General features: G+C 66.2%; 197 protein-coding genes, 1 tRNA gene and 2 pseudogenes (2 of these 200 only partly in view). 129 read left to right on the top strand and 71 right to left on the bottom strand.

Annotated features, from left to right (window positions below; genetic code table 11):
- The 6 genes from gspL to gspG all read right to left on the bottom strand — a co-directional run.
- A protein-coding gene (gspL, locus tag DACI_RS28785; RefSeq protein WP_043782907.1) for a type II secretion system protein GspL crosses the window boundary here: on the bottom strand, positions 1–654 show its 5' portion. It extends 591 nt beyond the left edge of the window; only the first 654 of its 1,245 coding nucleotides appear in the window; it begins with the start codon at positions 652–654; the stop codon falls past the left edge of the window.
- A gap of 44 nt (positions 655–698) precedes the next feature.
- Positions 699–1,676 carry a type II secretion system minor pseudopilin GspK gene (gene gspK / locus DACI_RS28780; RefSeq protein WP_012207490.1) on the bottom strand — a complete coding sequence of 326 codons (978 nt, stop codon included), beginning with the start codon at positions 1,674–1,676 and terminating at the stop codon, positions 699–701.
- On the bottom strand, positions 1,673–2,380 hold the full coding sequence (locus DACI_RS28775; RefSeq protein WP_043782905.1) for a prepilin-type N-terminal cleavage/methylation domain-containing protein: 708 nt from the start codon (positions 2,378–2,380) through the stop codon (positions 1,673–1,675). The genes gspK and DACI_RS28775 overlap by 4 nt, the downstream gene beginning before the upstream one ends.
- The gene (gene gspI, locus DACI_RS28770; RefSeq protein ID WP_043782903.1) at positions 2,381–2,779 is read right to left on the bottom strand and encodes a type II secretion system minor pseudopilin GspI; all 399 of its coding nucleotides are present in this window, start codon (positions 2,777–2,779) and stop codon (positions 2,381–2,383) included.
- The gene (locus tag DACI_RS28765) at positions 2,776–3,231 is read right to left on the bottom strand and encodes a GspH/FimT family pseudopilin (protein WP_043782901.1); all 456 of its coding nucleotides are present in this window, start codon (positions 3,229–3,231) and stop codon (positions 2,776–2,778) included. The genes gspI and DACI_RS28765 overlap by 4 nt, the downstream gene beginning before the upstream one ends.
- Positions 3,232–3,313: 82 nt before the next feature.
- A complete protein-coding gene (gene gspG / locus DACI_RS28760) occupies positions 3,314–3,790 on the bottom strand; it encodes a type II secretion system major pseudopilin GspG (RefSeq protein ID WP_012207486.1) in 477 nt (158 codons plus the stop codon).
- 22 nt (positions 3,791–3,812) lie between these two features.
- Here gspG and DACI_RS28755 point away from each other — a divergent pair, with 22 nt between their 5' ends.
- Positions 3,813–4,286 carry a type II secretion system protein N gene (locus DACI_RS28755; protein WP_012207485.1) on the top strand — a complete coding sequence of 158 codons (474 nt, stop codon included), beginning with the start codon at positions 3,813–3,815 and terminating at the stop codon, positions 4,284–4,286.
- A gap of 6 nt (positions 4,287–4,292) precedes the next feature.
- On the opposite strand, the gene DACI_RS28750 is transcribed toward DACI_RS28755, so the two are convergent.
- Genes DACI_RS28750 through ilvA form a run of 3 tightly spaced genes read right to left on the bottom strand, consistent with a single transcriptional unit; the run spans position 4,293 to position 7,288 of the window.
- Complete coding sequence (locus DACI_RS28750; protein ID WP_012207484.1) at positions 4,293–4,895, bottom strand: histidine phosphatase family protein; 603 nt, start codon at positions 4,893–4,895, stop codon at positions 4,293–4,295.
- On the bottom strand, positions 4,892–5,704 hold the full coding sequence (locus tag DACI_RS28745; protein WP_012207483.1) for an adenosylcobinamide-GDP ribazoletransferase: 813 nt from the start codon (positions 5,702–5,704) through the stop codon (positions 4,892–4,894). Before DACI_RS28745 ends, DACI_RS28750 begins: the two co-directional genes overlap by 4 nt.
- A 30-nt stretch (positions 5,705–5,734) precedes the next feature.
- The gene (gene ilvA, locus DACI_RS28740) at positions 5,735–7,288 is read right to left on the bottom strand and encodes a threonine ammonia-lyase, biosynthetic (RefSeq protein WP_012207482.1); all 1,554 of its coding nucleotides are present in this window, start codon (positions 7,286–7,288) and stop codon (positions 5,735–5,737) included.
- A 367-nt stretch (positions 7,289–7,655) separates the two neighbouring features.
- Between ilvA and DACI_RS28735 the strand changes: the two genes are divergently transcribed.
- Positions 7,656–8,108 carry an OsmC family protein gene (locus DACI_RS28735; protein WP_012207481.1) on the top strand — a complete coding sequence of 151 codons (453 nt, stop codon included), beginning with the start codon at positions 7,656–7,658 and terminating at the stop codon, positions 8,106–8,108.
- Positions 8,109–8,216: 108 nt separating this feature from the next.
- Here DACI_RS28735 and coq7 read toward each other — a convergent pair whose 3' ends face one another.
- On the bottom strand, positions 8,217–8,834 hold the full coding sequence (gene coq7, locus DACI_RS28730; RefSeq protein ID WP_012207480.1) for a 2-polyprenyl-3-methyl-6-methoxy-1,4-benzoquinone monooxygenase: 618 nt from the start codon (positions 8,832–8,834) through the stop codon (positions 8,217–8,219).
- Between the two features lie 330 nt (positions 8,835–9,164).
- Between coq7 and DACI_RS28725 the strand changes: the two genes are divergently transcribed.
- The 3 genes and pseudogenes from DACI_RS28725 to DACI_RS28715 all read left to right on the top strand — a co-directional run bounded on the left by DACI_RS28725 (position 9,165) and on the right by DACI_RS28715 (position 12,912).
- Entirely contained in the window at positions 9,165–10,220 is a 1,056-nt protein-coding gene (locus DACI_RS28725; RefSeq protein ID WP_012207479.1) for a porin, read from the top strand.
- Between the two features lie 182 nt (positions 10,221–10,402).
- Positions 10,403–11,551, top strand: a pseudogene (locus tag DACI_RS28720) (porin).
- Between the two features lie 134 nt (positions 11,552–11,685).
- Positions 11,686–12,912, top strand: a complete 1,227-nt coding sequence (locus tag DACI_RS28715) for a M20 aminoacylase family protein (protein ID WP_012207476.1) — start codon at positions 11,686–11,688, stop codon at positions 12,910–12,912.
- Positions 12,913–12,927: 15 nt separating this feature from the next.
- Here DACI_RS28715 and DACI_RS28710 read toward each other — a convergent pair whose 3' ends face one another.
- Positions 12,928–13,530 (bottom strand): TetR/AcrR family transcriptional regulator, encoded by a 603-nt coding sequence (locus tag DACI_RS28710; RefSeq protein WP_012207475.1) that lies wholly within the window; start codon positions 13,528–13,530, stop codon positions 12,928–12,930.
- A 206-nt stretch (positions 13,531–13,736) separates the two neighbouring features.
- Here DACI_RS28710 and fabF point away from each other — a divergent pair, with 206 nt between their 5' ends.
- Positions 13,737–15,062: a beta-ketoacyl-ACP synthase II gene (fabF, locus tag DACI_RS28705; RefSeq protein WP_050771871.1), complete on the top strand. Its 1,326-nt coding sequence runs from the start codon at positions 13,737–13,739 to the stop codon at positions 15,060–15,062.
- Between the two features lie 27 nt (positions 15,063–15,089).
- On the opposite strand, the gene DACI_RS28700 is transcribed toward fabF, so the two are convergent.
- Positions 15,090–15,935 carry a MurR/RpiR family transcriptional regulator gene (locus DACI_RS28700; RefSeq protein ID WP_016448717.1) on the bottom strand — a complete coding sequence of 282 codons (846 nt, stop codon included), beginning with the start codon at positions 15,933–15,935 and terminating at the stop codon, positions 15,090–15,092.
- Between the two features lie 208 nt (positions 15,936–16,143).
- Here DACI_RS28700 and tal point away from each other — a divergent pair, with 208 nt between their 5' ends.
- From tal to DACI_RS28685, 3 genes are all read left to right on the top strand, one after another.
- Entirely contained in the window at positions 16,144–17,097 is a 954-nt protein-coding gene (gene tal, locus DACI_RS28695; protein ID WP_012207472.1) for a transaldolase, read from the top strand.
- Positions 17,098–17,101: 4 nt separating this feature from the next.
- Positions 17,102–18,724: a glucose-6-phosphate isomerase gene (pgi, locus tag DACI_RS28690; RefSeq protein ID WP_012207471.1), complete on the top strand. Its 1,623-nt coding sequence runs from the start codon at positions 17,102–17,104 to the stop codon at positions 18,722–18,724.
- Between the two features lie 231 nt (positions 18,725–18,955).
- Entirely contained in the window at positions 18,956–19,855 is a 900-nt protein-coding gene (locus DACI_RS28685) for a transporter substrate-binding domain-containing protein (protein ID WP_012207470.1), read from the top strand.
- Here DACI_RS28685 and pdxR read toward each other — a convergent pair.
- Entirely contained in the window at positions 19,840–21,366 is a 1,527-nt protein-coding gene (gene pdxR, locus DACI_RS28680; protein WP_012207469.1) for a MocR-like pyridoxine biosynthesis transcription factor PdxR, read from the bottom strand. The genes DACI_RS28685 and pdxR overlap by 16 nt on opposite strands.
- Before the next feature lie 242 nt (positions 21,367–21,608).
- Here pdxR and DACI_RS28675 point away from each other — a divergent pair, with 242 nt between their 5' ends.
- The 7 genes from DACI_RS28675 to DACI_RS28645 are packed head-to-tail and all read left to right on the top strand — an operon-like array spanning position 21,609 to position 29,806.
- On the top strand, positions 21,609–23,204 hold the full coding sequence (locus DACI_RS28675) for an ABC transporter substrate-binding protein (RefSeq protein ID WP_012207468.1): 1,596 nt from the start codon (positions 21,609–21,611) through the stop codon (positions 23,202–23,204).
- Between the two features lie 16 nt (positions 23,205–23,220).
- Entirely contained in the window at positions 23,221–24,198 is a 978-nt protein-coding gene (locus DACI_RS28670; protein ID WP_012207467.1) for an ABC transporter permease, read from the top strand.
- 4 nt (positions 24,199–24,202) lie between these two features.
- Positions 24,203–25,111, top strand: a complete 909-nt coding sequence (locus tag DACI_RS28665) for an ABC transporter permease (RefSeq protein ID WP_012207466.1) — start codon at positions 24,203–24,205, stop codon at positions 25,109–25,111.
- A complete protein-coding gene (locus tag DACI_RS28660; protein ID WP_012207465.1) occupies positions 25,111–26,139 on the top strand; it encodes an ABC transporter ATP-binding protein in 1,029 nt (342 codons plus the stop codon). The genes DACI_RS28665 and DACI_RS28660 overlap by 1 nt, the downstream gene beginning before the upstream one ends.
- Entirely contained in the window at positions 26,136–27,158 is a 1,023-nt protein-coding gene (locus DACI_RS28655; RefSeq protein ID WP_012207464.1) for an ABC transporter ATP-binding protein, read from the top strand. Before DACI_RS28660 ends, DACI_RS28655 begins: the two co-directional genes overlap by 4 nt.
- 19 nt (positions 27,159–27,177) lie before the next feature.
- Positions 27,178–28,842 carry an amidohydrolase gene (locus DACI_RS28650; RefSeq protein ID WP_012207463.1) on the top strand — a complete coding sequence of 555 codons (1,665 nt, stop codon included), beginning with the start codon at positions 27,178–27,180 and terminating at the stop codon, positions 28,840–28,842.
- A gap of 1 nt (position 28,843) precedes the next feature.
- Positions 28,844–29,806, top strand: a complete 963-nt coding sequence (locus DACI_RS28645) for a CobW family GTP-binding protein (protein WP_012207462.1) — start codon at positions 28,844–28,846, stop codon at positions 29,804–29,806.
- On the opposite strand, the gene DACI_RS28640 is transcribed toward DACI_RS28645, so the two are convergent.
- On the bottom strand, positions 29,781–30,701 hold the full coding sequence (locus DACI_RS28640) for a LysR family transcriptional regulator (RefSeq protein WP_012207461.1): 921 nt from the start codon (positions 30,699–30,701) through the stop codon (positions 29,781–29,783). The two genes, DACI_RS28645 and DACI_RS28640, sit on opposite strands and share 26 nt — an antisense overlap.
- Positions 30,702–30,867: 166 nt before the next feature.
- Here DACI_RS28640 and hglS point away from each other — a divergent pair, with 166 nt between their 5' ends.
- Entirely contained in the window at positions 30,868–32,283 is a 1,416-nt protein-coding gene (gene hglS, locus DACI_RS28635; protein ID WP_012207460.1) for a 2-oxoadipate dioxygenase/decarboxylase HglS, read from the top strand.
- Positions 32,284–32,394: 111 nt separating this feature from the next.
- Positions 32,395–33,672, top strand: a complete 1,278-nt coding sequence (locus DACI_RS28630) for an aminotransferase-like domain-containing protein (RefSeq protein ID WP_012207459.1) — start codon at positions 32,395–32,397, stop codon at positions 33,670–33,672.
- A gap of 109 nt (positions 33,673–33,781) precedes the next feature.
- On the opposite strand, the gene groL is transcribed toward DACI_RS28630, so the two are convergent.
- The 3 genes from groL to DACI_RS28615 all read right to left on the bottom strand — a co-directional run bounded on the left by groL (position 33,782) and on the right by DACI_RS28615 (position 36,532).
- Positions 33,782–35,425 carry a chaperonin GroEL gene (groL, locus tag DACI_RS28625; RefSeq protein ID WP_012207458.1) on the bottom strand — a complete coding sequence of 548 codons (1,644 nt, stop codon included), beginning with the start codon at positions 35,423–35,425 and terminating at the stop codon, positions 33,782–33,784.
- 46 nt (positions 35,426–35,471) lie between these two features.
- Positions 35,472–35,762, bottom strand: coding sequence for a co-chaperone GroES (locus DACI_RS28620; RefSeq protein ID WP_012207457.1), 291 nt, complete (start codon positions 35,760–35,762; stop codon positions 35,472–35,474).
- A gap of 185 nt (positions 35,763–35,947) precedes the next feature.
- A complete protein-coding gene (locus DACI_RS28615; protein WP_012207456.1) occupies positions 35,948–36,532 on the bottom strand; it encodes a TetR/AcrR family transcriptional regulator in 585 nt (194 codons plus the stop codon).
- Between the two features lie 85 nt (positions 36,533–36,617).
- Between DACI_RS28615 and DACI_RS28610 the strand changes: the two genes are divergently transcribed.
- A complete protein-coding gene (locus tag DACI_RS28610) occupies positions 36,618–37,085 on the top strand; it encodes a nuclear transport factor 2 family protein (RefSeq protein WP_012207455.1) in 468 nt (155 codons plus the stop codon).
- 71 nt (positions 37,086–37,156) lie between these two features.
- Here DACI_RS28610 and DACI_RS28605 read toward each other — a convergent pair whose 3' ends face one another.
- Together DACI_RS28605 and DACI_RS28600 are read right to left on the bottom strand one after the other, a co-directional pair.
- A complete protein-coding gene (locus tag DACI_RS28605) occupies positions 37,157–37,483 on the bottom strand; it encodes a DUF4148 domain-containing protein (protein ID WP_012207454.1) in 327 nt (108 codons plus the stop codon).
- Positions 37,484–37,622: 139 nt separating this feature from the next.
- The gene (locus DACI_RS28600; RefSeq protein ID WP_012207453.1) at positions 37,623–39,128 is read right to left on the bottom strand and encodes an efflux transporter outer membrane subunit; all 1,506 of its coding nucleotides are present in this window, start codon (positions 39,126–39,128) and stop codon (positions 37,623–37,625) included.
- An 89-nt stretch (positions 39,129–39,217) separates the two neighbouring features.
- Here DACI_RS28600 and DACI_RS28595 point away from each other — a divergent pair, with 89 nt between their 5' ends.
- The 4 genes from DACI_RS28595 to DACI_RS28580 all read left to right on the top strand — a co-directional run bounded on the left by DACI_RS28595 (position 39,218) and on the right by DACI_RS28580 (position 44,824).
- Positions 39,218–39,835 carry a TetR/AcrR family transcriptional regulator gene (locus DACI_RS28595; protein ID WP_012207452.1) on the top strand — a complete coding sequence of 206 codons (618 nt, stop codon included), beginning with the start codon at positions 39,218–39,220 and terminating at the stop codon, positions 39,833–39,835.
- A gap of 76 nt (positions 39,836–39,911) precedes the next feature.
- A complete protein-coding gene (locus DACI_RS28590) occupies positions 39,912–41,099 on the top strand; it encodes an efflux RND transporter periplasmic adaptor subunit (protein WP_012207451.1) in 1,188 nt (395 codons plus the stop codon).
- Positions 41,092–44,160 (top strand): efflux RND transporter permease subunit, encoded by a 3,069-nt coding sequence (locus DACI_RS28585; protein ID WP_012207450.1) that lies wholly within the window; start codon positions 41,092–41,094, stop codon positions 44,158–44,160. The genes DACI_RS28590 and DACI_RS28585 overlap by 8 nt, the downstream gene beginning before the upstream one ends.
- A gap of 76 nt (positions 44,161–44,236) precedes the next feature.
- Complete coding sequence (locus DACI_RS28580; protein WP_012207449.1) at positions 44,237–44,824, top strand: peroxiredoxin; 588 nt, start codon at positions 44,237–44,239, stop codon at positions 44,822–44,824.
- Between the two features lie 18 nt (positions 44,825–44,842).
- Here the strand turns inward: DACI_RS28580 and DACI_RS28575 are convergent, their stop codons facing one another.
- Both DACI_RS28575 and exaC read right to left on the bottom strand, forming a co-directional pair.
- Positions 44,843–45,217, bottom strand: coding sequence for a DUF779 domain-containing protein (locus DACI_RS28575; RefSeq protein WP_012207448.1), 375 nt, complete (start codon positions 45,215–45,217; stop codon positions 44,843–44,845).
- Between the two features lie 67 nt (positions 45,218–45,284).
- Positions 45,285–46,808 carry an acetaldehyde dehydrogenase ExaC gene (gene exaC, locus DACI_RS28570; protein ID WP_012207447.1) on the bottom strand — a complete coding sequence of 508 codons (1,524 nt, stop codon included), beginning with the start codon at positions 46,806–46,808 and terminating at the stop codon, positions 45,285–45,287.
- A gap of 322 nt (positions 46,809–47,130) precedes the next feature.
- Here exaC and DACI_RS28565 point away from each other — a divergent pair, with 322 nt between their 5' ends.
- A complete protein-coding gene (locus DACI_RS28565) occupies positions 47,131–49,092 on the top strand; it encodes a sigma-54-dependent Fis family transcriptional regulator (protein ID WP_012207446.1) in 1,962 nt (653 codons plus the stop codon).
- A gap of 15 nt (positions 49,093–49,107) precedes the next feature.
- Here DACI_RS28565 and DACI_RS28560 read toward each other — a convergent pair whose 3' ends face one another.
- From DACI_RS28560 to DACI_RS28535, 7 genes and pseudogenes are all read right to left on the bottom strand, one after another.
- Entirely contained in the window at positions 49,108–50,526 is a 1,419-nt protein-coding gene (locus DACI_RS28560) for an RtcB family protein (protein WP_012207445.1), read from the bottom strand.
- A 166-nt stretch (positions 50,527–50,692) separates the two neighbouring features.
- Positions 50,693–50,878 (bottom strand): annotated as a pseudogene (locus DACI_RS32865) (pyruvate kinase); the annotation flags it as partial.
- Positions 50,879–50,934: 56 nt separating this feature from the next.
- Positions 50,935–51,705 carry an SDR family NAD(P)-dependent oxidoreductase gene (locus DACI_RS28555; protein ID WP_012207444.1) on the bottom strand — a complete coding sequence of 257 codons (771 nt, stop codon included), beginning with the start codon at positions 51,703–51,705 and terminating at the stop codon, positions 50,935–50,937.
- Positions 51,706–51,734: 29 nt separating this feature from the next.
- Positions 51,735–53,606, bottom strand: coding sequence for a TRAP transporter large permease (locus DACI_RS28550; protein WP_012207443.1), 1,872 nt, complete (start codon positions 53,604–53,606; stop codon positions 51,735–51,737).
- Between the two features lie 5 nt (positions 53,607–53,611).
- On the bottom strand, positions 53,612–54,631 hold the full coding sequence (locus tag DACI_RS28545; RefSeq protein ID WP_012207442.1) for a TRAP transporter substrate-binding protein: 1,020 nt from the start codon (positions 54,629–54,631) through the stop codon (positions 53,612–53,614).
- Between the two features lie 18 nt (positions 54,632–54,649).
- A complete protein-coding gene (locus DACI_RS28540; protein ID WP_012207441.1) occupies positions 54,650–56,059 on the bottom strand; it encodes a four-carbon acid sugar kinase family protein in 1,410 nt (469 codons plus the stop codon).
- 8 nt (positions 56,060–56,067) lie between these two features.
- On the bottom strand, positions 56,068–57,342 hold the full coding sequence (locus DACI_RS28535) for a ribulose-bisphosphate carboxylase large subunit family protein (RefSeq protein ID WP_012207440.1): 1,275 nt from the start codon (positions 57,340–57,342) through the stop codon (positions 56,068–56,070).
- Positions 57,343–57,451: 109 nt separating this feature from the next.
- On the opposite strand from DACI_RS28535, the gene DACI_RS28530 reads away from it, so the two are divergent.
- Complete coding sequence (locus DACI_RS28530; RefSeq protein WP_225971006.1) at positions 57,452–58,360, top strand: LysR substrate-binding domain-containing protein; 909 nt, start codon at positions 57,452–57,454, stop codon at positions 58,358–58,360.
- A 79-nt stretch (positions 58,361–58,439) separates the two neighbouring features.
- Here the strand turns inward: DACI_RS28530 and DACI_RS28525 are convergent, their stop codons facing one another.
- Both DACI_RS28525 and DACI_RS28520 read right to left on the bottom strand, forming a co-directional pair.
- Positions 58,440–59,117 (bottom strand): glutathione S-transferase family protein, encoded by a 678-nt coding sequence (locus tag DACI_RS28525; RefSeq protein ID WP_012207438.1) that lies wholly within the window; start codon positions 59,115–59,117, stop codon positions 58,440–58,442.
- A gap of 174 nt (positions 59,118–59,291) precedes the next feature.
- On the bottom strand, positions 59,292–60,044 hold the full coding sequence (locus tag DACI_RS28520; protein WP_012207437.1) for an SDR family oxidoreductase: 753 nt from the start codon (positions 60,042–60,044) through the stop codon (positions 59,292–59,294).
- A gap of 125 nt (positions 60,045–60,169) precedes the next feature.
- On the opposite strand from DACI_RS28520, the gene DACI_RS28515 reads away from it, so the two are divergent.
- Complete coding sequence (locus DACI_RS28515) at positions 60,170–61,078, top strand: LysR family transcriptional regulator (RefSeq protein WP_012207436.1); 909 nt, start codon at positions 60,170–60,172, stop codon at positions 61,076–61,078.
- A 148-nt stretch (positions 61,079–61,226) separates the two neighbouring features.
- On the opposite strand, the gene DACI_RS28510 is transcribed toward DACI_RS28515, so the two are convergent.
- Entirely contained in the window at positions 61,227–62,081 is an 855-nt protein-coding gene (locus DACI_RS28510) for a LysR substrate-binding domain-containing protein (RefSeq protein WP_012207435.1), read from the bottom strand.
- Positions 62,082–62,212: 131 nt separating this feature from the next.
- On the opposite strand from DACI_RS28510, the gene DACI_RS28505 reads away from it, so the two are divergent.
- On the top strand, positions 62,213–62,626 hold the full coding sequence (locus tag DACI_RS28505; protein WP_012207434.1) for a VOC family protein: 414 nt from the start codon (positions 62,213–62,215) through the stop codon (positions 62,624–62,626).
- Complete coding sequence (locus DACI_RS28500) at positions 62,623–63,594, top strand: 2-hydroxyacid dehydrogenase (protein WP_012207433.1); 972 nt, start codon at positions 62,623–62,625, stop codon at positions 63,592–63,594. The genes DACI_RS28505 and DACI_RS28500 overlap by 4 nt, the downstream gene beginning before the upstream one ends.
- Here DACI_RS28500 and DACI_RS28495 read toward each other — a convergent pair.
- Complete coding sequence (locus tag DACI_RS28495) at positions 63,588–64,565, bottom strand: LysR family transcriptional regulator (protein ID WP_012207432.1); 978 nt, start codon at positions 64,563–64,565, stop codon at positions 63,588–63,590. The two genes, DACI_RS28500 and DACI_RS28495, sit on opposite strands and share 7 nt — an antisense overlap.
- A 155-nt stretch (positions 64,566–64,720) precedes the next feature.
- Between DACI_RS28495 and DACI_RS28490 the strand changes: the two genes are divergently transcribed.
- The 11 genes from DACI_RS28490 to DACI_RS28440 all read left to right on the top strand — a co-directional run bounded on the left by DACI_RS28490 (position 64,721) and on the right by DACI_RS28440 (position 77,262).
- Positions 64,721–65,581 (top strand): fumarylacetoacetate hydrolase family protein, encoded by an 861-nt coding sequence (locus DACI_RS28490; RefSeq protein ID WP_012207431.1) that lies wholly within the window; start codon positions 64,721–64,723, stop codon positions 65,579–65,581.
- Positions 65,582–65,595: 14 nt separating this feature from the next.
- Entirely contained in the window at positions 65,596–67,692 is a 2,097-nt protein-coding gene (locus tag DACI_RS28485; RefSeq protein WP_012207430.1) for a hydantoinase/oxoprolinase family protein, read from the top strand.
- Positions 67,689–69,485 (top strand): hydantoinase B/oxoprolinase family protein, encoded by a 1,797-nt coding sequence (locus tag DACI_RS28480; protein WP_012207429.1) that lies wholly within the window; start codon positions 67,689–67,691, stop codon positions 69,483–69,485. Before DACI_RS28485 ends, DACI_RS28480 begins: the two co-directional genes overlap by 4 nt.
- Positions 69,486–69,493: 8 nt before the next feature.
- A complete protein-coding gene (locus tag DACI_RS28475) occupies positions 69,494–69,859 on the top strand; it encodes a hypothetical protein (protein ID WP_012207428.1) in 366 nt (121 codons plus the stop codon).
- Complete coding sequence (locus DACI_RS28470; RefSeq protein ID WP_012207427.1) at positions 69,856–70,941, top strand: CobW family GTP-binding protein; 1,086 nt, start codon at positions 69,856–69,858, stop codon at positions 70,939–70,941. The genes DACI_RS28475 and DACI_RS28470 overlap by 4 nt, the downstream gene beginning before the upstream one ends.
- 46 nt (positions 70,942–70,987) lie before the next feature.
- Complete coding sequence (locus tag DACI_RS28465) at positions 70,988–71,986, top strand: tripartite tricarboxylate transporter substrate binding protein (RefSeq protein ID WP_012207426.1); 999 nt, start codon at positions 70,988–70,990, stop codon at positions 71,984–71,986.
- A gap of 98 nt (positions 71,987–72,084) precedes the next feature.
- Complete coding sequence (locus DACI_RS28460; protein ID WP_012207425.1) at positions 72,085–73,203, top strand: porin; 1,119 nt, start codon at positions 72,085–72,087, stop codon at positions 73,201–73,203.
- A gap of 131 nt (positions 73,204–73,334) precedes the next feature.
- Positions 73,335–74,315 (top strand): quinone oxidoreductase family protein, encoded by a 981-nt coding sequence (locus tag DACI_RS28455; protein WP_012207424.1) that lies wholly within the window; start codon positions 73,335–73,337, stop codon positions 74,313–74,315.
- Positions 74,312–75,319 carry a LysR family transcriptional regulator gene (locus tag DACI_RS28450; protein WP_012207423.1) on the top strand — a complete coding sequence of 336 codons (1,008 nt, stop codon included), beginning with the start codon at positions 74,312–74,314 and terminating at the stop codon, positions 75,317–75,319. Before DACI_RS28455 ends, DACI_RS28450 begins: the two co-directional genes overlap by 4 nt.
- Positions 75,316–76,206 (top strand): DMT family transporter, encoded by an 891-nt coding sequence (locus DACI_RS28445; protein ID WP_012207422.1) that lies wholly within the window; start codon positions 75,316–75,318, stop codon positions 76,204–76,206. Before DACI_RS28450 ends, DACI_RS28445 begins: the two co-directional genes overlap by 4 nt.
- An 84-nt stretch (positions 76,207–76,290) precedes the next feature.
- On the top strand, positions 76,291–77,262 hold the full coding sequence (locus tag DACI_RS28440) for a LysR family transcriptional regulator (protein ID WP_012207421.1): 972 nt from the start codon (positions 76,291–76,293) through the stop codon (positions 77,260–77,262).
- 48 nt (positions 77,263–77,310) lie between these two features.
- On the opposite strand, the gene DACI_RS28435 is transcribed toward DACI_RS28440, so the two are convergent.
- The 6 genes from DACI_RS28435 to DACI_RS28410 all read right to left on the bottom strand — a co-directional run bounded on the left by DACI_RS28435 (position 77,311) and on the right by DACI_RS28410 (position 84,482).
- On the bottom strand, positions 77,311–79,578 hold the full coding sequence (locus DACI_RS28435; protein ID WP_012207420.1) for a xanthine dehydrogenase family protein molybdopterin-binding subunit: 2,268 nt from the start codon (positions 79,576–79,578) through the stop codon (positions 77,311–77,313).
- A gap of 14 nt (positions 79,579–79,592) precedes the next feature.
- Positions 79,593–80,066, bottom strand: a complete 474-nt coding sequence (locus DACI_RS28430) for a (2Fe-2S)-binding protein (protein ID WP_012207419.1) — start codon at positions 80,064–80,066, stop codon at positions 79,593–79,595.
- Between the two features lie 218 nt (positions 80,067–80,284).
- Positions 80,285–81,481, bottom strand: a complete 1,197-nt coding sequence (locus DACI_RS28425; RefSeq protein ID WP_012207418.1) for a c-type cytochrome — start codon at positions 81,479–81,481, stop codon at positions 80,285–80,287.
- A 12-nt stretch (positions 81,482–81,493) separates the two neighbouring features.
- Positions 81,494–82,330 (bottom strand): ABC transporter ATP-binding protein, encoded by an 837-nt coding sequence (locus DACI_RS28420; RefSeq protein WP_012207417.1) that lies wholly within the window; start codon positions 82,328–82,330, stop codon positions 81,494–81,496.
- The gene (locus tag DACI_RS28415; RefSeq protein ID WP_012207416.1) at positions 82,324–83,379 is read right to left on the bottom strand and encodes an ABC transporter permease; all 1,056 of its coding nucleotides are present in this window, start codon (positions 83,377–83,379) and stop codon (positions 82,324–82,326) included. Before DACI_RS28415 ends, DACI_RS28420 begins: the two co-directional genes overlap by 7 nt.
- Entirely contained in the window at positions 83,376–84,482 is a 1,107-nt protein-coding gene (locus DACI_RS28410; protein WP_012207415.1) for an ABC transporter substrate-binding protein, read from the bottom strand. Before DACI_RS28410 ends, DACI_RS28415 begins: the two co-directional genes overlap by 4 nt.
- 218 nt (positions 84,483–84,700) lie before the next feature.
- Here DACI_RS28410 and DACI_RS28405 point away from each other — a divergent pair, with 218 nt between their 5' ends.
- From DACI_RS28405 to DACI_RS28375, 7 genes are all read left to right on the top strand, one after another.
- Positions 84,701–86,128, top strand: coding sequence for an O-acetylhomoserine aminocarboxypropyltransferase/cysteine synthase family protein (locus DACI_RS28405; protein ID WP_012207414.1), 1,428 nt, complete (start codon positions 84,701–84,703; stop codon positions 86,126–86,128).
- Between the two features lie 35 nt (positions 86,129–86,163).
- Positions 86,164–87,267 carry an isopenicillin N synthase family dioxygenase gene (locus tag DACI_RS28400; protein WP_012207413.1) on the top strand — a complete coding sequence of 368 codons (1,104 nt, stop codon included), beginning with the start codon at positions 86,164–86,166 and terminating at the stop codon, positions 87,265–87,267.
- Between the two features lie 47 nt (positions 87,268–87,314).
- Positions 87,315–88,127: a MetQ/NlpA family ABC transporter substrate-binding protein gene (locus DACI_RS28395; protein WP_012207412.1), complete on the top strand. Its 813-nt coding sequence runs from the start codon at positions 87,315–87,317 to the stop codon at positions 88,125–88,127.
- A 13-nt stretch (positions 88,128–88,140) separates the two neighbouring features.
- Complete coding sequence (locus DACI_RS28390) at positions 88,141–89,307, top strand: methionine ABC transporter ATP-binding protein (RefSeq protein ID WP_012207411.1); 1,167 nt, start codon at positions 88,141–88,143, stop codon at positions 89,305–89,307.
- Entirely contained in the window at positions 89,285–89,950 is a 666-nt protein-coding gene (locus DACI_RS28385; RefSeq protein ID WP_043782884.1) for a methionine ABC transporter permease, read from the top strand. Before DACI_RS28390 ends, DACI_RS28385 begins: the two co-directional genes overlap by 23 nt.
- Before the next feature lie 111 nt (positions 89,951–90,061).
- Complete coding sequence (locus tag DACI_RS28380) at positions 90,062–90,550, top strand: VOC family protein (protein WP_012207409.1); 489 nt, start codon at positions 90,062–90,064, stop codon at positions 90,548–90,550.
- An 88-nt stretch (positions 90,551–90,638) separates the two neighbouring features.
- Positions 90,639–91,577 (top strand): CysB family HTH-type transcriptional regulator, encoded by a 939-nt coding sequence (locus DACI_RS28375; protein WP_013800726.1) that lies wholly within the window; start codon positions 90,639–90,641, stop codon positions 91,575–91,577.
- A gap of 20 nt (positions 91,578–91,597) precedes the next feature.
- Here the strand turns inward: DACI_RS28375 and DACI_RS28370 are convergent, their stop codons facing one another.
- The 6 genes from DACI_RS28370 to metK form a co-directional block, all read right to left on the bottom strand.
- Positions 91,598–92,089 carry a GNAT family N-acetyltransferase gene (locus DACI_RS28370; protein ID WP_012207407.1) on the bottom strand — a complete coding sequence of 164 codons (492 nt, stop codon included), beginning with the start codon at positions 92,087–92,089 and terminating at the stop codon, positions 91,598–91,600.
- Positions 92,090–92,161: 72 nt separating this feature from the next.
- Positions 92,162–93,280: a bifunctional nicotinamide-nucleotide adenylyltransferase/Nudix hydroxylase gene (locus tag DACI_RS28365; RefSeq protein WP_043782881.1), complete on the bottom strand. Its 1,119-nt coding sequence runs from the start codon at positions 93,278–93,280 to the stop codon at positions 92,162–92,164.
- Between the two features lie 46 nt (positions 93,281–93,326).
- Positions 93,327–95,027: an NAD+ synthase gene (locus DACI_RS28360; protein ID WP_012207405.1), complete on the bottom strand. Its 1,701-nt coding sequence runs from the start codon at positions 95,025–95,027 to the stop codon at positions 93,327–93,329.
- A gap of 49 nt (positions 95,028–95,076) precedes the next feature.
- A complete protein-coding gene (gene pncB / locus DACI_RS28355; RefSeq protein ID WP_012207404.1) occupies positions 95,077–96,276 on the bottom strand; it encodes a nicotinate phosphoribosyltransferase in 1,200 nt (399 codons plus the stop codon).
- 56 nt (positions 96,277–96,332) lie between these two features.
- Positions 96,333–97,154, bottom strand: coding sequence for a cysteine hydrolase family protein (locus DACI_RS28350; protein WP_043782877.1), 822 nt, complete (start codon positions 97,152–97,154; stop codon positions 96,333–96,335).
- 180 nt (positions 97,155–97,334) lie between these two features.
- Positions 97,335–98,516 (bottom strand): methionine adenosyltransferase, encoded by a 1,182-nt coding sequence (gene metK / locus DACI_RS28345; RefSeq protein ID WP_012207402.1) that lies wholly within the window; start codon positions 98,514–98,516, stop codon positions 97,335–97,337.
- A gap of 136 nt (positions 98,517–98,652) precedes the next feature.
- On the opposite strand from metK, the gene DACI_RS28340 reads away from it, so the two are divergent.
- Together DACI_RS28340 and DACI_RS28335 are read left to right on the top strand one after the other, a co-directional pair.
- Positions 98,653–99,504, top strand: coding sequence for a lysophospholipid acyltransferase family protein (locus DACI_RS28340; protein ID WP_012207401.1), 852 nt, complete (start codon positions 98,653–98,655; stop codon positions 99,502–99,504).
- Complete coding sequence (locus tag DACI_RS28335; RefSeq protein ID WP_012207400.1) at positions 99,501–100,367, top strand: lysophospholipid acyltransferase family protein; 867 nt, start codon at positions 99,501–99,503, stop codon at positions 100,365–100,367. Before DACI_RS28340 ends, DACI_RS28335 begins: the two co-directional genes overlap by 4 nt.
- On the opposite strand, the gene DACI_RS28330 is transcribed toward DACI_RS28335, so the two are convergent.
- The 3 genes from DACI_RS28330 to zwf all read right to left on the bottom strand — a co-directional run bounded on the left by DACI_RS28330 (position 100,361) and on the right by zwf (position 103,738).
- Entirely contained in the window at positions 100,361–101,272 is a 912-nt protein-coding gene (locus DACI_RS28330) for an alpha/beta fold hydrolase (RefSeq protein ID WP_012207399.1), read from the bottom strand. The genes DACI_RS28335 and DACI_RS28330 overlap by 7 nt on opposite strands.
- 45 nt (positions 101,273–101,317) lie before the next feature.
- A complete protein-coding gene (yihA, locus tag DACI_RS28325; RefSeq protein ID WP_013800744.1) occupies positions 101,318–102,070 on the bottom strand; it encodes a ribosome biogenesis GTP-binding protein YihA/YsxC in 753 nt (250 codons plus the stop codon).
- Positions 102,071–102,283: 213 nt separating this feature from the next.
- Positions 102,284–103,738 (bottom strand): glucose-6-phosphate dehydrogenase, encoded by a 1,455-nt coding sequence (gene zwf, locus DACI_RS28320; RefSeq protein WP_012207397.1) that lies wholly within the window; start codon positions 103,736–103,738, stop codon positions 102,284–102,286.
- Between the two features lie 139 nt (positions 103,739–103,877).
- Between zwf and pgi (DACI_RS28315) the strand changes: the two genes are divergently transcribed.
- Positions 103,878–105,440 (top strand): glucose-6-phosphate isomerase, encoded by a 1,563-nt coding sequence (gene pgi / locus DACI_RS28315; RefSeq protein ID WP_012207396.1) that lies wholly within the window; start codon positions 103,878–103,880, stop codon positions 105,438–105,440.
- Positions 105,441–105,475: 35 nt separating this feature from the next.
- On the opposite strand, the gene DACI_RS28310 is transcribed toward pgi (DACI_RS28315), so the two are convergent.
- Positions 105,476–106,378, bottom strand: a complete 903-nt coding sequence (locus tag DACI_RS28310; RefSeq protein ID WP_012207395.1) for an SMP-30/gluconolactonase/LRE family protein — start codon at positions 106,376–106,378, stop codon at positions 105,476–105,478.
- A 240-nt stretch (positions 106,379–106,618) separates the two neighbouring features.
- Between DACI_RS28310 and DACI_RS28305 the strand changes: the two genes are divergently transcribed.
- The 12 genes from DACI_RS28305 (at position 106,619) to DACI_RS28250 (ending at position 120,559) form a co-directional block, all read left to right on the top strand.
- Entirely contained in the window at positions 106,619–107,929 is a 1,311-nt protein-coding gene (locus DACI_RS28305; protein ID WP_012207394.1) for an ABC transporter substrate-binding protein, read from the top strand.
- Positions 107,926–108,819 (top strand): carbohydrate ABC transporter permease, encoded by an 894-nt coding sequence (locus DACI_RS28300; protein WP_012207393.1) that lies wholly within the window; start codon positions 107,926–107,928, stop codon positions 108,817–108,819. The genes DACI_RS28305 and DACI_RS28300 overlap by 4 nt, the downstream gene beginning before the upstream one ends.
- Positions 108,820–108,826: 7 nt before the next feature.
- Positions 108,827–109,645 (top strand): carbohydrate ABC transporter permease, encoded by an 819-nt coding sequence (locus DACI_RS28295; protein WP_012207392.1) that lies wholly within the window; start codon positions 108,827–108,829, stop codon positions 109,643–109,645.
- A gap of 45 nt (positions 109,646–109,690) precedes the next feature.
- Positions 109,691–110,749 carry an ABC transporter ATP-binding protein gene (locus DACI_RS28290; protein WP_012207391.1) on the top strand — a complete coding sequence of 353 codons (1,059 nt, stop codon included), beginning with the start codon at positions 109,691–109,693 and terminating at the stop codon, positions 110,747–110,749.
- A 64-nt stretch (positions 110,750–110,813) separates the two neighbouring features.
- Complete coding sequence (dalD, locus tag DACI_RS28285; protein ID WP_012207390.1) at positions 110,814–112,238, top strand: D-arabinitol 4-dehydrogenase; 1,425 nt, start codon at positions 110,814–110,816, stop codon at positions 112,236–112,238.
- A gap of 5 nt (positions 112,239–112,243) precedes the next feature.
- Positions 112,244–113,188, top strand: coding sequence for a carbohydrate kinase family protein (locus DACI_RS28280; RefSeq protein WP_012207389.1), 945 nt, complete (start codon positions 112,244–112,246; stop codon positions 113,186–113,188).
- Between the two features lie 54 nt (positions 113,189–113,242).
- Positions 113,243–114,175: an AraC family transcriptional regulator gene (locus tag DACI_RS28275; RefSeq protein WP_012207388.1), complete on the top strand. Its 933-nt coding sequence runs from the start codon at positions 113,243–113,245 to the stop codon at positions 114,173–114,175.
- Positions 114,176–114,451: 276 nt separating this feature from the next.
- Positions 114,452–115,102, top strand: a complete 651-nt coding sequence (locus tag DACI_RS28270; protein WP_016450967.1) for a c-type cytochrome — start codon at positions 114,452–114,454, stop codon at positions 115,100–115,102.
- A 139-nt stretch (positions 115,103–115,241) separates the two neighbouring features.
- Positions 115,242–117,425: a cytochrome c biogenesis protein ResB gene (locus tag DACI_RS28265; protein ID WP_012207386.1), complete on the top strand. Its 2,184-nt coding sequence runs from the start codon at positions 115,242–115,244 to the stop codon at positions 117,423–117,425.
- Positions 117,422–118,762, top strand: a complete 1,341-nt coding sequence (ccsB, locus tag DACI_RS28260) for a c-type cytochrome biogenesis protein CcsB (protein WP_012207385.1) — start codon at positions 117,422–117,424, stop codon at positions 118,760–118,762. Before DACI_RS28265 ends, ccsB begins: the two co-directional genes overlap by 4 nt.
- A 182-nt stretch (positions 118,763–118,944) precedes the next feature.
- Positions 118,945–119,925, top strand: a complete 981-nt coding sequence (msrP, locus tag DACI_RS28255; RefSeq protein ID WP_012207384.1) for a protein-methionine-sulfoxide reductase catalytic subunit MsrP — start codon at positions 118,945–118,947, stop codon at positions 119,923–119,925.
- Between the two features lie 13 nt (positions 119,926–119,938).
- Positions 119,939–120,559, top strand: coding sequence for a protein-methionine-sulfoxide reductase heme-binding subunit MsrQ (locus DACI_RS28250; protein WP_043782864.1), 621 nt, complete (start codon positions 119,939–119,941; stop codon positions 120,557–120,559).
- Here the strand turns inward: DACI_RS28250 and DACI_RS28245 are convergent.
- Together DACI_RS28245 and lptM are read right to left on the bottom strand one after the other, a co-directional pair.
- Entirely contained in the window at positions 120,556–121,383 is an 828-nt protein-coding gene (locus DACI_RS28245; protein WP_012207382.1) for an oxygen-binding di-iron domain-containing protein, read from the bottom strand. The two genes, DACI_RS28250 and DACI_RS28245, sit on opposite strands and share 4 nt — an antisense overlap.
- A gap of 91 nt (positions 121,384–121,474) precedes the next feature.
- Positions 121,475–121,756 (bottom strand): LPS translocon maturation chaperone LptM, encoded by a 282-nt coding sequence (gene lptM / locus DACI_RS31710; protein ID WP_080518227.1) that lies wholly within the window; start codon positions 121,754–121,756, stop codon positions 121,475–121,477.
- Positions 121,757–121,768: 12 nt separating this feature from the next.
- Between lptM and cyaY the strand changes: the two genes are divergently transcribed.
- Positions 121,769–122,107, top strand: a complete 339-nt coding sequence (gene cyaY / locus DACI_RS28240; protein WP_012207381.1) for an iron donor protein CyaY — start codon at positions 121,769–121,771, stop codon at positions 122,105–122,107.
- A gap of 79 nt (positions 122,108–122,186) precedes the next feature.
- Here cyaY and DACI_RS28235 read toward each other — a convergent pair whose 3' ends face one another.
- Entirely contained in the window at positions 122,187–124,511 is a 2,325-nt protein-coding gene (locus DACI_RS28235) for a penicillin-binding protein 1A (RefSeq protein ID WP_043782861.1), read from the bottom strand.
- Positions 124,512–124,882: 371 nt separating this feature from the next.
- Here DACI_RS28235 and DACI_RS28230 point away from each other — a divergent pair, with 371 nt between their 5' ends.
- The 12 genes from DACI_RS28230 (at position 124,883) to DACI_RS31705 (ending at position 138,005) form a co-directional block, all read left to right on the top strand.
- Positions 124,883–125,962 carry a pilus assembly protein PilM gene (locus DACI_RS28230; protein WP_012207379.1) on the top strand — a complete coding sequence of 360 codons (1,080 nt, stop codon included), beginning with the start codon at positions 124,883–124,885 and terminating at the stop codon, positions 125,960–125,962.
- On the top strand, positions 125,959–126,570 hold the full coding sequence (locus tag DACI_RS28225; protein WP_012207378.1) for a PilN domain-containing protein: 612 nt from the start codon (positions 125,959–125,961) through the stop codon (positions 126,568–126,570). The genes DACI_RS28230 and DACI_RS28225 overlap by 4 nt, the downstream gene beginning before the upstream one ends.
- A complete protein-coding gene (gene pilO, locus DACI_RS28220; protein WP_012207377.1) occupies positions 126,570–127,247 on the top strand; it encodes a type IV pilus inner membrane component PilO in 678 nt (225 codons plus the stop codon). The genes DACI_RS28225 and pilO overlap by 1 nt, the downstream gene beginning before the upstream one ends.
- Positions 127,247–127,795, top strand: coding sequence for a pilus assembly protein PilP (locus tag DACI_RS28215; RefSeq protein WP_012207376.1), 549 nt, complete (start codon positions 127,247–127,249; stop codon positions 127,793–127,795). The genes pilO and DACI_RS28215 overlap by 1 nt, the downstream gene beginning before the upstream one ends.
- Positions 127,792–129,942: a type IV pilus secretin PilQ gene (pilQ, locus tag DACI_RS28210; RefSeq protein ID WP_012207375.1), complete on the top strand. Its 2,151-nt coding sequence runs from the start codon at positions 127,792–127,794 to the stop codon at positions 129,940–129,942. Before DACI_RS28215 ends, pilQ begins: the two co-directional genes overlap by 4 nt.
- Positions 129,943–129,965: 23 nt before the next feature.
- On the top strand, positions 129,966–131,573 hold the full coding sequence (locus DACI_RS32300; RefSeq protein ID WP_012207374.1) for an Ig-like domain-containing protein: 1,608 nt from the start codon (positions 129,966–129,968) through the stop codon (positions 131,571–131,573).
- An 8-nt stretch (positions 131,574–131,581) separates the two neighbouring features.
- Positions 131,582–132,127, top strand: coding sequence for a shikimate kinase (locus DACI_RS28200; RefSeq protein ID WP_012207373.1), 546 nt, complete (start codon positions 131,582–131,584; stop codon positions 132,125–132,127).
- A 129-nt stretch (positions 132,128–132,256) separates the two neighbouring features.
- On the top strand, positions 132,257–133,375 hold the full coding sequence (gene aroB, locus DACI_RS28195; protein ID WP_012207372.1) for a 3-dehydroquinate synthase: 1,119 nt from the start codon (positions 132,257–132,259) through the stop codon (positions 133,373–133,375).
- A 64-nt stretch (positions 133,376–133,439) separates the two neighbouring features.
- On the top strand, positions 133,440–134,618 hold the full coding sequence (locus DACI_RS28190; protein WP_012207371.1) for a deoxyguanosinetriphosphate triphosphohydrolase: 1,179 nt from the start codon (positions 133,440–133,442) through the stop codon (positions 134,616–134,618).
- A gap of 138 nt (positions 134,619–134,756) precedes the next feature.
- Positions 134,757–135,377 carry a DUF1415 domain-containing protein gene (locus DACI_RS28185; protein WP_012207370.1) on the top strand — a complete coding sequence of 207 codons (621 nt, stop codon included), beginning with the start codon at positions 134,757–134,759 and terminating at the stop codon, positions 135,375–135,377.
- Positions 135,374–136,246: a class I SAM-dependent methyltransferase gene (locus DACI_RS28180; protein WP_012207369.1), complete on the top strand. Its 873-nt coding sequence runs from the start codon at positions 135,374–135,376 to the stop codon at positions 136,244–136,246. Before DACI_RS28185 ends, DACI_RS28180 begins: the two co-directional genes overlap by 4 nt.
- A 301-nt stretch (positions 136,247–136,547) precedes the next feature.
- A complete protein-coding gene (locus tag DACI_RS31705) occupies positions 136,548–138,005 on the top strand; it encodes an outer membrane protein assembly factor BamB family protein (RefSeq protein WP_192812299.1) in 1,458 nt (485 codons plus the stop codon).
- A gap of 68 nt (positions 138,006–138,073) precedes the next feature.
- Here the strand turns inward: DACI_RS31705 and DACI_RS28170 are convergent, their stop codons facing one another.
- A complete protein-coding gene (locus tag DACI_RS28170) occupies positions 138,074–139,165 on the bottom strand; it encodes an MBL fold metallo-hydrolase (RefSeq protein ID WP_012207367.1) in 1,092 nt (363 codons plus the stop codon).
- 192 nt (positions 139,166–139,357) lie between these two features.
- Between DACI_RS28170 and DACI_RS28165 the strand changes: the two genes are divergently transcribed.
- From DACI_RS28165 to DACI_RS28155, 3 genes are all read left to right on the top strand, one after another.
- On the top strand, positions 139,358–140,770 hold the full coding sequence (locus tag DACI_RS28165; RefSeq protein WP_012207366.1) for an alkaline phosphatase: 1,413 nt from the start codon (positions 139,358–139,360) through the stop codon (positions 140,768–140,770).
- 38 nt (positions 140,771–140,808) lie between these two features.
- The gene (locus DACI_RS28160) at positions 140,809–142,326 is read left to right on the top strand and encodes an alkaline phosphatase (RefSeq protein ID WP_043783698.1); all 1,518 of its coding nucleotides are present in this window, start codon (positions 140,809–140,811) and stop codon (positions 142,324–142,326) included.
- A gap of 95 nt (positions 142,327–142,421) precedes the next feature.
- Positions 142,422–143,225, top strand: coding sequence for a hypothetical protein (locus DACI_RS28155; RefSeq protein WP_012207364.1), 804 nt, complete (start codon positions 142,422–142,424; stop codon positions 143,223–143,225).
- Positions 143,226–143,413: 188 nt separating this feature from the next.
- On the opposite strand, the gene DACI_RS28150 is transcribed toward DACI_RS28155, so the two are convergent.
- The 5 genes from DACI_RS28150 to DACI_RS28130 all read right to left on the bottom strand — a co-directional run bounded on the left by DACI_RS28150 (position 143,414) and on the right by DACI_RS28130 (position 148,019).
- Positions 143,414–144,421 (bottom strand): Bug family tripartite tricarboxylate transporter substrate binding protein, encoded by a 1,008-nt coding sequence (locus DACI_RS28150; RefSeq protein WP_012207363.1) that lies wholly within the window; start codon positions 144,419–144,421, stop codon positions 143,414–143,416.
- A gap of 175 nt (positions 144,422–144,596) precedes the next feature.
- A complete protein-coding gene (locus DACI_RS28145; protein ID WP_012207362.1) occupies positions 144,597–145,337 on the bottom strand; it encodes an SDR family NAD(P)-dependent oxidoreductase in 741 nt (246 codons plus the stop codon).
- A 7-nt stretch (positions 145,338–145,344) separates the two neighbouring features.
- Positions 145,345–146,556: a 3-oxoadipyl-CoA thiolase gene (gene pcaF / locus DACI_RS28140; RefSeq protein ID WP_012207361.1), complete on the bottom strand. Its 1,212-nt coding sequence runs from the start codon at positions 146,554–146,556 to the stop codon at positions 145,345–145,347.
- Positions 146,557–146,631: 75 nt separating this feature from the next.
- Complete coding sequence (locus tag DACI_RS28135; protein WP_026062883.1) at positions 146,632–147,291, bottom strand: 3-oxoacid CoA-transferase subunit B; 660 nt, start codon at positions 147,289–147,291, stop codon at positions 146,632–146,634.
- Between the two features lie 26 nt (positions 147,292–147,317).
- Complete coding sequence (locus DACI_RS28130; RefSeq protein WP_012207359.1) at positions 147,318–148,019, bottom strand: 3-oxoacid CoA-transferase subunit A; 702 nt, start codon at positions 148,017–148,019, stop codon at positions 147,318–147,320.
- Between the two features lie 86 nt (positions 148,020–148,105).
- On the opposite strand from DACI_RS28130, the gene DACI_RS28125 reads away from it, so the two are divergent.
- The 4 genes from DACI_RS28125 (at position 148,106) to DACI_RS28110 (ending at position 156,259) form a co-directional block, all read left to right on the top strand.
- Positions 148,106–148,945 (top strand): IclR family transcriptional regulator domain-containing protein, encoded by an 840-nt coding sequence (locus tag DACI_RS28125; protein WP_043782847.1) that lies wholly within the window; start codon positions 148,106–148,108, stop codon positions 148,943–148,945.
- 55 nt (positions 148,946–149,000) lie between these two features.
- Complete coding sequence (locus tag DACI_RS28120; RefSeq protein ID WP_012207357.1) at positions 149,001–149,711, top strand: transposase; 711 nt, start codon at positions 149,001–149,003, stop codon at positions 149,709–149,711.
- 188 nt (positions 149,712–149,899) lie between these two features.
- Positions 149,900–154,630, top strand: coding sequence for a glutamate synthase-related protein (locus DACI_RS28115; RefSeq protein ID WP_012207356.1), 4,731 nt, complete (start codon positions 149,900–149,902; stop codon positions 154,628–154,630).
- A gap of 153 nt (positions 154,631–154,783) precedes the next feature.
- Complete coding sequence (locus tag DACI_RS28110) at positions 154,784–156,259, top strand: glutamate synthase subunit beta (protein WP_012207355.1); 1,476 nt, start codon at positions 154,784–154,786, stop codon at positions 156,257–156,259.
- Positions 156,260–156,469: 210 nt separating this feature from the next.
- Here DACI_RS28110 and tatC read toward each other — a convergent pair whose 3' ends face one another.
- From tatC to galE, 10 genes are all read right to left on the bottom strand, one after another.
- Positions 156,470–157,294 carry a twin-arginine translocase subunit TatC gene (gene tatC, locus DACI_RS28105; protein WP_012207354.1) on the bottom strand — a complete coding sequence of 275 codons (825 nt, stop codon included), beginning with the start codon at positions 157,292–157,294 and terminating at the stop codon, positions 156,470–156,472.
- A gap of 150 nt (positions 157,295–157,444) precedes the next feature.
- On the bottom strand, positions 157,445–157,942 hold the full coding sequence (tatB, locus tag DACI_RS28100; RefSeq protein ID WP_012207353.1) for a Sec-independent protein translocase protein TatB: 498 nt from the start codon (positions 157,940–157,942) through the stop codon (positions 157,445–157,447).
- A gap of 21 nt (positions 157,943–157,963) precedes the next feature.
- On the bottom strand, positions 157,964–158,203 hold the full coding sequence (tatA, locus tag DACI_RS28095) for a Sec-independent protein translocase subunit TatA (protein ID WP_012207352.1): 240 nt from the start codon (positions 158,201–158,203) through the stop codon (positions 157,964–157,966).
- A gap of 194 nt (positions 158,204–158,397) precedes the next feature.
- The gene (locus DACI_RS28090) at positions 158,398–158,760 is read right to left on the bottom strand and encodes a histidine triad nucleotide-binding protein (RefSeq protein ID WP_012207351.1); all 363 of its coding nucleotides are present in this window, start codon (positions 158,758–158,760) and stop codon (positions 158,398–158,400) included.
- A 41-nt stretch (positions 158,761–158,801) separates the two neighbouring features.
- Positions 158,802–159,833 (bottom strand): patatin-like phospholipase family protein, encoded by a 1,032-nt coding sequence (locus tag DACI_RS28085; protein WP_012207350.1) that lies wholly within the window; start codon positions 159,831–159,833, stop codon positions 158,802–158,804.
- Between the two features lie 19 nt (positions 159,834–159,852).
- On the bottom strand, positions 159,853–160,245 hold the full coding sequence (locus DACI_RS28080; protein WP_012207349.1) for a DUF4870 family protein: 393 nt from the start codon (positions 160,243–160,245) through the stop codon (positions 159,853–159,855).
- Entirely contained in the window at positions 160,242–160,655 is a 414-nt protein-coding gene (locus tag DACI_RS28075; protein ID WP_012207348.1) for a phosphoribosyl-ATP diphosphatase, read from the bottom strand. Before DACI_RS28075 ends, DACI_RS28080 begins: the two co-directional genes overlap by 4 nt.
- The gene (hisI, locus tag DACI_RS28070) at positions 160,652–161,050 is read right to left on the bottom strand and encodes a phosphoribosyl-AMP cyclohydrolase (protein ID WP_012207347.1); all 399 of its coding nucleotides are present in this window, start codon (positions 161,048–161,050) and stop codon (positions 160,652–160,654) included. Before hisI ends, DACI_RS28075 begins: the two co-directional genes overlap by 4 nt.
- Before the next feature lie 244 nt (positions 161,051–161,294).
- Complete coding sequence (gene hisF / locus DACI_RS28065) at positions 161,295–162,095, bottom strand: imidazole glycerol phosphate synthase subunit HisF (RefSeq protein ID WP_012207346.1); 801 nt, start codon at positions 162,093–162,095, stop codon at positions 161,295–161,297.
- Between the two features lie 76 nt (positions 162,096–162,171).
- Positions 162,172–163,182 (bottom strand): UDP-glucose 4-epimerase GalE, encoded by a 1,011-nt coding sequence (galE, locus tag DACI_RS28060; protein ID WP_012207345.1) that lies wholly within the window; start codon positions 163,180–163,182, stop codon positions 162,172–162,174.
- 235 nt (positions 163,183–163,417) lie between these two features.
- Between galE and DACI_RS28055 the strand changes: the two genes are divergently transcribed.
- The 29 genes from DACI_RS28055 to hisA all read left to right on the top strand — a co-directional run bounded on the left by DACI_RS28055 (position 163,418) and on the right by hisA (position 193,194).
- Positions 163,418–166,246, top strand: a complete 2,829-nt coding sequence (locus tag DACI_RS28055) for a bifunctional glycoside hydrolase 114/ polysaccharide deacetylase family protein (protein WP_012207344.1) — start codon at positions 163,418–163,420, stop codon at positions 166,244–166,246.
- Positions 166,212–170,051, top strand: a complete 3,840-nt coding sequence (locus DACI_RS28050) for a tetratricopeptide repeat protein (RefSeq protein ID WP_012207343.1) — start codon at positions 166,212–166,214, stop codon at positions 170,049–170,051. Before DACI_RS28055 ends, DACI_RS28050 begins: the two co-directional genes overlap by 35 nt.
- Positions 170,052–170,076: 25 nt before the next feature.
- Positions 170,077–170,628, top strand: coding sequence for a hypothetical protein (locus DACI_RS28045; protein ID WP_012207342.1), 552 nt, complete (start codon positions 170,077–170,079; stop codon positions 170,626–170,628).
- 23 nt (positions 170,629–170,651) lie between these two features.
- On the top strand, positions 170,652–172,031 hold the full coding sequence (locus DACI_RS28040; RefSeq protein ID WP_012207341.1) for a PelD GGDEF domain-containing protein: 1,380 nt from the start codon (positions 170,652–170,654) through the stop codon (positions 172,029–172,031).
- Positions 172,024–173,046, top strand: coding sequence for a hypothetical protein (locus DACI_RS28035; protein ID WP_012207340.1), 1,023 nt, complete (start codon positions 172,024–172,026; stop codon positions 173,044–173,046). Before DACI_RS28040 ends, DACI_RS28035 begins: the two co-directional genes overlap by 8 nt.
- The gene (gene pelF / locus DACI_RS28030; RefSeq protein WP_012207339.1) at positions 173,043–174,599 is read left to right on the top strand and encodes a GT4 family glycosyltransferase PelF; all 1,557 of its coding nucleotides are present in this window, start codon (positions 173,043–173,045) and stop codon (positions 174,597–174,599) included. The genes DACI_RS28035 and pelF overlap by 4 nt, the downstream gene beginning before the upstream one ends.
- A complete protein-coding gene (gene pelG / locus DACI_RS28025; protein ID WP_012207338.1) occupies positions 174,599–175,972 on the top strand; it encodes an exopolysaccharide Pel transporter PelG in 1,374 nt (457 codons plus the stop codon). The genes pelF and pelG overlap by 1 nt, the downstream gene beginning before the upstream one ends.
- Positions 175,973–176,180: 208 nt before the next feature.
- Positions 176,181–176,987 carry an amino acid ABC transporter substrate-binding protein gene (locus DACI_RS28020; protein WP_012207337.1) on the top strand — a complete coding sequence of 269 codons (807 nt, stop codon included), beginning with the start codon at positions 176,181–176,183 and terminating at the stop codon, positions 176,985–176,987.
- A 131-nt stretch (positions 176,988–177,118) separates the two neighbouring features.
- Complete coding sequence (locus DACI_RS28015) at positions 177,119–177,772, top strand: amino acid ABC transporter permease (RefSeq protein WP_012207336.1); 654 nt, start codon at positions 177,119–177,121, stop codon at positions 177,770–177,772.
- A gap of 147 nt (positions 177,773–177,919) precedes the next feature.
- Positions 177,920–178,687, top strand: coding sequence for an amino acid ABC transporter ATP-binding protein (locus DACI_RS28010; protein WP_012207335.1), 768 nt, complete (start codon positions 177,920–177,922; stop codon positions 178,685–178,687).
- A gap of 217 nt (positions 178,688–178,904) precedes the next feature.
- The gene (locus DACI_RS28005) at positions 178,905–179,744 is read left to right on the top strand and encodes an ABC transporter ATP-binding protein (protein ID WP_013800794.1); all 840 of its coding nucleotides are present in this window, start codon (positions 178,905–178,907) and stop codon (positions 179,742–179,744) included.
- A complete protein-coding gene (gene mlaE, locus DACI_RS28000) occupies positions 179,741–180,523 on the top strand; it encodes a lipid asymmetry maintenance ABC transporter permease subunit MlaE (RefSeq protein ID WP_012207333.1) in 783 nt (260 codons plus the stop codon). Before DACI_RS28005 ends, mlaE begins: the two co-directional genes overlap by 4 nt.
- A gap of 44 nt (positions 180,524–180,567) precedes the next feature.
- Complete coding sequence (mlaD, locus tag DACI_RS27995) at positions 180,568–181,053, top strand: outer membrane lipid asymmetry maintenance protein MlaD (protein ID WP_012207332.1); 486 nt, start codon at positions 180,568–180,570, stop codon at positions 181,051–181,053.
- Positions 181,050–181,853, top strand: a complete 804-nt coding sequence (locus DACI_RS27990) for an MlaA family lipoprotein (RefSeq protein WP_012207331.1) — start codon at positions 181,050–181,052, stop codon at positions 181,851–181,853. The genes mlaD and DACI_RS27990 overlap by 4 nt, the downstream gene beginning before the upstream one ends.
- A 116-nt stretch (positions 181,854–181,969) precedes the next feature.
- Positions 181,970–182,611: an MlaC/ttg2D family ABC transporter substrate-binding protein gene (locus DACI_RS27985; RefSeq protein ID WP_012207330.1), complete on the top strand. Its 642-nt coding sequence runs from the start codon at positions 181,970–181,972 to the stop codon at positions 182,609–182,611.
- A 20-nt stretch (positions 182,612–182,631) separates the two neighbouring features.
- Positions 182,632–182,913, top strand: coding sequence for an STAS domain-containing protein (locus DACI_RS27980; protein WP_012207329.1), 282 nt, complete (start codon positions 182,632–182,634; stop codon positions 182,911–182,913).
- A 73-nt stretch (positions 182,914–182,986) separates the two neighbouring features.
- Positions 182,987–183,916 carry an ABC transporter ATP-binding protein gene (locus DACI_RS27975; protein WP_012207328.1) on the top strand — a complete coding sequence of 310 codons (930 nt, stop codon included), beginning with the start codon at positions 182,987–182,989 and terminating at the stop codon, positions 183,914–183,916.
- Positions 183,913–184,668, top strand: coding sequence for an ABC transporter permease (locus tag DACI_RS27970; protein ID WP_012207327.1), 756 nt, complete (start codon positions 183,913–183,915; stop codon positions 184,666–184,668). Before DACI_RS27975 ends, DACI_RS27970 begins: the two co-directional genes overlap by 4 nt.
- A 127-nt stretch (positions 184,669–184,795) precedes the next feature.
- Positions 184,796–185,044, top strand: a complete 249-nt coding sequence (locus DACI_RS27965) for a BolA family protein (protein ID WP_012207326.1) — start codon at positions 184,796–184,798, stop codon at positions 185,042–185,044.
- Positions 185,045–185,140: 96 nt separating this feature from the next.
- Complete coding sequence (murA, locus tag DACI_RS27960; protein WP_012207325.1) at positions 185,141–186,409, top strand: UDP-N-acetylglucosamine 1-carboxyvinyltransferase; 1,269 nt, start codon at positions 185,141–185,143, stop codon at positions 186,407–186,409.
- Entirely contained in the window at positions 186,406–187,056 is a 651-nt protein-coding gene (gene hisG, locus DACI_RS27955; protein WP_012207324.1) for an ATP phosphoribosyltransferase, read from the top strand. The genes murA and hisG overlap by 4 nt, the downstream gene beginning before the upstream one ends.
- Positions 187,040–187,711 (top strand): DUF6348 family protein, encoded by a 672-nt coding sequence (locus DACI_RS27950; protein WP_012207323.1) that lies wholly within the window; start codon positions 187,040–187,042, stop codon positions 187,709–187,711. Before hisG ends, DACI_RS27950 begins: the two co-directional genes overlap by 17 nt.
- 17 nt (positions 187,712–187,728) lie before the next feature.
- On the top strand, positions 187,729–189,045 hold the full coding sequence (gene hisD, locus DACI_RS27945; protein ID WP_012207322.1) for a histidinol dehydrogenase: 1,317 nt from the start codon (positions 187,729–187,731) through the stop codon (positions 189,043–189,045).
- 134 nt (positions 189,046–189,179) lie between these two features.
- Entirely contained in the window at positions 189,180–189,428 is a 249-nt protein-coding gene (locus DACI_RS27940) for a DUF6364 family protein (protein WP_043782827.1), read from the top strand.
- On the top strand, positions 189,425–189,862 hold the full coding sequence (locus tag DACI_RS27935) for a PIN domain-containing protein (RefSeq protein WP_012207320.1): 438 nt from the start codon (positions 189,425–189,427) through the stop codon (positions 189,860–189,862). The genes DACI_RS27940 and DACI_RS27935 overlap by 4 nt, the downstream gene beginning before the upstream one ends.
- 53 nt (positions 189,863–189,915) lie before the next feature.
- Positions 189,916–191,040 carry a histidinol-phosphate transaminase gene (gene hisC / locus DACI_RS27930; protein WP_012207319.1) on the top strand — a complete coding sequence of 375 codons (1,125 nt, stop codon included), beginning with the start codon at positions 189,916–189,918 and terminating at the stop codon, positions 191,038–191,040.
- Entirely contained in the window at positions 191,037–191,642 is a 606-nt protein-coding gene (hisB, locus tag DACI_RS27925; protein WP_012207318.1) for an imidazoleglycerol-phosphate dehydratase HisB, read from the top strand. Before hisC ends, hisB begins: the two co-directional genes overlap by 4 nt.
- A gap of 81 nt (positions 191,643–191,723) precedes the next feature.
- Positions 191,724–192,392, top strand: coding sequence for an imidazole glycerol phosphate synthase subunit HisH (gene hisH, locus DACI_RS27920; protein WP_013800802.1), 669 nt, complete (start codon positions 191,724–191,726; stop codon positions 192,390–192,392).
- A 61-nt stretch (positions 192,393–192,453) separates the two neighbouring features.
- The gene (gene hisA / locus DACI_RS27915; RefSeq protein ID WP_012207316.1) at positions 192,454–193,194 is read left to right on the top strand and encodes a 1-(5-phosphoribosyl)-5-[(5-phosphoribosylamino)methylideneamino]imidazole-4-carboxamide isomerase; all 741 of its coding nucleotides are present in this window, start codon (positions 192,454–192,456) and stop codon (positions 193,192–193,194) included.
- A gap of 85 nt (positions 193,195–193,279) precedes the next feature.
- Here hisA and DACI_RS27910 read toward each other — a convergent pair whose 3' ends face one another.
- Positions 193,280–194,470, bottom strand: a complete 1,191-nt coding sequence (locus DACI_RS27910) for a spherulation-specific family 4 protein (protein ID WP_043782822.1) — start codon at positions 194,468–194,470, stop codon at positions 193,280–193,282.
- Between the two features lie 85 nt (positions 194,471–194,555).
- Here DACI_RS27910 and DACI_RS27905 point away from each other — a divergent pair, with 85 nt between their 5' ends.
- Positions 194,556–195,458, top strand: a complete 903-nt coding sequence (locus DACI_RS27905) for a D-hexose-6-phosphate mutarotase (protein ID WP_012207314.1) — start codon at positions 194,556–194,558, stop codon at positions 195,456–195,458.
- A gap of 69 nt (positions 195,459–195,527) precedes the next feature.
- Here DACI_RS27905 and DACI_RS27900 read toward each other — a convergent pair whose 3' ends face one another.
- Positions 195,528–196,679: a S1C family serine protease gene (locus DACI_RS27900; RefSeq protein WP_012207313.1), complete on the bottom strand. Its 1,152-nt coding sequence runs from the start codon at positions 196,677–196,679 to the stop codon at positions 195,528–195,530.
- Positions 196,680–197,037: 358 nt separating this feature from the next.
- Between DACI_RS27900 and DACI_RS27895 the strand changes: the two genes are divergently transcribed.
- The 11 genes from DACI_RS27895 to pdxA all read left to right on the top strand — a co-directional run bounded on the left by DACI_RS27895 (position 197,038) and on the right by pdxA (position 221,173).
- Positions 197,038–201,510: an IPTL-CTERM sorting domain-containing protein gene (locus DACI_RS27895; protein ID WP_043782820.1), complete on the top strand. Its 4,473-nt coding sequence runs from the start codon at positions 197,038–197,040 to the stop codon at positions 201,508–201,510.
- 263 nt (positions 201,511–201,773) lie between these two features.
- Complete coding sequence (locus DACI_RS27890) at positions 201,774–202,457, top strand: hypothetical protein (protein ID WP_157059708.1); 684 nt, start codon at positions 201,774–201,776, stop codon at positions 202,455–202,457.
- A gap of 124 nt (positions 202,458–202,581) precedes the next feature.
- Positions 202,582–206,964 carry a carboxypeptidase-like regulatory domain-containing protein gene (locus DACI_RS27885; protein ID WP_043782815.1) on the top strand — a complete coding sequence of 1,461 codons (4,383 nt, stop codon included), beginning with the start codon at positions 202,582–202,584 and terminating at the stop codon, positions 206,962–206,964.
- 13 nt (positions 206,965–206,977) lie between these two features.
- On the top strand, positions 206,978–211,336 hold the full coding sequence (locus DACI_RS27880; RefSeq protein WP_012207309.1) for an Ig-like domain-containing protein: 4,359 nt from the start codon (positions 206,978–206,980) through the stop codon (positions 211,334–211,336).
- Positions 211,337–211,439: 103 nt separating this feature from the next.
- Positions 211,440–215,612, top strand: coding sequence for an RHS repeat-associated core domain-containing protein (locus tag DACI_RS27875; RefSeq protein ID WP_012207308.1), 4,173 nt, complete (start codon positions 211,440–211,442; stop codon positions 215,610–215,612).
- Positions 215,612–216,070: a tetratricopeptide repeat protein gene (locus tag DACI_RS31700; protein ID WP_152630160.1), complete on the top strand. Its 459-nt coding sequence runs from the start codon at positions 215,612–215,614 to the stop codon at positions 216,068–216,070. Before DACI_RS27875 ends, DACI_RS31700 begins: the two co-directional genes overlap by 1 nt.
- A gap of 353 nt (positions 216,071–216,423) precedes the next feature.
- Entirely contained in the window at positions 216,424–216,939 is a 516-nt protein-coding gene (locus tag DACI_RS32295) for a hypothetical protein (RefSeq protein ID WP_157059707.1), read from the top strand.
- Positions 216,936–217,259, top strand: coding sequence for a hypothetical protein (locus DACI_RS32290; protein ID WP_157059706.1), 324 nt, complete (start codon positions 216,936–216,938; stop codon positions 217,257–217,259). Before DACI_RS32295 ends, DACI_RS32290 begins: the two co-directional genes overlap by 4 nt.
- A gap of 578 nt (positions 217,260–217,837) precedes the next feature.
- Complete coding sequence (locus DACI_RS27870) at positions 217,838–219,163, top strand: MFS transporter (protein WP_012207305.1); 1,326 nt, start codon at positions 217,838–217,840, stop codon at positions 219,161–219,163.
- 74 nt (positions 219,164–219,237) lie between these two features.
- Positions 219,238–219,999, top strand: coding sequence for a Nif3-like dinuclear metal center hexameric protein (locus DACI_RS27865; RefSeq protein ID WP_012207304.1), 762 nt, complete (start codon positions 219,238–219,240; stop codon positions 219,997–219,999).
- Between the two features lie 112 nt (positions 220,000–220,111).
- Positions 220,112–221,173 carry a 4-hydroxythreonine-4-phosphate dehydrogenase PdxA gene (gene pdxA, locus DACI_RS27860; RefSeq protein WP_012207303.1) on the top strand — a complete coding sequence of 354 codons (1,062 nt, stop codon included), beginning with the start codon at positions 220,112–220,114 and terminating at the stop codon, positions 221,171–221,173.
- Between the two features lie 92 nt (positions 221,174–221,265).
- Here pdxA and mscL read toward each other — a convergent pair whose 3' ends face one another.
- Positions 221,266–221,694: a large conductance mechanosensitive channel protein MscL gene (gene mscL, locus DACI_RS27855; RefSeq protein WP_012207302.1), complete on the bottom strand. Its 429-nt coding sequence runs from the start codon at positions 221,692–221,694 to the stop codon at positions 221,266–221,268.
- Positions 221,695–221,843: 149 nt separating this feature from the next.
- Here mscL and petA point away from each other — a divergent pair, with 149 nt between their 5' ends.
- The 6 genes from petA (at position 221,844) to DACI_RS27825 (ending at position 226,166) form a co-directional block, all read left to right on the top strand.
- Positions 221,844–222,440, top strand: a complete 597-nt coding sequence (gene petA / locus DACI_RS27850) for a ubiquinol-cytochrome c reductase iron-sulfur subunit (RefSeq protein WP_012207301.1) — start codon at positions 221,844–221,846, stop codon at positions 222,438–222,440.
- A gap of 14 nt (positions 222,441–222,454) precedes the next feature.
- On the top strand, positions 222,455–223,870 hold the full coding sequence (locus DACI_RS27845) for a cytochrome b (protein WP_012207300.1): 1,416 nt from the start codon (positions 222,455–222,457) through the stop codon (positions 223,868–223,870).
- Between the two features lie 17 nt (positions 223,871–223,887).
- A complete protein-coding gene (locus DACI_RS27840; RefSeq protein ID WP_012207299.1) occupies positions 223,888–224,643 on the top strand; it encodes a cytochrome c1 in 756 nt (251 codons plus the stop codon).
- Between the two features lie 103 nt (positions 224,644–224,746).
- Positions 224,747–225,358, top strand: a complete 612-nt coding sequence (locus DACI_RS27835; protein WP_012207298.1) for a glutathione S-transferase N-terminal domain-containing protein — start codon at positions 224,747–224,749, stop codon at positions 225,356–225,358.
- 103 nt (positions 225,359–225,461) lie between these two features.
- The gene (locus DACI_RS27830) at positions 225,462–225,992 is read left to right on the top strand and encodes a ClpXP protease specificity-enhancing factor (protein ID WP_012207297.1); all 531 of its coding nucleotides are present in this window, start codon (positions 225,462–225,464) and stop codon (positions 225,990–225,992) included.
- Positions 225,993–226,090: 98 nt separating this feature from the next.
- Positions 226,091–226,166 (top strand) — tRNA-Thr (locus tag DACI_RS27825).
- A 69-nt stretch (positions 226,167–226,235) separates the two neighbouring features.
- Here DACI_RS27825 and DACI_RS27820 read toward each other — a convergent pair.
- Entirely contained in the window at positions 226,236–226,541 is a 306-nt protein-coding gene (locus DACI_RS27820) for a hypothetical protein (RefSeq protein WP_034396930.1), read from the bottom strand.
- A gap of 311 nt (positions 226,542–226,852) precedes the next feature.
- Between DACI_RS27820 and secA the strand changes: the two genes are divergently transcribed.
- Positions 226,853–227,838: the 5' end (the start) of a preprotein translocase subunit SecA gene (gene secA, locus DACI_RS27815; RefSeq protein ID WP_012207295.1), read on the top strand. The gene runs 1,762 nt beyond the window's last position; only the first 986 of its 2,748 coding nucleotides appear in the window; it begins with the start codon at positions 226,853–226,855; its stop codon lies beyond the right edge, outside the window.

Here is a 227,838-nt window from a genome sequence, read left to right as displayed (position 1 = left end):
CTGCAGGGCCTCGGCGGCGCGGGCCAGCGCCGGGTCGGCCTGGATCGGGGTGTCGGGGGGCAGGGCCTGAAGCAGGGCGGCCAGCATGGCCGGGTCGGCACTGTCGGTGCGCAGCGGCAGGCAGGCCAGCGAGTCCATGCCCTGCGCGGCGGTGCTCAGGCCGGTGGCCAGCAGCCAGGCCGATTCGGGTGAGCCCACGGCCCAGAGCTGGGGCGTGGCCTGGGGCGGACATTCCGGCACGATGCGGCCCACGGGCCGCCCTGCGGATTCCAGGGCCTGCAGGTGGGCATGGAGCCAAGCCTTGTTGCAGGCGGCAACCCAGCAGGGCTCGCCTGCGCGTGCCTGCGGCTGCAGGGCCAGGTGCAATTGGGAGGGCTCGTCGAGCAGGCGCTCTTCCAGCAGCCCGTCGAGCACGGCGCGCAGGCGCACATGTCCGCGCCGGCTACCCGTAGGCACGCCATGGGGGAGGCTGACCAGATGCCAGGACAAGGCCTGGTGCGGCACCACGGCAACCGTCTGGCCGGTGCGGCCAGGATCGGGCAGCAGGCCTGCGGCGGCGTGGCCATGCCGGTCGGCGCGCAGGCCGTCACTGCTGAGTGCGTAGGCGTATTCGCCAGCGGGGCCCGCAGGCAGATGAAGAATCAAGGTGCTCATGGGCGGAAGCGGGCATTGTAGGGGGCGAGTGTGACAGCCATCTGTCATGGCGCGGGAGCTTCGGGCAATCCCCAGTCCCCCCTCTCACGCCAGATGGTAGTGACTGTCATGTTGTTGCGACGCAACATGGAGCGTTCGCTGGCCACGATCTCGCCCAGGCGCATGCGGCCACGCGCCTCGAAGAAGCTGGTGGCCACCGACAGGTTCTGTCCTTCGAATTTCTGCGGCAGGCCCAGCGCGTTGGAGGCATCGGCCAGGCTGCGCAGCGGGCGCGATGCGCGCAGCTGCACCAGCTGGCTGGCCTGGGACCAGGTCAGGTCCTCCACGCTGGCCCAGATGACTTCGGCGCTGGCGGTGTTGAGGTTGACGGGCGTGTTCTCGGGCAGCAGGGTGATGTAGGGCTCCAGGCGCGCGACGACCTCGGGCGGCAGGCCCAGCCAGCCGAACTGGCGCAGCGTGCGCGGCATCAGGAACTGCGCGCCCTCGCCAGGGGTGGCGGCTGCGCGCAGGGCCTGGACGATCTGCGTGGCATAGGCAGGGGGCAGGTTCAGGCGCTCCAGCAGGCGGGACAGCGGGCGCAGGGTTTCGGGCTTGTCGGGGGCGCTCAGCAGGTTGCGCAGGTTCAGGCGCGACTGCAGGTCGATGATCTGGCCCGAGAGAAAGGCGTCCTGCATGTCGGCCATGCCGTCATCGACCTGGCTGACATTGTTCTGCGCCGCAAGAAACGTGGACAGGCGCGCCTCCTGCAGCGGCACGGCCCAGGGTTCGGCCAGATGGTCCACCTGCAGGCTGGTGCGCGCATCCTCGGCCAGCACCACGCGCGACCAGTCCAGCGCACCCAGCAGGATCCAGGCGGCCTGCATGCGGTTGCGCTCGGCGGTCTCGACCTCCACGCTGCGCCACTGCTGCCACAGCGCGGTGGCGGCGAACGTTGCCACCAGGGTCACCGTGAGCATGGCGGCCAGCAGGGCCACGCCACGGTGGAGGCGGCGGCCGGGCAGGAGGCGGGGTGTGCGCATCATGATCGGCTGTTGGAGCGCAAGGGGTTGACCCAGTCCATGGTGACGCGGCCAGGAATGGCGCTGTCGGGCGGCAGGGTCAGTTCGACGCGGATGCCGTCGGGAATCGTGGGCAGCTGCGCGCTGCTGTTGGTGCCGCCGGACGGCGGGTTGACCGTGCCCGTGCCGTTGTCCGAGCCGCTGGACTGCGGATTGCTCCAGGCGTTGTCGCGGTAGTAGTACAGGCGCCATTGGTCCAGGGGCATCAGCACGGTTTCGCGCCGGCGCTGGTCGTCCGAGGGGTTGCGCCCCCATTGCGATCCCTGGTTCCAGGCATCGCGCCACTGTGCGCGCGTGCGCAGCGGCGGCGACTGCCAGCGCAGCCACTGGTCGCGCCCTGCCGTCTGGCGGCGCGCCCAGGCGACGACCACGGCGCCGTCGTCCACGGCGGCGCTGCTCTTGCGGGTCATGCGCAGCACCTGGCCGTCCCAGTCGATGACCTGCGTGTTTTCAAGCGGCATCAGCGCTTCGAGGTCGGCATTCCATTGGGCGATGACGGTCTGCAGCACCATCTGCTGCTCGTTGCGGGCACGAATGCTCTCCTGCGAGCGCACCATGCTGTCCAGTCCGCGCCAGCTCACCAGGGCCAGCAGGGCCATGACGGCGATGGCCACCATCAGCTCCACCAGGGTGAAGCCGTGCGTGCGGGAGGGGTGGCGCAAGCGCATTCAGAAGCGTCCCACGATGGTGGATACGCGCAGCACGGGGTGCTCTGCCGTGACCACCAGGGCATCGACACGGCGGAAGCTGGGATTGGGCGTGGGCCGCACGCTGAGCCGGACCTGCAGTTGCCGGCCGCCCTGCTCGCAGGTCAGGCTGTTGTCGCCCACAGGCGGCATCTGGCGCGACAGGCGCATGCGCACCAGCTCGTTTTGCGCGCACAGCTGGGCCTGCAGCACCTCGGACTGGCGCTCGGCATTGAGTGTCAGGGCCGATGTGGCCTGCAGACCGGCCATGAGCGCAATGCCCACGATGCCCAGGGCCACCAGCACCTCGATCAGCGTGAAGCCGCGTGCCGGGCGCCTGGGGGCGCCGTGCTTTCGGCGCGGTCCGTGGAGGGCTGTCATGGCAGGGACTGCACGGCAAAGGGCCGCAGTCCATCCGTGGCCACGCGCAGCGGCGGGCTGGTGGAGTCGCGCAGCGTCAGCGTGACGGACTGGGGTGGAATCAGCGGCTCGGGGCCCAGCACCAGCGGCGTGGCCGGCTGCGCCTGCACACCGGGCTGCAGCCATTGGGAAGGCAATTGCGCGCTGGCCGGCAGGCCCTCGAAGCGAAAGCCCTGCGGCATGGGCCGCCAGCGAACGGGTACGCCGTTGGCACGGGCCTGGGCGCGGGCCGACTCCAGCAGCGCGGCCAGGCGTTCGGCCTCGCGCTCCAGCTGCGCCTGTCCGCTGTCGCGCAGCGACAGGCTCACGCCTGCGGCGGCAATCGCCATGATGCTGATGACGACCATCAGCTCCAGCAGGGTGAAGCCGCGCGAAGGGGGGGACAGGGGGAGGGGAGCGGTCTGGCGGGGCATGAGAGCAGGCAGGCCCGCCGGGAGTGCGGGCCTGTGGTGCGGTGCGGCGCGGCCCCTGCGGGCCGTCACCCGGGCCATCGACTTATTGCCAGCTGCCGATGTCGGCATCCTTGCCCTCTCCGCCGGCCTGGCCGTCGGCGCCAAAGGACATGATGTCGATGGGGCCCTTGATGCCAGGATTCAGGTACTGGTAGGGGCGGCCCCAGGGATCGTTGGGCAGCTTTTCCAGGTAGGGCTTCCAGTTGTTGGGCAGCGGCCCGCTCGTGGGGCGGACGATCAGGGCCTGCAGGCCCTGCTCGGCCGTGGGGTAGCGCTGGTTGTCCAGCCGATAGAGCTTGAGCGCCTGGGAGATGTTGGTGATGTCGGTGCGTGCAGCCGTGACGCGGGCATCGTCGGCGCGGTCCAGCACATTGGGCACGATCAGGGCCGCCAGCACGCCGATGATGACCAGGACCACCATCAGCTCGATCAGCGTGAAGCCGCGCTGGACGGCAGTGCGCAGGGCAGGCAACGGACGGCGGGGAAGGCTGGTCATGGAACGGTGCAGCAAATTGGACATATCGCTCCATCATAATCGCGCGATGGTGACACTTTCATTGAACCGCGGCCAGGCCGGGACCTGGCATGTCAAGGCGGCCACATTCGTGCTCTGGCTGCTGGCTGCCGGCGTCGTGGCTTTCTGGGCCATGCGCCTGGGCAACGGCGGCGCGGGAGCGCCCGTGCCACCCGCGCCCGCCGAGCCCTTGCAGGTCGATGCGCCCGCGCTGGCGCAGGCGCTGGGAGGCGTGGCAGCCGCGCAGGGCGCCGTCGCCCCCGCTGCAGCGCCTGTGGTCTCGCGCTATGCGCTGGTCGGTGTGCTGGCCGGGCGTGACAGCGGCGGCGGCGCGGCGGTCATCGCCGTGGGCAACCAGCCGGCCAAGCCCTTCCGCGTGGGGCGCGCCGTGGAAGACGGCGTGGTGCTGCAGTCGGTGTCGGGCCGCGAGGCGCGCCTGGGTCCCAGGGTCGATGGCCCGGCTTCCATCACGCTGCAGATTCCCCTGCCCGACAAGCGCTGATCCCGGTCAACGCGGCAACGGCAGGTCCAGCACCAGCCAGCCGCCAAAGTCAGGCGCGGGCAGCGTCCATTGGCCCGCCTGGGGCAGGGCACTGCCTTCGCGCATCAGCCATTGCACGCAGCGCGCCACGCCGGCATGGGTGATCCAGACGGTGTCGCGTGCGGCGCCATCGCCCACCGAACCCCTGCTCGCCTGCTGCAAGGCCTCATCCACCCTGCGCAGCATGGTCGCCAGGGACTCTCCCCGACCCGGCGCGTGCCCGGCAAGGTCTGCCGCCCAGGCATCGATGGCGCTGCGGTCCAGCGCATCCCAGGGCTGGCCTTCCCACTCGCCGAAATCCATCTCCAGCAAGCGGCTGTCCATCGCCGATGCCAGGCCGGGCCGCAGTGCCTGCAGGGCCTGTGCCAATTGACGGCATCGGCGCAGTGGCGAATGCGCCAGCAGGCAATCCGCAGGCAGGGCGAGATGCAGGGCCTGCGCCGCATCGGCCGTGGACTGGGCGTCGGCTTGCATGTCGAGTCGGCCATAGCAGATGCCGGGCGCCACCAGCGGGCGGGCATGGCGTACCAGCCAAAGGCGTGGCGCCGGGTTGGCGCAGATGGAGTTCATTGCACGCGCACCAGTACGGCGGCAGCCCCCAGCAGCATGGCCAGTTCACAGACCTGCTGGGCAGCGCCCAGGCAATCTCCCGTCATGCCGCCCAGCCGGCGGCGCAGCCAGCGCACCATGGCGGCCGTGGCCAGGGCGCCGGGCAGAACCAGGCCGATGACGAGCGGCAGGCCCGCCAGCCAGCCTGTCAGCGCCAGGGCGGGCAGGCACCAGAGGATTGCCGCGACCAGGCCCCTGGCAGCCAATGGCCGACCCGCGGCGTGCAAGGCCTTGGAGTGGGCGGCCTGGCCCACATAGGGAAGGCATTGCATGAGGGCCAGCGGCGCCATGCGCGACAGCACATGGATGCTGCACAGCAGCAAGGCCGCCCATTGCACGCGGACGTCGACCAGCAGCGCGACCAGGGATAGCTTGGCCAGCAGCGCCATCACCAGGGCCATGGCGCCGTAGGCTCCCAGGCGCGAATCCTTCATGATTTCCAGCGCGCGCTCGGGCGGGACAAAGCCGCCCAGGCCGTCGGCCACATCGGCCAATCCGTCTTCGTGCAGTCCCCCGGTCAGCCACAGCGTGGCCACGGTGGAAAGAACGGCGGCAACCAGCGGCATCCAGGGGCTGGGCGCCAGCAGCCAGCCCGTTGCCGTCAGGCACGCTGCGCCCCATGCACCCACCAGCCAGCCGACACCCGGCAGATGGGCAACGCTGGCGTGCTGCAGCTGGGGGCTCCAGCCAGCCCAGGCGGCCAGCCGCCCCGTGACCGGGATGCGGCTGAAGAACTGGACGGCCAGGACAAAGTGGCGAAGCGGCTGCATGGGCGTGTCAGTGCCGGCCCGCCAGGACCGTCACTTGAGGAAAAGCTGGTAGGCCGGGTTGGCGGTTTCCTCGACCCAGGGGTAGCCAAGATTGCTCAGGAAGGCGTCGAATTTCTTGCCATCCTTGGCGGGCACCTGCATGCCGACCAGGATGCGGCCGTAGTCGGCGCCCTGGTTGCGGTAGTGGAACAGCGAGATGTTCCAGGTCGGCGCCATCAGGCTGAGGAACTTGAACAATGCGCCGGGGCGCTCGGGGAAGACGAAGCGCAGCAGGCGCTCTTCCTGCGCCAGCGGCGAATGGCCACCGACCATGTGGCGCAGATGCTCCTTGGCCATGTCGTCGAAGGTCAGGTCCAGCGCCTCGAAGCCCTGCTTCTCGAAGTTCCTGGCGATCTTCTCGGACTCGCCGCGTGCCGCCGTGGTCAGGCCCACGAAGACATGGGCCTTGTTCTCGTTGCTGATGCGGTAGTTGAATTCGGTCACGTTGCGCGGGCCGCCGGGCAGCTTGCCCACCGCTTCGCAAAAGCGCTTGAAGCTGCCGCGCTCCTCGGGGATGGTCACGGCGAACAGGGCCTCGCGCTCCTCGCCCACCTCGGCCCGCTCGGCCACGAAGCGCAGCCGGTCGAAGTTCATGTTGGCGCCGCACAGGATGGCGGCATAGGTCTCGCCCTTGGTCTTGTGCTTGGCAACGTACTGCTTGATGGCCGCCACGGCCAGGGCGCCGGACGGCTCGACGATGGAGCGCGTGTCCACGAAGATGTCCTTGATCGCGGCGCAGACGGCGTCGGTATCGACCACCACGTAGTCGTCCACCAGGCCCTGGGCGATGCGGAAGGTTTCCTCGCCCACCAGCTTGACGGCCGTGCCGTCGGCGAACAGGCCCACGTCGGCCAGCTCCACGCGGTGGCCGGCGCGCACGGACTGCAGCATGGCGTCCGAATCCTTGGTGTGCACGCCGATCACCTTCACGTCGGGGCGCACGGCCTTGATGTAGTTGGCCACGCCCGAGATCAGGCCGCCGCCGCCGATGGCGACAAAGACCGCGTCCAGGCGCGGGCTGCCCAGCTTTTGCAGCTGGCTCAGCATTTCCATGGCAATCGTGCCCTGGCCGGCGATCACGTAGGGATCGTCGAAGGGGTGCACAAAGGTCAGGCCCTTTTCCTTTTGCAGCTTGACGGCGTGCTTGTAGGCGTCGGAATAGCTTTCGCCGGCCAGTTCCACCTCGCCGCCCAGCGCCTGCACCGCATCGATCTTGACCTGGGGCGTGGTGGTCGGCATCACGATCACGGCGCGGCAGCCGAGCTTGCGTGCGCCCAGGGCCACGCCTTGCGCATGGTTGCCGGCCGAGGCGCAGATCACGCCCTTTTCCAACTGCTCGGCCGACAGGTGCGCCATCTTGTTATAGGCGCCGCGCAGTTTGAAGCTGAATACCGGCTGCTGGTCCTCGCGCTTGAGCAGCACCTTGTTGTGCAGGCGGCGGCTCAGCGCCTTGGCGGGCTCCAGGTCCGACTCCACGGCCACGTCATAGACGCGCGCGGTAAGGATCTTGGTCAGGTAGTCGGCAGGGGTCAGGGGGTGGTTCATCGTCGGCGAAAGGCTGGAGAGCAGCAGGCCGGGAGGCGGCCCGTCGGTGTCAGGCGGCCATCATAGGCGCTTGTGAATCATGCTGCAGTGCAGCGTCCTGCACAGGCTGGGAGCGACGAAACCAAAAAAAAAGCCCCAGGCTGTAAAGCCGGGGGCTGAATCCACCAATAGAGGAGGTGGAGGAGACAACTGGTGCGATGCAGAGCGAAGTTGGTTCACAATCTGCAGTCCATCTGGAGGGGTGTCCGGGTTAACCCTTCAGATAACGCTTGGGTGCATTGTATGCACGACAGGTGCTGCGTTGCAACAAAATCAGGGTTTTTGTGTAGTTGATGCAAAATAGCAACAGTTTTTTGAGGACGCAACAATGGAATGCACAGTGAGTTGGACAGGCGGCACGACCGGCATGCGCTCGGGCATGGGCTTCGTGGCGGAAACGGGCAGCGGCCACGTGGTCAATATGGATGGGGCGCCGGATGCGGCCAACCCCGCCAACGGAGGGCAGAACCAGGCACCCCGCCCCATGGAGATGCTGCTGGCCGGCGCCGGTGGCTGCACGGCCTATGACGTGGTGCTGATCCTCAAGCGCGGCAGGCATGCCGTCAAAGGCTGCAGCGTCAAGCTCACCTCGGAGCGCGCAGACGCGGACCCCAAGGTGTTCACCAAGATCCACATGCAGTTCACCGTCAGCGGCACGGGCCTGCCCACGGGTGCGGTGGAACGTGCCATCGCCATGAGCCATGACAAATACTGCTCGGCCACCATCATGCTGGGCAAGACGGCCGAGATCACCACGGGATTCGACATCGTCGAGGCCTGATGTCAGCCGATGGCCGGGCTGGCACCTCGGCGCGGCCCTCGTGAAATGAAGAAAGCGGGCAAGGCCCGCTTTTTTGGGTGGAGTGCCGCTTCAGTTGTTTCTGAAGGTTCAGATGCGGTGGGCGGTTGTCGTCATCACCTTGGCTGCCAGGCGCATCAAGGCGCGGGCGGGGGGCGGCAATTGCAGGGCGCCGGCTTCGCGCGCAGCGGCGGCATGGCGTTCCTCGTCATCCTTCATGCGGGCCACCACGGCCAGCGAGGCGCGGTCTTCCTCGGGCAACAGGCCCAGATGGCTTTCCAGATGGGCGGACACCTGTTCCTCCGTCTCCACCACAAACCCCAGGCTGGCCGCGTCGCTGATCTTGGCGGCCACCACGCCAATGGCGAATGCCCCGGCGAACCACAGCGGGTTCAGCAGGCTGGGCCGGTCGCCCAGGGCGTTGAGCCGGTCGCGGGTCCATGCCAGGTGGTCGGTCTCCTCGCGCGCTGCCTCCAGCAGGTGCTCGCGCAGCACCATGTCGCGCGTCACCATGGCCTGGGCGTTGTACAGCGCCTGGGCGCAGACCTCTCCGACATGATTGACGCGCATCAAGGCGCCCGACAGGCGGCGCTGTGCCTCGGTCAGCTCTCCCTCCGCGATGCCGGCGGCCGGGGAGCGTTCGGCGGCGGAAGGCTGTGCAAACAGGGTGCGAAGCGCCGCATCGGCGGCAGTCAGTATCTTGTCCATGGGCGGTCCCTAGAGCGGAAATCTTGGCAAATTCAGGGTCTGAACGGTACACCAGGACGCCATGCCCTCTCTTTGTGCAAGCGCAACAAGGCCGGCGCGATGTTCGGGTTGGGCCTGATTGTGTTGGCTTGCAGGTTTGTTGCGGCAGTGCAACGAAAAACGGGGGGTAATGCCCGTTTGTGGGTGAATTTCTTTGCATGGGCAGCGGTGGTCTGGTGCAATAGGCCCTAACTTCCCCACCAGGAGGTTGGCGCGGGAAACCGGTGGAGCCTCAGGCCAAGCCTCTCTTCCTCACGACCGGCGCCCTTCTAAACCTTGGAGTAACTCGTAATGAAAAAATCTCTGATTGCCCTGGCAGTGCTGGCTGCTTCCGGCGCCGCAATGGCTCAATCCTCCGTGACCCTGTTCGGTATCGTGGACACCAACGTTGCCTACGTGAACAAGGACGCAGCTGGCGACAGCCGTTACGGCCTGGGCACCAGCGGCGCTTCCACGAGCCGTCTGGGCCTGCGCGGCACGGAAGACCTGGGTGGTGGTCTGAAGGCTGGCTTCTGGCTGGAAGGCGAAATCTTCGGTGACGATGGCAACGCCAGCGGCTTCAACTTCAAGCGTCGTTCCACCGTGAGCCTGTCGGGCAACTTCGGTGAAGTGCGCCTGGGCCGTGACCTAGTCCCGACCTTCCAAAAGCTGACCTCCTACGACCTGTTCAGCGCCACCGGTATCGGCCAATTCATGGGCTTCCGTAACTGGGCAGCTGGCCAAGGCGCCGACGACAACGGCATCCGCGCTAACAACCTGATCTCGTACTACACCCCCAACTTCGGCGGTTTCAACGCCGGCTTTGGCTACGCTTTCGACGAAAAGCAAACCATCGGTACTGCTGACAGCGTCGGCCGTTACATCGGCGGTTACGTTGCATACGACAACGGCCCCCTGAGCGCCAGCCTGGGCCTGGCCCAGCAAAAGACTGCCGTTGGCGGCCTGGCTACCGACCGTGACGAAATCACCCTGGGTGCTTCGTACAACTTCGGCGTTGCCAAGCTGACCGGCCTGCTGCAACAGACCAAGTTCAAGCGTGACATCGGCGGCGACATCAAGACCAACTCCTACATGCTGGGCGCTTCGGCTCCCGTCGGCGGCGTGGGCGAAGTCAAGCTGCAATACGCTCTGTACGACCAAAAGGCCATCGACTCCAAGGCTCACCAGATCACTCTGGGCTACGTCCACAACCTGTCCAAGCGCACCGCTCTGTACGGCAACCTGGCGTTCCTGAAGAACAAGGATCTGTCGACCCTGGGCCTGCAAGCTAAGGGCGTGTACGCTGGTGGCGTGCAAGCTGGCGAAAGCCAGACTGGCGTGCAAGTCGGCATTCGCCACGCTTTCTAATGAACGGCTGGCGTAAGCCAGTTGCCATTTGAAGCAAAAAAGAGCCAGTCTTCGGACTGGCTCTTTTGTTTTGTGCTAGGGAAAGACCTGTGTTGTGCTTGTGCCAACGGTGACGAGGCGGGAAAAGCGTTTCTAGAATGAAATTTCCACCAACCAATCGTTAACAAGAGAGAGACAACACAATGAATTCTTCATTCGTGAAAAAGAGCGTGGCACTGGCGGTGTTGGCAGCAACGGCACCCTTGGCAGCATTCGCCCAGCAAAGCAGCGTGCAGCTGTACGGCATCGTCGATGCCGCTGTGCGCCACACCACCAATGAAGGCCCGACCAAGAGCGGCAAGACCCAGATGATTGGCGGCGGCATGTCGCAGAGCCGCTGGGGCATCAACATCACGGAGGACCTGGGTGGCGGTCTGGCAGCGATTGCCAACCTGGAAGCCCGTTTCCTCACCGACACCGGCGAGCAGGCTGCGGCCAGCTACTTCCAGCAATCCTGGGTCGGTATTCGCAGCAGCAGCTTCGGCCAGGTCACCCTGGGCCGCCAGTACAACATGCTGTTCGACCTGGTGACCTCCACCTATGCCTCCTTCCCATATTCGCCGTACATGGAGGCCTACAAGCCTGAAATCGGCATGTCCATGGGCGCGCGCGCCAGCAACATGGTCAAGTACCTGGCCGAGTTCGGCCCCGTGCGCGGCGCCCTGCAGTATTCGTTCGACTAGAACAACACCTTCGACAAGGTCGGCACCGGCGTGAGCCCTGGTGGCGCCATCAAGACGGCCGGCGGCTATCTGCGCTACTCGCAAAGCGGCATCTCCGCAGGCGCCGGCTACCTGGGCACCACGCTGCCGGCCGGCACCAAGGTCGATGCCTATACCCTGGGCGGCTCGTACCGTGTGGGTCCCTGGTACGTCAACCTGGGCTACGGCCTGAACAAGCGCAAGGACGCATTCCCGGCGGCAACCGCAGGCGGTGGATTCGACCAGGCCATCCTCAATTCCTTCTGGACGGGCTCGTCCAACGGCGGCTTCGTGGCTGGCGACGCCAACAAGCGCCAGATGTACAAGATGGGCTTCGGCTACCAGATCACGCCCCAGATCAATGTGGGCGCGCATTACTACCATGCCAAGCAGTCGGGCTCGGGCACGGGCAATTTCAATGGCAAGGCGGACTTCCTGGTGGCGGTGGTCGACTACGCCTTCTCCAAGCGTACCGATGCCTATGTGGCCCTGGACCACACCAAGACCAGCGGCGGCTCGGGCGTGATGCTGGACGCCAATGGCGCCACCAAGCGCACGGGTTTCACCGTCGGCCTGCGCCATCGCTTCTGAGCACGCGGCATCTGCGCAACGAATGGCCTCCTTCGGGAGGCCTTTTTGTTTCCTGTCGATGGGCTGACGGTGGGCGGGTGCGATTTCCTGCGTTAAGGTAATGCGCAGGCCAACGAAGCGAAAGAACCAAGGCTATGGAAGCCACTCGATACAAGGCAGGCGGTCGGGCCTTTGCCCAGATCGCCCAGTACCACCCGGAGCTGACGGCGCTGCGCCGCGAGCTGCATGCGCATCCGGAGCTGGGATTCGAGGAGCGCTTCACGGCGGCGCGCGTCAAGGAGGCCTTGCGCCAGTGCGGTGTGGACGAGATCCATGAAGGCCTGGGCACCACGGGCCTGGTGGCCGTGATCCGCGGGCAGGGCCACAGTTCGGGCGCCATGGTGGGCCTGCGTGCCGACATGGACGCACTGCCCATGGTCGAGCACAACGAATTTCCCTGGAAGTCCGGCAAGCAGGGTCTGATGCACGGCTGCGGGCATGACGGCCATACGACCATGCTGGTGGGCGCCGCCCGCTACCTGGCCGCGACGCGGCGCTTCGATGGCTCGGCCGTGCTGGTCTTTCAGCCTGCCGAGGAAGGGCGCGGCGGCGCGCGGGCCATGATTGCCGATGGCCTTTTCGACCGCTTTCCGATGCAGGCCGTGTACGCCATGCACAACTGGCCCGCCATGCGTGCGGGCACGGTGGGCATCAACATGGGCGCGATGATGGCGGCTGCCGACCGCATCACCATCGAGATCACGGGGCGCGGCGGCCATGGTGCGCATCCCTACCAGACGGTGGACGTGGTGCTGGCGGCCGCGCACATCACCACGGCCGTGCAGAGCATCGTCTCGCGCAATGTGCGCGCCATCGACAGTGCCGTCATCAGCCTGTGCGCCGTGCAGGCCGGGGACCTGGGCGCCTTCAGCGTGATGCCGGGCACGGCAACGCTGGTGGGAACCGTGCGGACCTTCGATCCCGCCGTGCAGGACCGTGTCGAGCAGCGCCTGCAGGAGTTGTGCAGCGCGGTGGCGCTGGGGCTGGGTGCCACGGCCAAGGTCAACTACGAGCGCATCTATCCCGCCACCATCAACTCCCCCACGGAGGCCGCCTTTGCTGCCGATGTGGCCCAGTCGCTGGTGGGGGTGGAGAACCTGGACCGGCAGCTGGAGCCCAGCATGGGGGCCGAGGACTTTTCGTTCATGCTGCAGCACAAGCCCGGTGCCTACCTGCGCCTGGGGCAATCCACGGGCGCCCAGCCCGGGGTGCCGCTGCACAGCAGCCGGTATGACTTCAACGACGAAGTGCTGCCGCTGGGCGCTGCCCTGCACGCCAGCCTGATCGAGCAGGCCATGCCGCTGCATTCGCAGGACGTATAGCGCAGGCGGAGCGGGTCAACGGGCCTGGCTCTCGGGCGCAAGAAGGTGGGCCTGCACCGTTTTCAGAATCTCGTCGGACAAGGCTGGATTGGCCGCGACCGTGGCGCGTGCCAGGACCAGGGCGCCCACCATGCTGCTGAGCATGGCCATGGCCTGGGCGCGCTGTGTGGCATCGGGTGCCTGATCGTCGCCAAGTGTGCCTATCACGCGCGCAAATCTGCCGATGTTGCGTTCCACCCCTTCGGCGAACACCGCTGAAAGATCGCCGCCTGCCCGGGCCACGTCCACGGCCAGCGCCGCAGCGGGGCAGCCCTCGCCGGGGCTGTCGCGGTGCTGTGGCGACAGATAGGACTGCACGCGCGCGGCAAGACTGCCGGCCTGTTCACCCTGCAGGCCGTCCAGCGGCGCGATGGACCAGTCGAAGGCGCGTGCGCAGGCCTCGCGCACCAGCGCGTCCTTGGATTCGAAGTGGCGATAGAGCCCGCCGTGCGTGAGCCCCGCGCCGCGCGTCACCTCGGCCACGCCGACGCCGTCCAGCCCGTGCTCGCGGTACAGCCGCGCGGCGGCTTCGAGGATGTCCTGCCGGTTCTGCGCGGCCTGGGCTTTCGTGACTTTCATGTGCGCTGTCCAATGATTGTGGTCGTTATCAAAACACGTTTATGATGACGGCTATCATCATAAATCAGCCCCTGCCATGGCCTGTGCGCCATGTTCTGCAGGGGCTGTGCACTCTACAGGGAAGAACCGATGAATGCCTGTTCACTTCTGCGCAGCCTGCTGCCTGGGCCCGCTCCGACCTCCGCACGGTGTGCCAGGAGCGGCTCATGAATACGGCCCATACGGCGCATACGTCCCAGACGTCCCATACGGCTGCCCCCCTGCCTCGCCGCGTGGTCATCACGGGCATGGGCATGATCTCGCCGCTGGGGCGCGGCACTGAATTGGCCTGGCGCCGGCTGCTGTCCGGCGCATCGGGCCTGAGCCGGCTGCCCGAGGATCTGGCGCCCGATGTGCCGGGCCAGGTGGCAGGCCAGGTGCCCGACCTGGCCCGGGACCCGGAAGGCGGCTGGGACATCGATGCCGTGGTCTCTCCCAAGGACCAGCGCAAGATGGACCGCTTCATTCCGCTGGCGCTGGACGCTTCGGACCAGGCCCTGGCCCAGGCCGGCTGGCAGCCTGCCAGCGAGCAGGAGCGCACGCGCACGGCCTGCATCATTGCCTCGGGCATCGGGGGCTTTGGCGCCATTGCCCAGGCCGTGCGCACCACGGACAGCCGGGGGGTGTCGCGCCTGTCGCCATTCACCGTGCCGTCTTTCCTGGTCAATCTCGCGGCTGGGCATGTGTCGATACGCCATGGGCTCAAGGGCCCGCTGGGCGCCCCCGTCACGGCCTGCGCGGCCAGCGTTCAGGCGGTGGGCGACGGCCTGCGCATGATCCGTTCGGGCGAGGCCGATGTGGCGCTGTGCGGCGGCGCCGAGGCTGCCATCGACCGCGTGAGCCTGGGCGCATTCGCGGCGGCCAAGGCCCTTTCCACGGGATACAACGACCGCCCCGAAGAGGCCTCGCGCCCCTTCGACACAGGCCGCGACGGCTTTGTCATGGGCGAGGGCGCGGGCGCCCTGGTGCTGGAGGGGCTGGACCACGCCCTGGCGCGCGGCGCCGTGCCGCTGGCCGAAGTGGTGGGCTACGGCACCAGCGCCGATGCCTATCACATCACCTCGGGGCCGGAAGATGGCGACGGCGCGCGCCGCAGCATGGCACAGGCGCTGGCCATGGCCGGGCTGTCGCCGGATCAGCTGCAGTACCTCAATGCCCACGCCACCTCCACGCCCGTGGGCGACCGGGGCGAGCTGGCGGCCATGCGCTCCCTGTTTGGCGAGGGCAGCGGCGTGGCGATCAGCTCCACCAAGTCGGCCACGGGTCATCTGCTGGGCGCGGCGGGCGCGGTGGCGGCCATCTTCACGGTGCTGGCGCTGCGCGACCAGATGGCGCCGGCCACGCGCAATCTCGTGGAGCCCGATCCCCTGGCCCAGGGGCTGGATCTGATCGCCGGCGCGGCAAGGCCCTGGGCCATGGAGCATGCCCTGGTCAACGGTTTCGGCTTTGGTGGCGTCAACGCCTCGCTGGTGCTCAGGCGCTGGCAGGGCTGAGCGAGGAGGATGGGCCTGGGGCCGGTGCTACGTGTAGCGCTTGGCCCGCAGGTTGTTCTTCATCTGCTCCAGCGCAGGCTGCAGGGCCGGGCCGATGCGCAGCGCCACGCAGGTGGCCAGCACGTCGATGACCAGCAGGTGCAGCAGGCGCGACACCATGGGGCTGTAGCGGTCGTAGCCCTCGGGATGGTCGGCGGCCAGATGGATGTGGCAGGCCGAGGCCAGGGGCGAGCCGCTGGCGGTGATGGCAATCGTGGTGGCGCCGTTCTTGCGCGCGATGTCGGCGGCGTCCATCAGGTCGCGCGTGCGGCCCGAGTTGGAGATGATCACCGCGCAGTCGCCGGGTCCCAGCAGGGTGGCGCTCATCACCTGCATGTGGCCGTCGCTGGTGGCCAGGCTGGTCACGCCCAGGCGAAAGAACTTGTGCTGTGCATCCTGCGCCACGATGCCCGAATTGCCTGCGCCGTAGAACTCGATGCGCCGGCCCGTCTGCCAGGTCGAGGCGATGGCCTGCGCCGCCTGCTCTATGGCCGTGGTGCTGGCGGCATTGCGGTATTGCAGGAAGGCAGCCACGGCGTTGTCTACCACCTTGACCATCACGTCGCTGGTCTTGTCGTCGGTGTCCACGCTGCGGTGGATGAAGGGCACGCCCTCGCTGACGCTGCCGGCCAGCTTGAGCTTGAAATCGGCCAGGCCGTCGTAGCCCATGCTGCGGCAAAAGCGCACCACCGTCGGCTTGCTGACATGGGCGCGCTCGGCCAGTTCGCGCACCGGCTGCCGTGCGAAGGCCCGTGGATCGGCCAGCACCAGGCGGGCCACGCGTTGTTCGGCGGGAGCAAGCGAGGGCAGCGAGGCGGTGATGCGGTCCAGCATTAGGCGGTGGGCGTTGTTCTGTGGGTAAAGGGAAGCGGTTGCCGCAAGGCAGGTCCAGCGCGCATTTTGCATGAGCGGCAGCCTTCGCTTACTTTCCTGACGCCAATGCAAACCATGCGGGCGCATACACTCGGAGGATTTGCCGGTACAACCGCACCGCCCTGGTGCGATGCCGCCCCTCGCCAGGCTCCCGCCCAAAGGATGTTCCATGAACCAGCTTGATGCGCTTCGACAGTACACGACCGTGGTGGCCGATACCGGCGACTTCCACCAGCTGGCCCAGTTCCAGCCACGGGATGCGACCACCAATCCCTCGCTCATCCTCAAGGCGGTGCAAAAGCCCGAGTACGCACCGCTGATGCGTGCCACCGTGGCCCAGTACAAGGGCCGCAGCCTCGACGAGGTCATGGACCGCATGCTGGTGCGCTTCGGCTGCGAGATCCTGAACACCATTCCGGGCCGCGTCTCCACCGAAGTCGATGCGCGCCTGTCCTTCAATACCTCGGCCACCGTGGCGCGTGCCGAGCGCCTGATCGAGCTGTACCAGGCCGAAGGCGTGCACATCGACCGCGTGCTCATCAAGATCGCCTCCACCTGGGAAGGCATCGAGGCGGCGCGCCAGCTGGAGCTGCGCGGCATCCACACCAACCTCACGCTGCTGTTCTCGTTCTGCCAGGCCGTGGCCTGCGGCCAGGCCAAGGTGCAGCTGATCTCGCCCTTCGTGGGCCGCATCTACGACTGGTACAAGAAGCAGGCCGGCGCCCAGTGGGACGAGGCCGCCATGGCCGGCGCCAACGACCCCGGCGTGCGTTCCGTGCGCGCCATCTACGAGCACTACAAGCACTTCGGCATCGCCACCGAGGTCATGGGCGCGAGCTTTCGCAACACGGGCCAGATCGTGGCGCTGGCCGGCTGTGACCTGCTGACCATTGCCCCCGAACTGCTGGCCCAGCTGGGCGCCAGCGATGCGCCCCTGTCGCGCGCCCTGGACCCCGAGGCGGCGCGGACCCTGGAGCTCGATCCCGTGCACTACGACGAGGCCGGGTTCCGCCTGGCCCTCAACGAAGACGCCATGGGCACCGAAAAGCTGGCCGAAGGCATTCGCGCCTTTGCTGCCGACACGCGCAAGCTCGAAGCATTGATGCAGCAGGCCGCAGACTGATTGGATGAAGACCTTGCCCGTTCTGTGCAATACCTTGCCGGCATGGCCGGCACTTGAAAGCCATTTCCACGAAGACATCCAGACCCTGGATCTGCGCCAGGCCTTTGCCGCGGACGCGGGCCGGCTGGACGCGCTGAGCCAGCAGGCGCCCCATGTCTTTGCCGACCTGTCCAAGAACCTCTGGACCGAGCGCACCGAAGAGCTGCTGCGCGAGCTGGCGCAGCAGACCGGCGTGCTGGCCCAGCGCGACGCCATGCTGGCCGGCGAGCCCGTCAACTGTACCGAAGGCCGTGCCGTCATGCACTGGCTGCTGCGCATGCCGCGCGACGGCGGCCAGCTGCGCCACTGCGCCACCGTGCAGCAGTGGCAGCCGGCCATGCACGAGGCGCTGGGCCAGGTGCACGAGACGCTGGACGCCATGCTGGCCCTGGCCGAGCAGGTGCGTGGCGACGAGGGCATCACCGACATCGTGAACATCGGCATCGGAGGCTCGCACCTGGGCCCCGAAGTGGTGGTCAATGCGCTGGAGGACTGGGTCGATGCGGGCAAGAATTTCCATTTCGTCTCCAACGTCGATGGCCATGAGCTCGGCCATGTGCTGCGCCGCGTGCGCCCGCACAGCACGCTGTTCCTGATCGCCTCCAAATCCTTCACAACGGCCGAGACCATGCTCAACGCGCACTCGGCGCGCCGGTGGTTCCTGGAGCAGGGCGGCAGCGAGGATCCGCAGGCCGCATGCTCCATCGACCGGCACTTCGTGGCGCTCACCACCAATGTGCAGGCCGCAGCCGACTTCGGCATCCGCCGCACGCTGGGTTTCTGGGACTGGGTGGGCGGCCGTTTTTCGCTGTGGTCGGCCATCGGCCTGCCGGTGGCCATTGCCATCGGCGCGGCGCAGTTTCGCGCGCTGCTGGATGGCGCCCATGCCATGGATGCGCATTTCTTTTCCTCCGGCGTGGAGGGCAACCTGCCGCTGCGCCTGGGCCTGCTGGATGTCTGGTACCGCGATTTCTGCGGCTTCTCCAGCCGCTGCATTGCCCCCTACAGCCATGGCCTGCGGCGGCTGACCGCCTACCTGCAGCAGCTGGAGATGGAGAGCAACGGCAAGGGCGTGACGCGCGACGGGCAGACACTGCCCGTGCGCACGGCGCCCGTGATCTGGGGCGAGCCCGGCACCAATGGCCAGCATGCCTTCTTCCAGATGCTGCACCAGGGCCAGGACGTGATTCCCGTGGAGTTCATCGCGCTGCGCGACGGCGGCAAATACCTGGGCGCCCACCACCAGAGCCTGGTCGTCAACGCCATTGCCCAGGCCCAGGCCCTGATGGAGGGGCGCCACGGAGAAGAAGGGGCAGAGCGCCATTGCGCGGGCAACCGGCCCAGCAGCTTCCTGCTGCTGCAGCAGCTGGACCCGGCATCGCTGGGCGCACTGATCGCGTTGTACGAGCACCGTGTCTTCTCGGCCGGTGCGGTCTGGGGCATCAACAGCTTCGACCAGTGGGGCGTGGAGCTGGGCAAGCACCTGGCGCGCCAGCTGCATGCGCGCCAGGACAGCGGCGACTGGCAGGGCGTCGATGCCTCGACGCAGGGCCTCATGCACCGGCTTGCGGCAGGGTCGGCCGGCTGACCGGGCGCGGCGGGCCTGTGGCTCCCGCGGCGCACCAGCAGGGTGCCGGGTCATGTGGGTGGAGCATGACCTTCTTCCATTTCATCGTTATGCACAGGCGCCTGATTGCTCGATAGTTGATGCAATCGCCTTGACGGCGGCCCTGCCTGGAGGCAGCCGGTGACGGCGGCACGGCAGGGTGGAGGCGCAGCGCGCCTTCGGACCTGCAACAACTATCCAAGGAGACCCTCGATGCGATTCGTACTGGCCCATGTGGCGATGGCATGTGTGGTGGCGGCAACTGGCGCTGCCCATGCACAGGAGGCGGCCGGCACGCTGGACAAGATCCAGAGCACAGGCAAGGTGGTGATGGGCGTGCGCGAAAGCTCGGCGCCCATGGCCTATGCCTTCGGCACCACGCAGAAGTACGTGGGCTACCACGTGGAGCTGTGCGAGAAGGTGCTGGCGCAGATCGTGCCCAAGGCCAAGATCGAGTACATGGCCCTGACCTCGCAGAACACCATGCCCCTGGTGCAGAACGGCACCGTGGACATCGGCTGCGGCCCGACCACGAACAATCTCGCGCGCCAAAAGCAGGTGGCCTTTGCCGTGACCACCTACGTGAGCCAGGTGCGCATGGCCGTGCGCGCCGACTCGGGCATCACCTCCTTCAAGCAGCTCGACGGCAAGCCCGTGGCGGCCTCGGCCGGCACGACCGCCGTGCAGCTGCTGCGCAAGTACGGGCGCGACAATGGCGTGAACCTGCCCACCTCGCTGGGCAAGGACCATTTCGAGAGCTTTCTGATGCTCGAATCGGGCCGTGCCGATGCCTTCGTGCTGGACGACAACCTGCTGGCCGGCGTCATCGCCAACTCCAAGAACCCGGCAGGCTTCAAGATCGTGGGCGAGGTGCTGGGCTCCGAGCCCATCGCCATCCTGTTCCGCCGCGATGACCCCGCCTTCAAGAAGGCCGTGGACGACGTGCTGGTGGGCATGATGGCCTCGGGCGAAGTGGCGAAGATCTACGACAAGTGGTTCGTGCAGCCCATTCCGCCCAAGAATGCCCCGCTGAACCTGCCCATGAGCGACCTGCTCAAGCAGCTGCTGCAAAAGCCCAACGACAAGCCGCTGGAATCCTACGCGCAGCAGTGATTGCGGGCTGAGTCCAGCTCCATCACCGCCCGTGCCAGCGCCTGGATGCCGGCATCGATCTGATCGAGGGCAATGGAGGACAGGCGCAGCCGGAAAAAGGGGCAGGGCTGGCGCGGCGTCGCAAAGAACGCGCTGCCTGCCTCGATCAGCACGCCGTGGCGGCGCGCCACGGCGGCCAGCGCATCGGCGTCCAGCCACGCCGGTGCCTGCACCCACAGCGATGCGCCGCCCTGGGGCTGGCGGAAGATGAAATCCGGCAGGTGCGCGCGCAGCGAGCGGTCCACCTGCGCCACGCGCTCCAGCATGGCCTGGTTCACGCGGCGCGCATGGGCCTCATGGTGGCCCAGCGACAGGAACAGCGCATAGGCGTGCTGCAGAAAGGCGCTGGGGTGGCGCACCATGGCATGGCGCAGCACGCGCAACTCGTCGATCAGCGCGCGCGGCGCAACGATGTAGCCCAGCCGCAGCGCGGGCGACAGGCTCTTGGACAGCGACCCCACATAGATCACACGCCCGCCCTTGTCCAGGCTCTTGAGCGCGGGCATGGGCGTGCCCTGGTAGAGGTTCTCGGCCTCGTAGTCGTCCTCGATGATCACGAAATCGCCCTGCTCGGCGCGGCGCAGCAGTTGCTCGCGCCGCTGCAGGCTCAGCGTCACGGTGGTGGGGCTCTGGTGCGAGGGCGTGACGAACAGGTAGTCCAGCGGCGGCAGGCCATCGACCACCACGCCTTCTCCATCCACGGCCACTGGCACCCAATGCGGGCGGCGCAGCGAAAAAGTGTTGCGCGCATGCGGGTGGCCGGGCTCCTCGAAGCCCAGCCGCTGCGAGGGGGCCAGCAGCGCGTCGGCCAGCAGGTAGAAGGCCTGCTGCGCGCCCACGGTGACCAGGATCTCTTCCTTGAGCGCGAACACCCCGCGCCTGGGCAGCAGGCGCAGGCGGATCTGCTCGATCAGGTCGGGAACATCGTCGGTCTCGAAGTCCGGCGTCCAGTGCGGCAGCTGGGCGCGCGCCAGGCTGCGCGTGCAGCATTCCCGGAAGCCTTCGGTGGGAAACAGCGCGGGATCGTGCATGCCGTAGACGAAGGGGTAGGGGTACTCGCGCCACTGCAGCGGCTTGGACAGCGTGTGCCTGTCCGTCAGCGAGCGCAGCACGCGTGCAGACCAGTCCGGTGCGGGCTCCCCGGGACTTGTCGCAGGCAGGGCCAGGGCGCCGTCCACACCAGCCAGGCGCGAATCCCGGGCCACGAACACGCCGCTGCGCGGGCGGGCTTCCAGAAAGCCTTCATCCACCAGCTGCTCGTAGACCGTGGTCACGGTATTGCGCGACACCTCCAGCAGGCGCGACAGCTCGCGCGAGGGTGGCATGGCCGCGCCGGGCGGCAGGCGGCCTTCGAGGATGGGCTGGACCAGGGCCAGGCGCAGGCGGTCCTTCAGGGGAAGGCCGGGCTGCTCGGGCAGCGCGAACAGGCGGGCCCACTGGTGGCGTGGGTCTGTGGCGGAAGGGGTGCTCATGGCGCAACGGAGGCAATCGGGGGGCGTTCTTGGCGCGGCCGGGCAGAGGGCGCGCGGTCGGCGCCATGTTGCGGTGCGGGTGCGGGCAAGTAAAGGTTTGGGCCGGCCGACGCGGGTAAACACCGGGCCTCTGGCTCCTACGTTTGGACGGCTGTGGCCCCCGCGGCCCGTGCCCTTGTTGCGTATTCTGGATTGAAGGCAGCGAGCCGCGCGGCCTGGCGATCCAACGAGGGAGACAGTCCATGCACACCATCACTTTCCGACGCCGCGCCCTGGCGGCCCTGGCCCTGGCCGGCGCGCTGGCGGGCCTGGCGGCCACGCCGCTGCAGGCCCAGGAGCCGCAGCGCGGCGGCACCCTGATCGTGGGCAGCACCCAGGTGCCACGGCACCTGAACGGCGCCGTGCAATCGGGCATTGCCACGGCCATGCCTTCCACCCAGCTGTTCGCCAGCCCGCTGCGCTTCGATGACCAGTGGAAGCCCCAGCCCTACCTGGCCGAGTCCTGGAAGCTGGCCGAGGACGGCAAGTCGCTGACCCTGAACCTGCGCAGGAATGCCGTGTTCCACGACGGCAAGCCCATCACCTCGGCCGACGTGGCCTTCTCCATCATGGCCATCAAGGCCAACCACCCGTTCCAGACCATGCTGGGGCCCGTGGAGAAGGTGGACACGCCCGACCCCTACACGGCCATCATCCGCATGAACGCGCCGCATCCGGCCATCCTGCTGGCCATGAGCCCGGCGCTGGCGCCCATACTGCCCAAGCACATCTATGGCGATGGTGCCGACCTCAAGACCCACGCGCGCAACAGCGCCGACGTGGTGGGCTCGGGGCCGTTCAAGCTGACCGAGTTCCGCGCGGGCCAGCGCATCGTGATGGAGCGCTTCGACAAGTTCTTCCTGCCCGGCCGGCCCTACCTGGACAAGCTGGTCTTCAACATCGTGCCCGACTCCTCCAGCCTGCTGCTGAGCCTGGAGCGCGGCGACGTGCAGATGGTGCCCTACCTGCAGGCCTCCATCGACCTGAAGCGCCTGTCCACCAATCCCCAGATCACGCTGACCGGCAAGGGCTTCGAGGGCATAGGCTCGATCAACTGGCTGGCCATCAACACCGACAGGAAGCCGCTGGACGATGTGCGCGTGCGCAAGGCCATTGCGCATGCCATCGACAAGAACTTCATCACCAAGGCGCTGATGGGCGGCTTCGCCACCGTGGCCGACGGCCCCATCGTGGCGGCCAGCCCCTTTGCCTCGGCCGACCTGGTGCGCTATCCGCTGGACCTCAAGAAGTCGGCGGCCCTGCTGGACGAGGCCGGCCTCAAGCCCGCCTCCAACGGAGAGCGCTTCAAGATCACCATCGACTACCTGCCCGGCACGGACGAGCAGCAAAAGAACGTGGCCGAGTACGTGCGCGCCCAGCTCAAGAAGGTCGGCATCGCGGTCGAGGTGCGGGCCTCGGCCGACTTCCCTGCCTGGGCCCGGCGCCTGGCCACGCACGACTTCGACCTGTCCATGGACATCGTCTTCAACTGGGGCGACCCGGTCATCGGCGTGCACCGCAGCTACCTGTCCACCAACATCAAGCCCGTGGTCTGGACCAACACCCAGTCCTACCGCAATCCCAAGGTGGACGAGCTGCTGAACACGGCCAGCAGCACGCTGGACACGGCCGAGCGCAAGAAGCTCTATGCGGCCTTCCAGAAGACCGTGACGGACGAGCTGCCGGTGATCTTCATCAACAACTCGCCCTACCACACGGCTGCGCGCAAGAACGTGGGCAACCTGCCGACCACGATCTGGGGGCCGGCCTCGCCCTACGACGAGATCTTTCTGAAGTAGTCGGGAGGTGCAGTCCATGGCTTTTCTTCGCACACTCCTCAAGCGGCTGCTGCAGGGCCTGGCGCTGGTGCTGGCCGTGGTGGTGCTGAACTTCATGCTGGTGCATGCGGCGCCCGGCGATCCCGTGGAGACCATTGCCGGCGCCAGCGGCGGCATGGAGCCCGAGCTCATGGCCGAGCTGCGCACACGCTACGGGCTGGACCGGCCGCTGCCCGTGCAGCTGGGCATCTACCTGGCGCGCGTGGCCAGTGGTGATCTGGGCTACTCCTACTTCTTCAACCTGCCGGTGGCGCAGATGATTGCCGAGCGCGTGCCCGCCACCTTGCTGCTGGTGCTGGCCGCCGTGCTCACGGCCTTCGTGGTGGGCACGCTGCTGGGCGTGCTGTCCTCGCGCCGGCCCAACGGCCTGCTGTCGCAGTGCATCACCGTGCTGTCCCTGGTGGGCTTTGCGGCGCCCGTGTTCTGGACCGGCATGCTGCTGGTGCTGGCCTTTGCCTCCTGGTGGCCCGTGCTGCCGGTGTCGGGCATGCGCTCGGCCGATGCCGCAGGCGGCGCAGGCCTTGCCGACCTGCTGGACGTGGCCCGGCACCTGGTGCTGCCCGCGCTGACACTGGCCCTGGTCTACCTGGCGCAGTACAGCCGGCTGTCACGCTCGTCCATGCTGGACGTGCTGGGCGCCGACTACATCCGCACGGCGCGCGCCAAGGGGCTGGCCGAGCATGTGGTGCTCTACCGCCATGCGCTGCGCAACGCGCTGCTGCCCGTGGTGACCATGCTGGGCCTGCAGTTCGGCAACGTCATGGCCGGCGCCATCATCGTAGAGACGGTCTTCAACTGGCCGGGCCTGGGCCGGCTGGCCTTCGACTCGGTGCTGCGGCGCGACTACCCGACCATCCTGGGCGTGCTGCTGTTCTCCTCCATCGTCGTGGTCGTGATGAATCTCGTCACCGACCTGTGCTACCGGCTGATCGATCCCCGCATCAAGGCGGCCTGAGACCATGAATGCCATCACACCACCTTCCGTGTCCGTGGCGAGCGTCGCGGCGCCTCAGGCCGCAGCCCATGCCGAGCACCCGGCGCGCGAAGCGCTGCGCATGTTCCTGCGCAACCCCTCGGCCATTGCCGGCATGGCCATGCTGCTCTTTGTGCTGCTGGTGGCCATCGCCGGCCCCTGGATCTGGCCTGCGGACCCGTTCGAGATCCGCACCATGCCGCTGAGCCCGCCGTTCAGCGAGGAGGCCTGGCTGGGCAGCGACCAGTTGGGGCGCGACGTGCTCACGGGCATCATCCACGGCGGCCGCGCCACGCTGATGGTGGGCGCCTTCGCGGCTTTGCTGTCGGTGTGCATCGGCGTGACGCTGGGGGCGATGGCGGGCTACTACGGCGGCCGCGTCGATGCCCTGCTGATGCGCGTGACCGAGTTCTTCCAGGTGCTGCCCGCACTGCTGTTCGCCATGGTGGTGGTCACGCTGTTCTCGCCCTCGCTGGTGACGGTCACGCTGGCCATCGGCAGCGTGAGCTGGCCGGCCACGGCGCGGCTCACGCGGGCCGAGTTCATGCGCATCCGCCAGCTTGAATTCGTGCGCGCGGAGAGCGCCATCGGCGCGCGCCACGGCCGCATCATCTGGAAGGTGATCCTGCCCAATGCGCTGCCGCCGCTGGTGGTGTCGGCCACGCTGGCCGTGGGCGCCGCCATCCTGTTCGAAGCCGGCCTGTCCTTCCTGGGCCTGGGTGACCCCAACCAGATGAGCTGGGGCCTGATGATCGGGTCGGCCCGCCAGTACCTGCTGTCGTGCTGGTGGGCCGTGGCCTTTCCCGGTGCCGCCATCTTCGTCACCGTGCTGGCCGTCAGCCTGATCGGCGACGGCCTCAACGATGCACTCAACCCCAAGCTGAGGGAGCGCTGATGGACACCGACACCCTCCTGTTGCAAGTGAGCGGCCTGCGCGTGGCCTTCCAGGGCCGGCGCGGCCAGGCCACGGTGCTCAACGGCGTGGATTTCGATCTGCGCGCGGGCGAGACCCTGTGCGTGGTCGGCGAATCCGGCTGCGGCAAGAGCATGACGGCGCTGGCGCTGCTGCGCCTCATTCCCTCGCCTCCGGGCCGCATCACGGGCGGGCAGGTGCGCTTCCAGGGCGAGGACCTGGTGGCCGCCGGCGAGGCCCATATGCGCCAGGTGCGCGGCAACCGCATCTCCATGATCTTCCAGGAGCCGATGACCTCGCTGAACCCGGTGCTCACCGTGGGCGAGCAGATCGCCGAGCCGCTGCGCCTGCACGCCGGCCTGGATGCGGGCGCCGCGCGCCAACGCGCCGTGGAAATGCTCCGGCAGGTCGGCATCCCCGCGCCCGAGCGGCGCGTGCACGAGTACCCGCACCAGCTGTCGGGCGGCATGCGCCAGCGCGTGATGATCGCCATGGCCCTGGCCTGCCGGCCCGACATCCTGATCGCCGACGAGCCCACCACGGCGCTGGACGTGACCGTGCAGGCGCAGATCTTCGACCTGCTGCGCGAGCTGCAGCGCGACAAGGGCACGGCCATCGTGCTGATCACGCACGACATGGGGGCCGTGGCCGAGATGGCCGACCGCGTCATGGTCATGTATGCGGGCCGCGTGATCGAGCAGGGCCGCTGCGAGCAGGTGCTGTCGGCGCCCGCCCACCCCTACACGCGCGGCCTGATCGCCTGCCTGCCGGAGCTGGGCAGCAGCCAGGCAGGCGGGCGCACCGAGCTGCCGGAAATCCCGGGCGTCGTGCCCTCGATCTGGGAGCTGGGCAGCGGCTGCGCCTTTCGTGCGCGCTGCCGCGAGGCCCAGCCGCGCTGCGCCAGCGAGGCACCACCGCTGGTCGCGCTGGATGATCCATCCCACGGCGTGGCCTGCTGGCTGCACGCTCCCGCTACCCGCATCCGCGCCCACACGGAGGCCCTGGCATGAACGCACGCATGGACGATACCCTCTTGCAGGTGGACGATCTCCAGGTCCACTTTCCGCGCCCGGGCAAGGGCCTGTTCGGCAGGCCCGAGGTGGTCAAGGCCGTGGACGGCGTGTCCTTCAGCCTGCGGCGCGGCAGCACGCTGGCCGTGGTGGGCGAGTCGGGCTCGGGCAAGACGACCACGGCGCTGGCCGTGATGCGCCTGGCGCCCGTGACGGCGGGCCGCATGCAGCTGGGCGATACCGACCTGGGTGGCCTGTCGGGCGAGGCCCTGCGCCAGGCAAGGCGGCGCATGCAGATCGTGTTCCAGGACCCGTTTTCCTCGCTGAATCCGCGACAGCGCGCGGGCGATGCGGTGCGCGCTCCGCTGGACCTGATGGACGTGGGCACGCCGGCCGAGCGCGAGGCGCGCGTGGCCGAGCTGTTCACCCAGGTCGGCCTGCGGCCCGAGCAGCGCCAGCTGTTCCCGCACCAGTTCTCGGGCGGCCAGCGCCAGCGCATCAACATCGCGCGCGCCCTGGCCACGCGGCCCGAACTCGTGGTCTGCGACGAACCCGTGTCGGCGCTGGACATCGCCATCCGCGCCCAGATCCTCAACCTGCTGGCGCGGCTGCAGCGCGAGCTGGGCCTGAGCTACCTGTTCATCTCGCACGACATGGCCGTGGTCGAGCACATCTGCGACGACATCGCCGTCATGTACCTGGGCCAGATCGTGGAGCGCGCACCGCGCCAGGCCTTCTTCGCGCGGCCGCTGCATCCCTACAGCGTGGCCCTGATGTCGGCCGTGCCCACGGTGCGCGGCGGGCGCGAGCGCGCGGCGCGGCGCATCCGGCTGGCCGGCGATCCGCCCAGTCCCATCGACCCGCCTGCGGGCTGCCGCTTCGCCGGGCGCTGCCCCGTGGCCGTGCCTGCGTGCTCGGCCGAGGAACCCCCGCTGCGCGAAGTCGCCCCCGGCCACTGGGTGCGATGTATCCGCGTGGACCACATCGATGGCGTGCCGCGCGCGCCGCTGGCCCTGTGAACCCGGAGCACCCGCCACCATGAGCATCACCGTCTACGCCGCCCGCAAGATCATCACCATGAACCCCATGCAGCCCGAGGCCACGCACGTGGCCGTGCGCGACGGGCGCATCCTCGCGGTCGGGGACCTCGCGCGCTGCACGGCCTGGGGCGAATGCCGCATCGACGAGCGCTTTGCCGACCAGGTGCTGCTGCCCGGCCTGGTGGAGGGCCACTGCCACCTCAAGGAAGGCAGCATGTGGGATTGGACATACACGGGCTGGTTCGATCGGCGCGACCCCGATGGCAAGACCTGGCCCGGCCTGCGCTCCATGGATGCCGTGGTGGACCGCCTGGCCGAGGTGGCGTCGCGCATGGATGCGCAGGGCCTGCCGCCCGGGCAGCCGCTGATCGCCTGGGGGTTCGATCCCATCTACTTTGGCGGCGAGCGCATGACGGTGGAGCACCTGGACCGCGCCGCAGGAGGCCGTCCCATCGTGATCTCGCACGCCAACGGCCACCTGATGAACGTCAACAGCGCCATGCTGCGCCTGGCCGAGATCACGCGCGACAACGAGGTCGAGGGCGTGGTGCGCTTTGCGCCCGGCCACGCCCTGGCGGGCGAGCCCACGGGCGAGCTGCAGGAGCCGGCCGCCATGTTCCTGGTGCTGCGCAAGATCGGCAACGCCGGGCTGCTGGCGCCCATGACCGAGGCCGGTGTGCGCTCCTTCGCCCGCCTGGCCTGCCGCCAGGGCGTGACCACGGCCACCGACCTGGTCAACAGGCTGGGCGAGCAGGACTGCCGCGTGCTGGAGGCCGCGCTGGCCGACGACCAGGTGCCCATCCGCATCCTGCCCGCCTTCCAGGCGTTTCACGGCACGCATGGCGCCGAGGCCGGCGCCGGGCATGTGCGCACGCTCATGGCGCGCAACACCGACCGGCTGCGCTACGGCCTGGTCAAGATGATGCTGGACGGCTCCATCCAGGGCTTTTCGGCGCGCCTGCGCTGGCCCGGTCACTACAACGGCGCGCCCAACGGCATCTGGGTCACGGCGCCCGCGCAGTACGAGGCCGATTTCGAGACCTACCACCGTGCGGGCCTGCTCATCCATACGCACACCAATGGCGACGAGGCCAGCGAAGCCGCCATCGACGCCATAGGCCGCGTGCTGGCCCGCGCGCCCCGGCCCGACCACCGCCACACGCTGCAGCATGGCCAGATGATCGATGCGCCGCTGTTTCGCCGCATGGCGGCGCTGGGCCTGTGCGCCAACCTGTTCGCCAACCACCTCTGGTACTGGGGCGACCAGCACTACGAGATGACCATGGGGCCGGACCGGGCCATGCGGCTCGATGCCTGCGCCAGCGCGCTGGCCGCCGGCGTGCCGCTGGCCATCCACTCGGATGCGCCCGTCACGCCGCTGGGGCCGCTGTTCACCGCCTGGTGCGCGGTCCACCGGATCACGCCCAAGGGCCGCGTGCTGGGCGCGGCCGAGCGCCTGACCGTGGCCCAGGCCCTGCATGCCGTCACGCTGGGCGCGGCCTGGACACTGAAGCTGGACCACGAGATCGGCAGCATCGAATGCGGCAAGCGCGCCGACTTCTGCGTGCTGGAGGACGATCCGCTGTCCCTGGACCCCATGGTGCTCAAGGACCTCCGGGTCTGGGGCACGGTGCTGTCGGGGCGCGTCTTCAAGGCGGCATGACATGGGGCAGCGGTTGCCGTTCACGGTCATCGGCGGCTTCCTGGGCGCCGGCAAGACCACGCTGCTCAACCACTGGCTGCGCCATGCGGATGGCCAGCGGCTGGCCGTGCTGGTCAACGACTTCGGCGCGCTCAACATCGATGCAGGCCTGATCAAGGCCCACAGCGGCGACACCATCGCGCTGACCAATGGCTGCGTGTGCTGCCAGATCGGCGATGACCTGTCCATGGCCCTGATCGGCGTGCTGCAGCAGCGCGAGCGCTTCGACGCCGTGGTGGTCGAGGCCAGCGGCGTCTCCGACCCCTGGCGCATCGCCCAATTGGGCCTGGCCGATCCCGCACTGGCGCTGGACGGCGTCATCGTGGTCGTCGATGCCGCTGCCCTGCCCGGGCAGGCGGCCGATCCGCTGCTGGCCGACACGCTGCAGCGCCAGGTGGCCAGGGCCGACCTGGTCATCGTCAACAAGACCGATCTGGCCGATACCCGGACCCTGGAGCGCGTGCACGGCTGGATAGCCCGCCACGCGCCAGCCGCGCAACGCTGCGATGTGCGCGAAGCCCGGGTGCCCGTGGAACTGCTCAGCGGCGCAGCCCTGATGCGTGGCGTGCGGGAGGTCTCATGGGGTACTGGCACTGCGCGCCCCATGCATGGCCGGCAGTTCGAGACCTGGTCCTGCCAGCCGCCCGGGGGGCTGTGCGAGACGGCCCTGCAGGCGTGGCTGCAGGCCATGCCGGCTGGCGTGCTGCGGCTCAAGGGCGTGGTGCAGACCGGGGCGGGCCAGTGGAGCGAGCTTCAGTTTGCCGGGCGCAGCGGCCGGCTGCGTGCCGCATCAGCGCCCGCGCCCGCGCAGCAGCAGGTGCCCGCCATCGTGGCCATCGGCCTGGCCGGGCAGTTGCCGGTGGCGGCGCTGCAGGCGCTGGTGGCAGGCGCTGCGGGCGTCAGGGCTGCGGGCCGTCCCGCATGAAATCCTGGGCTGCCTGCTGCAGCCACTCGCGCAGGCTTTGCAGCGGCGGGTAGTTGCCGCGGCTCGTGGGCCAGGCCAGGTAGTAGCGCTCGGCGCTTTCCATCTCGGGCAGATGGGGCAGGGCACGCACCAGGTCGCCCTGGGCGAGTTCGCGCTCGATCAGAAAGCGTGGCAGCAAGGCCACGCCCACGCCGGCGATGGCGGCCTGGGCGGCGGTGGCGAACTGGTCGAACAGCATGCCCTGGCCCTCGGCCATGGGCGCATGGTGCACGGACAGCCAGCGCTGCCAGGCATCGGGGCGCGAGGCCAGGTGCAGCAGCGGCGCCTGCAGCAGGTCCTGGGGCTGGGCAAAGCCATGCTGGGCCAGCAGGGCGGGGCTGCAGGCAGGCACCACGGTCTCGCTCATCAGAAAGGCCAGCTCGGCGCCCGGCCAGTGCGGCAGGCCGAAATGGATGGCGGCGTCCACGGCTTCGAGCTGGAAGTCGAACTGGGACAGCCGCGTCGTCAGGTTGATGGTGATGCCCGGGTGGGCACTGAAGAACTGCGGCAGGCGCGGCGCCAGCCAGCGCGTGCCGAAGGTGGGCAGGATGGCCAGGTTGAGGCTGCCGCCGCGCGGGTTGGCCCTAAAGCCCAGCGTGGCGGTGGAGATGCGCATCAGCGCGCCGCGTATCTCCTGGGCATAGGCCTGGCCGGCCGGACTGAGCCGCACGGTCTGGCGCTCGCGCACAAAGAGCTCCGCCTCCAGCCGCTCCTCCAGCGCTCGGATCTGGCGGCTGACGGCGCTTTGCGTCAGGTGCAGCTCGGCCGCAGCTGCCGTGAAGCTCTGGTGCCGGGCTGCCGCCTCGAAGGCGCACAGCAGGGACATGGGGGGCAGGAAACGGCGGGACAGCAGCATGGCAGAGGGCGGTGGGGCAATCGTGGGAGGGGCATTCTGTTTGGGAATGACCTATGGGCCTGATTATCGTTTGACCAGGCTCAAGGCGCAGACCTAGCATGCGTGCCAGGAATCCACTCTGCCGCAGGGCTGCCCTGTGGCTCCAACTTCAGTCCCCACGAGCACCATGTCCTCTACGCCTGCCCACACCTTCGTGCCCTCCGACGAGATCCGCGCACGGTTTTCCAGCGCCATGTCCGAGATGTACCGCGATGAAGTGCCCCAGTACGGCACGCTGATCGAACTCGTGGCCGACATCAACCAGCGCACGCTGCAGGCCGAGCCCGCGCTGCTGGCCCGTATGCAGCGCAGTGGCGAGCTGGCCCGCCTGGGCGTGGAGCGCCACGGTGCCATCCGCGTGGGCACGGCGGCCGAGCTGTCCATGCTGCGCCGCCTGTTCGCCATCATGGGCATGGAGCCCGTGGGCTACTACGACCTGTCGGTGGCCGGCGTGCCCGTGCACTCCACGGCCTTCCGCCCCGTGGGCGATGCGGCGCTGCTGGCCAACCCTTTCCGCGTCTTCACCTCGCTGCTGCGCCTGGACCTGATTGCCGACGAGGCGCTGCGCGCCCAGGCCGCCGCCATCCTGGCGCGCCGCAACATCTTCACCGAACGCGCGCTGGCGCTGATCGCCCAGTCCGAGGCCAACGGCGGCCTCACCGATGCCGAGGCCGATGAATTCGTCGGCGAGGCGCTGGAGACCTTCCGCTGGCACAGCGAGTCCACCGTGGACGGCACCACCTACGACGCGCTGCACAAGGCCCACCGCCTGATCGCCGACGTGGTCTGCTTCAAGGGCCCGCACATCAACCACCTGACGCCGCGCACCCTGGACATCGATGCCGCCCAGGCCGCCATGCCCGAGCGCGGCATGGACGCCAAGGACGTGGTCGAAGGCCCGCCGCGCCGCGACTGCCCCATCCTGCTGCGCCAGACCAGCTTCAAGGCGCTCAAGGAGACCGTGCGTTTTGCGGGCGATGCCACGGGCGCGGGCTCGCACACGGCGCGCTTCGGCGAGATCGAGCAGCGCGGCGTGGCGCTCACGCGCAAGGGCCGCGCGCTCTACGACCAGCTGCTGGCCCAGGTGCGCGACATGGGCAGCGCAGGCAGTGCCGCGCTCGACTACGGCAGCCGCCTGGCCCAGGTCTTCGAGGCTTTCCCCGACACCCATGAGCAGCTGCGCCGGCAAGACCTGGCCTTCTACCGCTTCACGTTGAGCGACGAGGGAGCCGCCCTGGCCGCAGGCGAGGCCGCAGCGGCCGCCGCCTCGGACCTGGACGCCCTGATCGCCCGCGGCCTGGCCCAGGCCGAGCCCATCGTCTACGAGGACTTCCTGCCCGTGAGCGCGGCCGGCATCTTCCAGTCCAACCTGGGCGGCGAAGAGCAAAAGCAGTACGCGGCCCATGCGGCCCAGCAGGCCTTCGAGGCCGACCTGGGTGCCCGCGTGCATGACGAGATCGCGCTGTACGAGCAGGCGCAGCAGCGATCCATCGACCAGCTGCGCAGCGCGCTGCGCGGCCAGGCCACCAAGGTCGCCGCATAAGCGCCGACCCGGGCTGAGCCCGCCACCGTTGATCCCCTTCCCCGGGGCGCATGCACAGGCGCCAGGCCTGCGCGTGCGCCCCTTTGTTTTTGCCATTTGCCGGAGGCCTTCATGAGCACCGCAGACCAGGGCGCGTCGTCGCCCACCGCCCATCTGTTCAACCCGCTGTTCGCACAGCCCGAAGGCTCGCCGATCCGCGAGCTGTTTCCCTACCTGAGCCGTCCCGGCATGCTCTCGCTGGCCGGAGGCTATCCATCGCCCAGCCTGTTCGATGCCGAAGGTTTGCAGCAGGCCGCCATGGCCGCGCTGCAGCAGGATGCCGCCACCAGCCTGCAGTACGGCGCCAGCGAAGGCCAGCTTGCGCTGCGCGAAGCCCTGGCCGCGCTGTGCGCCACGCGCGGCATTGCCTGCACGCCGGCCGACATGATCGTGACCACGGGCTCGCAGCAGGCCTTCGATCTGCTGGTCAAGGTGCTGGTCGAGCCCGGCGATCCGGTGCTGGTCGAAGTGCCCGCCTACCCGGCCACGCTGCAGACCCTGAAGCTGGCCCAGGCACAGGTCGTTGCCGTGCCCACGGACGAGCAGGGCCTGGACACCGAGGCCCTGGCCCGCCTGCTGGCGCAGTGGCCCCATGCGCGCGCCCCCAAGATGCTCTACACCGTGCCCAACTTCTCCAACCCGGGCGGCACCCTGCTGCCCGCGGCGCGGCGCACGGCCCTGGTGGAGCTGGCGCGCCAGCATGGCTTTGTCATCGTCGAGGACGATCCCTATGGCGAGCTGCGCTTTGCCGGCCAGCGCGAACCGTCGATCTACGAAACGGGCCTGGCGCTGTGCGGCGCCCAGGCCAATCCCGTGGTCTACCTGTCCAGCCTGTCCAAGACCGTGGCGCCTGCGCTGCGCATCGGCTGGATGCTGGCCGACGCCCAATTGCTGCGCCGCTGCACCATCGCCAAGCAGACGGCCGATCTGTGCACCTCGCCGCTGGCGCAGATGATCGCCGCGCACTATCTGCGCTCGGGCCGCTATGCGCCCCAGCTGGCCCAGGCCTGCGCCGAGTACGCGGCGCGCATGGATGCGCTGTGCTCCGGCATGCAGTCGGCGCTGGGCGATCAGATCCGCTTCGTGCGGCCTGCGGGGGGCATGTTCGTCTGGGCCCGGCTGCTGCCGCCGCAGCGGCTTGCGGGCGATTCCCAGGCCCTGGCCCGTGCGCTGTTCACGGCAGCGGTGGAGCAGGGCGTGCTCTATGTGCCGGGCAAGGCCTTCTTCCCGGCCGATGCGGCAGACAAGGCCGGCCTGTGCATGCGCCTGTCGTATGCGGCGCCCACCGTGCCCCAGATCACCGAGGCCGTGGCACGCCTGGGCCGGGCCTGGGGCCAGGCCGTGTCCTGAAAGACATAGGCAAGAGCGTTCATGCAATGACAAAGGCCGCCCGAGGGCGGCCTTTGTCTTGCTGGGCAAACCGGGCATGGCGCAAGGCCTGCCCGGTTGCGGCGGGCAATTACATGCCCATGCCGCCCATGCCACCCATGCCGCCCATGTCGGGCATGGCAGGGCCGCCTTCAGCCTTGGGAGACTCGGCGATCATGGCTTCGGTCGTCAGCAGCAGCGATGCCACGGAAGCGGCGTTCTGCAGGGCCGTACGCGTCACCTTGGTCGGGTCCAGGATACCCATTTCCAGCATGTCGCCGTAGGTGTCGTTGGCAGCGTTGAAGCCGTAGTTGCCCGAGCCGTTCAGCACGGCGTTGACCACCACCGAGGGCTCGCCACCGGCGTTGGCCACGATTTCGCGCAGGGGCGCTTCGATGGCCTTCATGATCAGCTTGATGCCGGCGTCCTGCTCGGCATCGCCGGTCTTCAGGTCGCCCACGGCTTGCTTGGCACGCAGCAGAGCCACGCCACCGCCGGCCACGATGCCTTCTTCCACAGCAGCGCGGGTAGCGTGCAGGGCGTCTTCAACGCGGGCCTTCTTTTCCTTCATTTCGACTTCGGTGGCAGCGCCAACCTTGATCACGGCAACGCCGCCAGCCAGCTTGGCCACGCGCTCTTGCAGCTTTTCGCGGTCGTAGTCGCTGGTGGCTTCTTCGATCTGGATGCGGATCTGCTTGACGCGGGCTTCGATTTCAGCAGCTTGGCCAGCACCGTCGATGATGGTGGTGTTTTCCTTGCCGATTTCGATGCGCACTGCCTGGCCCAGGTCTTCCAGGGTCACCTTGTCCAGCGCCAGGCCCACTTCTTCAGCGATGACCTTGCCGCCCGTCAGGATGGCGATGTCTTCCAGCATGGCCTTGCGGCGGTCGCCGAAGCCAGGAGCCTTGACAGCCACAACCTTCAGGATGCCGCGGATGGTGTTGACCACCAGCGTTGCCAGGGCTTCGCCTTCGACGTCTTCTGCAATGATCAGCAGGGGACGGCCGGCCTTTGCCACGGCTTCCAGCGTGGGCAGCAGGTCACGGATGTTGCTGATCTTCTTGTCGAACAGCAGCACGAAGGGGTTGTCCAGCAGGGCAACCTGCTTTTCAGGGTTGTTGATGAAGTAGGGCGACAGGTAGCCGCGGTCGAACTGCATGCCCTCGACGACGTCGAGTTCGTTGGCCAGCGACTTGCCTTCTTCAACGGTGATCACGCCTTCCTTGCCGACCTTGTCCATGGCTTCGGCAATGATGCTGCCCACGGATTCGTCGGAGTTGGCGGAGATCGAGCCGACCTGGGCGATTTCCTTGGAGGTGGTGGTGGCCTTGGATTGCTTCTTCAGCTCTTCCACCAGGGCGGCGACAGCCTTGTCGATGCCGCGCTTGAGGTCCATGGGGTTCAGGCCGGCGGCCACGTACTTGGCGCCTTCGCGGACGATGGCCTGTGCCAGCACGGTGGCGGTGGTCGTGCCGTCACCGGCGATGTCGTTGGTCTTGGAGGCCACTTCCTTCACGAGCTGGGCGCCCATGTTCTGCAGCTTGTCCTTGAGTTCGATTTCCTTGGCGACCGAGACACCGTCCTTGGTCACGGTGGGGGCGCCGAAGGAGCGCTCCAGCACCACGTTGCGGCCCTTGGGGCCCAGGGTGACCTTGACCGCGTTGGCCAGGATGTTCACGCCTTCAACCATGCGGGCGCGTGCTTCGCCGCCGAAAACTACGTCTTTTGCTGCCATTTCAATTCTCCGGATTCAGTTGGAAAGTGCGGTTTCGAAGCGCGGATTACTTTTCGACGACTGCGAACAGGTCGTCTTCCTTCATCACCAGCAGTTCGTCGCCATGGACCTTGACGGTCTGGCCGCTGTACTTGCCGAACAGAACGCGGTCGCCGACCTTCACGTTCAGAGCGATCACTTCGCCCTTGTCGTTCTTCTTGCCGGGGCCCACTGCCAGCACTTCGCCCTGGTCGGGCTTCTCGGCGGCATTCTCGGGGATCACGATGCCCGAAGCCGTCTTGGTTTCGTTCTCGAGGCGCTTCACGATCACGCGATCGTGCAGGGGACGCAGGTTCATACCAACTCCTAAATCATCAACAAAGTTGAAACAAAGACTTGCCGGCCCGGCGGGCCGGCATTCGAAGCAATGTGGGACAGAGGACTGTTAGCACTCATGCCCAACGAGTGCTAATAATAAGGCAATTCGGCCAGGATTCAAGGGGTAGGGTCGATGTGCCGCAAGACGGCACACCCGCAGCGGCACTAGCGCAAGGGCAGGGGCCGATCCACAACCCCCTCGGCCGCTGACTTGAAGTTCTCCATGACTTCATCGATCGGCTGGCCCATCTGCGCATGGACGATGGCGCCGTCCGCCACCAGGGTGAGCGCAGCGCCCACGGACACGGGATGGCCACCGAACAGGCGATCCAGCACGGACGACATTTCCTGCTTGTGCCGCCGGACCGTCGCCAGGATCTCAGGGTCGGACGAGCCCAGTTCGGCGGCGGCGTTGAGAAAGGCGCAGCCCCGAAAGTCGGGCTGGCCGAACCAGCTCCTGAGGGTGGTTGCGAGGGCCTCCAACGCTGGCGAGCCCGCGTCATTCGCCTGCGCCAGGCTGGCCTGGAACCAGGAAATCCACCGTTCATGGCGGTAGTCGAGGTACGCCCGGATCAGGTCGTCCTTGCTGGCGTACTGGCGGTAGAAGGTGACTTTGCTGACCGACGACCGCTCGATGATCCGGTCCACACCCGTGGCCCGGATGCCCTCTGCGTAGAAGAGGCCATGGGCGGCCACCAGGATGCGCTCGCGGGGAGGCAATGACTCGAAGGATGGCTGGGAAGTTTTCATGAAGACATTGTAGACAGATCGTTCCACCTCCGTTAGAGTGGCGCATGTAGACAGATCGTTCTACGTCTTTTAAAAAGGTCACATCATGGAAACTCGCCCACCCCTGCCCCCCTTCTCGCTCGCAAGCGCCGTCCAAAAGGTCCGTCTGGCCGAGGATGGATGGAACACACGCGATGCGGCCAAGGTCGCGATGGCCTATACCCCCGACACGAAATGGCGCAACCGGGCGGAGTTCGCCAACAGCCGCGCCGAGGCCCAGGCCCTTCTTGAGAGGAAGTGGAAGAAGGAACTTGACTACCGGCTGATCAAGGAGCTTTGGCTGTACGGAGAAAACCGGATCGCGGTCCGCTATGCCTATGAGTGGCACGACGATGCCGGGAACTGGTTCCGGTCGTACGGCAACGAGAACTGGGAGTTCGAGGCCGACGGTCTCATGCGCCGGCGCTTCGCATGCATCAACGACATGCCCATCCAGGAGTCGGAGCGCAAGTTCCACTGGCCGCTGGGGCGTCGCCCCGATGACCACCCCGGTCTGTCCGACCTGGGCCTGTAGGCAAAGCCCCGGGCCACGTCCCCAGGCAGCCAGCCGCTGCAGCGATGGCCTGGGCGGGAAGGCGCTCCGCCTTACCGACTCAGCGCCTTGCGGACCTCCGCCTGGAACGCCTCGCTGTTGCGAAGGCGCAGGTACTCCTGGTATGCGGCCCGATATTCCGGCGTTTCGACTCCGTAGGAGATCGATATCTCCGCATGGCGGTCCAATCCGGCGCGGCGCCAGAGTGCGAGATCGGCGATGACTTCGGCGCGGGAAAGCGCTGCGTCCGATGTGGCTGCCGAGGCGTTTTGCGGCTGCGAATGGGCTGCGAAGCAGGTCGAGAAGGCGATGGCCGCAAGCGCCGGCTTCAGGATGCGTGCGGCTGCAGCAACGGTGGGGGAGGGGGTTGTGTTTGACATGGTTTGACAGATGGAGTGGGTGGAGCCGGGCCATGGCTTCGGCCGCCTGCTTGGGCAGGTCGCCTGGGCCGCATGTCCCGCAGGGGTGTTCGGTTTCTTTGCTGTGTGGAAAGGGGGCTCCTTTCGGGAAGTGGCAGGTTCAGGGGGCAACGCTGGCGGGAAGACCGTGGCTGGCGGCCGCCAACGCCCTGGAAGGCAGGGGCTCCGGCGTCCAGCCGCCGCCAAGTGCCTTGAAGATCGCGACCGTCGATCGCGCCGACTCCGTCCGTGCCAGCGCCTGTGCATCGAGCACGCCCAGCAGGCTTTCATCCGCCTGCAGTACCTCGATCAGGCTGACCACGCCCTTGTCGTAGGCGGCGCCTGCGGCCTGCCGGGCCCGCGTGAGCGCATCCGCGCCCCTGGCGAGCACGGTCATCAGCTCCTGCCGCTTGTCCAGCGAGACCAGGGCGTTCTCCACTTCTTCCGTGGCGCGCAGTACCGACTGCCGGTAGGCGGCAAGGCTTTCCGCCTCCTGTGCCTGCGCCTGGTGGATCTGGGCGTTGATGCGACCGAAGTCGAACAGCCGCCAGCGCAGGCCGCCCACAACGCTTGCCTGCGACGCGCCGGCGCTGAAGAGATTGCCTGCGGAGATGGAGGTGGCGCTGCCGATCAGGCCGCTGATCGACAGCTTCGGGTAGTACTCGGCGATCGCCACGCCGATGCGTGCGTTCGACGCTGCCAGGCGTCGCTCCGCCGCGATGAGGTCCGGGCGTCGCCGCAGCAGATCGCCGGGCGCCTCCGCCAGGGAAAGGGTTGGCAATACGGGGACGGGGCGGGGATCGGCCAGTTCGGCCCGGTGCGTGCCGGGTGCCGTGGCCAGCATCACGTCCATGGCGTTGAGGGCGGCCTCGAGCGCATTTTCCAGCGGCGGGACGGTGGCTTGTGCCCGTGCGAGCGCTCCCTCGACCTGGCGCAGCTGAAGCTCGGGTGACAGTCCTTTGCCAAACCGCAGTTCGACGATGGAGCGCAGTTGCTGCTGGGCTTGCACTTGCGAGCGTGCCACTGCCAGCCGCGCCTGCAGGCCGCGAATCTGGATATAGGTGTCCGCAGTCTGTGCGGCCACCGCGAGCCGCACGGCAGTGGCGCCGGCTTCCGATGCCTGGTACTCGGCCAGGGAGGCCTGCCGGGCCCTGCGCAGGCCGCCGAAGAGATCAAGCTCCCAACTGGCTCCGAGGTTGGCCTCCTGGGCGCTGCCGTAGCGATCGAACCCCGGCATGGAGTCGAGCACCCGGCCTAGCGGAGTCTCGACCGACTGATAGCTCCTGGCCGTTTGCGCCGAGATCTGGGCCGACGGCAGCAGGGCGGCTGCCGCCGCATCCAGCCCGGCGCGTGCCTGAAGCACGCGGCCAGCGGCCTGGGCAACATCCAGGTTTTGCTGCAGTGCCGCCGTGACGAGGCGCGCCATCTGCGGATCGCCAAAGGCTGCCCACCAGGCTGCAAGGTCCGTGGAGGAGGCCGGCGAGGGCGGCTTGGTCTCACCCAGAACGCGGCTGCCCATGTAGGCCTGGGGCAGGGCCGGGGCGGGCGGCTGGTAGTCAGGGCCTACCGCACACCCTGCACAGAGGCTGGCGAGCATCAGAAAGACGGGGGCGGCAAGACGCGGCATGTTCAACAGTCAGAAGCGCGGTGACGTTGTGACTATATTCCAAAATGGTCACTTGCATAGTATTTTTTTGATGGAGTAAGCTAGGCCGCATGAGCACCACCAACGTCTATCCGACCTCTGCGCGCGGCCCGGTCGAACACGATGTCCGGCAACAGATCGTGACTGCGGCGAAAGAGCATTTCAGCCGCTACGGCTACGAGAAAACCACGGTGTCCGACCTTGCCAAGGCCATCGGCTTTTCCAAGGCCTACATCTACAAGTTCTTCGAGTCCAAGCAGGTCATCGGCGAGATGATCTGTTCCAACTGCCTGATGGAGATGGAGGCGGAGATCCGCCAGGCCGTCGCCAGCACGGATGCGCCTCCCGAGCAGCTGCGGCGCCTGTTCAAGGCGATCGTCGCTGTCACGCTGCGGCTTTTCTCCGAAGACCGCAAGCTGTACGAGATCGCCATTTCCGCGTCGGCCGAGCGCTGGCAGGCAGCGCAGGCCTATGAGGAACGCATGCATCAGCTGCTGCTGCAGATACTCGATGCCGGGCGCCAGCGGGGCGACTTCGAGCGCAAGACGCCACTGGATGAAACCGGGCGCGCCATCTTCCTGGTCATGCTCCCCTACCTGAACCCGGTGATGCTGCAGCACAGCCTCGACCATGCGGACGAGGCGCCCGCACAACTGGCCGGATTGGTGCTGAGAAGCCTGTCGCCCTAAAATCCGCAGTTGTGACCGTTGACATAAATGGTCACTAATCACAGAATCGGGTCCTGCTCATTGATCGGGACCCCTCATGCTTCGGCACTGCCATCTGTCCATCGCCGCTGTCGGCGCACTGTCACTTGCACTCGCTGCCTGCGGCAAAAGCCCGCCGCCGGATCCGCGCACTCAGCCACCCCTCGTTCGTACCACCCTGGTAGCGCCAGGCAATGCTCCCGAGCGCGTCTTCACCGGCACCATCGCGGCCAGGGTGCAGGGCGATCTTGGATTTCGCGTGGCCGGCAAGGTGCTGGAGCGCCTGGTGGATACAGGCCAGACGGTCAGGCGGGGCCAGGCATTGCTGCGCCTCGACCCGGTGGACCTGAAGCTGGCCGCCAATGCCCAGCAGGAGGCCGTCGCAGCCGCCAGGGCACGTGCGCAGCAGGCCAGCGACGAGGAGCAGCGCTACCGTGACCTGCAGGGAACGGGTGCCGTTTCGGCATTGGCCCATGAACAGATCAAGGCGGCCGCGGATTCCGCCCGCGCCCAGCTCAGGGCGGCCGAAGCGCAGGCCGCCGCAGCGCTGAACGCCAGCCGCTACGCCGAACTGCTGGCCGATGCCGATGGCATCGTGATGGAAACACTTGCCGAGCCTGGCCAGGTCGTCAGTGCCGGCCAGGTGGTCGTGCGCCTCGCCCATGCCGGCAGGCGCGAAGCGGTCGTCCAGTTGCCCGAAACACTGCGCCCGGCGCTGGGCTCGGCGGCCCAGGCCCGCCTGTTCGGCAGGGAGGATGTGGTCATCCCCGCCAGACTGCGCCAGCTGTCCGATGTGGCCGACCGGGCCACCCGCACCTTTGAGGCCCGCTATGTGCTGGACGCCGGCGCGGCGGCCAGCGCCCCGCTGGGCAGCACGGTCACGCTCAGGATTGGCGGGACAGCGACAGCGACAGCAACAGCGACATCTACATCTACATCTACATCTACAGCGACAGCGGGCAAGGCAACCCTGCAGGTCCCCATCGGCGCCATCCTCGACGAGGGCAAGGGCGCCGCTGTCTGGGTGGTGCAGGGCGATCAGGTCAGGCGCCAGCCCGTCACCGTGGTTCAGGTGCAGGACGGCAATGCCCAGGTGGTGGGTGCGCTCGGCCTGGGGGAGCGGATCGTCGCGCTCGGCGCGCATTTGCTGAGCGAGGGCGCGCAGGTGCGACTGGAAAGCGAGGCGCCTTCAACGGCAACAACGTCCACGGCGTCCTCCGTGTCCACGGGAGCGTCCCGTGAGTGAAGGCCGTTTCAACCTGTCGGCGCTTGCCGTCCGTGAGCGCTCCATCACGCTGTTCCTGATCCTGCTGATTTCGCTGACGGGTGTCTTTGCCTTCCTGAAGCTGGGCCGGGCGGAAGATCCGGCCTTCACCGTCAAGGTCATGACCATCATCACGGCCTGGCCTGGCGCCACCCCGCAGGAAATGCAGGACCAGGTGGCAGAGAAGCTGGAAAAGCGCCTGCAGGAGCTGCGCTGGTATGACCGCACCGAAACCTTCGTCAGGCCGGGGCTGGCCTTCACCACGCTGACCCTGCTCGACTCCACGCCCCCAGGCGAGGTGCAGGAGGAGTTCTACCAGGCCCGCAAGAAGCTCGGTGACGAGGCCCGCAACCTGCCGGCGGGCGTGATCGGCCCGATGGTGAACGACGAGTACGCCGACGTGACCTTTGCGATCTACGCCCTCAAGGCGCGCGGCGAAGAGCCCCGGGCGCTGGTGCGCGATGCCGAAGCCTTGCGCCAGCGTCTTTTGCATGTGCCGGGCGTCAAGAAGGTCAACATCGTCGGCGAGCAATCCGAGCGGATCTACGTGGAGTTCTCGCACGAGCGCCTGGCCACGCTGGGCATCAGTCCGCAGGACGTCTTCGCGGCATTGAACAACCAGAACGCACTCACGCCTGCCGGGTCGGTGGAGACCCAGGGACCGCAGGTGTTCATCCGCATCGACGGGGCGTTCGACGCGCTGCAGAAGATCCGCGACACGCCCATCGTGGCCCAGGGCCGCACGGTCAGGCTGTCCGACATCGCCACCGTCCAGCGCGGCTACGAAGATCCCTCGACCTTCATCATCCGCAACGGCGCGGAGCCGGCCTTGCTGCTGGGCGTCGTCATGCGCGACGGCTGGAACGGGCTGGACCTGGGCAAGGCGCTGGACCGGGAGGTGGGCGCCATCAACGCAGACATGCCGCTGGGCATGGGCCTGAGCAAGGTGACGGACCAGGCCGTGAACATCAGCGCCTCCGTCGATGAGTTCATGCTCAAGTTCCTGGCCGCGCTGCTGGTCGTGCTGGTGGTGTGCTTCGCCAGCATGGGCTGGCGCGTTGGCGTGGTGGTGGCTGCGGCCGTGCCGCTGACGCTGGCGGCCGTGTTCATCATCATGGCCGCCACGGGAAAGAATTTCGACCGCATCACGCTCGGCTCGCTGATCCTTGCGCTGGGCCTGCTGGTGGACGACGCCATCATCGCCATCGAGATGATGGTGGTGAAGATGGAAGAGGGCTACGACCGCGTGGCCGCGTCCGCCTACGCCTGGAGCCATACCGCGGCACCCATGCTGTCCGGAACGCTGGTGACGGCGGTGGGCTTCATGCCCAACGGGTTCGCCCGCTCCGCTGCAGGCGAGTACACCAGCAACATGTTCTGGATCGTCGGCATCGCGCTCATCGCGTCCTGGGTGGTGGCCGTGGTGTTCACGCCCTATCTGGGCGTGAAGATGCTGCCCCCTCTCAAGAAGGTCGAAGGCGGACATGCGGCGATGTATGGCACGCCCCGCTACGAGCGCCTGCGGCGCGTGCTGGGCAAGGTGATCGCCCGCAAGGGCATGGTGGCGGCAGTCGTGGGCGGGCTCATGGTGGCTTCCGTGCTGGGCATGTCCATCGTGAAGAAGCAGTTCTTCCCCATCTCCGACCGGCCCGAGGTGATGGTCGAGGTGCAGATGCCCTACGGCACCTCCATTGGCCAGACGAGCGAGACCACCCGCAAGGTGGAAGCCTGGCTGCTGCAGCAGCCCGAATCGGAGATCGTGACCGCCTATATCGGCCAGGGCGCACCGCGCTTTTTTCTGGCCATCTCGCCTGAGCTGCCCGACCCGTCGTTCGCCAAGATCGTCGTGCGCACCGCCAACCAGGCGCAGCGCGACGCGCTCAAGCTCAGGCTGCGCGAGGCCATCGCCCAGGGACTGGCTCCGCAGGCGCAGGTGCGCGCATCGCAGATCGTGTTCGGGCCGTACTCCCCGTTCCCCGTGGCGTATCGCGTCTCCGGCCCCGACCCGCAGCGGCTGCGCGACATTGCCGGCCAGGTGCACCAGGTGCTGCACGACAGCCCGATGATGCGGACCGTGAACTCCGACTGGGGCGTGCGCACCCCCGTCATGCGCTTCACCCTGGACCAGGACCGGCTGCAGGCCATGGGCCTGACCTCCGCGGCGGTCGCGCAGCAGTTGCAGTTCCTGCTCAGCGGCGTGCCCGTGACCACCGTGCGCGAGGACATCCGCACCGTGCAGGTGATGGCGCGTTCTGCGGGCGGCACCCGCCACGATGTGGCCAGGGTCGGCGACTTCACGCTCACCAACGCCACTGGCCAGCGCATACCGCTGTCGCAGCTGGGAGAGGTCACCGTGCAGATGGAGGAGCCCGTCATGCGCCGCCGCGACCGCATGCCCACCATCACGGTCCGCGGAGACATCGATGACAGCCTGCAGCCGCCCGATGTCTCGGCGGCCATCACCCGGCAGCTGGAGCCCATCAGGAAGGCGTTGCCTGCGGGCTACCGCATCGACGAGGCCGGCTCCATCGAGGAATCCGGCAAGGCCATGACGGCCATGCTGCCCCTGTTCCCGATCATGATCGCCATCACGCTGATCATCATCATCTTGCAGGTGCGGTCGATATCGGCCATGGTCATGGTGTTCCTGACCAGCCCCCTGGGATTGATCGGCGTGGTGCCGACGCTCATCGTCTTTCAGCAGCCCTTCGGCATCAATGCACTGGTGGGGCTGATCGCGCTGTCGGGCATCCTGATGCGCAACACGCTGATCCTGATCGGGCAGATCCAGCACAACGAGCAGGAGGGGCTTGCGCCGTTCCAGGCGGTGGTGGAGGCCACTGTCCAGCGCGCCCGGCCCGTGATCCTGACCGCGCTGGCGGCGATCCTGGCCTTCATCCCGCTGACCCAATCGGTGTTCTGGGGAACGCTGGCCTATACGCTGATCGGCGGCACGCTCGCCGGCACGGTGCTGACGCTGGTCTTCCTGCCCGCCATGTACTCGATCTGGTTCAGGATCAGGCCCGGCGAAGCACGGCGCTGATGCACGGCACACGCGCCCAGGGCTTTGGCCGATTGGCCACAATGGGGCATCCCGTTCCAGGCTCAGGAGGCCATGCATGTCCGATATCCGCTGCGGCGATTCCATCCACCCACGCGCATCCCTGGGCCGCCGCTGCGCGCGCGCCGCCGCTCCCCTGCTGGCGGCGCTGCTGCTGTCGCCGCTGGCCCAGGCCGCGCTCAAGGTGGGCGACAGCGCGCCGCGTTTCACCACGCCGGCTGCGGTGGCGGGCAAGGCCTTCGATTTCGACATGGCCGCCACGCTCAGGAAGGGGCCGGTGGTGCTGTATTTCTTCCCCAAGGCCTTCACCCAGGGCTGCACCATGGAAGCCCACGCCTTTGCCGAGGCCACGCCGCGTTTCGCGGCCATGGGCGCCACGGTGGTGGGCATGTCGCATGACGACATCGATACGCTCAAGCGCTTTTCCACTGAGGCCTGCCGCGACCAGTTCGCCGTGGCATCGGACCCGCAGGCGCAGACCATCCGCGCCTACGACGCCTCGGCCGCCGCCGATCCCCAGCGCGCCGACCGCATCTCCTACGTGATCGGCCAGGACGGCAAGGTCCGCTTCGTGCACATCGGCTCGGACCCGGACGAGCATGTGCGCCAGACCGAGGCCGCGGTCAAGCGGCTGACCGGAAAGTAGCCCGCCGCGCGGCCCCTGTCAGGGTCCGTTGCCCTCGCTGGCCAGGATCTCGGCGTATTCCTCGTCCGTGAACAGCCTGGAGCGTGTGTGGAAGGCCTTGCCCGTGCTGCCCTCCAGCGAGAAGGTGCCGCCCTGGCCCTCGATCACGTCCAGGATGAGCTGGGTGTGCTTCCAGTATTCGTACTGGGACTTGCCAATGTAGAAGGGCGCGCCGCCCACCTGGCCCAGCAGCACGTCCTGGGCGCCTATCGTCAGCTCGCCGGGCAGGTAGCAGTTGGCGGCGCTGTTGTCGCAGCAGCCGCCGGACTGGTGGAAGAACACCGGCCCGTGCTGCGCCTGCAGGTCGGCGATCAGCGCCAGCGCGGCGTCGGTGGCAATCACTTTGTCAACCATGGGTTGGTCCTTTCCTGGGCGGCCGGCCGCGCTGCGCGCCGCCGGCCGCATTCACCTGGGAAGAACTTCAGAAGAAGCCCAGCTTGTTCTCGCTGTAGCTGACCAGCAGGTTCTTGGTCTGCTGGTAGTGGTCCAGCATCATCTTGTGGGTCTCGCGGCCGATGCCCGATTCCTTGTAGCCGCCGAAGGCCGCGTGCGCCGGGTAGGCGTGGTAGCAGTTGGTCCACACGCGCCCGGCCTTGATGGCCCGGCCCATGCGGTAGGCCACGTTGCCGTTGCGGCTCCACACGCCGGCGCCCAGGCCGTAGAGCGTGTCGTTGGCAATGGCCAGGGCCTCGGCCTCGTCCTTGAAGGTGGTCACGGCCAGCACGGGGCCGAAGATTTCCTCCTGGAAGATGCGCATCTTGTTGTGGCCCTTGAACAGCGTGGGCTGCACGTAGTAGCCGCCTTCCAGGTCGCCGCCCAGATGGGCCTGGCCGCCGCCGGCCAGCACCTCGGCGCCCTCCTGCTTGCCCAGGTCCAGGTACGACAGGATCTTGGTGAGCTGCTCCTTGGACGCCTGTGCGCCCATCATGCTGTCGGTGTCCAGCGGGTTGGCATGCCGGATGGCGGCCACGCGCTGGAGCACGCGCTCCATGAAGCGGTCGTAGATGCTTTCGTGGATCAGCGCGCGGCTGGGGCAGGTGCAGACCTCGCCCTGGTTGAAGGCGAACAGCACCAGCCCTTCGACGGCCTTGTCGAGGAAGGCATCGTCCTTGTCCATCACATCGGCGAAGAAGATGTTGGGCGACTTGCCGCCCAGCTCCAGCGTGGCCGGGATCAGGTTGTTGGCGGCGGCCTGGGCGATCACGCGGCCCGTGGAGGTCGAGCCCGTGAAGGCGATCTTGGCGATGCGCTTGCTGGTGGCCAGCGGCATGCCGGCCTCTCGGCCGAAGCCGTTGACGATGTTGAGCACGCCGGGCGGCAGCAGGTCGGCAATGAGCTCGGCCAGGATCAGGATGCTGATGGGCGTGGACTCGGCCGGCTTGAGCACCACGCAGTTGCCTGCGCCCAGCGCGGGCGCCAGCTTCCAGGCCGCCATGAGGATGGGGAAGTTCCAGGGAATGATCTGGCCCACCACGCCCAGCGGCTCCTGGATGTGATAGGCCACCGTGGTCTCGTCGATATGGCTGAGCGCGCCTTCCTGGGCGCGCACGCAGCCCGCGAAATAGCGGAAATGGTCCACGGTCAGCGGGATGTCGGCATTCAGCGTCTCGCGGATGGCCTTGCCGTTGTCCACGGTCTCGGCATAGGCGAGCAGCTCCAGGTTGGCCTCGATGCGGTCGGCGATCTTCAGCAGGACGTTCGCACGCTCGGCCGCGCTGGTGCGGCCCCAGGCGTCGCTGGCGGCATGGGCGGCGTCCAGCGCCAGTTCGATGTCCTCGGCCGTGGAGCGCGCGGCGCGGGTGTAGACCTTGCCGCTGATGGGGGTGACCACGTCGAAGTACTGCTCCTTGACCGGAGGTACGAACCTGCCGCCGATGAAGTTGTCGTAGCGGGCCTTGTAGGCGATCTTGGCGCCAGCGGCGCCGGGTGCTGCGTAGACGGTCATGCTGCTTGTCTCCTGAGGATGCTTATGGGTCTGTTGTGATCGGGTGTGGATCGGCATATCCGGCCATGGCCGGACGGCAGACATGATTCAAAAGCCGTGCCAGCCTGCAGGCCGCAGGGCAGGTGCCCGCAAAGGCACGCGGGACGTGGCTGCTGCGGGTATTCCCGTGCGCGTTCGCCCTGTACCGTGACGTTCCGCAACAGGACAACTGTCCAGAAATGGAACAGTCGGGCGCCCGGCCTGCCACTTGGCTTGCCCGGTGCCCGCCGGCCCCGCATACTGGTCTGCAACGCGGCGCAATGACGCCCGAGCAGGAGACAGCATGCAATCGAGAGCCTCCCTTGTGGCCTTGCGCCAGGCCCGTCACAGCCTGATGGAGTCGGGCCTGTGCCCCAGCGGCCTGGTGGACGAGCGCCTGGCGCGCTCGTGGCAGCGCTGCATCGAGCAGGGACTGCGTCCCACAGGACGGCTGGGCGCCGCCGACAACCTGGAGCAGCATGCGCTGGGCGTGCTGCGCAGCCGCCACCATGCGCTGCTGGCGCATTCACGGCCCGTCATGGAATACCTGTCCGAGCAGGTGCGCGGCAGCCACAGCGTGGTGGTGCTGGCCGGCCCCTGCGGCACCCTGGTGGATACCTGCGGCGACCCCTTCTTTCTGGGCAAGGCCGAGCGCGTGGCCCTGGCCAGCGGCGCGTCCTGGCATGAGGCGCAGCGCGGCACCAATGCCATCGGCACGGCACTGGCCGAGATGGACTCCATCGAAATCCAGGGCGGCGAGCATTTCCTGGAGCGCAACGGCTTTCTCACCTGCGCGGCCGCTCCCATCCTGTCGGGCACCGGCCAGCTGCTGGGCATCCTGGACATCTCCAGCGAACATGGCCGGGGCAGCCCGCACACGCTGGGCCTGGTCGGCACGGCGGCCCGCATGATCGAAAACCGCCTCATGGCCTGCGACGGCCAGCGCCACATCCGCCTGCACCTGCACGCGCGGCCCGAAGGCATTGGCACGGTGGCCGAAGGCATTGCGCTGATCTCCGCGGACGGATGGCTGGTGGGCGCCAACCGCGCCGCGCTGGCCCTGCTGCGCCTGTCGCGGGGGCAACTGGGCAGCGTGTCGCTGGAGCAGGTGCTGGACGCCGGCCTGGAGGAGCTGCTGTCACGCCAGCACCGCCAGCCCGATGCGGCCCAGCCGCTGCGGCGCCATGACGGCACGGCGCTGTTCGGCCAGCTGGTGCCGGACCGGCGCACGGTCCGGTCCTCGGTCGTGGAACGGGTTGCAGAGCAACAGCAACAGGAACAGGCGCCGCAGCAGCCGGCGCGCGATGCGCTGGCGCGGCTGGACACGGGCGATGCGCGCTGGCGCACGGCGGCCGACAAGGCCCGGCGTGTGCTGGGCAAGCCGATTGCGCTGCTCATCCAGGGCGAGTCCGGCGTGGGCAAGGAATGGTTTGCGCGCGCGGCCCACGACAGCGGGCCGCGCCGCGACGGCCCCTTCGTGGCCATCAACTGCGCGGCCATGCCCGAGTCGCTGATCGAGGCCGAGCTGTTCGGCTACCGCCAGGGCGCCTTCACGGGCGGGCGGCGCGAAGGACAGGCGGGCCTGCTGCGCCAGGCGCACGGCGGCACGCTGTTCCTGGACGAGATCGGCGACATGCCGCTGCCGCTGCAGACCCGGCTGCTGCGCGTGCTGCAGGAGCGGCAGGTGGTGCCGCTGGGCGGTGGCACGCCCGTTGCGGTCGATTTCGCGCTGGTCAGCGCCTCCAACCGCAGGCTGCGCGAGGATGCCGACCAGGGGCGCTTTCGTGCCGACCTGTACTACCGCATCAACGGCCTGGCCGTGGAGCTGCCTCCGCTGCGCGAGCGCGGCGACTTCGAGGCGCTGGCAGCGCGCATGCTGGCCGACATCGAACCCGCGCGCCCGCTGCGCATGGCGCCGGCCCTGCTGGCGCAGCTGGCCGGCCATGGCTGGCCCGGCAATCTGCGCCAGTGCGCCAGCGTGCTGAGAACGGCCTGCGCCATGCTCGATCCCCACGAGGACTGCCTGCAGTGGCAGCACCTGCCCGACGACTTCCAGGCCGAGCTGGTGCAGACCGCCCGCAGCGGCCCCCGGCTGGACGCTGCGCCGCAGAGCCTGGATGAACTCTCGCGCTCGGCCGTGCGGCAGGCGCTGGAGAACTGCCGGGGCAATGTCACCCAGGCCGCGCGCATGCTGGGCATCAGCCGCCAGACGCTGTACCGCAAGCTGGCCCAGGACCGTGCGGCGGACGGCTTGCGGCTGCAGTGAGGCGCCTGCCGGTGCTCAGGCCTTGAAGGTGATCCAGGGCCTGAGCTTCACGGCGGCGTGGATCAGGCCGGCGGCCTCCTGCGACTCGATGACCGGGCCGATGGGCTTGTAGGCTTCGGGCGCCTCCTCGATGCGCCGCTCCTCGCGCAGCGTCACGCATTGCCAGCCCTGTTCGCCCGCACGGCCCGCATGTGCCTCGGGGCGCAGCGCGCGCACGGCCTGGCGGCGCATGCGCCGCCCCGCGCCATGGCTGCAGGACCAGAGCCAGTCGGCCGCACCCAGGCCCGTGACCAGGTAGGAGGCATCGCCCATGGACCCCGGGATCAGCGCGAAGTCGCCCTCGTTGGCTGGCGTGGCGCCCTTGCGGTGGATGTTCATGCCGCCTTGCTGCAGGACCACGTTGTGCGGCACATCGACCACGAGGCGCGAATCCGCTGCGCCCACGATCTGCTCCAGGTCCTTGCGCACCAGCTCGGCCAGCACCACGCGGTTGGCCCAGGCATAGCGCGCCGCCACGCCCATGGCCTGCAGGTACTCGCCGGCCAGCGGACCCGACAGGCCGTACAGGCCGCTGGCCGGGTGCTTCACGCCTTGCGGCCACTCGGCCCGGGCGCGGTCCATCCAGGCCTGGCCCACGTAAAAGCCCAGGTCGCGCGAGCCGCTGTGGATCATCACCACCACGTCGCCCGCGCGCAGGCCGGCCCGGTAGGCCGCGTGACGGTCCAGCACCTCATCGACCACCTGCAGTTCCACGAAATGGTTGCCCGATCCCACCGTGCCCAGGCACGGGTCGCGGAACACGGCATGGCGCTCCTGCAGATAGGCATGGGGCGCATGGCGGGCGCTGCCAGCGAAGCTGTCCAGGCCGATGCAGGCGGCCAGCTCGCGGTGCAGGCGGTCCCTGTCGACATGGCCCCACAGGCCCTGGCCATTCAGCCGGTCCACAAAGGCGGCCGGCCCGTGGTCGAACAGCGCGCGGAAGGCGGCCGTGGTCACGGGCACGTCGCGCCCGCTGCCCAGCAGGCTGGCGGTCAGCAGTTCCACCAGCCGGCCCTTGTGTGGCGCCAGCTGGTCCAGCCGGGCGCCCGTGGTCAGCAGGCGCACGCTGCAGTTGATGTCCGTGCCGATGGCGGCCGGAATGACGAAGTCCGATGGCGTGGCCACCACGCTGCCCACGGGCGCCACCGTGCCCGGATGGAAGTCGGGCGTGGCGCAGGCGCGGCAGACGGCGCCGTGGCTGCCCTGGCCGTCATGCCGGCGCACGGCCGCAAAGGCCAGCAACTGGCGCACGGCCTTGTCCTCCAGGGGAAGGCTGTCGGGAAGAAGGATGTGGGCCTCGGCCTGGCCATCGCGCACGTGGTAGATGCCGTCGCGATAGTCGAGAGAGATGCCCGTGCGTGCAAAGGCACGCTGGAGTCGTTGAGGAGTGGTCATGGCTGCAGATCCGCGAGGCCTGGTTGGCGCTCGCCGCGTCCGGTGGGTGTACGGACGATGAAAGACACCCGGGCGTCAAAGGCCCGGAAAACGTCTTTCCTGCAGCAGCTCGTTCAAGAAAGAAGGGGCGCAGTATAGCGGCAGATTTCCGAATCGTCTGCGGCTTCGGTCCTTGCAGCTTGAGCAGCACGCCGATCGATCGGCCGGTCGGCCGGCCAGTCTCGCGCTCGACGCGGCGGATCAGGTCCAGCCTTTCCTGGTGCTGGGTGTGGGTTGCGTGGCTGAAGTTCGGGCGAAAGGCGCCAGCGCCAGCGTGCAACAGGGCGCGGATGATGGAAAGGTCGCAGCCCAAGGGCCGAGCGTGGCGTGGAGAAGACCGCGCATGGTGCCCTTGGAGGTTTTGGTGCCTTATATGCCGCGTGCGCCTGACGCGAGAAAGCCGCCATCGACGGGCATCGCGATGCCGGTTACGTACCGAGCGTCTTCGGATACCAAGTAGGTCACGGCCGAGGCGATCTCCCCACAGGTGCCGTAGCGATTCATCGGAATGGCCTTCGAATATTCGGCGCGGAACTGCGCGGTGTGCAGCGCCTGCGTCATCGGCGTATCGACGGGGCCTGGAGCCACCGCGTTGGCGGTAATCCCGTGCTCGGCCAGTTCCACGGCCATCTGCCGCGTCAGCGCAATCACCGCCCCTTTGGACGTGCCGTAGGCGGTGCGGCCGCTCCCCACTGCGCGCATGCCGGCGACAGACGCGATGTTGACGATGCGGCCCCAGCCCTGCTTCACCATCAGCCGAGCCGCCGCTTGCGCGCACAGCAGCGTGCCGGTGACGTTGACGTTCATCGTCGCGACGAAGTTGTCGAGCGGGAAGTCGATGAAGGGGAAGACCTTCGCAATGCCGGCAGAGTTGACAAGTATGTCGCAGCGCCCGTGCTCGCGCTCGACCTGCTCGAACGCCGTGGCAATAGCCTCGGGCTTGCCGACGTCCAGCCGCAGCGCGGTGGCCCGGCCGCCGGCAGCACTGAGCTCGAGTGCCGTCGCCGTCGCCGCATCGACATCGAGGTCGGCCACGAGGACATGGTGGCCGAGGACCGCCAGACGGGCGCACACCTCTGCGCCGATGCCCTTGGCGCCGCCGGTGACGAGCGCGACACGTGATTCGGAAATGGTGGTCATGTCGGGTACCAATAAGAAGGTAGAAGGGTTCAAAGGAAGCCGATCGAGATCCACGGCACCGCCGCGACGATCACGAGGCCGACGAACAAGGCCAGCATGTAGGCGCCAATCGGTCGGATGCCTTCGTCGGGGTTGACGCGGCCGATCGCGCAAGCGGCGTAGTAACCCACACCGAAAGGCGGCGCGAACAGGCCGAGGCCCATCGCGAGGATGACCACCATCGAGTAGTGCACCTCATGGATGCCCACGGTGCGGGCAATCGGGAACAGCAATGGGCCAAACAGCACGATCGCGGGGATGCCCTCGAGCATGCTTCCCAGCACGATGAAGGCGACGACCGATACCGCCATGAAGCCTGCAGCCCCGCCAGGCAGCTCACGCATGGCCTGGCTCAGCGTGTTCGAGAAGCCCGATTGCGTCAGGCCCCAGGCCATCGCGGTGGCCGCACCGATGATCAGCAGGATCGAGCCTGACAGGCTTGCGGTATCCACCAGCATCGGATAGACCCGCTTCCAGTCGAACTGCCGGTAGATCAACAGGCCGGCGAGCACGCCGTAGGCGATGCCGATGGTGGAGACCTCTGTGGCAGTCGCGACACCTTCCACCACAGCGGCGCGGATGATGAACGGCAGCGCGATGGCCGGGAGCGCAATCAGAAATGCCCGACCGATCTCACGCCGGCTGGCACGCTGCACGCCGCTCAGGTCTTCGTGCCGATAGCGGGCCCACACTACCGCCATCAGCGTCACGGCCAGCACGAGACCTGGCAGCAGGCCGCCGGTGAACAACGCGGCGATCGACACGCCGGTGACCGAGCCTATCGTGATCAGCACAATGGATGGCGGAATGGTCTCGGTCTGTGCCCCGGTGGCCGACAGCAGCGCGATCAGGTCGCCTTCCTTGGCGCCGCGCTTCCTCATCTCGGGGAACAGCACCGGTGCCGCGGCTGCCATGTCTGCGGCCTTCGAACCTGAGATGCCGGAGACGAGATACATCGCGCCAAGCAGCACGTAATGCAGGCCCCCGCGCACGTGCCCCAGCATGCTGGCGAGGAACGCCACCATCGCACGCGCCATGCCCGTCATCTCGATCAGTTGGCCCAGGAAGACGAACAATGGCACCGACAGCAGGATCAGGTGGCTGACGCCCTCGTCCATGCGACCGACGACGATCAGAACGGGCGTGTTCGTCGCCAGCATCACATAGCCCAGCGTTGCAAGGCCGAAGGCGAAGGCAATCGGCACGCCGGCGAACACTGCCCCAGCGACGACGACCACGAAGAAGACCACCAGATTGGCGTTGCCGAGCTGTCGCCACACCGGTTGCAGCAGCGTCATCACGACCATCAGGGCGACGACCAAGCCGACGGCGGCCATCACTTGGCGCGGCCGCCCCACCGCGACGAGCCGCAGTACGGCCAGCAGCGCCATCGCCCCGAAGCCTGCGGTCATCGCGGCCGCGCGCCATGAATTCTGCAGATCCAGCGCTGGCGTGCGCATCATCGCCTCCTCCACTGCGTATTCATATGCATGCGGCAGCACCAGCAGCAGGAATGCCAGCGCCGCTGCGGTGGCAAGCACATCAAGGAAGGCGCGCGCTTCGGGCGCGAGCTTGCCCACCACTGCCGTCATGCGCATGTGCTCGCCGCGCTGGAAGGCGACCGCAGAGCCCAGCATCGCCAGCCACAGGAACAGGATCGAGGCGACCTCATCCGACCAGATCAACGGATAGTGGAACATGTAGCGCGCGACCACGCCGGCCAGCAGCACGGCGATTTCGGTGGCCACCAGCAGCGCGACGGGTAAGCCGAGCAGGTGTCCCAGCGCTTGATGGGCGCGCTGCGCCCAGGCAGCGACGACGCCGCGCTGCGGGCCGTCTTTGGAGATGGGTGTGGCGTGCATCTCGGTCAGCCCAGCTTGCCGGTGTGCTTCTCGAGCAAGGCCCAGGCCTCATCGCCATACTTCTTCTTCCACTCGGCGTAGAAGCCCGACGCAAGAAGCCGCGCACGGAACGGCCCGATTTCCGGGTCGTTGAAGGCCAGCCCCCTGGAAGTCAGCTCGGGCCGCAACGAGGCGTCGAGCTTCGCGCCATCGGCGCGCATGTCGAGCGCAGCCTGGTTCAGGTGCTTGGCAATGATGGGCCTTACCTTCTCGGGCATGCGGCTCCAGACCTTTTGGTTCGTCATGCACCAATAGCCATCCCACATGTGGTTGGTCATGGAACAGTACTTTTGCACCTCGTAGAGTTTGGCGATCGAGATGATCGCCAAAGGGTTTTCCTGACCATCGACCACCTTCGTCTGCAGAGACGAATATGTCTCCGCGAAGTTGATAGAAGTGGGTGCGGCGCCGAGATGCTTGAACAGCGAGGTCCACAGAGGGCTAACCGGCACGCGAATCTTCAAGCCCTTGAGGTCGTCGGGCGTGTTGATCGGACGGACGCTGTTGGTGATCTGCCGGAAGCCGGAACTCCACACGGTGTCCATCGCCATCAGGCCGACCTTGGGGAACTGCGCGCGCAGAAATTTGCCGAGATCACCGTCCAGCGCCTTGTTGACGGCCTCGTCGTTCGCCCAGGCGAATCCAAGCCCCCACATCGATGAGACGGGCACGAGCTGCGACAGCACGTTCACGCCCGAGACGGTGAAGAACTCGAGCCCGCCTGCGCGCAGCTGCGAGAGCATGTCGGCGTCGTTGCCAAGTTGGTTGTTCGGGAAGACGTTGATCTGAACCTGGCCACCCGTGTCTTTCAGGATGCGCTCAGCGGCCTGCATCGCTCGCACGTTGAGGGGATGTGTCGCCGGCAGGTTGGTCCCGAACTTGTAGGTAAATTCGGCGGCGCGCGCGAAGCGCGGCAGCACCAATGCCGGTGCGCTGATCAGTGCGGCGCCAGTCACGATGGCACGTCGGCGGTCGATCGAATTCATGGTTATGTCTCCTGTTGTTTATGCAAGTGAGAGGTGGGCGTCGGCCGTGCCGAGCAACGCCTTGACGAAATAGTCGGGCTGGCCCATCTGGCCGCCCTTGAGCGCAATTTCGAGCTGTGCCAGGTGCGGCTCGCGCGAGATGGCGCGGCACAGCGGAGCGCCTGGCGCCAACCGGGCGACGACGCGCAGAGCCTGCGGGGCTAGTCGCTGCGTGACGTGGCTGGAGGTATCGCCGCCCGACAGCAGCAGGCGCTTGAGGGGATGTGCACGCAGCAGCGCATCGACGAGGTCGCCGAAGCGGTGTCCCAGCAGGCGGCCGCCTTCGTGGCGGGCCTGCTCCCGGCTGATGCCTTGCTTGGCGAGCGCGGACAGCATCGCTTCGATACGCGGGTCCTTCGGGCCGCGCGCGCTGTGCAGCATCACGCTGTGGCCGGCGCGCAGCGCTAGCAGGGCCTGATCGACGAGGCGGGCGAGTTCCGCTGCGGGATCGCTCGCTGCGACCAACGCGGCAGCGTCCACCGGCAACTCGACGAAGCCCGCATCAACGGCTGCGTCGATCTGCAGCGCGCTCAGCGGCGAAGCGCTGCCTGAGACGGCCAGCACCTGCGGCACGCCGTCGAAGCGGTCGTGCGTAGTCGGGATGGATGGCAGGGCGCCGGTCTCGTGCCACCACTGCGTCAGCGCATATTCGAGGCCCGAGCCGCCGATGCAGAACAAGGGTGTCTGGCGGCCCTGAGCCGCACCAGCGAGCCCATCGAGCAGCCGGCCGGTCTCGGTCAAGTGCTCAGTCGTGGTGCCGTCCAGCAGCACCGCGCCGCCCGACGTGGCGTCAACCACGCGCTGCAACTCGCCCGCCATCTCGGTGCGGTCGAGTGTGAGTTGCGGCAGCGTGAAGCCGGTGACAGGCATCGCGGTCTGCCCTGCGAGGTGGCGCGCCAGATCCGCCTCGTGCATCGGCGTCACAGGGTGCACGCTCATGATTGGGTGGCGATCGATGCGATGCACACGGTCGTCGGTGCCGGAGCGCGCGAACAGATTGCCGAAGGCGCAGTAGCGGCCGAGCGCGGGGTTGGCGGCAACGATGGGAATCGCGGTGTCACCGAAGGCCGTGCGCGACAGGTCCATGACCCGCCCGATGCTGCCGATGGCTGGTGAGCTGTCGAAGGTCGAGCAGACCTTGTAGTGCACCAGCGGCACAGGCAGGCGAGACATCGCTGCAAGCACGGGTGCGAGTTGCGCGTCCATCTCGGTCGGCGACATCGCGCGGCTCGCGCCCGCCACGCCGATCGCGTCGAAAGGTCCGAACTCGGCCAGCGTCTGCTCGTCGGGCACGTCGAGGAACAGTGCGCAGTTCAGGCCGGCGAACGCCAGCACTTCGAGTGCATCGGTGGACCCGGTGAAATCGTCACCGTAGAAGGCAAGCTTCATACCGGCTCCTACAGGTTGGCGAAATGAACCAGCGCGCGCTGTAGCGCTGGGTGCGCATCGGCATAGTGCTCCAGGCTCACGCCGGCCACCGCCGCCTCCCAGCCTTCGCGCATGCTTGCCACGCCGGCGGCGATGCCGTCGGGGTGGCCGATGATCCCGCCGCCCGCGAGGTGCATCAGGTCCACCGCGCCGAGCGCGCCGTACAGGTCGGGCGCCAGGCCGGCCCATTGACCCGACGAGAACACCGGCATCAGCGGCTGCAGTCCCGCCCAGGGCGCCAGGCAAGCCTTGGCGGAGGCGATCACCGAGTCGTCCGGCTCCCAGAACTTGCTGCGGATGCCGTTGCAGTGCAGGTGATCCACGCCGGCCAGACGCCACAGCTTCTGGTAGGCCTGGAACGAGAAGCCGAGCCCTCCATGGCGCGTGAACGCGCCCCAGCCATTGCGATGACCATGGATCGGCAACTGCGAGTGGCGGCGCAGGTGTTCGACGGCGCTGAATCCGACCCAGTTGATGCTCACCATCACGCAGCTGCCGCCTGCGGCGAGCACGGCGTCGTGGCGGCGCAGCATCTCGTCGACCGAACCCGAGATGTTGATCGCGTACATCGGCATGCGACCGAGGCGATCGGCATGGCGTTGCAACACCGGCATGACGGCGCGCAGGCGCTCGTCGAACGGCGCGTACGGCGGGTCGGCGATCAGTTCATCGTCCTTGATGAAGTCGATGCCGGCTGCACAGAGGCTGTCGACCAATTCGGCGGTCTGTGCGGGCGTGAGACCGATGCTGGGCTTGATGATGGTGCCGATCAACGGCCGGCCATGGACGCCGGCGAGACGCCGGGTGCCGGGGATGCCGAAGGCGGGGCCGGCGAACTGCGCGGCGTATTCGGGGGCGAGATCAAGGTCGAGCAGGCGCAGGCCGGTGACTTCACCGAGCTCGTACAGGTTGCCCGCGATGGTGACCAGCATGCTCGACAGATTGGCTCCGACGTTGGCGACAGGGAACGCGATCTCAATCTCCGCGCGGTGGAAGACGCCGCCGTGCGGATGCCGGCCGACATAGGCGCTTGGAAGCGTCGGCTGAAGCCCGGGTGCGAGTGGCTTGATGCTGGCGATCCGCGCGCGGGACCGCTCTTTCAGTTCATCGGTCTCACCGGGCAGTGAAAGGAAGGTGCCGCTGGACTGTTCGCCGGAGATCACCTGCGCGATCTTTTCGGAGGCGACCGAGCTTTCGACGAAATAGCGGGCGGTGAACTCTTTACGCGGGGCGATGTTGTTCATGAGGCTGTGAGCTTCTGTCTTTGATAGACCGAAGGGTAGGCGTCACAAACCAATGAGGCAAACGATTCAATTTCGAATGGCTGTGATATAAACTCACAAAACGTACGGGTTGACCCTAGATCAAAAACTCGCCATGGCCACGCCCCATCGACTTTCGCTCAACGGATTGCGCGCCTTTGAGGCGACAGCGCGTTTGCGCAGCTTCAGCGCGGCAGCTGAAGAACTCTCGGTGACGCATGGCGCGGTGAGTCGCCATATCCGCACGCTTGAAGACTCGCTGGGCCTGGCGCTTCTGCAACGCACAGCGCAAGGTGCGACGCCAACAAACGAAGGGTTGCGCTTGGCGGAAGGCCTCTCTACGGCCTTTGGTCTGATTCAGTCAAGTGTCGAGCAACTCAAGCCTGGCCCGCTCACATTGGCATGTTCGGAGTCGATCATGATGTACTGGCTCATTCCCAGGCTGAATCGCTTCAAGGAGATCAACCCCGAGGTGGAGCTTCGCTTCAACATGAGCCATGGTCCGATCGACTTCGCTCATGACAAGGTCAGTGTGGCCATTCGTCTGTCATCGATTGACCCCCCAAAGGAGGCTGTCCGAGCGGATGTGGCTCATGAATGGATTGGGCCGGTATGCTCACCTGGGTATCTGCAGAACCACCGCATCGAGTCCTTCGAAGATCTCGCTCGAGCACGGCTGATGATCTCGCTCACCCGACCAACAGCCTGGGCCGACTGGGCCAGTTGCAGTGGGCAAATGAGCCCGGAGTTGCGCGTAGATGAGTCATTCGCCCACTTCTACCTGCTTATCCAAGGCGCCCGTTGTGGTCTGGGTATGGCGAATGTGCCCCATATGCTGGTCCGAGATGATCTGATGAGCTGGACCTTGGTTGCTCCCATGGGCTTTGTGTGTGGCCCCAACCGACTAGCGATCTGGACTGCTCCACACCTTAGCCGCAGACCTGATGTGGTGAAGCTGGTCGACTGGTTGCACGATGAGTTGCGCGCATCGGAGCCGTAGATGGTCTGCGGTCAGTGCGGCGCTCTGATGGAGGAGCATGTTTTTGACTCCTGATTGGAAGATTTGGGCTGGTTGATCGTTACCGTGAGGAAACAGCGATGAATGAGCCTTGCTCGCGCAGATGCCTCTGGAAACGATCGGCATAGTCTTCGACGACGGCATGCCTCACGCTGGGGCGCTCCGCAAGCGCCGATCGCCACGCTGAAATGCGCGGAAGGCCGTCGAAGATCTGATACGCGACCGTCGCGGGGGTGATGTCGAAGTATCGGAACAGCGGGGCGTAAACCGCATCGACCATGCCAAAGGCCTGGCCTGCGAAAAATGGCCCTGTATCCATTTCTGACTCCAGCTTGCCCAGCCGTTCGCGAAATGCAGCGCGCTTGGCATCGGCGGTTGCAGAGTCGCGAGCGTGGAGGAACTGCCAGCCTTCGGCGAAGGTCTGGGCGGCAAACTCGATCCACGCGCGGTGCTGTGCGCGAGGCAATGCATCAACGGGGTACATCGGCGCACCGCCTTGCGTTTCATTGAGGTACTCGCAGATGACCACGCTTTCGAACAGGATCGCGTCCTCGGCATTCGCTTGGCGCACCTTGAGCACCGGCACCTTGCCGGTCGGTGAAAGTGCCAAGAACCAGTCTGGCTTGGCTGACAGATCGACGTCTATCCGATCGAATTCCACACCCTTCTCAAGAAGCACGATCACGGCGCGCTGGACGAAGGGGCACAGCGGGTGGCTTATCAGGGTAAGTGCAGTCATAGTGATGTGAGGCTCTGGAGGGTTTGTGCAGGGGAAACAGCGGCATGGGGCCACGTACCGCTGTTTCCTTTGCCTGGAGTGGAGGAGCTGTCACGCAGCGCTGAAGCAGGCCGTCAGCGCCTCGTTGACTCTGCCCGAGCCAACACGCTTTCGCCGACCTCCTGGGCTGCGCGCTTAACCATTGAGCAGGCGGCCGCCGTCAACGACGATTTCAGAGCCCACCGTCCAACGCGACTCGTCGGAAGCCAGATACAGCACGGCTTTAGTCACCTCGTCGGCCGTGCCGAAGCGCCCAAGCGGAATGCTCGCCGCAATATCTTTGTTGACCTGCTCGCGGTACGCGTCCGGAATCCCGAGCTTGTCGTACAGCGGCGTTTCGATCGGTCCGGGGCTGACCGCATTGACACGGATGCCACGTCCCAGCAATTCAGTCGAAAGCGTCTTCGACATGTTCAAGAATGCGGCCTTCGTGGCGGCATACACGGACGAGCGGGCTGCGCCTGCATGCGCGCTGACGGAGGTGTTGAGCACGACGGAGGCGGGATTCGCGAAGATCGGGAGCAGTGCCTGCATCAGGAAGTAGGGGCCCTTGACGTTGATGTCGAAAGAGCGGTCAAACATCTCTTCCGACCATTCCTCGATGGGCAGCCAGACAGATACGCCGGCATTGAGGAAGGCAATGTCCAGTCGGCCGTAGTGCTCCTTGATGATCTGTGCCAATTCCTTTTGGGCAGCAACGCTGGCCGAGTCGGCGCGCAGCACCTGAACTTCGGGGCCCAGTTCGGCTTGTGCCTTTGCGATCGAATCGGGATTTACGCCCGTGACGATGACGCGGGCGCCTTCCTCCAGAAACTGCTTTGCGGTTTCCAGCCCGATGCCACTCGTGCCGCCAGTGATGAGAGTACGTTTACCTTGCAAGCGCGACATTGATTTCTCCTGAGAACGACGACCGACCAGGTCGACCGCAGGAATGATGCATCCATGCAAAAAAATACATAAGATATGACTTATGTATAAGATTCATGCTGAAACTGCATGAATTGAGGTGAGTAATGGACCGATTTCTCTTGATGAGCTGCTTCGCGCGCGCCGTAGAAACTGGAAGCTTTTCTGCTGCGGGGCGTGATCTGGGCCTGGGGCAACCCAATGTCAGTCGCTATGTGGCGGCGCTGGAAGATCATTTGCAGGCGCGCCTGCTCCACCGGTCCACGCGAAAGCTATCTTTGACGCCGGAGGGCGAACGCTACTACGCGGACATCCGGCGAATCCTGGATGCGGTAGATGAATCCGAATCGTCCTTCAGGAACAACGTCGAGCCATCAGGACTCTTGCGCGTAGCCTGCCCAACGGCTCTCGCACACGCATTTGTGTTGCCACACGTGCCGACCTTTTTGGAGCGCTATCCCCAATTGACCTTGGATCTTCAATTCAACGATCGATACGTGGACTTGGTCAACGAAGGGACCGAAATCGCCATTCGCATCGGACACTTGGAGGACAGTAGCTTGCGGGCCCGGCGTCTTGGATGGTACGACCGCGTCTTCGTGGCCAGCAAGGACTACCTGGCCAAACGTGGAGTTCCGCAGACTCCAGATGACCTGCGCGATCACGATTGCATCATCTACACCCTGTTGTCGTCCGGGGCGATCTGGCGATTCCGTGACGCGGACATCCCGGTTTCCGGCAGGCTCAGGGTGAACTCGCCCGACGCAGTGAGTGCCGCGGTCACGGCAGGCCTGGGCGTAGCACAAGGACCTGCGTGGCTGTTTGAGGGTGGGCTGAACAGCGGCCGATTGCAGTTCATTTTGACGGATCATGCAGCTCCGCCCGTACCGGTGCAGATCGTCTATGTGGCCAACAGGTTGCTACCCACGCGGGCTGTCGTGTTCATGGACTTTATGGGTGAGTTGTTTTCGAGGATTCCTGCCTTGAATGGCCGCACTCCTTTGCCGAATCTATAAATGTTTCGTTCGTCGGTCACCCGCGAATGCCATCAGGGCCAGCAGTACGAACACCTTGCATCGACAGGCCGAATGTGAGACTGCAAACCCTTCAGCCCCTTGCTCTGCCGAATCTTGCTTTTCTTGAGAAGTCCATGCGAGACATCCCCTACGCGAGTGCGCCCTCCAGCAGATCGGCCATGCGCGGCAGGTCGGGCTCGGCGCTGGTCACCAGCAAGATGGCGCGCTCATAGGCGGCGCCCGCAATGGGCAGCATGCGGCAGTCGCCCATGAAGCGCTCCAGGCCCGTCCAGTGCGGCACCAGGCCCACGCCCATGCCGTCGGCGGCCAGCATGGCAATGGCCTCCAGCGCGTCCAGGTCGCACAGCACCGCAGGCTCCAGCCCCTGGTCGGCCAGCCAGTCGGCTGCATGGCGGCCACCCCAGGCATCGGGGTCGTAGCGTATGTAGGGCAGGCTGCGCAGCAGCGCGGCAGGCCGGCCGCGTGCCTGGGGCGGTGCCAGCAGCACCAGCGGCTCGCGGCGCAGCTGCACGCTGCGCAGCGCCTTGGGCAGTTCAAAAGGGGGCGCCACGATGACGGCGGCATCGAGCTCGCCGGCCTGCAGCATCTGGAACAGGGCGCGCGAGGTGCCCGGCACGATGACGGGCCGGCACTGTGGCGCCGCCTGCGTGAGCTTGCGCAGCGCAGCCGGCAGCATGCCCGTGAGCGCGGTCGAGATGGCGCCGATGCGCAGCGTGCCGGCCAGGCCATCGGCGCTGGCATCGCTGCCCAGCAGCGCGGCCTCGCGCACCAGGCGCCGCGCACGCGGCAGCAGGGCCAGGCAGGCCTGGGTGGGGCGGGCCGCATGGCCGCTGCGCGAAAGCAGGGCAAAGCCCAGCTCGCGCTCCAGCGCCTGCACGCGCTGGCCCACGGCGGCGGCGGTCAGGTGCTCGGCGCGCGCCGCATCGGCGATGGAGCCGCTGTCCACCACGGCGATCAGGCTCTTGAGATAGCGGGTCTCCAAAAGATTTCCTTGGGGATTGCAAAGAAATCAACGCTATCACTTTTGAAAAGCCTCTGCTAGGCTCGCGCCACCCACGGCAGGCCACGGCCTGCGAACCTGACTGCACCACAAGCACAACCAAAGGATCAGCCATGCGCACCAGCTTCCACCTTGCCTACCATGTCCGCGATCTGGACGAAGCGCGCGCCTTCTACGGCACGCTGCTCGGCTGCCAGGAAGGCCGCAGCACCGAGACCTGGGTGGACTTCGACTTCTTCGGCCACCAGATCTCGCTGCACCTGGGCGAGCCCTTCCCGGTCACGAACACCGGCCGCGTGGGCGACCACATGGTGCCCATGCCCCACCTGGGCCTGGTGATGGCCATGGACGACTGGAAGGCCCTGGCCGCGCGGCTGTCGGGCGGCGTGGTGGATTTCGTGCTGCAGCCCGGCATCCGCTTCGAGGGCGAGCCCGGCGAGCAGGCCACCATGTTCTTCCGCGACCCCAGCGGCAATCCCATCGAGGTCAAGGGCTTCGCCGACCTGGACAAGGTCTTCGCCAAATGAGCGGTTCGCTGTCTCCGCGCGCCTCGCTCCCCCCGCTCCCCTTCGTCTGCGCACCCGGCTACCCGGCAGCCCAGGCCTGGCTGCAGGCCCTGCAGGCCGCCCTGCCCGAGGAGCGCGTGGTGGCGCTCGATACGCTGGATGCCGACCAGCGCGCGGCCTGCGAGGTCGCCATCGTCGCCAACCCCCAGCCTGCCGACCTGCGCACGCTGCCGCGCCTGCAATGGGTGCACAGCGTCTGGGCCGGCGTGGAGCGCCTGGTGGCCGACCTGGGCGATACCGACCTGCGCATCGTCCGCCTGGTGGACCCGCAACTGGCCGACACCATGGCCGAGGCCGTGCTGGCCTGGACCCTGTACCTGCACCGCGACATGCCGCGCTATGCCCGCCAGCAGGCCGCGCGCCAATGGCTGGCGCATGACGGAGTGCGCGCGCAGGACAGGACGGTGTCGCTGCTGGGCCTGGGCGCACTGGGCAAGGCCGCCGCGCAGCGGCTGCTGTCGGCAGGCTTCCAGGTGCGCGGCTGGAGCCGCACGCCCAGGCACATGGACGGCGTGCAATGCCATGCGGGTGATGCCGAGCTGCCCGCCATGCTGGCGCAGACCGACATCCTCGTATGCCTGCTGCCGCTCACGCCGCAGACGCGCGGCCTCGTCGGCGCGCAGGCGCTGGCCGCGCTGCCTGCCCATGCCTCGCTGATCAACTTTGCGCGCGGCCCCATCGTGGACGATGCCGCGCTGCGCGCCGCCCTGGACGGCGGCCGCCTGGCCCATGCCGTGCTGGACGTGTTCGAGCAGGAGCCCCTGCCCGAAGCGTCATGGCAATGGGCGCACCCCGCCGTGACCGTGCTGCCCCACATCTCGGCACCCACGGACCGCGCGACGGCATCGGCCATCGTGGCGGGCAACATCCGGCGCTGGCGCGCCAGCGGCGAGCTGCCGCAGGCGGTGGACGCGGCGCGGGGCTATTGAGGGCGGGGCCTGCCCTTCGGCCGCGCAGGCTCCCCGAGCAGTCCCGAGGTGCTCAGCGGCCCCGGCGACAGCTGCTGTCCCCAGGCCTGCGTCAAGGCCTCGATGGCATCGCCCACCACGCGGCAGGCCTGGGTGAGCTTGCCGTGCCGGGGCAGGGCAAGCGTCACATGGCGCACCAGGCCGGGGTTGACCAGGCGGCTGGCCTGCAGCCGGCCCTGGCGCAGTTCGGCATCGATGGAATACGGGCCGATCACCGAGTAGAGGCCGGGCGCATGGGCCACGAGCTCCTTTTGCACGGTCAGCGAGTCGGCCTCGGCCGCCGCCGCGAGCCGAAAGCCGTGGCTGTGCGCGGCCTCATCGAGCGCGTCGCGCCAATGGCTGGGGCGGCGCGGCAGCACCAGCTGCAGGCCGTCGAGCGCGGCGAACTCCGTGGTGGGCGCCAGGGTCAAGGGGTCGCCAGGGCGCGACACCAGATAGCTGTGCGCGGTGCTCAGCAGCCGCTCGTCGCCGCCGGCCGGGCGCGCGAAGCGAAAGAGGATGGCCAGGTCCACGGCGCCGCTGTCCAGCAGCGCGTCGAGCTCCGTGCCCTGGGCCTCGGTGATGTTCAGGCGTATGCCGGGGTGCTCGCGCTGCAGCCAGTCGAACACATGCGTCATCAGCGGGTGCGCGCCCGAGGGCACGATGCCCAGCCGCACCTCGCCCCATAGCTGGCCTGCGTCCGCACGCAGCGTTTCCTGCAATTGCTCGGTTTCCTGCAGCCAGCTGCGCAGCCGCAGCGCGGCCCGCGCGCCCAGCGGCGTCAGCGTGACGCCCCGGCCCGTGCGCCGCAGCAAGGGGCCGCCCAGAGACGCTTCGAATTCGCTGATCTGCCGGCTGATGTGCGACTGCACGGTGTGCCGCCGTGCCGCGACCTTGCTGATGCTGCCGGCTTCGGAGACCTCGAGGAAGAGCTTGACGCTGGGCAGGTGCATGGTGATTACCCGGTTGAGGTATGCCTGATGAGGCAATTCTGAAAGCCTGAAATTCTATCTATCCAGATATCAACGGGATTTCTACAGTGCAGTCATGCCTTGCCAGCGGCCTTGCCTTGGCAGGTTTTCCAGACACCGAACCTAAGGAAAATCCGTTGAAACTCGCCAGCTTCATCCATGCCGGACAGCCCCGCTACGGGCAGGTTCTGGCCGAGCGCTTCCTGCTGCCGCCCGCCGACTTTCTCGCCCGCCATCCCGACCTGCTGTCCGTGCTGCGCGCACAGGCGCTGGGCGAGCTGGAGCAGGCCCTGCAGGCCGGCGCCGTGTCCGTCGATGCGGCGCAGACCCAGGCGCTGCCCGTCATCCCCAACCCCGGCAAGCTCATCTGCGTGGGCCTGAACTACAAGACCCATGTGGCCGAGACGCGGCGCGCCGACAGCGAGCACCCGTCGCTGTTCCTGCGCTTCAACGACAGCCTGGCCGCCGATGGCGACGAGCTGCTGCGCCCGGCCTTTTCGGAGCGTTTCGACTGGGAGGGCGAGCTGGCCTTCGTCATCGGCCGGGGCGGGCGCCACATTGCAAAGGAAGATGCCTTCGACCACATCGCCGGCTATGCCTGCTTCAACGATGTGAGCGTGCGTGACTGGCAGCGCCATACGCACCAGTTCACGCCCGGCAAGAACTTTCCCGGCACGGCGCCCTTCGGCCCCTGGCTGGTCACGCGCGACGAGGTGGCCGACGTGCGCAGCCTGGCGCTGCAGACCCGCCTGAACGGCAGCGTGATGCAGCAGGCCAGCCTGGGCGACCTGATCTTCGACATCCCCACCATCGTGGCCTATGTGTCGCGCTTCACGCCGCTGTCGCCCGGCGACGTGATCGCCACGGGCACGCCGGGCGGCGTGGGCGACCGCCGCGAGCCGCCTCTGTACATGAAGCATGGCGATGTGGTCGAGGTCGAGATCACGGGCCTGGGCGTGCTGCGCAACCGTATCGGCACGGATAGCGCTGCCGTCTGACTCCGGAGAAATTCATGGATAACCAACAAGCGATTTCGCAGCGGCCCCGGCTGCGCATTGCCGTCGATATCGGCGGCACCTTCACCGACATGGCGGCGTTCGACGAGGCCAGCGGCCGGCTGCTGTTCGGCAAGGCCCTGTCCACGCATGGCGAGCTGGTCAACGGCATCCAGGCCACGATAGACAGCGCGGGCATCGACTGGCGCGACGGCCATCTGTTCCTGCACGGCTCCACCATTGCCATCAACACGCTGCTGGAGCGCAATGGCGCCCACACCGCGCTGCTGATCACCGAGGGCTTTCGCGACATCTACGAGATCGGCCGCGTGAACCGGCCCGATGCCTACAACCTGTTCTTCAACAAGCACCAGCCGCTGGTGCGGCGCTCGCTGCGCCATGAGGTGTCCGAGCGCCTGCGCGCCGACGGCAGCCTGCACAAGCCGCTGGACGAGGCGGCCGTGCGCGAGCTGGCCCGCGAGCTGGCAGGGCAGGGCGTGGAGGCCGTGGCCGTGCTGCTGCTGCATTCCTACCGCAATCCGGCGCACGAGCAGCGCGTCAAGCAGATCCTGCAGGAAGAGATGCCGGGCGCCTTCGTCTGCGCCTCGCACGAGCTGTCGCAGGAGTACCGCGAGTTCGAGCGCGTGTCCACCGCCGTGGCCAATGCCTATGTGGGGCCGCGCGTGTCGCAGTACCTGGGCCAGCTGGAGAACCACCTGGGCGGCAAGGGCTTCGAGGGCGATTTCTACATCGTGCAGTCCACGGGCGGCCTGTTCCCGGTCGAGCATGCCAAGGTGGGCTGCGTTCGCATGCTCGAATCGGGTCCGGCGGCCGGCGTGATCGGCGCCCAGGCCATCTGTGCGCAACTGGGCATGGGCGATGCCATCGCCTTCGACATGGGCGGCACCACGGCCAAGGCCGGCGTGATCAGCGAAGGCCGGCCGCTGACCACGGGCTCGGCGCTGATCGGCGGCTACGAGCAGGCCCTGCCGATACAGATCCCGATGATGGACATCCACGAAGTGGGCACGGGCGGCGGCTCCATCGCCCGCGTGGAGACGGGCAACGCGCTGCGCGTGGGCCCGCAGAGCGCCGGCTCCATCCCCGGCCCCGTGGCCTATGGCCGTGACGGGCTGGAGCCCACCGTGACCGACGCCAACCTGGTGCTGGGCCGGCTGGACGCGGAGCATTTCCTGGGCGGCGAGCTGCAGCTGGACATGGACGCCTGCCAGCGCCAGATGGCCGAGCGCGTGGCGACCCCGCTGGGCCTGGAGCCCACCGAGGCGGCCGACGGCATCCTGCGCATCGCCGTGACGCAGATGTCGCATGCCGTCAAGGCCGTGACCACCGAGCGCGGCCTGGATGCGGGCAGCTTCACCATGGTCGTCTACGGCGGCGCGGGTCCGCTGCACGCCTCGGCCATTGCGCGCGAGATCGGCATCCGCAAGGTGCTGATCCCCTATGCGCCCGGCTATTTCTCGGCCTACGGAATGCTGTTCTCCGACCTGCGCTACGACTATGTGCGCTCGGTGTTCCGCAAGCTGGGCGAGGTGTCCTTCGAGGAGATCGAGGCCGCCTACCAGAGCATGGAGGACGAGGGCCGCGCCGCGCTGGCGCAGTCCGGCATCGCGCCGGACGGCATCGTGATCGAGCGCGCCGCCGACATGCGCTACGTGGGCCAGGAGCATGCGGTGACCGTGGACCTGCCCATGGCCTTCTTCGAGGGACGGGACCGCTCGGCCATCAAGCGCCAGTTCGACGAACTGCACAAGGTGCGCTACGGCACCTCGGCCCCGCAGGAGCCGGCCGACCTCGTGAGCCTGCGCGTCACCGTGCTGGGCACGATGAAAAAGCCGCCCCGGCACAGCGTGGAGCGCGGCAGTGCCGAGCCCAGCCGTGCCTCCGTGCGCACGGTCAAGCCCGTCTATTTCCGCTCCAGCGGCTGGGTGGACACGCCGGTGCATCTGCGCGAGCGCCTGCTGGCGGGCAACGAGATCGCGGGGCCCGCGCTGATCGAGGAACACGCATCCACCACCGTCGTGCAGCCCGGCGACCGGCTGCGCGTGGACGAACTGGGCAATCTGCAAATCGACATCGGGAGCGACCGCACATGAACCACCCCACTGACTCCAGGCCCGTCGATCCGGTCACGGTCGAGATCATCCGCAACGGCCTGTACGCCGTCACGGAGGAGATGAAGACCAACCTGACGCGCACGGCCTACAACCTCATCATCTACGAGGCGCTGGACTTCACGGTCGGCCTGTTCACGCGCGAGGGTGACACGGTGTCCATCGGCCTGGGCCTGCCCATGTTCATCCGCGGCATGTCGGAGACGGTCAAGGCCAAGATCCGCCACTTCGGCTACGAGAACATCCTGCCGGGTGACATCCTGGTCACCAACGATGCCTACACCACCGGCAGCCACCTGAACCACTTCACGTTCACCATGCCGGTGTTCCATGAGGGCCGGCTCGAAGGCTTCACCTGCTGCATGGCCCACTGGCTGGACGTGGGCGGCACGCTGGGCAACGTCACCACGGACATCTTCAGCGAAGGGATACAGATCCCCATCATGAAGTACCAGCGCCAGGGCGAGGTCAACCAGGACCTGATCGACATCATCGCGATGAACGTGCGCCTGGCCGAGCGGGCCCTGGGCGATCTGCGCGCGCAGATCACGGCCATCACCACGGGCGAGCGCCGCTATGTGGAACTGCTGCAGCGCTATGGCGTGGATGCGGTCAATGGCGCCATCGCGCAGATCATGGATTCCAGCGAGGCCGTGGCGCGCAAGAACACGCTGTCGATTCCCGATGGCGTGTACGAGGCCGAGTCCTTCATGGACGACGACGGGCTGGACATCGGCAAGCGCATTCCCATCCGCGTCAAGGTCACGGTGCAGGGCGACGAGATGACGGTGGACCTGTCGGATGTCTCCAAGCAGGTGCGCGGCTTCTACAACTCGGGCTTCACCACGGGCATCGCCTGTGCGCAGGTGGCCTACAAATGCCTCACCACGCCGACCGACTACCCGGTCAACGACGGCAGCTTTCGGCCGCTCAAGGTGATCATGCCCATGGGCACGGTGATCAGCGCCGAGAGGCCGTATCCCATGCGCGTGTGGATGACCTTCCCCATGACGGTGATCGACACCATCTTCAAGGCCCTGGCGCCCGCGATTCCCGACCGCTCCATCGCGGGCCACCATGCGGACCTGGTGTTTCCCAACATCCATGGCATCTCGCCCGAGGACGGGCGGCTGTTCATCGTCGGCATCGGCCCGCTGGGCGGCGGCTGGGGCGCCAAGAGCCGTGAGGACGGCGTGTCCGTCACCGTCTGCATCAATGACGGCGACACCCACAACAGCCCCACCGAGCAGCTCGAGGCCAAGTACCCGGTGCTGGTGGAGAAGTACGAGATCCGCCAGGACTCGGCCGGCGCGGGCCAGTACCGGGGCGGCCTGGGCGCGGAGATGGTGGTGCAGGCGCTGTCGCCCTTCACCGTCACCACGCGCATCGACCGCGTGCACTGCAAGCCCTGGGGCCTGGAGGGCGGCGGCGACGCCATGGGCAACGGCCTGGCCGTGCGCCACAAGGGCGAGTGGAAGACCGACCATGCCAACGCCAAGATCTTCAACGTGCGCCTGGAACGCGGCGATGCCTACCGCATGCTGTCGGGCGGCGGTGGGGGCTTTGGCGACCCGCTGGCGCGCGAACTGGACAAGGTGGCCGAGGACGTGCGCGAAGGCTATGTGAGCGCCCAGGTGGCCCGCGAGGTCTACCGCGTGGCGCTGGATGGCCAGGGACAGGTGGACCACGAGGGCACGCAGGCGCTGCGCAGTGCGCCCAGAGTGCCCGGTGCATCCGGTGCAGCGGCTGCCGCCGTGGCCTGGGACGGGCAGTGAGCACGGCCATGGCCTCCGACCACGCCCTGCAGGCCGGCCGGCTCTGGGACCTGTGGTGCGCCCTGGCGCTGCGCCATGTCGCCCTGGGCGGTGCCTGCGCCTGCGGGGCGGGCGGCATCAGCCTGCGGCTGGAGGACTTCGAGCTGGACATCGTGGACTACCTGCAGGACGGGGGCGAGCGCTGCGAGCAGCCCGAGGTGGCGGCCTGGTTCCGTGCCCGGCCCGCACCCGGGCAGGGCGCGCAGCCGCTGCGCGGCCTGCTCGATGCGCTGGGCTCGGACGAGGTGCCGCAGGCCGTGGCGCAGTGGGCGCTGGCGCGGCTGGAGCGCACGCTGCGTTCGTTCGCCGAGGTGCATGGTGGGGTGGCGTCATGAGCGGGCATTTCTCCAGCCTGCTGGCCCTGCCCGAAGCGGCGGGGCAGCGCATTCCGGTCACCGTGCTCACGGGCTTCCTGGGCAGCGGCAAGACCACGCTGCTCAACCGGCTGCTGGCGCTGCCGGACCTGCACGGGACGGCCGTCATCGTCAACGAGTTCGGTGCGGTCGGCATCGACCAGGACCTGACCAGCCTGGCCTGCGAGGACACGGTGCTGCTGGCCAATGGCTGCCTGTGCTGCAGCGTGCGCGGCGATCTGGTGGAGGCGCTGGAGCGCCTGGCCCTGCGCGAACAGGGCGCGCCGCGCCGCGTGCTGATCGAAACCAGCGGCCTGGCGGACCCGGGGCCGATACTGCGCTCCTTCCTGGGCGAGCCCGCCGTGCGGGCGCGCTATGCGCTGGCCGGCGTGGCCTGCACGGTCGATGCCGTGCTGGGCAGCGCCACGCTGGCAGGCTATCCCGAAGCGGTGCGGCAACTGGCCGTGGCTGACCTGGTGCTGCTGACCAAGACAGATTTGCTGGGCGGCGCACAGCCCGCTGCGCAACTGCGGGCCCAGGTGCAGGCCATCAACGGCGAGGCGCCACAAGGCATGGACCCCGCCCACCATGTGGCGCTGCTGCAGCGGCTGATGTCGGAAGGCGCGACGGGGCAGGAGGACGCCGCTGCGGGCATGCTCCAGACGCCCGGCTACCGGGCCATGGCTCCGGTGACAGCTCCGGTGACAGCGCCGGCAGGCGCGCACCGCGACGGCATCTCGTCCTTTGTGCTGCAGCGCGACGAGCCCCTGCCCGCGCAGGCGTTCGGCGAATGGATGGACTGGGTCACGGCCATGCGCGGCGATGACCTGCTGCGCGTCAAAGGCATCGTGCACCTGCAGGAGCACCCGGACCAGCCCCTGGTCATCCATGGCGTGCAGCACCTGTTCGCCCCGCCGCAGACGCTGCCCCGCTGGCCGGGTACCGACCGGCGCACGCGCATCGTCTTCATCACGCGGGGGCTGGATGCCCAGGCCCTGGACGACACGCTGAGCGTGCTGGTGCGCAGGCACAGGCGGCGCGCGCCGAATCAGGACCCGGGCTGAGCCACGCAACGGCCGGCCCATTTTCAAAAGAAACAGGAGACAAAGCATGAAAACTCTGACACGGCTGAAGGGGCCGGTGCTGGGCGCCTTACTGGGTGCGCTGGCTGCCTTGCCCATCGCCAGCATGGCCTCGTCCAGTGCGCCCGCCGCCTTTCCCGAGCCGGGCAAGATGGTCAAGGTCATCGTCCCGTTCGTGGCGGGCGGCGGCGTGGACAGCGCGGCGCGCCTGTTCGCCGAGCAGTTGCGCAAGCAGCTGGGCACGACGGTCATCGTCGAGAACCGCGTGGGCGGCAGCGGCGTGGTGGGGGGCCGTGCGGTGCTGGCGGCTGCCCCCGATGGCTACACCCTGCTGTTCTCGGCCGCCACGCATGTGCTGGCCAAGCAGGTGCTGGCCCATCCGCCCTATGACCCGCAGACCGACTTTGTCCCCGTGGCGCGCGTGGGCGAGGCGCCGCTGATGCTGGTGATCTCGCCGCAGCTGCCCCACAGCAAGCTGGGCGAGGTGCTGGCCGCAGGCGCCAAGAGCACGTGGACGGCGGCCATTCCCGCCGTGGGCGCGCCCAGCCACCTGGCCACGCTGCTGCTGGCCCAGCAGGGCCGCATGCGCCTTGAGTACGTGCCCTACAAGGGCACGCAGCCCGCGCTGGTGGATGTGGGCGGCGGCCATGTGGACCTGCTGCTCGACTCCATGGTCTCCGTGCTGCCGCTGGCCAAGGCCGGCAAGGTGCGGCCGATTGCCATCACCTCCGGCAAGCGCAGCCCGCTGGCGCCCGAGGTGCCCACCATGCAGGAAAGCGGCCTGCCGCGGTTTGCCTACACCTCCTGGTACGGACTGTGGGCGCCCAAGGACACGCCTGCCGACCGGGTGCAGCGGCTGAACCAGGCCTCCAACGCGGCGGTGGCCGAGCTGGCCAGGTCCGGCGCCTTCGCGAGCCTGGGCATCGACACGGTTTCGGAGAGCACCGAGCAGTTCAAGCGCTTCATCGCCGCCGATGTGGCGCAGAGCGCCGCGCTGCTCAAGGGCGCGGGCTTCAAGCCCGAGTAGCCGGGCAGACCCCGGCACACGCCCGAGAAAAACAAAGAGCAAAGAGCAAAGCAAAGCAAAGCAAAGCAAAGCAAAGCAAAAAATCACAAGGAGACAACATGCAGGTATTCATACGCCATGCCCTGGCCGCCTCGCTGGGGGTGGCCGCCGCACATGCGGGCGCGCAGTCCTCGGTATCGATCTCGGGCACCGTCGATGTGAGCGTCAGGCAGGTGCGCAACCAGGGCCTGGGCACGGTCACCTCGCAGGCCAGCGGCGCCAACTCCACCAGCAAGCTGGTATTGCGGGGGCAGGAGGACCTGGGCGACGGCCTGAGCGCGGGCTTCTACCTGGACGGCAGCCTGCTGGCCGACACCGGCGCCATGGGCGCCAGCGGCCCGTTCTGGGACCGGCGCTCCACGGTCAGCCTGGCCTCGCGCCAATGGGGCGAGCTGCGGCTGGGGCGGGACTGGGTGCCCACGCACCTGGTGTGGAGCGGCTTCGATCCGTTTGCCACGCTGGGCATCGGCAGCGCCAATGGCTTTCGCTCGTTCACGGCTTCCCGCGCGCTGGGCCAGGCCTTCGGCACGGCGCCGGAGTCGCAGGCGGCCAATCCCACGCTGCGCGTGAGCAATGCGGTGGAGTATTTCCTGCCGGCCGGCCTGGGCGGGCTGCAGGGCGTGTCCGGCAGCCTGATCGCCACCTTGGGCGAGAAGGGCGCCACGGCGGCAGGCCAGACGCGCGGCAACGGCTTTCGGCTGGGCTGGGCGGGCGCGGGCTGGAACGTGGCGGGCGCGCAGTTCACCACGCGCAACACCCTGAGCGGCATCCATTTCAAGGACCAGAGCTACGGTGTCTCCTACGACTTCGGCTGGCTCAAGGCCAGCCTGGCCCAGCGCCGCTGGGTGCATGGCGTGGACCGCACGGTCAACACCCTGGTGGGCATGAGCGTTCCCGTGGGCAGCGGGGTGGTCAAGCTCAGCTACGTCAAGGCCGACCAGACGGGCGCGACGGCGGCGCAAAGCGCCAGCGATGCCGACCTGTGGGCGCTGGGCTATGTGCACTCGCTGTCGCGGCGCACGGCGCTGTACGCGCATGCGGCCCGCATGTCCAACCGCAATGGGGCGGCCTTCGCCATTGCCGGGGGTGTGGCAGTCAGCGGCAATCCGGCCGCGGCCAATTACTTTGGCGGGCGCGCCTCCACGGCCTTCGAGCTGGGCATCCGGCACGACTTCTGACGGGCAGCGTGGGCAGCCTGCGCGCTGGTTCGTGGTCATTGCTGCACCCCATGCAGCAGTGAACTGCACGCCGGCCTATTGCTGCCGTCAATCGCTTCTTCTACGCTGCACCCATTTCACGGAGCAGCGAGATGAATCCATTGATCAAGGTCCGCATGGACGCCGCAGGCACCCCCGACGCCATGCGCCTGGAGCCGGTCGAGGTGCAGGCGCCCGGCCCCGGCCAGGTCTGGCTGGAGCAGACGGCCATCGGCGTGAACCCGCTGGACGTGAGCCAGCGCAAGGGCGCTGTCGCCATCGCCTTTCCCTCGGGCCTGGGGCTGGAGGGCGCGGGGCGGGTGGCCGCCGTGGGCGAGGGCGTGACGAATGTGGCCGTGGGCGAGCGCGTGGGCTACGCCACGGGGCCGCTGGGCGCCTATGCCAGCGCCCGCCTGTATCCGGCCGAGCGCCTGGTGAAGCTGCCCGATGCGCTGCCTGACGACGCGGCGGCGGCCGTGCTGTTCAAGGGCATCACGGCGCAGTACCTGCTCAAGACCACCCATGCCGTGGGCCCCGGCAGCCGCATCGTGATCTATGGCGCCGCCGGTGCGCTGGGCCAGTTGATGTGCGCCTGGGCCAGGCACCTGGGCGCCCTGGTGATCGGCGTGGTGTCCAAGGCCGCCAGCGTGGAGCGCGCGCGGGCGGCCGGCTGCGACGAGGTCTTCGTGTTCGATGCGGCCACGCTGCCGGGCCAGGTGCTGCAGGCCACCGGGGGCCTGAAGGCCGACGTGGTCTACGACCCCATCGGCCGCACGACGCTGGGCGCCTCGCTGGACTGCCTGCGCCCGCGCGGCCTGCTGGTGTCCTTCGGCGCGACCTCCGGCCTGCCCGATCCCATCTCGGTGGCCACGCTCAATGCCAAGGGCTCGCTGTTCCTCACGCGCCCCTCGCTGGCCGCGCACACGGCCACGGCGGCCGAGTACCAGGAGCGCGCACGGGACGTGCTGGCCGCCGTGGCGGCCGGCATCATCGTGCCTAGCGTCTGGCGCCGGTATGCGCTGGCGGAGGTGGCGCAGGCGCATGGCGATCTGGAGCAGGGACGCTCCCAAGGTGCGATCATCCTGACCCCATGAACCTTCTGGACAGCCAGCACGCCGATGAACTGGCGGCCCTGGTGGCGCTGCATGAACAAGGCTCCTTCGCTGCGGCGGGGCGGGCCTTGCTGCGCCATCCGTCCGTGCTGTCCAAACGCCTGAACGCGCTGGAGACCCGGCTGGGCGTGCGGCTGGTGGAGCGCAGCACACGCCATCTGCACCTGACCGACGAGGGCCTGCGCCTGGTGGACAAGGTGCGCCAGGCGGCCGGCCTGATCGCCGATGCCCAGAAGGAGGCGGCCCAGGGCGCCTCGCAGGCGCGGGGCCGGCTGCGGCTGTCGCTGCCGGCCGCCATGGGGCGGCGCTGGCTCAGCCCGCTGCTGGCCGAGTTTGCGCTGGCCCATCCGCAGATCGTGCTGGAGGTGGAGTATGCGGACCGCTTCGTGGACATCGTGGGCGAGCGCTTCGACGCGGCGGTGCGCATAGGCCGGCTGGCGGACAGCCGTCTCGTGGCGCTGCGGCTGGGCGGGCACCAGCGCATCCTGGGCGCCGCTCCCGCCTACCTGCAGGCCCACGGCACGCCGGTGCACCCCGAGGACCTGGCGGCGCACCGCTGCCTGGGCTTCACGGGGCTGCAATCGTTTCCGCAATGGGAGCTGGTGCACGGTGGCACATCGGGCGATGTGCCTCAGGGCCAGGCCCGGCACACCGTGCTGGTGCGCGGCCCCATGGTCAGCAATGACAGCGAGGCCCTGCTCACGGCCGCCGTCATGGGCGTGGGCATTCTGGCTGGCGGCGACTGGCTGATGAGCGAGCACATGGCCGCAGGCCGGCTGGTGCGGGTGCTGCCGCAATGGCGCCTGGATGGCGCCTCGGGCATCTACTTCGTGCGGCCCTCGGCGGCGTTCAGCAGCGCGGCCATGACGGCGCTGCGCGACTGCCTGGTGCGGTGGTTTGCCACGCGCAGCCCCTGGCGCACGGGGCATGACACACTGGCGCCGCCCCCATCCCTGCCCCCGCCCTTTTCCGCATCCGCTCCATGACCCAAAAAACCTCGCCGCCCGCCATGGCGGCCGCCTTGCTTCCCTGGCTGTTCGTGCTGCTGTGGAGCACGGGCTTCATCGGCGCCAAGTTCGGCCTGCCCTATGTGGAGCCGCTGACCTTTCTGACGCTGCGCTATGCCATCGTCCTGGTGCTGATGGCGGCGGTGGCCCTGGTGCTGCGCGCGCCCTGGCCGCGTTCGGCACGCCAGTGGCTGCACATTGGCGTGTCAGGGCTGTTCGTGCATGGCGTGTACCTGGCCGGGGTGTTCACGGCCATCGCCCACGGCCTGCCTTCGGGCGTGACGGCCCTGGTGGTGGGGCTGCAGCCGCTGATCACGGCCCTGGTGGCCGGCACCTTGCTGGGCGAGTCCGTGCGGCCCCGGCAGTGGGCCGGGCTGGCGCTGGGCTTCACGGGCGTGGCCCTGGTGGTGGCGGGCAAGATCGCCTCGGTGCCGGTCCATGCCCTGCTGGCCATGCTGGTGCCGGCCGTGGTGGCTCTGGCCGGCATCACGGCCGGCACGCTGTACCAGAAGCGGTTCTGTCCATCGTTTGATCTGCGCACGGGCTCGGTCATCCAGTACCTGCCCTGCCTGGTGGCGACGGGGGCGCTGGCCCTGGCCACCGAAACCATGCAGGTGCGCTGGAGCGGCGAGTTCCTGTTCGCGCTGGGCTGGCTGGTGCTGGTGCTGTCCGTGGGCGCGGTCAGCCTGCTCAACCTGCTGATACGCCGCGGCGGCGCCGTGCACGTGGCCAGCCTGTTCTACCTGACGCCACCGGCCACGGCCCTGATCGCCTGGGCCATGTTCGGCGAGACGCTGGGCGGCCTGGCGCTGGCGGGCATGGCCTTGACGGCAGCCGGCGTGTGGCTGGCGCGGCAGGGGCGCTAGCTTGCCCCGCAAGCCGCGGGCAGGGCATGTGCAAAGGCGGGATACTGCGGCACTGTCAGCCCACGAATACCGGATTTCCGCACCATGCCCATCAATGAACTGCGCGCCATCGCCACCTTTGCCAAGGCGGTCGAGCTGGGCAGCCTGCGCCAGGCGGCGCTGTCCCAGGGCGTGAGCCCCCAAGCCGCCAGCCAGGCGGTGGCCCATCTGGAGCAGCACCTGGGCGTGCGCCTGCTGCACCGGACCACGCGCAGCCTGGCGCTGACCGAGGAGGGCCAGCGTTTCCTGCAGGACACCCAGCCGGCGCTGGCCGCGCTGGACCGCGCACTGAACCTGGCACGCGACAGCCGCGAGGGCATTGCGGGGCCGTTGCGCATCGTGGGCCCCAAGTCCTGCTTTGCGCCCGTGCTGATGCCGCTGCTCGATGAGTTCTGCCGCCTGCACCCGGGCATCGTCCCCGATGTGCGGCTGGACGACGGCATAGGCAACTGGGTGCTGGACCGGGTCGATGCGGGGTTTCGCATCGGCGCCTCGCCCGATGAAAGCGTGATCGGGCGGCGGCTGTTTCCCGTGCAGCTCATCGTCTGCGCGGCGCCGCAGTACCTGCAGCGCCATGGCGTGCCCCGGTCGCTGGACGAGCTGGCCGCGCACCGCTGCAGCATGTTCCGCCATGCGGCCACGGACACGGTGATGCCCTGGTACCTGCCGGTCGATGGCGAGCTCACGCACCGCTACCTGCAGCCGGCCCTGTCCACCAACGATGCCGAGCTGGAGCTGCATGCCGTGCTGGCCGGCCAGGTGCTGGGCCAGCTGTCCAACATCTGCGCGGCCGCGCACATCCGCGCGGGGCGCCTGGTGCCCGTGCTGCTGGCGCATGTCAGCGAACACATCGGCCTGCATGTCTACTACGGCAGCCGCGACGCGCTGCCCCGGCGCGTGCGTGCCTTCATCGACCTGGCCGTGCAGCGGCTGCAGGACTGCCCGGACTATCTGCTGTCCATGGAAGAACTGGAAAGGGCGGCGGCCGCAGGTGCCGCCGCCCTTTCCGGCGGCTGACCGGGATCAGGTCCGGCCGTTCAGGCCAGCTCGATCACGCCAAGTCGATCACGCCAGGTCGAACGGCAGCTTGCGCACGGGCTTGCCCGTGAGCTGCGCCACGGCGTTGGCGAAGGCCGGTGCCAGCGGCGGCAGGCCGGGCTCGCCCATGCCCGTCGGCGGCTCGGCGCTGGGCACGACGTGGACGGCGATCTCGGGCATGTCGGTGATGCGCGGCACGGCGAAGTCGCCGAAGTTGCTTTGCTCCACCACACCGTCCTTGAGCGTGATCGCCGCGCCGGGCAGGCACATGGACAGGCCCATCAGCGCCGCGCCCTGCACCTGCGCCTCGATGGTGCGCGGGTTCACGGCCAGGTTGCAGTGCACGCCGGCCGTGGCCTTGTGCAGCACCGGGCGGCCGTCCTTGACCGAGGCCTCCACCACATAGGCCACCACCGTGTCGAAGGACTCGTGCACGGCCACGCCCCAGGCACGGCCCGCGCGCAGCTGGCGCTTGCCGTAGCCGCTCTTGTCCACGGCCAGCTGCAGGGCCAGGCGATGGCGCGGGTGCTTGTCGCCGAACATCTGCATGCGGTAGGCCACGGGGTCCTGGCGGCTGCTGCGCGCGATCTCGTCGATCAGCGTTTCCATGACGAAGGCCGTGTGGGTCGATCCCACGCTGCGCCACCACAGCACGGGCACGTTGACCTTGGGGTGGTGCACGGTCAGGCGCATGGGCAGCGGATAGGGCTCGCGCATGCCCTCCACGGCCGTGGCGTCGATGCCGTTCTTGATCATGCCGCCCTCGAACATGGTGCCCGCCGTGATGGACTGGCCCACGATGGCGTGGTCCCAGCCCAGCACCTTGCCGCGTTCGTCGAAGCCGATCCTGGCGCGGTGCAGGTGCATGGGGCGGTAGTAGCCGCCCTTGATGTCGTCCTCGCGGCTCCAGACCATGCGCACGGGGGCGTTCAGGCCGGCGCGGCGCGCGGCCAGCGCCACCTGGCAGGCTTCGACCACATAGTCGCTGGTGCCCACGCCCCGGCGGCCAAAGCCGCCGCCGGCCATCTGCACGTGCACGCGCACCTGCTCGGGCTTGAGGCCCAGCACGCGCGCCGCGGCCATGCCGTCCACGCCCGCGAACTGCGTGCCCAGGTAGAGGTCGGCTCCTGCCTCGCCGGTCTCGCTCATCTGCACCGTGCAGTTGAGCGGCTCCATGGGCGCATGGGCCAGGTAGGGGAAGCTGAACTCGGCCTCGATATGGCGCGGCGCCTTGTCCAGCGCCGAGATATCGGCGTCGAAGTGGCGCGCGCCGGGCTGCGCGGCCAGTTCGCGGTACTGGGCCAGCTGGCGTTCGCTGTCCACCTTCTCCACGGCGTCGGTGTTCCATTGCGCCTTCAGCGCCTCGCGGCCCTTGCGCGCTGGCCAGTAGCCGGTGGCGATCACGGCCACGCCTTCGCCGCCACCGTCCACGGGCACGCGCAGCACGGCCTTGACGCCGGGCACGGCACGCGCCGCAGCGTCGTCCAGCGAGGCCAGCTGCGCCTTGAACACGGGCGGGTGTGCAATCACCGCCGTCAGCTGGCCCGGCAGGTGCATGTCGATGCCGAAGCTCTGCTGGCCGCTGCTCTTGGCCCGGGCGTCGATGCGGCCCGTGGGCTTGCCGATCAGCCGAAAGTCCTTGGGATTCTTCAGCACGACGGTGGCCGGCACGGGCTGGGCCATGGCGGCCTGGGCCAGCTCGCCATACGACAGCTTCTTGCCGTTGGGGCCGAGCACGAAGCCCTCGCGCGTGCGCAGCGTGGCGGCGTCCACCTTCCACTGCGCGGCGGCGGCGGCCACCAGCATGGCGCGCGCACGGGCGCCCAGCTCGCGGTACTGGGTGTAGCTGTGCTTGAGGGCGGTGGAGCCGCCCGTCATCTGGATGCCGTAGCGCGGGTCGGCATAGGCCGCATCGTTGCCGCCCAGGCGTGCGCGGACCTTGCTCCAGTCGGCGTCCAGCTCCTCGGCCAGCACCAGGGGCAGGGCGGTGTGCACGCCCTGGCCGAATTCCAGGCGGTTGATGGCCACGGTGACTTCGCCATTGGGCGAGATCTCCACGAAGGAGGCGGGCTGCTCGGTGGGCTTGAGGCCGGCGGCCTCGCCCTTGGCCGGCGCCTGCGCCATGGCGGGAAACACGCCCAGGGCCAGCGAACCGGCACCGGCGATCTTGAGGAAGCTGCGGCGGGGGATCTGTGCAAGGGTGGGCGCGTCGGCGATGGCAGCAGCGGCCTCGTCACGGTCCAGGATGTGCTGCAGGGCGCGCGGCAGTTCGGCGGGGTTGAAGGTGGTCAGCATGCGGCGTTCTCCGTTCAGCCCAGGGTGCGCGCGGCATCGGCCACGGCCGTGCGGATGCGTGCATAGGTTCCACAGCGGCAGATGTTGCCGGCCATGGCCGCGTCTATCTCCTCGCCGCTGGGCTTCTTGCCCTTGGGCAGCGACTTGAGGAAGGCCGTGGCGCTCATGATCTGCCCGCTCTGGCAGTAGCCGCACTGGGCCACGTCGTGGCGCACCCAGGCATCGCGCACGGCGGTGCCCACGCGGTCGGAGCCCGAGGTCATGGCCTCGATGGTGGTGATCTTCTGGCCTGCGGCGGCCGAGATCGGCGTCACGCAGGAACGTATGGCCTGGCCATTCATGTGCACCGTGCAGGCGCCGCACAGCGCCGCGCCGCAGCCGAACTTGGTGCCGGTCATCTCCAGCGTGTCGCGCAGGGCCCACAGAATGGGCGTCTCGGGGTCCAGGTCCATGGAAACGGTCTTGCCGTTGATGGTGAGATCGGTCATCGCAGTCTCTCCTTGTTGTGGGGGCTTTTGGGGATGGGGTCCCGTGGGAGTGTCGCCGTCGCCCGGGCTTGAGGGAAGAGGGCGGATCCGTCGAGGCGCCGACTATAGAAAGGCCATGCCCCCGCCACTAGCCATGTTCCGCTTGAAAGATTGACAAGAGCAAGTTGCGAATGCCCTGCAGATTCTGTGTGCCCGTGTTCCTCTGCCTCCGTGCAGGTTCAATGCACAAACCCACCCTTGATGAACCGCACGGGCTCGGCGTCCATGCGTGCAATCAGCGCGCCCAGGCCGTCGGCCAAGGCGCCAGCGCCAACGCCGGAGGTGGCCTTGGCCGCCGTGTCCGTGCGGCAGACCAGGTCGTCCTCCGACCAGCCCTGGGCGCCCGGACGCGATAGCGCGCGCAGCCAGCCGCTGCGGTCGCCCAGCCATTGCATGCCCTGCAGCTGCTCCGAACCGCTGAGCAGGGCCATGGCCTGCCAGGCGCGCGGGTCGTTGACGGTGCAGTCCAGGGCGCTGGCGGCGCGGTTGCCGCCATCGGGCGACAGCTGCAGGCTGACCAGGCGCGGGTCTTCCTGCACCGGGCCGCTGCCTGCCACCACCCTCAGCCGCTGCTGGCGGCTTTGCCAGGTGCTCAGGCGGCGTGCGGGCTGGCCTGCGCACTGCACGGCCATGTCGGGAAGGCCCACGGGATAGGGCCAGCTGCCGGCGATCTGCAGCATCTGGCCTGCGGCGCGGGCCTTCATGAAGTCGATCAGGGCCCAGGCGTCGTCGCTGGACAGCCGGTCGGCCTGGCCGTGTGCCCGTGCGCCATCGCCAGACTCCACGGGGCGGCGGTCATGAAGAATGGCCCAGAGCAATTCCCCATCGGCGCGGCGCCACAGCAGCGGGCTGGTGAAGTTGGGAGGCCAGACCGGCTGGCTGGCGGCCAGCGGGCCGTGGCCCCGGCCATCGGCACCGTGGCAGGCCGTGCAGTGCTGGGCATAGGTGGCGCCGCCGCGCGCAATGCTCTCCACGCTGAAGCCCGTGGGCGAGGCATGGAAGCTGGTGGCATGCGCGGGCACCAGGATCAGGTCGGCACGCGGCCAGGGGGCCAGCAGCAGGGCGAGCGCGGCCAGCGCGGTCAGCACCAGGGCCGGCAGGCGGATGCGGCGCAGAACCAGGACCAGCACCAGCGCCAGCACCAGCAAAACGATGGCGGTGGCCACGGCCGCCAGCGACCACAGCAGGCCCCGGGCCTGGCCCAGGTCGATCAGCAGGTTTTCGCCGGACAGGCGCAGGGCCCAGGGCCAGGCAGGCTGGCCGTCCACCGTGCCGGCCAGGCCCAGGCCATGCAGCAGCTGCAGCAGGCCGACCTGGGCCTGCTGCATGGCGCCGATCAAGGGGTTGAGCCAGTCGGGGGAGTCGCTGCGTTGCATCGGAGGCGGGCGCTACCAGGTCTGGTCCAGGCCCAGGTGGCGCAGGGCCTCGTGGCGCAGCTCGGACAGGCGGGCGTGGCCGCGCTGGCGCGGGTAGGGCAGGTCCACATCGATCTCGGCCACGATGCGGGCGGGCCGCTGGCTGAAGACCAGCACGCGGTGGGCCAGGAAGAGGGCCTCTTCCACATCGTGGGTGACCAGCAGCACGGAAAAGCCCGCGCGCTGCCAGATCTTGAGGATCTCGCTTTGCATGGCCAGCCGCGTCAGCGAGTCGAGCTTGCCCAGCGGCTCGTCCAGGATCAGCAGGCGCGGGTCGTTGACCAGGGCGCGCGCCAGGGCCGCGCGCTGGGCCATGCCGCCCGACAGCTGGTGGGGATGGCTGTCCGCGAAATCCTCCAGTCCCACCAGGCGCAGGGCCTCGTCGATGCGGTGGGCCTGGCTGTCCAGCAGGCCGCGTGCCTGCAGGCCCAGGGCCACGTTGCCGCGCACCGTGCGCCAGGGAAACAGGGTGGGGTCCTGGAAGACGACGATGCGCGAGGGATCGGGCTCGGTGATGGCCGTGCCGTCCTGCGCCACGGCGCCGGCCGTGGGCGCGTCCAGTCCGGCCACCAGGCGCAGCAGCGTGGACTTGCCGCAGCCGCTGGGACCCAGCAGGGCCACGAACTCGCCGGGCCGCACCTGCAGGCTGACCTCGTCGAGCACCTGCAGCGCGCCCTGTCCCTGGCCGAACCAGTGGCTGACGGCCTGCACATCGATGGCCGCGCCGGCTAGGGCCGCCCCGGCTAGGGCCGCCCCTGCGATGGCGGGCGTGGCTGCGGCGTTGGCGGCGTGTTCTGCGGCAATCACCATTTGACGGTTCCCTTCTGCCACGACAGCGTGCGGTCGCGCACGGTGAACAGCAGCGTGATCAGGCCCGAGCACAGCACGGCCATGACCAGCAGCGCCGTGTACATGTTGGCGTAGGCTGCCCAGCCCTGGGCCCACTGCAGGTACCAGCCCAGGCCGGCCTTCACGCCCATCATCTCGGCCGTGATCAGCACCGAGAACGAGGCGCCCAGCCCCATGAACAGGCCCACGAAGACCTGGGGCAGGGCGGCCGGGATGGCCACGCGCAGCACCAGGAACCAGGGCGATGCGCCCAGCGTGCGCGCCACGTCGTAGTAGCTCTTGCTGACCGATGCCACGCCCGACCAGGTCAGCACGGCCACCGGAAAGAACGTGGCCAGCGCCACCAGGAACACGGCTGCCGAGTAGCTGGACGGCGCGAAGAAAAAGGCCAGCGGCAGCAGGGCCGAGGCCGGCACCGGCCCCAGGAAGCGCAGCAGCGGATGCACCCAGTAGCCCGCGATGCGCGACCAGCCTATCCACACGCCCGTGAGAAACCCGATCACCGCGCCGAACACGATGCCGTTGAGCAGCAGCCGCAGCGAATACAGCGTGGACAGGCCCAGGCGCTGCCAGTCCTCATGGACCACGTCGATCAGGCTTTGCGGTGGTGCAAAGAAGGGCGGCGGCAGCGCGCCGAGCTTGGCTGTCAGCGTCTCCCACAGCGCCAGCAGCAGCGGCGCCGCCACCAGCCAGGCACCGGCCGGGCGCAGCCAGCGGTCGATGCGCCGTGCTGCCCGTACGGGTCGCACAGGCAGCACGGCCGATGCCAGCAGCAACAGGGCCACGGCCAGGGCGGCAATGCCGAACTCCTGCGTGAACGCCCATTCGCTGAAGCCGATCTCCTTGTTGGGCCACAGCAGGGTCAGCATGCCCAGGCCGGCCCAGGCGGCGGCGGCCAGCAGGCCGGCGCGCCAGGGGCCTGCCTTGCGCGTGCCCTGCGCCTGTTCCCGTTCCAGGCCGGGTGCGGCATCCGTGGCGCCCAGGCGCCAGCGTGGTCTTGCGGTGCTCATGCGAGGACGTCCAGCGTGATGTGGCTGGCAAAGCGGCCAGGGTCGGTCTGCTTCTTGAGCACGCCGGCCGTGCGGAAGTCGGCCGCAAAGGCCTGGACCTCGTCGCGCAGCGGCTTGCCGTGCGGATGGTGCTTGAAGGTCAGCTCGGCCAGCAGGCGCTGCAGGTCTTCGACGGGCACCTTGGGCGAGTACTTGGCAAAGATCTTCGCCGTCTCATTGGGGTTCTCGGCGATGTAGTCCGAGGCCTGGGTCAGCGCGCGCACCACGCTGGCCGCTGCGGGCTTGTTGGCCCGGGCGAACTTTGCGCCTGCGCCGATCACGCAGCAAATGCTTTCGGCGTACTCGTTCTTGGCGCTGTTGCCCAGTTCGAGGAAGGTGCCGGGGTTGCGTTTCTCGATCAGGTAGAGATTCGGGTCGCCGTCGGCAATGGCCTGGATCTCGCCCTTCTTGGCGGCCACATCCAGCAGGTCGGCCGGGTAGACGCGCCATTCGATGTCCTTGTCCACATCCAGGCCGCGCTTGGCCAGGTGGATGGAATAGAACTGCTTGGCCGGACTGTTGAGATCGGCCACGCCGATGGTCTTGCCCTTGAGCGTGCTGGGGTCCAGCGTGACGCCGGCCGACTTCAGGCCCACCAGGCGCAGGCAGCCGCCGTGCACGCTGCCGATGAGCTTGACATCCAGCCCCGCCTCCAGCGGCTTGATCCAGCGGTGGATCAGGCCCGCGCCCGCATCGGCCTTGCCCGTGGCCAGCGCCTCCAGCAACTGGTCGGCCGAGCCGCCCCAGTTCAGCAGTTCCACATCCAGGCCGTTGCGCTCGAAAAAGCCGCGCTCCAGCGCCACGGGAATGGGCGAATGGCAGAAGCTGGCCTGGCTCCAGGCAAAGGTGATCTTCTGGCGCGGCTGCGCCCCGGCGCGGCCGCTGAACCAGGCGGCCGAGCCCAGCGCGCCGGCTGCGGCGCCGGCGCGGATCAGGGTGCGGCGCGAGAGCGAGGGCTCGGATGCCTCGGGAGCATCGAGCGCCCCGAAAGCACCGCAATCGGCGCCATGGGCGCAGCGGCTGTCCTGGGTCCTGTCGATCTCGGTCTGGGTCTTGCGGGTCATGGAACTCCCTCCAAAGCAGTTTCGGGACTGCCGATGCTGTCCGCTCAGTGCCGTGTTTCCAACGACGCAAAACGCGCATCCATATGTGCGTGGCAACTAGGAAGGGCGCGGCCCGGCGACATGCGCAAACCGAATAAGCGAACGCGTTTTTCTTCGTAGTGCGCAGGGCGCGGGCTTCGAATAATGGGCTGCATCGACCACTCATACGGAGTCCATGCATGACCTCAGCGACCGGCACCGAGTCCGCCCCGCACGACGCAGCCAGCGATGCGCTGTGGCAGCAGGACACCCAGGCCCTGCACGCCGGCTACCGGGGGCGAGAGCAGCAGCGCAGCGCGGCCGTGCCCATCTACCAGAGCACCTCCTTCGTGTTCGACAGCGCCCAGCACGGCGCCAACCTGTTCGGCCTGGTGGAGGAGGGCGATGTGTACTCGCGCACGGCCAACCCCACGCTGGCGGTGCTGGAGCAGCGCATTGCGGCTCTCGAAGGCGGCGTGGCCGCGCTGGCCCTGGCCTCGGGCATGGCCGCCATCGACGTGGCACTGGCCACGCTGGCCAGTGCGGGCGACCATGTGGTCGTGGCCTCGCAGTTGTATGGCGGCACGCACAACTTCATCGCCCATGTGCTGGCCTCGCGCGGCGTGCAGAGCACGGCCGTGGCCAAGGATGATTTCCAGGCGTTGCGCCGGGCGATAGGGCCGCGCACCAAGGCCGTGTTCGTGGAGTCCGTGGGCAATCCATCGGGCGGCATTGCCGACCTGCGCCAACTGGCCGATATCAGCCATGCGGCGGGCGTGGCGCTGGTGGTGGACAACACCGTGGCTTCGCCGCTGCTGCTGCGGCCCTTCGACTGGGGCGCCGACATCGTCGTGCATTCGGCCACCAAGGCCATTGGCGGACACGGCAATGTGCTGGGCGGGCTGATCGTGGACAGCGGCCGCTTCGACTGGGTGGCGCACGCGAGGCGCTACCCGCAGTTCAGCGCGCCCGAGCCGGCCTACCAGGGCTTTGTCTTCACCGAGAAATTTCCCGACCGGGCCTTCATCGCGCGGGCCCGTGCCGTGCTGCTGCGCAACTGCGGCGCGGCGCTGGCGCCGCACAGCGCCTTCCTGCTGCTGCAGGGCCTGGAGACGCTGGGCCTGCGCCAGGAGCGCGCCAGCCGCAACACGCTGGCCGTGATCGATTTCCTGCAGCGCCATCCGCTGGTGGAGCGCATACACCACGCCAGCCAGAGCGGCCACGCCGACCACGCGCTGGCCCTGCGCCAGCTGCGCGGCGGGCATGTGCCGGCGCTGCTGGGCTTCGAGCTGCGCGGCGGCCGCCCGGCGGCGCGCGCCTTCTATGACGCGCTGCGCCTGTTCCTGCGCCTGGTCAACATCGGCGACAGCAAGTCGCTGGCCGCCATTCCTGCCGAGACCACGCACAGCCTGCTCAGCGACGAGGAGCTGGCACGCGTGGGCATTGCGCCCGGGCTGGTGCGCCTGTCCATCGGCATAGAGCACCCGCAGGACCTGCTGGCCGACCTGGCGCAGGCGCTGGAGCAGGCGCAGGGCCATGCGCTGGACCAGGCGGTATTGGCTGCCGAACGCGAACAAGACCGCGAACAAAACCGCGAGCAAGACCGGGATCAGCGCCTGGCGGCCTGAGCGTCCCTTCCTTCCCCCTTCCCTGGCAGCACAGCATGAGCACCTTGACAGCATCCACTCTCGAAGCGCCCGCCGCCACAGCGGCAACCCCGGCCCTGCCCGTCATCGACCTGCAGGCCCTGCGCGACCCGGCCACGCAGGCCCAGGCGCTGCGCCAGCTGGCGCGCACGGCACGCGACACCGGCTTCTTCTACCTGGAAGGGCACGGCATAGGCCGGGACGCATGGCAGGGCATACAGCGGCGCGCGCGCGAATTCTTTGCGCAGCCGCTGGCCGACAAGCAGGCGCTGGCCATTGCCAACACGCGGCACTTCCGGGGCTATACGGCCGTGGGGATGGAGATCACGCGCCAGCGGCCCGACCAGCGCGAGCAGATCGACCTGGGCGAGGAGTCGCCCGAGATTCCCGCAGGCCCCGGCGTGCCGGACTGGAAGGGGCTGCAAGGCCCCAACCAGTGGCCGCAGGCCCTGCCCGGGTTCCGCGAGGAGGTGCTGGCCTGGCAGGCGGCAGCGCATGGCGTGGCGCTGGAGCTGCTGCGCCACTTCGTGGCCGCGCTGCAGCTGCCCGAGGGCGCGCTGGACGCTCTGGTCAGCGGCCTGCCTGCGCACCGCATCAAGATCATCCACTACCCGGGCAGCGAGCTGGGCGCAGCAGGCCAGGGCGTGGGCGCGCACAAGGACGGCGGCCTGCTGACCCTGCTGCTGCAGGACGAGGTGGGCGGGCTGCAGGTGGAGACGCCGGCCGGCTGGGTCGATGTGCCGCCGCGCGACGGGGCCTTCGTCATCAACATCGGCGAGATGCTGGAGCTGGCCACCAACGGCTATCTGCGCGCCAACGTGCATCGCGTGCTGGTGCCGCGCGCAGGCGTGCAGCGCTACTCCATCGCCTACTTCCTGGCGCCGCGCCTGGACCTGGGCCAGGTCCCGCTGCTGACCCTGCCGCCCGAGCTGGCCGTGCTGGCCACGGGGCCGCAGAGCGATCCGGACAACCCGCTGTTCAGCCATGTGGGCGAAAACGCGCTCAAGGGCCGCGTGCGCTCCCACCTGGATGTGGCCCAGCGCTTCTATCCCGAGCATTTCGCCCGCCTGCAGGCCCAGGCCCGCGCCGCTGGCCGTGAGTTGCACCCCGGTGCCTATTGATCGATTCCTGTTGATCGGTGCCTGTTGATTCTTGAAAGGACTGTGCGATGGACAAGCGAGTATTTCTGCGGGGACTGGCGGCGGGGGCCTCGGTGGCGGCGATGTCAGGCGCCATCCGGGCCGCGCAGGCCGGCCCGCTGCGCGTGGGCGTGCGCGGCGGCGTGGACGAGGAAATCTGGGAGGTGGTGACCCGCGTGGCACGCGAGCAGGGGCTGCAGGTCAAGCCCGTGGTCATCAGCGGCGCGGCCAGCCCCAACGAGGCGCTGAACAACGGCGACATCGAGGCCAACTCCTTCCAGCATGTGCCGTTCCTGCGCGACCAGAACCAGCAGCGCGGCTACCGGCTGGTGGCGGCGGGCGACACCTACATCTCGCCCATCGCCTTCTATTCGAAAAAGCACAAACGCCTGGCCGACCTGCCCGCTGGCGCGCGTCTGGGCATTCCCAACGATCCCAGCAACCAGACGCGTGCGCTGGTGGTGCTGCAGGACCAGGGCATCCTGAAGCTGCGCGAGGGCTTCGACCCCTTCAAGGGCACGGCGGGCCTGGCCGACATCGCCAGCTACCAGAAGAAGGTGCAGCTGGTGGAGGCGGCCTCGGTGGTGCTGGCGCGCTCGCTGGACGATCTCGATGCCTCGGCCATCGTCAACAGCTTTGCCTACCAGGCCGGGCTGATCGCCACGCGCGATGGCATTGCCGTCGAAAGGCGCGAGCGCAATCCCTACGTGAACATCATTGCCGTGCACGAGCGCGACCGCGCTGCACCCTGGGTCGCGGCCCTGCTGCGCGCCTACCAGTCCGAGCCCGTGCGCCAGTTCATCGTGAGCAGGTACCAGGGCTCGGTGCTGCCGGCCTTCTGAGGCGTGTAAGGCAATGAAGGTGGAACAGGCGGCGGCTGGCGAGCCCCATGCAATCGATGCGCTGCAGCGGCCGCACATCGTCTTCGAGGGCGTGCGCAAGCACTACCCGGGAACGGGCAGGGGCGCGGGAAGGAGCGCGGGCGAGCCCGTGCACGCGCTGCAGGCGCTGAGCTTCGAGGTGGCGCGTGCCGAGGTGTTCGGCATCATCGGCCGCAGCGGCGCCGGCAAATCCACGCTGCTGCGCACCATCAATGCGCTGGAGCGGCCCAGCAGCGGCCGCGTGCTGGTGGATGGCACCGATGTCGCCACGCTGGACGAGGACGCGCTGGTGGCGCTGCGCCGGCGCATCGGCATGATCTTCCAGCACTTCAACCTCCTGTCCTCGCGCACGGTGTACGAGAACGTGGCCCTGCCGCTGCAGGCCGCGGGCTGGCGGCCCGCGCTCGTGCGCGCGCGGGTGGACGAGCTGCTGGCCCTGGTGGGGCTGGCGGACAAGAGCGGCGCCTATCCGGCCCAGCTCTCGGGCGGGCAAAAGCAGCGCGTGGGCATTGCGCGCGCGCTGGTGCACGAGCCCGAAATCCTGCTGTGCGACGAGGCCACCTCGGCCCTGGACCCCGAGACCACGCAGTCCATCCTGGAGCTGCTGCGCGAGATCAACCGCAAGCTGCGGCTGACCATCGTGCTCATCACGCACGACATGGCCGTGATCCGCGAGGTCTGCGACCGCGTGCTGGTGCTGGACCAGGGCCGGCTGCAGGAGATCGGCGAGGTCTGGAAGCTGTTTGCGGCACCGCGCTCGGAGGCGGCGCGTGCGCTGCTGCGGCCGCTGCGGCAGGCCTTGGCGGCCGACCTGGAACTGGTGGCAGAGGCCGATGGCCCGGATGCCGTCGCCGTGCTGGCCATCGGATGGGCCGACGGCGGCAGCCAGCAGGGCCTGCCGCTGGCGCAGCTTCAGGTGCTGGGCCCGCGTGCCCGTTTGTTGCAGGGTGGCCTGGACTGCATGCGCGGGCGTTCGCAGGGCCGCCTGCTGGTGGGCGTGCCGGTGCAGGATCTGCCGTCGGCACCCTCGCCGCTTTCACCGCTCTCACCCCTTTCACCGGCCGCGCTGTCTTCCCTTCAACAGGCGCTGGGCGCCGATTCACTGCAACTGCTTGGCCATGTCCCTGCCCCCGCTCGATAAATACCTGCAGGCCTTTCTGGAAACGCTGCTGATGGCGGGCGCGTCCTCGCTGATCGCCATCGTTGCCGGGCTGGCGCTGGCCATCGTGCTGCACACCACGGCGCCGGGCGGGCTCTACGCCAGGCCGCGCCTGTACCGGGGGCTGTCGGCGGCGGTGAACATCGGCCGGGCCATTCCCTTCATCATCCTGCTGGTGGCCCTGCTGCCGGTAACGCGCGCCATCGTCGGCACCACGCTGGGCACCTGGGCGGCGGTGGTGCCGCTGTCGGCCAACCTGATTCCGTTCTTTGCGCGCATCGCCCAGGTCAGCCTGGGCGAGGTGGACTCGGGCCTGGTGGAGGCGGCGCGCGCCATGGGCCTGCGCCGCCCGCAGATCGTGCGGCAGGTGCTGCTGCCCGAGGCGCTGCCGGGCCTGATCGGCGGCATGACCGTGAGCGTGATCGCCATGGTCAATGCCTCGGCCATGGCGGGCGCCGTGGGGGCGGGCGGCCTGGGCGACCTGGCCATCCGCTACGGCTACGAGCGCTATGAGACGCGCGTGATGTTCGAGGTCATCGTCATCCTGGTGGCCCTGGTGTCGGTGCTGCAGTTCGGTGGCGAATGGCTGGCGCGCCGTGCCGACCATCGGCGTTCGATCTCTTGAGATGATTTGGAAATAACAGACTGAATTTTTATTATTTTTGGTTTTTTCGACTTGTCTCGACAATGGCCTGCAGCAGCATTCGGGCTGCTGATTCTTTTCCGAGACGCTTCGATGACCCACACCACACGCCCCGCCTGGCCTTCCCCTCTTGCCGGCCGCACTGCCATGAAGCCGGGCGTGGCCATCGTCTGTGGCGTCCACCATGTCCAGCTGTCCTTCCCGGCGCGTGCCCAGGCGGCCATGGAGCGCTTTTATGGCGAAGTGCTGGGCCTGTCTGCCCTGACCGTTGCCGGGCGTCCGGGCCTGAGCTTTCTGGCCGGCGGGCAGCGCATTGATCTGGTGCCCTACAAGGGGCAGTCCGGCGGCACCGAGCGCGCGGCGGGCAATCTGGTGCATCTGGCGCTGACGGTCAGCGACGTGGATGCGCTGCGCCAGCAGTTGCTGGTGCACGGCGGCCTGGCGCTGGAGGTGGCGCCCGTGAGCGAGGGCCGGCGCTGCTATGCGCGAGACCCCGCAGGCAATCTGATCGAGCTGCTGGAGCTACCCCGCGAGGCAGCGGCCGATGCCCCGGATGAGCCGGCCGTGGCCTGTTCGGCCTGAAAGCCTCTCGCCGTCCCCCTCTTTCTTTCCTTTCTGCTTTTGCCTTCCACAGGCCCGGGCCGCACCGGCCCCGGGCGGAGCCTTGCCCATGAACTTCCAGCAACTGCGCTATGTGCGCGAAACCGTGCGCCGCGGCTACAGCCTGACCGAGGTGGCCCACACGCTGCACACCTCCCAGCCCGGCGTGAGCCGGCAGATCCGCGAACTGGAGGAAGAACTGGGCGTGGAGATCTTCATCCGCGCAGGCAAGCGGCTGACCGGGCTGACGCCGCCCGGCGAGGCGCTGCTGCCCATCGTCGAGCGCCTGATGCTGGAGGCCGACAACCTGCGCCGCGTGGGCGCCGACTTCAGCGCCAGCGAGCAGGGCCGGCTGTCGATTGCCGCCACCCACTCCCAGGCCCGCTATGCGCTACCCCATGTGGTGCGCGACTTCCGCCAGCGCTATCCGCAGGTGCGCCTGCACCTGCACCAGGGCTCGCCCGAGCAGGTGGCGCAGATGCTGCGCAGCGGCGAGGCCGACATCGGCGTGGCCACCGAGGCGCTGGCCGGCTATGAAGGCCTGGTCGCGCTGCCCTGCTACCGCTGGACGCACGGCGTGGTCGTGCCGCCGGGCCACCCGCTGCTGCAGTCGCAGCAGGCGCTGACGCTGGAGGCGCTGTCGCGCTTTCCCATCATCACCTACGAGCAGGGCTATACGGGCCGCGCCCACATCGACGAGGCCTTTGCGCGCGAAGGCCTGGAGCCCGACGTGGTGCTCACGGCCATGGACGCCGACGTGATCAAGACCTATGTGGAGCTGGACATGGGCGTGGGCATCGTCGCCTCGGTGGCGCTGGATGCCGAGCGTGACCAGGGCCTGCGCACGCTGGACGCCGGCCACCTGTTCGAGGTCAACACCACGCGGCTGGGCCTGCGCAAGGGCGCCTGGCTGCGCGGCTATGCCTATGCCTTCATCGAGACCTTCGTGCCCACGCTGACGCGCGAGGTGGTCGAGCAGGCCGTGCGCCAGGGCGTGGAGCCCGAGTAGGCAGACGAAGGAGGCCGGCCTCAGCCCGGCTCGCGCGCCATCTCCAGCAGGGTGTCGCCGGTCACGCGGTAGCGGATCCACTCGGTCTGGGGCAGGGCGCCCAGGCGGTCGTAGAACTCGATGGAGGGCAGGTTCCAGTCGAGCACGCTCCACTCGAAGCGGCCGCAGTCCTTCTCGACGGCGATCTGCGCCAGCCGGCGCAGCAGCGCCGTGCCCGCGCCCAGGCCGCGCGCCTCGGGCGTGACGTAGAGGTCTTCGAGGTACAGGCCGTGGCGGCCCTGCCAGGTCGAGTAATTGAAGAAGTAGACCGCAAAGCCCACGGGCTGGTCGCCATGCAGGCAGATCAGGCCGAAGACGGCGGGGTTGTCGGCAAACAGGGTGCGCTTCACATGCTCTGGCGTGGCCAGGACTTCATGCTCGGCTTTTTCATAGACGGCGAGTTCGCGCACGAAGCGGACGATGAGCTCGGCGTCATCGGGGGTGGCGGGTCGGATCTGTAGGGTGGTAGTCATTCAATCGCGGGGGAACACGGGAAGCCCGGAAAAACGGTATTGCGGCGCAAGATGGCGCCGCAATCTCCGGTTTTAGCCGATTTTCGCGCCCGTGTCCGCCAGGGGCTGTTGCACCGGAAGGGGCAGGAACTGGCGTAGGATCTGGAAGTGGTCCTCGAAGAACGCGCTTTCCATGGCGGGCAGGTCGCAGACGGCCACCCAGCGCGCCAGTGCCGCATCGTCGCCGCCCTGCACGGGCGGCAGCGAGGGCAGCACGCCCAGGTCCAGATAGTGCACATGGGTGATGGTGCGCCCGCGCAGGCTGCGGTCGGGATGGTCGAAGACCTGCACGGACTGCAGGGCCGCCTGCAGGTCGGCCTCGCTGAGCGTGGAGCAGGTCTCCTCGCGCAACTCGCGCAGGCAGGACTGCCACAGCGTGTCGCGCGGCTCCAGGAAGCCGCCCGGCAGCGCCCACAGGCCCAGGCCCGGGGCATGGCCGCGGCGTATCAGCAGGATGTGGTCCTGTTGCGCGCCTTCGTGCGGCACGCGGCAGCGCAGCAGTGCGTCCACGGTCACGAAGACGGGCGGGTAGGGCGCCGCAGCCCAGGCCTGGCGGTACCGGGCCAGCATGCGCCATTCCTCGCACATCTGCGCATGGACGGGCGTGGTGGCCCATTGGCGCAGGAACTGCAGGGTGGCGGGCGGCACCTGGGCGGCCAGGGCCTCGAAGTCCACGCCGGATTCGCCGAAGTAGATGTCGCGCAGCGGCGTGGCGTCGAACTGGCCCAGGCGCGGCAGGCTGATCAGTTGCCAGCGCGGAAAGCGCGCCAGGTAGCCGCTGGTCGCATCCTTGAAATGGCCGACCAGGGCCACGCTGGCGCCTTCGGGCACGCAGGACTGCACGGCCTGCTGCACGGCCTGTACCCACAGCGGTTCGTTGTAATAGTCGCGCACGGGCACGCAATGCAGGCGGGCCGCGTCGGCCGGCGGCAGCGCCTCGCGCAGCATCTGCGCGCGTTCCTGCCAGCTGAAGGGATTCTTGGGATTGGGCGCCTGCCAGGCGCTGCCCAGCACGACGACGATCTGCTCGGCACGCTCCAGCGCCGCGCGCAGCAGGGCCATGTGGCCGTTGTGCAGCGGCTGGAAGCGCCCGATCAGCACGGCGGTGTGCACGCGCTCGCTGGTGGCCGGGGTTTCGGTGGGGGCGTCCATTGCGGCAGTCTCTTGCATAAACAGGCTCGGTGGCTTCACTCTGGCTTCATTCGTAGTGGGCGGCAATGGGCATCTGGCGGCCCGTGCCGAAGGCGCGCGGGCGCACGCGCAGTATGGGCGGGGCCTGCCGGCGCTTGTACTCGCTGCGGAAGATCATGCGCTTGACGCGGTCAACCAGCTCGGCACCGCCGGGCTGGCCCAGCAGCTGGGTCACAAAGCGCTCGGCCGTGCCGTATTCGGCGGTGGACAGGTGCCGGCCCTCGATGGCGTATTTGAGGATTTCGTCCAGCACCGCATAGGGCGGCAGGCTGTCCTCGTCCTTCTGGTCGGGCGCCAGCTCGGCCGAGGGCGGCTTGTCGATGATGGCCTGGGGAATCAGCTCGCGGCCCGCACTGCGGTTGACGTGGCGCGACAGCTCGAAGACCTCGGTCTTGTACAGATCGCCCAGCAGGCCCAGGCCGCCGTTGGTGTCGCCATACAGCGTGCAGTAGCCCACCGATATCTCGGACTTGTTGCCCGTGGTCAGCAGCAGGTGGCCGAAGGCGTTGGAGTACTCCATCAGCGTGGTGCCGCGGATGCGTGCCTGCAGGTTCTCCAGCGGCAGGCCCTGCAGCGGCTGGCCGAAGCTGGCCTCGAACTGGCGCGCATAGCCGTCGACCAGCTCGCGGATCGGGTGCTCGTGCAGCGTGATGCCCAGGTTGCGGCACAGGATCACCGAGTCATCGACCGAGCCGCTCGACGAAAAGCGCGAAGGCATGGTGACGGCCACCACGTTGTCCGCGCCCAGGGCCTCGGCCGCCAGGGCCAGGGTCAGTGCGCTGTCGATGCCGCCCGAGCTGCCCACCACCGCGCGCGTGAAGCCGCAGCGGCGCGCATAGTCGCGCAGGCCCAGCACGATCTGGCGGCGGTAGAACTCCATGGTGGGCAGGCCTTCGGCCGGCACGCTCATGCAGGGCTGGCCGGCTGCGTCGAGGAAGCGTCCGTCGTCGAACTGCAGCGTGCGCAGGTCTTCGACAAAGCGCTCGGCCTCGAAGACCACGCCGCGCCCGGGCTCCACCGCGAAGGAGGCGCCGTCGAACACGATCTGGTCCTGGCCGCCGATCTGATTCACATAGAGGATGGGCAGGCCGTGGCGCGTGGCCGCCTGGCCGAAGATCTCGTGGCGCTGCTCGCGCTTGCCCAGGTGGCTGGGGCTGGCGTTGATGCTGACCACCAGGTCGGGCGCGGCGTCGGCCATGCGCGCGAAGGGGTTGGTGGCGTAGTCGGCACCGGCGTCGTTCCAGCCGTCCTCGCACACCAGAAAGCCCACCTGGGCCTGGCCTATGCGCAGCACCTTGGCCGCGTCGGGGCCGGGCTCGAAGTGGCGGCGCTCGTCGAAGATGTTGTAGGTGGGCAGCAGCTGCTTGTCGTAGCGCAGGCGCACGGCGCCGTCCTTGAGCACCAGCAGGCTGTTGTGCAGCGGCTTGCCGGGCCCGCTGGCACGCGTGGGCGCGCCGATGACCCAGTGCAATTGCGGCCACTGGCGCGTGGCCTGCAGCAGCTGCTGCAAGCCTTGCTCCAGGCGTTCGCGAAAGGCGGGCTCGTCCAGCAGGTCGCCAGGGTAGTAGCCGCACAGCGACAGCTCGGGAAAGACCAGCAGGTCGGCCTGCGCGCGCGCGGCGCGGGCAGCGGCCTCGGCCATGCGGGCCACGTTGCCGGCGATGTCGCCGACGGTGGGGTTGAGTTGGGCAATGGTGATGCGCAGCATGAATGGAGCTTTGGCGGTGTCAGGCGATGTCAGGCGGTGTCGGGCGGTATCAGACGGCGACAGGCTGGGCCAGGCCGAAGACCTGGCGCAGATAGGCCAGATAGGTTTCGTCGTTGCACAGCGTCTTGCCCGGCGAGTCCGAGATCTTGGCCACGGGCTGGCCGTTGGCGTGGGTGAGCTTCATCACGATGTTGATGGTCTCCAGCCCCATGTCGTTGGTCAGCCGCGTGCCGATGCCGAAGCCCAGCTGTATGCGGTCGGCAAAGCGCTGGTACAGGGCCAGGGCCGTGTCCAGGTCCAGCCCGTCGGAGAACACCAGGCGCTTGGCCTGGGGGTCTATGCGCAGCTTCTGGTAGTGGGCGATGGCCTTCTCGCCCCAGGCATACGGGTCGCCCGAGTCGTGGCGCAGCCCGTCGAAGAGCTTGGCGAAGTACATGTCGAAATCGGCCAGGAAGGCATCCATGCCCACGGTGTCGGTCAGGGCCACGCCCAGGTCGCCCCGGTACTCCTGCACCCAGTCCTCCAGCGCGGCGATCTGGAAGTCGCGCAGGCGCACGCCCTGGGCCTGGTAGCTCTGCAGGTACTCATGGGCCATGGTGCCTATGGGCACGATGCCGAAGTCGCGAGCCAGCAGCACGTTGGACGTGCCCTTGAACCACTGCGCCGTCTGCGTGGCAAAGGCCTGGACCACCTCGCGCTGCCAGGCGCCCGAGAAGCGCCGGCGCACGCCGAAGTCGAACAGCTCGAAGGGATTGCGCAGCCTGGCCTCGCAGGCCAGGTGGCGCAGGCGCTCGATCTTGCCGGCCAGGCGCCTGCGGCCTTCAGCCAGCGCCGCCTCGGCGTCGAAGCGCCGGAAATACAGCTCGTTGACGATGGCCAGCACATAGATCTCGAAGCCCATCACATGGACCTGGGGGCCCTTGGCCTCGATGTGCAGGGTGTCGCCATCGGCCCAGGCACGGATGAAGGCGCGTTGGAACTGGAAGATGCGCAGAAAGTCGATGAAGTCGCTCTTCATGAAGCGCAGCCCGCCCAGGTAGGCCAGGTCTTCGGGCGTGAAGCGCAGCGCGCACAGGGCGTCCAGCTCGCGCTCCACCTCGGGCAGCAGCTCGGCCAGTGGGAAGGCCGTCTTCGTGCGGCAGACGAACTCGTACTCGGCCTCGGTCTGGGGATTGCGGTGCAGCATGGCCTGCCACATCGTGAATTTGTAGAGATCGGTGTCGAGCAGGCTGGTGATGATGGGAGCCATGGTGCGATGCTGGGGAAACAGGAAAGGGGGCTGCGCGCGGGAAGGCGGTCCGGCCCCTACAGGTGGAGTTCTTGGCTGGAGGCCAGCCGCAATCCGCGGGCCTGCATGGCTGCTAAAAAATCATGGTGCGCGGACTCGAAGCCCGGCACCGGGCTCATGGCGTCATGCATCAGCACGATGCGCTCAGGATGGGGAAGGTGCTCGACCAGATGCTCGACCGTGGAGCGCACGCAGTGACTGCTCGCCTCGCCCGCGACCACCAGTATGTCTGCCTGGCCCAGCCGCTCCAGCAAGGCCGTATTCAGCAAGGTCGCCGGATCGGCCGGGTCGGGGACCTCGGCCAGCAGCGCGCTGTAGTGCTCGGTCCAGGGATTGAGCCCCTTGAAAACGTTGTACACGGCGCGCTGGCGCTGCTGCTGCCAGTCGCCGCAGGCCGCCAGCACATCGGCATGGATACCGTGGCCCCAGCTGCCCACCTCGCAGTGCACGGGCCAGACCATCAGCGTGTAGCGGCTGTTGGCTTCGAGTGCATCCAGATAGTCCAGGCTGCGCTGCAGCGCCTCGGCGTTGCGCGGCCGGAACACCCCCGCCCGCACCTGCGCCGCCGTGATAGGGGTGAACGGCACTACCTCGCTGCCATCGCCCTGCTGCCAGAAGGCGGGGTGGGCAATGTCATAGCGCTGGTGCGAGTCCAGCGTCACCATGATCTCGTCAATTCTCGCCCCCTCGCGCCGTATCCAACCGGCAAGCCGCTGCATGTCGGCATGGGCGCCCGTCACGGGAAGGCTGGGACGTTGCCCGCCAGGACACCAGTCCTCAGGCAGATCGCAGAAGTCGTTCTGGGGGTCTATGACCAGTAGCTGGGTGGTGGAGGGCATGGGCTTGGCGCTGTGCGTCGGAGGGTGAAGTGAAACGCTTACCAGGGTCCAAGTGTAGTGAGCTAAGGCTGTCCGCCAGAGCGAAGAGGCCAGGACCCGGGTGCCAGCAAGGGACACCTCACGTAAAAAGCCCCATGAAGGCGGGGCCTGCATGGGGCTTGTCGGTGGCGAGGGGCGTCTTTACAGGCCGGCCGCAGCGCGCAGCACGGCTGCCTTGTCCGTCCGCTCCCAGGTGAATTCGGGCTCTTCACGGCCAAAGTGGCCGTAGGCGGCGGTCTTGCTGTAGATGGGGCGCAGCAGGTCCAGCATCTGGATGATGCCCTTGGGGCGCAGGTCGAAATGCGCGGCCACCAGCTTGGCGATCTCGGCGTCGGGGATGACGCCCGTGCCTTCGGTGTAGACCGTGATGTTCATCGGGCGTGCCACGCCGATGGCGTAGGCCACCTGGATCTGGCACTGGCGTGCCAGGCCGGCGGCCACGATGTTCTTGGCCACGTAGCGCGCGGCGTAGGCGGCGCTGCGGTCCACCTTGGTCGGGTCCTTGCCGCTGAAGGCGCCGCCGCCATGGGGGCAGGCACCGCCGTAGGTGTCGACGATGATCTTGCGGCCGGTCAGGCCGCAATCGCCCTGGGGGCCGCCGACAACGAAGCGTCCCGTGGGGTTGATCAGGTACTTGGTGTCCTGCAGCCACTCGGAGGGCAGCACGGGCTTGATGATTTCCTCGATGATGGCTTCGGTGAAGCTGGCCTTCATCTTGGTGGCGGTTTCCGACTGGTCGGGGCTGTGCTGGGTGGACAGCACCACGGTGTCGATGCTGTGGGGCTTGCCGTCCACGTAGCGCATGGTCACCTGGCTCTTGGCATCGGGGCGCAGGAAGGGCAGGCGGCCGTCCTTGCGCAGCTGGGCCTGGCGCTCGACGAGGCGGTGCGCGTAGTAGATGGGCGCGGGCATCAGCTCGGGCGTCTCGTCGCAGGCGTAGCCGAACATCAGGCCCTGGTCGCCGGCGCCGGTGTTGAGCTCGTCATCGCTGGCCTTGTCCACGCCCTGGGCGATGTCCTGGCTTTGCTTGTCGTAGGCCACGAGCACGGCGCAGCCTTTGTAGTCGATGCCGTAGTCGGTGTTGTCGTAGCCGATGCGCTTGATGGTGTCGCGTGCGACCTGGATGTAGTCGACGTTTGCGCCGGTGGTGATCTCACCTGCCAAAACCACCAGGCCCGTGTTGGTCAGCGTCTCGGCCGCCACGCGGCTGTACGGGTCTTGGGCGAAAATGGCGTCCAGGATCGCGTCAGAGATCTGGTCAGCCACCTTGTCCGGATGGCCTTCAGAGACGGATTCCGAGGTGAAAAGAAAGTCGTTCGCCATATGAATAAACTCCTTGGTTGCAGCTTTTTTGCTGGGCGCTGCCCAAGCTGCAGGAGCTCTGGCGAACGCTTTAGCAGAAATTGTTTAACGTCGCTCTGCAAGTTGCTCAGTTAACTCAGCGACACCCATCATTTTAATGCCATCCCTGTTCCGACTGTTTGCTGCACTGCCTTTGTGGCTATTGCACCCCCTTGGCGCGCTCATGGGCTGGGTGGCGTTCGCCGCTTCGCCCACGTACCGGCGCCGCTTTCTGGCCAACGCCCGGCAGGCCGGCTACGGCCTGGGCGCCGTGGCGCCGGCCGTGGGACACGCGGGGCGCATGGTGGCGGAGCTGCCGCGCATGTGGATGGGCAGGCAGCCGAGCTGCGAGATGCACAACGAGGAATGCGTGCGCCGGGCCTACGCGGCCGGGCGCGGCATCATCTTTCTGACGCCGCACCTGGGCTGCTTCGAGCTGTCAGTGCAGCATGCGGCGCGGCAATGGTCGGCCGAGCATGGCGAGATCACCATTCTCTACCGCCCCGCGCGCCAGCCCTGGCTGGCCCGCGTCATGGAGACGGCGCGCAACCGCCCCGGCGTGCAGGCCGTGCCGACCACGCTGGCCGGCGTGCGCCAGATGATCAAGGCGCTGCGCAAGGGCGCGGCCGTGGGGCTGCTGCCAGACCAGGTTCCGCCCGAGGGGCAGGGCGTCTGGTCGCCGTTCTTCGGCCGTGATGCCTATACGATGACGCTGGCGGCGCGGCTGGCGTTGCAGACGGGGGCCGCGGTGATCGTGGCCCGTTGTGAGCGCTTGTCCTGGGGGCGGGGCTATGCGCTGTATCTTGAGGAGTTGCCCGTGCCCTTGTCCGAGAATCTGGAAGCTGCGGTGCAGCAGATCAACGAGGCGATGGAGCAGACCATCCGCCAATGCCCGCAGCAGTACCTGTGGGGTTATGCGCGCTACAAGCAGCCGCGCCGTGAAGCACCTGCTGGCGAGGTGGGTGCATGAGCGGGCGCATCGGCGTGTGGCTGATGCGGTCGCTGGCTTGGATGCCGCTGCCGTGGCTGCGGGGGCTGGGTGCGTTTCTGGGGCGTGTGCTGTTCGTGCTGGCCGCGCCGCGCCGCAAGGTGGCGCTGCGCAATCTTGCGCTGTGCTTTCCCGAGCTGACCGAGGCGCAGCGCGTGGAGCTGGCGCGCAGCAACTTCATCGTCTTTTGCCAGACCTGGCTGGACCGCAGCTGGCTGTGGGCCGCGCCGCGCGAGGTGGTGGCCGAGCGCGTGAAGCTGCAGGGCGCCGTGCATGAGCTCGATGGCGATACGCCCACCATCCTGTTCGCGCCGCATTTCTACAGCATGGATGCGGGGGGCCTGGCGCTGCCGCTGCACACCACGCGGCCTTTCACCTCGATCTTCTCCACCCATCCGGACCCTGCGGTCGATGAGTGGTTCATGTCAGGGCGCCAGCGCTTTGGTGATGTGCGCATGCTCAACCGCGCCGACGGGGTCAAGCCCATCATCTCCAGCCTGCGCAAGGGCGGGCTGCTGTACCTTTTGCCCGACATGGACTTCGGCCGCAACGACTCGGTCTTCGTGCCCTTCTTCGGCGTGAACGCGGCCACCATCCCCTCGCTGTCGCGCTTTGCACGCCTGGGCCGGGCCAAGGTGCTGGGCATGTATACGCGCATGACGCCCACGGGCTACGTGGCCGAGATCACGCCGGCCTGGACGGACTTTCCCACCGACGATGCCGAGGCCGACACGGCACGCATGAACCGCGAGCTGGAAGCGGCGATTCGCACCATGCCCGACCAGTACTACTGGGTGCACAGGCGCTTCAAGACCCGGCCCGAGGGCGAGCCTTCGGTCTACTGAACGGGGCGGGACAGGAACTGCTCCAGCGCTTGCCGCACCGCATCTGGCTGCTCGTGCACGACCCAGTGCGAAGTGCCTGCCAGGTGCTGCACCGTCAGGCGCGGCACCCACGGCTCCAGGCCTTCGACCAGGGCGGGCTGCAGCGCCGGGTCGCTGTCGCCCCAGAGCACATGCGTGGGCACGCCGATGTCCAGCATCTCGGGCGGCAGCCTCAGGTTGCGCAGTGCGTCGGCTGAGTCCGGGTCTTCGGGCCGGGGCGGCACCAGGGGACTGGCGCCGTAGTAGTGGCAGGAGCCTTGCACGCCCAGGTCCCAGTGCTCGCGGTAGCGCTGCTGCAACTGCGGCGTGAGCCAGCCGGGCAACTCGCCCTGCGGTGTGCGGAAAAATCCCAGCATGCGCTGCCAGTCGTTGTCGGCCAGCAGGGCGGGTGCGTCGGGGCGGCGCAGGAAATGCATGTACTGGCTTGCGGCCTGCTGCACGGGGTTGTCCAGCAACTCGCGCAGAAAGGCGCCTGGATGCGGGGCGTTGAGGATCATCAGCCGCTGCATCAGCCCGGGATGGCGATTGGCCAGACCCCAGGCCAGGGCACCCCCCCAGTCGTGGGCGATCACGCAGGCTGCGGGTGCGCCAGGGCTTTCGATGGCGATCAGCGCCGCCAGATCCTGCAGCAGGTGCTTGGCCTTGTACTGCTCCACGCCGGCCGGCTGGCTGGAATGGCCAAAGCCCCGCAGATCGGGGGCGACGCAACGCCATTGCGCGCCGAACTGCTCCAGCATGCCTTCCCAGATGAAGCTGTCCTCGGGAAAACCGTGCAGGAACAGCAGCAACGGCCGGCCGGGTTCGCCGCTGACGCGGCAGTGCAGATGGATGCCGTGAGGCAGCTCGCGAATGCAGGTGGTCACCATGTTGCGCTCCTTGCGGGGCGCTGGCTACACGAGCGCCTCCAGGCGCTAATCTTGGGGGCTGTCGCTCTCGCCGGGCGTCGCGGCTGCGACGTCCGCCTGCGGTGCAGCGGCGGCCGGCTGGGCCAGCCCTTCGGGATGGCTCCAGTGCCACAGCAGCTGGGCCACCTCGTCCACACCCTGCTTCTTGAGCGCGGAGAACATGCGCACCTCGCCACCGCCGGCATTGAGCCGCGTGATGGACAGCACCTTGGCCTGCTCGGCGCGCGTGAGCTTGTCGGCCTTGGTCAGCAGCACGAGGAACTTCAGGCCCTCCTGCACGCGCGGGCGCAGGGCATCGAGCAAGGCTTCGTCGAGTTCGGTCAGGCCCAGTCGCGGATCGCACAGCAACACGATGCCCGTCAGGCTCTCGCGGCTGACCAGATAGTTCAGCATCACGCGCTGCCAGCGCTGCTTGTCCGTGCGCGACACGGCGGCGTAGCCGTAGCCGGGCAGATCGGCCAGCACGGCGTCGGTCACGCCCTGCTTGCCCAGGGAGAACAGGTTGATGTGCTGCGTGCGGCCGGGCTTCTTCGAGGCGAAGGCCAGCTGCTTTTGCTGCGTCAGCGTGTTGATGCAGGTGGACTTGCCGGCATTGGAGCGGCCCACGAACGCGATCTCGGGCACATCGACCTTGGGAAGATGGTGCAGTTGCGCAGCCGTCGTCAAAAAGCGCGTCGTGTGCATCCATCCCATGGCGAGCTTGGGATCGATCAGGGAGGAAGTGGGGGCGGCATCGGCAGCCGGCGCAGCAGGATTCATGGTGTGGTCAGTCTCTCGGGGCCTCATTGTAGGTTCCCCAATGATCCAGCGCCCCCCGCGGGCTATAGGCCGCGCTGCAGGCCGAGCGCATCGCCTGAAACCGGCGCGCCCCAGCGTCAGGGACAGCGAGCAAGGGCCGCCCCGCAGCGATGCTGTCGTCCCCCTCCCGCGCAGCGAGAGAGGGGGAAGGCGCGAAGCGCCTCAGGGGGAGCCTCAAACCTCCTCGCTCCAACAAAACCCATCCCGCGCAATCATGGCGCTGGCCGCGCTGGGCCCCCAACTGCCAGCCGCATAGCCGCGCGGCCCCGAGAGATCGTTGCGCCAGTGCTGCAGTATGGGTTCCACCCAGCGCCAGGCCTGTTCCTGTTCGTCGCTACGCACGAACAGATTCAGCCGCCCGGCGATCACGTCCAGCAACAGGCGCTCGTAGGCGCCCACGCGCTTGGCGCCGAAGCGCTGGTCGAAGTCCAGGTTCAGGTGCACGGGAGCCAGCGAAGGCTCGGCCTGCTGCTGGGTGGCGCCTTGGGCCAGCAGGTGCAGCTCCAGGCCGTCCTTGGGTTGCAGGTTGATGACCAGGCGGTTGGCTTCGGACAGGGGCGAGCGGAAGATGGGATGGGGCACGGGCCGGAAGTTCACGACGATGCGCGCATCCCGGCCTGCCAGCCGCTTGCCGGTGCGGATGTAGAAGGGCACGCCGGCCCAGCGCCAGTTGCAGATCTCGGTGCGCAGGGCGACGAAGGTCTCGGTCTGGCTGCCGGCCGCCACGCCTTTCTCTTGCTGGTAGGCGGGCACGGGCTGGCCCTGGCTGGCGCCGGCCAGGTACTGGCCGCGCACCACGTGCTGGCTCAGGGTTTCCGGCGTCCAGGGCTTGAGCGACTGCAGCACCTTGAGCTTTTCGTCGCGGATGGCGTGGGCCGAGGCGTTGATCGGCGGCTCCATGCCGATGGCGCACAGCAGTTGCAGGGCATGGTTTTGCACCATGTCGCGCAGCGCGCCGGTCTGGTCGTAGAAGGCGCCACGGCTTTCCACGCCCAGTTCCTCGGCAATGGTGATCTGGATGTTGGCAATGGTCTCGCGCCGCCACAGTGGCTCGAACAGTGCGTTGCCAAAGCGCAGGGCCAGCAGGTTCTGGACCGAGGGCTTGCCCAGGTAGTGGTCTATGCGAAACACCTGCTCTTCGCGCAGGACCTTGCGCAGCGTGGCGTTGATGGCCTGGTTGGAGGCCAGGTCGTGGCCCAGCGGCTTTTCCAGCACCACGCGCGTCTGCGGGCCATTCAGGCCCACGGCGGCAATCTGCTCGCAGACCGTGGTGAACAGGCTGGGCGCAGTGGCCAGGTACATCACCACCGTCTCGGCGCCGCGGGTGTTCAGCGCCGTGGCCAGGCGCTCGTAGTCGGCGGGTTGCGACAGGTCCATGCGCAGGTAGTGCAGCAGGGCCGCGAAACGCGAGAACTCCTCTGGACTGGGGCGCTTGGACAGTTCCACCTTTTCGAAGCGGCCCTGGATGAGCGCGCGGTACTGGTCGTCACTCAGATCATCGCGACCCACGCACAGGATGCGACCCCCCTCGGGGAGGGTGCCGTGGCGGAACGCCTGGAACAGCGCGGGCATGAGCTTGCGCCATGCGAGATCACCCGTGCCACCGAACAAAACCAGATCGAAACCCATGCTGTCTCCACAAGTTGGTGTGTCTATTTTTGGTAACTTGGTTACCAAAATTTTGAGGAATCGGATAAATTATAGGAAGGTATTGAGGTTTTGTTCCAGAGATGTGTTGTCGATTTGGTAATCAGATTACTTTTATCCCATGCTGTCCGTCATTCCCCAGCCCCCGCGCTGCGACCATGCCACTGTCTGGCCTGCGCTGCACCACCATGCCTTGGCCCTGCGCAAGGGCTTCGATCTGCGCCACGCCTTTGCCGATGATCCCGGCCGGTTCGCGCACTTCAGCCAGGAGGCGCCACACTGTTTTGCAGACCTGTCCAAGAACCTCTGGGATGCACCAGCCGAGGCGCTGCTGTTGCGTCTGGCGCGCGAGTGCGCAGTGGAGCAGCAGCGCGATGCCATGTTCGCCGGCGAGCACGTCAACGGCAGCGAGGGCCGCGCCGTGCTGCACGCGCTGCTGCGCTGCCCGCGCGGCGAGTCGCCGCCGGGCCTGGCATGGGCCCTGGCCCAGGTGCACGAAACGCTGGATGCCATGCTGGCCTATGCCGAGCGCGTGAGGGCCGATGCCGGCATCACCGATGTGGTGTGCATGGGCATCGGTGGATCGGGCCTGGGGCCGCAGATGGCCGTGCAGGCGCTGCAGGGAATGTGCGATGCACGGCGGCGCATGCACTTCGTCTCCAACGTGGATGGGCATGAGCTGCAATCGGTGCTCGATGGGCTGCAGCCGCGCAGCACGCTGTTCATCGTGGCCTCCAAGGTCTTCAACACGCAGGAGACGCTGACCAATGCGCGCAGTGCGCTGCAATGGTTCCATGCGCAGGGCGGTGAAGATGTGGCGCGGCATTTCGTGGCGCTGACCACCAATGCCTCGGCGGCTGCGCAGATGGGCATCACCACCACTTTCGGTTTCTGGGACTGGGTGGGCGGGCGCTATTCGCTGTGGTCGGCGATCGGGCTGCCCGTGGCCCTCGCCGTGGGAGCTGCGGCATTCCGCGACCTGCTGGCCGGCGCGCATGCCATGGACCACCATTTCCGCACGGCACCGCTGCAGGCCAACCTGCCCGTGCGCCTGGGCCTGCTCGATGTCTGGAACCGCAATCTGCTGGGCTTTGCCAGCCGCTGCATTGCGCCCTACCACGCAGGCCTGCGGCGCCTGCCGGCCTATCTGCAGCAACTGGAGATGGAGAGCAATGGCAAGCGCGTGGACCGCCAGGGCCGGCCGCTGGCACTGGGCTCAGCCCCCGTGCTCTGGGGCGAGCCGGGTACGGATGGGCAGCATGCCTTCTTCCAGATGCTGCACCAGGGTACGGACATCGTGCCGCTGGAGATCATCGCCGTGCAGCGGCCGTCGCACGGCCTGCAGGGCCACCATGAGCAACTGCTGGCCAACGCTCTGGCCCAGGCCCAGGCCTTGATGCAGGGGCGTTCCTGCGATGATGGCCATCGCCACTTCCCGGGCAACCGGCCCAGTACCTTCGTACTGCTGGATGCGCTCACGCCGGCGGCGCTGGGTGCGCTGATTGCCTTGCAGGAGCACCGCGTGTTCGTGGCGGGCGCGCTGTGGGGCCTCAACAGCTTCGACCAATGGGGGGTGGAACTGGGCAAGCTGCTGGCGCGCGACCTGCAGCAGCGCCTGGCCAGCGGCGATGTGGTGCAGCTCGATGCATCGACCGCAGGACTGCTGCAGCGCATGCGGGCCTGACGCCCCTGGCAACACGTTGCCGGGGCCGAGCAGGCTCAGGCTTCGCGGAAGCTGTTCACCGGCAGGCCCGGCACATCGACACGGCACTCCATCAGTGCGCCGGCAGGCACCTGCGCCGATCGCTCCGGATCGGGCCGGCCGTGTCCGGCCGAGGTGATGTACAGCGTGCGCAGGTCCTCTCCTCCAAAGCAGACCATGGTGGGGCAGCGCACGGGCGTGTCCAGGCGCTGCAGCACATCGCCCTCGGGACTCAGTTGCAGCACGCAGCCGCCTTCGTACATGGCCACCCAGTAGTTGCCCCGGACGTCGACGCTGGCGCCGTCGGGGCGGCCGCCATAGAGCCTGCCCTCGGCCTTGGGCGCGAAGGCCTTCCACAGCGAGCGCGTGCCCAGCGTGCCGGAGTCCAGGTCGAAGGCAAAGCGGTCTATGCGGTGGGCTGGCGTGTCTGCCCAGTACATCCAGTCGTCATCGGGGCTGAAGGCCAGGCCGTTGGCCGTGGTGCAGTCGCCTGCCATGCGCTGAACGGCGTAGCCTCCGGCGCCGTCCGCGCGAAGGCACCACAGCGCGGCATCGGGCGCCGTCTTGGGCGAGAACAGTGACCCCGCCCACAGCCGCCCGGCGCGGTCGCAGCGCCCGTCGTTGAGCCGCAGCTGCTGCGGATCATGGTCCAGGCGGGCGATCATTTCGGTGTGTCCCGTGGCGGTGTCCAGCAGGCCGAAGCCATCGCGCAGCCCCACCACGATGCGGCCCCGGTCCGTGGGAGCGCAGCAGCCCGGTTCGCTGGGCGTGGCCCAGCTGCGGTGCAGGCCTGTGGCGGGCTCCCACGAATGGATGTGCCGGTCCTGGATATCGCACCAGTAGAGCCGGTGTTCCTGCGGGTGCCAGAAGGGGGACTCGCCGAGTGCACTCGGTGGAACAGGGATGCGCTGCACGGCCATGGTCTGCCTCGGAGATGCGGATGAACGGAATTCTAGGAGGTCGGAACGCACCGCAGCAGAGGCACATGGTTTGATGCATTGGCTAAGGGATATCACCGGCCTGGCTGCGCATAAAAGTATCGAAAGGCGCATCTGTCGTACCAGTCCAGGCACGAGGCCGTCGCCACAATGCCTCATCCGCAGCCGGGATGGGAGGCGCGGTGATCCAGCATTCGAAGACCAGGGAACAAGGAGACAAAAATGCACAGCTTGCTCAAGGCCAGCCTCACATGGGCCATGGCCACTGCCGCAGCGGGCGCACTCGCCGGCACCGAACTCGTGATCGCCACCGTGAACAACGGCCACATGATCGAGATGCAAAAGCTCACCCCCCGGTTCGAGAAGGCCCACCCCGACATCACGCTCAAATGGGTGACGCTGGAAGAAGGCGTGCTGCGCCAGCGCGTGACCACCGACATCGCCACCAAGGGCGGCCAGTTCGATGTGATGACCGTGGGCATCTACGAGGTGCCGATCTGGTCGAAGAAGGGCTGGCTGCAGCCCATTGCCACCGATGCCGCCTATGACGCGGCCGACCTGCTGCCCACCATCCGCGAAGGCCTGTCCTACGAAGGCAAGCTCTATGCCTCGCCCTTCTATGGCGAAGGTTCCATCCTCATGTACCGCAAGGACCTGGCCGACAAGGCGGGTTTTCAGATGCCCGACAAGCCCACCTGGGAGCAGGTCCGGGAGTTCGCCTCCAGGGTCCACGATCCCAAGGCCGGGGTCTACGGCATCTGCCTGCGCGGCAAGCCGGGCTGGGGAGACAACATGGCCCTGATCACCACCATGGCCAATACCTTCGGCGGCCAATGGTTCGACATGCAGTGGAGGCCGCAGATCGATACACCCGCCTGGAAGAAGGCCGTGGGTTTCTATGTGGACCTGATGAAGGCCTATGGCCCCCCGGGCGCCTCGGCCAACAGCTTCAATGAGAACCTGGCCCTGTTCAACGAGGGCAAGTGCGGCGCCTGGGTGGATGCGAGCATCGCCGCCTCCTTCGTGAGCGACCCCAAGCAATCCAAGGTGGCCGACAAGGTGGCCTATGCGGCTGCACCCGTGGCCAGCACGCCCAAGGGATCGACCTGGCTGTGGACCTGGAACCTGGCCATACCCTCCAGCTCGAAGAAGGCCGATGCGGCCCAGGTCTTCGTGAAGTGGGCCACCTCCAGGGAGTATGTGCAGTTGGTTGCGCAGGAGCACGGCTGGCGTGCCGTGCCTACAGGAACGCGCCAGTCCACCTATGCCAATGCCGAGTTCCAGAAGGTGGCGGGCTTTGCCGCAGCCGAGAAGCGGGCCATCGACAGCGTGAGCCTGACCGATGCGACCGAGCCCAAGTCGCCCTATGCCGGCGTGCAGTACGTCGCGATTCCAGAGTTCCAGGCCATTGGCATTGCCGTGGGCCAGCAGATGAGCGCCGCGCTGTCGGGCAAGGTCACGGTGGAGCAGGCGCTCAGTACCTCGCAGACGCTGGCCGATCGCGAGATGAGGAAAAGCGGCTACTACAAATGAGGGCCGATAGGACTCCCGAAAGGGCGGCGTCCGCCAGGCGCCTGCTGCCCCGCGCCCTGATGGCGCCCGCCGTGGCCGTGCTGCTGTGCTGGATGCTCGTGCCCTTGTTGATGACGATTTATTTCTCGCTCGTCAACTACAACCTCATGCAGCCAGGCGAGCACCGCTTCGCCGGCTGGGACAACTACGCCTTCTTCATCACCGATCCGGACTTCCTGCCCGCCGTGTGGAACACGCTGAACTTCCTGGCCAGCGTGGTGCTGATCACCCTGGTGCTGGGCGTGCTGATCGCTTTGCTGATCAACGAGCCGTTTCCGGGGCGTGGCGTCGTGCGGGTGCTGCTGATCTCGCCGTTCTTCGTGATGCCCACGGTCAATGCGCTGCTGTGGAAACACATGATGATGAACCCGATCTATGGCGTGCTGGCCAGCCTGTGGAGGGCCGTCGGACTGCAGCCCGTGGACTGGCTCACCGAGATGCCGCTGCTGTCCGTCATCGTCATGGTGTCCTGGCAATGGCTGCCCTTCGCCTGCCTGATCTTCATCACCTCGCTGCAGTCGCTGGACCGCGAGCAGATGGAGGCGGCGCGCATGGATGGGGCCAACGCCCTGCAGCGCTTTTACTACCTCACGCTGCCCCATCTGGCGCGGCCCATGGCGGTGGTGGTGATGATCGAGATGATCTTCCTGCTCAGCGTGTTCGCCGAGATCGCCATCACCACGGCGGGCGGGCCCGGCAACGAGAGCACCAACCTGACCTACCTGATCTACAAGCAGTCGCTGATGAACTTCGACGTGGGCGTGGCCTCGGCCGGTGCACTGTTTGCCGTGGTGCTGGCCAACATCGTCTCCCTCTTCCTGATCCGCATCGTCGGCAAGAGCCTGGACTGAGGGCATGATGAAAACAAGTTCCTCCACCCTGGTGCGCGCCGCTGCGGCATGGGCCGTGGCACTGCTGCTGTTCTTTCCGCTGGCCTGGCTGTTCCTGACGGCCTTCAAGACGGAACTGCAGGCCATTGCCGTGCCGCCGCTGTTCGTGTTCGAGCCCACGCTGGCCAACTTCGGCGAAGTGCAGCAGCGCAGCGACTACCTGCTGTATGCGCGCAATTCGCTGATCACCAGCCTGGCCTCGACCCTGATCGGCCTGGCCATCGCCGTGCCTGCTGCCTACTCCATGGCGTTCTTCCGCAGCCGCCACACGCGCGACGTGCTCATGTGGATGCTCTCGACCAAGATGATGCCGGCCGTGGGGGCCCTGCTGCCCATCTATGTGCTGGCGCAAGGGGCGGGCTTGCTGGATTCGCTCACCGTGCTGGTCATCGTCTTCACGCTGTCCAATCTGCCCATCATGGTCTGGATGCTCTACAGCGCGCTCAAGGACATCCCCAACGAGATCCTGGAAGCGGCGCGCATGGATGGCGCAGGCCTGTGGGCCGAGTTCCGCCATGTGGTGCTGCCGCTGGCGGTGGGCGGCATTGCCTCCACCGGGCTGCTGTGCCTGGTGCTGAGCTGGAACGAGGCCTTCTGGTCGCTGAACCTGAGCAGCGCCCGGGCCGGCACGCTGGCCACGCTGATCGCCTCGTATGCCAGCCCCGAAGGGCTGTTCTGGGCCAAGCTCTCGGCCGCTTCGCTGATCGCCATCGCTCCCATCGTGGTGTTTGGCTGGTTCAGCCAGAAGCAACTGGTGCAGGGCATGACCTTTGGCGCCGTCAAGTAGCCGTCCGGCATCCATTTCGCGGCTTTGTGCTGCACAAGGAAAACCATGGCCTATCTGCAACTTCAGGACATACGCAAGCGCTTCGGAGAGGCGCAGATCATCCGCGGCGTGGACCTCGCCATCGAGCGCGGCGAGTTCATCGTCTTCGTCGGGCCTTCGGGCTGCGGCAAGTCCACGCTGCTGCGCCTGATCGCTGGGCTGGAGAGCATCACTTCGGGGCAGTTGCTGCTCGACGGGCGCGACATCACGCATGCGCCATCGGGCGAGCGCGACCTGGCAATGGTGTTCCAGAGCTATGCGCTGTATCCGCACATGAGCGTGTACGACAACATGTCCTTCGCGCTGCGCCTGGCCGGCGTGCCGAAAGAGGAGATACGCCGAAAGGTCGGGCAGGCGGCCGAGACGCTCAACCTCACGCCCTATCTGGAACGCAAGCCGCGCGATCTGTCCGGGGGGCAGCGCCAGCGCGTGGCCATAGGCCGGGCCATCGTGCGTGCGCCCAAGGTGTTCCTGTTCGACGAGCCGTTGTCCAACCTCGATGCGGCGCTGCGCGGCAACACGCGGGTGGAAATCCACAAGCTGCACAAGGCGCTGGGCGCCACCACCATCTATGTCACCCATGACCAGGTCGAGGCCATGACCCTGGCCGACCGCGTGGTGGTGTTGCGCGATGGCTGCATCGAACAGGTGGGTGCACCCCTGGCGCTCTACGACCATCCGGCCAACCAGTTCGTTGCGCAGTTCATCGGCATGCCGTCGATGAACCTGATCGCCGCCGAGGCACTGCCCGTGTTCTCCGGGGCCACGCAGGGCCGCCTGCCCGCCGACGGCACGCTGGGCATACGCCCCGAGGCCTTGCGCGTGGCCAGAGCGCAGGTCGCAACCGATGCCGCTGCACAGAGACAGGTCATGGGCCGCGTGGACCTGATCGAGGCCTTGGGCGCCGACACGCTGATCCATGTCAGCGTGGGCGGGGCGCAGCTCATCGCGCGCCAGGCCGAGCGCACGCCACTGGCCGTGGGCGACGCGGTGTCCGTCGCGCTGGACACCGGCTGCGCACTGCACCTGTTCGACCGCCAGGGACGCACGCTGGCAGGCGCCTGAGCGATTCGCTCCGAGAGGCTGCCCGGAGCAGTCATCCTTTCTTCCTCATCTCCCTCTGGTCACCATGAACGCGATTGTTCCGCATCTTTCCAGACCCACGGTGCTGCACCTGGGCCTGGGTTCCTTTCACCGTGCGCACCAGGCCGCTTATCAACAGCGGCTGATCGATGCCGGGGACACGCAATGGGAGCTGGTGGGGGCCAACCTGCGCTCCGACATGGCGCAGACGCTGGAGGCGCTGGCGCGCCAGGGAGGGGCTTACACACTGGAGACGATTGCGCCTGGCGGATCGGTGCGCTACCAACGCATCGAGGCCCTGCGCGAAGTGATCCCCCATGCGCCCGGGCTGGCCGCCGTGATTGCGCGCGGAGCCAGCCCCTGCACACGTGTCATCTCCCTCACCGTGACCGAGGCTGGCTACTACCTCGATGGCAGCGGCGTGCTGGACACCGGCAGCCCGGAGCTTGCAGCCGACATCGGCCGCATGCGCCAGGGGCAGGCCGGAGAGACGATCTATGGCGTGCTGTGCGCCATCCTGCAGTTGCGCCGCTGTGCTCATGCCGGCCCGGTCACGCTGCTGAGCTGCGACAACCTGCGCCACAACGGCGATCGCCTGCTGGCCGGGCTGCTGGCCTTCATGCAACTGGCGCAACTGCAGGAACTGGCCGAGTGGGCTGGGCACAACATCAGCTGCCCGAATGCCATGGTCGACCGCATCACCCCGCGCCCGCCGCCGGAGCTGCGCGAGCGCGTGCAGGCTGCGACGGGCTGGGACGATGCGGCCGCCGTGACGGCCGAAAGCTTTTCACAGTGGGTGATAGAGGACCGCTTCGTCGCAGGCCGTCCGCCCTGGGAGCGCGTGGGCGTGGAGATGGTGTCTTCCGTGGCCCCCTACGAGGAGGCCAAGATCCGCATCCTCAACGCCAGCCACAGCTGCATTGCCTGGGCCGGCACGCTGGCGGGCCTGCGCTTCATCCACGAAGGCAGTGCCGTGCCGGCGATACGCCAGATGGCATGGGACTATGTGACTCAGGACGTGATTCCCTGCCTTGCAACACCCGGCAAGGCATCGGCCCTGGACCTGCCGGCCTACCGCGACACCGTGCTGGAACGCTTCGGCAACCCTGCGATACGCGACACCAACCAGCGCGTGGCGGCCGACGGCTTTGCCAAGATCCCGGGCTTCATCGCGCCCACGGTGCGCGAGCGCATCGCGCAGGGCGCGTCCATGGATGCCGTGGCCATGCTGCCGGCGCTGTTCCTGGTTTTTCTGCAGCGCTGGCACCATGACACACTGCCCTATGCCTACCAGGATCAGGCCATGGACTCCGCAGTGGCACACGCCATCTGCGCCGCCGCCGACCCTGTGGCCGCGCTGTGTGCCGAAGTGCCCTTGTGGGGTGAGGCTGCGGGCCATCCGCATCTGGTGGAGGCTGTCCGCCGTGCCACAGACCGTGTCCATGCTTTTGTCCAACAGGCAGCGAGGTAGAACGCATGCGCATAGCCATCGCGGGCGAAGCCCTGATCGATTTCACCGCCACGGGTGGCCTGGCCTTCCAGGGCCATGAAGGAGGCGCGCCCGCCAACTGTGCCGTGGCCGCCGCGCGGCTCGGGCAGGCCACGGGCTTTGTCTCGCAACTGTCGCGCGATCTCTTCGGCGAGCGCCTTTTCGCGCACCTGCAGGGCAACGGCGTGGACATGCGCCTGGTACAGCGCTGCGATGCGCCCAGCACGCTGGCCTTTGTCGAGCATGCGCAAGGCACCAACCGCTATGCCTTCTATACGCAGGCAACGGCGGACACGCTGTGGGCACCTGCCCAGCTGCCCGAGTTGCCGCCCGAATGCCGCTATCTGCAGTTCGGCTCCATCGCATTGCTGCACAGCCCTGCCGGGCCGCGCATCCTGGACCTGGTGGCGGCTGAGCGCGGGCGGCGCATCATCGTCTTCGACCCGAACGTGCGGCCCACGCTGATCCGCGATGCCCAGGCCTTCCGGCGCGACTGCCTGGGCTGGCTGGCCCAGGCAGACCTGGTCAAGCTCAGCGATGAGGACCTGGCCTTTATCGCGCCCGGCGTTCCGGTGCTGGAGGCCGCCACGCGCTGGCTGGCGCTGGGTCCCCGGGCCGTGGTGCTCACGCGCGGAGCGGCCGGCGCGACCTTGCTGCGTGCAGGACAGGCCCCTGTGTCGGTGCAGCCGCCGGCCGTGCAACTGGTGGATACCATCGGCGCGGGAGACACCTTTGGCGCGGCGCTGTCGGTTGCGCTGCTGGAGCAGGGAGTCGAGCAGCCGGGCCAGTTGCAGGAACTGCCCGAGAGCGCGTGGCGCCAGGTGCTGCGCTTTGCCGCAACGGCCGCAGCGCTCAACTGCACGCGCGCCGGTGCCCAGCCGCCTCGGCGCGCGGAACTCGATGCCGCGCTGGCAGCCCATTGCGGTGGATAGCCGCCGCTGGTGATACTGTTTGCCCATGGCCTCTCCAGAAACCTTCACGCCGCCATGACCAGCCCACGCCGCCGCACACCCCGCCAGCGTCACCCTGAACTGGAGCGCGATTTCGTGCGGACGCCCGCGCTGGGCTATGAGGATATGGAGGGCAGTGGCCTGGTGCGCTGCCTGGCACATGGTTTCCCGAGCCCCCTGGTGCGCTGGCATTTCCATGAGGAGTACGAGCTGCACCTCATCACCCACACCTCGGGCCGCGCCTTCGTGGGAGACTGGATAGGACCCTTCGAGCCCGGCCACCTCGTGCTGTGCGGCCCGCGCCTGCCGCACAACTGGATCTCGTTCGATGCGCCCGATGGGGGCTCGCCTGCACGCGATTACGTGATTCTTTTCAACCACGACCCCATCGCCCGTGCGGCCGAGCAGATCCCGGAGATGCGCGAGGTGCTTCAACTGCTGGACCGTGCGCGCCATGGCATCGAGTTCTTCGGCTTGGCGCAGACGGCGCGCGCGCACTGGGATGCGGTCAGGAGTGCGCGCGGAATGCGCCGCTTCACGGCCTTTTGCGCGCTGCTGTCCGATCTGGCCGAGTGCACCGACTACCGGCTGCTGTCAGCCGTGCAGATGCAGGGCGCCCAGGGCGAGGCTCAGGTGGATCAGATCAACGAGGTGGTCAACCGCATCATGGCGCGCGTGAGCGAGCCGCTGAGCCTGGCCGACGTGGCGGCCGAGCTGGGCATGAGCGAGAGCCGCTTCAGCCGCTTTTTCCGCCGGGCCACGGGCAACAGCTTCACCGACTTCGTCAGCCGGGTACGCATCAACAGCGCATGCCACCTGCTCATGCAGACCGACAGCTTCATCGCCGACATCTGCTACCAGGTGGGCTTCAACAACGTGGCCAACTTCAACAGGCGCTTCCTGGAGATCAAGGGCATGACGCCCTCGGAGTTCCGCCGCCAGGCGGACAGCCGCTTCGGCGCGGGTTGAAGCGACGGGGAAGCGGAATCTGGCGCGCACGGGTGTGGTATCGCGCGCCACATGGGTAGAGTCCTTATTGCCGCGCTGGCACAGATCGATATGCTGGGCTGCGAAAAACATATGTTCAGTACCGAATCCGTGGCCAGTTTGTGACCACGATCAAGGAATATGTTTTCCTCTGTGCGCAGGGGCGAAACCAGGGTTCCTGACGATATCAATCACAGGGGACCCCATTGTAGAATCCGCCGAATTTTGCGCTTTCAACAACAGAACCACGCCCTCGATATGAAGTTGCTTGCCTCTTTGCTGACGGCTGCCATTCTTGCTGCAGCCCCCGCCTTTCCCGCTTTCTCCGCTGGCGAGGCACCTGCTGCCCCGGCTCAGCCGAAGGCGGCCAAGGCCGATCTGGCGAAGGGCGAGGCCAGCTACACCGCCGTCTGCGCGGCATGCCATGCGGCCGACGGCAATTCCACCATCCCGCTGCAGCCCAAGCTGGCCGGCCAGCATCCCGAGTACCTGGTCAAGCAGTTGCTGGAGTTCAAGGGCGACAAGCGCAAGGACCCCGTGATGAAGGGCTTTGCCAGCATGCTCAGCGAGCCTGACATGAAGAACATCGCCGCCTGGCTGCACACGCAAAAGCCCAAGGACGGCTTTGCCAAGGACAAGGACTTGGTGGCCATGGGCGAGCGCATCTACCGCGGCGGCATCCAGGAGCGCAACATTGCTGCCTGCGCGGGCTGCCACAGCCCCAACGGCGCCGGCATTCCAGCCCAGTACCCGCGCCTGGCGGGCCAGCATGCCGACTACACCACGACCCAGCTCACGGCCTTCCGTGACGGCAAGCGCGGCAATAGCATTCAGATGACGCAGGTTGCTGCCAAGCTTAACGATCGCGAAATCAAGGCCGTGGCAGACTACATCGCTGGCCTGCGTTGATGCGATCCCGGGGCCGACGCGGTTCCCAGGGTAATCACCGGGAACCTATTGCTTTATAGACACCCCAAGCCAGGCGGGTCCATCGCATGAATGCAGATGGTCCCGCTTTTTTCATTCGGGTTTTGGCTTTTCGTTCTTCATGTCAGACAACTCTTCCGGTGCCGCTCTTGCTCCCTCCCGCCCGCAGGCCGCGCGCGCGACCCTGGAGCTGCTGGCATCGATGCGCTTCGCGATCTCGCTGCTGACGGTCATCTGCATTGCCTCGGTGATCGGCACCGTGCTCAAGCAGCATGAGCCGGTGGGCAACTACGTCAACCAGTTCGGGCCTTTCTGGGCCCAGCTGTTCCTCGCGCTCAAGCTCAATGCGGTCTACAGCGCCTGGTGGTTCCTGCTGATCCTGGCCTTTCTGGTGGTCAGCACCTCGCTGTGCGTGGCCCGCCATGCGCCCAAGTACCTGGCCGATCTGCGCAGCTACAAGGAAAACGTTCGCGAACAAAGCCTCAAGGCCTTCGGCCACCGTGCGCAGAACGTGGTGCCCGGCAGCGCCGAAGAGGCCGCCAGGCGCCTGGGCCAGCAGCTGGTGTCGGGCGGCTGGAAGGTGCGGCTGCAGCAGCGCGACACGGCGGCCGGTCCCGGCACGGGCTGGATGCTGGCGGCCAAGGCGGGCGCGGCCCACAAGCTGGGCTATATCGCGGCCCACAGCGCCATCGTGCTGATCTGCCTGGGCGGGCTGTTCGATGGCGACCTCATCGTGCGCGCGCAGATGTGGCTGGGAGGCAAAACACCTTATACCGGCGGTGGCCTGATCTCCGAGGTGTCCGAGCAGCACCGGCTGAGCGAGCGCAACCCCACCTTCCGAGGCAACCTGCTGGTGACCGAGGGCGGCACGGCAGGCACGGCCATCCTGTCGCAGTCCGACGGCGTGCTGCTGCAGGAGCTGCCCTTTGCGGTGGAACTCAAGAAATTCATCGTGGAGTACTACTCCACGGGCATGCCCAAGCTGTTCGCCAGCGAGGTCGTCATCCACGACAAGGCCACGGGCGAGAAGCTGGAAAAGCGCATCGAGGTCAACCACCCGGCCAGCTACCGCGGCATCGAGATCTACCAGTCCAGCTTTGACGACGGCGGCTCGTCGGTGAAGCTGCGCGCCGTGCCGCTGGAGGCGGGAGCCAAGCCCTTTGATGTCGAGGGCGTGATCGGCGGATCGGACCAGTTCGTGCGCAAGCTCCCGGACGGCAAGGACGAGACAGTGACGCTGGAGTTTGCCGAACTGCGCACCATCAACGTGGAGAACTTCGGCGGTGGCGGCGGGGCCAATGGCAGCGGCACCGATGTGCGCAAGGTGGACCTGAAGCAGGCCATCGACGAGCGCCTGGGCGCTGCCCACAAGACCGTGACCAAGAAGGAGCTGCGCAACATCGGCCCCAGCATCCGCTACAAGCTGCGCGATGCCTCGGGCCAGGCGCGCGAGTTCCAGAACTACATGCTGCCCGTGGACACGGGCGACGGCCAGCGCGTGTTCCTGCTGGGCGTGCGCGACAGCCAGGCCGATGCCATGCGCTACCTGCGCATTCCCGCCGATCCCGAAAGCGAGATGGACACCTTCCTGCGCCTGCGCAGCGCGCTGCAGGACCCCCGGCTGCGCGAGCAGGCGGCCAAGGCCTATGTGGCCAAGGCCATCGACGCCTCGCGCTCCGAACTCAGTGGCGCGCTGGCGCAGTCGGCCACCAAGGCGCTGGAATTGTTCGCGGGCCAGACCGACAAGAAGGGGCCGGACGGAAAGCCGCTGGGCGGGCTGCAGGCCATCTCGGACTTCATGGAAAGCAATGTGCCTGCGGCCGAGCGCGAACGCGCGGGCGAGGTGCTGGTGCGCATTCTCAACGGCGTGCTGTTCGAGCTGGCCCAGATCGTGCGCACGCAGGCGGGCCAGGCGCCACTGGAGCCCAGCGAGCAGACGCAGTCCTTCATGACCCAGGCCGTGTTCTCGCTCAGCGATGCGCAGTTCTACCCCATGCCCATGGTCTTCATGCTGCAGGACTTCAAGCAGGTGCAGGCCAGCGTCTTCCAGGTGGCGCGCGCCCCGGGCAAGAACGTGGTGTATCTGGGCTGCCTGTTCCTCATCATCGGCGTGTTCTGCATGCTGTATGTGCGCGACCGCCGCCTCTGGATCTGGCTTACGCCCCGCGATGGCCAAAGCCATGCCGAAATGGCCTTGTCCACCAATCGCAAGACACTCGATGGTGATAGAGAATTCGCCATGCTGGCCGGCAAGCTGATAGGCGCCGAGCCCATCCACAAGAAATCCCCCGGAGGTTCCGCATGAACACCGCCACTACCACGACGACTTTGACGCTCAACGAGGGCTTCTTCGCCCGCCGCAACTGGTTCGACTGGGTGTTCGCGGCCCTGGTGGCGGCGGGACTGCTGTATGCGCTGCAGCGCTATGGCGAGTACATGGATGTCTATGAAAAGTGCATCCTGGTCGGCACCATTCCCTCGGCCATCTGGCTGGGCTGGTTCTGGCGCCCGCTGCGCGGGCTGATGCTGGTGGTGGCCGGGCTGTCGCTGCTGGCCATCGGGCTCTACCAGGGGCCTGAAGGGGCGCAACTGGCGCGCTCGGACACGGTGTTCGGCCTCAAGTACTTCCTGTCCAGCCAGTCGGCCATCCTCTGGATGAGCATGGTGTTCTTCATGAGCACCGTCTTCTACTGGATCGGCATGTTTGCGCGGGGCGAGGGCACGGCGCTGTCGCTGCTGGGCTCGCGCCTGGCCTGGCTGGCCGTGACGCTGGCGCTGGTGGGCACCATGGTGCGCTGGTACGAGAGCTATCTGATCGGCCCCGATGTGGGCCACATCCCGGTCAGCAATCTCTATGAAGTGTTCGTCATGTTCTGCTGGATGACGGCGCTTTTCTATCTCTATTACGAACAGCACTACGACACGCGCGCCCTGGGCGGCTTCGTGATGCTGGTGGTCAGCGCGGCCGTGGGCTTTTTGCTGTGGTACACGCTGGTGCGCGAGGCGCACGAGATCCAGCCGCTGGTGCCGGCGCTCAAGAGCTGGTGGATGAAGCTGCACGTGCCGGCCAACTTCATCGGCTACGGCACCTTTGCGCTGGCAGCCATGGTCTCCTTTGCCTACCTGATCAAGCAGCAGGCCACGGAGACCCGCTGGTACAAGCTTGCGCCGCTGTGGATGCTGGGTGTGGTGCTGTGCTTCGAGCCCATCGTCTTCCGCCAGGGCGCGACCCAGAACGGCGGCAGCTACTGGATGGTCTACTTCGGCATCTCGGCGCTGATCGTGGCCGGCATCCTGCTGGCGCGCAAGCGCATCGCCGAGCGCCTGCCCAGCTTCGAGCTGCTGGACGATGTGATGTACAAATCCATCGCCGTGGGCTTTGCCTTCTTCACCATCGCCACCGTGCTGGGCGCGCTGTGGGCGGCCGAGGCCTGGGGCGGCTACTGGAGCTGGGACCCCAAGGAAACCTGGGCGCTGATCGTCTGGCTCAACTACGCGGCCTGGCTGCACATGCGCCTGGTCAAGGGCCTGCGCGGCACGGTGTCCGCCTGGTGGGCGCTGGGTGGACTGGCCATCACCACCTTCGCCTTCCTGGGGGTGAACATGTTCCTGTCGGGGCTGCACAGCTACGGGGAGCTTTGAGCCACGGCAGTGGCAGAGTGACAGTGGCAAGATAAGGGCAGCGGCATGCGTTCAGGCGCATGCCGCTTTTTCGTGCACCATCGCATCGGTGCCGCAGGGAACTTGCGCGCGCCTGCAAGGCTCCCAATCGCCATATCGCCAGCAATAGCGCCCCGTGCCCGCCGGCACACCAGGAGATTCCCATGCTGATCCGCTCCCACGACAACGGCTTCCAACACCCGAAAGGCAGCGAGATCACGCCCCGGGCAGGCTACCTCAAGCGCCGTGCCTGGCTGCAGTACCTGGCCGCAGGCTCGGCGGGCGCGGCATTGCCCGGCTGGGCGGCGGGCGTGCAGCGCCCCGGCAAGCTGGCAGCACTGGCCTCCGTGCCTTCCCAGGTAGTGGGCGCAAACACCATGGACCGTGTCACGGCCTATGCCGATGTGTCCCAGTACAACAACTTCTATGAATTCGGGCTGGACAAGGACGATCCTGCCAAGAACGCCCACACGCTCAAGACCCGCCCCTGGACGGTGAAGATCGAGGGCCTGGTCCAGCAGCCGCAGACGCTGGACCTGGATGCGCTGCTCAAGCTCGCGCCACAGGAAGAGCGCATCTACCGGCTGCGCTGCGTGGAGGGCTGGTCCATGGTGATTCCCTGGGTGGGCTATTCCCTGGCCGAGCTGCTGCGCAAGGTGCAGCCGCTGGGCAGTGCCAAGTATGTGGAATTCGTGACCCTGGCCGACAAGGCGCAGATGCCGGGCCTGCGCAGCGGCGTGCTGGACTGGCCTTACACCGAGGGGCTGCGCCTTGATGAAGCCATGCACCCGCTGACGCTGCTGGCCTTTGGCATGTATGGCGAGGTGCTGCCCAACCAGAATGGCGCGCCCGTGCGGCTGGTCGTGCCGTGGAAGTACGGCTTCAAGAGCGCCAAGAGCATCGTCGCCATCCGCCTGACCGACAAGGAGCCGGGCACGGCCTGGAACAAGGCGGCGCGCAACGAGTATGGCTTTTATTCCAATGTGAACCCCGACGTGCCGCACCCGCGCTGGAGCCAGGCCACGGAGCGGCGCATTGGCGAAGACGGCTTGTTCGCCAAGAAGCGCAAGACGCAGCTGTTCAATGGCTACGAAGCCCAGGTGGGCCAGCTCTACGCGGGCATGGACCTCAAGAAGTTCTATTGATGTGGCCCATGCAATGACGGCGGTGCAGCATCTTTTGCTGCACCGGACGGCCAAGCCGCTGGTGTTTCTTGTGTGCCTGCTGCCGTTTGCGTGGCTGCTGGCTGGAGCCATCCTGAACACGCTTGGCGCCAATCCGGCCGAGGCCTTGCTGCGCTCCACCGGCGACTGGACCTTGCGCTTTCTGTGCGTGGTGCTGGCCGTGACACCGCTGCGCCAGGCGCTGGGACTGACGGCACTGGCGCGCTTCAGGCGCATGCTGGGCCTGTATGTGTTCTTCTACGCGCTGCTGCACCTGCTGTGCTATGCATGGTTCGACATGGGGCTGGACTGGGGCGAGATCGTGCTCGACATCCCGAAGCGCCCGTTCATTCTGGTGGGCTTTGCGGCGCTGCTCTTGCTGACCGCTCTGGCGGTGACTTCACCGCACCGTGTCATGCGCGCCATGGGCGGCAGGCGCTGGCAGTGGCTGCACCGCTGTATCTATGCGGTCGCGCCGCTGGCCCTGTTGCATTTCTTCTGGATGCGCGCAGGCAAGAACAACTTCGCCGAGGTCGGCGTGTACGCCGCCATTCTTGCGCTGCTGCTGGCCTGGCGCGTGGTCCATGCACTGCGCCGCCGGCGCGCCAGGCGCTAGCCGGCCACGGCGCGCAGGGCAGGGCGCAGCTGGCGGGTCACGGGGTCGATGTCCGCCATGGGCAGCTGGTAGTTGCGCTGGTCGAACAGGTCGATGCCGCACTGCAGTCCTTCGAGCCAGTTGAACAGGTCGGCAATCGCCTTGGCGCCCATGATGGGCGCGCCGTGCTGGGGCACGATCATGTCGATGGGCAGCTGGCGCGCCATCTGCACCCACAGCCGCAGGATCTTGTTGGAGACCATGTATCGGCGGTGAAAACCTTCCATGCGGGCGATGTGCGGCACGAGGTCGGTCACGGGCACCTGCGCCTCGATGCCATTCATCAGGGACACGCCCAGATCGCCCGTGAAGAGGATGCGGCTGACCGGGTCGTAGAAGTGGAAGTTGCCTTCGGCATGCAGGAAGTGGGCGGGCAGCAGGTGCAGTTCATGGCGGCCCAGCGGCAGCCGGCCGCCGGCGTCCGGCACGCCGATCACGCGGTTTTCGGTCTTGCCGACCTTGGTGAAGTGGGGCGCGAAGCGCTCCCAGATGCGCGAGATCACCAGCTGTGCCTTGGTGCTGGTCATCCAGCGGTCCAGCGAGGCAATGATGTCGGGATCGGCGTGGGAAGCGATCAGATAGGACAGCTTGTGCGGCGCGAAATGCCGCGACATGCCCATGAACAGCTCGTTGAATGCGAGATTGCCGCCCGGGTCGATGATGGCGCCCGTGTCGTCATCGACGATGAGGAACTGATTGGCCTGTATGGCCTGTCCATCTTCCTCGATGAGGTCGGTGAACATCAGGCAGGCGTGGTTTTTGTCTCGGTAGAGCTCTACGGGCATGGCGGGTTGTCGAGGGACAAGAGAAAGTCACTCTAAGCGCCATGCCTGGCCGCGGTGTTGATGTGCATCAAGCCGCGGCGCGGCCGCCGGCTCAGTCGGCCTGCTGCTTGCGGGAGTCCGTAGTGCCGGTGGGTGTCGAGCTTTCCTCGACGGCGGCACTTGACGGGCCAGCGGGCAAGGTGGTGGGTGCAGGCGCGGGCGTTGCACGCTCGGCCGGGCTGGAAATGCCCAGGGTCTGCGGCAGTGTGGCGCGGTGGCTGGCCGCAGGCGAGCTGGGCAGAAACAGCGGGCCTTTCTGGCCGCAGGCGGCCAGGGACGCCGCACAGGCGCCAAGGGCAATGCACCTGACTAGAATTTGCGAGGCTTTCAACATAAGCGAATTGTAATGACCGACCAAGAATTTCTGGACCTTGCCGAACGACTGCTGCTGGCGGTGGAGCAGGACTGCGATCGCATCAACGATGAAACCGATGCCGACCTCGATGCCCAGCGCGTGGGTGGCATGGTGACCCTGGTCTTTGCCAACCGCAGCCAGATCGTGATCAACCAGCAAAAACCGCTGCACGAGATCTGGCTGGCGGCCAAGGCCGGTGGCTTCCACTACCGCTACGACGCGGCGCAGGGCGCCTGGCTCGATACCAAGGGCGCGGGTGAGTTCTTCGCCAACCTGAGCCGCTACGCCACCGAGCAGTCGGGCCTGGCGCTGCAGTTCTCGGCACGCTGATCCGCCGTTATCGGCAGGCTCCATGAAGAAAGCCCGGCATGGCCGGGCTTTCTTGCGTGGTCAACCGCTTGTTTGGCGGTCAGTTGCGGAAGAGGTCGAGGATGCGGTTGCGCTCCTCGGTGGCGGGCGGAGGCGTGGCGCCTGCAGCGCCGGCCGTGGAGGCGCTGTCCATGCCCAGGCTGCTGACGCCGCCGTTGCGCGCGTTTTCCTCGTAATACCACTCGCCGCCCATGTTCACGACGCCAGGGGGCACAGGCATCTCTGCCACCGGCACGCCCTTGAGGGCATGCTGCATGAAGCCGATCCAGATGGGCAGGCTCAGGCCGCCACCCGTCTCGCGGCTGCCCAGGTTGCGAGGCGTGTCGTAGCCGATCCAGGACACGGCGGCCAGCGTGGGCTGGAACCCTGCGAACCAGGCATCCACCGAGTCGTTGGTCGTGCCCGTCTTGCCGTACAGGTCGGGACGCTTGAGCGTGGACTGCGCGCGTGCTGCCGTGCCCACGCGCGCCACGTCCTGCAGCAGGCTGTCCATGATGAAGGCGTTGCGCGCGTCGATGGCTTGGGGCAGTTCCTGCACCGGGGGCGGCGTGAATTCGGACAGGATCCGGCCCTTGTGATCGGTGACACGGGCAATCAGCCAGGGGTTGACGCGGTGGCCGCCATTGGCGAACACGGAGTAGCCGGCAGCCAACTGCAGCGGCGTGACCGCTCCGGCACCCAGCGCCATGGTCAGGTAGGCCGGATGCTTGGCGGCGTCAAAGCCGAAGCGCGTGACCCACTCCTGGCCCTGCTTGGGTCCCACGGCCTGCAGCAGGCGGATGGAGATCATGTTCTTGGACTTGTTCAAGCCCGTGCGCATGGTCATCGGCCCGTCGTAGCGGCTGTCGTAGTTCTTGGGCTCCCATGGCTGGCCACCCGTCACGCCGGCGCTGAAGAACAGCGGCGCGTCATTGATCATGGTGGAAGGCGAGAAGCCTTTTTCCAGTGCCGCAGAGTAGATGAAGGGCTTGAAGGCCGAGCCGGGCTGGCGCCAGGCCTGGGTCACATGGTTGAACTTGTTCTTCTGGAAGTCGAAGCCGCCGATCAGGGCGCGCAAGGCGCCTGTCTGGGGGACCAGGGCCACGAAGGCGCCTTCCACTTCGGGCAGCTGCGTGATTTCCCAGGTGTTCTTGGGCGTCTTGACCACGCGTATCACGGCGCCGGGACGGATCTTGATGTTGGGCGGTGCCTTGGGGTTCAGGCCCGATTCGGCGGGCTTGAGGCCTTCACCCGTGATCTCGATCTGTTCGCCGTCGGCGCGTGCCGCCAGGATCTTGCGCGGATTGGCATCCAGCACCACGGCGGCGAGCACATCACCGTTGTCGGGGTGGTTGGCCAGGGTGTCGTCGATGGCGTCTTCACGGTCCTCGGCGTCGGCCGGCAGGGCCACGAACTTCTCGGGGCCGCGGTATTTCTGGCGGCGCTCGTAGTCCATGATGCCGCGGCGCAGCGAGGCGTAGGCGGCTTCCTGTTCGCCGGCATTGATGGTGGTGTAGACGTTCAGGCCGCGCGTATAGGCTTCGTTGCCGTACTGGGCAAAGATCAGCTGGCGTGCCATCTCGGCCACGTATTCGGCATGTACGCGGGTGTTGAAGGAGCCCGTGCGGATCTTCAGCGGCTCGGCCTTGGCTTCAGTGGCCTGGGCGGAGGTGATGAAGCCGTTTTCCTCCATGCGCTCGATGATGTAGAGCTGGCGCGAGCGGGCGCGCTTGGGGTTGCTGATCGGGTTGTAGGCCGAGGGTGCCTTGGGCAGGCCTGCCAGCATGGCCGCCTCGGCCACCGTGATGTCCTTCAGTGGCTTGCCGAAATAGGCTTCACAGGCAGCAGCAAAGCCATAGGCCCGATTTCCCAGATAAATCTGGTTCATGTAGATCTCGAGAATCTGGTTTTTGCTCAACAGATGCTCCAGCTTGAAAGTTAGTAAGACTTCGTAAATTTTGCGCGTAAAGGTTTTCTCGGAAGACAGATAGACGTTGCGCGCCACCTGCATGGTGATAGTCGATGCGCCCTGGCTTTTCACGCGGCCCAGATTGGCCAGCGCGGCGCGGGCCATTCCCTTGTAGTCCACGCCGCCATGCTCGAAAAAGCGCGTGTCTTCAATGGCCAGCACGGCGTCGGTCATCACCTTGGGGATGTCCTGGATAGGGGTCAGCGTGCGCCGCTCCTCGCCGAATTCACCCAGCAGGGCGCCTTCGCTGGAGTACACGCGCAGCGGCAGCTTGGGTCGGTAGTCGGCCAGCTCGGACACGTCGGGCAGGTTGGGGTAGGCCATGGCCAGGGCCACGGCCACGGTCAGCATCAAGGCCAGCGCGCCGGCGACGGCGATGCCCGCCAGCCATAGCAAGGCCTTGGGAAACCAGTGCATGGGCTTGGATGGGGCGGAGCGAGGCTTTGCAGCCTGGGGTTCTCGGGAGTCTGAAGACGGCATGTCGCAGGGAGTGCTGAGGAGTGCCGCATTATAAAAATGCGTGCCCCAGAAGGACGGTAGGAGACGGCTGCACACGGTTGCCAGCATGGCCGCAAGCTAAGCATCCTAAGCCAGGCGTGCAGGCCGACATGCAAGCAGGGGTGCATTCATGTCGCATTTGATGGCCCGCAATAATGTCTGTTTTTGACCACTAGCGCCTAGCGTGCTCCGGCTGGCATGGTGAGTTGCGCGCAGTCTTGCTGATAGCATTCAACCTATATGTGAAGGTTTGTTGCGTTCTTTACATACACAAGAAGAGGGAGGGCAAGTTGATTGCTATGGGATCCTTATTCAGTCGCCAGCCCGCACCTTTGCTAGGCATCGACATCAGTTCTTCGAGCGCCAAGCTCGTTGAGTTGTCTCGTGCCAAGTCGGGCGAACTGTTGCTGGAGCGCTGTGCCATCGAACCGCTGGAGCGGGGATGGATCACTGACGGCAACATCGAAAAGTTCGATGAAGTGGCAGAGGCTGTACGGCGACTGGTCAAAAAAAGCGGCACGCGGACCAAGAACGTGGCCATGGCCTTGCCGGCCTCGGCCGTGATCACCAAGAAGATTTCGCTGCCGGACGGCATGAGCGAGCAGGAACTGGAGGTCCAGGTCGAATCCGAGGCCAATCAGTACATTCCTTTCTCGCTCGATGAAGTGAGCCTGGACTTCTGTGTCATAGGCCCGTCATCGAATTCACCCGGCGACGTGGACGTGCTCATTGCCGCATCGCGCCGCGAGAAGGTCCAGGACCGCCAGGGCTTGGCCGAGGCGGCCGGCCTCAGGCCGACGGTCATCGACATCGAGCCCCACGCCTCCCGCATGGCGGCTGCACGGCTGATCGAGCGCCTGCCCAATCAGGGCAACAACGCCCTTGTGGCCTTGTTCGAGTTGGGCGCCATGACGACCAGCATGCAGATCCTGCGCGACGACGAGGTGCTGTATGACCGGGACCAGGCCTTTGGCGGCGCACAGCTGACGCAACTGATCGCGCGCCAATATGGTTTCTCGCTCGAAGAGGCCGAGTCAAAGAAGCGCAGCGGCGAACTTCCGGAGGACTACGCGTCCGCTGTGCTCAAGCCCTTTGTGCAAAGCATGACGCAGGAAGTGTCGCGCGCACTGCAGTTCTTTTTCACCAGTACGCCCCACAACCGCATAGACCACATCCTGCTGGCAGGCGGCTCGGCCCCACTTTCCGGCCTGTCCGAGGCCATCACGCAGCAAACGGGTTTTGCCTGCAGCCTTGCCAATCCCTTTGATGGAATGGAAGTCGGCAGCGGCGTACGCCTCAAGCGCATGTCGCGCGAGGCCCCCGCCTACCTGACCGCCTGCGGACTGGCCATGCGGAGGTTTGTGTCGTGATTCTGATCAATCTGCTTCCGCACAGAGAAGCAACACGCAAGCGTCGCAAGGAAGCATTCCAGGCCACCATGGTCCTGTCGGCCCTGGTGGGGCTTTTGATCATTGGCGCGGTGTACTGGTGGTACCAGATGATGATCGAGGCCCAGCAGGCAAAGAACAGCATGCTGCGCGCCGAGATCACCGTGCTGGAGTCCCAGATCAAAGAAATTGCCGGGCTGGAGGATGAGATCACGGCCCTGCGTGCACGTCAGAAGGCCGTGGAGGATCTGCAGTCCGACCGCAATCTTCCGGTGCACATGCTCAACGAGCTGGTGGCCCAACTGCCCGATGGTGTCTACCTCAGCAGTATCAAGCAGGAAGGTCTGGTCGTTACCATGCAGGGCACGGCACAGTCCAATGAGCGGGTGTCCGAAATGCTGCGCAATCTCTCGGAGGGGACGCCCTGGATTTCCAAGCCTGAACTGGCGGAAATCGTGGCCAAGACGGTCAACGTCACGCCCAAGGACCAGCGTCGCGCCGCTGCGTTCAATCTGCGCTTTCAACTGACGCGCGCCAGCGTGGCGGAGAAGAGCCTTTCGACGGCGGCCAACCCAGGAAAGTCCCAGTGATGGCCAAGAAGAAAAAGAACGACATCGACTTCTCCGCACTGCAGGAGAACATCCAACGCCAGTTTCGTGGTCTGGATCCCAATGATCCTTCTCGGTGGCCTGTACTGCCGCGGACATTGTTGTGCGTGGCCATCGCGCTGGCTGTGGCTGCCGTGCTGTGGTATGTGCTGATCAAGGACTATGAAGACACCCTGGAGCAGGAGCGCAATACCGAAGTCACGCTGCGCCAGGACTTCAGCCAGAAGCTGTCCAAGGCCGTCAGCCTTGATGGCCTGAAGAAGCAGCGTGAACAGGTCCAGCAGTATGTGACGCAACTGGAAAAGCAATTGCCCAGCAAGGCGGAAATGGCGGCGCTGCTCTCGGATATCAATCAAGCAGGGCTGGGCCGCAGCCTGCAGTTTGAAACCTTCCGGCCTGGTGCGATGGTGGTCAAGGAGTACTACGCCGAGTTGCCCATTGCTTTGAAGGTGACTGGTCGCTTTCACGACATCGGATCATTCGCCTCCGATGTGGCCTACCTGTCGCGCATCGTGACCTTGAACAATCTGTCGATCGCACCTGTAGGCAAGGAGGGAGGCGAGGTCCTGAGCATGGAGGCGACGGCACGAACCTTCCGCTACCTGGATGCAGATGAGGTGCAGGCGCAACGCGCAGCGGCCGGGAAGGGCAAGAAATAATGAGACATATGCGTTTCAGCGGCTGGCTCATGTTGGCCGCCTGCCTGACCGCCTCAGGCTGCTCTTCTTCTGATCAGGAGGAACTGCAGACCTGGATGGCCCAGGAAAGAGCCAATGCTAAGCCGCGTGTCAAGCCTTTGGAAGAGCCCAAGACCTTCACGCCCGAGGCCTATCTTGGTTCTGATGGCATGGATCCTTTCAACCCCATGAAGCTGATGCAGGTGCTGCGCAGGGAGTCTGCGCAGTCCAGCGCCAATACCAGCCTGATCGCCTCCGAGCTCAATCGACGCAAGGAACCGCTGGAGGCCGAGCCCTTGGATGCCATGACCATGGTTGGCAGTCTGGACAAAAAAGGCGTGCCCACGGCGCTTGTCAGGGTGGGGACCTTGCTGTACCAGGTTCGGGCAGGAAATTACCTGGGGCAGAACTACGGCAAGGTTACCCGGATCACGGAAACATCCATCCAGTTGCGGGAAATCGTCCAGGACGGCAGCGGCGACTGGATAGAGAGAAATAGCACACTGGAATTGCAGGAGGGAAGGAAATGATGGGCACACATCGCAGAATACTGCACAAGGCTCGCTGGGGAATCGCCGTCGGCGGTTGGTTTCTGGGCTCCTTGGCCTGGGCGCAGTCCGCGATAGAGTCGGTTTCCGGCTCCATCCAGGGAGGCACCGAGGTCGTGCGCATTGAGCTTTCCGAAGCGTTGGCGGCGGACCCCACCGGATTTGCAATCCAGTCGCCTGCGCGGATTGCCCTGGACTTTCCAGGTGCAACCAATGGCACGGGCAAATCTGTGGTCGAGCTCAATCAGGGCAACCTGCGCTCCATCAATATCGTGGAGGCGTCTGGTCGTTCCCGCTTAGTGCTGAATCTGAAGTCGGCGACTTCTTACCGTACTGAAAGGCAAGGCAAGGCCCTGCTGATACTGTTGGATCCAGTGGCAACATCCACGGCCGTGAAGCCTCCCGCACAGCAGGGAGTGTTTGAAACCAAAGCAGTTGCTGGTACTGATGTCCAGCTCATTCGGGATGTTGATTTCCGTCGCGGCAGTGATGGCTCGGGCCGCATCGTTGTTGGTCTGAGCAGCAGCCAGGTCGGCGTGGATCTTCGACGCGAAGGCAAGGAGCTTGTGGTCGACTTCCTGCGCTCCTCCTTGCCTGAAGGTTTGCGCCGGAAGCTGGATGTGGTTGATTTTGGAACGCCGGTGCAGACGATTTCCTCCGTGCAGCAAGGTGAGTCGGTTCGCATGCGCATCGCTCCGGTTGGTGACTGGGAGCACAGCGCTTATCAGAGTGACAGCCAGTTTGTGATTGAAGTCCGTCAGAAAAAGGCGGATGTGAGCAAGCTGACGCAAGGTCCCGGCTACAGCGGTGAAAAGCTCTCTCTAAACTTCCAGAATATTGAAGTGCGGTCGCTGTTGCAGGTGATTGCTGATTTCACAAACTTCAATATCGTGACTTCGGACACGGTTTCCGGTGCATTGACCTTGCGCCTCAAGGATGTTCCCTGGGATCAAGCACTGCAGATCATCATGGACGCCAAGGGTCTGGGCATGCGCAAGTCCGGCTCGGTGCTTTGGATTGCACCCAAGGATGAGATCGATGCTCGGACCAAGCGAGACTTTGAGTCAGCAATGGAGATTCAGAAGTTGGAGCCACTTCGAACTCAAGGTTTTCAGTTGAATTACGCGAAGTCGGCAGATATTTTGCTGCAGATCACAGCAAATAATAGTGGGGGAGGGGTGGGTAATAGCGTTTCAAGCAGATTTTTGTCTGAGCGTGGGTCTGCTATTTCCGAGCCACGAACCAATCAGTTGTTTGTGACCGATACACCAGCAAAGCTGGAAGCAGTGAAGGCACTTTTGCTAACCCTGGATGTGCCAGTGCGGCAAGTCCTAATTGAGGCTCGAATCGTTGAAGCCCGTGACACGTTTGGGCGTGCCCTGGGTGTCAGACTCGGTGGTGGCGATTTGCGTGCTCAACGAGGTGGCGATGGTGGATACGGCATTGGTGGAGATAATAGACTGGTTTTTGGAACTGGATATGAGAATGCAGTTGCTTCCAGTGGCTCGGGGGGAACGGTGAATACTTCGGGTAATTTTGTGAATTTGCCTGCCGCAAAACTTACTGGAGTAAGTGGTACAGGATCTTTTGCATTGTCTATTTTTAACTCCGCCGCTAATCGTTTTCTGGCTTTGGAGCTTTCTGCGATGGAGGCTGATGGTCAAGGGAAAATAATATCCAGCCCCAGGTTGGTGACCGCTGACCAGACGAAGGCTTTGATAGAGCAAGGCACAGAGTATCCCTATTCTGTGACGGCGCCCAATGGTGCCACTACAATCGCCTTTAAAAAAGCCGTGCTGAAGTTGGAGGTTACGCCTCAGATTACTCCGGAGGGAGATATCATTCTTGACTTGGATGTCAACAAAGATTCTCGAGGTGAGACCACAACCCAAGGTGTAGCAATTGATACAAAGCATATCAAAACACAGGTTCTTGTTCAAAATGGGGGCACTGTGGTGATTGGCGGTATCTTTGAGATGGAAGAGACCAATCAGGAAAGCAAAATTCCTTTTCTGGGAGATGTCCCTGTGCTTGGTCATCTTTTTAAGAGCCGAGTGCGAGAGTCCCAGAAGCGGGAAATGCTGGTGTTTATCACGCCAAAAATGATATCCGATGGTCTCAAGCGTTAATTAAAATTTCTGGGAGATAGTTGATGAAGAAGATCTTGCTGACAATGTTGGCGTCATGCGCGCTAGTCGCTTGTGGTGGCGGTGGTGGAAATCCAGGAACTCCTGGCAACGGTACGGGCGGAACGACGCCTGATGTAGCCAGTGTAGAATTCCTGCTGGATAAGACTGTTATCGCAAACTCGGGAAGCGATGCAGCAACGATTACAGTGACTGCGCTGTCTGCCAGTAGAAATCCTGTGGCGAATGCGCCCGTCTCTGTGGTTTTGTCTTCAGGCGTTTTTACACCTACTTCCAATGTGACGGATGCATCAGGTCGAATGACTGGAAAAATCGAGATTGGTGGCGATCGTTCCAATAGAGATATTCGATTTGATCTCAAGGCCGGTGCTCAGGCTGGTGCGGGTGTCGTTGCAGTCACCGGCAGTCAGATTGCATTGACCGTAGTTCCTTCTGCTCCAACCCCAGGACAGCCAGTGGAGGTGACGGCAAAAGTTGCAGATGTCAATGGGGCTGGAATTTCAGGAATTCCCGTTGTCCTCTCGGGATCTGTTCTCAGCGCAGCAATTACTGCCCAGACTGATACGTCGGGTGTGGCGAAGTTTTCTGCGTTTAACGCGCCTGGTGCTGCTCAGGTCTATTCTTTGCAAGCAAAGGCTTCGGGAGTGATTTCCAATGAGCAGATCACTGTTGCAGGCGGAGCTACCCAGGTGCCTGATGCTGTAGGCATTGTCAGCGCGGCAAGCCTTTCTATAGTGCCGAATACGGTTAAGCCGAATCTGGATGGTGGCCGAACCAATATGGCGCAGTTGCGTGCATTGTTCCTGGATAAAGATAATCGTGCGATTCCAAATATGCGAGTGCGTTTTGAGATCGTACCGCCTGGCCTGGGTTCTGGTGAATCTATTTCGACAGGAAGTCAGTCGGTTATTTCTAACGCAAGTGGTGTTGCCTTGGCCCAATATATCCCAGGTACACGGGTTAGCCCGACCGATGGCGTTAATGTAAGGATGTGCTACGGCCCTTCTGATGCATCTCTGTCCAGCGGTAAGTGCCCCGATTTCCGCGTTGGCACATTGACTGTGGCAAGTGAGCCAGTTTCCATCACTATTGGTGATAACAACGAGCTTGAAAAAGGCGCCAACAATCTTACTTATATCAAGAAGTTTGACGTTGCCGTCGCCAACGCGGCCGGTGAAGCGGTTTCGGATGCGGATGTGTCGGTCAGCGTAGATATTCTGCGTTACGGTTTTGGCCGGTATGACAATGTCAAGAATTCACATACCGATGGATCCGGTTTCTGCTTGAATGAAGATGTCAATCGCAATGGTAATTTGGACAACGGTGAAGATGCCAATGGAGATGGCCGGTTGACTCCTCCAAAGGCGGATATTGTGGTTTCTTATTTCAATGGCCGTAAAACGGGAACCAATGGCCGCGTAATCGTGCAGGCGGAATATCCGCAGAACGTAGCCACTTGGCTGCTGTACAAGCTGACCGTCAGCTCCAATGCTGCCGGCTCCGAAGGTCGTGCCGAGCGCATCTTCCTTACCTCGTTCGTCGAAGGTGACCAGAAGAACGGCTCCTTCCTGACCTCGCCTTACGGAGTGACATCCGTCTGCCTGCCCGAGTGAACACGCCGGTGAATTCCGATCAAGGTCCTGCCTCGCTCCGTGCGCCGGTGGTGGCCCTGATCGGCCTGCCCGGCTCCGGCAAATCGACCATAGGGCGCCAGCTGGCGCGCTTGTGGTCGATGCGTTTTGTGGATTCGGACCATGTGATCGAGCAGCGCCTGGGCTGCAGCATCCGGGAGTTTTTCGAGCGCGAGGGCGAGCAGGCTTTTCGAGACATGGAGTCGCAGGTCATTGATGAGCTGTCGGCCTCCACATCCAGCCTGCTGCTGTCCACGGGCGGTGGCGTGGTGCTGCGCGAGCAAAACCGACGCCATCTGCATGCGCGCACCCAGGTCTTCTATCTGGATTGCACGCCAGAGGCCATCGCCGCGCGGCTGCGCAACGATGTGACGCGGCCCTTGCTGCAGGTGGAAGATCCGGCACTGCGCCTGCGGGAGCTGCTGCTGCAACGCGAGCCGCTTTATCTGGAGACGGCTCACTTCGTGATCCAGACATCCGGCCTGTCTGTGGCGCAGGCTGCGCAGCGCATACGCATGCAGGCGGAACTGGCCTGAGCGGCAGCCCGCTGGAACACCAAAGGCCTCGGCACTTGCCGGGGCCTTTTTCTTTAAGATCGGCGGTTGCCGGGCGCGCTGCCGTGTCGCGCAATTCCTTCACTCTTTCTGCCTTGGAGCGACACCATCTTGCCCACCGCTTCCTCCTTGCCTGCCGCCCAGGTCGTGACCATTGACCTGGGTGACCGTTCCTATCCGATCACCATCGGCACCGGCCTCCTGGACCAAGCCGCGACCTATGCCGCCCTGCCTTCTGCGGCCCAGGCCGTGATCGTCAGCAATGATGTGGTCGCACCGCTCTATGAGCCCGCACTGCGCCGCGTGCTGGAACAACGCTACCGCAGCGTACGTACCGTGGTGCTGCCCGATGGCGAGGCCCACAAGGACTGGCAGACGCTGAACCTGATTTTTGACGACCTGTTGTCCGGCGGCTGCGACCGCAAGACCGTGCTGTTTGCGCTGGGCGGCGGCGTCATCGGCGACATGACGGGCTTTGCCGCCGCCAGCTATATGCGCGGCGTGCCCTTCGTGCAGGTGCCCACCACGCTGCTGTCGCAGGTGGACTCGTCGGTGGGCGGCAAGACCGCCATCAACCATCCGCTGGGCAAGAACATGATCGGCGCCTTCTACCAGCCGCAGCTGGTGGTTTGCGACCTGGCTTCGCTGGACACGCTGCCCGTGCGCGAGCTGAGCGCCGGCCTGGCCGAGGTCATCAAGTACGGGCCGATCGCCGACATGGACTTCCTGGCCTGGCTGGAGGAGAACATGGACGCCTTGCTTGCCCGCGACCGCACGGCACTGGCGCACGCGATCAAGCGCAGCGTGGAGATCAAGGCCTGGGTCGTGGGCCAGGACGAGAAAGAGGCTGGGCTGCGCGCCATTCTCAATTTCGGCCACACCTTCGGGCATGCGATCGAAGCCGGCATGGGCTACGGCAACTGGCTGCACGGCGAAGGCGTGGGCGCCGGCATGGTCATGGCGGCCGAGCTGTCGCAGCGCCTTGGCCTGGTGGATGCTGCCTTCGTGCAGAGGTTGCGTGTGCTGATCGCGCGTGCGGGCCTGCCCGTGCGTGGCGCCGTCCTGGACGAAGCCGACAACGCTGGCCGCTATCTGGAGCTGATGCGCGTGGACAAGAAGTCCGAGGCGGGCGAGATCCGCTTCGTTCTCATCGACGGGCCGGGAAAGGCCGTCATGCGCTCGGCGCCCGACGCGCTGGTGCGCGAGGTCATCAACGCCTGCTGCGCCTGATCCGCAGCGCAGGGGGCAAGCAGGAACTGCTAGAGTGGCCTCGTCAGCATGATGAGGCGATCGAATGCAGAAACAGGCCCTGGCCCCCTATGCCTGCAACCCGGCGTTCAGCCGGGGGCGGCGTTTCCCGGAGGCGCCTGCGCCCACGCGCAGCGACTTCCAGCGCGACCGGGACCGCATCGTGCATTCCTCGGCCTTCCGGCGGCTGGTCTACAAGACCCAGGTCTTCGTCAACCATGAAGGCGACCTGTTCCGCACACGGCTGACGCACTCGCTGGAAGTCGCCCAGCTGGGCCGCTCGGTGGCCCGGTCGCTGAAACTGGACGAGGATCTGGTCGAAGCCATCTGCCTGGCCCACGACCTGGGCCACACCCCCTTCGGCCATGCGGGCCAGGATGCGCTCAATGCCTGCATGCAGCCGCACGGCGGCTTCGAGCACAACCTGCAAAGCCTGCGCGTGGTGGACCGGCTGGAGGAGCGCTATCCGGCCTTTGACGGGCTCAACCTGAGCTTCGAGACGCGCGAGGGCATTCTCAAGCACTGCTCGCGCACCAATGCCGAGCACCTGGAAGCGCGGGAGCCCGGTGGCGTGGCCCAGCGCTTTTTGCTGGGCCGGCAGCCTTCGCTGGAGGCCCAGCTGTGCAATCTGGCCGATGCCATTGCCTACAACGCCCATGACGTGGACGATGGCGTGCGCTCCGGCCTGATCACCATGGCCCAGCTGCGCGAGGCCGTTCCCTTGTTCGCGCGCTATCACGATGCAACGCTGGCCGAGCATCCCCAGCTGGGCATGCCTTTGGCCGAGCGCCGACTGCTGTACGAAAGCATCCGCCGCATGCTCAGCGACCAGGTCTATGACGTGATCGCCGCCACGCAGCAACGCATTGCACAGGCACGGCCCTGTTCGGTCGATGAGGTGCGCGCACAGGCTGGCCCCCTGGTGGGCTTCAGCGATACCATGAGGCAGCAGTCGCTGCAGCTCAAGCAGTTCCTGCTCCGCAATCTCTATCGCCATGAACAGGTGATGAAGACCATGGACGGCGCGCAGCAGGTGGTGGCCGAGCTGTTTGCGGCCTACATGGTGGAGCCCGATCGCATGAAGCCGCGCTTTGTGCAACGGGCCATGCTGGCCGAGGACGTATCGGCGCGTGCGCGGGTGGTGGCCGACTTCATCGCCGGGATGACGGATCGCTACGCGGCCCGGGAACATGAGCTGCTGACAGGCCTGCGCCTGCTGGGCTGAGAAATCCGAGCACCGGCATCGCCCGGGCGGCGCGGCTAGAATGCGGACCCTGCGTGACAGGGCAGGGAAGGGTTCCTGGACGGTTTCGCAATGTCTGGGGGCGCAGTGCCCCCGTTCGCATTTTTGAAGGGCACAGCCATGACCGATACCAACCACGAGATTCGCGCGGCCGAGTTTCCGCCTGTCACCGTGATCGAGGATACGGTGCACTGGCTCGAAAAGGCCGTGATCGGCCTGAACCTGTGCCCCTTCGCCAAGGGCGTGCACATCAAGGGCCAGATCCACTACACGGTCAGCCAGGCCACCGACGCCGAGGGCGTGGCGGCGGATCTGCACCGCGAGCTGGAGGCGCTGGCCGAGGCCTCGCCCGAGAAGCGCGACACCACGCTGCTGATCCTGCCCCATGCGCTGCAGGAGTTCCTGGACTTCAACGACTTCCTCGAAGTGGCCGACGCCATGGTCGAGGAGCTGGACCTGGGTGGCATCCTGCAGGTGGCCTCGTTCCATCCGCAGTTCCAGTTCGAGGGCACCGAAGCCGACGACGTCACCAACTGCACCAACCGCTCGCCCTATCCCACGCTGCACCTGCTGCGCGAGGACAGCATAGACAAGGCGGTCGAAGCATTCCCCGAGGCGGAGTCCATCTACGAGCGCAACATGGAGACGCTGGAGAAGATCGGCATCGAAGGCTGGCTGGACATGGGCGTGGGCGCGCGCTGCCCCGTGGCGCATGCAGCCAAGCCGGGCGCAGCCGAATGAAGGCGCGCCAAGGCAAGCCTGCCGCGAAACCCGAGCAGGATGTGACCGAGCAGCTGGGCCTCAAGCCCGGCCAGTCCATCGAACTGCTCAAGGCGCTGCACATCCTCACGCGCGAAGGCAAGATCAACCAGGACTCGCGGCGCAAGCTCAAGCAGGTCTACCACCTGTACCAGTTCATCGCTCCCATCCTCGAAGAACTGTCGGCCGACGACCATGCGGTCACCCTGGCCGACCACGGTGCCGGCAAGTCCTACCTGGGCTTCATCCTCTACGACCTGTATTTCAAGCCGCTGGGGCGCGGCCATATCTACGGCATAGAAACGCGCGCGCCGCTGGTGGAAGCTTCACAGAAGCTGGCCGCCGAGCTGGGCTTCGACCGCATGGGCTTCCTCAACATGTCGGTGGCCGAATCCACGCATGCCGACTTCATGCCTGCGCAATTCGACGTGGTCACGGCCCTGCATGCCTGCGACACCGCAACCGACGATGCCATCGCCTTCGGCCTGGAGAAGAAGGCCAAGGCCATGGTGCTGGTGCCCTGCTGCCAGGCCGAGGTCGCTGCCTGCCTGCGCCAGACCAAGGCGCTGAGCCTGACGCGCACGCCGCTGGCAGAACTGTGGCGCCATCCCATACACACGCGCGAAATGGGCAGCCAGCTCACCAACGTGCTGCGCTGCCTGTACCTGGAAGCCTGCGGCTACCAGGTCACCGTGACCGAGCTGGTCGGCTGGGAGCACAGCATGAAGAACGAGCTGATCATTGCGCGTTACACGGGGCAGAAAAAGCGCAGTTCCGTCGAGCGGCTCCGTGCAATCCTCGAAGAGTTTGGCTTGTCAGGGTCTGCACTGGCGCACCGCTTTGGCCAATAGTGATACAGATTGCTGCGCAAGGTGTGCGCACCTGACTCTTTGTGTGGTGTCTGATTTTTATTTTGGATAGCTATTGGGTGAGCGATAGATGTAATTTTTTGAGTATCGAGGTTTGTGGATAATGGTGCTCGGATATATTTGTTAGCTCTCACCATCGGTGGAAGTTCCACAGCTTAAAATAGATACAAGGCAGAAAATGTATAGATACTCGCTATGGCTGGCACTCTCTCTTGTAGCTTGCGGTGGTGGCGGAGGTGGGGATACGACGCCACCAAAGCCCACTGAGCCTGAAAATGGTTGGTTGACGTTTGACAAGCCGGATGTCGTGGTGCTCCAGGGCGATTCGGAGCAAGTTACGGTGAAAGCTACGTCTGCCAAGGCGCTTTCCGCGCCGCTGAATGTGCGTGTCGATGCTACGGATGAGTTCGTTTCTGGTACGACGGTTACCTATGAAAAGATCGCAGGTTTCGAGTTCAATCTGAGTACAGCTACTAGTGCACCGGTTGGCAAGCGCAGCGGCGTATTGAAGGTCTTTTTGTGCAGTGATGATGCGCGCGTATGCAACTCACCCTATCCAGGCTCGCCCTGGACCGTTCCCTATGAAATCGAGGTGGTCTCCAAGGCTTTGAAGCAGACCCCGCTGGCCATGCTGCCTGGTGCTGTGGCTTGGAACAACTTGGGTGGCAATGCTGCGCGCACGGGTTATGTGCCGACCAATATCACCTTGAGTCCGGCTAATTTTTCCTTGCGCTGGGCAAAGCGGGGAGGACCTTCAACCTCAATGTGGAGACTGACAGAAGCCGTCGTGGTCGATGGACGGGTTTACACAGGCGGTAATAGCCTTCGTGCCTATGGAGAAGCCGACGGCACGCTGCTCTGGGGGTCGTCGTTTAACTCTGGCCCAGCGGTTGTCAGCCAGGGTAACGTATTTTCTTATGCGGATGAAACGACTTTTGCTCCCAATCGTCTGTATGTGCGCAATGCCGTGACTGGATCCTCGGTGAACACGCCCGATCACTACGAAGGACAGGAAGACCGCTCTTTGTTGGTTGCGGATGATGACTCGGTCTATGCCCCGTTCACCTTCAGAATGACGGCTGTGGACGGTATTGTGGCGTGGCGGGATTATGCGCCCATGCGCACTCTGCCTTCCAGGGCTTCCGATCGGTTGTATATGGCAGATGCGGCCAACGTCTATGCCCGGGATATCAAGGATGGCAGAGAGATAGCGCGCATTGCAACCGGAGGTGAGCAAAGGGAAGTCCGCAGGGCGACCGGTACCCTCGCCGATGGTCAGGATCGCGTGCTAGTCTCGCATTTCAACCAGGGCAATGCCTCGCTTGGCAGCTACTCGATTGGGCAAAAGAAAAAACTCTGGGATGTCGAGGCTTCCTTTCTGAGCCGCCCAGCCTTGGCGGGCGATACGGTCTATGTAGTCAATGTGCCGCAGCCCGCCAAGGGCGTCGCCACGCTGGAGGCGCGTTCGTCGGCAACAGGTGCCGTGTTCTGGTCCACGCCGCTGCCTGATGCAGTGGTGCCGGTCGGCGAGGAGGCTGTCTATCACGTTGCTGTGGTCGGCAACTTGGTCTTTGTGTCTTCTGACCGTAAATTCGGGGCGTCCACCTACGCGATTGACCGTTCCAGCCATGCTGTTGGCTGGCGCCATCCCGTCAATGGAAGTCTGGCAGTTTCCGACAACGGCATCCTGTATGTCGCGCAGGCGCTCGACGCCAGCCTGTTCGCCATCAATCTGCGTTGATGTAGTAAGGGAAAGCGGCTGGAAATTCGAGCCGCTTTCTTGTGTTTCCGCTGGCGAGGTCTTTTTTCTCAGCGCGTTGCGCGATACCAGGCAATCCCCTCACCATCGATGCTGCGCTCCACCTGCCCCGCATGCATCAAATGCTTCAGGCAGGCCAGGCTTTCGCCCGTGGCCATGCCCAGCAGGGCGGGGCTGGATTCGCTGATGGGGCGTGAGAACAGGGCGCCGAAGACATCGACGGCGCGACGCGGTTCGGCCAGTGCGGCCAGCAAGCGGGCGTTGGCGCGTTCCTGGCCTGCGGCCAGTGAATCGATGCGTGCATGCAGGCCGCGAAAGCAATCGCCGTGCGCGGGCAGGACGAGCACATCGTCGGGCACTTCGCGCCTGACCTTTTCCAGAGAATCCATCCAGTCGGCCATGGGGTTGGCGTCTGGCTCCATGGCATGGACCGAGACGTTGGACGAGATGCGCGGCAGCACCTGGTCGCCCGAGATCAACAGCTTGAGATCGGGGCAGTAGAGGCTGGCGTGCTCGGGCGAGTGGCCGCTGCCGACCACCACGCGCCACAGGTGCTTTCCTATGCGCAGTTCCTCGCCGTCGTGCAGGCGGCGGTAGCTGTCGGGCAGGGCGTGGATGTGCTTGCCGAAGTTGCCGAAGCGGGCGCGGTAGGACTCCAGAGCGCTGTCGCTCCAGCCTGCGCGGCGGTAGAAGGCGATGGCGTCGGGCGGCGCCTCACGGCTGCAGTCTGAGACCACGACGCGGCAGTTCAGATATTCCAGGCGCGTCATGTACAGCGGCACATGGAACTTGCGCGTCAGCCAGCCGGCCAGGCCCACATGGTCAGGGTGCATGTGGGTGACCAGCACGCGCGTCAGCGAGCGGCCGTCGGTGGATTGGGAGAACAGCGCGCGCCAGGTGGCCACGCCTTCGTCTGTGCGCGCGCCGGTATCGACGATGGCCCAGCCCTGGCCGTCATCGATGGCCCAGAGATTGATGTGATCCAGCGCATAAGGCAGGGGCATGCGTATCCAGAGCACGCCGGGTGCGACCTCCAGCGTCTGCCCGCGCTGCGGTGGCGCCTCGAACGGGTAGTCGAGCACCGGCTTGGGCGGCGCATCCGTGGCGTGCGAGGCGTTCGGGGCTTGGGCTTTCTGGTCCATGGGGTTCCTTGTTCAGTCACTGGGGTGGCCGGGTGCTCCCCGGCTGGCAGCGCATCCCCGCAACGATACGCCTGCCGCTGCTGCCTTGCTGTCACGGGCTCGTCACAGGCCGCTCCTACAGTGCACGGGTCAATCAACAGGGGGAGGGCGCGGCCGTGCTGCGGGGTCCCCTGCCTACAGAGGGATATCCGCATGAAATTGAAGATGTTGTGCAGCGCGCTGGCTGGTGCCTCGCTGCTGTTGAGCGCCTGTGGCGGCAGCGACGGTTCGTCCGCAGCCGCTCCGACCAAGAACGTGCTGTTCTTCCTGGGCGATGGCATGGGCATCACCACCATGACCGCCGCGCGCATCTACAGCGTGGGAGAAGACGGTGAGCTGACCATGGACAAGCTGCCCGAGACGGCCTTCGTCCACACCTTCTCGAACGACGCCCAGGTGACGGACAGCGCACCCTCGATGGCCGCCTACATGACCGGCGTGAAGATGAACAACGAAGTCATTTCCATGACGCCCGACACCAAGGCCACGGACGCTGCGGGCAAGGCCTATCACACCAACTACGACAGCACCTGCCCCAGCGGCAACGGCCAGGCCGTTCCCACGCTGCTCGAGCAGATGAAGTCCGCCGGCTACGGCACGGGCGTGGTCTCCACCGCGCGCATCACGCATGCCACGCCGGCAACCACCTACTCGCACGTCTGCCACCGCGATGCGGAGAACACCATCGCCGCGGCCCTGGTGCCCGGCGGCTCCGGCTACAACAGCAAGCTCGGTGACGGCGTGGACGTGATCCTGGGTGGCGGCTCCTACTACTTCACGCCCAAGGCCGACGGCGGCCGCCGCAACGACAGCCGCAACCTGATCGCCGAGTTCAAGACGCAAAAGTACAGCTACGCTGCCAACAAGAGCGAGTTCGACAAGCTGCCCGTGGACGGCAGCAAGATCGCCGGCCTGTTCACCAAGGACCACATGGCCTATGACCTGGACCGCGATGCGACCAAGGAACCGAGCCTGGCCGAGATGACGGGCAAGGCCATCGACGCACTGTCGGCCAAGAAGAAGGGCTTTTTCCTGATGGTGGAAGGCGGCCGCATCGACCATGCGCTGCACGCCACCAACGCGCGCCGCGCGCTGCAGGACACGGTGGCCTTCGACAACGCCATCCAGACCGCGCTGGACAAGATGGCCAAGCTCGATCCGGGCCTGAAGAACACGCTGATCGTCGTCACCGCCGACCATGACCACACGCTGCACCTGAACGGCTATGCCGCGCGCACCGGCAAGACCGAGGCCGGCAAGCCCGGCGTGCTGGGCCTGGTCAAGAACTACGTGGACGGCAAGGCCTCCACGGATGTGGATGGCAATCCCTACACCATCCTGGGCTTCGGCAACGGTCCCAAGCGCCTGGCCACGCGGGGTCCCATCGACGCGGCCTCGCTGGAGAGCCCCGACTACCTGCAGGAGGCCGTGGTGCCCCTGGCCTCCGAAACCCACGGCGGCGGCGACGTGTTCCTGGGCGCGCAAGGCATGGGTGCCGATACGTTCTCGGGCGTGATCGACAACACCACCGTCTTTACGCTGATCAAGAAGAGCATCGGCTTGTGATGCCGCACGCTGCAATCAAGGCACTCAAGGAATTCCACATGCATCCGATCCTCCAAAAGACCTCCCTCGCCCTGGCTGCGGCCGGCGCGCTGGCGCTGCTGGCACCTGCCGCCCATGCGGCTGGCGAGGCCAAGAACGTCATCTTCTTCCTCGGCGACGGCATGGGCCCGGTCACCGTGACCGCCGCGCGCATCTACAAGGGCGAGAAGCAGCTGGCTGCCAATCCCACGGCACTGACCAGCAGCGAGCGCGCCACGCTGACCATGCAGTCCCTGCCTTACGCCAGCCGCGTCAAGACCTTCTCGCGCGATGGCCAGACCACGGACAGCGCGCCTTCGATGGCGGCCTACATGACCGGCGTGAAGATGAACAACGAAGTCATCTCCATGTCGGCCGAGACCCTGGCCTATGCGGCCAACGGCCAGCAGTACATCAACGGCGAGGACACCACCTGCCCGGCCGGCAACGGCCAGCCCGCGCAGACCCTGCTGGAGCTGTCCAAGGCCAAGGGTCGCGCCGTGGGCGCCATCTCCACCACGCGCGTGGGCCATGCGACGCCTGCGGCCACCTACGCCCACATCTGCAACCGCAATGGCTACAACAGCATTGCCGAGCAGTCCGTGCCCGGCCATGCCAACTACAACGCCAGGCTGGGCGACGGCATCGACGTGCTCATGGGCGGCGGCCAGCGCAACTACCTGCCCAAGTCGGTCAACCCCAGCAGCAAGCGCACGGACACGGCCAACCTCGTGGACATGATGAAGGCCAAGGGCTACGCCTATGTTGCCAAGGGCAGCGAGCTGGCGGCCCTGGACGCGACCAAGGCCCCCAAGCTGCTGGGCCTGTTCACGCAAAGCGAAATGGCCTACGAGCTGGACCGCGTCAAGCAAAAGCTGGATGAGCCCAGCCTGGCCGACATGACCGGCAAGGCGCTGGACGTGCTCAGCCGCAATGACAAGGGCTTCTTCCTGATGGTGGAAGGCGGCCGCATCGACCACGCACTGCACGGCACCAATGCCAAGCGCGCGCTGGAGGACACGCTGGCCTTCGACCGCGCCATCGAGACCGCCATGGCCTACATGGAAAAGAAGGACCCGGGCCTGAAGAACACGCTGATCGTCGTCACGGCCGATCACGACCACAACATGGTGTTCAACGGCTACTCCAAGATCGGCAATCCCATCCTGGGCAAGGTGCAGGACTACCAGACCGGCCAGATGGCCAAGGCCCAGGACGGCAAGCCCTACACCACGCTGGCCTTCGGCAACGGCGGACGTCCCAACGCCACGGCATCCAGCCAGGTCAATGCCGAAGATGGCAACAAGCCCTGGATCGCTCCCACGCGCGGCGCCTCGCGCGACGACGTGACGGCCGTGGACACCACGGACGACAACTACCTGCAGGAAGTCGGCCTGAACCTGGGCACGCCGGGCTCGGAGACCCATGGCGGCGGCGACGTGATGCTGTTCGCCGGCGGCGCGGGCGCCAAGATCTTCAAGGGCACGATGGACAACACCAAGGTGTTCTCCAAGGTCCGCGAAGCCGCTGGCCTGTAATTGTTTCTTCCTTCGTTGGCTGCTTGCCAACCCCTGGCCGGAGCCGTGGCACATGCGTGTGCCCGGCCCCGGTTTTTTCGCATTGGCTGGATTCCATGACGCTTTCCCTTCCGGCGCCGCGTGCGGCGCGCCACATCTACGCGGCCGCGCTGCTGGCCTGTTCCGTCTCCGCAGCATGGGCCGCCGAGCCGGCCAAGGCGGCGGCATCCGCACCCACGGCCGCAGTCCCTGCGGATTCCGTGGCACGCACCACGGCCGCCGTGCAGGCCACGCCCGAAGCCGACCTGCGCATCACCTACGAAGCCATGAGCGTGGGCAGCGACGGCGTGCAGCGCAGCAGCGTCTATACCAACCGCGTCTACCGCCGCAAGGCCCAGCTGTGGATAGAGCGCGAAATGCCCGCCGCCCTGCGCCAGAGCCAGGACCACGGCCATGACCATGACCATGCCCACGGCCCGCACGCCGGCCATGCCCATGACGAGGCCCGCGCCGCACCCCTGTCCATCCGCCGCGCCGATGACGGCAAGGTGGGCGTGGAAGTCATCCTGGCCAAGCTGCGCCGCGTCATCAGCGTGGACCTGGCCCACCACGGCAACGTGGGCTACGGCGGCTCCTTCGACAACGTGTACTGGATCGTGCCTCCCACCGCGCTGCAGGGCATGGAACGCGTGGGCAAGCCGCACAACGGCGTGCAGCGCTACCGCGGCACGGCAGGCGAGCAGACCACCGTCATCGACTGGGACGTGGCCAACCAGTTCGCCCGCCGCGTGGAACGCAGCGACTCCCACGGCACCGAGCGCATCGTCGTCACCGCCACCAAGCTGCCCGCACCGCTGGCCCAGCCCTGGAAGGCCATCGAAGGCTACGACAAGGGTGATTACTCCGACTTGCTGGATTGAACCCCAGCCCCCAACGCAAAAGAGCTGCCCGAAGGCAGCTCTTTTTTATTCCCCATTTCAATGCTCAAACGCATGGCGCTGGAAACCGGCGCAGCCTGACACCAGGGGCGCCGAGCAAAAGCCGCCTCGCGGCGATGGTGCCGTCCCCCTTCAGGGGGAAGCCGCGCAGCGGCTCAGGGGGAGGCCTGTTACACCTGCGCTCCAGAGTCTTTTACGACCTTGCTCCACTTCGTCGATTCGGCCTTGATGTAGGCGAGGAATTCGGCCGGCGTGTCGATCACGACATCGCCGCCCTGGTCGTTGATCTTCTTGACCACGGCCGGGTCCTTGAGCACCTTGGCAATGGCCGTGTACAGGCGCTGCTGCACGGCGGCGGGCGTCTTGGCCTGGGTCCAGAGGCCGAACCACGAAGTGGCCTCGTAGCCGGGCACGCCGGCTTCGGCCACGGTGGGCACATCGGGCAGTTCGGGCGAGCGCTTGGCCGTGGTCACGGCGATGGGGCGCAGCTTGCCCGAGCGCACATGCTGGATGGCCGAGGGCATGTTGTCGAACATGATGGCGATCTGGTTGCCCAGCAGGTCGGTGATGGCCGGGGCGCTGCCCTTGTAGGGCACGTGAACCATGTCCAGGCCCGTCATGGAGCGGAACAGCTCGCCCGACAGGTGGATGGAGCTGCCGCTGCCCGAGGAGCCGTAGTTCAGCTTGCCGGGATTGGCGCGCGCGTAGGCGATCATTTCCTTGACGGTCTTGAACGGCTGGCTGGGGTGGGCCACCAGCAGGTTGGGCACGTTGGCCACGCGCGTCAGGGGCGAGAAGTCCTTGATGGGGTCGAAGCCGGGCTTGGCGTAGAGCGCGGCATTGATGGCATGCGTGCCCACGGTGCCCATGAACAGCGTGTAGCCGTCGGCCGGTGCACGTGCGGCGGCCACGGCGCCGATGTTGCCGCCCGCGCCGGGCTTGTTGTCCACGATCACGGTCTGGCCCAGTTCCTGCTGCAGCGCCTGGGCGACGATGCGCGCCAGGATGTCGGTGGTGCCGCCAGCGGCGAAGGGCACGAGGATGGTGATGGGCTTGCTGGGGAAGCCGTCCTGGGCCAGGGCGGCGGTGCCGGACAGGGCGCCGAGCGCGGTCAGGGATGCGGCGGCCAGCGCCTGCAGGCCACGGCGGCGGGTGAAGTGGGTGGTTTGATCGGACATCGAGAGGTCTCCTGATTCGGCAATAAGGTGGATGGCCGGGCCCGGCAACGCCGGGCTGGGCCAGGGCAAGGCCCTGTGTGGCGCCCGCCTGTGCAGGCGGGCGCTTCCAGTGGTTCTTCTTGAAGGGTGTTGTGCCTGGGAAGGCGTTCGGTCAGACGGTCGGTCCGACGCTCGTTCAGACGGGCGCCACGCCCAGCGTGGTGCCGCCGCAGATGTAGAGCACCTGGCCGGTAACGAAGCCGTTGTCGGGCGACAGGAAGAACAGCGCGGCACGGGCCACGTCTTCCGGTGTGCCCATGCGGCCCACGGCAATGCTGTTGAGGATGCGCTGGGTCTGCGGCGCGCCCTCAGGGTTGCTCTTGGTGAACAGCTCGGTGGCGATAGGGCCGGGGCCCAGGGCGTTGACCGTGATGCGGTCGCGGCCCAGTTCCATGGCCAGGGTGCGCGTCAGGCCGATCAGGCCCGCCTTGGTCGCCGAGTAGACGATGCGGTCGGGCTTGCCCAGCGCGGCGCGCGAGGACATGTTCACGATGCGCCCCTCGCCGCAGGCACGCAGTGTGGGCAGGAAGGCCTGGACCAGCAGCATGGGCGCGCGCAGGTGCAGTCCCACCACGTCGTCCAGATGCTGGGTGCTGGCGTTGTCGATGGTGCCGGGGCGCGTGGCGCCCGCGTTGTTGACCAGGGCCACCACGTTGTGCGCGGCGGCAATGCGGGCCGCCGCCTCGGCGGTGGCCTGCTCGCTGGTCAGGTCGGCCTGGTAGCTCACCAGCAGAGGGTGGCTCCATTCGGGCAGCACGTAGTCGAGGTTGACCACGGCGCGGCCCTGGGCCAGCAGGGCCTCGGCGATGGCGCGGCCGATGCCGTTGCTGGCGCCGCTGACCACGGTGACGGGTGTCTTGTTATCCACGGTGCTCATCGCAGTCTCAGACCTTTTCCAGGATCACGGCAATGCCCTGGCCCACGCCGATGCACATGGTGCACAGCGCGTAGCGGCCGCCCAGCGTGTGCAGCTGGTTCACGGCGGTGGTGGCCAGGCGGGCACCGGAGGCACCCAGCGGATGGCCCAGCGCAATGGCGCCGCCCCATTGGTTGACGCGGCGGTCATCGTCGGCAATACCCAGATCGCGCAGCACGGCCAGGCCCTGCGCGGCGAAGGCTTCGTTCAGCTCGATCACGTCCATCTGCTCCAGCGTCAGGCCAGTCAGGGCCAGCACCTTGCGCACGGCGGGCGCGGGGCCGAAGCCCATGATGCGCGGTGCCACGCCGGCCACGGCCATGCCGACCACGCGGGCGCGGGGCACCAGGTTGTATTGCCTGGCGGCTTCCTCGTTGGCCAGCAGCAGGGCGCAGGCGCCGTCGTTCACGCCGCTGGCATTGCCGGCCGTCACCGTGCCATCCGGGCGCACCACGCCCTTGAGCTTGGCCAGCGCCTCGATGGTGGTGGCGCGCGGATGTTCGTCCTGGCTCACCACGATGGCGTCACCCTTTTTCTGGGCAATGGACACTGACACGATTTCCTTGGCCAGGTAGCCGGCTGCGATGGCGGCGGCCGCCTTTTGCTGGCTGGCCAGGGCCATGCGGTCCTGGGCTTCGCGCTCGATCTTGAAGTCGTCGGCCACGTTCTCGGCCGTCTCGGGCATGGAGTCCACGCCGTACTGCTGCTTCATCAGCTTGTTGACGAAGCGCCAGCCGATGGTGGTGTCGTACACGGCGTTGCTGCGGCTGAAGGCGCTTTCTGCCTTGGGCATGACGAAGGGCGCACGGCTCATGCTTTCCACGCCGCCCGCGATCATCAGGCGGGCTTCGCCCGCCTTGATGGCGCGCGCGGCCGTGCCCACGGCGTCCAGGCCCGAACCGCACAGGCGGTTGATGGTGGCGCCCGGCACATCGATGGGCAGGCCGGCCAGCAGGGCGGACATGCGCGCCACGTTGCGGTTGTCTTCGCCGGCCTGGTTGGCGCAGCCGTAGAGCACGTCGGCCACGGCCGTCCAGTCCACGCCGGGGTTGCGCTCCATCAGCGCCTTGATCGGCACGGCGCCGAGGTCATCGGCACGCACCGGGGACAGGGCGCCGCCGTAGCGGCCGAAGGGGGTGCGGATGGCGTCGCAGATGAAGGCCTGGTTGGACTGGCTCATGGTGTCTCCTGGGAAAAGAATGAAGAGGTGCCGGGGGTGCGCCGCAGCGCACCCACTGGGTGGGGAGCTGAGGGATCAGGCCGTGGCCGTCGCGTCCTTGATGGGCAGGCCCACGATGGACTGCAGCTCGGCGTGCGAGAGGCCGGGCACGGTGTCGATCAGGCGCAGGCCCTCGGGCGTGCATTCCAGCGTGCACAGGTCGGTGTAGATGCGCTTGACGCAGGACAGGCCCGTGAGCGGGTAGCTGCAGGCCTCGACGACCTTGCATTCGCCGGTCTTGGTCAGCAGGTCCATCATCACCCAGGTCTGGCGTGCACCCACGGCCAGGTCCATGGCGCCGCCCACGGCGGGAATGGCACCGGCCTCGCCCGTGCTCCAGTTGGCCAGGTCGCCCGTGGCCGAGACCTGGAAGGCGCCCAGCACGCAGATGTCCAGGTGGCCGCCGCGCATCATGGCGAAGCTGTCGGCATGGTGGAAATAGCAGCCGCCCGGCAGCAGGGTGACGGGCTGCTTGCCGGCATTGGTCAGGTCATAGTCCTCCTGGCCTTCGGCGGGCGCCGGGCCCATGCCCAGGATGCCGTTCTCGCTTTGCAGGATGACCTCGCGGCCGGCCGGGATGTGGTTGGCCACCTGGGTGGGCATGCCGATGCCCAGGTTGACATAGGCGCCGTCGAAGATGTCTTCGGCCACGCGCCGGGCCAGCTCTTGCTTGCTGCGTTTCTGGTAGCTGCTCATGCTCTTGCTTTCGGCGGTTGGGGCGCTCATGCGGTTTTCTTGAAGCCGCCGGCCTGGGTGGCCACGCGGTCGATCTTCACGATCTGGCTCACGTAGATGCCGGGCGTGACCACGGCCTCGGGGTCCAGCGCGCCCAGCTCCACGATCTCGTGCACGGTGGCGATCGTGTGCTTGGCCGCCGTGGCCATCACGGGCCCGAAGTTGCGGGCCGACATGCGGTAGGTCAGGTTGCCCCAGCGGTCGCCCTTCTCGGCCTTGACCAGTGCCACGTCGCCGTGGATGGGATGCTCCAGCACATAGTGCTTGCCGTTGATCTCGCGCGTTTCCTTGCCGTTGGCCAGCTCCGTGCCATAGGCCGTGGGGCAGAAGAAGCCGCCGATGCCGGCGCCGGCGGCGCGCAGGCGCTCGGCCAGGTTGCCCTGGGGCACGAGTTCCAGCTCGATCTTGCCGCTGCGGTACAGGTCGTCGAACACCCAGCTGTCCACCTGGCGGGGGAAGCTGCAGATGATCTTGCGCACCTGGCCGCTCTTGAGCAGCGCGGCCAGGCCCTGGTCGCCGTTGCCCGCGTTGTTGTTGACCACGGTCAGCTCGCGTGCGCCCTGGGCGATCAGGCCGTCGATGAGTTCGGTGGGATTGCCCGAGGTGCCAAAGCCCCCGATCAGCACGGTGGAGCCGTCCTGGACGCCCGACAACGCCTCGGCGATGGTGTCGGTGATTTTGTTGATCACTTGCTTGTCTCCGGTATGCAGGCCGCTGGCGCTGCGCTAAAATGTTCGTATGTAGAACAAAAGTTCGCAGAAAGAATTATAGAGCCATGGAAAAAAATGCCGCTTCCGTAATTTCCACAGGTGGGGCCGAAGAAGAGGGCGGCACGCCGCGCCCCGGCGACAGCTATGTGCAGTCCTTTGCGCGCGGCCTGGGCGTGATCCGCTCGTTCAGCGCCGAGGCGCCTGCGCAGACGCTCAGCGAGGTGGCGGCGCGCACGGGGCTCACGCGCGCCGGGGCCCGGCGCATCCTGCTGACGCTGCAGACGCTGGGCTATGTGAAGAGCGACGGCAAGCTGTTCCAGCTCACCCCGCGCATCATGGAACTGGGCTTTGCCTACCTCAGCTCCACCCCGGTCTGGAATCTCGCCGAGCCCGTGATGGAAAACCTGGTCGACGAGGTCAAGGAGTCCTGCTCGGCCGCCGTGCTCGATGGGGGCGACATCGTCTATGTGCTGCGCGTGCACACCCACAAGATCATGAGCACCAACCTCGGCGTTGGCTCGCGCCTGCCGGCCTGCTGGACCTCGATGGGGCGCGTGCTGCTGGCCGGCGAGAGCGATGAATCCCTGCAGGCCCTGCTGGATGCGCGCGAGCGCCGGCAGTTCACGGCCCTGACCGAGCAGGACGACGAGCGCCTTCGCCAGCGCATTCTGGAGGTGCGCGCCCAGGGCTGGGCCCTGGTGGACCAGGAACTGGCCGAAGGCCTGATCTCCATCGCGGCGCCCGTGAAGAACGCGGCCGGGCGCACCGTGGCCGCGCTCAACATCAGCGGCCAGGCCAACCGCAACAGCGCCGAGATGATGCGCGGGCAACTCCTGCCCCGGCTGCTGGCCGCCACGCAGCTGGTGAGCCAATTGCTCAGGGCCTCATCGCGGCTTTCCCTGTAGGGCGGCGGGCGGCGCGGCGCTCCATAATTGCCGATCCACGCCCCGCACTCGCACCATGGCCCGCCTGCCCCGACTCACCCTTGCGGATCTGCCGCACCACATCATCCAGCTCGGCAACAACGGCGGGGACATCTTCATCGATGCCCAGGACCGGGAAACCATGCTGGGGCTGCTGCGCGAGATGGCGCGCAGCTGCGAGCTGGCCGTGCATGCCTACGTGCTGCTGCCCAGCCAGTTCCACCTGCTGGCCACGCCCCGCACCGGCGATGGCCTGCCCAAGTTCATGCAGGCCGTGGGCCGGCGCTATGTGCGCTACTTCAACGACCGACACGGCCGCAGCGGCACGCTGTGGGAAGGCCGCTATCGCGGCACGGTGCTGCAGCCCAGCTGGCTGCTGCCCACCATGGTCTTCATGGACGACAGCCCCGTGCGCGCCGGCCTGGTCCAGCGGCCGGCCGACTGGCCCTGGTCCAGCTACGCGCACAACGCCGGACTGCGCAGCGACGCGCTGATCCAGCCGCATGCCGTGTTCTGGGAGCTGGGCAACACCCCGTTTGCGCGGGATGCGGCCTATGTGGAAGCCGTGGAAGAGGGGGTTGGCACCGATGACGCCGAGCGCATCAGCCAGTCGGCGCTGCGGGGCTGGGCGCTGGGCGATGAGCAATTCATTGCCGATTTACAACAGCGCACCGAGCGCCGTGTGACCCGCCAGCGCGCCGGCCGTCCGCCCGGACGGACCAATGAGCGCACCACAACAGTGCGTTAGTACCTACTGATGGCCTGCAAGTGCTTGATTCCTCATCGCAGGCCTTTATGAAATAAATGTGTCCCTTATTAATTTCCGATTTTTTTGTTCTGGAATTAATTGGGATCTGACCCTTATATAAATTTATTGCATGAGGTGATGCCTTGCCTTAATCTTGCGTTCCCTGCGAAAAATTTGAGGATTCCGCCATGACGACGGCTGCCGAGATCAAGCATCTCCAAGACCACGGTCTGTACTCCAAGAGCAACGAGCACGACGCCTGCGGCCTCGGCTTTGTTGCACATATCAAGGGCGTCAAGCGCCATGACATCGTCACCGGCGCGCTCAAGATCCTCGAAAACATCGACCATCGCGGCGCCGTGGGCGCCGACAAGCTCATGGGCGATGGCGCGGGCATTCTGATCCAGATTCCCGACCAGCTCTACCGCGAAGAGATGGCAAAGCAGGGCGTGGCCCTGCCGCCGGCGGGCGAGTACGGCGTGGGCATGATCTTCCTGCCCAAGGAGCATGCCTCGCGCCTGGCCTGCGAGCAGGAGATGGAACGCGCCATCAAGGCCGAAGGCCAGGTCCTGCTGGGCTGGCGCGATGTGCCCGTGAACCGCGACATGCCCATGTCGCCCACGGTCCAGGAAAAGGAACCCATCCTGCGCCAGGTCTTCATCGGCCGCGGCGCCGACGTGATCGTGCAGGACGCGCTCGAGCGCAAGCTGTACGTGATCCGCAAGACGGCCAGCGCCGCCATCCAGAACCTCAAGCTCAAGCACAGCAAGGAATACTACGTTCCCAGCATGAGCAGCCGCACCGTGGTCTACAAGGGCCTGCTGCTGGCCGACCAGGTGGGCGTGTACTACAACGACCTGTCCGACGAGCGCTGCGTCTCGGCCATCGGCCTGGTGCACCAGCGCTTCTCGACCAACACCTTCCCCGAGTGGCCGCTGGCCCACCCCTACCGCTACGTGGCCCACAACGGTGAAATCAACACCGTGCGCGGCAACTACAACTGGATGCTGGCGCGCGAAGGCGTGATGGCCTCGCCCGTGCTGGCCGAGGACCTCAAGAAGCTCTATCCCATCAGCTTCGCTGGCCAGTCCGACACGGCAACGTTCGACAACTGCCTGGAACTGCTGACCATGGCCGGCTACCCCATCAGCCAGGCCGTGATGATGATGATTCCCGAGCCCTGGGAGCAGCACGAGTCCATGGACGAGCGCCGCCGCGCCTTCTATGAATACCACGCCGCCATGATGGAGCCCTGGGACGGCCCGGCCTCCATCGTGTTCACCGACGGCCGCCAGATCGGCGCCACGCTGGACCGCAACGGCCTGCGCCCCTCGCGCTACGTGATCACCGATGACGACCTGGTCATCCTGGCGTCCGAGGCCGGCGTGCTGCCCGTGCCCGACAGCTCCATCGTGCGCAAGTGGCGCCTGCAGCCCGGCAAGATGCTGCTGATCGACCTGGAGCAGGGCCGCCTGATCGAGGACGACGAGCTCAAGGCCAACATCGTCAACACCAAGCCCTACAAGCAGTGGATCGAGAACCTGCGCATCAAGCTGGGCAGCGTGGGCGGTGACACCCATGCCGGCCCCGAGGCCGCCAGCCTGCCGCTGCTCGAGCGCCAGCAGGCCTTCGGCTTCACGCAGGAAGACATCAAGTTCCTGCTGGCCCCCATGGCCAAGAACGGCGAGGAAGGCATCGGCTCCATGGGCAACGACAGCCCGCTGGCCGTGCTGTCGGACAAGAACAAGCCGCTGTACAACTACTTCCGCCAGATGTTCGCGCAGGTGACCAACCCGCCGATCGACCCCATCCGCGAAGCCATCGTGATGTCGCTGGTGTCCTTCATCGGACCCAAGCCCAACCTGCTGGACATCAACCAGGTCAACCCGCCCATGCGCCTCGAAGTGCACCAGCCCGTGCTGGACTTCGCCGACATGGCCAAGCTGCGCGACATCGAACGCCACACGCAGGGCAAGTTCAAGAGCGCAACGATCGACATCACCTACCCGCTGTCCTGGGGCAAGCAGGGCGTGGAAGCCAAGCTGGCATCGCTGTGCGCGCAGGCCGTGGACGCCATCAAGGGTGGTGCCAACATCCTGATCATCAGTGACCGCCATGTGAGCGCCACCCAGGTGGCCATCCCCGCGCTGCTGGCGCTGTCGGCCATCCACCAGCACCTGGTGCGCGAGGGCCTGCGCACCACGGCCGGCCTGGTCGTGGAAACGGGCACGGCGCGCGAAGTGCACCACTTCGCCGTGCTGGCAGGCTACGGCGCCGAGGCCGTGCATCCCTACCTGGCCATGGAAACCCTGGCCGATATGCACAAGGAGCTGGGCGGCGACCTGTCGGCCGACAAGGCCATCTACAACTACGTCAAGGCCATCGGCAAGGGCCTGTCCAAGATCATGTCCAAGATGGGCGTGTCCACCTACATGTCCTATTGCGGCGCCCAGCTGTTCGAGGTGATCGGCCTGAACAGCGACACCGTGGACAAGTACTTCACCGGCACGGCCAGCCGCGTCGAGGGTATCGGCGTCTTCGAGATCGCCGAGGAAACCATCCGCAACCACCGCGCGGCCTTCGGTGACGATCCCGTGCTGGAAACCATGCTGGACGCCGGCGGCGAATACGCCTGGCGCGCCCGTGGCGAAGAGCACATGTGGTCGCCCGACGCCATCGCCAAGCTGCAGCATTCCACGCGCTCCAACAACTGGAGCACGTACAAGGAATACGCCCAGCTGATCAACGACCAGAGCAAGCGCCACATGACGCTGCGCGGCCTGTTCGAGTTCAAGTTCGACCCGGCCAAGGCCATTGCGCTGGACCAGGTCGAATCGGCCAAGGAGATCGTCAAGCGCTTTGCCACGGGCGCCATGTCCCTGGGCTCGATCAGCACCGAGGCCCATGCCACGCTGGCCGTGGCCATGAACCGCATCGGCGGCAAGAGCAACACCGGCGAAGGCGGGGAAGATCCCCAGCGCTACCGCAACGAGCTCAAGGGCATCCCGATCAAGAAGGGCGAGACCCTGGGCTCCATCATTGGCGCCGACAAGGTCGAGGCCGACATCGAGCTGCAGGACGGCGACTCGCTGCGCTCCAGGATCAAGCAAGTGGCATCGGGCCGCTTCGGCGTCACGGCCGAGTACCTGTCGTCCTCGGACCAGGTGCAGATCAAGATGGCCCAGGGCGCCAAGCCCGGCGAAGGCGGCCAGCTGCCCGGCGGCAAGGTGTCCGACTACATCGGCAAGCTGCGCCACTCCGTGCCCGGCGTCGGCCTGATCTCGCCCCCGCCCCACCACGACATCTACTCCATCGAGGATCTGGCCCAGCTGATCCACGACCTGAAGAACGTGGCGCCGCACGCCGACATCTCGGTCAAGCTCGTGTCCGAAGTGGGCGTGGGCACCATCGCGGCCGGCGTGGCCAAGTGCAAGAGCGACCACGTGGTCATCGCGGGGCACGACGGCGGCACGGGCGCATCGCCCTGGTCGTCCATCAAGCATGCGGGCTCGCCCTGGGAAATCGGCCTGGCCGAGACCCAGCAGACCCTGGTGCTCAACCGCCTGCGCGGCCGCATCCGCGTTCAGGCCGACGGCCAGATGAAGACCGGCCGCGACGTCGTCATCGGCGCGCTGCTGGGCGCCGACGAGTTCGGCTTCGCCACGGCGCCCCTGGTCGTCGAGGGCTGCATCATGATGCGCAAGTGCCACCTGAACACCTGCCCCGTGGGCGTGGCCACGCAGGACCCGGTGCTGCGCGCCAAGTTCTCGGGCAAGCCCGAGCATGTGGTGAACTACTTCTTCTTCATCGCCGAGGAAGTGCGCCAGATCATGGCCCAGCTGGGCGTTGCCAAGTTCGACGACCTGATCGGCCGTGCCGACCTGCTGGACACCCGCAAGGGCCTGCAGCACTGGAAGGCCCAGGGCCTGGACTTCTCGCGCCTGTTCGCCCAGCCCGAAGTGCCCGCCGACGTGGCGCGCTTCCATGTCGAAAAGCAGGACCACCTGCTGGACAAGGCGCTGGACGTGAAGCTCATCGAGCGCTGCAAGCCCGCCATCGAGAACGGCGAGCGCGTGCGCATCATGGAAGTGGCGCGCAACGTGAACCGCTCCGTGGGCGCCATGCTCTCCGGTGCCGTGACGCGCGTGCATCCCGAAGGCCTGCCGGATGACACCATCCGCATCCACTTCGAGGGAACCGGCGGCCAGTCCTTCGGCGCCTTCCTGTGCAACGGCATCACGCTGAACCTGCGCGGCGATGCCAACGACTACACGGGCAAGGGCCTGTCCGGCGGCCGCGTGGTGGTGCATGCCAGCCATGAATTCCGTGGCGACACGACGACCAACACCATCGTCGGCAACACCGTGATGTTCGGCGCCACCAGCGGCGAGGCCTTCTTCGGCGGCGTGGCCGGCGAGCGTTTCGCGGTCCGCCTGTCGGGCGCCACGGCCGTGGTCGAGGGCGTGGGCGACCACGGCTGCGAATACATGACCGGCGGCACCGTGGTGGTGCTGGGCAAGACGGGCCGCAACTTCGCGGCCGGCATGAGCGGCGGCGTGGCCTATGTGTATGACGAGGATGGCCGCTTCGCCGAGCGCTGCAACAAGGCGTCCGTCTCGCTGGACCAGGTGCTGCCCCACGACGAGCACCTGGCCCAGGTTTCGCCCGCCGTCTGGCACCGCCGCGAAACCGACGAACGCCAGCTGCGCGCACTGATCGAGGCGCACAGCCGCTGGACTGGCTCCAAGCGTGCACGCGACCTGCTGGACAACTGGGCGGCGGCCCGCTCCAAGTTCGTCAAGGTCTTCCCCAGCGAGTACAAGCGCGCCCTGTCCGAGATGTACGAGCGCCAGGTGATGGAAGAGCCCGCCACGCCCGAGGTCGAGGAACACGCCAAGGAGGCGGTGGCCGCCAAATAAAGCAGGACTTGCGCAAACAGGATGAGACCCGGCGCCGTGCCTTTTGGCAGGCCGCCCGCCAGATTCCTTCTTGCGCAGGTCGTCAAAGGAAGCGAAGGATGCGGGCAGCGGCCCGCATCCATCCCTGCACCCCACACATCAGGACAACGAATCATGGGAAAGACCACCGGCTTCATGGAATATGAACGCCTCGAGGAGGGCTACGCGCCCGTCGCCGAGCGCGTGAAGCACTACAAGGAATTCGTCATCGGCCTCGATGACAGCCAGGCCAAGATCCAGGGCGCGCGCTGCATGGACTGCGGCACGCCGTTCTGCAACAGCGGCTGCCCGGTCAACAACATCATTCCGGACTTCAACGACCTGGTCTTCCACGGCGGCTGGAAGAGCGCCAGCGCCGTGCTGCACAGCACCAACAACTTCCCCGAGTTCACCGGCCGCATCTGCCCCGCGCCCTGCGAGGCCGCCTGCACCCTGAACATCAACGACGACGCCGTGGGCATCAAGTCCATCGAGCACGCCATCATCGACCGTGCCTGGGCCGAAGGCTGGGTCAAGCCGCTGCCCAGCAGCCGCAAGACCGGCAAGAAGGTCGCCGTGGTCGGCGCAGGCCCCGCAGGCCTGGCCGCATCGCAGCAACTGGCCCGCGCCGGCCACGATGTCACGCTGTTCGAGAAGAACGACCGCGTGGGCGGCCTGCTGCGCTACGGTATTCCCGACTTCAAGATGGAGAAGTCGCACATCGACCGCCGCGTCGAGCAGCTCGTGGCCGAAGGCGTCAAGATCCGTACCGGCGTGCTGGTGGCGGGCAAGGACGGCCTGGGCGAAGACTCCAAGGTCACCAACTGGGCCAAGGAAACCGTCAGCCCCGAGCAGCTCATGGCCGAGTTCGACGCCGTGCTGCTGACCGGCGGTGCCGAGCAGTCGCGCGACCTGCCCGTGCCGGGCCGTGAACTCAAGGGCATCCATTTCGCCATGGAGTTCCTGCCGCAGCAAAACAAGGTCAACGCCGGCGACAAGCTCAAGGGCCAGCTGCGGGCCGATGGCAAGCACGTCATCGTCATCGGTGGCGGCGACACCGGCTCAGACTGCGTGGGCACCAGCAACCGCCACGGCGCCGTCAGCGTGACCCAGTTCGAGCTGATGCCCATGCCGCCCGAGCAGGAGAACAAGCCCCTGGTCTGGCCCTACTGGCCGATCAAGCTGCGCACCAGCTCCAGCCACGAGGAAGGCTGCGAGCGCGAGTTCGCCATCGCCACCAAGGAGTTCATCGGCGAGAAGGGCCAGGTCACGGCCGTCAAGACCGTGCGCATCGAGATGAAGGACGGCAAGATGGTCGAGGTGCCCGGCAGCGAGCAGGTGCTCAAGGCCGACCTGGTGCTGCTGGCCATGGGCTTCGTCAGCCCCGTGCAGGCCGTGCTCGACGCCTTTGGCGTGGACAAGGACGCACGCGGCAATGCCAAGGCCACCACCGACTTCACGGGCGGCTACGCCACCAGCGTGCCCAAGCTGTTCGCCGCCGGCGACGTGCGCCGCGGCCAGTCCCTGGTGGTCTGGGCCATCCGCGAAGGCCGCCAGGCCGCTCGCTCCATCGACGAGTTCCTCATGGGCACGTCCGACCTGCCTCGGTGAGATGCCAACCCCGGAAGGGGCTTGGCCATAGACAAAGAAAAAGCCCTTGGTGATGAACCAAGGGCTTTTTATTACAGATTCCTCGTGTTTCAGCGTAGGCCCTTGAAACTGGCGCGCCCTAAAGCGAGGGACACCGAGGAAGGGCCTGGGCCGGCCGCGCCGCCCCGCACCGAGGGTGTCATCCCCCTCTGGGGGAAGGCGCGAAGCGACTCAGGGGGAGGGTTTATCCTCTGCCGGCTTGTCCACTGCGGTGCCGGGCTCGGCTTCTTCTTCCGGTGCCTTGGAGACGCGGCTGAACCAGCCGGCGCCCAGGATGCCGATCTCGTAAAGAATGCACATGGGCACGGCCAGGGCCAGCTGGGAGATCACGTCGGGCGGCGTGACCACGGCGGCGATGATGAAGGCCACCACGATGAAGTAGCCACGGAAGGACTTGAGCTTGGCAATGTCCACCAGGCCGAAGCGCACCAGCAGCATGACCACGATGGGCACCTGGAAGGCCAGGCCAAAGGCCAGGTACAGCGACAGGATGGCCTCCACATACGAGGCGATGTCCGGCGTGGCCGCCACGCTGTCCGGGGTGAAGCCCTGGATGAAGGCGAACATCTTGTCGAGCACGAAGAACTGCACGAAGGCGATGCCGATATAGGCCAGCAGGCTGCCGAAGATGATCAGCGGCAGCGCAAAGCGCTTTTCATGGCTGTACAGGCCGGGCGCCACGAAGGCCCACATCTGGTACATGATCCAGGGCAGCACGGCCAGCACGCCCACCATCATCAGCACCTTGAGCGGTACGAAGAAGGGCGTGAACACGCCCACCGCGATGAGCTTGGCATCGGGCGGCATGTGGGCCTTGATCGGGTGGGCGATGAAGTCGATCAGCCCGTTGGGGCCGGGCCACACGGCCAGCACGGCGATCGCCAGACCGATGCCGTAGATGCAATAGAGCAGGCGGTCGCGCAGCTCCATCAGGTGCTGGACGAAAGGCTGCTCGGTGCCTGCCAGCTCGTCGTCTTTAGGTGGAATGTCGGACATGGTGCGAAACCGCGGCGGGCCGCAAGGGCATCCACGGACCTGGGGTGAAAAGCAGAAAGCCCGACGGATCGGGCAGGATTCGGCAATGGCGGGTGCCCGGGTGGCGGAGGCTGGGCTGGTTGCCTCGTGGCCCGCGGCGCGCCGGCATCTTCAGCGGGACTTCTGGGGGCGAAAGCGCGCCACGCGCGCCGCGCCCGACTGCGCCTTGGTGCGCACACCGGCGCGGGCCTTGTACCACTGGGGCACGGCGGCACGCTTGAGGCGCCAGTTCTTGCCCGGGTGGCGGTAGGCCGGCGCCACGGCGCTGTACGTATCGCTGTCGGAGCCGTAGGAAGAGGAGTCGTACGAGGAAGACGTGCCGTTGAGCGATGCCGTGGACTCGTTCCAGTCCTTCTCGAAGTTGGCAGCCGAAGTGTGGATGGATTGCTCGACGTCTCGCGCCGCGCCCTCCACGGTGTCCTTCATCTTGCGCAACTCGTCGAGTTCCATCGAACGGTTGACCTCGGCCTTCACATCGGAGACATAGCGCTGGGCCTTGCCCAGCAGGGTGCCGACGGTACGCGCCACGCGCGGCAGCTTCTCGGGACCGATGACCACGAGGGCCACGGCACCGATGAGCGCCATCTTGGAAAGGCCAATATCAAACATGGAAGCTTGGCGTGCGGGCCATCAGCCCTTTTGCTTGGCTTCGACGTCGATGGTGGTCTTGTCGGCAGCCGTCTGGCCGGCGACCTGGCCGGGAGCGGCTGCGGGAGTGTCGGTGGAGGTCGAACCGTCCTTCACGCCGTCCTTGAAGCCCTTGACGGCGCCGCCGAGGTCGGAACCGATGTTCTTCAGCTTCTTGGTGCCAAACACCAGAACCACGATGGCCAGGACGATCAGCCAATGCCAGATGGAAAACGAGCCCATGAGAATCTCTCCTAAGAATTGCAGGTCATTTTAGACGCCGGGCCATGGCGGCAGTTCGCAAGGCCCCACAAAAGCCGTTTGGCCGACGCAAGAAACAGGGGGGTGCCTCAAGCAAGAGACGGGCCACCTTGTGCCGGGCGGCGGCCGTCTGCCGCAGGCAGCGTGGCCGCTGCGGCGTTTTCAGCCCTTGAGTTTCAGCCCTTGAGCCAGGGGCGGGGGCCGCCCATGACGTGGATGTGCAGGTGGTGGACTTCCTGGCCGCCTTCGGTGCCCGTGTTGACCACCAGGCGAAAGCCGCCGTCGGGATACGGGTTGCAGCCTTGCTCGGCGGCCAGGCGGGGCGCCAGCGCCATCAGGCGGCCCAGCAGCGGGGCGTCCTCGGCCTGGACCTGGGCCATGGAGGGGATGTGCTTCTTGGGCACCATCAGGAAGTGGATGGGCGCGCCGGGATGGATGTCGTGGAATGCGAAGACGTCTTCGTCCTCATAGACCTTGCGGGAAGGGATCTCGCCTTTGGTGATGCGGCAAAACAGGCAGTTCGGGTCGTGGTCGTGCATGGCGCTACAGGAATCCTGGGAAGCTGGCGGTAGGTTGGAAATCAGGCCGGATTGTCGTTGATGCGCAGCGTCTGGCGCACGCCGATGTCGCTGCGGTGCTGCTGGAGCCACTGCTGGCCCTGCTCGCGTCCGAGCTCGAACAGCTCGCGCACGAAGCGCATGTCGGAGCGCGTCTTGGTCGAGGCGCCATAGCCCTTGAGCACGGAGCCGCCGTCCACGCGGTGCAGCAGCACCTTTTTGTAGCGTGTCGGGTCCAGCTTGCCCTGCTCGAGCAGGCGCTTGACGAACTCGATGGCGCGCAGCTCGGCCAGCAGGCCGGCGTTGAAGGTGACCTCGTTCATGCGGTCCATGATGTCGGCCGCCGTGTTGGGCAGATCGGTGTGCTCGATGGGGTTGATCTGCACCAGCAGAATGTCGCTGGACGCCGTGCCGTAGATCAGCGGGTACAGCGCCGGGTTGCCCGAAAAACCGCCATCCCAGTAGGGCTCGCCGTCGATTTCCACGGCCTTGAACAGCTGGGGCAGGCAGGCCGAGGCCATGACCGCGTCGGCACTGAGTTTTCTGCCCGAAAAGATGCAGCCCCGGCCCGTGCGCACATTGGTGGCGCAGACAAAGACCTTGGGCACCACGCCTTCCATGGGCGGATGCGTCAGCGCCTCGAAATCCACGACCCGTTCGAGCAGCTTGCGCAGCGGGTTGATGTCCAGCGGGTTGGTCTGGTAGGGCGAGAAGAACTGGTTGAGCACGCCCATGAAGGGGCTGCCCGGCAGGGGCGCGCCCCACATCAGGCTGCCCATGGTGCCCACGCCTTCCCACAGTTCGGTCAGCGTGGCGCGGGCCAGCTCGGCCCCCAGCGCCTGGGCGGCCACCGGATCGCTTTCCTGGCGTGCAGCCTTGGCAAAGCCCTGGGCCAGGGCCACTGCATTCATGGCCCCGGCGCTGGTGCCGCTGATGCCGTCGAAGACAAGGCTGCCGTCTTCCAGCAGCGCATCGAGCACGCCCCAGGTCAGGGCGCCGTGCGAGCCCCCGCCCTGCAGGGCGAGGTTGATCTTGCAGGTCGGGGTCGGAGTCATGGCGGTTTGCCCGGGACCTTCAGCGGTCCACGGCCTGGTTGCGGTTCATGGCGACCATGCCGCGCACGATGCGGTAGAGGAACCAGATGGAGATGACGGTCCAGGCGATCCAGCCGGGCACGAAGAACAGCAGCCACAGCGGCGCCGTGACCAGGTACAGGATGCCGGCCCAGATCACGCTGCGGATGCGCCACGAGAAGTGATTGGCCATCCAGCTGCCTTCGGCGTCGCCGCGCTTGACCAGATCGATGATCAGTGAGATCACCAGCAGCGCAATGCTGGGCTGTGCGCCTGGCACGACGGCGGCCACGGCCACCACCAGGTGCAGCAGGTAGCTGACCCAGCCCCAGGCCTTGAGGCCTTCGATGCGGGACTGGTCCAGGGCACGGACTTCGATGTAATCGTCATTCATGGCAGCGGTCCTTTCTCGTTCACGTCACGTTCCTGGGCCTTGCGCAGCGCCTTTTCCTCGATGCCGCTGGTGCCTTCGCGGCGCTCCAGCTCGGCAACGACCTGGGCTGGCGTCAGGCCATAGTGGGCCAGGGCGATCATGCTATGGAACCACAGATCGGCCACTTCGTAGAGGATTTTGCCGGCGTCTCCGCCATGGTCTGCGTCCTTGGCGGCCATGACCACTTCGGTGGCCTCTTCGCCGATCTTCTTCAAAAAGGCATCCGGGCCCTTGTGCAGCAGGCGGGCGACGTAGCTCTTGTCGGGATCGCCGCCATTGGCGGGCTTGCGGCTTTCGATGACGGCGGCCAGGCGCGCCAGGGCGTCCTGCGAGGAAGTGTTTGCGGTGTCGTTCATGGTCGTGGAATTCATTTGTAGATCGATTCGGGGTCTTTCAAGACCGGATCGACGGCCTGCCACTGGCCATCGCGCAGCACGCTGTAGAAGCAGCTGTGGCGCCCCGTGTGGCAGGCAATGCCGGGCTCGTGGCCGGTCTGGGTGATCTTGAGCAGGACCACGTCGTTGTCGCAGTCGATGCGCACCTCGTGCACGGTCTGCACGTGGCCCGATTCCTCGCCCTTGAACCACAGCTTGTTGCGCGAGCGGCTGAAGTAGACGGCGCGGCCGAGCTCGGCCGTCTTGGCCAGGGCCTCGCGGTTCATCCAGGCGAACATCATCACGTCGCCCGTGTCCTTTTCCTGCGCGATTACGGGCACCAGGCCCTGCGCATCCCATTTGACTTGATCTAGCCAGTTCATTGCCTGCATTGTGAATATCCTGGGTGGGCATCCCTGTGACAGGATTGTCAGGAATTGCCTGGATTGAAAATACACCCCCTGAGTCGCTTCGCGCCTTCCCCCTCTCTCGCTGCGCGGGAGGGAGACGACAGCCTTGCTGCGGGGCGGCCCTTGCTCGCTGTCCCTGGTCCCTTGGGCCGCGCCGGTTTCATGGGGTGTGGGCGGCGCGAGCGCCATGGAAAACTGAAATGAAGGAGTCCGCCGACGCGCCGTATCAGAGGCGCACGGGCACGCCGCGCTCGGCCATGCGCTGCTTGGCCTGGCCCACGGTGAATTCGCCGTAGTGAAAGATGCTGGCGGCCAGCACGGCGTCGGCGCCGCCCAGGGTCACGCCATCGGCCAAGTCGTCCAGCGAGCCCACGCCGCCCGAGGCGATCACGGGCACGGGCACAGCGTCGCTGACGGCGCGCGTGAGCTTCAGGTCGAACCCGGACTTGGTGCCGTCGCGGTCCATGCTGGTCAGCAGGATCTCGCCCGCGCCGCGGCGCGCCATTTCGGCGGCCCACTGCACGGCGTCCAGGCCTGTGTTCTTGCGTCCGCCGTGGCTGTACACGTCCCAGCCGGGGCCGGCAGCGCGGCCATCGGCGCCCATGCGCTGCTCGTCCTCGGCCGTGCGCCGCTTGGCATCGATGGCCACGACGATGCATTGCGCGCCGTACTTGTCCGAGGCCGCATTGATCACCTCGGGGTTGGCGATGGCGGCCGAGTTGAAGCTGGTCTTGTCGGCGCCCGCGTTGAGCAGGCGGCGCACGTCCTCGACGGTGCGCACGCCACCACCCACGGTCAGCGGAATGAAGACCTGGCTGGCCACGGACTCGATGATGGGCAGGATCAGGTCGCGCCCGTCGCTGGTGGCCGTGATGTCCAGGAAGGTCAGCTCGTCCGCGCCCTGGGCGTTGTAGCGCGCGGCGATCTCCACCGGGTCGCCCGCATCGCGCAGTTCCACGAAGTTCACGCCTTTGACGACGCGCCCTCCCGTGACGTCAAGACAGGGGATGATGCGTTTGGCAAGCATGGGCAGACTCGTGGCTAGGGCGTGAAACAAGGGCGAAAAGATACCACGCCCTCGGCGCCCGCAGGCGCTGCGGGGTTCAGCGCTTGAGGCCTGCGGCCTGGCTTTGCCAGCGCCATGCGTCCTCGCACATGCGGTCCAGGTCCAGCATGGCCTTCCAGCCCAGCAGCCGCTCGGCCTCGGCGGGGTCGGCCCAGCACTGGGCCACGTCGCCGGGGCGGCGCGCCACGATCTGGTAGGGCACGGGACGGCCGCTGGCGCGCTCGAAGGCCTTGACCATCTCCAGCACCGAGACCGGGCGCCCCGTGCCCAGGTTCACGGTCAGCAGGCCCTGCTGCTCGCGCAGATAGCGCAGCGCCGCCAGGTGGCCGCGCGCCAGGTCGGTGACGTGGATGTAGTCGCGCACGCCCGTGCCGTCCGGCGTCGCATAGTCATCGCCATAGACACTGAGCTGCTGGCGCTGGCCGATGGCGACCTGCGACACATAGGGCATGAGGTTGTTGGGGATGTCGCGCGGGTCCTCGCCGATCAGGCCGCTTTCATGGGCGCCCACGGGGTTGAAGTAGCGCAGCCGTGCCAGGCTCCACTGGCCGGGCTCGGCCCGGTCCAGATCGGCCAGCATTTCCTCGATCCACAGCTTGCTGCGACCGTAGGGGTTGGTGGCGGACAGCGGAAAGTCTTCGCGGATCGGCAGGCTGGCCGGATCGCCGTAGACCGTGGCCGAGGAGGAGAACACCAGGCTGCGCACGCCCGCCATCCGCATGGCCTGCAGCAGGGCCACCGTGCCGCCCACGTTGTGTTCGTAGTAGCGCAGCGGCTGGGCCACGGACTCGCCCACGGCCTTGAGCGCGGCGAAGTGGATCACCTCGCGGATGGAGTGCTCGGCAAACAGCCGGTCCAGCGCGGCGCGGTCGCGCACGTCGCCCTCGACGCACAGCGGGCGCCGGCCCGTGATGCGTTCCATGCGTTCGAGCACATCGGGGCTGCTGTTGCTGAAGTTGTCGTAGATCAGGTAGGGCTCGCCCGCAGCGGCGAGTTCCACGCAGGTATGCGAGCCGATGAAGCCGGCGCCGCCTGTGACCAGAATCATGAATACCTTTCATTGGTGATTTTTCTGCCTGCCTAGTATCGCCATAACCCAGCTTCCCCCAGGCTTCAAGGGCGCCGAGCACAAAAGTAGGGAGAAGACACCTTTGCAGACAAAAACCGGTATGCTCGCGCCCGCCTTTCGTCGGACTGACGATAGCTTTTATCAAATCGCCAAGAAATTTGATGTACAAAAACTATGAATCGGCCGCTTTTGGCCGCACCCCGAGGAGAAGGCCGTGAACGCTTTCCTGCGAACCTGCCTGTTTTGCTGGGGGGTGCTGTGCGGCTGGGCGGTGCAGGCCGCCGAGCCGGCGGTTGCCGTCTATTACGGAAACAAGGCCTCGCTCAGTGAACTGAGCCTCTACGACATCGCCGTCGTGGAGCCGGGCCACGGCTACGACCCCGTTCAATTCCGCAAGCAGGCTCCGGGCAGCGAACTCTACGCATATGCCTCCGTGGCCGAGGTGCTGCCCGAGCGCGCCTACTTCAGCAAGATTCCCGAGGCCTGGAAGATGGCGCGCAACGGCGCCTGGCAGTCCATCGTCCTGGACCAGACGCCTGCCCAGTGGCCTGCCTTCTTCGCCGACGAGGTGATCGCACCGCTGTGGAAGCAGGGCTTTCGCGGCTTCTTCCTGGACACGCTGGACTCCTACCGCCTGGCCGCGAATTTCGACGAAAAGGCCCAGCAGGACGGCCTGGTGCGCGTCATCGAGACGCTGCACCAGCGCTATCCCGGCATCCGCCTGATCCTGAACCGGGGCTTCGAGATCGTGCCGCGCGTGCGCGACAAGGTGCAGATGGTGGCGGCGGAGTCGCTGTTGCGGGGCTGGGATGCCAGCCTCAAGCGCTATGTGAACGTGCCCGAGAAAGACCGCGAATGGCTGCTGCAGCAACTGCAGACCATCCGCGAGCGTGACCGCCTGCCGGTGCTGTCCATCGACTACGTGGCCCCGCACGACCGCGATGCCACGCGCGAGACCGCCCGCCGCATTGCGCAGCTGGGCGTCATCCCCTGGGTGTCGGATGCAGGCCTGCAGACCCTGGGCATAGGCCAGGTGGAGGCGGTGGCGCGCAGGGTGTTGATTCTCTACAACGGTGCAGACTATCCGTCCATCAACGGCGCATCGGCGCACCGCTTTCTGGAAATGCCCATCAACTACATGGGCTACGTTGCCGACTACGCCGATGTGCGCGAGCCCCTGCCTGAAGGCGTGGCGCGTGACCGCTATGCCGGCGTGGTGAGCTGGTTCGGCGGCGCGGTGCCCGAGATGCGGGCCAAAAGCGTGCGGCAGTGGCTGGCCAACCAGGTGCAGCAGGGCATGCCGCTGCTGGTGCTCAACACGCTGGGCCTGTCACAGGACCGCACCATGTCGGCCGCCCTGGGCACGCGCAGCACGGAAGCGGCACCCGTGTTCCCGCTGCGGCGCGCCGAGCAGGCGCCACTCATGGGGTTCGAGATACCGCCGGCCGAGCCCGCGCACGACTACGAAGGCTGGGAGTTCACGCCGCAGATGGCCAAGGGCAGCCGCGAGCTGCTGTCCTTCGACGACAAGCGGGGGCGCCGCTTCGTCTCTGCCGCCATCACGCCCTGGGGCGGCTTTGCGCTCATGCCCTATGTGGTGGTGAGCATGCCGGGCACCGACCAGTCGCGCTGGGTGATCGATCCCTTCGCGCTGCTGCGCGAGGCGCTGCGCCTGAAGGATTTCCCCGCGCCCGATGTCTCCACGGAGAACGGCCGCCGCCTGTTGGTGGCCCATGTGGATGGCGACGGCTTTCCCTCCAGGGCCGAGCTGCCTGGCACGCCGTTCGCCGGTGAAGTGCTGCGCCGCGAGATCCTGGAGCGCTACAAGATCCCGCACACCATCTCGGTCATCGAGGCCGAGGTCTCCCCGCAGGGCCTGTATCCGCAGTGGGCCGAGCAGCTGGAGGGCATTGCCAAGCGCATCTTCGCCATGCCCCATGTCGAGATCGCCAGCCATTCCTACTCGCACCCCTTCTTCTGGGAGCCCGGGGCGGCGCCCAACGAGGACGACAGCAAGGAGGTGAATCTCAACCTCCACATCCCCGGCTACCAGATGGACATGAACCGGGAGATCAACGGCTCGGTCGACTACATCCGCAAGCGCCTGGCACCGCCCGGCAAGCCGGTGGACGTGTTCCTGTGGACCGGCAACACGGCGCCCAGCGCCGAGGCCCTGGCCATCTCCGATGCCGCCGGCCTGCTCAACATGAATGGTGGCGACACGGCCATCACGCGCAGCAATCCCTCGCTGACCGAGGTGCGCAGCTGGGGTCTGCGCAAGGGCGGCCACCTGCAGATCTATGCGCCCGTCACCAACGAGAACATCTACACCAACCTCTGGCACGGGCCGTTCTACGGCTTCGAGCGCGTCATCGAGACCTTCGAGATGACCGAGGCTCCCCGGCGCCTGAAGGCCGTGGACATCTACTACCACTCCTACTCCGCCAGCAAACAGGCCAGCATCAAGGCGCTGCACAGGATCTACCAGTGGGCGCTGGCGCAGCGGCTGAACCCGGTCTACAGCTCCGAGTACATCCGCAAGGTGCAAGATTTCTACGAATTCGCCATCGGCCGCGACGCGCAGGGCTGGCGCCTGCGGGGTCCGGGCCAGCTGCGCACGCTGCGCATGCCGCCCGGCATGGCCCTGCCTTCCATGGCTGCCAGCAGCGGCATTGCCGGCTATGCCAAGGGGGCAGACGGCAGCTACCTGCACCTGGCCGGCAGCGCCGGATACCTGGTGCAACAGACGCAACAGGACGCCGCAGGCGCGGCCGCCCACGCGGCGCGCCCCTATCTGGTGGATGCCAATGCCCGGCTCACGCAATGGCAGCCCCAGGCCGACGGCGGCGTGCGCTTCGCCCTGCAGGGCCATGTGCCGCTGGAGCTGCGCATGTACCTGCCTGCCGGCTGTTCGCTGAGTTCCGCGAACGCCGCCACGCCCCTCCTGGCCGTGGCGGGGGCCGATACCGGCAACGCCAACCTCCGTTCCTTCAGAAGTACCCAAAACAGTGTCGAACTCCAAGCGCAATGCCGGGGGCTCTGAGCGCCCCATCACGGTTCCCTTCTGGCTGATCGCGCTGCTGGCGGTACTGATCGGTGGCGCCCTGTGGATGCTGTTTCCCAAGCAGGATCTGGAGCGCCGGCTCTCCGTCACCGGAGATGACTCCGAGCTGTCCTACAACTACCTGAGCAACCTGCTCAAGAGCGATCCCGGCAACGAGAACCTGCGCGCCCTGCTCAAGGCCAAGGAAGAGCGCCTGCAGGCCATCAAGCTGGCGCGGGAAGAGGCGGCCAAGCAGGCACTGCCCAGCGCAGCCGTCCAGGCCTGGGACCACTGGCAGGCCGCCTACCAGGGCTATCTGGAGGCGCAAAAGCAGGACCACCGCGCGGGCGGCCAGGCTGAGGCGCTGGCGCCGCAGGTGATGCAGGCGTTGAAGGACGTGCCGCTGCAGGGGCTGACCCAGGAGCAGGCGCTGTACCTGGCCTCGTCGGCGCTGGTGCTCAAGGACGCACCGCTGGCCCTGGGCATCTACGACGACGTGGCAGAGCGCCAGGCCGATCCCGCGCGCAAGGCGCAGGTCTATGAATCCGCAGCGCGGCAGGCGCTGGGCATGTCCCTGTACGAGGAATCGGCCCGGCTGCTGCGCCAGGCCAGCGCCACGACCGAGGACGTCCAGCAGTCGCGCGCCTACCTCTGGCAGGCCCTGCAGGTACTGCAGTCCGGCAACCGTGCCAACGAAGCGCTGGCGCTGGCGCGCCAGCAGGAAGAACTGCTGGGCAGCGACCCCGAGACGCTACGAAAGCTCATCGGCCTGGCGCGCGCGGCCGGCAACCGGGCCGAGGCCGAGCGCTATGCCAAGCGGCTGCTGCAGCTGTCGCTGCTGCAGCAATGGCAGACGCAGGTGGCCGGGGCTTCGGGCGCCGGTCCGGACCCGGTTGCCGACGACGGCGCCTGGGCGCTGCAGCCCGTGGCCTGGACCGCGCCGGGCTGGCGCATGCTGCGCACGGCCGATCCCGTGCGCAAGCCGCCGCCGGGCCTGCCCTTTGACGACAAGACCTACCTGCTGGGCTACGAGGTATTCCTCGAAAACCGCAACCTGGAAGATGCCTGGCGCGTGGCCACGGCCGCCGTGCGCCAGGCGCCGCAGGACATGGCCTGGCGCGAACGCCTGGCCCAGGTGTCCGAATGGATGGGGCAGCAGCAGCAGGCCCTGGACAACTGGCTGGTCATTGCGCAGAACACGGGGCGCGAGGATGCCTGGAAGACGGTGATGCGCCTGGCGCCGGGCCTGTTCGACGACCGCGCCCTGATTGCCGGCCTGCGCCACCAGTTGAGCCGCCGTCCCCAGGATGCCGCGCTGCAGCAGGCGCTGGTCCAGGCCTACGAGCGCCAGGCCGAGCCCGGCGAGGCCATCGACTATCTGCAAAAGCACGGCAGCACGCCGCAGTCGCAGATCCTGCTGGCCCAACTGGCCGAACGCGCAGGCCGGTCGCAACTGGCGCTGCAGGCCTGGAAGCGTGTGCTTGCCGATCCCGAACAGCGCACGCCGGCCCATGCCATGCCCGCCGCCGTGCTCGCGCTGCTGCAGGGCGAGCCGGCCCTGGGTCTGCGCTGGCTGGAGGATGCGCAGACGCGCATTCCCGCCGGCATGCAGGACGAGGGCGAGTACTGGCGCCTGCTGGGCGACCTGGCCCAGGACCAGCGCCAGGAAGCACTGACGCTGAAGGCCTACCGCCGCCTGCTGCAGACGCCGCACGCCGGCATCAGCGACTACGACGAGGTGATACGCCTGCTGCAGCGCGCCGACCGGCGCGAGGCGGCCCGGATGTCCCTGCACGCCTGGGAGCAGTTCCATGACGTGCGCCATCTGACGCAGGCCTTCTACCTGCTGGAGGACCTGGAGGACTGGACCCAGATCGGCAGCCAGGTCGAACGCATCTTGGCCGACCCGGCCCTGGTCAAGCGCCTGCAGGGCCAGCCCACCTTCTTCCAGATACTGGGCGCCTACTACCAGCGCACGGCGCAATCGAAAAAGGCCATGGAGGCCTTCGAGAAGGGCCTGGCGCTGGACCCCGGCTCCACGCCGCTGCGCCAGGGCCTGATGTGGCTGCTGATCGACACGCAGAATGCAGCGGCCCTCAAGCTGCTGCTGGCGGCGGCCGAGCCTGTCTGGGCGCGCGATGCCGACATGCACGGCGCCCTGGCGGCGGCCTACATGACGCTGTCGCGCCCGGCCGTTGCGCTGGAACGCTATCTGAAGCCGCACCGCGCCGAGCATGCCGACGACTTCCTGTGGATGATGCAGTACGCCGACGCGCTGGAGCAGAACCAGCAGGCCGATCGGGCCTGGAGCCTGAGGCAGCAGCTGTGGACGCGCGAGAAGGTGCGGGCACGCGCCCAGGACGGCGCAGCGGCCCTGGCCGCCCGCAAATGGCTGACGGCCGAGGGGCTGGACGAGGTTCAGCGCCAGGCCCGCAGCCGGCTCATGCTCTTTCATACCCAGGGCGATGCCGAATTCGCCCTGATGCGCGAGCTGCTGCGCATGGACCTGGAAGGCGGGCGCCGCGAGCATTCCGCCGCGGCGGCCGAGCTGGCCATTGCCTGGCTGCAGGAGCGCGGCGAGTACCAGGCCGAGCGTGGCTACCTGTGGCAGCAGTACGCGCGCAGCCGCAGCAAGAGCACCAGCTCGCCGCTGTGGGCCGAGATCACGGTGGCCCTGGCGGAAAAGGATGTGGCCCAGGCCGGGCAGCTGCTGCAGCGCCATGACGAGGCGCTGCCGCGCTATGACCGCATCAACGCGGCAGCCATGGTCGGCGATGTGCGGCTGGCGCAGACGGCGGCCTTCGAGAGCATGGCCGACCAGCCCGACGACGATCCCCTGCACCTGGCGCTGACCGAGCAGCTGCTGGCCTTCAGCGACTACGGCGGCCTGCAACTGCGCAACCGCCGCATGGACGCCATCGACGAGCAGGTCTCCCGGCTGCGCTGGCATGTGGGCCTGAACCCCCGCTGGGCGCTGGACCTGGATGCCGAGGACGTGCGCCGCACGGTCAACAAAAACACCCTGGTGCGCGGCCCCTCGCAGGAGCGGGGCATCGGCCTGCGCCTGACGCGCAAGACGCAGTCGGCCTCCAGCGAATTCATGCTGGGCCGGCGCGAAAGCCTGGAGGGCTACACGCCCATGCAGTTCACGCAGACTTACAACGTGGACAGCCGCTGGAGCCTGCAGGCATCACTGGGCCGGCACCTGGCCACGCAGGAAACGCTGGCCATGCGCATGGGCGGCATGAAGGACCGCGTGTCGCTGGGCAGCAGCTACCAGCTCTCGCGCCTGGACCAGATCACGCTGGAGCTGGCATCTGAGCGCTACCGCGTGCAAAGCGGCGCACGCGTGGGCTCCGGCAACCATGCGACGCTGCAATACCTGCATACCTACCGCAGCGAGGCGCCCACCCTGCAGTTCGGCGCCTTCACCTCCTGGCACCGCTACAGCCGCAACGACCCGGCGCTGCTGCAGGGCCGGGATGCGGCCATCCTGGGTTACCTGCCGCCGTTCAACGATCCCACCATCGACTATCTGCTGCCGCGCAGTTTCCGCTTCTCGGGCCTGCAGATGATGTTCAACACGGGCTACGAGCAGCAGTACACGCGTGCGCTGCGGCCCTACGCCAGCCTGGCCCTGACGCACCACAGCGTCAACGGCGCGGGCTACGAGCTGGGCATGGGCCTGGCCACCAGCCTGTTCGGCGCGGACCACCTCGCCCTGGGCCTGAATCTGTCCAAGTCGGGCATCAACACCGTGGGCAATACCCGCGAGCTGTTGCTGACCTACCGCCTTCACTACTGATCCGAAGACTTCAAGGAGCCTCTCCATGACACACCGCACCACTTTCGTCTCCCGCCTTCGCGTGCTCACGGGTATTGCCCTTGTCGGCCTGCTGTCTGCCTGCTCGACCATCGACCGGGGCACGGCGCCCGCGCTGGAGACGAATGCCAGCTGGGCGGTGCTGCCCTTCGAGAACCACACCGAAACGCCCATGGCCGGCAACCGCGCAGCCGCCATTGCCACGGCGCTGATCAATGCGCGTGGCGTGGGCCAGGTCAAGCGCTACACGGGCGATGCACTGCAGGAAACCCTGTTCGACGGCCGCGAAGCCAAGCGCCGCGATGACGCCCTGGCCTGGGCGCGCGGCGAAGGCGTGCGCTATGCGCTGACGGGCGCGGTGGACGAATGGCGCTACAAGGTGGGCGTGGATGGCGAGCCGGCCGTGGGCGTGACCTTGGAGATCGTGGACGTGGGCACCGGCGCCACCGTGTGGAGCGGCGCGGGCGCGCAAAGCGGCTGGAGCCGCGAGGCCCTGGCCGCCGTGGGCCAGAAGCTGATCCGCAACCTGCTGGGCACAGGCCTGGCCAACGCCCGATAAGCGCATCCAGGGAACGACTCTTCATGCCAGACCAAGCCAGCACGCCCAAGGCGGCACCGCATTCCGCTGCACCGCGCCGCGCCGGCATTGCCGCGGAATTCAGAGGCTCGCCGCTGGGCCTGCTCGTGCAGACGAGCGCCAAGCCCTGGGTGGTGGTGGGCGAGACGCTGCTGCTGCCAGTGCTGGCTCTTTTGATCGGCATGTGGGCCAACCCGGACAACCCCCTGTGGGTGGAGTCCGAGTTCCCCTGGGCCTGGCTGGCGCCCGTGGTGGTGGCCCTGCGCTACGGGCCGGTGGCCGGCCTGTCGGCGGCCGGCGTGCTGCTGCTGGCCTGGCTGGGCGTCAACCAGCGCGATCTGTCGCTGTTCCCGGAACAGTACTTTCTGGGCGGCCTGATCCTGGTCATGGTCGTGGGCGAGATCTCCAGCCTCTGGCGCGCACGCATACGCCGCGCGCGCACGGCGCAGAACTACATGGACCAGCGCACCGAGCAGCTGATCCGCCAGCATTACCTGCTGCGCCTGTCACATGACCGGCTGGAGCAGGAGCTCATAGGCCGCCCCGTGTCCATGCGCGATGCCATCAACGTGCTCAGCGGCCTCAGCGGCGCCGAGGGCGATGCGCAAAGCCTGCTTAACCTGCTGTCGCGCTTCAGCCAGATCAGCGTGGCCAGCCTGGTGCCCGTGCGCAATGAGGTGTTGGACCCCACGCCCATTGCCCAGCTGGGGGGCGAGCGGCCCATCCATGTCCACGATCCGCTGGTGCGCCAGGCGCTGGACAGCCATGTGCTGTGCCATGTCTCGCAAAGCATGGCGGAGGGCCAGCAGACGCAGTACATCGTCGTGGCGCCCATGCTGGACCTGGAAGGCGAGATCTACGGCCTGCTGCTGGTCGAGGAAATGCCTTTCTTCGCATTGCAGGAAGAGGCGCTGCAGACCATCAACCTGCTGCTGGGCTACTACACGGACAGCGTGGCCGCCAACAGCCTGGCTGCGCCGCTGCTGCAGGCCTATCCCGATTGCCCGCCGCATTTCGCGTTCGAGCTGCAGCGCATGGAGCATGTCAACCGCAGCGCGCGCCTGAGCAGCGTGGTGGTGGCGCTGGAGCTGTCGCCCTCGGCTGTGCAGGCCCAGATGGCCCAGCAAATCATGCGGCTGGAGCGCATGCTGGACCGCTCCTGGCTGCAGGAAAGCGATGGCCGGCAACTGCTGGCCATCTTCATGCCGCTGGGCACCAACGCCACGGCCGAGGGCTACCTGAACCGCATCGAGGGCTGGCTGGCCCAGCGCGGCGTGGCCTCGCTGGCCGATGCGGGCATCTTCCCGCGCACCATCTTGCTGGACCGCTGCTCGGCCAGCAGCGTGCTGGAGCGGCTCCATCAGATGGGGCAGGGCCATGCTTAACCTCAAGCTGGCACTGGGTGCGCTGGCCGCGGAAATCGCCTCCTGGAGCAGCCTGTGGCTGCTGCGCAGCCAGTCGGATGCGGCCCTGCTGGGCTATCTCACGGCCCACGGGCTGGCCAGCGGCCTGCTGGCGCTGTGCCTGGCGCCCTTCCTGGCCACCTCGGCCAAGTCGGTGCGCCAGCGGCTGGCTTTGGTGGTGCTGATGGGGTTGTTTGCCTATGCCGTGCCGGTGGCCGGCATTTTGGGCGCCGTGGTCGCCACCATTGCGCTGCACACCCAGCGCGGCCCGCGTGGCGGCCCGCGTTTCCCGGTGATGCCGCTGCCCGATTTCGACCCGCACCAGCAGGCCAGCACCAGCCGCCGCCAGGCGGGCCTGCAGTCCTTCCTGGCCAATCCCAATGTGCCGGTCGCCTCACGCATGCGGGCGATGGTGGCGCTGGGCAGCGTGCCGGGGCGCATTGCCTCGCCCATGCTGCGCACGGCGCTGGGCGATTCCAGCGAAGACCTGCGCCTGCTGGCCTACAGCATGCTGGACGCCAAGGAGCGCGAGATCAGCAAGACCATCCACCAGGAGCTGCAGCTGTTCGAGCATGCCCGCCAGTCCGAGGGCGATGCGCCCTACGGGCCGCGCGGCCTGCAGGCGGCGCGGGCGCTGACCGACCTCTACGCGGAGCTGGTCTACCAGGGCGTGGCGCAGGGCGATGTGCGCGACCACGCCATCAAGCAATCCCTGCACTACTGCGACCTGGTGCTCGCTCAGCGGCCCGACAACGCCTTGCTGCTGCTGCGCCGTGGCCGGCTGCTGCACATGCAGGGCAGGGCGGTGGAGTCGCTGGCCTGCTATGAGCGCTCGCTGGCGCTGGGCATGGAGCCGGCACGCGTCGTGCCCTACCAGGCCGAGCTGCTGTTCGATCGGCGCGAATTCGCCAAGGCGCAGGCCCTGATGCGTTCGCTGGACATCGAGCAGGCCCTGCCGCGCCTGAAGCCCAGCATCCGCTACTGGAGTGCCTCATGAGCCGTGCGAGCCAGTTCCCCACGGCGGCCGATGCGGACATCGCGCTGCTGCTGGAAGGCACTTTCCCCTATGTCAGCGGGGGTGTGTCCAGCTGGGTCAACCAGATCCTGCAGGCCTATCCCGAGCACCGCTTTGCCATCGTCTTCCTGGGCAGCCGGCGCGAGGACTATGGCGATTTCCGCTACGCACTGCCGCCCAACGTGGTGCACTTCGAGCAGCACTACCTGTTTGACGCGCTGCACTCCAATATCCAGCCCGCCCCTTCGCGCGGCCATCCCGAAGCCCTGGCCAAGGCCCGGGAATTCCTGGGCGCGCTGGAGGCGCATGACGGCAGTGCCGAAAGCCGGGCCAAGGTGCTGGCGGCCATGCGCTCCATTGCGCTGGAGCTGCAGCCCGGCGGCAGCCTGCCGCTGGAGGATTTCCTGCACAGCGAATACGCCTGGGACCTGATCCGCGACAGCTACCGGCGCCACTGCACCGACCCATCGTTCGTGGACTTCTTCTGGACCGTGCGCATCATGCTGCAGCCGCTGTGGCTGATGGCGCGCATCGCCCACGGGCTGATCCCGGTGCGCGTGCTGCATACTGTCTCGACCGGCTATGCGGGATTTCTGGGCGGCCTGCTGCACCATGCGCGCGGCCTGCCGCTGGTGCTGTCCGAGCATGGCATCTACACGAAAGAGCGCCAGATCGACCTGCTGCAAAGCTCCTGGATCCGCGACAACCGCAACATCTTCCAGCGCGACCCCATGGAGGTGTCGTTCTTCCGGCAGATGTGGATACGGTTTTTCGACTGGATGGGGCGCTTTTGCTATGGCGCGGCCGATCCCATCATTGCGCTGTACGAGAGCAACCGCCTGCGCCAGGTGGCCGATGGCGCGGCCGCCGAGCGCACGGTCAGCATCCCCAACGGCATCCGCATAGAACGCTTTGCGCCGCTGCGCACCCAGCGGCCCGCCGAGGTGCCGCCCGTGCTGTGCCTGATCGGCCGCGTGGTGCCCATCAAGGACATCAAGACCTTCATCCGCGCCATGCGCCGCGTGGTCAACCGGATGCCCCATGTCCAGGCCTGGGTGGCCGGCCCCACGGCCGAGGACCCGGCCTATGCCGATGAATGCCAGAACCTCGTGGACAGCCTGGGCCTGCAGGCCAACGTCCGCTTTCTGGGCATGCAGAAGGTGGAGGAGCTGCTGCCCAAGGTGGGCGTGGTCGTGCTGTCTTCCATCAGCGAGGCGCTGCCCCTGGTGATCCTCGAAGCCCAGGCCGCAGGCGTGCCCGTGGTCAGCACCGACGTGGGTTCCTGCCGCCAGCTCATCGACGGGCTGGAGCCGCAAGACCAGGCCCTGGGCTCGTGCGGGCGCGTGGTCGGCATTGCCAACCCCGAGGCGCTGGCCGACGCCTGCCTGGAGCTGCTGAGCTCGCCCACGCAGTGGCAGGCCGCCAGCGCGGCCGGGATTGCGCGCGTGGAGCGCTACTACTCCGACCGGCTGCTGTTCGAGCGCTACAGGCAGGTCTATGACAGTGCGCTGCAACAGTCCGAGGAAAAACACTGATGGCCGGCATTGGATTCGAACTGCGCCACCTGCTGCGCAAGAACACGCTGACCAGCGTGCTCCAGGCCTACGCCTATGCGGGCGTCATCGGCTCGGGGCCGTGGGTGTTCTCCATCATCGGCATCCTGCTGGTGGGGGTGTTCAGCGTCAGCGTGGTGGCGCCGCCGCTGCTGGTCACGCAGTTCCAGACCTCGGTCACCTACCTGGTGGCCAGCAGCCTGATCCTGACCGGGGCGGCGCAGCTGGCCTTCACGCGCTTTGTGTCGGACCAGCTGTTCCTCAAGAAGGACGAGAGCATCCTGCCCAACCTGCACGGCCTGCTGCTGGTGGTCGTGGCCACGGCCAGCGCGCTGGGCACGCTGGCGCTGTTCGTGGTGCTGCCGGGCCAGGGCCTGCTGTACCGCGTGCTGATGCTGGCCGGCTTCACGCTGATGTGCGTGGTCTGGGTCATGACCGTGCTGCTGTCGGGCCTCAAGCACTACCGGGCCATTGCCGGGCTGTTCGGCGCCACCTACCTGCTCATCGTGCTGCTGGCGCTGCCGCTGCGCTACTGGGGGCTGGAAGGGCTGCTGGCCAGCTTCGTGATCGGCCACGTGCTGCTGCTGGCCGGCATGTGGATGATCGTGCTGCGCAGCTTTCCGCTGCAGCAGCGCTGGATCGCCTTTGACTTCACGCAGCGCTCGCTGATCTTTCCGGCGCTGATCGGCATCGGCGTGCTCTACAACCTGGGCATCTGGATCGACAAGTTCATGTTCTGGTACTACCCGCCGACCTCGCAGCAGATCATCGGCGGGCTCAGGGCCTCGCTGATCTACGACCTGCCGGTGTTCCTGTCGTACCTGTCCATCATTCCGGGCATGGCGGTCTTCCTGGTGCGCATCGAGACCGACTTCGTCGAGTACTACGACAAGTTCTTCGACGCCGTGCGCGGCGGCGGATCGCTGGAATACATCGAGTCCATGCGCAACGAGATGGTCTACGCCATCCAGGCGGGCCTGGGCGAGATCGCCAAGGTGCAGACGCTGGCCGTCCTCGTCACCCTGGTGGCCGGGCCGGCCATCCTGCAGTTGCTGGGCATCTCCCAGCTGTACCTGCCGCTGCTGCACGTGCAGGTGGTGGGCGCCGGCTTGCAGGTGGGTGTGATGGCCGTGCTCAACGTGTTCTTCTACCTGGACGAGCGGCGCATCGTGTTCATGCTCTGCCTGCTGCTGGTGGCGCTGAACATTGCCTTCACGGGCATCTCGCTGGCGCTGGGCGCCGCGTTCTATGGCTACGGCTTTTGCCTGGCCATGCTGGTGACGCTGTGCGTGGGGCTGTACCTGCTCTCGCGCGAGCTCAACCGGCTCGAATACAAGACCTTCATGCTGCAGTGACCGGCAGGCATCTCTCGCCATTTGCCGATTTGCACGGTCTTGATCCAGCGTGTTGGCGGGGGGCGCCGGTCTGCGCGACAATACGGGATTCGGCGCCGGCACCCAACCGAGACAAAGGTTCCGCCAAGGAACCATTCATTACAACGATTGCGCACCTTGCGTGCAGTGGCCGCCGCCTTTCGCTTTTTCCACTCCAAAGCTTTAAGCCATGAAAAAACGCACCCTCTTGGCCATGGTGGCCCTGTCTGCACTGCTGGCAGCCTGCGGCAAGAACGAGTCCGCATCCACCGCCGCCGCGCCGGTTGCCGCCCCCGTGCCGGCAGCCATGACCAAGTTGGTGATCGGCCTGGACGACAACTTCCCGCCCATGGGCTTTCGTGACGACAAGAACGAGATCGTCGGCTTCGACATCGACATGGCGCGTGAAGCCGCCAAGCGCATGAACGTGGAAGTGGACTTCAAGCCCATCGACTGGAGCGCCAAGGAGGCCGAGCTGGTCGGCAAGCGCGTCGACGCGCTGTGGAACGGCCTGACCATCACCGAAGAGCGCAAGAAGAACATCGCCTTCACCGCGCCCTACATGGAGAACCACCAGATCATCATCGTGCGCGCCAACTCCGACATCAAGGACAAGGCCGGCCTGGCAGGCAAGGTCGTGGGCGCGCAGGATGGCAGCTCGGCCGTGGACGCCATCAAGAAGGACGCCGCCGTGGCCGCCAGCTTCAAGGACCTGAAGACCTTCGGCGACAACATCACCGCGCTGATGGACCTGTCGGCCGGCCGCCTGGACGCCGTCGTGGTCGACGAGGTCGTGGGGCGCTTCCACGTGGCCAAGAAGGCTGGCGAGTACCTGGTGCTCGAGGACAACTTCGGCACCGAGGACTACGGCGTGGGCCTGCGCAAGGAAGACACCGAAGTTCTGGGCAAGCTCGAAGCCGCGCTGGCCGAGATGAAGAAGGACGGCAAGGCCGCCGAAATCGCCTCCAAGTGGTTCGGCAAGGACATCATCAAGTAAATCCGGCACACCATGCGACCGGCAAGGCCAGCCTGGCATTGCCGGTCTTTTGCGTTCTGGGACGCACGCGCCCGTGGCTGCCCGGATCCTGCCGATGCCGGCGGGGCCGCGCACCGCACTGAGGCCATTCGATGGAATATGTAATCTCGCTCATGGGGCCGCTGTCCGCCGGCGCCCTGGTCACCCTCAAGCTCTTCGTCATCACCCTGGCGCTGTCCATTCCCCTGGGACTGTCGCTGGCGCTGATGCGCATCTCCCGCTTTCCCGCCCTGAGCCGGCTGGTAGGCGGATACATCTGGCTGATGCGCGGCACGCCGCTGATGCTGCAGATGCTGTTCATCTACTTCGCGCTGCCCTTCGTGCCCGTGATCGGCGTGCGCCTGCCCGATTTCCCTGCCGCCGTCGTCGCCTTCGCGCTGAACTACGCCGCCTACTTCGCCGAAATCTTCCGCGCGGGCATCCAGTCCGTGGACCGCGGCCAGTATGAAGGTGCCAAGGTGCTGGGCATGAGCTACGGCCAGACCATGCGCCGCATCATCCTGCCGCAGATGTGGGCGCGCATCATCCCGCCTGTGAGCAACGAGACCATCACCCTGGTCAAGGACACCTCGCTCATCTACGTGCTGGCCCTGAATGACCTGCTGCGCGCCGCGCGCGGCATCGTGCAGCGCGATTTCACCATCACGCCTTTCGTGGTGGCCGCAGGCTTCTATCTGGTCATGACGCTGGTGCTGACCTGGATCTTCCAATACCTAGAAAAACGCCATGCAAAGTATGACGCGTGAAACGCGACACCCCCTGAGTCGCTTCGCGCCTTCCCCCTCTTTCGCTACGCGGGAGGGGGACGACACCCTCGGTGCGGGGCGGCCCTTCCTCGGTGTCCCATGCCTGGGTTGCGCCCCTTTCGTCGGCATTGAACATGGGCAACTGACATGAATACCGAAACAATGATCAGTGCGCAGAACATCTGCAAGGGCTTTGGCGGTGTGCCGGTGCTGCGCGGCGTTTCGCTGGAGCTGGCGCGCGGCGAGGTGGTGGCCGTCATCGGTCCTTCGGGATCGGGCAAGAGCACGTTCCTGCGCTGCCTCAACCACCTGGAAACCATTGACAGCGGCCGTGTCGCCGTCGAGGGCGAGGTGCTGGTGGACAGCGGCGCGGACGGCCGTGCCCACTACGTGCCCGAGGCGCAGATCCGCCAGATCGGCCGCAAGATGGGCATGGTGTTCCAGTCCTTCAACCTGTTCCCGCACCTCACGGTGCTGGAGAACATCATCGAGGCGCCGATCGTCGTCAAGGGCCTCAAGCGCGAGCAGATCGTGCCCAAGGCCGAGGCGCTGCTCCACAAGGTGGGCCTGCTGGAAAAGCGCGACGCCTATCCCAACCGCCTGTCGGGCGGGCAAAAGCAGCGCGTGGCCATCGCCCGGGCACTGGCCATGGAGCCGGACATCCTGCTGTTCGACGAGCCCACCTCCGCGCTGGACCCGGAGCTGACCGGCGAAGTGCTGCGCACCATGCGCGAGCTGGCCCAGGAGCACATGACCATGCTGGTCGTGACCCACGAGATGGGCTTTGCCCGCGAGGTGGCCAATCGCGTGATCTTCATGGACAAGGGCGAGATCGTCGAGCAAGGCCCGGCGGAAGCCTTTTTTGCAGCGCCGCAGCACGCCCGGACCCAGGCATTTCTGCAGAACATGTTGTAAAAAAACATCTATCCAATTCGGGCTTTCCCCAGGTCCCGAGAGCGTGCGCCGCTTGTGTAGCAAGCGAAGCATGCTCTTTTTTTTATGGCATTTCTGCCATGACATTCCGAGAAACATACACGGATGTATGTTTATCTCGTGGGGTGGTGAGCAGGCAGCAGCGCCTGTCTGCACAATAGCGGCCTTGCCAGCGAACATTTATCGACCGCACCACAGCATGATCCCAACCGCCTCTTTCGTGGAGTTGCGCAACGTCACCTTCGGCTATGGCGAACGTGTGATCCTGCGCGACCTGTCGCTGCAGGTGCCGCGCGGCAAGGTCACGGCCCTGATGGGGGCATCGGGCGGCGGCAAGACCACGGTGCTTCGCCTGATCGGCGGCCAGCAGCATGCCCAGCAGGGGCAGGTGCTGTTCGATGGCAAGGACGTCACCACCATGGACGCCGCAGGCCTGTACGCCGCGCGCCGGCGCATGGGCATGCTGTTCCAGTTCGGCGCGCTGTTCACCGACATGAGCGTGTTCGACAACGTGGCCTTCCCGCTGCGCGAGCACACCGATCTTCCCGACGAACTGGTCCGCGACATCGTGCTCATGAAGCTGCATGCCGTGGGCCTGCGCGGTGCGCGCGACCTCATGCCCAGCGAGATCTCGGGCGGCATGGCCCGCCGCGTGGCGCTGGCGCGGGCCATTGCGCTGGACCCCGAACTGATCATGTACGACGAGCCCTTCGCCGGGCTGGACCCCATCTCCCTGGGCACGGCCGCCCAGCTGATCCGCGAGCTCAACGACGCCATGGGACTGACCTCCATCCTGGTGTCCCATGACGTGGAGGAAACCTTCCACGTGGCCGACCATGTGGTCATCCTGGGCAACGGCGGCGTCGCCGCCCAGGGCTCGCCAGATGAGGTGCGGGCCAATCCCGACCCGCTGGTGCAGCAGTTCATCCACGCACGGGCCACCGGTCCCGTGCCTTTCCACTACCCCGGCGTGAGCGCCGAGGAAGATTTCGGCAACCCCGCAAGCTCCGGCAAGAGCAACGGCAGGAGGCACGCATGAACCGGCTGCATCCTGCACGCATTGGCGCGGCGGTACGCCAACAGCTGACGCAGCTGGGCATGGGCACGCGCCTGTTCGGCCGCCTGCTCGCCCTCATGGGGCCTGCGCTGGGCCGCCCGCGGCTGATCGGCGACCAGATCCATTTCCTGGGCAACTATTCGCTGGCCATCATTGGCGTGTCCGGCCTGTTCGTCGGTTTCGTGCTGGGCCTGCAGGGCTACTACACGCTGCAGCGCTATGGCTCGGCCGAGGCGCTGGGCCTGCTGGTGGCGCTGTCGCTGGTGCGCGAACTCGGTCCCGTCGTCACGGCGCTGCTGTTTGCCGGCCGTGCCGGCACGGCGCTGACGGCCGAGATCGGCCTGATGAAGGCCGGCGAGCAGTTGTCGGCCATGGAGATGATGGCCGTGGACCCGGTGCGCCGCATCCTGGCGCCGCGCTTCGTGGCGGGCCTGATCGCCATGCCACTGCTGGCGGCCGTTTTCAGTGCCGTCGGCGTGATCGGCGGCTGGCTGGTGGGCGTGGTCATGATCGGCGTCGATGGCGGCGCCTTCTGGGGCCAGATGCAAAACGGCGTGGACTGGTGGTATGACCTGGGCAACGGCGTTCTCAAGAGCCTGGTGTTCGGCGTGGCGGTGACGTTCATCGCGCTGCTGCAGGGCTATGCAGCCAAGCCCACGCCCGAAGGCGTGTCCCGCGCGACCACGCGCACGGTGGTGATGGCCTCGCTGGCCGTGCTGGGGCTGGACTTCCTGCTCACGGCCACGATGTTCAGCCTTTGACCCGGCACCGGCGCCACCTCTCGCAAATCAAGGAAAAACAAACCATGCAGCAATCCAAGAGTGATGTCTGGGTCGGACTGTTCGTGCTGATCGGCGCTGCGGCGCTGGTGTTCCTGGCGCTGCAGTCGGCCAACCTGCTGAGCCTGAACTTCCAGAAGACCTATACCCTGACCGCGCGCTTCGACAACATCGGCGGACTCAAGCCCAAGGCGGCCGTGCGCAGCGCGGGCGTCGTCGTGGGCCGGGTGGAATCCATCACCTTCGACGACAAGGTCTTTCAGGCCAGCGTGACCATGGCCCTGGAAAACCGCTACGCCTTTCCCAAGGACAGCTCTCTGAAGATCCTGACCAGCGGCCTGCTGGGCGACCAGTACATCGGCATCGAAGCCGGTGCAGATGACCACAATCTCAAGGATGGCGACCGCGTCGTCGCAACCCAGTCGGCCGTTGTGCTGGAAAATCTGATCGGACAGTTCCTCTACGGCAAGGCCGAGCAGGGTGGCAGCTCCGGTGCAGGAGGCAAAGAATGACAACCAACCACCATGAACAGGCGACCGCGGGTCGCCCTGCCGCCCAGGCAGCCTCCTGGCAGCGCGCAGCCATGCTCGGCACGCTGGCCGCCGCTTCGCTGCTCGCCGGCTGCGCCACCGCTCCGGGCGAGGCGCGCAACCCCCAGGATCCGTTCGAGCCGTTCAACCGCAGCATGTACTCGTTCAATGACGGGCTGGACCGCGCCGTCCTGAAGCCGGTGGCCACGGCCTACCGCGATGTCACGCCGCGCCTGGCGCGCGATGGGGTGAGCAACTTCTTCTCCAACCTGAGCGATGCCTGGTCGTTCGTGAACAACGCGCTGCAGGGCCAGGTCGAGGGTGCCTACAACTCCATGGTGCGCTTCTCGGTGAACACGGTCTTCGGCCTGGGCGGACTGCTCGACATCGCCAGCGAGGCCGGCATCGAGCGCCAAAAGCAGGACTTCGGCCAGACGCTGGGCCGCTGGGGCGTGCCCACGGGGCCGTATCTGGTGCTTCCGCTGCTCGGCCCGTCCACGGTGCGTGACACGGCGGCTCTGCCTGTGGATGCCTTGGGCAACCCCCTGACGGCGATCAACGACATCCCGGTGCGCAACAGCCTGTATGTGCTGCGACTGGTGGATACGCGTGCACGCCTGCTCAATGCCTCGGACACGCTGGACTCCGTCGCCCTTGACCGCTACAGCCTGACGCGTGATGTCTACCTGAACCTGCGGCGTGGCAAGTCCGGCGATGACGGCCGCATCGAGGACTACGACGAAGATGCCGGCAAACTGCCGCCCGAAGACGGCGCAAAGTAAGCAGTTCGTAACATCCCGAGATGAAAAACGGTCCGCGCCTGACACGGCGCGGCCGGAAAAATGTGCAATATCAACCCGGTCCGGGGCATTGAGGCCCTGCTGGGAAAGGAAGAGTGATGATCAATCGACGTGCCTGGAGCGCTGCCGCGGCAGCCGTGCTGGCCATGGGAACCTGGGGCGCTGCGCTGCCCGTCCACGCGGCCGACGAAACCCCTGATGCGCTGATCAAGCGTGTCTCCACCGACGTGCTGGAAACCATCAAGAAGGACCCCTCGCTGCGCGAGGGCGATGTCTCCAAGGTCAATGCGCTGGTCAATGACAAGGTCATGCCTTATGTGAATTTCCGCCGCATGACCTCGGCTTCGGTGGGCCCGGCCTGGCGCCAGGCCACGCCTGCACAGCGCGAGAAGCTGGAGACCGAGTTCAAGGCCCTGCTGATACGCACCTACTCGGGCGCGCTGACCCAGGTCAGCAACCAGACCATCAATGTCAAGCCGGTGCGTGCTGCGCCCGGCGACATCGATGTGCTGGTACGCACCGAAGTGCTGGGCCGCGGCGAGCCCGTGCAGCTGGACTACCGGCTCGAGAAGTCCGGCGACGGCTGGAAGATCTACAACCTGAACGTGCTGGGCGTGTGGCTGGTGGAAACCTACCGCAACCAGTTCAGCCAGGAAATCAATGCCCGTGGCATCGACGGCCTGATCGAGACCCTTGCCACGCGCGGCAAGATGCCTGCCACGCCGGCCTCCAAGGGCTGACGGCCATTGACGCGCGCGCCATGCTGCAGCTCCCCCGTGAACTGACCTACCGCCAGGCGCGCAGCTGCCTTGTGCAGCTGCGGCCCCAGGTGCAGGCTTTCGATGGCGCCCAGGTGCGCGTCGATGCCAGCGGCGTCGAGGTCTTCGACTCGGCCGCCCTGGCCGTGCTGCTGGCCTGCCGCCGCACCGCGAAGGCGGCCGACAAGCAATTGGTGGTCGTGGGCTTGCCGCAGGGCCTGCAGTCCATGGCGGCGCTGTACGGCGTCGACGGGCTGCTGACCGACGCCTCCTCCCCCTCCTGAGCCGGCGCAGCGCGCCGCTGCAAAGAGCCCTGCAAGGCAGGTTTGGCTGCAAGGGCCTAGAATCGCGCCTCGCATGTCTGCCGTCTCATTCCAATCCATCTCCAAGACCTACCAGACCCCCAAGGGGGCCTTCCAGGCGCTCAACCACGTGAGTCTGGACATCGAGGAGGGCGAGTTCTTCGGCCTGCTCGGTCCCAATGGCGCTGGCAAGACCACGATGATCAGCATCCTGGCCGGCCTGTCGCGCGCCACCAGCGGCCGCGTGCTGGTCCAGGGCAGCGACGTGCATGCCGACTACTCGGCTGCCCGGCGCAAGCTGGGCATCGTGCCTCAGGAGCTGGTCTTCGATCCCTTCTTCAACGTGCGCGAGGCGCTGCGCTTTCAGTCCGGCTATTTCGGCGTCAGGAACAATGACGACTGGATCGACGAGCTGCTGCACAGCCTGGGGCTGACCGACAAGGCCAACTCCAACATGCGCCAGCTGTCCGGCGGCATGAAGCGCCGCGTGCTGGTGGCCCAGGCCCTGGTGCACAAGCCGCCCATCATCGTGCTGGACGAGCCCACGGCCGGCGTGGACGTGGAGCTGCGCCAGACGCTGTGGCATTTCATCGCGCGCCTGAACCGCGAAGGCCATACCGTGCTGCTCACCACCCATTACCTGGAAGAGGCCGAGGCGCTGTGCAGCCGCGTGGCCATGCTCAAGCAGGGCAACATCGTCAAGCTCTCGACCATGTCGGATCTGCTCAAGTCCGCCTCCTCCAACGTGCTGCAGTTCAAGACCGATACCGCCTTGCCGCCGGCCCTGGCCGCGCGGGCACGGGTGACCGGCCGCATCGTGCAGATACCCGCCAACGACGCCAGCGATGTGGAGCGCCTGCTCGCCGCGCTGCGCGAGGGCTCCGTCGTCCCCGAGGACGTGGAAATCCGCCGTGCCGATCTGGAGGATGTCTTCATCCACGTGATGAACGAGCAAGGCCAGACCTCGCAGGGAGTTTCGGCATGAACGGCTGGCAGACCCTGCTCAAGAAGGAAGTGCTGCGTTTCTGGAAGGTCAGCTTCCAGACCGTGGCCGCACCCGTGCTCACGGCCGTGCTCTATCTGCTGATCTTCGGCCATGTGCTCGAAGGCCGGGTGCTGGTCTACGACCGCATCAGCTACACGGCCTTCCTGATCCCCGGCCTGGTGATGATGAGCGTGCTGCAGAACGCCTTCGCCAACAGCTCATCGAGCCTGGTGCAGAGCAAGATCATGGGCTCCATGGTCTTCGTGCTGCTCACGCCGCTGTCGCACTGGGCGTGGTTTGGCGCCTACGTGGGCGCTTCGGTGCTGCGCGGGCTGCTGGTGGGCGTGGGCGTTTTCATCGTCACGCTGTACTTCGCCATTCCCGAATTCACGGCGCCGCTGTGGATTCTGGTCTTCGGCCTGCTGGGCGCGGCGCTGCTGGGCACGCTGGGCGTGATCGCCGGCCTGTGGGCGGACAAGTTCGACCAGATGGCGGCCTTCCAGAACTTCCTGATCATGCCCATGACGTTCCTGTCGGGCGTGTTCTATTCCATCCAGTCGCTGCCGCCTTTTTGGCAAAAAGTCAGCCATCTGAACCCGTTTTTCTACATGATTGATGGCTTTCGCTACGGCTTCTTCGGCCAGAGCGACGTGTCGCCCTGGGTCAGCCTGGCCATCGTCGGCTCGGCCTGGCTGGCGGTGAGCGCCCTGGCCGTGCACCTGCTGCGCATCGGCTACAAGATCCGCGGCTGAGGTTTTTCCACAGGCTGCGGCGGGCGCTGTGCCCGCATTGTTGAATCCACCCATGAACAGGCGGCCGGCGCCCGGCGCCGCCGCCAACCAAGGCCATGCCACGATGCATGGCAGGAAAGCTTTCCCCATGACTGCAGACCAACTCAAGGAACTGATCGCCACCGGCCTGCCTTGCGAACACATTGCGCTGGAAGGTGATGGACGGCACTGGTTTGCCACCATCGTCTCGGCCCAATTCGAGGGCCAGCGACTGCTGCAGCGCCAGCGCCTGGTCTACGCCACGCTGGGCCAGCGCATGCACACCGACGAGGTCCATGCCCTGTCCATGAAGACCTATACGCCCGCCGAGTGGGCTGCCCAGGCCGGCCAGGCCTGAGCCGGCGGTCAGGCACTTCAGACTCCTGCTGCACCGGTCGCCACGGCCCGTGCAGCATCTTCTTTTCCCCGATTTCCAGATTCAAGGCTGTCAGCCATGGACAAACTCCTGATTCGCGGTGGCCGAGCGCTGCATGGCGAGGTGACGGTCTCCGGCGCCAAGAATGCCGCCTTGCCCGAGCTGTGCGCCGCGCTGCTGTCGTCCGAGCCCGTCACCCTGCGCAACGTGCCGCGCCTGCAGGACGTGGCCACCATGCTCAAGCTCATCCGCAACATGGGTGTCAGCGCCGAGCACGATGACAGCGGCACCGTGCGCATCAACGCCGGCTCTCTGTCCAACCCCGAGGCACCCTACGAACTGGTCAAGACCATGCGCGCCTCGGTCCTGGCCCTGGGCCCGCTGCTGGCCCGATTCGGCCAGGCCCGCGTGTCGCTGCCCGGTGGCTGCGCCATCGGCTCGCGCCCCGTGGACCAGCACATCAAGGGCCTGCAGGCCATGGGCGCCGAGATCGTTGTCGAGAACGGCTACATGAACGCGTGCCTGCCCGGGCATCTCAAGCGCCTGCAGGGCGCCCGCATCACCACCGACATGGTGACCGTCACGGGCACCGAGAACTTCCTGATGGCCGCCGTGCTGGCCGAAGGCGAGACCGTGCTGGAAAACGCCGCCATGGAGCCAGAGATCGGCGACCTGGCCGAAATGCTCATCAAGATGGGCGCAAGAATCGAAGGCCATGGCACCGGCCGCATCGTCATCCAGGGCGTGGAACGCCTGGGCGGCTGCGAGCACCAGGTGGTGGCCGACCGCATCGAGGCCGGCACCTTTTTGTGCGCCGTGGCCGCCACGGGCGGCAATGCGCTGCTGCGCAATGGCCGCGCCGACCATCTGGGCGCCGTCATCGACAAGCTCAAGGATGCGGGCGCCGAGGTGTCCGCCGAGGACGGCGGCATTCGCGTGCGCGCGGCCGGCAAGCTCAAGGCCCAGAGCTTTCGCACCACCGAATACCCGGGCTTTCCCACCGACATGCAGGCGCAGTTCATGGCGCTGAACCTGGTGGCCGAAGGCTGCAGCATGGTCACCGAGACCATCTTCGAGAACCGCTTCATGCACGTGGATGAAATGCTGCGCCTGGGCGCGCAGATCACCACCGACGGGCGCGTTGCCACCATCACCGGCAGCCAGTCGCTGTCGGGCGCGGCCGTCATGGCCACCGACCTGCGCGCTTCGGCCAGCCTGGTCATCGCCGGCCTCGTGGCCAAGGGCGAGACCCTGGTCGATCGCATCTATCATCTGGACCGCGGCTACGATCGCATGGAAGACAAGCTGCGCGGCCTGGGTGCCGACATCGAAAGAGTTTCCCAATGACCATCACGATTGCCCTGTCCAAGGGCCGTATCTACGACGAAACCGTGCCGCTGCTGGCCGCTGCCGGCATCTCGGTCAGCGAAGACATTGAAAAGTCGCGCAAGCTGATCTTCGAGACCAACAAGAGCGACGTGCGCGTGGTGCTGGTGCGCGCCTCCGACGTGCCGGTCTATGTGCAGTACGGCGGCGCCGATCTCGGCGTGGCCGGCCTGGATTCGCTGATCGAGCATGGCGCCCAGGGCCTGTACCAGCCCCTGGACCTGAAGATCGCGCGCTGCCGCGTCAGCGTGGCCGTGCGCAACGGCTTCGACTATGCGCTGGCCGTCAAGCAGGGCGCCCGCCTGCGCATCGCCACCAAGTACCCCGAGATCGCGCGCAACTTCTTTGCCACCAAGGGCGTGCACGTGGACATGGTCAAGCTCTACGGCTCCATGGAGCTGGCCCCGCTGACCGGCATGGCCGACGCCATCGTCGACTTGGTGTCCACCGGCAACACGCTCAAGGCCAATGACCTGGTCGAGGTCGAGCCCATCATGGAGATCAGCTCGCGCCTGGTGGTCAACCAGGCGGCGCTCAAGCTCAAGCGCGAGCCGCTGCGCCACATCATCGATGCCTTCGCCGAGGCGGTAAATGGCCCCAGGGGCTGAGCCCGGCGATCCGGCGAAGGAGGCGCTTGCGCTGTGTTTCGCCGCGCATGGCCTGCCCTGCGAGGAATACAACGGCTGGCTGCTGCCTGGCGGCCAGGCACCAGGCGTGCTGGCTGATTGGCGCGGTGCCTACCTCGGCCATCCCCTGGTCGGTTCCCTGGCCGTGGTGGTCCGCCTGCCGGACGGGCACGAGATCATCGAGAATTTCACGGGCCTGGGTGAAGGCCTGCAGGGAATGCACGACGCATTCGGCCACTTCGCTGTCAGCGACCTGCATGTGATGCTCTCCGCCCTGTGGACGGCGCGCGATGAGGATGCCGTGCCAGCCGAGGCCTGGCAGGTCCAGGGCAGGCACTGGCAGGCCTATCCGGGCCCCTGGCATCTTCGCAACGATGCCCCGCTGCCCGAAGGCATCACTGAGCGCCTGCGGGCCTTGATCGAGGCCGAGGCGCTGGACAAGGACGAGGATCTGCACTGGTTCCGCTTCTTTGTCGGGCAGAACAATGGTGATTTCACCATTGAAGCGCTCAAGGACAATCAGAAGTGGCCCAGCGCTGAGGCCCTGCTGCGCGGCCAGGACTGGCCCCTGCGCGACGGCTACTACGGCGCGCGCCTGTTCTTGATACTGAAGCACGGCTGCGAGACGGCCTGCTAGACCCCAAGGAAACCACAATGGAATATGTAGCTGCCCCTGCCCGCCTGTCGACTGCGGATGCCAACTTCGAACACGATTTTGCGCAGCGCCTGCATTGGTCGGCAGACACGGACGCGGCCATCGAGCAGCGCGTGGCCGACATCCTGGCCGATGTGCAAAAGCGTGGCGATGCGGCCGTGCTGGAGTACACGGCGCGCTTCGACGGATTGCAGGTGGACGGAATGGCAGCGCTGGAGCTGACGCAGGCTGAGCTCAAGGCCGCCTTCAACAGCCTGGGTGACGAGCAGCGCGATGCGCTGACGGCCGCCGCCCAGCGCGTGCGCACCTACCACGAGGCACAAAAGCGCGCCAGCGGCGAAAGCTGGAGCTACCGTGACGCCGATGGCACCCTGCTGGGCCAGAAGGTCACGCCGCTGGACCGCGTGGGCATCTATGTGCCCGGCGGCAAGGCGGCCTATCCTTCCAGCGTGCTGATGAATGCCATTCCCGCCCACGTGGCTGGCGTGCAGGAAATCATCATGGTCGTGCCCACGCCGCGCGGCGAGAAGAATGCCCTGGTGCTGGCCGCCGCCTATGTGGCCGGCGTCACGCGCGGCTTCACCATCGGCGGTGCCCAGGCCGTGGCGGCCCTGGCCTACGGCACGGCCACCATTCCGAAGGTGGACAAGATCACCGGCCCCGGCAATGCCTATGTGGCCAGCGCCAAGAAGCGGGTGTTCGGCACCGTGGGCATCGACATGATTGCCGGCCCCAGTGAAATCCTGGTGCTGGCCGACGGCAGCACGCCGCCCGACTGGGTGGCCATGGACCTGTTCAGCCAGGCCGAGCATGACGAGCTGGCGCAAAGCATCCTGCTGTGCCCCGACGCCGACTACATCGCCGCTGTCCAGCGCGAGATCGACCGCCTGCTGCCCGAGATGCCGCGGCGCGCCATCATCGCCAAGAGCCTGAGCGACCGGGGTGCCCTCATCCTCACGCGCGACATGCAGGAGGCCTGCGCCATCAGCAACCGCATCGCGCCCGAGCACCTGGAAGTCTCCAGCAACGATCCCCACCAGTGGGAGCCGCTGCTGCGCCATGCAGGCGCCATCTTCCTGGGTGCCTATACCAGCGAGAGCCTGGGCGACTACTGCGCCGGCCCCAACCATGTGCTGCCCACCAGCGGCACGGCGCGCTTTTCTTCGCCGCTGGGGGTCTATGACTTCCAGAAGCGATCCAGCCTCATCGAGGTCAGCGAGCAGGGCGCCCAGACCCTGGGCCGCATCGCCTCGGTGCTGGCGCATGGCGAAGGCCTGCAAGGCCATGCGCGTGCGGCCGAAATGCGTTTGAAGTAGACACTCGCTTCCTGTTGGGCGAAGGCGCCGTCACCGAAAGGGGCGGCGCTTTTTGCTGCCTGAACGCTGGAGCAAGCGTGTCAAGAATTGACACGAAATCAGTGGAGCACGAATTTCGTGTAGACTTGCGCCCTGTGAAGAACCTCACCATCACCGTCGAAGACAGCGTGCTCGAATGGGCCCGCATCGAGGCCGCGCGCCGCGGCACCAGCGTCTCGCGCATGGTGGGCGACTTCATGGCCGAGATGCAGCGCCGCGAGGATGCCTACGAGCGCGCCTACCTGGCCTGGCGCACCGACGAGCGCGGCTGGGACGGCGGCCAGCCGTCATCTGCACAGCCCGCCCAGCGCAGTGCCGCGCTGCGCCGCGAGGGCCAGGCATGAACACCGTCTTTGTCGATACCTCCGTGCTGGTCGCTGCCGAAGACACGGGGCAGGGCGCCTTGCATGCCGCCGTGCTGCAGTGGCTGGACCTGCTGTGGCGCACGCGCAGCGGGCGCACCGGCAGCCAGTCGCTGTGCGAGTTCTATGAACAGGTCACCACGGCCGCCCAGCCTTTGCCGCAGGGCGATGCGCGCGCCGCCATCCGCCGCTACCAGACCTGGACGCCCTGGAAGACCGATGCCGCCACGCTGGAAACCGCCTGGGCCGTGCAATCGCGCCACCAACTGGCCTTTGGCGACTGCCTGGCCGTGGCCTGCGCCCAGCACAGCGGCTGCGAGCAGATGCTGACCCTGCACCTGCCGCACGGCACCCAGTTTGGCGGCGTCGCCATGGTGCACCCGCTGCACCAGGCGCCGCCGCAGCAGCAGGCCTGAGCGGCTTCGCTGATGGATTTCTTCCCCCACTGACTCGTGAAAGTGTGCATGCCATGACAGCTTCCATTCCGCAGGTTCAGGCCCTGGCCCTGGAGCGCATCCGCGCCGATGTCCGCTCCATGCATGCCTACCATGTGCAGCCCTCGCAAGGCCTGCTCAAGATGGACACGATGGAGAACCCCTTCCGCCTGCCCCCTCAATTGCAGGCCGCGCTGGGCGAGCGCCTGGGCCGGCTTGAGATCAACCGCTACCCTGGCGAGCGCCAGGAAGTGCTCAAGGACATGCTGGCCCGCTACGCGCAGGCGCCGGCCGGCAGTGCCGTGCTGCTGGGCAATGGCTCGGACGAGATCATCACGCTGCTGGCCCTGGCCTGTGCCCAGCCCCACGCCGAGGGCCGCGCCACCATGCTGGCGCCCATGCCGGGCTTCGTCATGTACCCCATGAGCGCCAGGCTGCAGGGCCTGGACTTTGTGGGCGTCAACCTGACGGCCGACTTCGAGCTGGACGTGCCCGCCATGCGCGCCGCCATTGCCGAGCACCGCCCCGCCATCACCTATATCGCCTATCCCAACAATCCCACGGCCACGCTCTGGGCCGAGGCCGATGTGCAGGCCGTGATCGACGCGGTCGCCGCCATCGGCGGCCTGGTCGTCATGGACGAGGCCTACCAGCCCTTCGCCCGCCGCAGTTGGGCACAGAACATGCGCGCCGACCCGGCCCGCAACGCCCATGTGCTGCTGATGCGCACGCTCAGCAAGTTCGGCCTGGCCGGTGCGCGCCTGGGCTACCTGATCGGCCCGGCCGCCATCGTCGGCGAGATCGACAAGGTGCGCCCGCCCTACAACATCAGCGTGCTCAACTGCGAGACGGCCATCTTCGCGCTGGAGCACGAGGCGCTGTATGCGCAGCAGGCCGTGGCCATCCGCGCCGAGCGCCAGCCGCTGATCGATGCGCTGGCCACGCTGCCGGGTGTGGAAAAGATCTGGCCATCCGAGGCCAACATGGTCTTGCTGCGCGTGCGCGATGCCGCGCGCGCCCAGGCCGAGATGAAGGCCCGGGGCGTGCTGGTGAAGAATGTCTCTGCCATGCACCCGCTGCTGGTCAACTGCCTGCGACTGACCGTGGGCACCCACGAAGAAAACGCCCAGATGCTGGCGGCCCTGAAGGAATCCCTATGAGCAATGCAGCTCCCGCACGCACCGCCGAAGTGCAGCGCAACACCGCCGAGACCCGGATCAAGGTCGCCATCAACCTGGACGGCACGGGCAAGGCCAGCCTGCGCTCGGGCATCGGCTTTCTGGACCACATGCTCGACCAGATCGCGCGCCATGGCCTGATCGACCTCGATATCGACTGCGAGGGCGACCTGCACATCGACGGCCACCACACGGTGGAGGACATCGGCATCACCCTGGGCCAGGCCTTTGCCAAGGCCGTGGGCGACAAGAAGGGCATCCGCCGCTACGGCCATGCCTATGTGCCGCTGGACGAGGCCCTGAGCCGCGTGGTCATCGATTTCTCGGGCCGCCCGGGCCTGCACATGGACGTGAAATTCACGGCCGGCAGCATCGGCCAGCTTGACACCCAGCTGGTCTACGAATTCTTCCAGGGCTTCGTCAACCATGCGGGTGTGACCATGCACATCGACAATCTCAAGGGCTTCAACGCACACCACCAGTGCGAGACCATCTTCAAGGCCTTCGCACGCGCCCTGCGCTTTGCGCTGGAGCATGACGAGCGCATGGCCGGCGTCATCCCCTCGACCAAGGGCGCTCTGTAAAGAGAAGCGATTGACTCCGGTCAGAGCTTGATCTGACCGGGCAATCCAGCCGAAAATCCGACCGAACACGCGCCACACGCTATGAGTTTGACTGACAACACCGTCGCCGTCGTCGATTACGGCATGGGCAATCTGCGCTCGGTTTCCCAGGCCGTGCGCACGGCCGCCGCCGACTCCGGCTGGCAGGTCGTGGTCACCGCCGATCCCGAGGTGGTGCTGGCCGCCAACCGGGTCGTGCTGCCGGGCCAGGGCGCCATGCCCGACTGCATGCGCGAACTGCGCGAATCCGGCCTGCAGGACGCCGTGCTGCACGCCGCTGCCAACAAGCCCCTGTTCGGCGTCTGCGTGGGCATGCAGATGCTGCTGGACCACAGCGACGAGGGCGATGTGCCTGGCCTGGGCCTGATCCCCGGCAATGTGCGCAAGTTCGATCTGGCGGGCCGCGTCCAGGCCGACGGCAGCCGCTTCAAGGTGCCGCAAATGGGCTGGAACCGCGTGCACCGCAAGCACAATGCCGGGCAGTCCCACCCGCTGTGGCGTGGAATTCCCGAAGACAGCTTCTACTACTTCGTGCACAGTTTCTACGCCGTGGTGCAGCAGCCCCAGCATTGCGCTGCAGAGGCCGACTACGGCGGGCGCTTTGCCTGCGCCATCGCACGCGATAATATTTTCGCCACCCAGTTTCACCCCGAAAAGAGCGCGGACCAGGGCCTGGCCCTGTTCCGCAACTTTCTGGGCTGGAAGCCCTGAACCCTCTTTCCCTCCCCGCACCGGCCGCTGCATCCCAGGCCTTCATTGCTCGCAAACCATCATGCTGCTCATTCCTGCCATCGACCTCAAGGACGGCCACTGCGTACGCCTCATCCAGGGTGATATGGACCAGTCGACCACGTTCGGCGAAGACCCGGCCATCATCGCCCGCCGCTGGCTCGACGCCGGCGCACGCCGCCTGCATCTGGTGGACCTCAATGGCGCGTTTGCGGGCCAGCCCAAGAACCTGGTGGCCATCAAGGCCATCCTCAAAGAGGTGGACGGCCGGATCCCGGTGCAGCTCGGCGGCGGCATCCGTGACCTGGACACCATCGAGAAATACATAGACGCCGGCATCAGCTACGTGATCATCGGCACCGCTGCCGTGAAGAACCCGGGCTTTCTGCAGGACGCCTGCAGCGCCTTCGGCGGCCATGTGATCGTTGGCCTGGACGCCAAGGACGGCAAGGTGGCCATCGACGGCTGGAGCAAGCTCACGGGCCAGGACGTGCACTCGGTGGCCAAGCGCTTCGAGGACTGGGGCGTGGAGTCCATCATCTACACCGACATCGGCCGCGACGGCATGCTCACGGGCATCAACATCGACGCCACCGTCAATCTCGCCCAATCGCTGAAGATTCCCGTCATCGCCTCGGGCGGCCTGGCGGGCATGGCCGACATCGAGGCGCTGTGCAAGGTCGAGGACGAAGGCATCGAAGGCGTGATCTGCGGCCGCGCCATCTACTCGGGCGACCTTGACTTCGCCGCGGCGCAGGCCCGCGCCGACGAGCTCAGGGCCTGAACGGCCTGCGCCTTCCCTTTATTCGCGGGCGCCTGTGCTTCACAGGCGCCCGCGCTGCATTCAGCGCCAGGGATTCAGGCTTTCTTTACGAGCAGGCGGGCATGGCCTGCCCGGCATTGGTGGCGCGCACGGTCTGCACAAACGCATCCCAGTAATTCGGCAGCCCGGCCCAGGGGTTGCCCACGCCGGTGCTGGGCTCGAACTCCAGCTGGGTCACATAGATCCATCCCGCCTGGTAGCGGGCCGAGGCGGCCGACTGCACGGCCGTCTGCATGGCCGCGCAGCCCGACACGTTGTGCACCAGCGAGGCCTGGTGACTGTTGGGCAGCCCGTACAGCCAGTCAAAACTCGTCGTGCGCGGATCGTAGGTGGCGTAGGTGGAGCCCTTGCCCTCGAACGTGGTCAGCACATCGGCCACATCGGCATAACCGGCCACGGGCACGAGGCCCGGGTTGCCGATCACGATCAGGTTGGGATTCTTGGCCTTGATGTACTGGTAGATGCTGCGGTAGAAGTCCAGCCGGTTGGTGGTGGCCGCCATCTCGTCAATGAAGAAGCCCTTGACCAGGCCCGCGCCGTAGTGCGTGAAATAGTTGTCGATATTGGCCTGGATGCTGGCCAGCGATCGCGTGCCCGTGCCATAGCTGGAGCTCACATAGCCCACCAGCTGCCCGCCCGCGTTGGCAAAAGCGGTGGCGGCGCGCGTGATGTTCGCGTCCGGGCCGCTGAAAATGCCGTTGGCCGGATTCAGGATGGCCGTCATCTGCACGGTCGGATTCGCCTGTGCGCTGGCCGTCAGCGCATTCCAGGCCGTGGCTCCCGAGCCGGTGGGATAGAAATACGTGGGCACCAGCACCCGCAGCGGTGCAGGCGCAGGACGCAGATAGAAAGTCTGCGAAGCGCTGCCCGTGCGGCCTGCCACGGTGGCGCTGGCCTGCACCTGCTGGCGGCCCGGCGTGGCGCCGGTCAGCGAAGCCGTTGCCACGCCGGAGCTGGTCAGTGCCGAGGTGCTGACGCCTGTGGCTGCGCTGAAGCTCACCACGGTTCCATCGGCGGCATTCACGCCGTCGGCCAGAACACCTGCGCGCAGGGTCAGTGCCGAGCCAGCAGTCACCACATCCCTGGCGGCCGGGGCCGTCCATTGCACGGTGACCGAGGTCACTCCGGGCTGGCCGGTGCCGCCGTCACCCCCATTACCGCCATTGCCACCGCCAGCGTTGCTGTCACCACCGCCGCCTCCGCCGCAGGAGGCCACCGAGGCGGCCAGGGCGAGCATGCCGAGTCGCAGGACAAGAGGAGAGGGAGCGTGGGAGCGTTGCATGACAGAGGAGGGCTGAGCGGGGGAAAGGCTATATTCAAGCATGAAAGTTACATCTTCCTTTCCCGCAGTAACAGCTTTACCTGCGGCCGCGCAAGCTCCCGGCGCCTGCGCTGATGCATGGCAGGGCCTGCCCGCCATCCGCCTGCGCCTGGCCTGCGGCGATACCGCTCTGGTGGCCTTGCAGGGTGCGCAGCTGCTGTCCTGGCAGGCAGGTGGCGAGGAGCAACTGTTCCTGAGCCCTCATGCCGCCCATGACGGCCACACACCCATACGCGGCGGTATTCCGGTCTGCTTTCCCCAATTCAACCAACGCGGCCCGCTGGTCAAGCACGGCTTTGCGCGCACCCTGACGTGGCAGGCCGATGCAGCACAGGCCGAGGTTCTTGCCGGCGATGGCTTGTTCCTGCGGCTCAAGCTTGCCGATACGCCGCAGACGCGCGCCGTCTGGCCGCACTCCTTCGAGACCTGGCTGGAGGTGACGCTGTTGCCCGGCCGGCTTGACGCGGAGCTGGTGGTGCACAACCGGGGAGACACGCCTTTGGCCTTCACTGCCGCCTTGCACAGCTACCTGCGCGTGGCGGACGTGGAGCAATGCCGGCTGCAAGGCCTTGACGGCCTGCCCTACTGGGATGCCGTGGCCGACACCCACCCCACGCAGCAAGGCGACGTGCGCTTTGGCGAAGAGCTCGATCGCGTCTACCCCCGGCCCGGGAAGACCATGGAGCTGGACGCTCCTGCCGGAGGCTTGCGCATCTCGCAGGATGCTGCCTGGAGCGAGACCGTGGTCTGGAACCCCGGTCCTGCGCTGTGTGCCCGCCTGGCCGACATGCCGCCGCACGGGTGGCGGCAGATGCTGTGCGTGGAGGCCGCCGCCATCGATGCGCCCGTGCATGTGGCGCCCGGCGCGCATTGGCGCGCGGCGCAGCGTTTGCACAAGCTGTAGTTCAGCGCCGGCCCTGCAATGGAAAAAGCGCCTGTGAACAGGCGCTTTTTCGTTGGGGCGGGGACCGGGTCAGCGGCGCTGCATGCGTTGTGCCGACTGCGCAGGGCGCAGGCCCGGGGTGATCTGCAGCTCCACGGGGCCTTCGCCACGGCGCACATCGAATTTCGCGGCCTCGCCGGGCTTGAGCGCGGCCACGGCGGTCAGCAGCTCGGACACATTGCGGATGGGTTTGTCGCCCACCTGCACGATCACATCGCCCGGTCGCATGCCGGCCTGGGCCGCGGGGCCCGCCTGCAGCACGCCGGTGATGATCACACCGGAGTCGGCTTTCACGCCAAAGGTCTCGGCCAGTTCCGGCGACAGTTCATTGGGCTCCACGCCGATCCAGCCGCGCACCACGCGGCCGTCCTTGACGATGCCGTCCAGCACCAGCTTGGCCGTGGACACGGGAATCGCAAAGCCGATGCCCATGCTGCCACCCGAGCGCGAATAGATGGCGGTATTGATGCCCAGCAGATTGCCGCTGGCATCCACCAGTGCGCCGCCCGAATTGCCAGGGTTGATGGCGGCGTCGGTCTGGATGAAGTTCTCGAAGGTATTGATGCCCAGCTGACTGCGGCCCAGTGCGCTGACGATGCCGCTGGTCACCGTCTGGCCCACGCCGAAGGGGTTGCCGATGGCCAGCACGCGGTCGCCCACGTCGATCTGGTCGGAATTGCCCAGAACGATGACGGGCAGCTTGTCCAGGGCGATCTTGAGCACGGCCAGGTCGGTCTCGGGATCGGTGCCGATCACCTGGGCCTTGGCCTGGCGGCTGTCGGTCAGCGTGACCTCGATGTCATCGGCACCCTCGACCACGTGGTTGTTGGTCAGGATGTAGCCGTCGGTGCTGATGATCACGCCGCTGCCCAGGCCCGCCTGCTCCTGCGTGCCCTGGTCGCCGAAGAAGAACTGGAACCACGGATCGTTGCTGCGCGGATGGCGCACCGCCTTGCTGGTGTTGATGCTCACCACGGCCGGCGCTGCCTTCTTGGCGGCAGGTGCAAAGCTGCCGGGGCTGACTTCTCCAACGGGCGTGGCCGGCGCCTCCAGCAACGCGATGCCGGCATTGCTGCGCACGGCTCCACGGCGCAGCCAGTCCGGCTGCAGGGTGGCGACGACAAAGTAGGCAGCCACCAGGATGGTGACCGCCTGCGAAAACAGCAGCCAGGTGCGTTTCATGAAGTGTGGTGTTCTGTGCGGGAGTACAAGGCCTCATTGTGAGGCATGTCGTACACAGGGCGGTGGTGGGCGCGTTCGCTGGGGCGCTGGGTGATCGATGAATCACCGGACAACCGACATTGCTATATCGGGATGTGCCGATTTTGCCTTTTCCTGAAGCGCTGAAGGGCGTGTCAATTTTTTTGTTGCGCCATTTGAAATGGGACAAGTCTTATTTAAATTGGCTTGCTAATTATTTTTTCAAGTCACGATTTGATACGGGTGAGGAATTTCAATACAATCGCGGCCCAATGAATAGAGCGGGGACGGAGGGGCTATGGAGTGGAAAGACTCGGGGAGGATTGCGCCCAGATGGCTGATGCTATTGGTTGGCGCGGTGTTTGCCATTGCAGGAACCATCGGCATTGCCTTTGCACAGGCCGCCGATGCGGTATGTGCCGAAGTCAAGATTGTCATAGAGCAAAAACTTTCGCTGGAGCGCCAGGCATTTGACGCCAGGATGGTGATCACCAATGGCCTGGCGGACCAAAAGCTGGAGAACGTCAGCATCACGCTGCAGTTCCTGGATGCGAACAACCAGACGGTGATCGCCACCACGGATCCCGCAGCCTCCGGAGCCCGCTTTTTCTACCGCACGGATGGGGTCGAGGGCATCACTTCCCTGCAGGGCGGCACGATTGCTCCCAAGGCCGTCGCCAATGTCCGATGGCTGATCATTCCCGCAGCCGGCACGGGCGGCCGCGATCCCCAGGGTGCGGTCTACTACATAGGCGCCAAGGTCACCTACACGCTGGATGGCAAGACCGACACCGTGGAGGTTGCACCAGAGTCCATCGTCGTGCGGCCCCAGCCTGAACTGGTGCTTGACTACTTCCTGCCCCGTGATGTTCCGGGTGACGATGCCTTCACACCCGAGGTCGAGCCTTCCGACCCCTTCACGCTGGGCGTGCGCATCAAGAACAGTGGTGGCGGCACCTCGTACAAGACCAAGATCGATACCGCCCAGCCCCGCATTGTCGAAAACCGGCAAGGGCTGCTTGTCAATTTCCAGATTCTGAGCGGCTATGTCAACGATGCGCCAGCAGGCAAAAGCCTGCTGCTCGACTTTGGCGACATCACGCCGGGATCGTCCCTGCATGGGCGCTGGAACATGGTGTCCAGCCTGGCCGGCAAATTTGTCGAATTCACGGCCGGATTCACCCATGCGGATTCGCTGGGCGGTGCCCTGACGTCCCTGATCAAGACCGTCAATACCCATCAATTGGTCCAGGATGTGCGTGTCGATCTTCCGGGACGCGACAAGGTCCGCGATTTTCTGGCCCTGGATGGCGATGTCTACCGCGTCTATGAATCCGATGGCGTGGATACCGAGGTCAGCGATCAAAGCCGATCCGCGCAATTCGTGCCCTCCGGTGCCACCGCCAGCCTGCAGTTCAATCCCGTGACCAATGGCATGGCCTATGCGCGCGTGCCCGATCCCTCCAGGGGCACCCGTCTTCCCCGGCAGGTGGTCCGCTCCGACGGCTACGTCGTTCCTGGCGAAAACGTCTGGCTGTCCAGACAGCGCAACGAGGACCTGAGCTGGAGCTATTACCTGAACCTGTTCGACGTGAACACCACGGGCCGCTACACCATCGGCCTGGTCGCTGGCGAGGCACAGGCCAGCATTGCCGGCGCGGCCTTCGAGGACCGCAATGCCAACGGGCTGCGCGATGCAGGCGAGCCCGCCATCCCCGTGCTCGAAATCAAGCTCACCGGCACGCGGGCAGGCACCGGGGAGTCGGTGCTGGCCACTGCCCACACCGATGCCCAGGGCCAATTCCGATTCGATGGACTGCTGCAGGGCAGCTATGCGCTGTCGGCTGCCGTCAGCGAGGGGCTGGTCGATGGCGCTGCGCTTGCGGGCACGGCGGGCGGCCAGTCCGCACCGGGACGCATATCGGGCATTGATCTGGCCACCGGTACGGCGGCTGCGGGCTATCTGTTTGCAAAGCGCTCCGCCAAGGCGACCGGTCCAGATCCCGAACCGGAAGCGGACACTGGCATCAGCGTGACGGCGGCACCGGCCACCATGGCGCGCGACGGTGGCTCCACGGTCACCATCACGGCACGCAATGCCGGGCCGACCATTGCAGCGGCCACCGTCGTCCATGTGGACCTGCCCCAGGGGCTGGAGATCGCCAGCCAGTCGGCATCGGCGGGCAGCTATTCGCAGGGCCGCTGGACCCTGGGCGACATGGCCAAGGACTCCGCCCCCACCCTGGTGCTGCAGGTGCGTCCTGCAGCAGGCTCCACGGCCAGGGAATTCCTGCTGGCCGCGCGCATCGGCGCGGCCACCCGCGACCCCGTCACCGGCAACAACGCGGCCAGTACGCTGCTCAGGCGCGAGCAGGAGGCCTCCGTGGCCGCCTCGCAGACCTTGGACCAGGGCCTGCGTGTGCTGGCCTATGCCGCATGCGGCGCCGATACGGCTTGCACGGACGGCAAGCGCCAGGCTCTGCAGGATCTGCTGGCGCAGGCCGATGGCTCGGTGCAGTTGGCGGTCACCCCAAGTGAGCTCCGCAAGGCCTTGCGTGCCGGCGACTTCAGCGCGCTCTGGCTCCATGGATCGGTGGACGACCTGGCCGCTTCCCAGATGGAGGAAGTGCGGGCCGCCGTCTACCGCGGTGCCTCGCTGGTCATCGATGGCGCACCGGGCGCGTTGCCGGACACCTTGGCCGACGTCTGGGGCGGCAGCCGCTCAGGCCAGCCATTGCCTGCGGGCGTCTCTGTGCACCTGGGCGATGCAGGCTTGGGCGATGCGGCGCTGGCGCTGCAAGGCCAGGCGTGGGCTTTGCAGAACGAGGGCGCAGGCTCGGAACTGGCCCGCTATGGCACAGGGCAGACCGCTGCGTTGGGCGTGGCCCACGGCAAGGGCCAGGTTCTGGTGATCGGCTTCGATGCCCTGGCGCAAGGCGCGGTTGCGGCTTCGTGGAAAGACTGGACCAAGACGCGCTTCACTGCCCTGGTTCCGCCTGTGTCCGAGCCCATGCTGGCGCAATCCGCCGTGCGCGTCAGAACCAGCATTGCCAACCGCAGCACGCAAGCCGTTGCGCTGGAGCAGGCCATGACCCTGGCCAGTGGCATGAAGCTGCGTTCCTCCTCGCCGCAGGCCGTGGTCGACGGTGATCGGGTCAGGTGGACCCTGGAGCCCGCCTCCCAGGCCGAGTTGCAGGTGCAGGCCTGGCTGGACCTGCCAGGCACCTCGCTGGCCACCACGGTCGAGACGCAGTTGCGCAAGGCCGGCGACAAGTCGCTGGTGGACAGCTGGTCGCAGCCGGTCACCGTCATCGCAGAACCTCAAGCCGCCGCTAACACCCGGGCAGCAGTGGCTGCGCTGGCGCAGGCCACGGCAGACCAGCGGCAGGCCGTCGAGGCATTGCTGGGCCAGGCTCGGGTCGCCATGGAGCAGCAAAAGCCGGCCCAGGCCCTCTCGGCCCTGGTGCAGGCCCAGCCCCTGTTGAGGGCGCTGCCATCCCACGGTACCCGGAATGTGGCTCTGCAATCGCTGGCGCAGTGGATAGGCCTGGTCGCCGCCCAGTGGCAGGAGGAGGCCGCGCGGGATTGGACGCTTTCCATCGTGTCCGGCGACCTGCAGTCCGCCAGGCTGGAGCAGCCGTTTGCGCTGCCGCTGCAGGTGCGCCTGCAGACGGCTGACGGCAACCCGGTGGCGGGGCAGGAAGTCGCATTCGACGCTCCCGCCAGCGGGGCCTCCGCACGCTTTGCCGGCGGCAGCCGCCAGGCGCGCGTGCTCACCGACGCACAGGGCCTGGCACGCAGCCCGGCGCTCACCGCCACGGGCACTGCGGGCAGCTTCACCGTATCCGCCGGCGTCGAGGCCTTGCCCGGCGGCGTGCGCTTCACGCTGGACAACCTGGATGGCACGGCGCCCGTGCTGCGCATTGTCAAGTTGACAGGGGATGGGCAGACGGCCACCGTGGGAGCCGCCTATGCGGCACCCGTACGTGTCAAGGTCACCGATGCGAAGGGCGCCGCCGTGGCCGGCCACGCCGTGGTCTTTGCGCTGCCGGACAGTGGAGCAAGCGCCGTGTTTGACGGTGGCACGCTCGCAGCGCAGGCCGTCACCGATGCGGCAGGCGTTGCCGCGTCGCCCGCTCTTCGCGCCAATGGACTCGTCGGGGCCTTCGAGATGCGCGTGACGGCGGCCGGTGCGGGCGAAGCCGTGCGCGTGTCCCTGCAAAACCAGGCCGCGCCTGTGGGCGGCAAGGATGTGGCCTTGCCCACACCCAGCGGCTCCGGCACGCTGAAAGCCTCGGTGGTGGGCGGCGGTGCCAGCTGCCGCTTCAACCCGGACAAGACGGCCGTACGCAAGCCCGAGGGCTGGCTGCCGCTGTTCAACGTGCTGCTCTTTCCGCACGGCGTGTTCGACTACGAACTGACTGGCTGCGACGTCGGCAGTACCGTCACGGTCACCACCGAATGGCCCAACCTGTTCGGCATCAGCAGCTACCTGAAGTACGGGCCTGTGCCCCATTCGCGGGGCCGCAGCATCTGGTACGCGCCCAGGAACCTGTCGATCAACGGCAATCGCATCAGCTACACCATCACCGATGGCCAGCTGGGCGACGATGACCTGCAGGCCAATGGCGTCATCAAGGACCCGGGCGGCCCCGTCATACAGTCCGGGCCGTTGCCTGAGGATCAGTTGACGGCGGTTCCTGGCCTGGAGGCGGCGGGCCTTGCCCTGTTGTCCGCCCTCATGGCCTTGGGCGCCTGCCTGCAGCACAGGCGCCGACGCGCCGCACGTGCAGGCGCGGGGATGGATGCATGAGGCTGCGTCGTTTTTGTGGCGCTGGCCTGGCGCATGCAGTGGCGGTGTGCGCAGCCGTCCTGGTGGCTGCACCATTGCGGGCGCAGACCGATGCCGAGCCGCAGTCCTGTCGGGCAGACGCGCATGCCGTACGGGACGCAAGGGCCGCCGAGTCCCCTGTGACGTGGCCCCGTCAGGTGCCGCCTCTGGCGTTGACCCCTTCCTGCTGGATGAGTCCGGCCGAGTGGCGGCAGCGCCTTGTTTCCCCTGGCGCACAGGCGGCCATGCTCGTTGACGTTCGGCCGGCGCAGCACAGGCGCGCTACCCCCATCGCGCAGGCCCTGCAGATGGATTTGCCGCAGCTGCAAGGCAAGCGCTTTCTGATGCAGGAGGAAGTCATCCTGCTGGGCACCGGGCTGGACCATGCGGACCTTGACGCGGCATGCCGGCAATTGCGCAGCCAGGGCTTTGGCCGTGTGAAGGCTTTGCTGGGCGGCGCGGCGGTGGCCCTGCATCCCACGGCATCGGCCAGGCTGCAGGACCTGTCCGCCAGCGACTGGATCGCCAGTCTGGGGCAGGGCCTGGCGTGGACGGTGCTGTCCCTCAGCAAGGCCCTGGATGCAGCGCCGGCTGTGCAGTCACCCGTTGACGAACAACAAACGCACCGGCTGGACGCCACACACGATCTGGCCATCCAACTGAACGCCATAGCCAGCCGCAAGGCACGCGGCGACCAGCCAGGAGTCTCCGCGTCCCGGGCCTTGGTGTTCATAGCCGACGCTTCGACGGAGCCTGAGTTGCGTGCCCGATTGGCCGCGCAACGGGCCTCTTTGGGTGAGCGGCCTGACGCAGTGCCCGTGTACTGGCTGCTGGGCGGCTGGCAGGCCTATCAGGCCCAGGTGGCGAGCATGCAGGCCATCGGGACAACAGCGGGCCACCGACTTCAGGCGGCATGCGGGCGGTTTTGAGCGAGCACAACGATTGAACGAGTCAAGTATTGGGGGAGAAGTGGTGATGCAGTACAGCGTGCGAACGGATGGGTCTGTGGGTGTGTGTAGAAGAGCGAATCCTCTGCGTTGGCAGGTCCTGGCCGTGACCGCGCTGGCCCGCATGGCAGACATGGTGAAGGCATGGCAGATTGCCTGTCTTGCGCTGGCATGGCTGCTGGTCTCTCCCTCCTGGGCCCAGACCACGCTGAGCGGCACCATCTCCAGCCAAACGGTGTTGCGTGCCAGCCAGTCGCCTTACCTGATGCAGGGCGACGTGGTGCTCGATGGCGATGCCACGCTCACCATCGAGCCGGGTGTGACCCTGCGCATGGCTGCAGGCGCCAGTTTCCTGCTCAGGAAGGGCGCGCTGCAAGCCGTGGGCACGCCGGACAAGCCCATCCTCATCACCTCGGCGGCCGCAACTCCGGCCCCCGGGGACTGGCGGCAATGGCGCATGGCGGCAGGCACGCGCAGCGCCCAGACGCTGCTGGACCACGTCACCATCGAATACGGCAGCGGCGTGGTCATCGAGAGCGCCTCCCCCTCCATCAACAACACGGCCTTCAATCACCACAGCGGCCCGGCCATCGGCGTTGATCTTGCGTCCTCGCCAGCCGGCAAGGGCAATTCGGCAAAGGGCAACTCGCTGAACGCCATTGCAGTTCCTTCGGGCACCATTCGCTCCCAAGTCATCTGGGGCATGGTCGGTATTCCCTATCTGGTGCAACAGGGCCTTATTCAGATAGGCCAGGCGCCCTTGTCTATCGAGCCTGCCAGGCTCCGGCTCAGTCCCGGTGTGGTCGCCATGCTGAGGGTCTCGCTCAACGCACCTGCACCTGCACAAGGCTTGGTCGTTGACATCACCAGCAGCGTGCCCTCGGTGGCTTCGGCCGTGTCGCGGGTCACCGTGGCTCCGGGGCAGACCAGTGCGGACCTGGAGGTGCAGGCCAGCACCCTGGGCGCCACCCGCATCACCGCAAGCCACGCCACACTGGGCTTTGCCGAAACGCAGATCGAAGTCGTCAATCTGCCCTCGCTGAGCCTTGTCCCTGGCAGTCCTACCGTCGGTGTCAACCGGCCCTATGCCATGACCGTGTCGTTGCCCGCGCCGGCACCCGTCGGTGGTGTAAGCGTGCAGTTGGGCAACTCCGACGCCAACGTGCTCTCTGTTCCATCGTCCGTGTTGATTCCGGCCGGTCTACAAGGCGCCAGCTTCGAAGTGACGGGCCTTGCCGAGGGCAGCAGCCGGCTGACGGCCCAGGCCGAAGGCCATGCCAGTGCCCTGGCAACAGTCTCCGTGCGTGGCAAGGCATTGGTCCTGCCCGCCAGCGTCATCGTCGCGCCCGGTGCACAGGCCAGCGTGACACTGGAGACCACTGAGCCTGCTCCCTCGGCAGGGCTGGCCGTGAGCCTTGCACCGGAGCAGGCAGGACTGGCACAGGTCCCGGCGTCCGTGCAGATTCCCTCGGGCCAGAGCAAGGCGGCCTTCACGGTGGCAGGCCAGACCCTGGGTACGACCCGGATCACGGCCACTGCCACCGGCTACCAGCCGGCGCAGGCCGTGCTGCGCGTGGATGCCATCAGCCTCGACACGGACCCGGCCGCTGATCTGGTCATGAATGAGGAACTCAGTCGGGCCCTGCGTGTGCAGTTGAGCAAGGCGGCTCCGCAAGGTGGTGTCACGGTGTCGGTGGCCAGCCGTGACCCGGCGATTGCCGGTGTGACCCCCGCCGAGGTGTTCATTCCCCAGGGTCAGATCTATGCGACCGCCCCGATCACGGTCAAAGCGCTGGCTGAGGGGCAGACGGTGCTGGATATCGCGTCGCCGGGGTTGATTGCCAAGGCGGTGAAGGTGGATGTGCGGGCGAAATTTGCGCTGAGGCTCACACGCTACGGAGGCAGCAAGCTGATCGTGGGCAAGGGGCTGTACAGCTACAGCAGCGAGCTGTATGTGGAGCGCCTGATCAACGGTGTGGTCAGCAATGGTGCGGATGCGGTGACGGTGAACCTGCGCTGCGTGGCGGCGGAGATCTGCGAGACGCCGGCGACGGTGACGATTCCTGCAGGGCAGAGCCGGGCCTACATCAACGTGGGTGGCCTGGAGCTGGGTTCCACGCAGATCGAGGCGACAGCGGAAGGGGCTACAGCGGCCATGCCTGTGCCGGTGGAGGTCATCGTGCCGCAAGTGCGAATAGAAAGCCTGGACGGGCAGCGTTCGACATCCAGCCTGCGGGACAGCTTCTATGTGGTGCTGAGCGTGCCTGGCGCGTACTGGTCTGACAACCAGTATGCGATCAAGGCGATGACGGTGCAGGTGAGCCTGGTGGACCAGAGTCCTGCAGGCGTGGTTGGAGGCATCTACACCGCTGCCGATGGAGGAGCTCTGGTTTCGCAGCTTGCGATTGGCAAGGACCGCAGGGACACGGGGTGGGGCTACATCGAGCGGCCCGGTGCAGCGGGAACCTACCGGGTTCTGGCGCAGGTGCAAGGACTGGCCGAGGGCAAGTCGGAGGTGCAGACCGTGGTAGCTGCAAACCAGGCGCTGAGGCTCACACGCTACGGAGGCAGCAAGCTGATCGTGGGCAAGGGGCTGTACAGCTACAGCAGCGAGCTGTATGTGGAGCGCCTGATCAACGGTGTGGTCAGCAATGGTGCGGATGCGGTGACGGTGAACCTGCGCTGCGTGGCGGCGGAGATCTGCGAGACGCCGGCGACGGTGACGATTCCTGCAGGGCAGAGCCGGGCCTACATCAACGTGGGTGGCCTGGAGCTGGGTTCCACGCAGATCGAGGCGACAGCGGAAGGGGCTACAGCGGCCGTGCCTGTGCCGGTGGAGGTCACCGTGCCGCAAGTGCGAATAGAAAGCCTGGACGGGCAGCGTTCGACATCCAGCCTGCGGGACAGCTTCTATGTGGTGCTGAGCGTGCCTGGCGCGTACTGGTCTGACAACCAGTATGCGATCAAGGCGATGACGGTGCAGGTGAGCCTGGTGGACCAGAGTCCTGCAGGCGTGGTTGGAGGCATCTACACCGCTGCCGATGGAGGAGCTCTGGTTTCGCAGCTTGCGATTGGCAAGGACCGCAGGGACACGGGGTGGGGCTACATCGAGCGGCCCGGTGCAGCGGGAACCTACCGGGTTCTGGCGCAGGTGCAAGGACTGGCCGAGGGCAAGTCGGAGGTGCAGACCGTGGTAGCTGCAAACCAGGCGCTGAGGCTCACACGCTACGGAGGCAGCAAGCTGATCGTGGGCAAGGGGCTGTACAGCTACAGCAGCGAGTTGTATGTGGAGCGCTTGATCAACGGTGTGGTCAGCAATGGTGCGGATGCGGTGACGGTGAACCTGCGCTGCGTGGCGGCGGAGATCTGCGAGACGCCGGCGACGGTGACGATTCCTGCAGGGCAGAGCCGGGCCTACATCAACGTGGGTGGCCTGGAGCTGGGTTCCACGCAGATCGAGGCGACAGCGGAAGGGGCTACAGCGGCCATGCCTGTGCCGGTGGAGGTCATCGTGCCGCAAGTGCGAATAGAAAGCCTGGACGGGCAGCGTTCGACATCCAGCCTGCGGGACAGCTTCTATGTGGTGCTGAGCGTGCCTGGCGCGTACTGGTCTGACAACCAGTATGCGATCAAGGCGATGACGGTGCAGGTGAGCCTGGTGGACCAGAGTCCTGCAGGCGTGGTTGGAGGCATCTACACCGCTGCCGATGGAGGAGCTCTGGTTTCGCAGCTTGCGATTGGCAAGGACCGCAGGGACACGGGGTGGGGCTACATCGAGCGGCCCGGTGCAGCGGGAACCTACCGGGTTCTGGCGCAGGTGCAAGGACTGGCCGAGGGCAAGTCGGAGGTGCAGACCGTGGTAGCTGCAAACCAGGCGCTGAGGCTCACACGCTACGGAGGCAGCAAGCTGATCGTGGGCAAGGGGCTGTACAGCTACAGCAGCGAGTTGTATGTGGAGCGCTTGATCAACGGTGTGGTCAGCAACGGAGCGGATGCGGTGACGGTGAACCTGCGCTGCGTGGCGGCGGAGATCTGCGAGACACCGGTTACGGTGACGATTCCTGCAGGGCAGAGCCGGGCCTACATCAGCGTGAACGGTATGGAGACAGGTTCCACGCAGATCGAAGCCTCTGCTGCAGGAATGGACGCCGTCTATATCAACGCGGAAACGGTGGCAGCGACGTTGCGCCTCCAGTCTGTTCCCTCCTCGTTGAAAACTGGGCAGAAAGCGACCTCCATCCATGTCTCTGCTGAAGTGCCAGGGGCTTACTGGGCTACCAACCAGTACCCGTCGGTCCCCGTGACCATCACCTTCACCAGCTCCGTCCCCTCCGTAGGCACGATCACCGACAGCGTGACCTGGAATGCCAACTCGGGCAACTCGGCCTACGCCACGTTCACGGCGGTAGCTCCCGGCACCACCCAGATCACGGCCAGCTCGCCCGGCTTCACGCCGGCCACCAGTGCACCGATCACGGTGAATCCATAAGAAGGAGGCGACCATGCAACGCTCCCCGTTTTTCCAACACGCCCGTTCCTTTCTGTGTGCGGCCGGCTGGAGCAAGCCGCTGGCTGTGCTGCGGCATCGTTCCGTTGCGGCCCTGGCCATAGCCCTGGGCATGACCACAGCCATCGCCGCCGACACGGCCCAACTGACCATTGCCGATGGCGTGATCGTCAAATTCGGCCAGGGCGCCGGCATCAGCGTGCGTGGTGGCCTGCACACAGGATCTTCCGTGGTGCTGACCAGCAGCCACGACGACTCGCAACTGGGCCCGGTGCAGCCGCAGGGGCCGCAAACCCGGGCGCCGCAGGCCGGCGACTGGCTGGGGGTACTGGTGGCGCCTGAAGCCCTTCCCGCCCACCTGAAGCTGGATGGCCTATCCATCCACCATGCCGGTAGCACCGACGGCTTGCCAAGCCATATGGCAGGCGGTGCGGGTCTGGTGCTCGCAGGGGGTGGCTACAGCTTTGACCGGCTGCAACTCACTGGCAACGCCGTCGGCATTCGCGTCGTGGGCAGCGGCAGCCCCCGCATCACACGCTCGCGCATCACAGGCAACGGCGTGGGTTTGCTGGCAGAGCAGAGCGCCACGCCGGCCATCGGCGAATCGGATATCTCCGCCAATGCCCAGTTCGGTATCCGCAACACCAGCCCAGCCAGCATTGTCCAGGCCCAAGGTAACTGGTGGGGTCATGCCAGCGGCCCGCGCGATGCGGTGGCCAACCCTGCAGGCCAGGGCAATGCCGTCAGCACGGGCGTGGACTATGGTTCCTACCTGACGGCCGAGCCCGTACTGGCCTGCGCCATCGTGCCCACGCAAGGCTATGCCGCGCGCGTGCGTGTCGTGGAGCTGCGCCTTGATTGCCCGCAGGCTGCTCAGTACCGCCTGCAGGAAAGCGATCCGTTCGACGGCGTCGCATGGCAGAACATGGTGGGCCACCCCACGCTGGCCAGCTACACGCTGTCCATGGGCGCGGGCGACAAGATGATCCATGTGCAGTTCCGTACGGCACAGGGCGGTATCAACCAGTTCTCGCTGGCGCAACCCATTGCCTACGCACCGGAAGGTCCTTTGGTGCAGTTCGCCCAGCCGGCCGCTGGTGCCGTGCTGGAGCAGGACACGGCCATCGCCATCAATGTGACCGACCCTGAAGGCGTGCAGCAGGTGGAGATCCTGGTCGATGGCCAGCGCCTTGCCTTGCTGACCCAGCCCCCCTTCCAGACCACCTGGGCATTGGCTGCCGTGCGCAACGGCAACTACACGCTGCAGGCCAGGGCCACTAACGGCATCGGCCTGAGCAATACCGCAACGCGACCGGTTCAGGTACAGAAAAAGGCCGGGCAAGGTCCTGCCCTCACCGCCACCTTTGCAGGCACCGCGCTTGTGCCCAATGCCGCCATTTCCGCCGCAGGCGAATTGGCCGTGTCCGCGCAAAGCCCCATCGGCATCGCCAGCGTCAAGGCCACCATCAACGGCCTGCAGATCTTCGAGCGCAGCGGCGGCAGTACCAGCCCGTTCAGCCACAGCCAGTTCATCGACTTTGCGCAACTGCCCAATGGCGTGCACCGGTTCGGCATCACCGCCACCGATGTGGATGGGGTCTCGGCCGTGCTGGACATCCCGTTCACGCTCAGCCTCAGCGCGCCGCCGGCCCCTGTCATTGCGCAGCCCATCAACAACGCACAGGTGTCCACTCCGCAACTGATGGTCTCCGGCACAGCCATGGCGGGCTCGCAGGTGCAGCTTTATCTGGGCGGCCAGGCCGTGGGCAGCCCGATGGCCGTGCCAGCCAATGGCAGCTTCTCCGGCAGCCTGACCTTGCCGGCCGAAGGCACGCACCGCATCGAGGCCACGGCCAGCAATGCGCGTGGCACCAGTCCCAGGAGCGCGGTGGTTGCCGTGACCTATACCATCACGGCTCCGACGGTGAACTTCACCGTGCCGGGCCAGGATGTCTCTGTTGTCGGCAGCACGGCCGTAGGTGTCGCCGCCTCGGCACCGGACGGCATTGCCAAGGTCGACTTCTTCGCCAACGGCAGCCTGATCGGCTCGGCCACGCAGGCTCCGTACAGCGTGCAGTGGGACACGTCGGGCGTGGCCAACGGTGCCCTTACGCTCAGGGCCGTGGCCTCCAGCAAGGCGGGCAAGACCGGCGAGGCCACGCGCTCCGTCACCGTGAACAACAAGCCGCCCGAGCCCGAGCAGCCCAAGACGCCCTATACGGGCACGGTCAGCTCCGTCAGCCCGGCGGTCTCGTATGGCGCGCAACGCGTCGTCATTGCCGGCGCCGCCGTGTCACGCGCCAGCGGACAGCCCATGCCCAACGCAGCATTGCGCATGGTGCTGGACATCTCGGGCTTCAAGCGGCGCATAGGCATCGCCACCGACGACAGCGGCCAGTACCGCTACGAATTCGTGCCCACGGCCAATGACAACGGCACCTACATCGTCTCCGTCATCCACCCGGAAGAAACCGCCACCACAGAGCAGGGGCGCTTCACCATCAACCGCCTGAGCTTCGACCTGGCCAGCTACCAGCTCACCGCGCCGCGCGGCTTTGCCGCCAGCATCACGGTCAATGCGCGTGCCAGCGCGGGCACGGGCGCCACCGGCGTGCGCTGGGCCGTGGTTCCGGCCCAGCAGCCCAGCGGCAGCCTGCCGCCGGGCATCAGCGTGGAGCCGGGTGCCCCGGTCAACGTGGCTGCAGGCGCCTCGGTGCCCATGGTCATCCGCTTCACGGGCAGTGCATCGGCCGGGGAGACGGGCACCGTCGTGCTCACGGCCTACGCCAGCGAGACGGGCGACACGCCCCGCGGAAGCTTCACCATCCACTACCGGCTGGTGCAGGCCCTGCCCGAACTGTTTGCCAACCCCACCTACATAGAAACAGGCGTGCAGCAGGAAAAGACGGTCACCGAGGGCATCACCATCGGCAACCGTGGCCTGGTGGCGGCCCAGGACGTGAAGGTCCAACTGGTGGACAAGGACGGCAAGGCCGCGCCTTCCTGGATCTTCCTGTCCAGCGCCAGCCACATCGGCGCCGTGGACGTGGGCGCACAGGTGCCCATCCAGGTCACTGCAAGCCCGGGCAAGGACGTGGCCGACGGCATCTACAACTACCGACTGCAGATCACGGCCAGCAACCAGGGCACGGGCACCATTCCCGTCTCGGTGGCCGTCACGCAAAGCGGGCAGGGCGGGCTGAGCTTCCATGCCACCGACCTGTTCACGGAAACGCTGGACGCGGGCGGCAAGCCCATACCGGGCGTGGCCAACGTGCGCATCCGCCTGCAAAACGATGCCGTGCTCACCTATCTGCGCACCCTCACCACGGACGCGCAGGGCAAGGCCGTGCTCACCGACCTGCCGCCCGGCACCTACACCTACCGGGCCAGCGGCCCGCGCCATGCCGACAGGTCGGGCCGCATCTTCGTGCGCCCGGGCGTCACCACCTCGGAGCGCGTGCACCTGCAGTACCAGACCATCAGCATCGACTTCAGCGTGACGGAAACCACCATCAAGGACGAGTACCAGATCACCCTGGAAGCCACCTTCCAGACCCAGGTGCCGGCCCCCGTGGTGCTGCTGGAGCCCCTGTCCATCAGCCTGCCCGAACTGCAGGTGGGCGAGGAATTCACGGGCGAACTCACGCTGACCAACTACGGCCTGATCCAGGCCGACAAGGTCGTCTTCACACCGCCGCAGTCCGACGAGTACTACCGCTACGAATTCCTGGCCGACATCCCCAAGACCCTGGCCGCCAAGCAGCGCGTGGTCATTCCCTACCGCATCACGGCCGTCAAGCTGCACCCACGAAGCATGGGCTTCAGGCAGGCGCGCTCGGCGGAGATGGGGGCGGTGCAGAGCATCGTGGTGAATGCGCGCAATGCGGGCAGTTGCGCTGCCTACGCCATGTGGGCCACGGTTGAGTTGGCGTGGATCTGCGCGAATGGCGAAGAGGAATCGCGTTCTCTCTCGGCCACTTTCAACCGGCTAGTTGGTAGCGCGTGCGTAAGTACAGGCATTGGAGGGATTGGCGGGACCGGAGGCCATGGTGTGGGCGGTGGCTCTGGTGGCTGGGGCAGCAGTGGCGGGACCGGTGGTGGCGGAACACCCATCGGGTTGACGCAGGGCTGCACGCCTTGGTGCCTTGGCGGTGGTTGCAGCGCTGAAGGTAGTAGTCCTGGAGGGGCCGGGGGTGGAGGAACTGGTGGAACAGGATTTGGAGGTAGCCCTCCTCTAAAAGGTAGTTCTCCTTGGGGTGGGGGGGCGGGAGGAGAGGGGCCTGGCGGTAAACCCGGCGCACCAGGGGACGGTGGGCAAGGGCCAGACGGTACCCCAGGATGCGGTGAGTAAAGCGGCCGCCCTGTTTGCCATATTTGCAGGGGCGCAGTCATCACAACGCTGTGCAGAGGATTGGAGAGGGGGACCCGTCAGCGGTCCACAGGGAAGCTTAAAAATGACTCAGGCACTTAAACATCTGATTGAAACGGCCCAATATCCAGACAAGTGCGCCGCAGCACGGCGGGCCTTGTCCTGGACTTCCAGGCGCATCCTTGCCTGGGCGTTTGCCCTGCTGGGCCTGGCAGTCCTGCAGGCACATGCAAGCGAGTATCCGTACATCAAGTGGCCCAACGGTGAATATCGGGAGGTCAACACCGATCTGCAGGTCAAGGTACTGGGCGGTAGCATCGACATCGCCCGCACCTGGACACTCGGGCGTTGGTGGCTCAACCCCGCATGGGCTCCGCTGGACTTCGAGCTTGATCCATTGGGCAGGGATGCCAAGACCATCCAGCGCGCAGGCACGCTATATGAAAGAAGCGGCCAGTCGGGCCTATTCATCGCCAAGGACAGGGTGAATGCGCCCACTTTCATCCGGCAGGTGAATCGCCCTGGCCAGGATGGCTGGCAGTGGTATGACCGCCGCGGCAACACCATCGACTATGACGCGCAGGGGCGCATTCAGGGTTATACGGACTTCAATGGCATTCAGGTCCGGTTCAGTTACGACAGCGCTTCCAGCATCCGCATTCTTGACCACCATGGGCAGTTGGCTTTGCGGCTCAACCTGGCCGACGGCATTGTCACTAGCATCGAGGACCGATCAGGCAATATCGTGCGCTACACCTGGGCGGGATCTGGGATCACCAGGCGACTGACTGAAGTATTGGATACCAGGGGCAACCGATGGACGTACACCTATGACGGCAACGGCCAACTCACCAGCCGCACGGACCCGCTGGGGGGCAAGATCACGGCCCAGTACAGCGCCAGTGCGCCGGCGCCCGCCGCCCAGTTCACGCTAGGCAACCTGGGCATCACCCTTGATCCCACGGGAACCAGTGGCACCACCCGGAAACTGCAGACCAACTGGGGAGGCGGGCGTGTCGGCAGCTTCAGTGACCGCCAGGGCACCACAACGGGCTCGGTGCAATACCTCAGGGAATCACGAAAATTCATTGCCACGCTGACCGATCCTCGTGGCAATCGCTTGGTGGTCCACTATGACAAGGACGGCCTGGAGTCGGGTCGCACCCTCAATGACAAAACCATTCGGCAAAGAAGCTGGGATGGCAACTACACAGACAGGCTGGTGGACGAGCGCGGCAACACCCGCACCACCTATTGGGACTACAACCGGCGCCCGCTGAGGATTCGCCATGCTGATGGCAGCGAGGAAAGCTACACCTACGATCCCGTGCATGGCGAAACCACCAGCCATACCAATGAACTGGGAATCGTCACCGCCTGGCGGCATGACAGCAAGGGGCGGGCGGTACAGCGCATCGAAGCCCAGGGAACTTCGTTGGAGCGCATCACGGCATGGGAGTACGACGAGCTGGGGCAAATCGTCCGGCAGACCCTGGGCACAGGCGCCCAGGCCAGCGTCACCACCTATGCCTATGACGGCAACGGCAATCGCAAAACGGCCACGGACGCGGAAGGCGGCGTATGGAGCTACACGCATACCGTCACCGGGCAGATTGCGAGCATCACCAATCCGCTGGGCCACACCACACGCCATGAATACGACAGCCATGGCAATCGCATCAAGACCATCTATCCCTCGGGCCTGACATCCTCGGCGCGCTTCGATGCGCTAGGCAACGAAACCCAGAGCATGGATGGCGAGGGCCATGCCACCGTCGCTACCTATGACAGCCAAAGCCGCCTGGTCACGGCCACCAACGCGCTGGGCTACGTCTACCGCTATGAGTACAACGCCTATGGCGACATCGTTTCGCAGACCACGCCCACGGGTAACCGCCATGAACTGGGCTATGACATGCTGGGCCGTGTCGCCAGCTACAAGAACCCTGCAGGCGACAGCTCCCAGTACGAATACGGAGCGCTGGGTACCCCCCAGGCCAACCTGCTGCAAGCCATCAACTACCCAGGCGGCCTTGCTGAGTTGGGCCAGTATGACCAGCGGGGGCGGCGCACCTCCACCATCCGCAAGTCACGCGATGGTGAAAGCCTGACCCTGCACTACAGCCTTGACAGCGCAGGACAGACCGCCGCCATCACCAGCCCGGGCGGCAAGACCACCATTTACGAGTACGACGCACTGGGCCGCGTCTCCAAATCCATCGACGCGAGCGGCCATGCCACCCAGATGGCCTACAACCTGCTGCACCAGATCACCCGCGTCACTGATGCCAACGGCAACGTGCATACCCGGCAATATGACCGGCTGGGCCGCCTGACCGAGGAAATGCGCCCGGAAGGTGGCAAGACCACCTATGCATACGATGCCGCGGGCTTTCTGGTCAAGAAAACCAACGCGGCAGGGGATGTCAGCAGCTACACCTACAACAGCGATGGACTGCTGACCCTGCTCACCCGCACCAGCCCACAGGCCGGGAAACCGGGCTGGAGCAGCAGCATCACCTACCGCTATGACAAGGCTGGCCGCCTTGCCGGCTACGAACAAAAGGATGGCAGTGGCAAGCTCATCAGCCAGGCCGACTACAGCCGTGACGCCCTGGGCCGCATCAGCCAGGAGCAATTGATCTACGGCGACGGCGCCAACCGCATCACCGCCACCCTGGCCCAGGGTTGGGATGCCGATGGCCGCAAAACCAGCCAGGGTTACCCTGACAGCAGCGCCGCTGCCTTCAGCTATGCCAAGGGCCACCTGAAAGAGGCCACCCAGCCCGGCAGCACCGACAAGATCACATGGGCTGACTACCAGTGGATGCTGCCCACCAAGGTCCAGTACCCTGGCGCCAGCAGAAGCATCGCCTACGACGGCTTCTACAGAATCCAGGGCATCCAGGTCCAGGGAGCTTCCAACGCCAACCTCCTGACGCTGGGCTATCAATACGACGTCGAGAGCAGCATCACACGCAAGACGCTGCAATTGGGCAGCGATGTCAACGGCAGCGTTGACTACGCGTATGACGCACTGGACCGCCTGACCCAGGTTCGCCCCAGCACCAGCCTGACCGAACTGGGCCTGCCCCAGGAACAATACGGCTACGACGCCGTGCACAACCGCACCAGCAGCCTGCACCAGCCCGGCGAATGGCAATACGCCAGCGGCAACCGGCTGGTCCAGCGGGGCCTTGGCGCGGACCAGGTGCGCTATGACTACAGCGCCACTGGCCATATCCAGAGCGCCACACGCAATGGCAGCATCACCACCAACCTCTATGACGCGGCAGAGCGCCGGGTGGCTGTGGAGCAGGATGGGCAGGTCACGGCACGCTACCAGTACGACCCGTTTGGGCGGCGTATCAGCAAGACGCTGGGGACGGGGCAGGGCGCGCAGACGACCTGGTTTATTTACAGCGGCGAAGGACTGCTGGCAGAAGTAGAGGCGCTAGGAAAAACGATTAAATCCTATGGCTGGCAGCCTGATGCGGACTGGGGTACGGAACCCCTATGGCAGGCGGATCACATCAACGGTCAGACGGGTACCAGTACCAGGATTTATCATTATCTGCACAGTGACCATTTAAGTACCCCGCAGGTGGCCAGCGACGCGGCAGGCCGCTCTTCGTGGCAGGCCTTGAACGAGAGCTTTGGGCAAACACTGGAGCGTAGCGGTAACCGCACGCGGATGAATTTGCGGTTTGCGGGTCAGTATTTTGATGAAGAGACGGGAACGCATTACAACTATCAACGCGACTACAGTCCGGGGGTGGGTAGATATTTGCAAACAGACCCAATCGGAATAGACGGTGGAGTCAATGTCTTTGTCTATGCAGAGGAGAATCCTGTAAAACTGAATGACCCGACTGGGCAGCAAGCAGTTTTGCCTGGGCCTGGAGGTATACCTATTCCAATTCCGGGTCCTACACCTGGAGGGCCTCGACCTACGCCAATTGATCCAACAGATCCGCGTGGACCTACTTATGGCCCAAATCCTATAAATTTTCCTATAGTGTTTCCTCCATTGGTTGGGCCTATGCTTGGGGGTATTATGGATTTGTGCATGGAAAGTCGTGGACGCGGAGAGCGTGGTGCAACTGGGGGTTCTTCTGGTCAGAATTCAAAAAATCCTTATAAGCACTGTCGAGATCATCCAAGCGACCCTAATAAAATTGAATGCAAGGATCACCAAACTGGAAAATGGATACCAAAACCAAAACCTCCCAATTGGGGTGAGATTAAAGGTAATTGATGATTAATGAATTGTTTGCCATTGCATCTAAAGCATATGATAAGAGGCACTACAAAAAGGCGTTGAAATTATTTCTTGAATCCGCAATCTCCGGAGATGTGGATTCTATGGTTATGCTGGGGGTGATGTACGGATCTGGGAAAGGGATTGAAATTGATTTCAAGAAATCAATTGAATGGGATGAAAAGGCGGTTGCGGCAGGAAGTATTTCTGCTCTTTTAAATCTTGGGATCACTTATCGCACAATTGGAGATTTGGTGAAGGCAAAGCATTGGTTTGAGAAGTCTCTTAATGCTGGAGACGTTGAAGCGGCACTTCATTTGGCAAAAATGTATATGATAAGTGAGTTGGAAGTTGATAGGGCAAAAAAATATCTTGAGATTGTTATTAATAGCAAAGATGCCCTTGAGATAACGAAGGCTGAAGCTGTTGAGTTGCGTAAATGCCTATGCAAATAAAAAATTCTCCCGCAACTCCAGTTGACCTCTAAATCAGTGGTGTCGGGTGGCTCCTTCTTTTTGCGGGTTGACCTGCCCGATTTCTTCGGGCCAATGATTTATAGGAAGATGGCTTCCAACCGACGATGAGCCTTTGGTTGGTTCGGCTGGTGAAAAGAAGGTATTTACTCTATGTATGTTGTTTATGCCAAAATTAATGGTGATGCATACATCTTCCATTTCTGTGGGGTATATGATGACTTATCGATTTTTGCTAAATTCAATTGAAATAAATTTCTTGCAGAAAGATAGAAATCTGCATATTGATTGATTTCGTGCTTTGTTGTTTATGCGTAGAATAGAAGTGCCGTTTTATGATAAATAATATTTATTATCCTGTTGAATTCATTGTTCAGCAAGAGCATAGATACGCATTGTGGGTGGAAGGTGATGGCGGAGATGGTTTTTTAAAGGATGTAGACAGTGGCAGTGTAGTCTATGCAAAGACCAAGTTTAAATTGTATGAAATGTCTGAACGTGAAAAATTGAATGTGAATTTTGAGGAGGTTTTTAAAATAAATGTTGATCTTGTTCGTGGTTTGATAGACTCTATTGATTCATGTGTTGCGGTCGATGCTGGAAAATGCTTTGCTATTCTGGATTTTTTCAATATATCCCAAGATCTGGCAAGGGCTGCTAAGAGGGAAAATGAAGCTGGAGAGGATGTTGTTCTTGGTGATATCTTGGTGAAGTTGTTTGAAGGTTGTGATCTTCCTTCAATGAAAAGGAAAGCTATTTCGCCCTTGTTCAATAACGATGAGATTTTGCAAATGAGATATTCCCATGAAAAATATCGGCAACTGATTGCTGAGAATTTCTCGATATCTTGAATTTGAGTAAAAAATCTATTGCGAGAAAGCAGGATGTTTCGATGGCAGCTGGTGAAAAATGTCCGATTGATGTCGGTAACCATGTCCGGCTGTTGAGTGTGCCTGCCTGGCTGCTGAAAGATCTTCCCAGTGATGAACAGTTGGAAATGCTGTCATACATTGGCAGGATAGCTTGTGTTCAAAGCATTGATGCCCATGGCTATATTTGGCTGGGATTCGGTTCTGCAGTTCAATTTGAAGATTACGGTGAATATGTGGGCCATAGTTTTTGCGTTCTGCCGGAATCGGTGGAGTTGCATTTCTTGAACAGTGAGAGTTGACGGCTGTGATCCTTCATCGGAAATGGCTGTGTCGGTGAGTGGCGGTGATTAGCGAACCAGATGCTCACGCAGCAGCCTGTTCATGCCCGAAAAACAGGATTGGCCTGAGCGTCATTCCTTTTCGCGGACAGAGTCTGAGGGGCTTATGCAGGAAAACGATCCAGGACCGATGAAAAGGCTTCATGCCTTCGCGCCCCAACAAGCGCCGCAAGGGTTATGAAGGATCAATCCCATCGGGCTGGCGCGATGCAAGCGCTGCACCGTTGAAGAGTGTTTGCGCGCCTGCAGGCAAGCCCGCCATCCCATGACCCATACGCCAGAGCGGGTAGACGGTCCGCCGTGATGCTGCGCCCAAGGGCGCCAAAGCCGCGCTCCCCACACAGCTACAGTACAAACCCTAGAATCCCCCGACGACTGCGCCACGCCGCGTTCGCTGTTGCGCCGGCCCACAAGCCGGCCCCAAGAGAGAGCCAAGTCCTCCGATCCCGAAGTCTTGCAGAACGATCTGCCGCTGCACGCTCATCCGTTGCCGTGGTATCCACCGCGCCGTCCTGCTGTTCGATCCCTGGAAAAAAACCATGACTACGCTTGACCAAGCGCAGCCGGGCATGGCCCCTGCTGTTGCGACCGCACGTCCTCTCAACCGACAGGACTACAAGACCCTGGGCCTGTCGGCCCTGGGCGGCACCCTGGAGTTCTACGACTTCGTCGTTTTCGTTTTCTTCGCCAACGTCATCGGCAAGCTGTTCTTCCCGGCCGAGATGCCGGACTGGCTGCGCCAGTTGCAGACGCTGGGCATTTTTGCGGCGGGCTATCTGGCCCGGCCCATCGGCGGCATTCTGATTGCGCACTTTGGCGACATCCTGGGCCGCAAGAAGATGTTCACGCTGTCCATCTTCCTGATGGCCGTGCCCACGCTGGTGATCGGCCTGCTGCCCACCTACGCCTCCATCGGCATTGCCGCGCCGATTTTGCTGCTGGCCATGCGCGTGCTGCAGGGCGCGGCCATTGGTGGCGAGATGCCGGGCGCCTGGGTCTTCGTGGCCGAGCATGCGCCGGCGCGCCACTACGGCTTTGCCATCGGCTCGCTGACTTCGGGCATCACGGGCGGCATTTTCCTGGGCTCCATCATCGGTGTCTGGCTCAACAGCACCTACAGCGCCGAGGAGATCCACGACTGGGCCTGGCGCATGCCCTTCATCCTGGGCGGCGTGTTCGGCCTGGTGTCGGTCTACCTGCGCAAGTTCCTGCATGAGACACCCATCTTCCAGGAGCTGATGGCTCGCAAGCAGGCCGACCGCGAACTACCGCTCAAGACCATCGTGCGCGACCACCGCCAGGCCTGCGTGCTGGTGGCGCTGATGACCTGGGTGCTGTCCACGGCCATCGTGGTGGTGGTGCTGTTCACGCCGGCCTATCTGCAGAAGGTCTTCCACATCGACGCGGCCCTGGCCATGAAGGCCAATGCCGTGGCCACGGTGACGCTGACGCTGGGCTGCGTGTTCTGGGGCTGGCTGTCCGACAAGATGAGCACGCGTGTGGCCATGGTCACGGGCTGGCTGGGCATGACGGTGACGGCCTATGCGTTCTATCTGAACCTGCCGGGCACGGCGTCCTCGCTGGTGTGGAGCTACGCGCTGGTGGGCTTTTTCGTGGGCAGCATTGCGCTGCTGCCGGTGGTGGGCGTGCGCGCCTTCCCAGCCGAGGTGCGTTTCACGGGCCTGTCCTTTGCCTACAACATGGCCTATGCGGTGTTCGGCGGCATGACGCCCATGCTGGTGTCCGTGTGGCAGCAGGTGGATGTGATGGCGCCTGCGCACTATGTGGCGGCCATGGGCATCCTGGGCGCGGCCATCGGCTTCTGGCCCCTGGCCTGCCGTGGTTGGCAACCCAGGCGCGGCTGAGCTGGGCAGTGGAATGAAGGGCAGCATGGCTGCCCTTTTTCTTTGGCGCCGCATGGATCGCTGACAATCCTTTCATGAGCACCACGCGACAAGAACTCCTGGCCCACTTCGACGGATTGCTGCAGCCCGAGCGCTTCAAGGACTACGGTCCCAACGGCCTGCAGGTGGAGGGGCGCGGCGAGATCCGCCGCATCGTCAGCGGGGTGACGGCCAGCCGCGCGCTGATCGAGGCGGCCATCGAGGCGCAGGCCGATGCCATCTTCGTGCACCACGGCCTGTTCTGGCGCGGCATGGATGGCCGCATCACGGGCTGGCTCAAGGAGCGCATCCGCCTGCTGCTGGCCCATGACATCAATCTCTTTGCCTACCACCTGCCGCTGGATGCCCATCCGCAATGGGGCAACAACGCGCAGCTGGGCGTGCAGCTGGGGCTTGAGGGCCAGGCAACGTTTGGCGAGCAGAACCTGGGCTGGATGGCCGCGGCGGAGTTTGCCGACGCGGCGGCGCTGGGCAGGCATGTGCAGCAGGCGCTGGGGCGCACGCCTGTCTGCGTGGGGGGAGAGCGACTGCGCCCCATTCACCCCATTCGCCGCATTGCCTGGTGCACGGGCGGCGCACAAGGTTTCTTCGAGGCCGCGATTGCCGCTGGGGCCGATGCCTTCATCACGGGCGAGATTTCCGAGCCGCAGGCGCACCTGGCGCGCGAGACGGGCGTGGCCTTCCTGGCTGCCGGCCACCATGCGACCGAGCGCTATGGTGCGCCGGCCCTGGCGGGGCAGGTGGCATTGGAGCTGGGGCTGGAGCACCGTTTCATCGAGATCGACAATCCGGCCTGATGCTGGCCTGTTATTGGCCCGTTGTTCGCCTACTATCGGCCCGCCCAAGGGGCGAGGCCTTTTGCTGCAAGCGCGGTGCGAATGACCGGCTTGCCTGATCCGGATACCGAAAATGCCTGATTCCACACACCCCCAAGCCGCGATTGCCATCACCCAGGGCGACTCTGCAGGCGTAGGGCCTGAGACCATCGCCAAGGCATTCATGGAAGTGCCCGAGGTCATGCGCGACTGCTTCGTCGTCGGCGAGTTGCAGACGCTGCGCCGGGCAGCCGCCGTGGCGGCGCGTGCGCGCGATGGCGACAACGCCATTCCCATGCCCGTAGCCGTCATCGAGTCGGCTGAGCAACTGTGGCAGGTGCCGCCCCATTGCATCCCTTTGCTGGAGCTGCCCGGGCTGCCCGGTCCTGCGCCCTGGGGCCAGGTGAGTGCCAGCGCCGGTGATGCGGCTGCGCGCTGCGTGGTCTGGGCCGCGCGGGCTGCCTTGCGAGGCGAAATCGCGGCTCTGGTGACGGCGCCCCTGCACAAGGAGGCGCTGCATGCTGCGGGCGTGGACTTTCCTGGTCATACCGAGCTGCTGCAGTTCGAGGCTGCGCAGCATGCGGGTGTGGGCCTGGACCGCATGCCGGTACGCATGATGCTGGCCAACGATGAGCTGCGGACGGTGCTGGTCAGCATCCATACCTCGCTGCGCAAGGCGATCGATGCGGTAACGAAGGACAACCTGCTGCAGACCTTGCGCATCACGCATGAAGCCCTGTCTCGCAGCCTGGGCCGCCCGCCGCGGATCGGTGTGGCAGGGCTGAACCCGCATGCGGGCGAGGGCGGCCTGTTCGGCAGCGAGGAGGTCGAGATCATTGCCCCGGCCATCACCCAGGCGCGCGCCGAGGGCCTGGACGCCCATGGACCTTTTGCGCCCGATACGGTGTTCATGCGCGCCCGCAATGCTCCCGGCCACCCCGGTGAGTTCGACGTGGTGCTGGCCATGTACCACGACCAGGGACTGATTCCCGTGAAGTACCTGGGCGTGGAAAAGGGCGTGAATGTCACATTGGGGCTGCCGCTGGTGCGCACCAGCCCGGACCACGGCACGGCTTTCGATATTGCAGGGCAGGGCCTTGCAGAGGCGAGCAGCCTGATTGAGTCCGTGCGAATGGCGCGCAAATTGGCGGCTTGAATGGCTAGCCCAAGCATCGGGAATCTGCAGTAATGGAAAACGCCCGTGGCAACCATGCCACGGGCGTTTTGATTTGCGTCAAAACACGGATTTCAGCGCTTGAGGCTGTCGCGAATCTCGCGCAGCAGCACGATGTCTTCAGGTGTGACGGGGGCCGGCGCGGGGGCGGCCGGGGCCTCGCGGCGAAGGCGGTTGATCTGCTTGACCATCATGAAAATGATGAAGGCCAGGATGATGAAATTCACCGCCACCGTGATGAAGTTCCCATAGGCAAATACGGGGACGCCGGCCTTCTTGAGGGCATCGAGCGTCATCGCTGTTCCGGGGGGCACGCTGCCCAGCACGACGAACAGATTGGAGAAGTCCAGCTTGCCGAAAACAAGGCCAACGACCGGCATGATCAGGTCGTTTACCACGGAATCGACGATTTTGCCAAACGCTCCGCCGATGATGACGCCCACGGCGAGATCTACCACGTTTCCCTTAACTGCGAACTCACGAAATTCCTGCATCATGCCCATGGCTGGCTCCATCTGGAAAGAGTTTGAGATAGCGCAGTATTGCGCGGCTTTGGAGCCTGTCAATGTCGGAGTCGGTATGGAATAACCATACTCGCCCCGCTACAATTTATTGTTGACCCCAACTCAAGCGACGTAGTTCGAGGAACCCCATGAGTGACACTCCAATCGACTCCAGCAAGCGGACGTGGATCATCACGTCGGCGTGTGCTGGCGCGGTGGGCGGCGTGGCGACAGCCGTCCCGTTCGTGAGCACCTTCCAGCCATCCGAGAAGGCCAAGGCCGCCGGGGCTGCAGTGGAGGTCGATATCTCCGCACTCAAGGACGGCGAGAAGCTCACGGTCGAGTGGCGCGGCAAGCCAGTCTGGATCATCAAGCGCACGCCGGAACAGATCAAGGAACTGCCCGAGCTGGACAGCCAGCTGGCCGATCCCCAGTCCAAGCGCCACCCTGAAGAGTTCACGCCGCCCTACGCGATGAATGAAGCCCGCTCGATCAAGCCCGAAGTGCTGGTCGTCGTCGGCATCTGCACGCACCTGGGCTGCTCGCCTTCCGACAAGTTCCAGCCCGGCGCGCAGCCTTCGCTGCCCAATGACTGGAAGGGCGGCTTCCTGTGCCCCTGCCATGGCTCGACTTTTGACATGGCTGGCCGTGTCTTCAAGAACAAGCCGGCCCCCGACAACCTGCAGGTGCCACCGCACATGTACCTGTCGGAGACCAAGCTCCTCATCGGTGAAGACAAGGCTTGAGGGAGACAAGAACAATGGCCCACGAATTCAAGGACATCGATCCGAACGCGCCTGCGGGCGCCAAGCTCACGAACTGGTTCGAGAACCGTTTTCCAACGGCTTTCGACGCCTACCGTGTGCACATGTCGGAGTACTACGCTCCGAAGAACTTCAACTTCTGGTACATCTTCGGCTCGCTGGCACTGCTGGTGCTGGTGATCCAGATCGTCACCGGCATCTTCCTGGTGATGCACTACAAGCCGGACGCCGAGAAGGCGTTCGCCTCGGTCGAGTACATCATGCGCGATGTGCCCTGGGGCTGGCTGATCCGCTACATGCACTCCACGGGCGCGTCGGCCTTCTTCGTCGTGGTCTATCTGCACATGTTCCGCGGCCTTCTGTACGGTTCGTACCGCAAGCCGCGCGAACTGGTCTGGATCTTCGGCTGCGCCATCTTCCTGGTGCTGATGGCCGAGGCCTTCATGGGCTACCTGCTGCCCTGGGGCCAGATGTCGTACTGGGGCGCCCAGGTGATCGTGAACCTGTTCTCGGCGATCCCCTTCATCGGCCCGGACCTGGCGCTGCTGATCCGTGGCGACTACGTGGTGGGCGATGCCACGCTCAACCGCTTCTTCAGCTTCCACGTGATCGCCGTGCCCCTGGTGCTGCTGGGCCTGGTCGTGGCCCACTTGCTGGCGCTGCACGACGTGGGCTCCAACAATCCGGACGGCATCGAGATCAAGGGCCCCAACGCGCCCAAGGACGCCAAGGGCCATCCGCTGGACGGCATCCCCTTCCATCCCTACTACACGGTGCACGACATCTTTGGCGTGACGGTGTTCCTGTTCCTGTTCTCGGCCGTGGTGTTCTTCGCGCCCGAGTTCGGCGGCTACTTCCTGGAGTACAACAACTTCATCCCGGCCGATCCGCTGAAGACGCCTTCGCACATTGCGCCGGTCTGGTACTTCACGCCGTTCTACTCGATGCTGCGTGCCATCACCAGCGAGATGATGTATGTGCTGATCGCCTGCGTGTTGCTGGGTGCGGGCTTTGGCGTGCTCAAGTCGCGCCTGCCGGTAGCCGTCAAGGGCGTGGTCGCCATCGTGGCCCTGGGCGTCATCGCCATGATGCTGTCCATCGACGCCAAGTTCTGGGGCGTGCTGGTGATGGGTGGCGCCGTGATCATCCTGTTCGCGCTGCCCTGGCTCGATTGCAGCCCGGTCAAGTCCATTCGCTACCGTCCGAGCTGGCACAAGTACCTCTACGGCATCTTCGTGATCAACTTCGTGATCCTGGCCTATCTCGGTGTGCAGCCGCCGTCGCCCATCGGCGAGCGCGTGTCCCAGGTCGGAACGCTGTTCTACTTCGGCTTCTTCCTGCTGATGCCCTGGTGGAGCCGCCTGGGCAAGACCAAACCCGTTCCCGATCGTGTGACGTTCAAGCCGCACTGAAGCTGGAGAGAACAACAATGAAGAAACTGATTCTCACGTTGATCGCGGCCCTGGGCATCATGACCGGTGCACAGGCTTCCGAAGGCGGTATCGCCTGGGACAAGGCCCCGGGCAAGACCAATGACACGGCATCGCTGCAAAACGGCGCCAAGCTGTTCGTCAACTACTGCCTGAGCTGCCACTCGGCCGCATTCATGCGCTTCAACCGGCTGCAGGACATCGGGCTGACCGAGCAGGAAATCAAGGACAACCTGCTGTTCACCACCGACAAGGTGGGCGAGACCATGAAGGCGGCCATCAACCCGAAGGAAGCCAAGGAGTGGTTCGGTGCCAATCCGCCGGATCTGACGGTGATCGCGCGCTCGCGCGCAGGCCACAACGGCACGGGTGCCGACTATCTCTACACCTTCCTGCGCACCTTCTACCGCGATGACACCAAGGCCACGGGCTGGAACAACCTGGCCTTCCCCAGCGTGGGCATGCCCCATGCACTGTGGCAACTGCAGGGCGAGCGCCGTGCCATCTTCGAAGAAGCCGAGGAGCACGGCGTGAAGACCCAGGTTTTCAAGGGGTGGGAGCAGGTCTCTCCCGGCTCCATGAGCCCAGTGCAGTACGATCAGGCAGTTGGCGATCTGGTGAACTACCTGCAATGGATGGGTGAGCCGGCACAGAACAGCCGCATCCGCATTGGCGTGGGCGTGCTGCTTTTCCTGGCGGTCTTCATCTTCATTGCATGGCGCCTCAACGCCGCGTTCTGGAAAGACGTCAAATAAAACCGTGACTGCAGAAGGTCGTGCAAGCGATTGCGCGGCTGAACTGTGTGCAGAGTGGGCGCCGCGAGCGACCCACTCTTTTTGATTTTTAGGAGCCTCCACCATGATGGTGCTTTATTCGGGAACGACCTGCCCCTTTTCACACCGTTGCCGTTTCGTCCTGTTCGAAAAAGGCATGGACTTCGAGATCCGCGATGTGGACCTGTTCAGCAAGCCTGAAGACATCAGCGTGATGAACCCGTACGGCCAGGTGCCCATCCTGGTCGAGCGCGACCTGATCCTGTACGAATCGAACATCATCAACGAGTACATCGACGAGCGCTTCCCGCATCCCCAGCTGATGCCCGGCGACCCGGTGGACCGCGCCCGCGTGCGCCTGTTCCTGCTGAACTTCGAGAAGGAACTGTTCGTGCACGTGAGCACGCTCGAGGAGCGCAACGTCAAGGGCAACGAAAAGGCCATCGAAAAGGCGCGCGCCCACATCCGCGACCGCCTGACGCAACTGGCTCCCGTGTTCCTCAAGAACAAGTACATGCTGGGCGAGAACTTCTCCATGCTGGACGTGGCCATTGCCCCGCTGCTGTGGCGCCTGGACTACTACGGCATCGAGGTTTCCAAGAACGCCGCCCCGCTGCTCAAGTACGCCGAGCGCATCTTCTCGCGCCCTGCCTACATCGAAGCGCTGACGCCTTCCGAGAAGGTGATGCGCAAGTAATTCGCATCGGTTGACGACTGATTGCGCGGGCAGGGAAGGCGGTCAACCGGTCGCCATATCCTGCCCGTTTTCGTATTACGACCACTCTTTTCCTGGGATCGTCATGACTGCCCCCGAAGCAACTTCCACCCGCCCCTACCTGATCCGGGCCCTGTACGAGTGGTGCACCGACAACGGCTTCACACCCCACATCGCAGTGCGCGTGGACCGCAACGTGCAGGTGCCGCGCGAGTTCGTGCGCGACGGCGAGATCGTGCTCAACGTCAGCTACGACGCCACCAGCGGCCTGCAGATGGGCAATGACTTCATCAGCTTCACGGCCCGCTTTGGCGGCAAGCCACGCGAAATCATGGTGCCTGTCGAGCAGGTGATGGCCATCTACGCACGGGAGACCGGGCAAGGCATGGCTTTCCCGGCGCCGGAGTCGGATGCCGACGCCGACAACGAAGTTTCGATGGAGCAGGAATCCGATGAGCCCGTGTCGCAGGACGCAGTTGCTGAAGTGCCGGCCGAGCCCGCTGCCGACGAACGCGTGGTGCAGCTGGTGAGTATCCAGAACGAGGGCGATGATGAAGAGCCCCCGCGCACGCCGCCGCCCTCGGGCACGCGGCCCTCGCTGAAGCTGGTGAAGTAGGTTTTTCGTACCCTGGGCCTGCGATCACGCGCGCAAGCGTGTTCGCAGACGCCGGGAACGGCTGAAGCGGTCTTTTTCTGCGCTAGAATTCGTGCTTCGCCGGTTTAGCTCAGTTGGTAGAGCACCCGCCTTGTAAGCGGTAGGTCGTCAGTTCGAATCCGACAACCGGCACCAAAAGGTCTCCTTCGGAGGCCTTTTTTCATTGCTTTCTTCATTTCCGGCCGCGTTTGTTTCAGCGGCCGATCAGGCCTGCACTTTGAGCCGGATCTCGGTCACATCCCACCCCTTGGTGCGCAGGTGGGCGGCCATGGCGGGAAGCAACTGGCGGATCTTGGCGGCTGCCGCATTGTTTCGCACCAGCAGGCACCAGGTGCTGCCCTCGATGGGGCCTGCCTGCAGGCTGGCGCGCAGCAGCGGCGGCACCAGGGGCAGGATGGCCGTCAGGCGATTGCTGGAGTCCCGGGTGAGCTGTGCGAGCCGCGCCAGCGTGGGCGAGTTCTCGACGGCGTGCAGGGCGGTGACGGCGTGGTGGCGGCGTGTGAAGGTCATGGGCTTGAAGGGCTGGACTGGCAGCGTTGGCATGCGCCGGCCCGGAGGGTCGTTATAGCAGCATCTGCGGGGTGGCGCGGGTCCGGGGATTCGGGTTCGGGGCTGTGCGGCTGCATGCGTCGGCCTGCCTGAGAGAGGGTTGGACAGAGGCAGTTAGAATCAATTGTTCGGTTCTCGCTTCGGCCCGGTCGCATGTGTTCTTCAGAAGAGCACTTGCAGGCAGGTGGAGCGGCCCCATCTGAAATCCAACAATCTAGGGATTCCAGGCACACCGCAGTCCGCTTCAGCGGGCGGCGGTGTGTCTTTTTCGCATGGCCACCAACTTCCTCACCAAACTATTCGGCAGCCGAAACGATCGGCTTCTCAAGCAATACCGCAAGACGGTTGTTCGCATCAATGCGATGGAGCCCGACTACGAGAAGCTCAGCGACGAGGCTCTGCGTGCAAAGACGCAGGAGTTCAAGGAACGTGTGGCCAAGGGCGAGTCGCTGGACGACCTGCTGCCCGAAGCCTTCGCCGTGGTGCGCGAGGGCTCCAAGCGCGTCATGAAGATGCGCCACTTCGACGTTCAGCTGCTGGGCGGCATGGCGCTGCACTACGGCAAGATCGCCGAAATGCGCACCGGCGAAGGCAAGACGCTGACCGCCACGCTGCCGGTCTACCTGAACGCACTGTCGGGCAATGGCGTGCACGTGGTGACCGTGAACGACTATCTGGCCAATCGCGATGCGACCTGGATGGCCAAGCTGTACAACTTCCTCGGACTGTCGGTGGGCATCAACCTGCCCAACATGCCGCGCGAGGAAAAGCAGGCCGCCTACAACAGCGACATCACCTACGGCACGAACAACGAATACGGCTTCGACTACTTGCGCGACAACATGGTCTACGAGTCGGGCGACCGCGTTCAGCGCGTGCTCAACTACGCCATCGTTGACGAGGTGGACTCCATCCTGATCGATGAGGCCCGCACGCCGCTGATCATCAGCGGCCAGGCCGAAGACCACACGGCCATGTACGTGGCCATGAACAAGATCGTTCCCAACCTGGTGCGCCAGGAAGGCGAGGCCGACCCGCGCACCGGCGAAGGCGTGACCAAGCCCGGCGACTTCACCGTGGACGAGAAGAGCCACCAGGTGTTCCTGACCGACCAGGGTTACGAGGCCGCAGAGCGCCTGCTGGGCCACGCCGGCATGATTGCCGAGGGCGCCTCGCTGTACGACCCGGCCAACATCACCCTGGTCCACCATCTCTACGCGGCGCTGCGTGCCAACAACCTCTACCACCGTGACCAGCA

The sequence above is a fragment of the Delftia acidovorans SPH-1 genome (assembly GCF_000018665.1).
GTDB classification, from domain to species: Bacteria; Pseudomonadota; Gammaproteobacteria; order Burkholderiales; family Burkholderiaceae_C; genus Comamonas; species Comamonas acidovorans.
The sequence above is the reverse complement of the archived record's forward strand: the minus strand, read 5'-3'. Positions and strand labels throughout refer to the sequence as shown.

What these genes read in the sequence shown, in the direction of transcription:
- DACI_RS28155 (WP_012207364.1), top strand. Translation starts at nt 142,422, where the DNA reads ATGACGCTTTCCCTTCCGGCGCCGCGTGCGGCGCGCCACATCTACGCG.
- tal (WP_012207472.1), top strand. Translation starts at nt 16,144, where the DNA reads ATGAACCAGCTTGATGCGCTTCGACAGTACACGACCGTGGTGGCCGAT.
- DACI_RS28550 (WP_012207443.1), bottom strand. Translation starts at nt 53,606, where the DNA reads ATGCACGCCACACCCATCTCCAAAGACGGCCCGCAGCGCGGCGTCGTC.
- DACI_RS28500 (WP_012207433.1), top strand. Translation starts at nt 62,623, where the DNA reads ATGAGCGGTTCGCTGTCTCCGCGCGCCTCGCTCCCCCCGCTCCCCTTC.
- DACI_RS28035 (WP_012207340.1), top strand. Translation starts at nt 172,024, where the DNA reads ATGCTTAACCTCAAGCTGGCACTGGGTGCGCTGGCCGCGGAAATCGCC.
- tatC (WP_012207354.1), bottom strand. Translation starts at nt 157,294, where the DNA reads ATGTCCGACATTCCACCTAAAGACGACGAGCTGGCAGGCACCGAGCAG.
- gspG (WP_012207486.1), bottom strand. Translation starts at nt 3,790, where the DNA reads ATGTCCAATTTGCTGCACCGTTCCATGACCAGCCTTCCCCGCCGTCCG.
- DACI_RS27985 (WP_012207330.1), top strand. Translation starts at nt 181,970, where the DNA reads ATGATCAATCGACGTGCCTGGAGCGCTGCCGCGGCAGCCGTGCTGGCC.
- DACI_RS28560 (WP_012207445.1), bottom strand. Translation starts at nt 50,526, where the DNA reads ATGACCACTCCTCAACGACTCCAGCGTGCCTTTGCACGCACGGGCATC.
- DACI_RS28250 (WP_043782864.1), top strand. Translation starts at nt 119,939, where the DNA reads ATGACGGCGGTGCAGCATCTTTTGCTGCACCGGACGGCCAAGCCGCTG.
- DACI_RS28245 (WP_012207382.1), bottom strand. Translation starts at nt 121,383, where the DNA reads ATGCCCGTAGAGCTCTACCGAGACAAAAACCACGCCTGCCTGATGTTC.
- DACI_RS27905 (WP_012207314.1), top strand. Translation starts at nt 194,556, where the DNA reads ATGAAAGTTACATCTTCCTTTCCCGCAGTAACAGCTTTACCTGCGGCC.
- DACI_RS28750 (WP_012207484.1), bottom strand. Translation starts at nt 4,895, where the DNA reads ATGAACTCCATCTGCGCCAACCCGGCGCCACGCCTTTGGCTGGTACGC.
- DACI_RS28305 (WP_012207394.1), top strand. Translation starts at nt 106,619, where the DNA reads ATGCACAGCTTGCTCAAGGCCAGCCTCACATGGGCCATGGCCACTGCC.
- mscL (WP_012207302.1), bottom strand. Translation starts at nt 221,694, where the DNA reads ATGGGCATGATGCAGGAATTTCGTGAGTTCGCAGTTAAGGGAAACGTG.
- DACI_RS28115 (WP_012207356.1), top strand. Translation starts at nt 149,900, where the DNA reads ATGACGACGGCTGCCGAGATCAAGCATCTCCAAGACCACGGTCTGTAC.
- DACI_RS28010 (WP_012207335.1), top strand. Translation starts at nt 177,920, where the DNA reads ATGAATACCGAAACAATGATCAGTGCGCAGAACATCTGCAAGGGCTTT.
- mlaD (WP_012207332.1), top strand. Translation starts at nt 180,568, where the DNA reads ATGCAGCAATCCAAGAGTGATGTCTGGGTCGGACTGTTCGTGCTGATC.
- DACI_RS28295 (WP_012207392.1), top strand. Translation starts at nt 108,827, where the DNA reads ATGAAAACAAGTTCCTCCACCCTGGTGCGCGCCGCTGCGGCATGGGCC.
- DACI_RS28505 (WP_012207434.1), top strand. Translation starts at nt 62,213, where the DNA reads ATGCGCACCAGCTTCCACCTTGCCTACCATGTCCGCGATCTGGACGAA.
- tatB (WP_012207353.1), bottom strand. Translation starts at nt 157,942, where the DNA reads ATGTTTGATATTGGCCTTTCCAAGATGGCGCTCATCGGTGCCGTGGCC.
- DACI_RS28275 (WP_012207388.1), top strand. Translation starts at nt 113,243, where the DNA reads ATGACCAGCCCACGCCGCCGCACACCCCGCCAGCGTCACCCTGAACTG.
- DACI_RS28595 (WP_012207452.1), top strand. Translation starts at nt 39,218, where the DNA reads ATGAGCACCACCAACGTCTATCCGACCTCTGCGCGCGGCCCGGTCGAA.
- pcaF (WP_012207361.1), bottom strand. Translation starts at nt 146,556, where the DNA reads ATGAGCCAGTCCAACCAGGCCTTCATCTGCGACGCCATCCGCACCCCC.
- DACI_RS32300 (WP_012207374.1), top strand. Translation starts at nt 129,966, where the DNA reads ATGAAGAAGATCTTGCTGACAATGTTGGCGTCATGCGCGCTAGTCGCT.
- hisG (WP_012207324.1), top strand. Translation starts at nt 186,406, where the DNA reads ATGACCATCACGATTGCCCTGTCCAAGGGCCGTATCTACGACGAAACC.
- zwf (WP_012207397.1), bottom strand. Translation starts at nt 103,738, where the DNA reads ATGGGTTTCGATCTGGTTTTGTTCGGTGGCACGGGTGATCTCGCATGG.
- DACI_RS27875 (WP_012207308.1), top strand. Translation starts at nt 211,440, where the DNA reads ATGACTCAGGCACTTAAACATCTGATTGAAACGGCCCAATATCCAGAC.
- DACI_RS27965 (WP_012207326.1), top strand. Translation starts at nt 184,796, where the DNA reads ATGACTGCAGACCAACTCAAGGAACTGATCGCCACCGGCCTGCCTTGC.
- DACI_RS27975 (WP_012207328.1), top strand. Translation starts at nt 182,987, where the DNA reads ATGTCTGCCGTCTCATTCCAATCCATCTCCAAGACCTACCAGACCCCC.
- pgi (WP_012207396.1), top strand. Translation starts at nt 103,878, where the DNA reads ATGCTGTCCGTCATTCCCCAGCCCCCGCGCTGCGACCATGCCACTGTC.
- DACI_RS28745 (WP_012207483.1), bottom strand. Translation starts at nt 5,704, where the DNA reads ATGCAGCCGCTTCGCCACTTTGTCCTGGCCGTCCAGTTCTTCAGCCGC.
- pdxR (WP_012207469.1), bottom strand. Translation starts at nt 21,366, where the DNA reads ATGAGCACCCCTTCCGCCACAGACCCACGCCACCAGTGGGCCCGCCTG.
- DACI_RS28005 (WP_013800794.1), top strand. Translation starts at nt 178,905, where the DNA reads ATGATCCCAACCGCCTCTTTCGTGGAGTTGCGCAACGTCACCTTCGGC.
- DACI_RS28440 (WP_012207421.1), top strand. Translation starts at nt 76,291, where the DNA reads ATGCCCATCAATGAACTGCGCGCCATCGCCACCTTTGCCAAGGCGGTC.
- pgi (WP_012207471.1), top strand. Translation starts at nt 17,102, where the DNA reads ATGAAGACCTTGCCCGTTCTGTGCAATACCTTGCCGGCATGGCCGGCA.
- mlaE (WP_012207333.1), top strand. Translation starts at nt 179,741, where the DNA reads ATGAACCGGCTGCATCCTGCACGCATTGGCGCGGCGGTACGCCAACAG.
- DACI_RS28075 (WP_012207348.1), bottom strand. Translation starts at nt 160,655, where the DNA reads ATGAATTCCACGACCATGAACGACACCGCAAACACTTCCTCGCAGGAC.
- DACI_RS28215 (WP_012207376.1), top strand. Translation starts at nt 127,247, where the DNA reads ATGAGACATATGCGTTTCAGCGGCTGGCTCATGTTGGCCGCCTGCCTG.
- DACI_RS28080 (WP_012207349.1), bottom strand. Translation starts at nt 160,245, where the DNA reads ATGAATGACGATTACATCGAAGTCCGTGCCCTGGACCAGTCCCGCATC.
- hisA (WP_012207316.1), top strand. Translation starts at nt 192,454, where the DNA reads ATGCTGCTCATTCCTGCCATCGACCTCAAGGACGGCCACTGCGTACGC.
- DACI_RS27895 (WP_043782820.1), top strand. Translation starts at nt 197,038, where the DNA reads ATGCTATTGGTTGGCGCGGTGTTTGCCATTGCAGGAACCATCGGCATT.
- DACI_RS28340 (WP_012207401.1), top strand. Translation starts at nt 98,653, where the DNA reads ATGCCATCCCTGTTCCGACTGTTTGCTGCACTGCCTTTGTGGCTATTG.
- DACI_RS28640 (WP_012207461.1), bottom strand. Translation starts at nt 30,701, where the DNA reads ATGCTGCTGTCCCGCCGTTTCCTGCCCCCCATGTCCCTGCTGTGCGCC.
- DACI_RS27830 (WP_012207297.1), top strand. Translation starts at nt 225,462, where the DNA reads ATGACTGCCCCCGAAGCAACTTCCACCCGCCCCTACCTGATCCGGGCC.
- DACI_RS28650 (WP_012207463.1), top strand. Translation starts at nt 27,178, where the DNA reads ATGAGCATCACCGTCTACGCCGCCCGCAAGATCATCACCATGAACCCC.
- ccsB (WP_012207385.1), top strand. Translation starts at nt 117,422, where the DNA reads ATGAACACCGCCACTACCACGACGACTTTGACGCTCAACGAGGGCTTC.
- DACI_RS28655 (WP_012207464.1), top strand. Translation starts at nt 26,136, where the DNA reads ATGAACGCACGCATGGACGATACCCTCTTGCAGGTGGACGATCTCCAG.
- DACI_RS28120 (WP_012207357.1), top strand. Translation starts at nt 149,001, where the DNA reads ATGGCCCGCCTGCCCCGACTCACCCTTGCGGATCTGCCGCACCACATC.
- DACI_RS27950 (WP_012207323.1), top strand. Translation starts at nt 187,040, where the DNA reads ATGGCCCCAGGGGCTGAGCCCGGCGATCCGGCGAAGGAGGCGCTTGCG.
- DACI_RS27840 (WP_012207299.1), top strand. Translation starts at nt 223,888, where the DNA reads ATGAAGAAACTGATTCTCACGTTGATCGCGGCCCTGGGCATCATGACC.
- DACI_RS28685 (WP_012207470.1), top strand. Translation starts at nt 18,956, where the DNA reads ATGCGATTCGTACTGGCCCATGTGGCGATGGCATGTGTGGTGGCGGCA.
- pelG (WP_012207338.1), top strand. Translation starts at nt 174,599, where the DNA reads ATGGCCGGCATTGGATTCGAACTGCGCCACCTGCTGCGCAAGAACACG.
- DACI_RS28040 (WP_012207341.1), top strand. Translation starts at nt 170,652, where the DNA reads ATGCCAGACCAAGCCAGCACGCCCAAGGCGGCACCGCATTCCGCTGCA.
- pilQ (WP_012207375.1), top strand. Translation starts at nt 127,792, where the DNA reads ATGATGGGCACACATCGCAGAATACTGCACAAGGCTCGCTGGGGAATC.
- DACI_RS28525 (WP_012207438.1), bottom strand. Translation starts at nt 59,117, where the DNA reads ATGACTGCACTTACCCTGATAAGCCACCCGCTGTGCCCCTTCGTCCAG.
- DACI_RS28350 (WP_043782877.1), bottom strand. Translation starts at nt 97,154, where the DNA reads ATGCCCTCCACCACCCAGCTACTGGTCATAGACCCCCAGAACGACTTC.
- DACI_RS28480 (WP_012207429.1), top strand. Translation starts at nt 67,689, where the DNA reads ATGAACCACCCCACTGACTCCAGGCCCGTCGATCCGGTCACGGTCGAG.
- groL (WP_012207458.1), bottom strand. Translation starts at nt 35,425, where the DNA reads ATGGCAGCAAAAGACGTAGTTTTCGGCGGCGAAGCACGCGCCCGCATG.
- DACI_RS27900 (WP_012207313.1), bottom strand. Translation starts at nt 196,679, where the DNA reads ATGAAACGCACCTGGCTGCTGTTTTCGCAGGCGGTCACCATCCTGGTG.
- DACI_RS28660 (WP_012207465.1), top strand. Translation starts at nt 25,111, where the DNA reads ATGGACACCGACACCCTCCTGTTGCAAGTGAGCGGCCTGCGCGTGGCC.
- DACI_RS28085 (WP_012207350.1), bottom strand. Translation starts at nt 159,833, where the DNA reads ATGACTCCGACCCCGACCTGCAAGATCAACCTCGCCCTGCAGGGCGGG.
- pilO (WP_012207377.1), top strand. Translation starts at nt 126,570, where the DNA reads ATGGCCAAGAAGAAAAAGAACGACATCGACTTCTCCGCACTGCAGGAG.
- lptM (WP_080518227.1), bottom strand. Translation starts at nt 121,756, where the DNA reads ATGTTGAAAGCCTCGCAAATTCTAGTCAGGTGCATTGCCCTTGGCGCC.
- DACI_RS28725 (WP_012207479.1), top strand. Translation starts at nt 9,165, where the DNA reads ATGAAAAAATCTCTGATTGCCCTGGCAGTGCTGGCTGCTTCCGGCGCC.
- DACI_RS28665 (WP_012207466.1), top strand. Translation starts at nt 24,203, where the DNA reads ATGAATGCCATCACACCACCTTCCGTGTCCGTGGCGAGCGTCGCGGCG.
- DACI_RS28380 (WP_012207409.1), top strand. Translation starts at nt 90,062, where the DNA reads ATGACCCACACCACACGCCCCGCCTGGCCTTCCCCTCTTGCCGGCCGC.
- DACI_RS28755 (WP_012207485.1), top strand. Translation starts at nt 3,813, where the DNA reads ATGGTGACACTTTCATTGAACCGCGGCCAGGCCGGGACCTGGCATGTC.
- DACI_RS28015 (WP_012207336.1), top strand. Translation starts at nt 177,119, where the DNA reads ATGGAATATGTAATCTCGCTCATGGGGCCGCTGTCCGCCGGCGCCCTG.
- DACI_RS28185 (WP_012207370.1), top strand. Translation starts at nt 134,757, where the DNA reads ATGACCGATACCAACCACGAGATTCGCGCGGCCGAGTTTCCGCCTGTC.
- DACI_RS28615 (WP_012207456.1), bottom strand. Translation starts at nt 36,532, where the DNA reads ATGAAAACTTCCCAGCCATCCTTCGAGTCATTGCCTCCCCGCGAGCGC.
- msrP (WP_012207384.1), top strand. Translation starts at nt 118,945, where the DNA reads ATGCTGATCCGCTCCCACGACAACGGCTTCCAACACCCGAAAGGCAGC.
- DACI_RS28385 (WP_043782884.1), top strand. Translation starts at nt 89,285, where the DNA reads ATGTCCCTGCCCCCGCTCGATAAATACCTGCAGGCCTTTCTGGAAACG.
- hisC (WP_012207319.1), top strand. Translation starts at nt 189,916, where the DNA reads ATGACAGCTTCCATTCCGCAGGTTCAGGCCCTGGCCCTGGAGCGCATC.
- pdxA (WP_012207303.1), top strand. Translation starts at nt 220,112, where the DNA reads ATGCCTGATTCCACACACCCCCAAGCCGCGATTGCCATCACCCAGGGC.
- DACI_RS28125 (WP_043782847.1), top strand. Translation starts at nt 148,106, where the DNA reads ATGGAAAAAAATGCCGCTTCCGTAATTTCCACAGGTGGGGCCGAAGAA.
- tatA (WP_012207352.1), bottom strand. Translation starts at nt 158,203, where the DNA reads ATGGGCTCGTTTTCCATCTGGCATTGGCTGATCGTCCTGGCCATCGTG.
- DACI_RS28600 (WP_012207453.1), bottom strand. Translation starts at nt 39,128, where the DNA reads ATGCCGCGTCTTGCCGCCCCCGTCTTTCTGATGCTCGCCAGCCTCTGT.
- DACI_RS28135 (WP_026062883.1), bottom strand. Translation starts at nt 147,291, where the DNA reads ATGAGCAGCTACCAGAAACGCAGCAAGCAAGAGCTGGCCCGGCGCGTG.
- DACI_RS28645 (WP_012207462.1), top strand. Translation starts at nt 28,844, where the DNA reads ATGGGGCAGCGGTTGCCGTTCACGGTCATCGGCGGCTTCCTGGGCGCC.
- DACI_RS28515 (WP_012207436.1), top strand. Translation starts at nt 60,170, where the DNA reads ATGGACCGATTTCTCTTGATGAGCTGCTTCGCGCGCGCCGTAGAAACT.
- DACI_RS28580 (WP_012207449.1), top strand. Translation starts at nt 44,237, where the DNA reads ATGTCCGATATCCGCTGCGGCGATTCCATCCACCCACGCGCATCCCTG.
- DACI_RS28605 (WP_012207454.1), bottom strand. Translation starts at nt 37,483, where the DNA reads ATGTCAAACACAACCCCCTCCCCCACCGTTGCTGCAGCCGCACGCATC.
- DACI_RS28485 (WP_012207430.1), top strand. Translation starts at nt 65,596, where the DNA reads ATGGATAACCAACAAGCGATTTCGCAGCGGCCCCGGCTGCGCATTGCC.
- DACI_RS28465 (WP_012207426.1), top strand. Translation starts at nt 70,988, where the DNA reads ATGAAAACTCTGACACGGCTGAAGGGGCCGGTGCTGGGCGCCTTACTG.
- DACI_RS27835 (WP_012207298.1), top strand. Translation starts at nt 224,747, where the DNA reads ATGATGGTGCTTTATTCGGGAACGACCTGCCCCTTTTCACACCGTTGC.
- DACI_RS28775 (WP_043782905.1), bottom strand. Translation starts at nt 2,380, where the DNA reads ATGCGCTTGCGCCACCCCTCCCGCACGCACGGCTTCACCCTGGTGGAG.
- DACI_RS28520 (WP_012207437.1), bottom strand. Translation starts at nt 60,044, where the DNA reads ATGTCGCGCTTGCAAGGTAAACGTACTCTCATCACTGGCGGCACGAGT.
- galE (WP_012207345.1), bottom strand. Translation starts at nt 163,182, where the DNA reads ATGATTCTGGTCACAGGCGGCGCCGGCTTCATCGGCTCGCATACCTGC.
- petA (WP_012207301.1), top strand. Translation starts at nt 221,844, where the DNA reads ATGAGTGACACTCCAATCGACTCCAGCAAGCGGACGTGGATCATCACG.
- DACI_RS28160 (WP_043783698.1), top strand. Translation starts at nt 140,809, where the DNA reads ATGCATCCGATCCTCCAAAAGACCTCCCTCGCCCTGGCTGCGGCCGGC.
- DACI_RS27910 (WP_043782822.1), bottom strand. Translation starts at nt 194,470, where the DNA reads ATGCTCGCCCTGGCCGCCTCGGTGGCCTCCTGCGGCGGAGGCGGCGGT.
- hglS (WP_012207460.1), top strand. Translation starts at nt 30,868, where the DNA reads ATGTCCTCTACGCCTGCCCACACCTTCGTGCCCTCCGACGAGATCCGC.
- DACI_RS28735 (WP_012207481.1), top strand. Translation starts at nt 7,656, where the DNA reads ATGGAATGCACAGTGAGTTGGACAGGCGGCACGACCGGCATGCGCTCG.
- DACI_RS28555 (WP_012207444.1), bottom strand. Translation starts at nt 51,705, where the DNA reads ATGACCACCATTTCCGAATCACGTGTCGCGCTCGTCACCGGCGGCGCC.
- hisD (WP_012207322.1), top strand. Translation starts at nt 187,729, where the DNA reads ATGGAATATGTAGCTGCCCCTGCCCGCCTGTCGACTGCGGATGCCAAC.
- DACI_RS28330 (WP_012207399.1), bottom strand. Translation starts at nt 101,272, where the DNA reads ATGGTGACCACCTGCATTCGCGAGCTGCCTCACGGCATCCATCTGCAC.
- DACI_RS28495 (WP_012207432.1), bottom strand. Translation starts at nt 64,565, where the DNA reads ATGCACCTGCCCAGCGTCAAGCTCTTCCTCGAGGTCTCCGAAGCCGGC.
- coq7 (WP_012207480.1), bottom strand. Translation starts at nt 8,834, where the DNA reads ATGGACAAGATACTGACTGCCGCCGATGCGGCGCTTCGCACCCTGTTT.
- hisH (WP_013800802.1), top strand. Translation starts at nt 191,724, where the DNA reads ATGAGTTTGACTGACAACACCGTCGCCGTCGTCGATTACGGCATGGGC.
- hisB (WP_012207318.1), top strand. Translation starts at nt 191,037, where the DNA reads ATGAGCAATGCAGCTCCCGCACGCACCGCCGAAGTGCAGCGCAACACC.
- DACI_RS28545 (WP_012207442.1), bottom strand. Translation starts at nt 54,631, where the DNA reads ATGAATTCGATCGACCGCCGACGTGCCATCGTGACTGGCGCCGCACTG.
- DACI_RS28450 (WP_012207423.1), top strand. Translation starts at nt 74,312, where the DNA reads ATGAACCTTCTGGACAGCCAGCACGCCGATGAACTGGCGGCCCTGGTG.
- DACI_RS28395 (WP_012207412.1), top strand. Translation starts at nt 87,315, where the DNA reads ATGGACAAGCGAGTATTTCTGCGGGGACTGGCGGCGGGGGCCTCGGTG.
- DACI_RS28020 (WP_012207337.1), top strand. Translation starts at nt 176,181, where the DNA reads ATGAAAAAACGCACCCTCTTGGCCATGGTGGCCCTGTCTGCACTGCTG.
- DACI_RS28235 (WP_043782861.1), bottom strand. Translation starts at nt 124,511, where the DNA reads ATGCACTGGTTTCCCAAGGCCTTGCTATGGCTGGCGGGCATCGCCGTC.
- DACI_RS28620 (WP_012207457.1), bottom strand. Translation starts at nt 35,762, where the DNA reads ATGAACCTGCGTCCCCTGCACGATCGCGTGATCGTGAAGCGCCTCGAG.
- DACI_RS28290 (WP_012207391.1), top strand. Translation starts at nt 109,691, where the DNA reads ATGGCCTATCTGCAACTTCAGGACATACGCAAGCGCTTCGGAGAGGCG.
- pelF (WP_012207339.1), top strand. Translation starts at nt 173,043, where the DNA reads ATGAGCCGTGCGAGCCAGTTCCCCACGGCGGCCGATGCGGACATCGCG.
- DACI_RS28575 (WP_012207448.1), bottom strand. Translation starts at nt 45,217, where the DNA reads ATGGTTGACAAAGTGATTGCCACCGACGCCGCGCTGGCGCTGATCGCC.
- DACI_RS28445 (WP_012207422.1), top strand. Translation starts at nt 75,316, where the DNA reads ATGACCCAAAAAACCTCGCCGCCCGCCATGGCGGCCGCCTTGCTTCCC.
- DACI_RS28400 (WP_012207413.1), top strand. Translation starts at nt 86,164, where the DNA reads ATGAGCACCTTGACAGCATCCACTCTCGAAGCGCCCGCCGCCACAGCG.
- DACI_RS27970 (WP_012207327.1), top strand. Translation starts at nt 183,913, where the DNA reads ATGAACGGCTGGCAGACCCTGCTCAAGAAGGAAGTGCTGCGTTTCTGG.
- DACI_RS28700 (WP_016448717.1), bottom strand. Translation starts at nt 15,935, where the DNA reads ATGCTGGACCGCATCACCGCCTCGCTGCCCTCGCTTGCTCCCGCCGAA.
- DACI_RS28460 (WP_012207425.1), top strand. Translation starts at nt 72,085, where the DNA reads ATGCAGGTATTCATACGCCATGCCCTGGCCGCCTCGCTGGGGGTGGCC.
- DACI_RS27890 (WP_157059708.1), top strand. Translation starts at nt 201,774, where the DNA reads ATGCTCGTTGACGTTCGGCCGGCGCAGCACAGGCGCGCTACCCCCATC.
- DACI_RS28365 (WP_043782881.1), bottom strand. Translation starts at nt 93,280, where the DNA reads ATGGACGCCCCCACCGAAACCCCGGCCACCAGCGAGCGCGTGCACACC.
- DACI_RS28435 (WP_012207420.1), bottom strand. Translation starts at nt 79,578, where the DNA reads ATGCTGACCACCTTCAACCCCGCCGAACTGCCGCGCGCCCTGCAGCAC.
- DACI_RS28420 (WP_012207417.1), bottom strand. Translation starts at nt 82,330, where the DNA reads ATGGTGATTGCCGCAGAACACGCCGCCAACGCCGCAGCCACGCCCGCC.
- DACI_RS27880 (WP_012207309.1), top strand. Translation starts at nt 206,978, where the DNA reads ATGCAACGCTCCCCGTTTTTCCAACACGCCCGTTCCTTTCTGTGTGCG.
- gspK (WP_012207490.1), bottom strand. Translation starts at nt 1,676, where the DNA reads ATGATGCGCACACCCCGCCTCCTGCCCGGCCGCCGCCTCCACCGTGGC.
- DACI_RS28670 (WP_012207467.1), top strand. Translation starts at nt 23,221, where the DNA reads ATGGCTTTTCTTCGCACACTCCTCAAGCGGCTGCTGCAGGGCCTGGCG.
- DACI_RS28590 (WP_012207451.1), top strand. Translation starts at nt 39,912, where the DNA reads ATGCTTCGGCACTGCCATCTGTCCATCGCCGCTGTCGGCGCACTGTCA.
- pncB (WP_012207404.1), bottom strand. Translation starts at nt 96,276, where the DNA reads ATGGCTCCCATCATCACCAGCCTGCTCGACACCGATCTCTACAAATTC.
- DACI_RS28360 (WP_012207405.1), bottom strand. Translation starts at nt 95,027, where the DNA reads ATGCTGCGCATCACCATTGCCCAACTCAACCCCACCGTCGGCGACATC.
- DACI_RS27990 (WP_012207331.1), top strand. Translation starts at nt 181,050, where the DNA reads ATGACAACCAACCACCATGAACAGGCGACCGCGGGTCGCCCTGCCGCC.
- DACI_RS27870 (WP_012207305.1), top strand. Translation starts at nt 217,838, where the DNA reads ATGACTACGCTTGACCAAGCGCAGCCGGGCATGGCCCCTGCTGTTGCG.
- hisI (WP_012207347.1), bottom strand. Translation starts at nt 161,050, where the DNA reads ATGCAGGCAATGAACTGGCTAGATCAAGTCAAATGGGATGCGCAGGGC.
- DACI_RS28410 (WP_012207415.1), bottom strand. Translation starts at nt 84,482, where the DNA reads ATGACCCGCAAGACCCAGACCGAGATCGACAGGACCCAGGACAGCCGC.
- DACI_RS28280 (WP_012207389.1), top strand. Translation starts at nt 112,244, where the DNA reads ATGCGCATAGCCATCGCGGGCGAAGCCCTGATCGATTTCACCGCCACG.
- DACI_RS27980 (WP_012207329.1), top strand. Translation starts at nt 182,632, where the DNA reads ATGCTGCAGCTCCCCCGTGAACTGACCTACCGCCAGGCGCGCAGCTGC.
- ilvA (WP_012207482.1), bottom strand. Translation starts at nt 7,288, where the DNA reads ATGAACCACCCCCTGACCCCTGCCGACTACCTGACCAAGATCCTTACC.
- DACI_RS27820 (WP_034396930.1), bottom strand. Translation starts at nt 226,541, where the DNA reads ATGACCTTCACACGCCGCCACCACGCCGTCACCGCCCTGCACGCCGTC.
- DACI_RS28110 (WP_012207355.1), top strand. Translation starts at nt 154,784, where the DNA reads ATGGGAAAGACCACCGGCTTCATGGAATATGAACGCCTCGAGGAGGGC.
- DACI_RS28145 (WP_012207362.1), bottom strand. Translation starts at nt 145,337, where the DNA reads ATGAGCACCGTGGATAACAAGACACCCGTCACCGTGGTCAGCGGCGCC.
- DACI_RS28390 (WP_012207411.1), top strand. Translation starts at nt 88,141, where the DNA reads ATGAAGGTGGAACAGGCGGCGGCTGGCGAGCCCCATGCAATCGATGCG.
- metK (WP_012207402.1), bottom strand. Translation starts at nt 98,516, where the DNA reads ATGGCGAACGACTTTCTTTTCACCTCGGAATCCGTCTCTGAAGGCCAT.
- DACI_RS28675 (WP_012207468.1), top strand. Translation starts at nt 21,609, where the DNA reads ATGCACACCATCACTTTCCGACGCCGCGCCCTGGCGGCCCTGGCCCTG.
- DACI_RS28335 (WP_012207400.1), top strand. Translation starts at nt 99,501, where the DNA reads ATGAGCGGGCGCATCGGCGTGTGGCTGATGCGGTCGCTGGCTTGGATG.
- DACI_RS28765 (WP_043782901.1), bottom strand. Translation starts at nt 3,231, where the DNA reads ATGCCCCGCCAGACCGCTCCCCTCCCCCTGTCCCCCCCTTCGCGCGGC.
- DACI_RS28610 (WP_012207455.1), top strand. Translation starts at nt 36,618, where the DNA reads ATGGAAACTCGCCCACCCCTGCCCCCCTTCTCGCTCGCAAGCGCCGTC.
- DACI_RS28565 (WP_012207446.1), top strand. Translation starts at nt 47,131, where the DNA reads ATGCAATCGAGAGCCTCCCTTGTGGCCTTGCGCCAGGCCCGTCACAGC.
- DACI_RS28165 (WP_012207366.1), top strand. Translation starts at nt 139,358, where the DNA reads ATGAAATTGAAGATGTTGTGCAGCGCGCTGGCTGGTGCCTCGCTGCTG.
- murA (WP_012207325.1), top strand. Translation starts at nt 185,141, where the DNA reads ATGGACAAACTCCTGATTCGCGGTGGCCGAGCGCTGCATGGCGAGGTG.
- DACI_RS28270 (WP_016450967.1), top strand. Translation starts at nt 114,452, where the DNA reads ATGAAGTTGCTTGCCTCTTTGCTGACGGCTGCCATTCTTGCTGCAGCC.
- DACI_RS28715 (WP_012207476.1), top strand. Translation starts at nt 11,686, where the DNA reads ATGGAAGCCACTCGATACAAGGCAGGCGGTCGGGCCTTTGCCCAGATC.
- DACI_RS28405 (WP_012207414.1), top strand. Translation starts at nt 84,701, where the DNA reads ATGACCTCAGCGACCGGCACCGAGTCCGCCCCGCACGACGCAGCCAGC.
- DACI_RS28455 (WP_012207424.1), top strand. Translation starts at nt 73,335, where the DNA reads ATGAATCCATTGATCAAGGTCCGCATGGACGCCGCAGGCACCCCCGAC.
- DACI_RS31700 (WP_152630160.1), top strand. Translation starts at nt 215,612, where the DNA reads ATGATTAATGAATTGTTTGCCATTGCATCTAAAGCATATGATAAGAGG.
- DACI_RS28190 (WP_012207371.1), top strand. Translation starts at nt 133,440, where the DNA reads ATGCAGAAACAGGCCCTGGCCCCCTATGCCTGCAACCCGGCGTTCAGC.
- DACI_RS28415 (WP_012207416.1), bottom strand. Translation starts at nt 83,379, where the DNA reads ATGAGCACCGCAAGACCACGCTGGCGCCTGGGCGCCACGGATGCCGCA.
- DACI_RS28180 (WP_012207369.1), top strand. Translation starts at nt 135,374, where the DNA reads ATGAAGGCGCGCCAAGGCAAGCCTGCCGCGAAACCCGAGCAGGATGTG.
- DACI_RS28475 (WP_012207428.1), top strand. Translation starts at nt 69,494, where the DNA reads ATGGCCTCCGACCACGCCCTGCAGGCCGGCCGGCTCTGGGACCTGTGG.
- DACI_RS28375 (WP_013800726.1), top strand. Translation starts at nt 90,639, where the DNA reads ATGAACTTCCAGCAACTGCGCTATGTGCGCGAAACCGTGCGCCGCGGC.
- yihA (WP_013800744.1), bottom strand. Translation starts at nt 102,070, where the DNA reads ATGAATCCTGCTGCGCCGGCTGCCGATGCCGCCCCCACTTCCTCCCTG.
- DACI_RS28630 (WP_012207459.1), top strand. Translation starts at nt 32,395, where the DNA reads ATGAGCACCGCAGACCAGGGCGCGTCGTCGCCCACCGCCCATCTGTTC.
- exaC (WP_012207447.1), bottom strand. Translation starts at nt 46,808, where the DNA reads ATGACCGTCTACGCAGCACCCGGCGCCGCTGGCGCCAAGATCGCCTAC.
- DACI_RS28540 (WP_012207441.1), bottom strand. Translation starts at nt 56,059, where the DNA reads ATGAAGCTTGCCTTCTACGGTGACGATTTCACCGGGTCCACCGATGCA.
- DACI_RS28310 (WP_012207395.1), bottom strand. Translation starts at nt 106,378, where the DNA reads ATGGCCGTGCAGCGCATCCCTGTTCCACCGAGTGCACTCGGCGAGTCC.
- DACI_RS27935 (WP_012207320.1), top strand. Translation starts at nt 189,425, where the DNA reads ATGAACACCGTCTTTGTCGATACCTCCGTGCTGGTCGCTGCCGAAGAC.
- DACI_RS27865 (WP_012207304.1), top strand. Translation starts at nt 219,238, where the DNA reads ATGAGCACCACGCGACAAGAACTCCTGGCCCACTTCGACGGATTGCTG.
- DACI_RS28150 (WP_012207363.1), bottom strand. Translation starts at nt 144,421, where the DNA reads ATGTCCGATCAAACCACCCACTTCACCCGCCGCCGTGGCCTGCAGGCG.
- DACI_RS28090 (WP_012207351.1), bottom strand. Translation starts at nt 158,760, where the DNA reads ATGCACGACCACGACCCGAACTGCCTGTTTTGCCGCATCACCAAAGGC.
- fabF (WP_050771871.1), top strand. Translation starts at nt 13,737, where the DNA reads ATGAATACGGCCCATACGGCGCATACGTCCCAGACGTCCCATACGGCT.
- DACI_RS28710 (WP_012207475.1), bottom strand. Translation starts at nt 13,530, where the DNA reads ATGAAAGTCACGAAAGCCCAGGCCGCGCAGAACCGGCAGGACATCCTC.
- dalD (WP_012207390.1), top strand. Translation starts at nt 110,814, where the DNA reads ATGAACGCGATTGTTCCGCATCTTTCCAGACCCACGGTGCTGCACCTG.
- cyaY (WP_012207381.1), top strand. Translation starts at nt 121,769, where the DNA reads ATGACCGACCAAGAATTTCTGGACCTTGCCGAACGACTGCTGCTGGCG.
- DACI_RS28425 (WP_012207418.1), bottom strand. Translation starts at nt 81,481, where the DNA reads ATGCAACGCAGCGACTCCCCCGACTGGCTCAACCCCTTGATCGGCGCC.
- DACI_RS32295 (WP_157059707.1), top strand. Translation starts at nt 216,424, where the DNA reads ATGATAAATAATATTTATTATCCTGTTGAATTCATTGTTCAGCAAGAG.
- DACI_RS28430 (WP_012207419.1), bottom strand. Translation starts at nt 80,066, where the DNA reads ATGACCGATCTCACCATCAACGGCAAGACCGTTTCCATGGACCTGGAC.
- hisF (WP_012207346.1), bottom strand. Translation starts at nt 162,095, where the DNA reads ATGCTTGCCAAACGCATCATCCCCTGTCTTGACGTCACGGGAGGGCGC.
- DACI_RS28535 (WP_012207440.1), bottom strand. Translation starts at nt 57,342, where the DNA reads ATGAACAACATCGCCCCGCGTAAAGAGTTCACCGCCCGCTATTTCGTC.
- gspI (WP_043782903.1), bottom strand. Translation starts at nt 2,779, where the DNA reads ATGACAGCCCTCCACGGACCGCGCCGAAAGCACGGCGCCCCCAGGCGC.
- DACI_RS28370 (WP_012207407.1), bottom strand. Translation starts at nt 92,089, where the DNA reads ATGACTACCACCCTACAGATCCGACCCGCCACCCCCGATGACGCCGAG.
- DACI_RS27845 (WP_012207300.1), top strand. Translation starts at nt 222,455, where the DNA reads ATGGCCCACGAATTCAAGGACATCGATCCGAACGCGCCTGCGGGCGCC.
- DACI_RS28470 (WP_012207427.1), top strand. Translation starts at nt 69,856, where the DNA reads ATGAGCGGGCATTTCTCCAGCCTGCTGGCCCTGCCCGAAGCGGCGGGG.
- DACI_RS28045 (WP_012207342.1), top strand. Translation starts at nt 170,077, where the DNA reads ATGACACACCGCACCACTTTCGTCTCCCGCCTTCGCGTGCTCACGGGT.
- DACI_RS28170 (WP_012207367.1), bottom strand. Translation starts at nt 139,165, where the DNA reads ATGGACCAGAAAGCCCAAGCCCCGAACGCCTCGCACGCCACGGATGCG.
- DACI_RS28265 (WP_012207386.1), top strand. Translation starts at nt 115,242, where the DNA reads ATGTCAGACAACTCTTCCGGTGCCGCTCTTGCTCCCTCCCGCCCGCAG.
- DACI_RS28300 (WP_012207393.1), top strand. Translation starts at nt 107,926, where the DNA reads ATGAGGGCCGATAGGACTCCCGAAAGGGCGGCGTCCGCCAGGCGCCTG.